Origin of the sequence: Archangium violaceum (assembly GCF_016859125.1) — a bacterium.
GTDB classification, from domain to species: domain Bacteria; phylum Myxococcota; class Myxococcia; order Myxococcales; family Myxococcaceae; genus Archangium; species Archangium violaceum_A.
This window is the reverse complement of sequence record NZ_CP069338.1, coordinates 5,742,709-5,973,394: the sequence shown is the minus strand read 5'-3', so window position 1 is coordinate 5,973,394 and position 230,686 is coordinate 5,742,709. Positions and strand designations below refer to the sequence as shown.

Annotated in this window: 195 protein-coding genes and 7 pseudogenes (2 of these 202 running past the window's edge); 109 read left to right on the top strand and 93 right to left on the bottom strand. The window is 68.5% G+C overall.

The features are described from left to right. From JQX13_RS25595 to JQX13_RS25585, 3 genes are all read left to right on the top strand, one after another. Nucleotides 1-781, top strand: the 3' portion of a protein-coding gene (locus JQX13_RS25595) for a thymidylate synthase (RefSeq protein ID WP_203411520.1). 14 nt of this gene lie to the left of the window's left edge; the window shows 781 of its 795 coding nt (coding positions 15-795); its start codon lies beyond the left edge, outside the window; it ends in the stop codon at nt 779-781. Then, entirely contained in the window at nt 778-1,257 is a 480-nt protein-coding gene (locus tag JQX13_RS25590) for a dihydrofolate reductase (RefSeq protein ID WP_203411519.1), read from the top strand. Before JQX13_RS25595 ends, JQX13_RS25590 begins: the two co-directional genes overlap by 4 nt. Before the next feature lie 98 nt (nt 1,258-1,355). Next, nucleotides 1,356-3,212, top strand: a complete 1,857-nt coding sequence (locus tag JQX13_RS25585; protein WP_239015167.1) for a cytochrome c/FTR1 family iron permease — start codon at nt 1,356-1,358, stop codon at nt 3,210-3,212. A gap of 227 nt (nt 3,213-3,439) precedes the next feature. Here JQX13_RS25585 and JQX13_RS25580 read toward each other — a convergent pair whose 3' ends face one another. Beyond that, nucleotides 3,440-4,954, bottom strand: a complete 1,515-nt coding sequence (locus JQX13_RS25580) for an MBL fold metallo-hydrolase (protein WP_203411517.1) — start codon at nt 4,952-4,954, stop codon at nt 3,440-3,442. Further along, nucleotides 4,951-6,240 carry an HD domain-containing protein gene (locus JQX13_RS25575; protein ID WP_203411516.1) on the bottom strand — a complete coding sequence of 430 codons (1,290 nt, stop codon included), beginning with the start codon at nt 6,238-6,240 and terminating at the stop codon, nt 4,951-4,953. The genes JQX13_RS25580 and JQX13_RS25575 overlap by 4 nt, the downstream gene beginning before the upstream one ends. A gap of 106 nt (nt 6,241-6,346) precedes the next feature. On the opposite strand from JQX13_RS25575, the gene JQX13_RS25570 reads away from it, so the two are divergent. The 4 genes from JQX13_RS25570 (at nt 6,347) to JQX13_RS25555 (ending at nt 10,688) form a co-directional block, all read left to right on the top strand. Next, entirely contained in the window at nt 6,347-7,471 is a 1,125-nt protein-coding gene (locus JQX13_RS25570) for a D-alanine--D-alanine ligase family protein (RefSeq protein ID WP_239015165.1), read from the top strand. Further along, a complete protein-coding gene (locus JQX13_RS25565; protein WP_239015163.1) occupies nt 7,425-7,808 on the top strand; it encodes a GNAT family N-acetyltransferase in 384 nt (127 codons plus the stop codon). The genes JQX13_RS25570 and JQX13_RS25565 overlap by 47 nt, the downstream gene beginning before the upstream one ends. Before the next feature lie 2 nt (nt 7,809-7,810). Then, nucleotides 7,811-9,337 (top strand): transglutaminase-like domain-containing protein, encoded by a 1,527-nt coding sequence (locus JQX13_RS25560; protein WP_239015161.1) that lies wholly within the window; start codon nt 7,811-7,813, stop codon nt 9,335-9,337. Between the two features lie 91 nt (nt 9,338-9,428). Next, a complete protein-coding gene (locus JQX13_RS25555; protein ID WP_203411514.1) occupies nt 9,429-10,688 on the top strand; it encodes a hypothetical protein in 1,260 nt (419 codons plus the stop codon). A gap of 54 nt (nt 10,689-10,742) precedes the next feature. Here the strand turns inward: JQX13_RS25555 and JQX13_RS25550 are convergent, their stop codons facing one another. Continuing rightward, nucleotides 10,743-12,836, bottom strand: a complete 2,094-nt coding sequence (locus tag JQX13_RS25550) for a thioredoxin domain-containing protein (protein WP_203411513.1) — start codon at nt 12,834-12,836, stop codon at nt 10,743-10,745. 198 nt (nt 12,837-13,034) lie between these two features. On the opposite strand from JQX13_RS25550, the gene JQX13_RS25545 reads away from it, so the two are divergent. The 4 genes from JQX13_RS25545 (at nt 13,035) to JQX13_RS25530 (ending at nt 17,699) form a co-directional block, all read left to right on the top strand. Continuing rightward, nucleotides 13,035-14,357, top strand: a complete 1,323-nt coding sequence (locus JQX13_RS25545; protein ID WP_203411512.1) for an ArnT family glycosyltransferase — start codon at nt 13,035-13,037, stop codon at nt 14,355-14,357. Nucleotides 14,358-14,477: 120 nt separating this feature from the next. Further along, nucleotides 14,478-16,193, top strand: coding sequence for an LVIVD repeat-containing protein (locus JQX13_RS25540; protein ID WP_203411511.1), 1,716 nt, complete (start codon nt 14,478-14,480; stop codon nt 16,191-16,193). Between the two features lie 39 nt (nt 16,194-16,232). Beyond that, on the top strand, nt 16,233-16,775 hold the full coding sequence (locus JQX13_RS25535) for a DUF350 domain-containing protein (RefSeq protein ID WP_203411510.1): 543 nt from the start codon (nt 16,233-16,235) through the stop codon (nt 16,773-16,775). 3 nt (nt 16,776-16,778) lie between these two features. Further along, complete coding sequence (locus JQX13_RS25530) at nt 16,779-17,699, top strand: transglutaminase domain-containing protein (protein WP_239015159.1); 921 nt, start codon at nt 16,779-16,781, stop codon at nt 17,697-17,699. A gap of 3 nt (nt 17,700-17,702) precedes the next feature. Here JQX13_RS25530 and JQX13_RS25525 read toward each other — a convergent pair whose 3' ends face one another. From JQX13_RS25525 to JQX13_RS25505, 5 genes are all read right to left on the bottom strand, one after another. Further along, nucleotides 17,703-18,461, bottom strand: a complete 759-nt coding sequence (locus tag JQX13_RS25525) for a tRNA(His) guanylyltransferase Thg1 family protein (RefSeq protein ID WP_203411509.1) — start codon at nt 18,459-18,461, stop codon at nt 17,703-17,705. Then, nucleotides 18,427-18,918, bottom strand: coding sequence for an ATP-binding protein (locus JQX13_RS25520; RefSeq protein WP_203411508.1), 492 nt, complete (start codon nt 18,916-18,918; stop codon nt 18,427-18,429). Before JQX13_RS25520 ends, JQX13_RS25525 begins: the two co-directional genes overlap by 35 nt. A gap of 69 nt (nt 18,919-18,987) precedes the next feature. After that, nucleotides 18,988-21,024: a BTAD domain-containing putative transcriptional regulator gene (locus JQX13_RS55530; RefSeq protein ID WP_203411507.1), complete on the bottom strand. Its 2,037-nt coding sequence runs from the start codon at nt 21,022-21,024 to the stop codon at nt 18,988-18,990. A 48-nt stretch (nt 21,025-21,072) separates the two neighbouring features. Next, entirely contained in the window at nt 21,073-22,242 is a 1,170-nt protein-coding gene (locus JQX13_RS25510) for an acyl-CoA dehydrogenase family protein (RefSeq protein WP_203411506.1), read from the bottom strand. A 97-nt stretch (nt 22,243-22,339) separates the two neighbouring features. Then, entirely contained in the window at nt 22,340-22,672 is a 333-nt protein-coding gene (locus JQX13_RS25505) for a PadR family transcriptional regulator (protein WP_203411505.1), read from the bottom strand. 72 nt (nt 22,673-22,744) lie between these two features. Here JQX13_RS25505 and JQX13_RS25500 point away from each other — a divergent pair, with 72 nt between their 5' ends. Then, nucleotides 22,745-23,572 (top strand): polyphosphate kinase 2 family protein, encoded by an 828-nt coding sequence (locus JQX13_RS25500; RefSeq protein WP_203411504.1) that lies wholly within the window; start codon nt 22,745-22,747, stop codon nt 23,570-23,572. Nucleotides 23,573-23,593: 21 nt separating this feature from the next. Further along, nucleotides 23,594-24,688 (top strand): AAA family ATPase, encoded by a 1,095-nt coding sequence (locus JQX13_RS25495; RefSeq protein ID WP_203411503.1) that lies wholly within the window; start codon nt 23,594-23,596, stop codon nt 24,686-24,688. Between the two features lie 503 nt (nt 24,689-25,191). Here the strand turns inward: JQX13_RS25495 and JQX13_RS25490 are convergent. Further along, nucleotides 25,192-25,623, bottom strand: a complete 432-nt coding sequence (locus JQX13_RS25490; protein ID WP_239015157.1) for a DUF5684 domain-containing protein — start codon at nt 25,621-25,623, stop codon at nt 25,192-25,194. Nucleotides 25,624-25,807: 184 nt separating this feature from the next. On the opposite strand from JQX13_RS25490, the gene JQX13_RS25485 reads away from it, so the two are divergent. Continuing rightward, nucleotides 25,808-26,815, top strand: a complete 1,008-nt coding sequence (locus tag JQX13_RS25485; RefSeq protein WP_203411502.1) for a 3-oxoacyl-ACP synthase III family protein — start codon at nt 25,808-25,810, stop codon at nt 26,813-26,815. Here JQX13_RS25485 and JQX13_RS25480 read toward each other — a convergent pair. Next, nucleotides 26,799-27,221, bottom strand: coding sequence for a DUF6209 family protein (locus JQX13_RS25480; protein WP_203411501.1), 423 nt, complete (start codon nt 27,219-27,221; stop codon nt 26,799-26,801). The two genes, JQX13_RS25485 and JQX13_RS25480, sit on opposite strands and share 17 nt — an antisense overlap. A gap of 130 nt (nt 27,222-27,351) precedes the next feature. Between JQX13_RS25480 and JQX13_RS25475 the strand changes: the two genes are divergently transcribed. Both JQX13_RS25475 and JQX13_RS25470 read left to right on the top strand, forming a co-directional pair. After that, nucleotides 27,352-28,551 carry an NAD(P)/FAD-dependent oxidoreductase gene (locus JQX13_RS25475; RefSeq protein ID WP_203411500.1) on the top strand — a complete coding sequence of 400 codons (1,200 nt, stop codon included), beginning with the start codon at nt 27,352-27,354 and terminating at the stop codon, nt 28,549-28,551. A 261-nt stretch (nt 28,552-28,812) separates the two neighbouring features. Next, nucleotides 28,813-29,193 carry a hypothetical protein gene (locus tag JQX13_RS25470; protein ID WP_203411499.1) on the top strand — a complete coding sequence of 127 codons (381 nt, stop codon included), beginning with the start codon at nt 28,813-28,815 and terminating at the stop codon, nt 29,191-29,193. Here JQX13_RS25470 and JQX13_RS25465 read toward each other — a convergent pair. Continuing rightward, nucleotides 29,184-30,068: a metallophosphoesterase family protein gene (locus JQX13_RS25465; RefSeq protein WP_203412205.1), complete on the bottom strand. Its 885-nt coding sequence runs from the start codon at nt 30,066-30,068 to the stop codon at nt 29,184-29,186. The genes JQX13_RS25470 and JQX13_RS25465 overlap by 10 nt on opposite strands. A gap of 125 nt (nt 30,069-30,193) precedes the next feature. Between JQX13_RS25465 and gluQRS the strand changes: the two genes are divergently transcribed. From gluQRS to JQX13_RS25445, 4 genes are read left to right on the top strand one after another with little or no spacing between them, the layout of a single operon-like run. Next, nucleotides 30,194-31,162: a tRNA glutamyl-Q(34) synthetase GluQRS gene (gene gluQRS, locus JQX13_RS25460; RefSeq protein WP_203411498.1), complete on the top strand. Its 969-nt coding sequence runs from the start codon at nt 30,194-30,196 to the stop codon at nt 31,160-31,162. An 8-nt stretch (nt 31,163-31,170) separates the two neighbouring features. After that, entirely contained in the window at nt 31,171-31,743 is a 573-nt protein-coding gene (locus JQX13_RS25455; RefSeq protein ID WP_203411497.1) for an AgmX/PglI C-terminal domain-containing protein, read from the top strand. Nucleotides 31,744-31,800: 57 nt separating this feature from the next. Further along, nucleotides 31,801-32,640 (top strand): DUF4081 domain-containing protein, encoded by an 840-nt coding sequence (locus JQX13_RS25450; RefSeq protein ID WP_203411496.1) that lies wholly within the window; start codon nt 31,801-31,803, stop codon nt 32,638-32,640. A 46-nt stretch (nt 32,641-32,686) separates the two neighbouring features. Further along, nucleotides 32,687-33,310, top strand: a complete 624-nt coding sequence (locus tag JQX13_RS25445) for a tRNA-(ms[2]io[6]A)-hydroxylase (protein ID WP_203411495.1) — start codon at nt 32,687-32,689, stop codon at nt 33,308-33,310. A 20-nt stretch (nt 33,311-33,330) separates the two neighbouring features. Here the strand turns inward: JQX13_RS25445 and JQX13_RS25440 are convergent, their stop codons facing one another. The 5 genes from JQX13_RS25440 to JQX13_RS25420 form a co-directional block, all read right to left on the bottom strand. Next, nucleotides 33,331-35,601, bottom strand: a complete 2,271-nt coding sequence (locus JQX13_RS25440) for an ATP-binding protein (RefSeq protein ID WP_239015155.1) — start codon at nt 35,599-35,601, stop codon at nt 33,331-33,333. Nucleotides 35,602-35,666: 65 nt separating this feature from the next. Continuing rightward, complete coding sequence (locus JQX13_RS25435; RefSeq protein WP_203411494.1) at nt 35,667-38,468, bottom strand: hypothetical protein; 2,802 nt, start codon at nt 38,466-38,468, stop codon at nt 35,667-35,669. Between the two features lie 187 nt (nt 38,469-38,655). Then, complete coding sequence (locus JQX13_RS25430; RefSeq protein ID WP_239015154.1) at nt 38,656-40,578, bottom strand: NAD(P)/FAD-dependent oxidoreductase; 1,923 nt, start codon at nt 40,576-40,578, stop codon at nt 38,656-38,658. Nucleotides 40,579-40,656: 78 nt separating this feature from the next. Further along, a complete protein-coding gene (locus tag JQX13_RS25425) occupies nt 40,657-42,975 on the bottom strand; it encodes a hybrid sensor histidine kinase/response regulator (RefSeq protein WP_239015152.1) in 2,319 nt (772 codons plus the stop codon). A gap of 8 nt (nt 42,976-42,983) precedes the next feature. Next, a complete protein-coding gene (locus JQX13_RS25420; protein ID WP_203411493.1) occupies nt 42,984-44,843 on the bottom strand; it encodes an SLC13 family permease in 1,860 nt (619 codons plus the stop codon). A 198-nt stretch (nt 44,844-45,041) separates the two neighbouring features. On the opposite strand from JQX13_RS25420, the gene JQX13_RS25415 reads away from it, so the two are divergent. The 3 genes from JQX13_RS25415 to JQX13_RS25405 all read left to right on the top strand — a co-directional run bounded on the left by JQX13_RS25415 (nt 45,042) and on the right by JQX13_RS25405 (nt 49,204). Next, entirely contained in the window at nt 45,042-46,835 is a 1,794-nt protein-coding gene (locus JQX13_RS25415) for a phosphoenolpyruvate carboxykinase (GTP) (RefSeq protein ID WP_203411492.1), read from the top strand. 123 nt (nt 46,836-46,958) lie between these two features. Then, a complete protein-coding gene (locus JQX13_RS25410) occupies nt 46,959-47,777 on the top strand; it encodes a hypothetical protein (protein ID WP_203411491.1) in 819 nt (272 codons plus the stop codon). Further along, nucleotides 47,777-49,204, top strand: coding sequence for an ABC transporter substrate-binding protein (locus JQX13_RS25405; protein ID WP_203411490.1), 1,428 nt, complete (start codon nt 47,777-47,779; stop codon nt 49,202-49,204). Before JQX13_RS25410 ends, JQX13_RS25405 begins: the two co-directional genes overlap by 1 nt. Before the next feature lie 86 nt (nt 49,205-49,290). On the opposite strand, the gene JQX13_RS25400 is transcribed toward JQX13_RS25405, so the two are convergent. Further along, nucleotides 49,291-49,701 (bottom strand): DUF5335 family protein, encoded by a 411-nt coding sequence (locus tag JQX13_RS25400; RefSeq protein ID WP_203411489.1) that lies wholly within the window; start codon nt 49,699-49,701, stop codon nt 49,291-49,293. 102 nt (nt 49,702-49,803) lie between these two features. Further along, entirely contained in the window at nt 49,804-50,247 is a 444-nt protein-coding gene (gene gspG, locus JQX13_RS25395; RefSeq protein ID WP_239015150.1) for a type II secretion system major pseudopilin GspG, read from the bottom strand. Between the two features lie 393 nt (nt 50,248-50,640). Here gspG and JQX13_RS25390 point away from each other — a divergent pair, with 393 nt between their 5' ends. From JQX13_RS25390 to JQX13_RS25375, 4 genes are read left to right on the top strand one after another with little or no spacing between them, the layout of a single operon-like run. Beyond that, nucleotides 50,641-55,965 (top strand): type I polyketide synthase, encoded by a 5,325-nt coding sequence (locus tag JQX13_RS25390; RefSeq protein WP_203411488.1) that lies wholly within the window; start codon nt 50,641-50,643, stop codon nt 55,963-55,965. 3 nt (nt 55,966-55,968) lie between these two features. Further along, the gene (locus JQX13_RS25385) at nt 55,969-56,928 is read left to right on the top strand and encodes a polyketide synthase dehydratase domain-containing protein (RefSeq protein WP_203411487.1); all 960 of its coding nucleotides are present in this window, start codon (nt 55,969-55,971) and stop codon (nt 56,926-56,928) included. Continuing rightward, complete coding sequence (locus tag JQX13_RS25380) at nt 56,925-62,306, top strand: SDR family NAD(P)-dependent oxidoreductase (protein WP_203411486.1); 5,382 nt, start codon at nt 56,925-56,927, stop codon at nt 62,304-62,306. The genes JQX13_RS25385 and JQX13_RS25380 overlap by 4 nt, the downstream gene beginning before the upstream one ends. Continuing rightward, nucleotides 62,293-62,985 (top strand): 4'-phosphopantetheinyl transferase family protein, encoded by a 693-nt coding sequence (locus JQX13_RS25375; protein ID WP_203411485.1) that lies wholly within the window; start codon nt 62,293-62,295, stop codon nt 62,983-62,985. The genes JQX13_RS25380 and JQX13_RS25375 overlap by 14 nt, the downstream gene beginning before the upstream one ends. An 88-nt stretch (nt 62,986-63,073) precedes the next feature. Here JQX13_RS25375 and JQX13_RS25370 read toward each other — a convergent pair whose 3' ends face one another. Continuing rightward, nucleotides 63,074-64,564 carry a methyl-accepting chemotaxis protein gene (locus JQX13_RS25370; RefSeq protein WP_203411484.1) on the bottom strand — a complete coding sequence of 497 codons (1,491 nt, stop codon included), beginning with the start codon at nt 64,562-64,564 and terminating at the stop codon, nt 63,074-63,076. Between the two features lie 487 nt (nt 64,565-65,051). After that, on the bottom strand, nt 65,052-65,795 hold the full coding sequence (locus JQX13_RS25365) for an SDR family NAD(P)-dependent oxidoreductase (RefSeq protein WP_203411483.1): 744 nt from the start codon (nt 65,793-65,795) through the stop codon (nt 65,052-65,054). A 175-nt stretch (nt 65,796-65,970) separates the two neighbouring features. Here JQX13_RS25365 and JQX13_RS25360 point away from each other — a divergent pair, with 175 nt between their 5' ends. From JQX13_RS25360 to JQX13_RS25335, 6 genes are all read left to right on the top strand, one after another. Next, complete coding sequence (locus JQX13_RS25360; RefSeq protein WP_203411482.1) at nt 65,971-67,407, top strand: FAD-dependent oxidoreductase; 1,437 nt, start codon at nt 65,971-65,973, stop codon at nt 67,405-67,407. Between the two features lie 113 nt (nt 67,408-67,520). Next, the gene (locus JQX13_RS25355; RefSeq protein WP_203411481.1) at nt 67,521-69,635 is read left to right on the top strand and encodes an OPT family oligopeptide transporter; all 2,115 of its coding nucleotides are present in this window, start codon (nt 67,521-67,523) and stop codon (nt 69,633-69,635) included. A gap of 316 nt (nt 69,636-69,951) precedes the next feature. After that, a complete protein-coding gene (locus tag JQX13_RS25350) occupies nt 69,952-71,523 on the top strand; it encodes a sensor histidine kinase (RefSeq protein ID WP_203411480.1) in 1,572 nt (523 codons plus the stop codon). Between the two features lie 11 nt (nt 71,524-71,534). Then, entirely contained in the window at nt 71,535-71,993 is a 459-nt protein-coding gene (locus JQX13_RS25345; protein ID WP_203411479.1) for a response regulator, read from the top strand. After that, the gene (locus tag JQX13_RS25340) at nt 71,993-73,534 is read left to right on the top strand and encodes an ATP-binding protein (protein ID WP_203411478.1); all 1,542 of its coding nucleotides are present in this window, start codon (nt 71,993-71,995) and stop codon (nt 73,532-73,534) included. Before JQX13_RS25345 ends, JQX13_RS25340 begins: the two co-directional genes overlap by 1 nt. 205 nt (nt 73,535-73,739) lie before the next feature. Further along, complete coding sequence (locus JQX13_RS25335; RefSeq protein ID WP_203411477.1) at nt 73,740-74,177, top strand: citrate lyase holo-[acyl-carrier protein] synthase; 438 nt, start codon at nt 73,740-73,742, stop codon at nt 74,175-74,177. 17 nt (nt 74,178-74,194) lie between these two features. Here the strand turns inward: JQX13_RS25335 and JQX13_RS25330 are convergent, their stop codons facing one another. The 6 genes from JQX13_RS25330 to JQX13_RS25305 form a co-directional block, all read right to left on the bottom strand. Further along, nucleotides 74,195-75,367 carry a pyridoxal phosphate-dependent aminotransferase gene (locus tag JQX13_RS25330; protein ID WP_203411476.1) on the bottom strand — a complete coding sequence of 391 codons (1,173 nt, stop codon included), beginning with the start codon at nt 75,365-75,367 and terminating at the stop codon, nt 74,195-74,197. Further along, nucleotides 75,364-75,642, bottom strand: a complete 279-nt coding sequence (locus JQX13_RS25325) for a hypothetical protein (protein WP_203411475.1) — start codon at nt 75,640-75,642, stop codon at nt 75,364-75,366. Before JQX13_RS25325 ends, JQX13_RS25330 begins: the two co-directional genes overlap by 4 nt. Before the next feature lie 105 nt (nt 75,643-75,747). Beyond that, a complete protein-coding gene (bioD, locus tag JQX13_RS25320) occupies nt 75,748-76,482 on the bottom strand; it encodes a dethiobiotin synthase (RefSeq protein ID WP_203411474.1) in 735 nt (244 codons plus the stop codon). A gap of 20 nt (nt 76,483-76,502) precedes the next feature. Then, nucleotides 76,503-77,708 carry an 8-amino-7-oxononanoate synthase gene (gene bioF, locus JQX13_RS25315; protein ID WP_203411473.1) on the bottom strand — a complete coding sequence of 402 codons (1,206 nt, stop codon included), beginning with the start codon at nt 77,706-77,708 and terminating at the stop codon, nt 76,503-76,505. Next, nucleotides 77,709-78,740: a biotin synthase BioB gene (bioB, locus tag JQX13_RS25310; protein WP_203411472.1), complete on the bottom strand. Its 1,032-nt coding sequence runs from the start codon at nt 78,738-78,740 to the stop codon at nt 77,709-77,711. It abuts the gene before it with no gap. Between the two features lie 163 nt (nt 78,741-78,903). Next, nucleotides 78,904-79,173: a GlsB/YeaQ/YmgE family stress response membrane protein gene (locus JQX13_RS25305; protein ID WP_203411471.1), complete on the bottom strand. Its 270-nt coding sequence runs from the start codon at nt 79,171-79,173 to the stop codon at nt 78,904-78,906. 204 nt (nt 79,174-79,377) lie between these two features. Between JQX13_RS25305 and radA the strand changes: the two genes are divergently transcribed. After that, entirely contained in the window at nt 79,378-80,739 is a 1,362-nt protein-coding gene (gene radA, locus JQX13_RS25300) for a DNA repair protein RadA (protein WP_203411470.1), read from the top strand. 9 nt (nt 80,740-80,748) lie between these two features. Here the strand turns inward: radA and JQX13_RS25295 are convergent, their stop codons facing one another. Then, complete coding sequence (locus JQX13_RS25295; protein WP_203411469.1) at nt 80,749-81,552, bottom strand: hypothetical protein; 804 nt, start codon at nt 81,550-81,552, stop codon at nt 80,749-80,751. Nucleotides 81,553-81,578: 26 nt separating this feature from the next. Beyond that, the gene (locus JQX13_RS25290) at nt 81,579-82,367 is read right to left on the bottom strand and encodes a hypothetical protein (protein WP_203411468.1); all 789 of its coding nucleotides are present in this window, start codon (nt 82,365-82,367) and stop codon (nt 81,579-81,581) included. Nucleotides 82,368-82,776: 409 nt separating this feature from the next. On the opposite strand from JQX13_RS25290, the gene JQX13_RS25285 reads away from it, so the two are divergent. From JQX13_RS25285 to JQX13_RS25270, 4 genes are all read left to right on the top strand, one after another. Next, nucleotides 82,777-84,249 carry a sensor histidine kinase gene (locus JQX13_RS25285; protein ID WP_203411467.1) on the top strand — a complete coding sequence of 491 codons (1,473 nt, stop codon included), beginning with the start codon at nt 82,777-82,779 and terminating at the stop codon, nt 84,247-84,249. Between the two features lie 207 nt (nt 84,250-84,456). Beyond that, nucleotides 84,457-86,583, top strand: a complete 2,127-nt coding sequence (locus tag JQX13_RS25280; protein WP_203411466.1) for a PAS domain-containing sensor histidine kinase — start codon at nt 84,457-84,459, stop codon at nt 86,581-86,583. Nucleotides 86,584-86,591: 8 nt separating this feature from the next. Further along, entirely contained in the window at nt 86,592-87,002 is a 411-nt protein-coding gene (locus JQX13_RS25275; protein ID WP_343211139.1) for a response regulator, read from the top strand. Between the two features lie 14 nt (nt 87,003-87,016). After that, nucleotides 87,017-89,437 carry a PAS domain-containing protein gene (locus JQX13_RS25270; protein ID WP_203411464.1) on the top strand — a complete coding sequence of 807 codons (2,421 nt, stop codon included), beginning with the start codon at nt 87,017-87,019 and terminating at the stop codon, nt 89,435-89,437. Between the two features lie 8 nt (nt 89,438-89,445). Here JQX13_RS25270 and JQX13_RS25265 read toward each other — a convergent pair whose 3' ends face one another. Next, complete coding sequence (locus tag JQX13_RS25265) at nt 89,446-90,432, bottom strand: aldo/keto reductase (protein ID WP_203411463.1); 987 nt, start codon at nt 90,430-90,432, stop codon at nt 89,446-89,448. Between the two features lie 115 nt (nt 90,433-90,547). Beyond that, on the bottom strand, nt 90,548-91,117 hold the full coding sequence (locus JQX13_RS25260; protein ID WP_203411462.1) for an NUDIX hydrolase: 570 nt from the start codon (nt 91,115-91,117) through the stop codon (nt 90,548-90,550). 35 nt (nt 91,118-91,152) lie between these two features. On the opposite strand from JQX13_RS25260, the gene JQX13_RS25255 reads away from it, so the two are divergent. The 4 genes from JQX13_RS25255 (at nt 91,153) to JQX13_RS25240 (ending at nt 97,336) form a co-directional block, all read left to right on the top strand. Then, on the top strand, nt 91,153-92,562 hold the full coding sequence (locus JQX13_RS25255; protein ID WP_203411461.1) for a sigma-54-dependent transcriptional regulator: 1,410 nt from the start codon (nt 91,153-91,155) through the stop codon (nt 92,560-92,562). Between the two features lie 43 nt (nt 92,563-92,605). Then, nucleotides 92,606-94,624: a hypothetical protein gene (locus JQX13_RS25250; RefSeq protein ID WP_203411460.1), complete on the top strand. Its 2,019-nt coding sequence runs from the start codon at nt 92,606-92,608 to the stop codon at nt 94,622-94,624. Then, entirely contained in the window at nt 94,621-95,961 is a 1,341-nt protein-coding gene (locus JQX13_RS25245; RefSeq protein WP_203411459.1) for a hypothetical protein, read from the top strand. The genes JQX13_RS25250 and JQX13_RS25245 overlap by 4 nt, the downstream gene beginning before the upstream one ends. A gap of 280 nt (nt 95,962-96,241) precedes the next feature. Beyond that, nucleotides 96,242-97,336, top strand: a complete 1,095-nt coding sequence (locus tag JQX13_RS25240; protein WP_203411458.1) for a TetR family transcriptional regulator — start codon at nt 96,242-96,244, stop codon at nt 97,334-97,336. Here the strand turns inward: JQX13_RS25240 and JQX13_RS25235 are convergent. Then, nucleotides 97,333-97,875 (bottom strand): hypothetical protein, encoded by a 543-nt coding sequence (locus tag JQX13_RS25235; RefSeq protein ID WP_203411457.1) that lies wholly within the window; start codon nt 97,873-97,875, stop codon nt 97,333-97,335. The two genes, JQX13_RS25240 and JQX13_RS25235, sit on opposite strands and share 4 nt — an antisense overlap. 94 nt (nt 97,876-97,969) lie before the next feature. Here JQX13_RS25235 and JQX13_RS25230 point away from each other — a divergent pair, with 94 nt between their 5' ends. Next, complete coding sequence (locus JQX13_RS25230) at nt 97,970-99,031, top strand: hypothetical protein (RefSeq protein ID WP_203411456.1); 1,062 nt, start codon at nt 97,970-97,972, stop codon at nt 99,029-99,031. Between the two features lie 6 nt (nt 99,032-99,037). On the opposite strand, the gene JQX13_RS25225 is transcribed toward JQX13_RS25230, so the two are convergent. Next, nucleotides 99,038-99,376: a tetratricopeptide repeat protein gene (locus JQX13_RS25225; protein ID WP_203411455.1), complete on the bottom strand. Its 339-nt coding sequence runs from the start codon at nt 99,374-99,376 to the stop codon at nt 99,038-99,040. On the opposite strand from JQX13_RS25225, the gene JQX13_RS25220 reads away from it, so the two are divergent. The 5 genes from JQX13_RS25220 to JQX13_RS25200 all read left to right on the top strand — a co-directional run bounded on the left by JQX13_RS25220 (nt 99,375) and on the right by JQX13_RS25200 (nt 103,429). After that, a complete protein-coding gene (locus JQX13_RS25220; protein ID WP_203411454.1) occupies nt 99,375-100,643 on the top strand; it encodes a glutamate-5-semialdehyde dehydrogenase in 1,269 nt (422 codons plus the stop codon). The two genes, JQX13_RS25225 and JQX13_RS25220, sit on opposite strands and share 2 nt — an antisense overlap. Before the next feature lie 19 nt (nt 100,644-100,662). Then, nucleotides 100,663-101,193 carry a ribosome silencing factor gene (rsfS, locus tag JQX13_RS25215; RefSeq protein WP_203411453.1) on the top strand — a complete coding sequence of 177 codons (531 nt, stop codon included), beginning with the start codon at nt 100,663-100,665 and terminating at the stop codon, nt 101,191-101,193. Further along, a complete protein-coding gene (locus JQX13_RS25210) occupies nt 101,190-101,654 on the top strand; it encodes a 23S rRNA (pseudouridine(1915)-N(3))-methyltransferase RlmH (RefSeq protein ID WP_203412201.1) in 465 nt (154 codons plus the stop codon). The genes rsfS and JQX13_RS25210 overlap by 4 nt, the downstream gene beginning before the upstream one ends. Before the next feature lie 52 nt (nt 101,655-101,706). Further along, the gene (locus JQX13_RS25205; protein WP_203411452.1) at nt 101,707-102,828 is read left to right on the top strand and encodes an RNA ligase RtcB family protein; all 1,122 of its coding nucleotides are present in this window, start codon (nt 101,707-101,709) and stop codon (nt 102,826-102,828) included. A gap of 148 nt (nt 102,829-102,976) precedes the next feature. Next, the gene (locus JQX13_RS25200; RefSeq protein ID WP_203411451.1) at nt 102,977-103,429 is read left to right on the top strand and encodes a histidine kinase dimerization/phospho-acceptor domain-containing protein; all 453 of its coding nucleotides are present in this window, start codon (nt 102,977-102,979) and stop codon (nt 103,427-103,429) included. Nucleotides 103,430-103,488: 59 nt separating this feature from the next. Here the strand turns inward: JQX13_RS25200 and pfp are convergent, their stop codons facing one another. Next, nucleotides 103,489-104,805, bottom strand: a complete 1,317-nt coding sequence (gene pfp / locus JQX13_RS25195; protein WP_239015149.1) for a diphosphate--fructose-6-phosphate 1-phosphotransferase — start codon at nt 104,803-104,805, stop codon at nt 103,489-103,491. A 119-nt stretch (nt 104,806-104,924) separates the two neighbouring features. Between pfp and JQX13_RS25190 the strand changes: the two genes are divergently transcribed. Beyond that, nucleotides 104,925-105,623 carry a ComF family protein gene (locus JQX13_RS25190; RefSeq protein WP_203411450.1) on the top strand — a complete coding sequence of 233 codons (699 nt, stop codon included), beginning with the start codon at nt 104,925-104,927 and terminating at the stop codon, nt 105,621-105,623. Here JQX13_RS25190 and JQX13_RS25185 read toward each other — a convergent pair. Then, nucleotides 105,620-105,955 carry a DUF2087 domain-containing protein gene (locus JQX13_RS25185; RefSeq protein ID WP_203411449.1) on the bottom strand — a complete coding sequence of 112 codons (336 nt, stop codon included), beginning with the start codon at nt 105,953-105,955 and terminating at the stop codon, nt 105,620-105,622. The genes JQX13_RS25190 and JQX13_RS25185 overlap by 4 nt on opposite strands. 117 nt (nt 105,956-106,072) lie before the next feature. On the opposite strand from JQX13_RS25185, the gene JQX13_RS25180 reads away from it, so the two are divergent. The 3 genes from JQX13_RS25180 to JQX13_RS25170 all read left to right on the top strand — a co-directional run bounded on the left by JQX13_RS25180 (nt 106,073) and on the right by JQX13_RS25170 (nt 112,239). After that, nucleotides 106,073-109,759, top strand: coding sequence for a DUF3857 domain-containing protein (locus tag JQX13_RS25180; protein ID WP_203411448.1), 3,687 nt, complete (start codon nt 106,073-106,075; stop codon nt 109,757-109,759). 94 nt (nt 109,760-109,853) lie between these two features. Then, nucleotides 109,854-111,512, top strand: coding sequence for a sensor histidine kinase (locus tag JQX13_RS25175; protein ID WP_239015147.1), 1,659 nt, complete (start codon nt 109,854-109,856; stop codon nt 111,510-111,512). A gap of 64 nt (nt 111,513-111,576) precedes the next feature. Next, nucleotides 111,577-112,239: a hypothetical protein gene (locus JQX13_RS25170; RefSeq protein WP_203411447.1), complete on the top strand. Its 663-nt coding sequence runs from the start codon at nt 111,577-111,579 to the stop codon at nt 112,237-112,239. 4 nt (nt 112,240-112,243) lie between these two features. Here the strand turns inward: JQX13_RS25170 and JQX13_RS25165 are convergent, their stop codons facing one another. Both JQX13_RS25165 and JQX13_RS25160 read right to left on the bottom strand, forming a co-directional pair. Further along, nucleotides 112,244-114,415 carry a bifunctional alpha,alpha-trehalose-phosphate synthase (UDP-forming)/trehalose-phosphatase gene (locus JQX13_RS25165; RefSeq protein ID WP_203411446.1) on the bottom strand — a complete coding sequence of 724 codons (2,172 nt, stop codon included), beginning with the start codon at nt 114,413-114,415 and terminating at the stop codon, nt 112,244-112,246. Between the two features lie 13 nt (nt 114,416-114,428). Beyond that, a complete protein-coding gene (locus JQX13_RS25160) occupies nt 114,429-115,574 on the bottom strand; it encodes a hypothetical protein (protein WP_203411445.1) in 1,146 nt (381 codons plus the stop codon). Nucleotides 115,575-115,835: 261 nt separating this feature from the next. Here JQX13_RS25160 and JQX13_RS25155 point away from each other — a divergent pair, with 261 nt between their 5' ends. From JQX13_RS25155 to JQX13_RS25145, 3 genes are all read left to right on the top strand, one after another. After that, a complete protein-coding gene (locus JQX13_RS25155) occupies nt 115,836-116,252 on the top strand; it encodes an STAS/SEC14 domain-containing protein (RefSeq protein ID WP_203411444.1) in 417 nt (138 codons plus the stop codon). A 71-nt stretch (nt 116,253-116,323) separates the two neighbouring features. Then, nucleotides 116,324-117,475, top strand: coding sequence for a sensor histidine kinase (locus JQX13_RS25150; RefSeq protein ID WP_203412200.1), 1,152 nt, complete (start codon nt 116,324-116,326; stop codon nt 117,473-117,475). Between the two features lie 4 nt (nt 117,476-117,479). Next, nucleotides 117,480-118,868: a sigma-54-dependent transcriptional regulator gene (locus JQX13_RS25145; protein WP_203411443.1), complete on the top strand. Its 1,389-nt coding sequence runs from the start codon at nt 117,480-117,482 to the stop codon at nt 118,866-118,868. A gap of 154 nt (nt 118,869-119,022) precedes the next feature. Here the strand turns inward: JQX13_RS25145 and JQX13_RS54435 are convergent, their stop codons facing one another. Beyond that, nucleotides 119,023-119,217, bottom strand: coding sequence for a hypothetical protein (locus JQX13_RS54435; protein ID WP_239015145.1), 195 nt, complete (start codon nt 119,215-119,217; stop codon nt 119,023-119,025). Here JQX13_RS54435 and JQX13_RS56490 point away from each other — a divergent pair. From JQX13_RS56490 to JQX13_RS25125, 4 genes and pseudogenes are all read left to right on the top strand, one after another. After that, a pseudogene (locus JQX13_RS56490) lies at nt 119,174-119,296 on the top strand (transposase zinc-binding domain-containing protein); the annotation flags it as partial. The gene JQX13_RS54435 and the pseudogene JQX13_RS56490 sit on opposite strands and share 44 nt — an antisense overlap. 268 nt (nt 119,297-119,564) lie before the next feature. Continuing rightward, nucleotides 119,565-119,717: pseudogene (locus JQX13_RS54430) on the top strand (transposase); the annotation flags it as partial. 189 nt (nt 119,718-119,906) lie between these two features. After that, nucleotides 119,907-120,113 (top strand): ATP-dependent helicase HrpA, encoded by a 207-nt coding sequence (locus tag JQX13_RS25130; protein WP_203411442.1) that lies wholly within the window; start codon nt 119,907-119,909, stop codon nt 120,111-120,113. Nucleotides 120,114-120,453: 340 nt separating this feature from the next. Continuing rightward, entirely contained in the window at nt 120,454-120,813 is a 360-nt protein-coding gene (locus tag JQX13_RS25125; RefSeq protein WP_343211137.1) for a MotA/TolQ/ExbB proton channel family protein, read from the top strand. Nucleotides 120,814-120,851: 38 nt separating this feature from the next. Here the strand turns inward: JQX13_RS25125 and JQX13_RS25120 are convergent, their stop codons facing one another. Then, nucleotides 120,852-122,300 (bottom strand): FAD-dependent oxidoreductase, encoded by a 1,449-nt coding sequence (locus JQX13_RS25120; RefSeq protein ID WP_239015143.1) that lies wholly within the window; start codon nt 122,298-122,300, stop codon nt 120,852-120,854. A 177-nt stretch (nt 122,301-122,477) separates the two neighbouring features. Here JQX13_RS25120 and JQX13_RS56485 point away from each other — a divergent pair. Next, a pseudogene (locus JQX13_RS56485) lies at nt 122,478-122,594 on the top strand (hypothetical protein); the annotation flags it as partial. A gap of 193 nt (nt 122,595-122,787) precedes the next feature. On the opposite strand, the pseudogene JQX13_RS56480 reads toward JQX13_RS56485, so the two are convergent. Next, a pseudogene (locus JQX13_RS56480) lies at nt 122,788-122,979 on the bottom strand (hypothetical protein); the annotation flags it as partial. Nucleotides 122,980-123,826: 847 nt separating this feature from the next. Between JQX13_RS56480 and JQX13_RS25110 the strand changes: the two are divergent. Both JQX13_RS25110 and JQX13_RS25105 read left to right on the top strand, forming a co-directional pair. After that, entirely contained in the window at nt 123,827-124,309 is a 483-nt protein-coding gene (locus JQX13_RS25110; RefSeq protein ID WP_239015141.1) for a zinc-binding dehydrogenase, read from the top strand. A 299-nt stretch (nt 124,310-124,608) separates the two neighbouring features. Continuing rightward, a complete protein-coding gene (locus JQX13_RS25105; RefSeq protein ID WP_203411440.1) occupies nt 124,609-125,079 on the top strand; it encodes a CBS domain-containing protein in 471 nt (156 codons plus the stop codon). 335 nt (nt 125,080-125,414) lie between these two features. Here the strand turns inward: JQX13_RS25105 and JQX13_RS25100 are convergent, their stop codons facing one another. The 9 genes from JQX13_RS25100 to xylF all read right to left on the bottom strand — a co-directional run bounded on the left by JQX13_RS25100 (nt 125,415) and on the right by xylF (nt 137,510). Next, complete coding sequence (locus tag JQX13_RS25100; protein ID WP_203411439.1) at nt 125,415-126,008, bottom strand: glycoside hydrolase family 11 protein; 594 nt, start codon at nt 126,006-126,008, stop codon at nt 125,415-125,417. Nucleotides 126,009-126,252: 244 nt separating this feature from the next. Next, nucleotides 126,253-128,199: an endo-1,4-beta-xylanase gene (locus JQX13_RS25095; RefSeq protein ID WP_203411438.1), complete on the bottom strand. Its 1,947-nt coding sequence runs from the start codon at nt 128,197-128,199 to the stop codon at nt 126,253-126,255. Between the two features lie 76 nt (nt 128,200-128,275). Then, nucleotides 128,276-129,823 carry an extracellular catalytic domain type 1 short-chain-length polyhydroxyalkanoate depolymerase gene (locus JQX13_RS25090; RefSeq protein ID WP_203411437.1) on the bottom strand — a complete coding sequence of 516 codons (1,548 nt, stop codon included), beginning with the start codon at nt 129,821-129,823 and terminating at the stop codon, nt 128,276-128,278. Between the two features lie 564 nt (nt 129,824-130,387). After that, the gene (locus JQX13_RS25085; protein ID WP_203411436.1) at nt 130,388-131,458 is read right to left on the bottom strand and encodes a glycoside hydrolase family 43 protein; all 1,071 of its coding nucleotides are present in this window, start codon (nt 131,456-131,458) and stop codon (nt 130,388-130,390) included. A 48-nt stretch (nt 131,459-131,506) separates the two neighbouring features. Continuing rightward, nucleotides 131,507-132,823 (bottom strand): xylose isomerase, encoded by a 1,317-nt coding sequence (gene xylA / locus JQX13_RS25080; RefSeq protein WP_203411435.1) that lies wholly within the window; start codon nt 132,821-132,823, stop codon nt 131,507-131,509. 31 nt (nt 132,824-132,854) lie between these two features. After that, complete coding sequence (gene xylB / locus JQX13_RS25075) at nt 132,855-134,324, bottom strand: xylulokinase (protein ID WP_203411434.1); 1,470 nt, start codon at nt 134,322-134,324, stop codon at nt 132,855-132,857. A 36-nt stretch (nt 134,325-134,360) separates the two neighbouring features. Beyond that, complete coding sequence (locus tag JQX13_RS25070; protein WP_203411433.1) at nt 134,361-135,203, bottom strand: ATP-binding cassette domain-containing protein; 843 nt, start codon at nt 135,201-135,203, stop codon at nt 134,361-134,363. Continuing rightward, nucleotides 135,200-136,399 carry a sugar ABC transporter permease gene (locus JQX13_RS25065; protein WP_203411432.1) on the bottom strand — a complete coding sequence of 400 codons (1,200 nt, stop codon included), beginning with the start codon at nt 136,397-136,399 and terminating at the stop codon, nt 135,200-135,202. The genes JQX13_RS25070 and JQX13_RS25065 overlap by 4 nt, the downstream gene beginning before the upstream one ends. A gap of 67 nt (nt 136,400-136,466) precedes the next feature. Next, on the bottom strand, nt 136,467-137,510 hold the full coding sequence (gene xylF / locus JQX13_RS25060) for a D-xylose ABC transporter substrate-binding protein (protein WP_203411431.1): 1,044 nt from the start codon (nt 137,508-137,510) through the stop codon (nt 136,467-136,469). A 325-nt stretch (nt 137,511-137,835) separates the two neighbouring features. Between xylF and JQX13_RS25055 the strand changes: the two genes are divergently transcribed. Next, on the top strand, nt 137,836-138,042 hold the full coding sequence (locus tag JQX13_RS25055; protein WP_203411430.1) for a hypothetical protein: 207 nt from the start codon (nt 137,836-137,838) through the stop codon (nt 138,040-138,042). Nucleotides 138,043-138,044: 2 nt separating this feature from the next. On the opposite strand, the gene JQX13_RS25050 is transcribed toward JQX13_RS25055, so the two are convergent. Then, entirely contained in the window at nt 138,045-139,157 is a 1,113-nt protein-coding gene (locus JQX13_RS25050; RefSeq protein ID WP_203411429.1) for an ROK family transcriptional regulator, read from the bottom strand. A gap of 163 nt (nt 139,158-139,320) precedes the next feature. Between JQX13_RS25050 and JQX13_RS25045 the strand changes: the two genes are divergently transcribed. Beyond that, nucleotides 139,321-139,542 carry an isocitrate lyase/phosphoenolpyruvate mutase family protein gene (locus JQX13_RS25045; protein WP_343211154.1) on the top strand — a complete coding sequence of 74 codons (222 nt, stop codon included), beginning with the start codon at nt 139,321-139,323 and terminating at the stop codon, nt 139,540-139,542. A gap of 99 nt (nt 139,543-139,641) precedes the next feature. On the opposite strand, the gene JQX13_RS25040 is transcribed toward JQX13_RS25045, so the two are convergent. Then, nucleotides 139,642-140,193 carry a GNAT family N-acetyltransferase gene (locus tag JQX13_RS25040; RefSeq protein ID WP_430384218.1) on the bottom strand — a complete coding sequence of 184 codons (552 nt, stop codon included), beginning with the start codon at nt 140,191-140,193 and terminating at the stop codon, nt 139,642-139,644. Between the two features lie 778 nt (nt 140,194-140,971). Here JQX13_RS25040 and JQX13_RS25035 point away from each other — a divergent pair. Beyond that, on the top strand, nt 140,972-141,991 hold the full coding sequence (locus JQX13_RS25035; protein ID WP_203411427.1) for a transposase: 1,020 nt from the start codon (nt 140,972-140,974) through the stop codon (nt 141,989-141,991). A 273-nt stretch (nt 141,992-142,264) separates the two neighbouring features. Here the strand turns inward: JQX13_RS25035 and JQX13_RS25030 are convergent, their stop codons facing one another. The 5 genes from JQX13_RS25030 to JQX13_RS25020 all read right to left on the bottom strand — a co-directional run bounded on the left by JQX13_RS25030 (nt 142,265) and on the right by JQX13_RS25020 (nt 146,275). Continuing rightward, nucleotides 142,265-143,941 carry a tannase/feruloyl esterase family alpha/beta hydrolase gene (locus JQX13_RS25030; RefSeq protein ID WP_203411426.1) on the bottom strand — a complete coding sequence of 559 codons (1,677 nt, stop codon included), beginning with the start codon at nt 143,939-143,941 and terminating at the stop codon, nt 142,265-142,267. Between the two features lie 165 nt (nt 143,942-144,106). After that, nucleotides 144,107-144,241 (bottom strand): hypothetical protein, encoded by a 135-nt coding sequence (locus JQX13_RS55525; RefSeq protein WP_275425012.1) that lies wholly within the window; start codon nt 144,239-144,241, stop codon nt 144,107-144,109. 447 nt (nt 144,242-144,688) lie between these two features. After that, entirely contained in the window at nt 144,689-145,243 is a 555-nt protein-coding gene (locus JQX13_RS56475) for a hypothetical protein (protein ID WP_430384194.1), read from the bottom strand. Beyond that, entirely contained in the window at nt 145,126-145,578 is a 453-nt protein-coding gene (locus JQX13_RS25025) for a hypothetical protein (protein WP_203411425.1), read from the bottom strand. Before JQX13_RS25025 ends, JQX13_RS56475 begins: the two co-directional genes overlap by 118 nt. A 151-nt stretch (nt 145,579-145,729) precedes the next feature. After that, nucleotides 145,730-146,275 (bottom strand): TetR/AcrR family transcriptional regulator, encoded by a 546-nt coding sequence (locus JQX13_RS25020; protein WP_239015140.1) that lies wholly within the window; start codon nt 146,273-146,275, stop codon nt 145,730-145,732. 155 nt (nt 146,276-146,430) lie between these two features. Between JQX13_RS25020 and JQX13_RS25015 the strand changes: the two genes are divergently transcribed. From JQX13_RS25015 to JQX13_RS24990, 6 genes and pseudogenes are all read left to right on the top strand, one after another. Beyond that, nucleotides 146,431-147,687: a serine hydrolase domain-containing protein gene (locus JQX13_RS25015; protein WP_239015138.1), complete on the top strand. Its 1,257-nt coding sequence runs from the start codon at nt 146,431-146,433 to the stop codon at nt 147,685-147,687. A 145-nt stretch (nt 147,688-147,832) separates the two neighbouring features. Further along, complete coding sequence (locus JQX13_RS25010) at nt 147,833-149,236, top strand: transposase (protein ID WP_203407889.1); 1,404 nt, start codon at nt 147,833-147,835, stop codon at nt 149,234-149,236. A gap of 274 nt (nt 149,237-149,510) precedes the next feature. After that, entirely contained in the window at nt 149,511-149,696 is a 186-nt protein-coding gene (locus tag JQX13_RS25005; RefSeq protein ID WP_239015135.1) for a hypothetical protein, read from the top strand. Between the two features lie 266 nt (nt 149,697-149,962). Next, nucleotides 149,963-150,736 (top strand): hypothetical protein, encoded by a 774-nt coding sequence (locus JQX13_RS25000; protein ID WP_203411423.1) that lies wholly within the window; start codon nt 149,963-149,965, stop codon nt 150,734-150,736. A gap of 398 nt (nt 150,737-151,134) precedes the next feature. Beyond that, a complete protein-coding gene (locus tag JQX13_RS24995; RefSeq protein ID WP_203411422.1) occupies nt 151,135-152,349 on the top strand; it encodes an ISAzo13 family transposase in 1,215 nt (404 codons plus the stop codon). Between the two features lie 40 nt (nt 152,350-152,389). Next, nucleotides 152,390-152,923, top strand: a pseudogene (locus JQX13_RS24990) (aldo/keto reductase); the annotation flags it as partial. A 653-nt stretch (nt 152,924-153,576) separates the two neighbouring features. On the opposite strand, the gene JQX13_RS24985 reads toward JQX13_RS24990, so the two are convergent. After that, nucleotides 153,577-153,753: a hypothetical protein gene (locus JQX13_RS24985; protein ID WP_203411421.1), complete on the bottom strand. Its 177-nt coding sequence runs from the start codon at nt 153,751-153,753 to the stop codon at nt 153,577-153,579. Nucleotides 153,754-153,988: 235 nt separating this feature from the next. Here JQX13_RS24985 and JQX13_RS24980 point away from each other — a divergent pair, with 235 nt between their 5' ends. After that, nucleotides 153,989-155,002, top strand: coding sequence for an alpha/beta hydrolase (locus JQX13_RS24980; RefSeq protein WP_203411420.1), 1,014 nt, complete (start codon nt 153,989-153,991; stop codon nt 155,000-155,002). Nucleotides 155,003-155,020: 18 nt separating this feature from the next. On the opposite strand, the gene JQX13_RS24975 is transcribed toward JQX13_RS24980, so the two are convergent. Next, on the bottom strand, nt 155,021-155,863 hold the full coding sequence (locus tag JQX13_RS24975) for a helix-turn-helix transcriptional regulator (RefSeq protein WP_203411419.1): 843 nt from the start codon (nt 155,861-155,863) through the stop codon (nt 155,021-155,023). Between the two features lie 73 nt (nt 155,864-155,936). Here JQX13_RS24975 and JQX13_RS24970 point away from each other — a divergent pair, with 73 nt between their 5' ends. Next, complete coding sequence (locus JQX13_RS24970) at nt 155,937-156,830, top strand: SDR family oxidoreductase (RefSeq protein ID WP_203411418.1); 894 nt, start codon at nt 155,937-155,939, stop codon at nt 156,828-156,830. Nucleotides 156,831-157,252: 422 nt separating this feature from the next. On the opposite strand, the gene JQX13_RS24965 is transcribed toward JQX13_RS24970, so the two are convergent. Together JQX13_RS24965 and JQX13_RS24960 are read right to left on the bottom strand one after the other, a co-directional pair. Next, nucleotides 157,253-157,864, bottom strand: coding sequence for a DUF3592 domain-containing protein (locus JQX13_RS24965; protein WP_203411417.1), 612 nt, complete (start codon nt 157,862-157,864; stop codon nt 157,253-157,255). A gap of 94 nt (nt 157,865-157,958) precedes the next feature. Continuing rightward, entirely contained in the window at nt 157,959-158,552 is a 594-nt protein-coding gene (locus JQX13_RS24960) for a TetR/AcrR family transcriptional regulator (RefSeq protein WP_203411416.1), read from the bottom strand. 117 nt (nt 158,553-158,669) lie between these two features. Here JQX13_RS24960 and JQX13_RS24955 point away from each other — a divergent pair, with 117 nt between their 5' ends. Continuing rightward, on the top strand, nt 158,670-159,443 hold the full coding sequence (locus JQX13_RS24955) for an oxidoreductase (protein ID WP_203411415.1): 774 nt from the start codon (nt 158,670-158,672) through the stop codon (nt 159,441-159,443). A 96-nt stretch (nt 159,444-159,539) separates the two neighbouring features. On the opposite strand, the pseudogene JQX13_RS56470 reads toward JQX13_RS24955, so the two are convergent. Continuing rightward, nucleotides 159,540-159,708: pseudogene (locus JQX13_RS56470) on the bottom strand (IS30 family transposase); the annotation flags it as partial. Between the two features lie 180 nt (nt 159,709-159,888). On the opposite strand from JQX13_RS56470, the gene JQX13_RS24950 reads away from it, so the two are divergent. Beyond that, complete coding sequence (locus tag JQX13_RS24950) at nt 159,889-160,257, top strand: carboxymuconolactone decarboxylase family protein (RefSeq protein WP_239015134.1); 369 nt, start codon at nt 159,889-159,891, stop codon at nt 160,255-160,257. Nucleotides 160,258-160,385: 128 nt separating this feature from the next. On the opposite strand, the gene JQX13_RS56465 is transcribed toward JQX13_RS24950, so the two are convergent. Continuing rightward, the gene (locus tag JQX13_RS56465; protein WP_430384193.1) at nt 160,386-161,081 is read right to left on the bottom strand and encodes a transposase; all 696 of its coding nucleotides are present in this window, start codon (nt 161,079-161,081) and stop codon (nt 160,386-160,388) included. A 235-nt stretch (nt 161,082-161,316) separates the two neighbouring features. Between JQX13_RS56465 and JQX13_RS24940 the strand changes: the two genes are divergently transcribed. Further along, on the top strand, nt 161,317-161,589 hold the full coding sequence (locus JQX13_RS24940; protein WP_203411413.1) for a hypothetical protein: 273 nt from the start codon (nt 161,317-161,319) through the stop codon (nt 161,587-161,589). A 3-nt stretch (nt 161,590-161,592) separates the two neighbouring features. Here JQX13_RS24940 and JQX13_RS24935 read toward each other — a convergent pair whose 3' ends face one another. Then, nucleotides 161,593-161,856 (bottom strand): LysR substrate-binding domain-containing protein, encoded by a 264-nt coding sequence (locus tag JQX13_RS24935; protein ID WP_239015132.1) that lies wholly within the window; start codon nt 161,854-161,856, stop codon nt 161,593-161,595. Here JQX13_RS24935 and JQX13_RS24930 point away from each other — a divergent pair. Next, nucleotides 161,855-162,079: a zinc-binding dehydrogenase gene (locus tag JQX13_RS24930; RefSeq protein WP_239015130.1), complete on the top strand. Its 225-nt coding sequence runs from the start codon at nt 161,855-161,857 to the stop codon at nt 162,077-162,079. The genes JQX13_RS24935 and JQX13_RS24930 overlap by 2 nt on opposite strands. A 102-nt stretch (nt 162,080-162,181) precedes the next feature. Next, entirely contained in the window at nt 162,182-162,859 is a 678-nt protein-coding gene (locus JQX13_RS24925; protein ID WP_203411410.1) for a glutathione S-transferase family protein, read from the top strand. Nucleotides 162,860-163,490: 631 nt separating this feature from the next. Here the strand turns inward: JQX13_RS24925 and JQX13_RS24915 are convergent. Continuing rightward, nucleotides 163,491-167,168: a TIM-barrel domain-containing protein gene (locus JQX13_RS24915; protein WP_203411408.1), complete on the bottom strand. Its 3,678-nt coding sequence runs from the start codon at nt 167,166-167,168 to the stop codon at nt 163,491-163,493. Between the two features lie 970 nt (nt 167,169-168,138). On the opposite strand from JQX13_RS24915, the gene JQX13_RS54425 reads away from it, so the two are divergent. Further along, entirely contained in the window at nt 168,139-168,474 is a 336-nt protein-coding gene (locus tag JQX13_RS54425) for a hypothetical protein (RefSeq protein WP_239015129.1), read from the top strand. Nucleotides 168,475-168,576: 102 nt separating this feature from the next. After that, nucleotides 168,577-168,933: a transposase gene (locus tag JQX13_RS54420; RefSeq protein ID WP_343211153.1), complete on the top strand. Its 357-nt coding sequence runs from the start codon at nt 168,577-168,579 to the stop codon at nt 168,931-168,933. Nucleotides 168,934-169,014: 81 nt separating this feature from the next. Here the strand turns inward: JQX13_RS54420 and JQX13_RS54415 are convergent, their stop codons facing one another. From JQX13_RS54415 to JQX13_RS24900, 3 genes are read right to left on the bottom strand one after another with little or no spacing between them, the layout of a single operon-like run. Beyond that, nucleotides 169,015-169,137, bottom strand: a complete 123-nt coding sequence (locus tag JQX13_RS54415; protein ID WP_239015127.1) for a DUF5953 family protein — start codon at nt 169,135-169,137, stop codon at nt 169,015-169,017. Nucleotide 169,138: 1 nt separating this feature from the next. Then, a complete protein-coding gene (locus JQX13_RS24905) occupies nt 169,139-169,768 on the bottom strand; it encodes an ankyrin repeat domain-containing protein (protein ID WP_203411407.1) in 630 nt (209 codons plus the stop codon). Nucleotides 169,769-169,771: 3 nt separating this feature from the next. After that, complete coding sequence (locus tag JQX13_RS24900) at nt 169,772-170,557, bottom strand: hypothetical protein (RefSeq protein WP_203411406.1); 786 nt, start codon at nt 170,555-170,557, stop codon at nt 169,772-169,774. 1,073 nt (nt 170,558-171,630) lie between these two features. Between JQX13_RS24900 and JQX13_RS24895 the strand changes: the two genes are divergently transcribed. From JQX13_RS24895 to JQX13_RS24840, 12 genes and pseudogenes are all read left to right on the top strand, one after another. Beyond that, a complete protein-coding gene (locus JQX13_RS24895; protein WP_203411405.1) occupies nt 171,631-172,197 on the top strand; it encodes a DUF4157 domain-containing protein in 567 nt (188 codons plus the stop codon). A 121-nt stretch (nt 172,198-172,318) separates the two neighbouring features. After that, entirely contained in the window at nt 172,319-172,525 is a 207-nt protein-coding gene (locus tag JQX13_RS24890) for an ATP-dependent helicase HrpA (protein WP_203411404.1), read from the top strand. A 620-nt stretch (nt 172,526-173,145) separates the two neighbouring features. Then, entirely contained in the window at nt 173,146-173,301 is a 156-nt protein-coding gene (locus tag JQX13_RS24885; protein WP_203411403.1) for a hypothetical protein, read from the top strand. A gap of 485 nt (nt 173,302-173,786) precedes the next feature. Further along, on the top strand, nt 173,787-174,251 hold the full coding sequence (locus JQX13_RS24880) for a hypothetical protein (protein WP_203411402.1): 465 nt from the start codon (nt 173,787-173,789) through the stop codon (nt 174,249-174,251). A gap of 25 nt (nt 174,252-174,276) precedes the next feature. Next, complete coding sequence (locus JQX13_RS24875; RefSeq protein ID WP_203411401.1) at nt 174,277-174,762, top strand: hypothetical protein; 486 nt, start codon at nt 174,277-174,279, stop codon at nt 174,760-174,762. Next, on the top strand, nt 174,759-175,277 hold the full coding sequence (locus tag JQX13_RS24870; RefSeq protein WP_203411400.1) for a hypothetical protein: 519 nt from the start codon (nt 174,759-174,761) through the stop codon (nt 175,275-175,277). The genes JQX13_RS24875 and JQX13_RS24870 overlap by 4 nt, the downstream gene beginning before the upstream one ends. Nucleotides 175,278-175,322: 45 nt before the next feature. Beyond that, complete coding sequence (locus JQX13_RS24865) at nt 175,323-175,763, top strand: hypothetical protein (RefSeq protein WP_203411399.1); 441 nt, start codon at nt 175,323-175,325, stop codon at nt 175,761-175,763. A 491-nt stretch (nt 175,764-176,254) separates the two neighbouring features. Next, a pseudogene (locus JQX13_RS56460) lies at nt 176,255-176,569 on the top strand (hypothetical protein); the annotation flags it as partial. A gap of 233 nt (nt 176,570-176,802) precedes the next feature. After that, the gene (locus JQX13_RS24855) at nt 176,803-177,567 is read left to right on the top strand and encodes an ISAs1 family transposase (RefSeq protein ID WP_239015279.1); all 765 of its coding nucleotides are present in this window, start codon (nt 176,803-176,805) and stop codon (nt 177,565-177,567) included. Between the two features lie 766 nt (nt 177,568-178,333). Beyond that, nucleotides 178,334-178,903, top strand: a complete 570-nt coding sequence (locus JQX13_RS24850) for a transposase family protein (protein WP_203410218.1) — start codon at nt 178,334-178,336, stop codon at nt 178,901-178,903. 586 nt (nt 178,904-179,489) lie between these two features. Then, the gene (locus JQX13_RS24845) at nt 179,490-179,864 is read left to right on the top strand and encodes a hypothetical protein (protein ID WP_203411398.1); all 375 of its coding nucleotides are present in this window, start codon (nt 179,490-179,492) and stop codon (nt 179,862-179,864) included. A gap of 51 nt (nt 179,865-179,915) precedes the next feature. After that, nucleotides 179,916-180,257, top strand: coding sequence for a hypothetical protein (locus JQX13_RS24840; protein ID WP_203411397.1), 342 nt, complete (start codon nt 179,916-179,918; stop codon nt 180,255-180,257). Between the two features lie 29 nt (nt 180,258-180,286). On the opposite strand, the gene JQX13_RS24835 is transcribed toward JQX13_RS24840, so the two are convergent. After that, the gene (locus tag JQX13_RS24835) at nt 180,287-180,565 is read right to left on the bottom strand and encodes a hypothetical protein (RefSeq protein ID WP_203411396.1); all 279 of its coding nucleotides are present in this window, start codon (nt 180,563-180,565) and stop codon (nt 180,287-180,289) included. 230 nt (nt 180,566-180,795) lie between these two features. Between JQX13_RS24835 and JQX13_RS24830 the strand changes: the two genes are divergently transcribed. Continuing rightward, complete coding sequence (locus JQX13_RS24830; RefSeq protein ID WP_203411395.1) at nt 180,796-182,016, top strand: cytochrome P450 family protein; 1,221 nt, start codon at nt 180,796-180,798, stop codon at nt 182,014-182,016. A gap of 86 nt (nt 182,017-182,102) precedes the next feature. Here the strand turns inward: JQX13_RS24830 and JQX13_RS24825 are convergent, their stop codons facing one another. Then, a complete protein-coding gene (locus tag JQX13_RS24825; RefSeq protein ID WP_203411394.1) occupies nt 182,103-182,705 on the bottom strand; it encodes an IS110 family transposase in 603 nt (200 codons plus the stop codon). Nucleotides 182,706-182,831: 126 nt separating this feature from the next. Between JQX13_RS24825 and JQX13_RS24820 the strand changes: the two genes are divergently transcribed. Beyond that, complete coding sequence (locus JQX13_RS24820) at nt 182,832-184,169, top strand: sigma-54-dependent transcriptional regulator (protein ID WP_239015126.1); 1,338 nt, start codon at nt 182,832-182,834, stop codon at nt 184,167-184,169. Nucleotides 184,170-184,176: 7 nt separating this feature from the next. Here the strand turns inward: JQX13_RS24820 and JQX13_RS24815 are convergent, their stop codons facing one another. Continuing rightward, complete coding sequence (locus JQX13_RS24815) at nt 184,177-184,656, bottom strand: SMI1/KNR4 family protein (protein WP_203411393.1); 480 nt, start codon at nt 184,654-184,656, stop codon at nt 184,177-184,179. Nucleotides 184,657-184,855: 199 nt separating this feature from the next. Between JQX13_RS24815 and JQX13_RS24810 the strand changes: the two genes are divergently transcribed. Further along, nucleotides 184,856-187,234, top strand: a complete 2,379-nt coding sequence (locus tag JQX13_RS24810; RefSeq protein WP_239015121.1) for a hypothetical protein — start codon at nt 184,856-184,858, stop codon at nt 187,232-187,234. A gap of 6 nt (nt 187,235-187,240) precedes the next feature. Then, complete coding sequence (locus tag JQX13_RS24805) at nt 187,241-187,852, top strand: hypothetical protein (protein ID WP_203411392.1); 612 nt, start codon at nt 187,241-187,243, stop codon at nt 187,850-187,852. Nucleotides 187,853-188,038: 186 nt separating this feature from the next. Here JQX13_RS24805 and JQX13_RS24800 read toward each other — a convergent pair whose 3' ends face one another. Then, nucleotides 188,039-189,484: an ATP-binding protein gene (locus JQX13_RS24800; protein ID WP_203411391.1), complete on the bottom strand. Its 1,446-nt coding sequence runs from the start codon at nt 189,482-189,484 to the stop codon at nt 188,039-188,041. A 222-nt stretch (nt 189,485-189,706) separates the two neighbouring features. Here JQX13_RS24800 and JQX13_RS24795 point away from each other — a divergent pair, with 222 nt between their 5' ends. Next, complete coding sequence (locus tag JQX13_RS24795; protein ID WP_203411390.1) at nt 189,707-191,068, top strand: hypothetical protein; 1,362 nt, start codon at nt 189,707-189,709, stop codon at nt 191,066-191,068. A 66-nt stretch (nt 191,069-191,134) separates the two neighbouring features. Here JQX13_RS24795 and JQX13_RS24790 read toward each other — a convergent pair whose 3' ends face one another. The 7 genes from JQX13_RS24790 to speD all read right to left on the bottom strand — a co-directional run bounded on the left by JQX13_RS24790 (nt 191,135) and on the right by speD (nt 198,727). Beyond that, nucleotides 191,135-192,808, bottom strand: coding sequence for a DUF4215 domain-containing protein (locus tag JQX13_RS24790; RefSeq protein WP_203411389.1), 1,674 nt, complete (start codon nt 192,806-192,808; stop codon nt 191,135-191,137). 185 nt (nt 192,809-192,993) lie between these two features. Continuing rightward, nucleotides 192,994-194,628: an NAD(P)/FAD-dependent oxidoreductase gene (locus JQX13_RS24785; protein ID WP_203411388.1), complete on the bottom strand. Its 1,635-nt coding sequence runs from the start codon at nt 194,626-194,628 to the stop codon at nt 192,994-192,996. Next, nucleotides 194,619-196,115 carry a polyamine aminopropyltransferase gene (locus JQX13_RS24780; RefSeq protein WP_203411387.1) on the bottom strand — a complete coding sequence of 499 codons (1,497 nt, stop codon included), beginning with the start codon at nt 196,113-196,115 and terminating at the stop codon, nt 194,619-194,621. The genes JQX13_RS24785 and JQX13_RS24780 overlap by 10 nt, the downstream gene beginning before the upstream one ends. A 25-nt stretch (nt 196,116-196,140) precedes the next feature. Continuing rightward, nucleotides 196,141-196,368, bottom strand: a complete 228-nt coding sequence (locus JQX13_RS24775; RefSeq protein WP_395825166.1) for a DUF350 domain-containing protein — start codon at nt 196,366-196,368, stop codon at nt 196,141-196,143. 5 nt (nt 196,369-196,373) lie between these two features. Further along, nucleotides 196,374-196,523 (bottom strand): hypothetical protein, encoded by a 150-nt coding sequence (locus JQX13_RS24770; RefSeq protein WP_203411385.1) that lies wholly within the window; start codon nt 196,521-196,523, stop codon nt 196,374-196,376. A 12-nt stretch (nt 196,524-196,535) separates the two neighbouring features. Then, on the bottom strand, nt 196,536-198,434 hold the full coding sequence (locus JQX13_RS24765) for a DUF4178 domain-containing protein (RefSeq protein WP_203411384.1): 1,899 nt from the start codon (nt 198,432-198,434) through the stop codon (nt 196,536-196,538). Beyond that, a complete protein-coding gene (speD, locus tag JQX13_RS24760) occupies nt 198,431-198,727 on the bottom strand; it encodes an S-adenosylmethionine decarboxylase (RefSeq protein ID WP_343211135.1) in 297 nt (98 codons plus the stop codon). The genes JQX13_RS24765 and speD overlap by 4 nt, the downstream gene beginning before the upstream one ends. 154 nt (nt 198,728-198,881) lie before the next feature. Between speD and JQX13_RS24755 the strand changes: the two genes are divergently transcribed. Continuing rightward, nucleotides 198,882-199,913, top strand: coding sequence for an alpha/beta hydrolase (locus JQX13_RS24755; RefSeq protein ID WP_203411383.1), 1,032 nt, complete (start codon nt 198,882-198,884; stop codon nt 199,911-199,913). Here the strand turns inward: JQX13_RS24755 and JQX13_RS24750 are convergent. From JQX13_RS24750 to JQX13_RS24740, 3 genes are all read right to left on the bottom strand, one after another. Next, nucleotides 199,899-200,354: a SitI3 family protein gene (locus tag JQX13_RS24750; RefSeq protein WP_203411382.1), complete on the bottom strand. Its 456-nt coding sequence runs from the start codon at nt 200,352-200,354 to the stop codon at nt 199,899-199,901. The two genes, JQX13_RS24755 and JQX13_RS24750, sit on opposite strands and share 15 nt — an antisense overlap. Before the next feature lie 40 nt (nt 200,355-200,394). Then, complete coding sequence (gene sitA5, locus JQX13_RS24745) at nt 200,395-201,795, bottom strand: SitA5 family polymorphic toxin (protein WP_203411381.1); 1,401 nt, start codon at nt 201,793-201,795, stop codon at nt 200,395-200,397. Nucleotides 201,796-201,868: 73 nt separating this feature from the next. Then, nucleotides 201,869-205,030: a lipase/acyltransferase domain-containing protein gene (locus JQX13_RS24740; RefSeq protein WP_203411380.1), complete on the bottom strand. Its 3,162-nt coding sequence runs from the start codon at nt 205,028-205,030 to the stop codon at nt 201,869-201,871. A 231-nt stretch (nt 205,031-205,261) separates the two neighbouring features. Between JQX13_RS24740 and JQX13_RS24735 the strand changes: the two genes are divergently transcribed. Genes JQX13_RS24735 through JQX13_RS24725 form a run of 3 tightly spaced genes read left to right on the top strand, consistent with a single transcriptional unit; the run spans nt 205,262 to nt 207,262 of the window. After that, nucleotides 205,262-206,071, top strand: coding sequence for a peptidylprolyl isomerase (locus tag JQX13_RS24735; RefSeq protein WP_203411379.1), 810 nt, complete (start codon nt 205,262-205,264; stop codon nt 206,069-206,071). A gap of 11 nt (nt 206,072-206,082) precedes the next feature. Then, a complete protein-coding gene (locus tag JQX13_RS24730; protein WP_203411378.1) occupies nt 206,083-206,814 on the top strand; it encodes an alpha/beta hydrolase in 732 nt (243 codons plus the stop codon). A 31-nt stretch (nt 206,815-206,845) separates the two neighbouring features. After that, nucleotides 206,846-207,262 (top strand): secondary thiamine-phosphate synthase enzyme YjbQ, encoded by a 417-nt coding sequence (locus JQX13_RS24725; RefSeq protein WP_203411377.1) that lies wholly within the window; start codon nt 206,846-206,848, stop codon nt 207,260-207,262. 5 nt (nt 207,263-207,267) lie between these two features. Here JQX13_RS24725 and JQX13_RS24720 read toward each other — a convergent pair whose 3' ends face one another. Genes JQX13_RS24720 through JQX13_RS24710 form a run of 3 tightly spaced genes read right to left on the bottom strand, consistent with a single transcriptional unit; the run spans nt 207,268 to nt 210,463 of the window. Further along, on the bottom strand, nt 207,268-208,605 hold the full coding sequence (locus JQX13_RS24720) for a sigma-54-dependent transcriptional regulator (RefSeq protein ID WP_203411376.1): 1,338 nt from the start codon (nt 208,603-208,605) through the stop codon (nt 207,268-207,270). Continuing rightward, nucleotides 208,605-209,942: a sensor histidine kinase gene (locus tag JQX13_RS24715; RefSeq protein ID WP_239015341.1), complete on the bottom strand. Its 1,338-nt coding sequence runs from the start codon at nt 209,940-209,942 to the stop codon at nt 208,605-208,607. Before JQX13_RS24715 ends, JQX13_RS24720 begins: the two co-directional genes overlap by 1 nt. Before the next feature lie 50 nt (nt 209,943-209,992). After that, nucleotides 209,993-210,463 carry a hypothetical protein gene (locus JQX13_RS24710; protein WP_203411374.1) on the bottom strand — a complete coding sequence of 157 codons (471 nt, stop codon included), beginning with the start codon at nt 210,461-210,463 and terminating at the stop codon, nt 209,993-209,995. A gap of 283 nt (nt 210,464-210,746) precedes the next feature. On the opposite strand from JQX13_RS24710, the gene JQX13_RS24705 reads away from it, so the two are divergent. Then, entirely contained in the window at nt 210,747-210,995 is a 249-nt protein-coding gene (locus tag JQX13_RS24705; protein WP_203411373.1) for a hypothetical protein, read from the top strand. Nucleotides 210,996-211,051: 56 nt separating this feature from the next. Here JQX13_RS24705 and JQX13_RS24700 read toward each other — a convergent pair whose 3' ends face one another. Further along, nucleotides 211,052-211,507 carry an RsbRD N-terminal domain-containing protein gene (locus tag JQX13_RS24700; protein ID WP_203411372.1) on the bottom strand — a complete coding sequence of 152 codons (456 nt, stop codon included), beginning with the start codon at nt 211,505-211,507 and terminating at the stop codon, nt 211,052-211,054. A 309-nt stretch (nt 211,508-211,816) separates the two neighbouring features. On the opposite strand from JQX13_RS24700, the gene JQX13_RS24695 reads away from it, so the two are divergent. From JQX13_RS24695 to JQX13_RS24685, 3 genes are all read left to right on the top strand, one after another. Then, complete coding sequence (locus JQX13_RS24695) at nt 211,817-213,319, top strand: RecQ family ATP-dependent DNA helicase (RefSeq protein WP_203411371.1); 1,503 nt, start codon at nt 211,817-211,819, stop codon at nt 213,317-213,319. A gap of 94 nt (nt 213,320-213,413) precedes the next feature. Beyond that, nucleotides 213,414-215,228: a serine/threonine-protein kinase gene (locus JQX13_RS24690; protein WP_203411370.1), complete on the top strand. Its 1,815-nt coding sequence runs from the start codon at nt 213,414-213,416 to the stop codon at nt 215,226-215,228. Nucleotides 215,229-215,294: 66 nt separating this feature from the next. After that, the gene (locus tag JQX13_RS24685; RefSeq protein WP_203411369.1) at nt 215,295-219,074 is read left to right on the top strand and encodes a DUF3857 domain-containing protein; all 3,780 of its coding nucleotides are present in this window, start codon (nt 215,295-215,297) and stop codon (nt 219,072-219,074) included. 277 nt (nt 219,075-219,351) lie between these two features. Here the strand turns inward: JQX13_RS24685 and JQX13_RS24680 are convergent, their stop codons facing one another. The 9 genes from JQX13_RS24680 to JQX13_RS24640 all read right to left on the bottom strand — a co-directional run bounded on the left by JQX13_RS24680 (nt 219,352) and on the right by JQX13_RS24640 (nt 226,834). After that, on the bottom strand, nt 219,352-219,810 hold the full coding sequence (locus tag JQX13_RS24680) for a hypothetical protein (RefSeq protein ID WP_203411368.1): 459 nt from the start codon (nt 219,808-219,810) through the stop codon (nt 219,352-219,354). A gap of 168 nt (nt 219,811-219,978) precedes the next feature. Beyond that, complete coding sequence (locus JQX13_RS24675; RefSeq protein WP_203411367.1) at nt 219,979-220,524, bottom strand: hypothetical protein; 546 nt, start codon at nt 220,522-220,524, stop codon at nt 219,979-219,981. A gap of 23 nt (nt 220,525-220,547) precedes the next feature. Further along, nucleotides 220,548-221,108: a putative Fe-S cluster assembly protein SufT gene (sufT, locus tag JQX13_RS24670; protein WP_203411366.1), complete on the bottom strand. Its 561-nt coding sequence runs from the start codon at nt 221,106-221,108 to the stop codon at nt 220,548-220,550. A gap of 13 nt (nt 221,109-221,121) precedes the next feature. Further along, nucleotides 221,122-221,574, bottom strand: coding sequence for a Fe-S cluster assembly sulfur transfer protein SufU (sufU, locus tag JQX13_RS24665; protein WP_203411365.1), 453 nt, complete (start codon nt 221,572-221,574; stop codon nt 221,122-221,124). Beyond that, nucleotides 221,571-222,800: a cysteine desulfurase gene (locus tag JQX13_RS24660; RefSeq protein WP_203411364.1), complete on the bottom strand. Its 1,230-nt coding sequence runs from the start codon at nt 222,798-222,800 to the stop codon at nt 221,571-221,573. The genes sufU and JQX13_RS24660 overlap by 4 nt, the downstream gene beginning before the upstream one ends. Then, nucleotides 222,797-224,122: a Fe-S cluster assembly protein SufD gene (gene sufD / locus JQX13_RS24655; protein ID WP_203411363.1), complete on the bottom strand. Its 1,326-nt coding sequence runs from the start codon at nt 224,120-224,122 to the stop codon at nt 222,797-222,799. Before sufD ends, JQX13_RS24660 begins: the two co-directional genes overlap by 4 nt. Next, entirely contained in the window at nt 224,119-224,895 is a 777-nt protein-coding gene (sufC, locus tag JQX13_RS24650) for a Fe-S cluster assembly ATPase SufC (protein WP_203411362.1), read from the bottom strand. Before sufC ends, sufD begins: the two co-directional genes overlap by 4 nt. Next, the gene (sufB, locus tag JQX13_RS24645) at nt 224,892-226,328 is read right to left on the bottom strand and encodes a Fe-S cluster assembly protein SufB (protein ID WP_203411361.1); all 1,437 of its coding nucleotides are present in this window, start codon (nt 226,326-226,328) and stop codon (nt 224,892-224,894) included. The genes sufC and sufB overlap by 4 nt, the downstream gene beginning before the upstream one ends. Next, complete coding sequence (locus tag JQX13_RS24640) at nt 226,325-226,834, bottom strand: SUF system Fe-S cluster assembly regulator (RefSeq protein ID WP_203411360.1); 510 nt, start codon at nt 226,832-226,834, stop codon at nt 226,325-226,327. The genes sufB and JQX13_RS24640 overlap by 4 nt, the downstream gene beginning before the upstream one ends. A 316-nt stretch (nt 226,835-227,150) precedes the next feature. Between JQX13_RS24640 and JQX13_RS24635 the strand changes: the two genes are divergently transcribed. The 4 genes from JQX13_RS24635 to JQX13_RS24620 form a co-directional block, all read left to right on the top strand. After that, nucleotides 227,151-227,915 (top strand): SDR family NAD(P)-dependent oxidoreductase, encoded by a 765-nt coding sequence (locus JQX13_RS24635; RefSeq protein ID WP_203411359.1) that lies wholly within the window; start codon nt 227,151-227,153, stop codon nt 227,913-227,915. 561 nt (nt 227,916-228,476) lie between these two features. After that, a complete protein-coding gene (locus tag JQX13_RS24630) occupies nt 228,477-229,823 on the top strand; it encodes a hypothetical protein (protein WP_430384192.1) in 1,347 nt (448 codons plus the stop codon). Beyond that, a complete protein-coding gene (locus JQX13_RS24625) occupies nt 229,813-230,475 on the top strand; it encodes a hypothetical protein (protein WP_203411357.1) in 663 nt (220 codons plus the stop codon). Before JQX13_RS24630 ends, JQX13_RS24625 begins: the two co-directional genes overlap by 11 nt. A gap of 11 nt (nt 230,476-230,486) precedes the next feature. Then, nucleotides 230,487-230,686: the 5' portion of a hypothetical protein gene (locus tag JQX13_RS24620; RefSeq protein WP_203411356.1), read on the top strand. 1,354 nt of this gene lie beyond the right edge of the window; only the first 200 of its 1,554 coding nucleotides appear in the window; it begins with the start codon at nt 230,487-230,489; the stop codon falls past the right edge of the window.

The window sequence follows — 230,686 nt, the reverse complement described above, 5'->3', positions numbered from 1 at the left end:
CGCCCTGCTCGAGCACGTCCTCCACCACGGCACGAAGAAGAGCGACCGGACCGGAACCGGCACGCTGAGCATCTTCGGCCACCAGATGCGGTTCGACCTCACGCAGGGGTTCCCGCTGGTGACGACGAAGAAGCTGCACCTCAAGTCCATCATCCACGAGCTGCTGTGGATGCTCGCGGGCGGCACCAACGTGCGCGACCTGCAGAAGCACGGCGTCACCATCTGGGACGAGTGGGCGGACGCGGAGGGCAACCTCGGCCCCATCTACGGGCACCAGTGGCGCTCGTGGCCGAAGCCCGGCGGCGGCTCCATTGATCAGCTGACCCAGCTCGTCGAGCAGCTGCGCAAGAACCCCGACTCGCGTCGGCACATCATCAGCGCGTGGAACGTGGCGGATCTGGACGCGATGAAGCTGCCGCCCTGCCACATCCTCTTCCAGTTCTACGTGGCGGAGGGCCGGCTCTCCTGCCAGCTCTACCAGCGCAGCGCGGACATCTTCCTCGGACTGCCCTTCAACATCGCCTCCTACTCGCTGCTGACGATGATGGTGGCGCAGGTGACGGGGCTCCAGGCGCACGAGTTCATCCACACCACGGGTGACACGCACCTGTACCTCAACCACCTGGAGCAGGCCCGCGAGCAGCTCCGGCGCGAGCCGCGTCCACTGCCGAAGATGACGCTCAACCCCGAGGTCCGCTCGCTCTTCGACTTCAAGTACGAGGACTTCACGCTGAGCGACTACGAGCCCCACCCCGCCATCAAGGCGCCGGTGGCGGTATGACGCTCTCCGCCATCGTGGCGATGGCCTCCAACCGCTGCATCGGCAGAGACAACACCCTGCCCTGGCGGCTGCCCGCGGACCTCAAGCGCTTCAAGCAGCTCACGATGGGGCACACGCTCATCCTGGGCCGCAAGACGTACGAGTCCATCGGCCGGCCGCTGCCGGGCAGGACGATGGTTGTGGTGACACGCCAACGGGACTACGCGCCCGAGGGCGTGCAGGTGGTGCACTCGCTGGAGCAGGCCTTGGAGCAGGCGCGCGGTGATGACGAGGCCTTCATCGGCGGAGGCGCGGACCTCTACCGGCAGGCAATGGAGCGCGTGCAGCGGCTGTACCTCACGCGCATCGAGCGCGAGTACGAGGGCGACGCCTTCTTCCCCGAGGTGAACCTGTCCGGCTGGAGACTCCTCGCCGAAGAGCACCACCCGGCCACCGCCACCGAGCCGCCCTTCTCCTTCCTCACCTACGAGCGGTAGCGCTCCCGGCCCACGAATTGACGTCTATTTGTCTTCAATCATTTTGATTTTGATTCGCAGAATTGAAGTAATGGATGGGGGCTGGTAGATGGGTAGGCGTGAAGTGTACTGGTCTCCTGCTCCTGTCCCTGCTGATCGCGTCTCCCCTCGCCGTCGCCGCCGATGAGGGTGCGTCCGAGGGTCGCACCTGGCACAGGCTGGTGGGCATCCTCCAGTACCTCCAGGCGGACTACCCGATGGCGGTGGAGTCGAAGTCCGACTTCGAGCTGGCCGAGCAGCGCAGCTTCATCGCCGAGGCGACCGAGGCGGCCGGTGACCTGGGTCCCCGGGGCGAGGCCTTCCTGCCGCGCCTGAAGGAGATCAAGGACCGCGTGGACAAGGCCGAGGATCCCGAGGGCGTCAGCCGCGACTGCGGGGCGCTCGTGGAGGATCTGGTGCTCGCCGGCGGTCTGGCGCGCAGCCCGCGGACCCCGCCGGACCTGAAGCTCGGCGAGCAGCTCTTCCAGCAGAACTGCGCGGCGTGCCACGGCGCGGACGGGCGCGCGCAGGTCTCCATCGCCGAGACGATGGAGCCCAGGCCCGCCAACTTCCACGACCCGGACATCATGGCCGGGCTCACCCCGTACAAGGCCTTCAACACCGTGGGCTTCGGCGTGCCCGGCACGCCCATGCCCGGCTTCCCCACCCTCTCGGAGGAGGAGCGCTGGGCCGTCGCCTTCTACGTCTTCACCCTCCGCCAGCCCGCGTGCGAGGGCAACCCGCCACGCGCCTCGTTGGAGAAGCTCGCCAACTCCACGGACCCGGAGCTCGTCCAGGCCCACGGGCAGGAGCACCTCGCGTGCCTGCGCCGCAAGATGCCCGACGTGGACGAGGAGCGCGGCCTGCTGACGGCGCGCAACCTCGTGGAGCAGGCCCTGAAGCTGGGTGCCGGCGGAGATTCGCTCGGGGCTCGCAACGCGCTGCTGGATGCCTACCTCAATGGGCTCGAGCCGGTAGAGGCGACGCTGCGCGCCCGGAATCCGGACCTGGTGCTGAAGCTGGAGAAGGCCTTCCTGGACACGCGGCTCGCCGCCGAGCAGAAGAGCCCCCATCTGCAGGACGAGGGCCGCATCCTGCTGTCCCTGTTGGACGAGGCCCGTCGTAGCAGTGGCACCACCGCGGGCTTCCTCTCGGTGATGTGGATCACCCTGCTCATCCTGCTGCGCGAGGGCTTCGAGGCCACCGTCATCATCGCCGCGCTGCTGGCGATGCTGCGCAAGATGCAGGCCCCGACGTATGCGCGCGTGGTGCACGTCGGGTGGGTGTCCGCGCTGGTGGTGGGCGCGCTGCTCTTCATCTTCGGAAGGCACCTGCTGGGCGGCGCCAACCGCGAGATGCTCGAGGGCGTGGCAGCGCTCGCCGCCGTGGGCATGCTGCTGTACGCGGCGCTGTGGCTCAACGCGCGCGCCAACATGAGCAAGTTCATGGGCGAGCTGCGCCAGAAGATGCAGGGCGCGCTCGGAAAGGGCAGCGGCGCCGGCCTCTTCGCCATCGCCTTCTCCGCCGCGCTGCGCGAGAGCGTGGAGACGGCCATCTTCCTGCAGGGGCTCGCGCTCGACTCGCTCTCCGGCGTGGCCTGGGGCTGCGCCCTGGGCGCCGTGGCCCTCACCGTGCTCGTCCTCTTCATCAACCGCGTGGGCTACAAGCTACCCATGAAGACGCTCTTCAAGGCGTCCACGGTGCTGCTGGTCGTCACCGCCATCATCCTGCTCGGCAAGGGATTGCGCGCCCTGCAGGAGGTGGGAATGGTGCCGCTGCGGCCCCTGCCCCTCTTCACCTTCGAGCCGCTCGGCATCTTCCCGGATGCCATGACGCTCGTGCCGCAGCTGGTGCTGACGGTCATCCCGCTCATCGTGTACTTCATCAAGCGGCGCGGGGGCACCACGCGGCTGGCGGACGCGTCGTCTCGAGGGTAGCCCCGGCCCTTGACGGGTGGATTCTCCTCCGGGTCTCATCGAGCCTCACCCGACGCACGGCATGCTCCCTCTCCCCCCGGGAGAGGGTGGGGGTGAGGGTAGCCGGGCCTGTTCTTCAACCCGTGGCCCACGGTGTGGACAGGGGGTTCAACCCGGGTTCACCCGATACCCTCACCCCGTCCCTCTCCCAGGGGGAGAGGGGAAATGGCCGCGGTAAAGTCATCAATTCAGGTCGGCAGGTAACGGCCGGAGTCCTCGCGCATCCGGCCCTCCTCCACCAGCTTCAGCAACACCGCCAGGGCGCTCCGCTCGGCCACGGGAAACAGGAACGGCGGCGTGTCCGCGTACGCACGCTCCAGCACCTCCGGGAGCGTCGCGCCCTCCGCGGGTACAGCCGCCACGATGCGCGCCTCTCGCGCCGCCCGGTGCTCCAGGTACTCCTGTAGCTTCCCCGGTCCGTCCGGAATCGCCGTCCCGTGCGCCGGGTGCAGCGTCGTCACCGGCAGCTCCCTCAGCCGCGCGAGCTGCCTCAGATACTCGCCCATGTCCCCCTCGGGCGGGTCGATGACGATGGTGCCCACGCCCGCCACCATGTCGCCCACCACCGCCGCGCGCGTCCGCTCGTCCACGAGACACACGTGGCCCCGCGCGTGCCCCGGCGTGTACAGCACCCGCCAGCGCTGAGGCGGAGTCCCCGCCAGCTCCAGCACCTCGCCGTCCTCCAGCAACCGGTCCGCCGGTACGTCCACACGGTCCGCCGTCCGCGCGTGACACCACAGCGGCACCTTCAACCGCTCCTGCACCGCGCGCACCCCGCCCACGTGGTCCTCATGGTGGTGCGTCAGCACGACCGCCTTGACGCCGCACCCGTCCGCCACCAGCCCCTCCACCAGCGTCAGCAGCCGCGCCACCTCGGCCTCGTCATCCGCGCCCGGGTCCACGAGGAGCAGCTCGCCGTTGCCCAGCACATACGCATTGGTGTGCGTGGCCGGAGGCAACGTGGCCGTGCGCAATGGGAACACCCGCACGCCCTGCTGGAACTCGATGCGCTGCGCGATGAAGTCCGGGCAGTGCGGCTGCTCGCGCAGGCTCGCCAGGGCCCGCGCCGGGGTGTCGAAGCTCGCCATCACCCGCAGCACGTGCAGGGCGGGCGGGTGCAGCAGCGCCGTCCCCTGCTCCCAGCGCGCGAGCGCCTCGGCCGGCTTCACCCACGCCGCCTCCGACAGCTCACCGGGCCACCACTCGGCCCGAGCGTGTGCCGGCGCCTCCACCAGGTAGAAGAAGGTGTCGAAGCGCACGGGAGCGAACTCCGGCGTCACCCACCGGCCCGCGTCCGGGAAGTCCTCCGCCCGCAGCATCAGCCCGTGCCGCTGGAGCAACTCCGACCACGTGCTCCGCTTCTCCAGCAGCGCGCGGCGCATCTCCCGCACCTCGTCCGCGGGCACCCGCATGGCCCCCTCGGCCACCAAGAGACCGGTCTCCTCGAAGAGCTCGCGCGCCGCCGCCACCCGCAGCGCGGCCTCCTGTCCCGAGGCGCCTCGCACCGGCACCAGCGCGTCCGTCTTGTCCACCTTGCCGCCGGGGAAGGCGTAGAAGCCGCCAGCGAAGGCGAGCGCCTTCTCCCGCTTCACCCAGAAGACCTCCACGCCCTCGGGTGTCCGGCGGTACGGCACCGCCACCGACGCGGGCCGCGTCGCCGCGACGGGAGGCGGCGGAGGCATGCCGGGAAACGCCTCGCTCATGGCCGCACCGCCTGTCCGAGCAGCCGCGCCATCATGTTGCGCGCGTCCTCGATTTGATCCGGCCGCACGTACAGGCGCGACAGCCGCACCGCGCCGCTGTAGCGCTGGTAGAGCGGCGTGTAGCGCGCCACCTCCGTCAGCCGGCCGGTGGACACGTCGACGATGAAGAGGCTCGGGCCCGAGCCCTCCGAGAAGTACTTGGAGAGCACGCCCTTCGACTCCACCGTGAAGTGCTCGAAGCCTCCCGTCACCAGCGCGCTGCGCAGCACGTCCAGGTCGTAGCCCACGTCCCGCTCGGTGAACTGCGCCAGCAGCTTGAAGCCATTGCGCGTGTAGATGCGCTGGGCCCACCGGTTCTTCGAGCGCCGCAGCGTGTGCCACAGCGCCACGTCGTCGCAGAAGAGGAAGGCCTCGGGGTCGGAGGGAATCTCGAACTCACCGGGCGCCTCCTCGTAGTAGCGCCGCAGCATGTAGTCGAAGTTCACCGAGGTGTGGTGGTAGTAGACGGAAACGAACATGTGGTAGCGGCTGAGGAGGAAGTCCTCGAAGGCGAACGCCGCCGCCCGGCTCAGCGCCATGTAGGCGCGCCCGTCCTTCACCGCCGGGTTCAGGTTGGAGACGATCCAATCCATGTCATACCGGCCATAGTTCACTCCCGTATAGAACGAGTCGCGCACCAGGTAGTCCATCCGGTCCGCGTCCAGCTCGCCGGACACGATGGCGCGCAGGAACGGCGTCCAGTCCACCCCTCCGTGCGAGAAGTCCGGATCCCGCGGTGGCTTCGCCCCGGTGATGAGCCCCACGGCCGCCATGGGGGTGATGCCCATTGGTCCGTAGTGCTGCTCGATGATGGGGGTGAGTGAGCTGTCCAACAGGAGCTTCGCGGTGAAGTCCTCGTGTGTCGCCTGCTCGCCCTCCGCCACGGCGTCCAACCAGGAGGGGAGCCGGAGGGAAGCTCGCGGGGGCGCGATGCGTTCCGAGGCGTGGGAGAGAGGCATGTGCCCCAGGTCATGACACAACACGGCGAGACGCACCGCGGCACTGAAGCGCTTCCGGACGTCCTCGGGCAGGCTGGAGCGGCCCGCCACGGCGTGGAACACCCGCGAGGCGACGTGCATGGCGCCGAGCGAGTGGGCATGCCGGGTATGGGTGGCGCCCGGGAAGGCCAGGTCGCCGAACCCGAGCTGCCGCACGTGTCGCAGCCGCTGGTAGTACCGGCTGTCGATGACGGCCTTCTCCTCACCACTCACATCGATGGTGCCGTGGATGGGGTCGCGAATCCGCATGGTTCTCCTCTCATACTTCCGGGAACTGCTCGGCGGCCAGCCAAACGGCCCATATGTGGACTGTCATCCCCTTGGGGGACGTGCTAACCCTGCCACCGCACTGCGCATGCACATCGCCATCCTGTACAACCGAGACCATGAGCTGTTGGAGGACGACCCGGGTCGGGAGGCGCGAGAAGACGTGATGCGCGTGGCCTCGTCCCTGGCCGAGGCCCTCTCCCACGGCGACACCCATGCCGAGCCGCTCGCCGTCGAGGGCTCCAGGCTGGACTTCGTGGACGTGCTCGCTCGGATGCAGCCCGGCCTGGTCATCAACCTCTGCGAGTCCGTGGCCGCGGACGCCCGGGGGGAGATCATCATCCCCTGCCTGCTGGACATGCTCGGGCTGCCCTACACCGGCTCGCCGGCGCTCTCCCTGGCGCTGGCGCTGCACAAGGACAAGGCCAAGGAGCTGCTCAAGGCGCGCGGGGTGTCCACGCCGGGCTTCGCGCGCGTGGACCGGCTCGAGGACGTGGCCCTGGTGGACCTGCCCTTCCCCCTCATCGTCAAGCCCGCGCGCGAGGACGCCAGCGTGGGCATCACCCACGACTCGGTGGTGCACGACCGGACCGCCCTGGGCCACACGGTGGAGGCGGTGCTGCGCACCTTCCAACAGCCCGCCCTCGTGGAGCAGTTCATTCCCGGACGGGAAATCTACGTGCCGCTGCTGGGCAACAACCCGCGCCGGGCGCTGCCCCTCACGGAGATCCGCTTCGGCAAGCTCTTCGAGGACCGGCCCAACATCGTCACCTACGCGGGCAAGTGGGAGACCGACTCGCCCGAGTACCAGAACACTCCCTCGGGGCCCTGCCAGCTGGAGGACCCCGCGCTGGAGGCGCGCCTCGTGAAGGCGGCGATGGATGCCTTCGCCGCCCTCGAGTGCCAGGACTATGGACGCGTGGATCTCCGGGTCACCCCGGATGGCGTGCCCTACGTCATCGACATCAACCCCAACTGCGATCTCCACCCCGAGGCGGGATTCGCCAAGGCCGCGCGCGCGGCCGGCATCGACTACTCCGCCCTGGCCAGGCGCCTGGTGGAGATCGCTCTCGAGAGAACCCATGGACATCCGACCGCTCGAAGGAAAGGACCGGGAGCCCCTCGCCTCCCTGATCCGTCGAATCGAAACGTTCTCGCCGGAAGAGGTGGAGTGCGCAATCGAGCTCGTCGATCTCGCGCTTCAGCCGAATAACCGCGACTACAAGATTCTCGTCGCGGACCGGGACGGCAAGCTCGTGGGCTACATCTGCTACGGCCCCACGCCGATGACGGAGGGGACGTACGATCTGTATTGGATTGCCTCGGACCCCACGGTGCGTGGACAGGGCGTGGGCGCCTCGCTGGTCGCCGGCATGGAGGCGGACCTGCGCCGCCAGCAGGGCCGGCTCATCCGCGTGGAGACGAGCGCCACCGAGGCCTATGGTCCCACCCGCGGCTTCTACGCCTCCATGAAGTACATGGAGGAGGCGCGCATCCGCGAGTTCTACAAGGCCGGCGACGACCTCATCATCCTCACCAAGCGACTCTAAGAGTGCGACTCCCCCGAAAAGCCCTTCCTCCCCTGGGCGCCGCGCTGCTGAGCCTGGCCCTCGTGCAGTGCAAGAAGCAGGAGCCCGCGCCCGCGGCGCCCCAGGCCCAGCAGGCCCCGAGCCAGGCGCAACCCGCCCAGGCTCCGGCCGGCGTCTCCGACGTGCTCAAGGCGCGCCGTCCGCAAGGCGGCGAGTACCTGGGGCTATACCTGGTGGACAAGAAGGTGGGCTACGTCTTCAACGACCTGGGACTCGTCCCGGGCCGTAACGACCGGGTGCGCAGCATCAACGAGCTGCACTTCAAGGCGCAGGTGGGTGCCCGGATGTCCGAGCGCGTCCATCGGGAGGAGCGCATCTACGAGGCCCGGCCCGGCGGAAGGCTGGTGGCCTTCACCATCCAGCAGCGCGGGGACGGCGGCACCCAGACGCTGGAGGGCACCGTCACGCCCACCGGCATGAGCGTGGTGCGCAAGCGTCCGGGGATGGCGGACGAGACGGTGAACCTGCCGCCCACCACCGAGGTGGTGGAGGACGCCGATCAGGTCCGCGTGGCCCTGCTGCGCCAGACGAACGTGACGGGCAGCGCGTTGGATGGGACGGACCTGGGCACCTACAAGCTCGTCACCACGGTGCAGCCCGCCGAGGAGCGTCTGGTGAGCGGGGTGAAGGTGAAGGTCGGCAAGGCCGTCAGCGTCTCGGACAAGGAGAAGGTGCCCGTCACCGCCTACGTCGCCGAGGACGGACGGCTGCTGGAGATGGAGTACGGGCAGACGATGCGGGCCCGCGCCGAGTCCGAAGTGGTGGCGAAGCGGCTGGACGTGGTGGAGGTGTTCGGCCTCACCCGCGTCGTGCTGCCCAGGCCGCTGCCGGCCGAGGCGCAGGCCATCCCCGGCCAGGTGAAGCTGGTGATGGAGAACCTGCCGGAGAAGTTCCACCGCGACACCTACCGGCAGAAGTACCAGCCGCAGCCGGACGGACGCGTGCTGGTGACGCTGTCGGCTCGAGCGCCCGAGCCGAAGAACCTCAAGCCCCGGCCGCTCGCGGATCCCGACGGCGGTGAGAACCTCGCGTCCTCCATCATCGTCGAGAGCGACAACCCGCAGATCCGCGACCTGTCCAAGCAGCTGGTGGGCGAGGAGAAGGACGCCTACACGGCGGCGAAGACGATCGTCGGCTGGGTGGCGAAGAACCTGCAGAAGGACTACGGGGCGAGCGCGGACCGGGCCACGGACGTGTTGCGCCAGCGCAAGGGTGACTGCACGGAGCACTCGCTACTGACGGTGTCCCTGCTGCGCGCGGCCGGCATTCCCGCACGGAGAGTGGATGGCGTCATCTACATGGTGAACCAGGATGGCGTGCCGGCCCTCTACTGGCACGAGTGGGTGGAGGCCTTCGTGGGCGAGTGGACCCAGATGGATCCCACCTTCAACCAGGTGGTCGCGGACGCCACCCACTTCGGCGTGGGCCAGGAGGGAAACGCGGAAATCACGCCCCTCATCGGGAGCCTGAAGGTCGTCGAGGTGAGGTAGGAGGTGTCAGGGGGTACACCCCCCCTTGGCAAGGTGTCACGAAGTCGACTAAGCAACCCCCCGCCTTTGTGGCATGTGTAACGGGGGTTTCATGCGTGAGTTGACTCAGAAGTTCCTGGTGGCCTCGCTGCTCGCCCTCGCGGGCTGTGAGCATGAGGCCAACAGTGGCCGGCTCGTGGGTTTCATCGTGGATGGCCAGACCGGTCAGCGCCTCAACTTCTTCCAGGCGGATGGGAAGAAGAACAACGTCGACGACGACAAGAACAGCCAGAGCCAGGTGTACGCGGTCATCGACGGCGAGTTCCGTCGCGCGGAGCCATGCGGCAGCGGCGACCTGACCGAGGAGAACGCCATCGAGGCGGATGGCTGCTATCAGATCAATGGCATCCCCGAGGGGATGATCGTCCCCATCTTCGCGCAGGCCCCGGGCTACGAGCGGTTCGTGGGTGAGTTCGAGTACCCCATGCTCGCCAAGGACCAGGAGTACGCGCAGTACGTGGGGAACATCCGGCTGTTCCCCAAGGGCTACACCACGGACTACCGGTTCAACGTGGACTTCAATGGCCAGCCGGTGGCGAAGGCCCAGGTCATCTGCCAGTACCTGAATGACGCCGGCAGCTCACTGGGGGTCTCGGGCGATTTCACCGGCTTCCTCACGCCGAAGAACACCGGTACCACCACCGTCAGCGCCACCTCGGGTGATGACGGCGTGGCGGTCATCCCGGGCGCGCAGCTCGTCAACGGCGCCACCTACAACTGCCATGCGGTGCTGAACCAGTCCCTGGATGGGCGGACGCTGTCGGGTCAGAGCTTCATCGTGGCCGGCGTGAACCAGACCGAGCAGAGCCTGTCGCTGTCGGCCGTTGGCTCGCTCGACAGCCTGCTCTACGCGGTGCGCTCCAACGTGGATGACGGCGCCAAGCTGTTGGGCGCGGACGGCAAGCTCGTCGTCACCTTCAACCGCCCGGTGGAGATCGTCCCCGGCACGGCGGATTGCCAGATCGCTTCCGCTTCCATTGTCTATCCCGATAGCGACACCATCCAGGGCTCGATCAACGGGAACACCCCCGACAACGCCGTGTCGGAGCAGGTCACGGCGGAAGTCTCCGGCGACGGGCTCACGCTGACGGTGGGCTTCAGGGCGGAGATCGCGTTCGACCCGGATGACCGCGGCACCTACGTCTCCTTCAGCGGAATCGTCGTGCGCCCGCGCGGCATCACGGACTCCCGTCAGGTTCGCGCCATCGGCGCCGCGACCAGCTGCCCGGCGGTCGCCGGGTACGACGTGATGGATCTGCAGAACCTGCGCGTTGGCGGCGGGTACCAGAGCAACACCATCCAGCTCTTCTAGGTCCGTCGGTGTCGTTCCCGGGGCGCGGGAGATGAACCCCGCGCCCCGAGTGTTTCAGGTGCCCGTTGGCACCAGGGCCAACTTCCTCGCGAGCTCGCCCGGCTCCTGGATGGGCGGCTCGCAGGCGAAGTGGCGGCACAGGTAGGCGGCGGCATGGCCGCCCACCGGCTCGCGGCCCTCGAAGGTCTCCTTCATCGAGGGGGGCACCGGCGCCCCCGGATCCTTCCACGAGAAGGCGAACGTGGGTGCGTAGGTCGCCCGCGTCACGGACAACAGAGGCGCCACCGCCTCGCGAGTCCCCGAGAAGGTGACGCTCGGTGCGCCCTCCACCAGGGCGTCCGCGGCCAGTCCCAGGTGTCCGTAGCCCATCGGGTTCTGCCGGAGCTGCTCCCTCATGCGCGACACGTACTGCTCCGGCAGCTCCAGGTATTGCTTGTTCCCCGTGAGCGCCGCCAGCGCCACCTGCGCCTCCGTCAGCGTCGAGGCCCCCGAGGGGAAGGCGTTGTCGAACGTCGCGTAGGTCGCCACCACCAGGTCCTGCTGCGCCCTCGGCGCCGTCAGGTACGCCCGCTTCTCCCCATCCCAGAAGAGCGCCTCCGCCGCCTTCACCAGCGCCTCCGCCGCCTCCACGTACTTCGGGTCGAAGGTTGCCTGGTACAGCGCGGTCAGCCCCGAGGCCAGGTCGCCGTAGTCCTCGAGGAAGCCCGGGATGCGGGCCTGTCCCTCCTGGTACGAGCGCAGCAACCGCTGGCCGTCCCACAGCTCCGACAGCAGGAAGTCCGCCGCCCCACGCGCCAGGGCCACCCAGTCCGCCCGCTCGAAGACGCGTCCCGCGAAGGCCAGGCCCCGGATCATCAGCCCGTTCCACCCCGCGAGGATCTTGTCGTCCCGCCCCGGCTTCACCCGCTTCTCCCGCGCCTCGAAGAGCCGCCGCCGCGCCTCGCCCAGCCGGAGCGCCACCTCCTCCACCGTGAGCTGGAGGTCTCCGGCCAGCGTCTCCACCGGAACCACCGCCTCCAGCACCGTGGCTCCGTGCTCGAAGTTGCCTGCGGGCGTTATCCGGAAGTGGCGCAGGGCCAGCTCGGCCAGCTCCGGCGGCAGCACCTCCCGCACCTGCTCGGGCTTCCAGACGAAGAACTTCCCTTCCTCGCCCTCGCTGTCCGCGTCCTGCGTGGCGTAGAAGCCGCCGCGCGCGTCCGTCATCTCGCGCCGCACGTACTCGGCCGTCTCCTCCACCACCTTGCGCCACAGCGGCCTCGGCTCCACCTGGTACGCCTCCGTGTACAGGTGCAGCAGCTGCGCGTTGTCGTACAGCATCTTCTCGAAGTGGGGCACCGTCCACCGCTCGTCCACCGAGTACCGGTGGAAGCCGCCCCCCAGCTGATCATGGATGCCGCCCAGCGCCATCCTCTCCAGGGTCAGCAACGCCGACTTCTTCAACGCCTCGTGGGCGTCCTTGCGCCGCCACGCCCGCAGCAGGAGCGCGACGTTCATCGGGTTGGGGAACTTGGGTGCGCCACCGAAGCCACCGTTCACCGTGTCCACCCGGTGCAGCATGGACTCGCCCAGGGTGACGATGTCCTCCGGCTTCAGCGCCGCCGACGCCGAGTCCAGGCCGTAGCTGGCCAGCTCGCCCAGTCCCTCACGGAACTCCTCCGACTGGCGCCGCACCTCGTCCCGCTTCGTTTCCCAGGCCTCGTGGAGCGCCTCCAACACCCGCGGGAAGCCCGGCCGCCCGTACTTGTCCCGCGGCGGGAAGTAGGTGCCCCCGAAGAAGGGCATCAGCTCCGGCGTCAGGAACACCGTCAGCGGCCACCCGCCTCCCTGCCCCATCAGCTGCACCACACCCTGGTAGATCTGATCCACGTCCGGCCGCTCCTCGCGGTCCACCTTCACGTTGATGAACCACTGGTTCATCAATCCGGCGATGGTGGGGTCCTCGAAGGACTCGTGGGCCATCACGTGGCACCAGTGGCAGGCCGAGTACCCCACCGACAGCAGGATGGGCTTGTCCTCCGCGCGGGCCCGGGCGAAGGCCTCCTCCCCCCAGGGGTACCAGTCCACCGGATTCGACGCATGCTGCCGCAGGTAGGGCGACGGCTCCCGGGCGAGGCGGTTGTTCGCACCGGAGTGCGGAGTCTGGGCCATGGGCGGCTCCTCGGAGTGGGACGACGTCGCGTGTGATAAGGGGACACTGGTAGCGCGAGCAAGCCGCTCGGAAGGTGCGTGCCCTCCGGTATGAGCCGGAGCGTTCAGGGACATGCAGAAAGGTGCTGGGCAAAGGCCCGCATTCGCGCATAGTCCAGGCCCGTGGCCGAGTCCCCCAGCTCCCGAGCCCCCCACTCCGTGACGCTCTGCCTCGCGCTGCTGGCGGTGAGCGTGGGGGTGCGGCTCGCGCTCGCGCTGGGCACGGACGTCTACTTCGACGAGGCCTACTACTGGCAGTGGGCCCAGCACCTCGACTGGGGCTACTACGACCACCCGCCGCTGGTGGCCTGGCTCATCGCCGTGCTCGGCATCCGGCCCACGGCCTTGCTGTGCGGGCTGGGCACGGTGGCCGCCGTGTGGGGCCTTGCCCGGGACGTGTACGGCCAGCGCGAGGCGGCCTGGCGCGCGGCGGCGCTGTGGAGCCTGGTGCCCGTGGGCATCCTCGCCGGCGTGTGGTCCACCCCGGACACGCCCCTGCTGTTGTGCTGGGTGCTCGCGCTGTGGGCGCTGTACCGCGAGCGGTGGGTGCTCGCCGGGCTGGCCTGCGGGCTGGCGCTGCTGTCCAAGTACCCGGGTGTCCTGCTCGCCGCGGCCTTCGTCGCCGCCTGCGTGCGCGCGCGCCGGTTGCCGGCCGGAGCGTGGCTCACCGCGTTGCTCGGGGTGCTCCTCTTCCTGCCCGTGGTGGTGTGGAACGCGCGTCATGACTGGGTGGGCTTCGCCTTCCAGCTCAAGCACGGCCTCGGAGGCACGGGCGGGTGGCGCACCTTCGGCGAGTTCCTCGCGGGCCAGCTCGCGCTCGGGGGCCCCGTGCTGCTCCCGCTGACCGGGGTGTACATCCTGCGCGGCCCGAAGGAGCAGTTCCTGTTGCGTGCCGCCGCGGCCGCGCCCCTGCTCCTCTTCGGCTACGCCTCCATCCGGACCCGGGGCGAGGCCAACTGGCCGGCCGCCGCGTACCTCTCCGCGTGCGTGGGCATCGCCGGCATGCGTCCCGGGTGGTTCCGTGCCGCGGCGCTCGCCAACCTGGCCGGGGTGCTCGCGGTGGGCTCGCACCTGTTCTTCCCCCTGCTGCGCTTCGAACGCGACGTCCCCCTGTCACGCACCCATGGCTGGGCCGAGCTGTCCCGGCTCTCCGAGCCCTCGAGGCTCTTCCCCGGCCTCACGCGCGAGGACGTGGCCGTGGTGTACGCCCCCAGCTACCAGCTCGCCTCCGAGGTGGCGTACTACACGCGGCTGCCCACGGACACGGCGGGCGGGGCCCGACGCAGCCAGTACGACCTCTGGCCGGAGCCCGTGCCGACACCCGGACAGGATGCGCTGTGGCTCTCCGAGGGCCGATCTCCACCCGACGAGCTGACCGCGCGCTTCTCCTCCGTGGAGGGACCGGTGGAGCTACCCGCCGACTTCCGCGGGCGCCGCGTGCACACCTTCACCGTCTGGCGGCTGCGCGACGCGAAGCCCTGAAGGCCGGGCACACCGGGGGGGATACACAGCCCCCGCCAGCCTCGGAGTATGCTTCGCGGCGCTCTCCGTTACCGGGAGCTCCCGACATCTCTCACCCGACATCTCTCATTGGAGAACCTCATGTGGCGCGGTCGCCTCACCCTCTTGTTGTGTCTGCCGTTGGCCCTGGCCACCGGCTGTGTCGATGGCCCCAAGTGCAAGGGCTCCGAGTGTGGGGGTGGCAGCCCCGACTCCGGAGTGGTGCCCGAGACGGTCGAGGCGGACTGGGCGGTCACCGGTCCCTACGCCAACTGCCACTTCATCCAGGGCACCACGGGCACGCGGTGCGGTGAGCTCGAGAGCTTCGACCTGTCCGCGTGTCAGCGCGCCACGCTGGGCAACATTGGCAGGGAGGGCGTCTTCACCACCCACGGCCGCATGGAGCTGAACGACGGAGGCGTGCGCTACTTCAAGCAGAGCCACTCGCTCCGGAATGACGGGGGGATCGAGACCTTCAACGGTTGGAGCACCGAGAGCTCCAGCATGAACCTCGCCAAGCAGCTCACGAACGACACCTGGTTCGTCGCGAGGCACACCGAGACCGAGCTCCAGGACGGAGGCATCCTCAACCTCACGGTGGGCTATGCCGGCTGCTCGGCCCAGGACTCCGATCACTTCACCGGCTGCTATGCCGTGTGCCGCAACGGCCAGGCCTCCGAGGTGGGGACCTTCAAGGCGGCCCGCATCACTCCCACCCGGGGCGAGAGCGAGGCCAACGGGCTCACGCTCGTTTCGGAGACGCCCATCCTCCACTCGGATTACCCCAGCTACTTCTTCGGCCTGCCGGTGGACGTCTACGTCACGAAGGACCGCGCGTACGTCGTGTCCATCGACAGCACGTACCAGGGCTGGGGTGGCCTGACGGTCATCGACGTGCGCGACCCCGCGCGCCCGCGCGTCACGAGGCAGATCTCCGCCAAGGGGGGTTACTGGAACGGCGTCTGGGCCAAGGGTGACGCGCTGTACGTCGCCAGCGAGAACCTCGGTGTCCACACCTTCGACATCACCGACCCCGACAACCCCGTCTACACCCCCGTGCAGGTGCAGGAGAACAAGGATGCCCACACCGTCTTCGTGGAGGGAGATCACCTCTACGCCATGGGTGACCCGATGCGCATCTACGACATCTCCAACCCCCGAGCCCCGCGCCTCATCGGCCGCTACGAGCCGCCCGGCGCCGCCTCCTACCCCGGCGCCTACGTGCACGACGCCTTCGTCTACAAGGGCCGGATGTACAGCTTCTACTGGTCCTACGGCATGCAGATCAGCGACGTCTCCCAGATGGACGACGAGCATGCGCCCACGCCGCTGGGCGCCTACCGTTACGGCGTGGACTCCATGGGCAACCCGACGCTCAACTCCGCCCACAGCCACGCGGGCGCCGTGGGCACCTTCGTCGACCGGCTCATCGCCTTCGAGGGCGGTGAGGACTGGGGCGCCCACCTGCGCGTGCTCGACGTCACGGACCCCGCCAACGTGAAGCTGCTCGCCCGCTACCGCCTGCGCGAGGAGGCCTCCATCCACAACATGATCCTCGACGAGGCCCGGAAGCGGCTCTACATCGCCTACTACCACGAGGGTGTCCGCGTCCTCGACGTGGCCAACCCCGCCCAGCCCCGGGAGATCAGCTACTTCAACACCTTCCGCTCCGAGGACCCGATGCGCGGCCTGGGCTTCTACGAGGGCGCCATCGGCATCCGCGTCCCCAGGGCGCCGGATGTCTCCGCCGCCAACGAGGGGCTCATCTACACCGTCGACACGTCCCGCGGCCTGCTCATCCTCCGCGAGACGAAGTGACGGCACCGGGGTGGAGAGGAGGATAGACTCCCCACCCGTATGAACCTGCTCCTCGTCGCCGTCGGGCTGTCCAAGGTGCTCTTCGGCGGACTGGTGGCCGCGCTCGGCATCTGGCTCGCCTTCCGCGGCCTCAACCGGCTCCTCGACACGGATCCAACCCGGGACCTGCGCGAGGGCAACGTCGCGGCGGGCGTCGTCCATGCCGCCAGCCTGCTCGCGCTCGGGCTGCTGGCGCAGAACGCGGTGAACGCCACCTTCGACGCGGTGGACCTCACCTTCCGCGGCTCCCTCCCGCGGCCGGGAATGCTGGTGCAGCTCACCGTGTTCGCCCTCATGCACGTGGGCGTGTCCCTCCTCGTGGGCACGGGCGTGCTCGCCCTGGGGGTGCTCCTGTTCGACAAGATGACGCCTGGCGTGGACGAGCTCGCCGAGGTGCGCCGCGGCAACGTGGCGCTCGCGCTCGTGCTGGCCGCCATCCTCCTCGTCATCGCCCTGCTCACCGCGCCGGGCCTCCAGGCCACCCTCAACGGCCTCATCCCCTTCCCCGAGCTCCCGCCCTCGACGTTCCGCGCCCCCACCTGATCCGTGGACACCCCGCCAGCCAACAAGGGAAAGACGTTCCTCGAGCTCTTCCTCGTCCTCTTCGCCGCCATGTGCTGCTGCGGCTTCCTCGGGCTGTACTGGCTCGCCTCCCGGGACGTGCACTCGCACACCCCCCTCACGGACACGGCCCAGCCGCTCGAGTCCATTGGCTCCCGGAGTCTCCACCTCGGCATGGTCCTCGTCCCCTCCTCCACTCCGCCGGGCGAGGCCCGGCTCTATGAGTGGCGCGCCGAGTCGCTCGATCCCCCGGAGTACCGGTTGGGCTACGGCCTGGGCAGCTCCCTCGCGAGCGCGCTCGAGCGCGAGCACCGGGCGTACGGCCGCAAGATGCATTTCCGTCAGCTCAGCCGGACCCGCTTCACGTACCAGGCCCCACCCGAGTGCCAGGCGGACATGCGCTGCATCTACGCCGAGCTGATGCGCAGCAACGCCGAACCCGTGCGCGAGCTGGGCAAACGCTTCGTCCAGCACATCCACACGCAGCGGCTCGACCCGGTGGCGGCCGCCGAGCTCATCATCACCTTCGTCCAGCGCATCCACTACGCGGAGCCCGAGGGCGAGCCCTTCGGCATCCTCCCGCCGGCGCTCGTCGCCGCGCAGGACCAGGGCGACTGCGACTCCAAGGCCGTGCTCGCGATGATGTTGCTGCGCCAGGCGGGCATCGACGCGGCCATCCTCTACTCGGACCCGCTCTCACACGCCGCCGTGGGCGTGGCCCTGCCCGTGCGCGGTCCCCCCATCCGCCTCGGAGACCGCGTGTACCGCTACGCGGAGCTCACCACCGAGGGGTGGCCCCTCGGGATGATCCCTCCCCAACACGACAAGCCACACCTGTGGAAGGCCCTGCCCCCCCCGCCGGAGCTGCCCGGCGAGCCGGACCCGGAGCTGGAGGCGTCCGAGTAGGGCTCACGGAGCCGGGGCACGCATCCGTTCGCGGACGTAGGCGTCGTACTCCTCCTTCATCGGGAGGGACTCGTCCACGCGCAGCCTCCGGCGCCAGGTGCGCACCGTCTGGCCATTGCGTGGATCCACGCCCTCCTTCTCGTACCGCTCCCAGGAGATGCCCGTGCCCCGGCGCTGCCAGAGTGGCAACTCGTTGAAGTTGATGCCCCGCTGGAAGAGGAGCTCGTTCTTGAAGCCCACCGACCTGCCGTGCAGCGCCCGCGAGGCCTGCGCCACGCTCTGGCCCTCCTTGCGCAGCGTCCAGTAGCACCAGCCGTGCAGCGCGCAGCGGGTCGCGTCCGCCTGCCTCCAGCGGAAGTAGTCCACCACCGCGCTCTCGCCCACGCCCATCCACACCCGGCTGTCGAACACCGCCGGCACTCCCGCCACGTGCGTGAACGTCGCGCTCGCCAGACCCGCGGAGATGGACACCAGCTTCTCCACCTCCCGGTCGAAGAGCGACCAGTCCGGCCGGAAGAGGACGGAGATCTCATCGCTCTCGGTGTACGCGTAGACGCCCTGCAGCTCCTCCACCAGCGCCGAGGCCGTGCGCACCATCTGCTGGTGCAGCGTGGCGTCGAAGGGCTTCTCGTAGCGCCCCTCGGTGAAGCGCGAGAAGCCCCGCCCATCCACCCGCAGCACGCACCACGCCCCGCGCAGCAGCCGCAGCGAGTGGAAGAACTCGCCCTCACGCATCCGCGTCTCGAAGTCGTTCGGATTCATCTCCCTCCCTCCATTCCCTCACGTGGAAGCCGCCCGCGGGGTCGACCCGCACGTGGAACAACGCATCGAAGCCCTCGGCGTACGAGGGCCACCACAATTTGCGGCGCGTGATGTGGAGCGCCTTGTCCGGCACCCGCGCCCGCCCCACCCTCCCCGCGTTGCGCGCGAGGCACGTCTCCAGGTCCGACTCGAAGGCGTAGCCCACCACCCGCGCGCCCTTCTCCCTGCCGATGGCGATGAGCGGCGCCCGTTCCTCGAGGAGTGGGTGGGTGTTGTCCACCACCACCGAGCGGCCCTGGGCCAACGCCTCGGTGATGAGCCGCCGCTGCCGGGCCTCGCGCTTGCGCGCGTTCGGCCACAGGTCCTTGCTCACGTGCACGTGCGTGGCCGCGAAGCGCTCCCGGTAGAAGCTGCTCTTCCCGGAGCCCTGCAAGCCGATGAAGAGGACGAGTTCCATGGCACGTCTCCCGCCTGACGGTGTGCACGCCGGGGCCCTGACGTCGAGGGCGGCCGTCCCCCCACCCCCTCACGCCGTGGGGCTCCGGCTCCTCAACCGGGCCGCCTCCTCCGCCTCGCCCGCGGCCTCCAGGATGGAGGCGGCGCGCGCGTAGTTCGAGGCCGCCTCCGTCCGGCGCAGGTGGGACTCGTCCACCTGGGCCGCGGCCAGCAGGAAGGGCACGGCGCGCCGGGACTCCCCACCGTCCAGCCAGTGTTGGGCGATGACGGCCGGGGCCGCCCGCCTGAGCTCCAACTGATGGGCCAGGCGCCGGTGCAGCAGCGCCCCCAGCGCGGAGGGAAGGGAGCCACGCACCGCCTCCAGCACCAGGTCGTGCGTGAAGTGCTCGCCCCGGAGGATCTGCGCCGCCTCCAGCTCACGCAGCGGCGCGGAGAAGGACAGCGGGCCCACCTCCAGCACCTCGCCGGCCAGCTCCAGGCTGAACTCCATCAGGGCCAGTGCCGCCACCTGGGCCAGCTGGAGCGCCAACGGGGACAGCCGCTCCAGGCGCTGCTGGATGAGCTGGCGCACACGCCCCGGAGGCGGCAGTCGCTCCGGCCATCCCCGCTCCAGACTGCCCGACTCCAACAGGTGCTTGAGCGTCTCGGTGATGAAGAGGGGGTTGCCTCCCGTATAGCGCGTCATCTCCCCGGTGAGCGCCGCGGCACCCGGGAGGGCGAGGCTGTCCAGCATCTCGCCCACCGCGTCTGGCGCGAGCGGCTCCAGGTGAAGGGACATCGCCAGGCCCGAGGCCTCCAGCCGTTGATGGCTGACCTGCGCCTCGCCACCGAGCTCGCCGCTACGGCAGCAGTCGATGATGATGGGGAAGGTGCCGGCCGCGTGGAAGCGGGAGTAGGCATAGGCCCCCACTTCCAGGCTGGCGGAGTCGGCGAACTGCAGGTCATCGGTGACGAAGCACGCCAGCCCCTCGGTGCAACGGCGGAGCACCTCGCTGTAGGCATCCAGGCAGCGCACGCGCTCCCCCTCGTTGCGCATGGGGGGAATCTCCTCGCCGGGCGCGAGCTCGGGCATCAGGCGCGCCAGCTCCCGGCGGATCCACGGCTCCAGGCCCCGCGCCATCTCGGGCCGCTCGGAGAAGATCTCCCGGATGTTCCGCACGAACAGCGAGTAGGGCACGTCCTCGTCTCCGGGCCGGGCCGAGAACACCGTGTAGCGGCCCTTGGACGCCGCGAAGTCATGCGCGAGGCGCGTCTTGCCCACGCCCGGCTCGGCCAGCAGCAGCATGATCTGCCTCGACTCCCACGCCGCCTCCATCCGCGCCCACTCCCGCGCGCGGCCCACCAGCACCGGCGGACGGAGGACGGACGACGGCAGGGCCCGGCTCGACGGGTTCCCGGGGGTGAGAGGCCGCACCTGCCCTCGCTCGATGTCCCGCGCCAGCGCGAGCGTGTCCGGGTGCGGCGCCGCATCGTACTCCTCGAGCAACATCTTCCGGCAGCGCTCGAAGTGGTTCAGCGCCGCCATCCGGTCTCCCACCAGATAGTGCAGCCGCATCAACCGCCGGTAGGCCTCCTCGGAGAGCGGATCCAACACCAGCAGCCGCTCGGCGAAGTGCAGCGCCCCCGCCAGGTTTCCCTCCTGCTCTCGGGAGTCCGCCGCGGCACGGGCGGCGCGACACCTCAGGGCCTCGAGCTGCGCGCGGGCTCGGAGCACCCACGCCTCGAAGTCCGGGCAGTCGTCGAAGTCCAGGGTGCCCAGCAGCGAGCCCGCCAGCGCCAGGGCCCGGGTGTGGCGGCCCGCGAAGACATGGGCCTCCAGCTCCACCGCGTCGGTGGACACCCGCTCGGAGAGGGAGATCACATCCCCTCCGAGCACCAGATCCGCCCCCGTGGCCACCCGGAGCCGGCGCAGGAGCTGGCGCATGTTGTTGCGCGCCGTGTCCTCACCCGAGCCGGGCCACAGCAGACCCGCCAGCCTGTACTTGGGCGTGGACCCCTCCAGCGCCAGGTAGGCCAGGACCGCCGCCACCCGGCGCTGCAACTCCAGGGGCTCCGCGAGACCCAGGAGCCGGGCGCCCCCGAGCACGTCCAACCGCCAATCCGCCACGTGTTCCCCCCTGCCGCCCGAGTGAACGACCGACGCCCTCGGGCCCCTTCAGGTCCAGAACCCCGTCGGCTGTCCGAGGAGGGCGGCTCCGGCCTGGCCAAACCACCCCTCAGCGGCAGACGCATGCTGCCTGAAGGTGTAGATGTCACGGAAGCGCCTCTGTAGGGAGGAGCCATCCTTGAGCGAGTGGGCGCCCCCGGCCCGATAGCAGGTTTCCACTACACCGGCCGCCGTCTCCGTCACCCAGGCCAGGGTGGCCGACAGGCGCGGCGCCAGGGCGGGAACGGAGGAGGGCTCGTTCACACACGCGGACCAGAGCTCCGCCACCGTGTCGCGCAGGAGCACGCGGGCGGCGCGCACACTCATCTCGGTGCGGCCGAGCTCGAGCTGGAAGACGGGAGACTCGATGAGCGGGACGCGGGCGTACATCCGCCGCTTGCCCTTCGTGACGAGCTGCACCACGTCGTCCACCGCGCCCTGGGCGATGCCCAGCGCCACCGCCGCCATGTGCAGGACGAAGTGCAGCACCGGCGCGACGAAGCCCGGACGCTGGATGTTGGACACGCCGAAGAAGATGTCGAAGGAGCTCTCCTCGGGACAGAAGGCCCCCTCGAGCGCGACGTCATGGCTGCCCGTGCCCTTCAGGCCGAGCACGTTCCACGTGTCGATGATGCGCACCTCATTGGCCTTGAAGAGCATGGCGCGCGTCTGGGGAGCCCCCGGGATGGGGCCGGGACGCGGCTGGCCGTTCTCCAGGACGACGCAATTGGCGAACAGCCAATCACAATGCTCGCAGCCGCTGGCGAAGGCCCAACGCCCGGTGACGCGATAGCCGCCCTTCTCCACCAGGGCCTGCCCCTGCGCGTTGAAGGGGCCGCCCAGGATGACGTCCGGCCCGGCCGAGTAGATGGCGTCGAAGCGCTCGCGAGGCAGGAGCGCGAAGAGGTGCGGGCTCTCCATGCCGATCATCGTCGTCCAGGCGGCGGCGCCGTCCGCGCGGGCGAGTGTTTCCAGGACCTCACAGGAGGTCCACAGGTCGGCCTCGTAGCCGCCGTGGCCGCGAGGCACGAACATGCGGAAGAACCCCGCCCGCTTGAATTGCTCGAGCAACTCCAACGGCAACCTCCGCCCCGATTCGATGTCGGCGGCCCGGGCGGCAATCACCGGGGCCAGGTCACGCGCGGCTTCCAGCACCTTCGTTGCTTCAGCGTTCTTCATGCGTCACTCCTGGTCGGGGTCGCAGGAGTCCCCCCCTGTGACGATTCCGACAGGAGTGATGATTACCGCCAGGGGTGTGACCGGGCCGTGACCATCCTCACGGCACCCCCAGCACCCGGGAGACCGCCGCCACGTAGCGCCTCCACGTCCGCGTCTCGTCCTTCAGATGGGAGTGGCCCTCGGGGGTGAGGCGGTAGAACTTCACACGGCGGTTCTTCTCCGACAGGCCCCACACCGCCTCCAGCAAGCCCCGCTTCTCCAACCGGTGCAGCGCCGGGTAGAGCACCCCCTCCTCTACCGTCAGCTCCAGTCCGCTTCGCGTGTGCACGGACTCGGCCACCGCGGCGCCATGCAACGGGCCCCACGACAGGCTCTTGAGGATCAGCATGTCCAGTGTGCCCTGCAACAACTCCAGCGGCTCGTCCGCCATGGGGCCCTCCATACGGGTTGTCATACCCCGCCCCCCATGGAAACCTGACCGCGAGAAGAAAGGGAGGGGCGCATGGACATCATCACCATCGACAAGCAGGGAGAGAAGGTCCGTCTCGACGCGATCCCCACCGTCCCTCCAGAGAAGACGGACAAGAACGAGGCGAAGCGGGAGCTGGACGTGCTCGGCGAGGAGCTCTTCGACCTGCAGGATCTCCTGTGGGGCGCGCGCATGAACTCCGTGCTCATCGTGCTCCAGGGCCGGGACACGGCCGGGAAGGACGGGACCATCAAGCACGTCGCGGGCTACCTCAACCCCCGGGGCGTCAGCGTCGCCTCCTTCGGCGTGCCCTCCGAGGAGGAGCGGGAGCACGACTTCCTCTGGCGCATCCACCAACGCACCCCACGCAAGGGCGAGCTCGCCATCTTCAACCGCTCGCACTACGAGGACGTACTCGTCGTGCGTGTGCAGGGGCTCGCCCCGGAGTCACTCTGGAGGGAGCGCTACGGGCACATCCGCGACTTCGAGGAGATGCTCGCCGAGCACGGGACGATCATCCTGAAGTTCTTCCTCCACATCAGCCGCGAGGAGCAGGAGCAGCGCCTGCTGGACAGGGAGAAGGAGCCGCGCAAGGCCTGGAAGATCAACGCCGGGGATTGGGAGGATCGGGAGCACTGGGACGACTACACCCGGGCCTACGAGGAGGTCCTCGAGCGCACGTCCACCAAGAAGGCCCCGTGGACCATCGTCCCGGCGGACGCGAAGTGGTACCGCAACCTCGTGGTGGCGCGCGCGCTCCTCGAGGCCCTCCGGCCCTACCGCAAGAGCTGGCAGGAGCGGCTCGACGAGGTGGGCACGCGCAAGAAGGCGGAGCTCGAGGCCTGGCGCAAGGGCCGGTAGGACCCTGTACAGTGGCGCGGCATGCCCGTCCGAGAGCTGTGGATTGAAGGCTACCGCTCGGTCCAGTCGTTGCGCTTCCCGCTCGCCCCGGTGACGGTGGTGGTGGGCCCCAACGGGTGCGGCAAGACGAACGTCTACCGCGCGCTGCAGCTGCTGCACACCGGCGCCGAGGGGACGCTGGCGCGCACGCTGGCCGAGGAGGGCGGGCTGCCCTCCGTCCTGTGGGCGGGCCCTCGCAAGAAGGGCGAGCCGGCGCGCCTCACCGTGGGCGTGCGGCTGGAGGACCTCGCCTACGAGCTGTCCTGCGGAGTCGTGCCGCCCCCCGAGGGACCCTTCAGCCTGGACCCGGACGTGAAGGAGGAGACGGTGTGGCTCCACGAGGGCAAGCGCCGGCACGTGGTGGCCGAGCGCCGCTCCCGGAGTGCCTTCGCGCGCGACGCGGAGGGCCGCCGCACCACCTTCGCGGCCGAGCTGTGGGGCAGTGAGTCCGTGCTGGCGCAGATCTCCGAGCCGCACCGCTTCCCGCTGCTGAGCGCGCTGCGCGGGGAGCTGCTCCGCTGGCGCTTCTACCACCACTTCCGGACCGATCCGGCGTCGCCCCTGCGTCACGCACAGGTGGGCGTGCGCACGCCCGCGCTGGCACACGATGGGAGGGACCTGGCGGCGGCGTTGATGACCATCGACGACATCGGCGACGACCGGGGGCTGCACGCGGCGGTGGAGAGCGCCTTCCCCGGCTCGCGCCTGGAGCTCTCCAGCGAGGACGGCCGCTTCTCCTTCCGCATGCGCATGCCCGGGCTGCAGCGCCCGCTGGAGGCGACGGAGCTGTCCGATGGGACACTGCGCTACCTCTGCCTGCTCGCCGCCCTGCTCTCCCCCCGGCCGCCGCCCTTCCTCGCGCTCAACGAGCCGGAGACGAGCCTGCATCCCTCCCTGCTGGAACCGCTGGGACGCCTCATCGCCGCGGCGAGCCGCCGCGGCCAGGTGTTCGTCACCACGCATGCCCACGAGCTCGCCACCGCGCTCGAGGAGCACGCGGGGGCCTCCGTCCTTCCATTGCACAAGGCGGGAGGCGCCACGGAGCTCGTCCAGGGCTCAATTCCTGCTCACGACTGACAATGCACCCGCAACAAGGTGCTGCTCGACATTTGAGCAGGCGGACCGGGGTCTCCTGGTACGCGGGCTGGCTGGTTCCCGTGTGCCGTAGGAGTCCGGTTCCGCCCCTGCTCAATCCCGGGCCTTCGTGTGTCCTCGCGCCGTCCCGAGCGTCCCCGAGGGGCCGCTCCCGGGCATGCGTGCGCGCGCCGACGCACCCTGACGCGCCCCATTCCTCTCAACCAGTGTGTCTGTCTTCAACCCGCGGGTGACGCCCCCCGACGGGAACGGCAAGTCTTCATGTCTCGCACCACCCGAATCGAGCGCTACCGCAACATCGGCATCATGGCCCACATCGACGCGGGCCCATCCGGTGGTGGCCTGGCGCGCTTCGGCCACCCTGCGCCTGGCCACCTACGAGCCGGTGCCCGACGCGCTCCAGGCCTCGGTGCTGGCGGCGGCCCACCCGTAGTCAGCGGAAGGCAGGGCCCGGGGCGCGGTGAGCCCCGGGCCCGCTCGGGACATTACGCCGCCCGCGGCATGTGCTGCGGGCCCACCATGTTCGAGGGCGCGTCGCCCACGTACTCCGCGTCACCGAAGGCCAGGAGCAGGAAGAAGATGGGCGAAAGGAAGATGAGTCCGAGCGCGAATCCGGTCCCCTTGCCAAAGGCCTTCGCCAGCGCCACGTACATCATGATGCCCACGACGAAGTTGACGATCGGGATGAAGAACAACACCAGCCACCACGCGGGCTTGCCGACGATCTTCAGCATCACGAGGATGTTGTAGAAGGGAACCAGCGAGGCCCAACCCGGCTGACCCGCCTTGGTGTAGATCTTCCACATCGCGACGATGAAAACCGCGGCGATCGCGAACGCCACCAGCATCCCAAAGATGCCGCCCTGGGCAGCAGCAGCGGCCTGCTCCTGCGTCATTTCGTACTGAGCCTGCTCCATGTGAAACCCCCTCTTTCAGGATCCACTCCGTGCGGACCCGTCAGGACCCGAAAGCTACGTGGGATGTTCACTGAAATGCAATTGACCCCACACGTTCACCACGCGCCGCGTCAGGCCGTGCCCCGCGAGAAAATCCACCTGGCCGTGTCAGAGCGATGACGTAGCCCATGTTGAAATGAGCGACATGTTCCTTCACGCCCTCGGACACTTCCACCCGGAGAACATCATCACCAACGCGTTCCTCCAGGAGATCGGCCTGGAGACGGATGACACCTGGATCGTCGAGCGGGTGGGCATCCGCACCCGACACACGGTGCTGCCGCTCGAGTACATCCGCGAGACCCGCAACCGCGACGTCCGCGGAGCCCAGGAGGCGGCCCTGTACTCCAACGCGGAGACGGGCAGGCGCGCGGCGTTGATGGCGCTCGAGCGCGCGGGGCGTGGCGTGAAGGACGTGGGCATGGTGGTGGCGGGCGGCTGCTCGCCCGACGAGTGCATCCCCGCGGAGGCCTGCCGCATCGCGGAGGCGCTGAACATCGATGCGCCCGCGGTGGATCTCAACGCGGCCTGCTCCTCCTTCTGCGCCCAGCTGCACTTCCTCGACAGCATGAAGCCCGAGCGCCTGCCGGACTTCATCCTGGTGGTGAATCCGGAGAACTCCACCCGAGTGGTGGACTACTCGGACCGCTCCAGCTGCGTGCTGTGGGGCGATGGCACCAGCGCCGCGTTGCTCAGCCCGCGCGTCCCCGGCCCCTGGCGCATCACCCATACGCTGCTCGGAGGGGATCCCTCGGGCGCGGACAAGGTGAAGGTGCCTCGCTTCGGCCACTTCACCCAGCAGGGCTCGGCGGTGCAGGCCTTCGCCATCAAGCGCGCGACCGAGACCTTCCTCACGTTGCGCGAGCACTACCTCGCGGCGTCCCCGGGGCGCACCCCGGAGGGACCGAGCCTCATCGGACACCAGGCCAACCTGCGCATGCTGGAGTCGGTGCAGCGGCGCACCGGGGTGGCCGATGCGCGCCACTTCTTCAACGTGGATCGCCGTGGCAACTGTGGGGCGTCGGGTGCTCCCACAGTGCTCTCGGAGAACTGGGACGATCCACGGCTGGGAGACGCGGTCGCGCTCGCCGTGGTGGGCAGCGGCCTCACCTGGGCGGGTACCCTGCTCGAGCGGACTACTGCTGGAGCGTGAACGTGTAGATGGGCCAGGAGCTCGGATCGTAGGCGACGCAGCCCCCGCGATCCCAGTTCTTGAACCGCAGCTCCAGCGTACGGGCGCCGGCCGGCGCGGTGATGGTGGCGGGCACCGACACGCGCACGTAATCGCTTTGATTGGTCACGTAGGCTGCCTGGAAGGTGCCGTAGTCGAAGCGGTACTCGACGCTGATGAACCAGGTATCCATGCCGCTGTACGTCGCGCGGCACTTCTTCAACCGATCCAGGGTGTACTGAACGGTGAAGGGCTGGCCGGCGCGCAGGGTGCCGGTGACCGCGTACGGGCCACTCGCCGGGAAGGAAATGACCGGGGTCTGGGTCTGCGCCGCGACGGAGGTGGCGAGCAACAGAGGGAGGACGAACGCGCAGAGCTTGGACGACAAGGGATTCTCCTGAAGGGGGGTAGGGCCGGAGGATTATCTGGGAACCCGCGAAAGAGTTTCCTGGGCACCAGGCCGGTCCACACGCCTCGATGCTGGCGGGTTCGCGGTTCGAGGCGTACAACGCGCGCCCATGAAATCCCTCCACGTCGCCATCGTCGGTGCCGGGCCCGCCGGCTCATCCGCGGCCACGTTCCTCGCGCAGCAGGGTGCCCGGGTGACGTTGCTCGAGCGCGGCCGCTTCCCCCGGGACAAGATCTGCGGAGATGGCTGCACGCCCCGGACGCTGTGGATGCTGGAGCGACTGGGGCTCGGGACACTGCCCGGCAGCGAGACCGAGGCCGCGCCGGTGGACGCCATCTACGCCATCTCCCCGGGAGGCGTGGTGTTGGACATGGCCATCCCGACCCGGCTCTTCGGCGGCAAGGCCAGCGTCATCCCCCGCCAGGTGCTCGACGAGCGGCTCGTCCAGCGCGCGGTCCAGTCCGGCGCCAAGCTGCGCGAGGGCGTACGGGTGGAGGGGATCGAGCGGGAGGCCAACGGTATCGTCCTGCGCTGCCGCGACGGAGAGGCCGTGCGCGCCGACCTCGTGCTGGGATGCGATGGCTCACCCTCGGTGGTGCGGCGCGCGCTCGGGGCGCCCGACTTCCCGGACCATGAGGGCGCCTTCGCGGTCCGCGCCTACTACGAGAACGTCCGCCTCTCCCGTCCTCGGAGCATGGCCTTCTACTGGGAGAAGGAGCTGCTGCCCGCCTATGGGTGGATCTTCCCCCTGCCGGATGGGCGGGCCAACGTGGGGCTGGGCCTGCGCGCGGACCAGCTCGCCGCGTCCGGAGCGAAGCTGCCCGAGCTGATGGAGCGCTTCTGCGCGAGCCCTCACGTGGCGGCGGAGCTGGCCGGAGCCAGGCGCGTGGGCAAGGTGAAGGGGCATCACCTGCCCTTCGGCTCCTTCGCCCGGCACACCCACTTCGATCGGGCGCTGCTGCTGGGAGACGCGGCCGGCTTCGTCAACCCGCTCACGGGCGAGGGCATCGAGTTCGCCCTGGAGTCAGGCGCCTTCGCCGCCGAGGCGGTGGCCGAAGCGGTGGCGGCGGGCGACCTGTCGGCGCGGGGGCTCGGTGGCTACGCGCGGCGTTGGCAGACGCGCTTCCGCACCGCGTTCCAGCTCAACCGCAAGCTGATGTTCGCCTTCGAGCGACCCCGGCTGTTGGACCGTACCTTTCGCGCGGCGATCCGGAATGAGCGTGTCCGCGACGAGCTCGCGGACGTCATCAGTGGCGAGGCCTCGAGCATCTCCTGGCGCTTCCTCGCGGGCGTGGCGCTCGGGCGCTGAGCGCTCCGTCTCCCTCACGTGACGCGCGGATGACGGGTGCATGGCGATGTGCGAGGGAGACGACCATGCACCGCCCCGCACGTACCGGCGAGTGTTCACCAGCGAAGCAGGCGCCAACCCCACGCGGCGCGTTACCACACGGCTCTGACGCGTGGATGACGTCTGAAAACGGAGCCCCCGGAACACCCTCCCGCCCCCTTGCACGCCCTTGGTGCGTGGGCACATTCTTCCTCGTGGGACGGCCACACAGGGGAGATGGGCATGCTTTCCATCCACGAGCACGCAACGCTGGAAGACGCGAGCACCGAGTTGCTCGATTTCGCCCTCGCTCCGTCCAACTGGACGGCGGCGCTGCCGGCCGATCAAGCGCCGGCCTCGGTGCAAGGGGACGTGCAGTATCAGAGGCGCGTGGGTTCGCTGCGCATCTACACGGTCGTCGAGGTGGCCTCCTCGCTCGACGTGTTCCTGCGCGTCGCCTTCCGCGCGCCCGGCCTCACCCCGGTGAAGGCCGCGGACCTCCTGGAGACCTTCCTCAAGCAGCGCCTGCCGCTCACGCCCAACAGCGAGTGGCAGGTGGAAGTGGACGAGCGCCGGTGGATCCACTTCGTGCGGCGCTACTCGGCTCCCCGCCTTCAGGCCTGAGCCCGGGCGGGTTCGCGCGTCCCACCACCCGGGACGTGCTTCTGCCCACCCACCACCTGGCCGTCCTTCACCTCGATGAGCCAGTAGCCCTCGCGCCCCGCCTGGGTGGACGAACCCGCGCTGAAGATGTGGGGGCGCTCGGCGGTGGCCGGGTGGTGGTAGCGGTGGTGGATGTGGCCGTGCAGCACCGCGTAGCGCGGCCCGGGCAACAGCTGGAAGAGCTCCCGCGCGTCCTTCAATCCATGAAGCAGGCTGTCCGCCCGGCCCTTGTGGGTGAGCGGTGCGTGGTGCAGCACCACCAGCACGGCCCGGCCGGCGAGCCGCGGATCCTTCACCAACGCCGCGAGCCCCTCCAACTGCGCCGGGCCGATATAGCCATGGGCGAAGCCCGGCATGAAGGGCACCCGCGCGGAGAGCAGACCCACCACGGCGGCCTCCGTGCCCACCAGCCGAACGAAGGGGAAGGCGCCCTCGCGGCGGTACTCGGGCAGATCGCTCTCTAGAAGATGGCCGAAGTGACGCGCGAAGCGGCCCGCGCGGTGGCTGCCCGGGGTGAAGACGTCATGGTTGCCGGGGACGACGGTGCAGCGCCCCGGATCCTCGGCCAGCGCGCCGAGCGACGCGCGCGCCAGCTGGAATTCCGGCTCCAACGCGTACGCGGTGAGATCCCCGGAGAGGATGAAGTGGTCCACCCCGTGCTGCTCCGCGTCACTCGCGATGGTGGCGAGCGTCTCGGGCGCCCGCGCATAGGCCTTGCCGCGCCCCCCCACGGATAGCTCGGCCATGGCGATCCATCGCCGCCAGCCGAGCTTCAGCAGGGGCAGGGAGGGGTAGTTGGCGGTGATATGGACGTCGGAGCAGTGGAGGAAACGCATCGAGGTCATCCAGGGCACACCAGTCAGCACGGGCACGCACCCTCGCCCGGTTCCTTGCCGGGACTAACCCGCCGCGAGGCTGGTGGCCATGGAAAGCTGCGCATGGTTAGTCTGCCGCACACCCCATGAGCTTCCGCGGACGCTTCGCGCCCAGCCCGACCGGGCGCATCCACCTCGGCAATGCCCGCAGCGCGCTGCTCGGATGGCTCCAGGCCCGCGCGGCCGGAGGCCAGTTCCTGCTGCGCATCGAGGATCTCGATCGCGCGCGCTGCAAGCCCCAGTTCCTCGAGGACCTGTACCGGGACCTGGAGTGGCTGGGCCTGGACTGGGACGAGCCGCCCCTCGTCCAGAGTCAGCGCGATGACGTCTACCGGCAAGCCCTGGAGACGCTGGAGCGGACGGGCCGCGTCTATCCCTGCTTCTGCACGCGCGCGGAGATCGCCCGGGCGGCGAGCGCCCCCCATGGCTTGAGCGAGGAAGGTCCGCGCTACCCCGGGACGTGCGCCCCGCTCACCCCCGAGGCCCGCGCCGAACGAGCCCGCGCGCGGGTCCCCGCCCTGCGCTTCCAGGCGGCACCCGGAGAGTGGTGCTTCGAGGACGGGCTGCACGGCCGCTACTGCCAGGACGTGGCCACGGTGGTGGGAGACTTCGTCGTGCGCCGCAACGATGGAGTGGCCAGCTACCAGCTCGCCGTGGTGGTGGACGACGTGGCCAGTGGCATCACCGACGTGCTCCGGGGGGACGACCTCCTGTCCTCGACGCCCCGACAGCTTCAAATCCACGAAGCGCTCGGCCACATGCCTCCGCGCTTCTGGCACGTGCCCCTGGTCCTCGGAGAGGATGGCAAGCGGCTGGCCAAGCGGGAGGGCGCCTTCGCGGTGGCCGAGCTGCGCGAGCGGGGCATCCCCGTCGAGCGGGTGCTCGGGTTGCTGGCGGCGTGGAGTGGACTGGGAGACGGCGAGCCCGTGAGCCTGGAGGAGCTGGTGCGGAGGTTCCGTCCCGAGCTGCTCCCCCGCTCGCCCGTCGTCGCCCGCGAGGCGCTGTTGAAGACGGCGTTGGGCCTCGGGGACGCGAGCGGACATGGCCAGGGTTGAAGGTGGACATGTCGGGTAGAGCCGTCTTCCTCTGGGTGGTCATCCCCTTCGTGGCCCTGAGCGCGCTGGCGCTCTGGCTCACGAGGGACACGCCGACGCACGCCGTGACCGTGGCCAGCGGGGAGGCGCCCCCCCTACCCGAGCCACCGAAACCCAAGCCACCGAAGCGGTCGCCCCCTCTGGCACCGGCCCTCGCGCCCCCGCCGGAACCCACTCCCCGGGAGCCCCCGCCCTCCCCTCCTCCTCCACCGGAGAACGAGCCTCTCGAGGAGCCCCCCCCGGGCACCTGGAGCCGGGAGGAGATCCGCGTGGCCCTCCGCGCCGTCCAGCCCCTGGTGCGCTCGTGCCTCGAGGACGCCTCGGTGCGCCACCCGGGCCCACACTCCGTGAAGCTGCGTTTCACCCTCGATGCGCGGGGGGAGCACGGCCGGTTCCAGCGCGGCGAAGTGGTGGAGAGCAGCGTGCAGGATCCCTTCGTCACCGCCTGCCTGCTCGATACTCTCGCCGACACACAATTTTCCGCCCCGCCTGGGAACCCCCCTCTCACCCTGACACACCCGTTCCACTTCCGACCCCGGTAAGCTCGGAGTCTCTTGAAAGCCCCGGCGGGGCCTGTGGTGTACTCCCGAGCGCGCAACATGCCCCCCGTCACCGTCCAACAACTCGTCGCCAAGGACACCGATGCGCTGCGGGCGCTGCTCGCGAAGGACCCCGCCCACAACCTCTACCTGCTGGGGTTGCTGCAGGAGTACGGCATCGCGTCGGCCGACAACCGGTGCAGCTTCTCCTACTGGGGACGCTTCGATGGGAAGACGCTCACCGCGGCCGTCTTCGTGGGAGGCTCGGGCGGACTGGTGGTGCCCTCGGCGAGTGACGGCGCGTTCACCGGAGTCATCGCGGATGCGCTGGCCGAGCGCGTGAGACTGAAGGGCTCCGTGGGAGAGAAGCCAGCGGTGGACGCGCTGGTGCGCAGCCTGTGCGTGGGCAAGCCCCGGCTGTCCAAGACGTACCGCCTCTTCTCCGTGTCGGCCGATGACCTGGGGCCCTTCACCAACCCGCTGCTCCGGCTGGCGCGAGAGGAGGACGTCCCGCGCCTGATGCCGCTGGCGGCGGGGGCGATCCGGGAGATCCATGATCGGGACGCGCTCGCGGAGGATCCGCACTTCGAGGCGCGGGTGGCCCAGCGCGTGAGGGCGCGGCGTACCTACGTGCTGGAGGAGAACGGCGAGCTGGTGTTCAAGGTGGACATCGGCAGCCGCTCGCAATTCGGAGCGGAGCTGGAGGCCCTCTACACGGTGCCCTCCCAGCGGGGAAAGGGCCACGCCACGCTGTGCCTGGGGCAGATCTCCCGCTTCCTGCTGTCGTCGCTGCCGCGGCTCACCCTGCGGATAGAAGAGAAGGACGAGTCCCTGGCGCGAATCGCTCGCAAGGTGGGCTACCTGGCCGGCCGGACGCAGCGGCTGGTACTGACGGAGTAGCATCGGCGAGCGGGACGGTTACACTCCGCGCCCTCCGGAGTGCACCATGTCCCGTCCCACGCCTGAACGCCGTCCCCTCTCGGGAGAGGGCCCCGTCATCCTCCGCGTCCCCAGCGATCCGCGCTGGCTGCCCCTCGCGCTCGAGCGCTTCGACGAGGTGCTGGTGGACCATGCCCACTGCGAGAAGAAGGCGGCGGCCAACGCCCTCTCGATGATCCAGGTGTACCCGGAGCTGCCCGGCCTGCCGGCGCAGATGGCACGGCTGGCGCGCGAGGAGAGCGCGCACCTGGCCCGCGTGCTGGAGATAATGGCCCTGCGAGGCCTGACGCTGGGGCGCGACACCGGCGACCCGTACGCCCAGGGGTTGCAGAAGGCCATCCGCACCTCCGCGGAGGGTCGCAAGGTGGACCGGCTGCTCGTGGCCGCGGTCATCGAGGCGCGCTCGTGCGAGCGCCTGTCCCTCCTGGCCGAGGGGCTCGAGGACCCCATGCTGCGCCGCTTCTACGCCGAGCTGGCCCAGTCCGAGGACGGCCACCAATCGCTCTTCTACCGGCTGGCCGTCACCGCGACGAACGGAGACGAGGCCCCGGTGCGCGCCCGGCTGGACGAGCTGCTCGTCCACGAGGCCGCCGTGCTCAAGCAGGTGGGCCTGCGGGCCGCCATCCACTGAGCGTGCCCGCGGGCCCTGCCCTACGCGCTCAAGCGTTCATTTCGCTGCTGGGGCGTGACGGGCAGCTCCAGCGTGAACGTGGCCCCCTGCCCCGGCCCATCGCTGTGAACGCTCAAGGAGCCCCCCAGCTCCTGGGCCGCCAGGGCACTGGAGTGCAGACCAAAGCCGTGCCCCTCCTTCCGGGTGGTGAAGCCGTACTGGAAGATGCGCGTGAGCATCTCCGGCGCGATGCCCACGCCGTTGTCCCGCACCTCGATGAGGATGCGGTCGGCGGAGGGACGCACCAGACTCACGCTCATGTGCCGCTGCTCCTCGGGCACCGCGTCCATGGCGTACTTGGCGTTGCTGATCAGATTGACGAGGATCATCAACACCTTGTGCTTCTCGGTCAGCACGGGTGGCACATCCGACAGGTTCTTCGCCACGCCCACGGAGTGACGGCCGAGCGCGGCCTGGTTGATGCGCAGGGCGTCCTCCACCAGCTCACCCAGCTGGACCGGCTCGAAGAGCTGCTGGGGCGTCCGGGCGTAGCGCTGCTGTAGCTTGACGATGGCGCCAATGTGCTCGGTGTGCCGGCTGACGTCGCCGAGCAGCGTCTGGAGCTCCTGGCGCTCCATCAGCAGGTGCTTTCCCAACTGGCTCAGGAAGGGCAACGTGTTGCGCCCGCGCTCGTCCTGGGTGAGGAAGGTCGAGAGGTCGTCCTTGTGCTCCTCGAGCAGGTCCGCCACCCGCGCCACGTTCTCGAGCTTCAGCGCGGCCAGGCGCTCCCGGGCCAGCATCGCCGAGGTGAGGACACTGGTCAGCACGTTGCCCACGTTGTGCAGGACGTTGGTGGCGATCTCCGCCCGGCCCACCTGCCGCGCGGTCTCCACGAGCTGCCGGTGCACCTCCTGGAGCTCCCGGGTGCGCTCCTCCACCCGATGCTCCAGCCCCTCGTTGGCCAGCCGCAGGGCCTCCTCTCGCCGCTGGACCTCGCTGGCCATCCGCTGGAAGGCGAGTGCCAGCTGCCCCAGCTCGTCGGCGCGCGAGGTGTCCAGCCCCACCTCGAAGTCACCCGCCGACAACCGGGTGGTGGCCTGGGTGAAGTCCAGGAGCGGACGGGAGATCTGCTGCTTCAGCACCCAGTACATGATGGCCAGCTCCATCAGCAGCGACACCACGCCGAACAACAGGACATAGCGCGCCGCGCGAAAGGCGGCCGACGTCACCACCTGCTTGGGCATGACCGTGACGAAGTTCCAACCCGCGCCCTCCAGCCGCGCCACGGCGATGTACTCGTCGAACTCCGGCACCTCCAGCACGACCTCGCCGGGAGAGCGGGCCTCCACCCGCTGGAAGATGGCGCGCAGGTGGGCTCGCTGCCGCTCGGAGCTCTCCTGCGTGAAGACCGCCTCCGGATTCCGGGTGTCATTCAGGATGTTGTAGGCCTCCGCCCCGCTCTTCATCCGCAGCTCGGGGTGGGCGATGAGATGACCATCGTCGCGGAAGAGGATGTTGTAGGCCCCGGGCAGGTGGTCGCCGAGGGTCCGGCCCATCAAATCGTTCAAGAGCACGTCGTGGGAGAGGGTCGCGACGTGGCGTCCGTCCAGGTCCAGTGGGGTGGTGACCGTGACCATCCAGGTGTTGGTGGGCACATCCTCGAAGACGCCCGTCCAGGACGACTCCCGCTTCGGGTTGTTCTCGGGGAGGGCGAGCGTGAAGTACTCGAGGTTCAGGATCGAGAAGTCAGGCTCGAGCTCCAGGAAGTAGTTGGGCCCCTCCGGCCAGTACCCCACCACCACGCCCTCCGGCAGCATGACGCCGGTGTTCATGAAGCGGACGTGGAAGGCGGGCCCATACTGGATGACCACCTCGTACGCGGCCAGCAGCCGGCGGCGGAACTCGGCATCCACCGTCACGCCTCGGGGAACGTAGACGCCCGGCATCCGCGTCCCATCGAAGCCCTGGGGATTGTTGCGGATCGTCCCATCCGGGCGGGACACGAAGAGGCGGTCGAAGAGCGGCTGGGGATCCTGCTCACGCCAGACCCGGAGCCGCTCTTCCAGGGCCTTCTTGAGGATGGCGTGGTTGTCCTCCGCCAGCACGAAGATGGCCTGCTCCCGCTCGCTCCGATCCATGACACTGCGCTCCATCGTCACGAGGGTTTCCGCGAGGAGGGAGTTGTAGATGTGGAGGTAGCTGAACAGGGTGGTCAGGGCGATGATCACCGCGATGCGCACGCCCATCTTGATGAGCGTCGAGCGGGCCAACGATGACCGGGCCGGGGATGGGGAGTCGTGCTGTGGGGCCATGAGGGGGGCTGCTCGAGAGCGGGGCCCGGTCCCGCGAAGGACCGGGCCACGCTCATCCGGGTTGTTCAGGGAGTACTGAGGGGATCCGCCGGATTGCACCCCGCGGCCCGCTCATCGCCGTCGAGGTACCCATCGAGGTCGCGATCGATGCCCATGCGCTGGCCCGAACCCGGGGGCGCACAGGTGAAGGTCACCGCACCACCGCTCGTGGCGACGTGCTGGCGGAGGGTCGAGTCGGACGTCAACGGATGGGCTTGCCGATCAGCCTTGAACTGCCCGCTCCCCACGTGGAGGAAGCCCACGTCGGTCAGGCCGATCCGGCCCGTCACCACCAGGTCGCACTCGCCGGCGTTCGCGCGCGCCACCAGGAGGTTGATGCGAGGCAGCACCACGGAGGCGTTGCTGGCCGTGAGCGTCACCTGCTGGCCGACGATCGGCGCCAGGTTGCTGTCGAAGGCCAACAGGAACTGCTCCACGTTCTTCTTGGCCTGGACGCCCTCGGGCCCCTCCGGGATGCCCACCGAGTTGAAGATCGGATGGAAGTCGAAGCCGCTGTTGAAGCGGAACAGCGTGTCGATGGAGCCGTCGCTGTTGAAGCCGAAGCCACGGATCTGATCTCCCATGTGGGTGTCCGCGGGCAGGAAGCCGAAGTCGTAGCCCACGCCGAACATGCCGACCTTCTGGTACAGGTTGCGCAGCTGCGGGTTCTTCGGGAAGAGCGCCGTCGCGACGAAGGACGACTTGCCGTCCGAGCCGAAGAGTCCCTTGAACTGACCCGCGCTCGGGTTGGCGTTGGGATCCAACCGGTGGCACGAGTTGCACGGGCCATGGAAGAAGCTCACGGTGTTGAAGAAGAAGTCCTTCCCGGCCTGCTGCGCCGGCGTGAGCGAGTTGTCCAGGTTCCGGACCGGGTTCGGCGGGTACATGATCTGGAGGACGAACTCCGAGAACCGCTGCATCTCCGCGGGCGTGAGCTGCGCGTTCCTCCCGAGCAGCTCCATGAACGACGGGTTGAATTGATTGAACGCCGCGACCTCGTCGAACGCGCCATCGTCCGGCTGTGCACTCGGCTCGTCGTTGCCGCCCGAGCGGTCTCCGCGCCAGTGCATCGGCCCATGGTTCGCCATGCCGCGCAGGCTCTGGGTCGCGAACGGGCCCTTCACCGGGTGGAAGTTGGGATCCTGTCCGAAGGTGGGATCCGTGCCGAACTCGGGCGGCACCGGGGTGATGGGGTTCTGGTTGAGCTTGTAGGCCGCATCCGGGTTGCCCAGGTCCCAATCCAGGCCGTCGAAGTCGCCGAAGATGTGGCAGCTCGCGCAGGACGAGTCACCGTGGCTCGAGCTCCTGCGCGCGTCGTAGAGGTACGGACGTCCCGCCACCACGCTCGCCGGCTCGGGGTTGTGCATCTTCAGGTGGGCGATCTCCTGGCGCGTGGCGGTGTTGATGACGGAGACCGCGTTGTCGAAGCGCGTCAGCACGTACATGCGGCCGCGGGCCTCGTCCAGCACGAGCCCGCTGGGGCCACCGCCGCTCACGAGGATCTGATTCGCCGTGCTCGGGACGAAGGTGTCGGCCTCGAGCGCCGCGGTGGCGTAGACGCCGATCTTCGAGGAGCCGAACGCGGCCACGTACAGCGTGGCGCCATCGGAGGTCACCGCCATGCCGAGCGGCTGCGCGAGGCTCTTCTCGTTCTCCGCGTTGGGAATGGCCGCGCAGCAGACGCCGTAGTTGATGTGCTTGTTGAGGTGCCGCGGGGCGACGCCCGAGGAGCCCAGCACGGTGATGCGGCTCTCGTGCAGGTGCCCGCGCAGGCTGCTGCCGGCGAAGGTGCCCGGACCCTCGAAGCGCAGGTCATTACGCGCCTCGGTGTTGCTGACGTACACCTTCCCGTTCACCGGGTTGACGGCCATGTTGAACAGGGTGGTGCCAACGCCGGAGTAGAAGCCGGCCGGGCCCGCGAGCTGCGCCGGCGGGTTGGCGGTGGCGTCGATGACGAACACGTCCTTGTCCGGCAGGGAGAACTTCACCTTGTCCGTCCACGAGCGGCCCAGCACGTCCACCCAGTCCTGGCCGTTGAACCGGACGAGGACGGCGACCTCGGGCGCTGGCACTCCGGCCGCGTTGGTATTCGGACCCGGGACGCCACCAGCCGCCTGGCCCCCATTGGGCACGAGGATCTCGTGGACGACGGAGCTGCGGTTGCCCGAGTGGAACGCGGCGGCGTAGACGCGCGAGCCATCCGGCGTCGCCGCGAGCGCGCGCGGGGTATCACTGAAGAGGGTGACGATGGAGAGCGGGTTGCCACCGAGCGAGGTGCCCAGGTTGCTGGCGTCGAAGACCCAGACGTCGGCCCGGCCGATGCCCGGCGTGGTGAACTGCGGATCGAAGGGAACGTTCTGACCGCGGTGGGCGGCGGTGATGAAGGCGCGGCTCTTCCCCGTCCCGGCGAAGACGATGTCGCGCGGCTCATCGCCGACGAGCAGCGTGCGAACCACGAGACCGGAAATTCCAGTCAGGGTGGGGGTGAACTTCACCACGCTCACGCTGTCGGACAGGTGATTGACGACCCAGACCTCCTCGTCGCTCCGCGCCGCGACCGCGACGGGCTCGAGCCCCACGAGGACCGAGGTGAGGTGGGTGAGACCGCTCGCATCGACCTTGAAGACCTCAAGGCGGCCGTCCGGGGTATTGACGGCGTAGAGGTACTTGCCCGTCGGCGAGAGGGCGAGCGGCCGGACCTGTCCGCTCTCGAAGAGGGTAAACGACGCCGCGGACGCTTCCTGTCCCACCGTCAGCATCACCAGCAGCACCGCGGAGAGAATCACTCTCCATGGGTTACAGCGAACCACCACTCCCCTTGCTTCCATGCACCCTCCACGCAAGGCGCGAACTCCATGCTCGCGGCCACGACGAATTATCGGGAATGTTCAGGATCGTGCGCTGTGTGGCAGGGGCTGTAAAGACCGAGCGGATTTCTACCGAGGAAGCGGAGCTGACCCGGCTTGCGCGATTTACACCCACCTCGGGGATGGGTGGCGGCCAGCCCGCGCTGCGTCAGGCGGAGATGTTCCGCCGCGACGCCGGAGGGGACCCGGCTTCCGTGGCCGCCGCGCGCGTCTCGTCCAGGGAAACAGGCGCGGCCCCCGGCACCTCCTTGGGGCCCGGCTCGAGCAACCCGAGCTGGAGCAGGAGCCTCTGCACCCCGGTGTCGGCCCAGTCGTACGCGTAGCCCAGCAGGAAGAGCGCCAGCAGCGTCTGGCCGCGCACGGCGATGGCCCGGGAGAGCCGCTCCGACGGTGACTCGGGCAGCAGCCGGCGCAACCACGCGGGGACGCGCTGGAGGAACTTCTCCGGATGGATGAAGTCCTCGCCCGAGAGGTCCGCGCGCTCCTGCTCACGCAGGAAGGGCAGCTTCCAGAGCTGGGGCACGGGGGCCGCGAGCCGAACGATGGCCTTGAGCGTCGGCACACGGCGGCCGTGCTCGAGACGCCAGCGCGCGCGCTCGCCGATGCCCGCCTGCAGGCGTCCCTGGAGCTCCCGGACCCGCTCCGGCGACAGCCAGTGCCAGGGCTTCGTCTGGGAGTAGAACATGTGCCGCGAGAGGTACTCACGCAGCTCCCGCAGCTCGGGCGTCTCGCGGCGCGTGTCGCCGTCCGTCTCCACCAGCCAGCGCGCGATGCGCGAGCGGGAGGCGCCCGCGGACCAGAAGATGGCCAGGTCGAGCATGTGCGAGAGCACGAAGAAGCGGCTGTCCGCGATGGCCGGTGTGTACTTCTCGCGGATCATGTTCCGCATGATGTGCCAGTCCTGCCGCGTCGCCCGGTTCACCCGCTCGAGGTACTCCCTGTCCATCCCCCCACCCCGCAGATCCTGCTCCACGAGGTTGGCGATGTGCCACGAGCTCACCAGCGCCAGTGAGATGCCCTGGCTGTAGTAGGCGTCCACGATGGAGGCCGCGTCGCCCACCATGCCGTAGCGCCGGGGGCTCACGAAGGTGTCGGTCATGTACTGCACGTCGCGGTACATGCGGAACTCGAGCATCCGCTCCTTCGACAGCACCTTCGCCAGCGGAGGATGGCGGTTGAAGAGCTCCCACATCTGGGCCTCGGGCGTATCACCCGGTGGCGGCTTGCGCTGGTCGAACGTCGCTCCGACGCTGATGCGCTGCCCGGACAGGCGGATGACCCAGATCCAATACCCCTCGCCCCACAGGTGGAGGGTGTGGAGATCCCTCGAGGTCTGATCTCCATCGGCGTACGTGTGCACCCACGGCTCACCGAAGAGGTCGTCGGTGATGCCCTCGAACTGCCCCCAGACGGCCGTCGTCTGGAAGCCGTCGTTCAGCTCGACGGTGTGCTTCTGCTTCTTCGCCAGCAGGCGGTTGCGCCCCGAGCAGTCCAGCACCCACCGGGCCCGTACCACCCCCTCCTCCCGAGTGGCCTGACAGGCCCAGCGCAGCTCATGGAGCTTGCCGACCTCCTCGTGGATGACCACGTCGCGGACCTTCACGGTGTCCAGGAAGCGCACGTTCGGGAAGGCCCGGAGGGACTCGCGCATCACGTCCTCCGCCTCGGGCCGGACGATCTGCACGTCCATGAGCGCGGCCCGGAAGTAGCGCTTGTCCGGCGCCTGCTCGTACAGGTAGTGCGGAGGATCCGCGTGGACGCCCCACTCGGACGTCGCCTCGAAGCGCCGCGAGTGCTCCAGGCCGTAGGTGAACCACACGCCGTGCTTGGGGAAGCACTCCCCGGCGAAAGCATCCAGCCCGCCCACCGTGCGCAGGAAGGGGTTGGTGAAGATGAGGAACGACTCGCCCACCTTGAAGCTGCGTTTCTGCCCCCGCGCGTTGTCGAGCAGGACGACCTGCAAGCCCCGCTTCGCGTACTGCAGGGCATTGAAGAGGCCGACGATTCCCGCGCCGATGATGGCGATATCCGCCTCGGCGGCTCGCGCCTGTCCCTGAGCAACCTGCTCCATCGCGTGCACCTTCCGCTCGTGACGACCTGTCTTGGTGGTGGTGCGACGTTACCGGAATCCAACAGGCCACACGAGCGCTCACGCCGCCCCGCTTCGCGCCGGTCGCAGCGACTCGATGAACGCGCTCAGTGCGTCGACGTCGATGGGCTTCACGAAGTGCTGACGGAAGCCCGCCGCATGACTGCGTTCGCGATCCGCCGCCTGGCCGAAGCCCGTCAGCGCCGCGAAGACGGGGCTCGCCGCCCCCAGCCGTTCCCGGATGCGCTCGGCCACCCCGTACCCATCCACGTCGGGCAAGCCGATGTCGAGGATCGCCACGTCCGGGCGGAACGTCTCGGCCCGCGCCAGCGCCCCCGGGCAATCGTGCGCCACGGCCACCTCGTACCCGCTCAGGCCCAGCAAATCGGCCAGCGCCTCGGCGGCGTCGACATTGTCGTCGACGACGAGAACGCGCACGAGGCTCCCGGGTACGGCCTCCGCCGCTTGGGAGACAGGCGCCCGCGCCTCCTGGGTGAGCGTGTTCTCGGCCAGTGCGTGTCTCGGCAGCCACACGGTGAAGACGCTGCCCCGACCGGGTCCGTCGCTGCGCGCCTCGACATGGCCCCCATGCGCCTCGATGAGGCTGCGCACGAGCGCCAGGCCGATGCCGAGCCCCCCCTCGCTCCGGTCGAACGAGCGCGGCCCCTGGACGAACGGCTCGAAGATCCGGGAGAGGAGCTCCTGGGGCACGCCGTGGCCATCGTCCTCGACGACGAGCGCGATGCCCCCCTCCTGGTCGTGGGCCCGGAGATGGATGTGTCCACCGGGAGGCGTGTACTTCGCCGCGTTCGTGAGCAGGTTCGCCACCACCTGCGTCAAGCGGTCGGGATCCGCCAGCACGAGCAGGCCCGAGGGGGGCACGTCGACCTGGAGCGAGTGCTGTCGCTGCTCGATGAGCGGCGAGGCCGCCTCCACGGCCCGGGCGACCACGGACACGAGCTCGATGGGTTCGCGGTGCAGCGACATCTGTCCGCGGGTGATGCGCGACACATCGAGCAGATCATCCACGAGCCGGACGACGTGCTTCAGCTGCCGCGTGATGACGTCGTGCTCGGGCGTCTGCGCGAGGCCCCGCCTGCGGAGCAGCTCCAGCGAGGTCACGATGGGAGCGAGCGGGTTGCGCAGCTCGTGTCCGAGCATGGCGAGGAACGCGTCCTTGGCCCGCGTGGCCGCGACGGCTTCCGCGCGTGCCGTCTCGGCGCTGGCGAGGTGCGCGTCCCGTTCCCGCTCACGCTCGCGCAGCAACAGTCCGGAACGCTCCAGGGCCTCGCCGAGCCGCGCCAGCTCGCGCACGCTGGAGGGCTCCATGTGGGGAGGGTTTCCCTCGGCGAGGGAGGCCGCGGCGGTCGCGGCCTCCGAGATGGAGCGTTCGAGCCGCCGGGAGAAGACCCATGCGCCGCTCGCGCTCACGAGCAGCAGCGCGAGCCCGAGCCCCCCGACGGCGAACATCGAGCCGCTCACGGGCGCGTCCAGGACCCGCCTGGGACTGACGATCGCCGCGGTCCACCCCGAGGGGTGCGAGTGGCTGAACGCCACGTAGACCGCCGCACCGTCCATGGACACGTCGGCGTACAGGCCTTCGTGCGAGGCCCGGGTCTTCTCCAGGAACGGGGACGTCGCCGACTGTCCGACGAATCGCGCGGGCTCACGGGTGCGGGCCACCACCAGCCCCTGGGGATCCACCAGCACGCGAGTCCACTCCTCCCCCTCGGACGACGGACTGGAGACCACGCCCGTGAGCGCATCCGGGGAGATGACGGCCGTGAGCACATACCGGAGCACGCCTTCGCGCATCACCGGCACCCGGACGGGAAAGGCGAGCTGCTTCGAGGCGCCCCGGCCCACCGCGAGGCTTCCGACGGTGGGCTGGTGCGACTCGAGGATGCGCGCGAAGCTCTCCCGCTCGGTGATGGGAGCGAGCGGGGTGCCCATCGCAAGGGCGGTGTTCACCAACGGCTGGCCGTCCGGCGAGAACAGCAACACCGTCCTCCACGACGGCTGGGTGCGACGCACCCGCTCGCACTCCACGCGGAAGGCCTCCAGCTCGCCGCGATCGAGCGCCTCGGACTCGGCCAGCGCATGGAGCGTCTGGATGGAGCCCGACATCTCACGTTCGAAGGCCACCGCGAGCATGCGGGCCGAATGCACGGCGCGCCGCTCGACGGCCCTGCGCTCCAGGCGTGCCAGTTGGAAGACCACGATCGCGGCGAAGGCGATGGCGGGCAGAAGCGTCCCGACCACGAGCCGGACGAGGTGCCAACGGAGCGGAAGGGCCTGGGTGGGGCGGGAGGGCAAGGAGAGGCTCGCGGACAACTCGCGGACACCGTAATGAAGCGCCACGAGCCACGCAAACGTCAATCAGGCGTCTATGGGGGTGCCACCATCCGCTCGCTTACCGGCTCGCGGGCCCGGGACGGCTCGGCGCCGGCCTTGTGGAAGGGCCACACCAGGGGCACCACCGCCACGAGGAAGGCGAGCAGCAGGGCCGTCAGGGGTGTACCGAGCCGGAAGAAGTCCGTGAAGCGGTAGTGACCGGGGCCGTACACCAGCACGCAGCTCGGCTCGAGGGGCGTGATGAAGGAGCAGCTCGCCGCCAGCGTCACCCCGATGGCGAAGGGCCTCGGGTCCACCCCCAGCTTCGCGGCGGCGCCAACGGCCACCGGGAGGATCACCAGGGCCGCGGCCTGGTTGCTCATGGGCGCCGACAACACGATGGTCAGCGCCATCATCAAGAGCAGCACCATGCGCGGGCCTCCGTACTCGCCGAGCCCCGCCGCGAGGTTGCCCAGGAAATCCCCCGCCCCGCTCTCCTCCATGGCCACGCCGAGCGCCAACATGGAGCCGATGAGCAGCACCACGCGCCAGTCCACGCGGAAGGCCCGCCGCGAGTCCACGCAGCCGGTGGCGATCATCGCCAGCATTCCCGCCAGCCCCGCCACGGACAGCGGCACCACCTTGAAGGTGCCCAGCGCGAGCGCGCCGAGGAAGAGCACCACCGCCAGCAGCCATTTGCCGTAGCGCGGCGGCTGGTACTCCACGTCCCCGAGGATGAGCAGGTTGACGCCGTCCGACAGCTCCTGGACCCTGTCCCGGGGGCCACGCAACAGCAGCACGTCACCCACGGACAGCGGCAGGGAGGACAGCGACTGTCCGCCGAAGAGCCGTCCCAGCATCTGCAGCTTCGTCAACCGTTGGATGGCGGGCTTGCGGTGCAGCGCCAGCGCCACCAGTCCATAGCGCTCCAGGAAGAGCGTCTCCTTCAGGCTCCGGCCGATGAGCGGGCTGCCCGTGGGCACCGTCGCCTCCACCAGCACCGTGTCCTGGGGTCGCAGATCCGTGTCCGACAGCCTCATGTCCGGACGGATCTCGATGCCCCGTAGATCCTTCACCCGGAGGATGTCCTCGCGGTTGCCCTCGACGATGATGCGCTCGTCCCCCACCAGCCGGTAGCTCGGCACCGCGGGCATCGACTGCCCCTCCCGCACGAGCCCGATGACGCGCAGCCCCAGTCCCTCGGTGATCTCCGCCAGCTCCTTGCCCACGTAGCGCGAGTCGGGGGGAAGGATGGCCTCGGTGAGGTAGTCGCGCAGGACCCAGTCGCCCACCGCCCCCTTGCCCACGCGGGACGGCAGCAGCAGCGGCCCCAGGAACACCACGACGAGGATGCCGATCACCGCCACCGGCAACCCCACCGGCGACAACTCCGTCACCCCGATGGGCTTCAGCCCGAAGCGTGGGAAGGCCGCGGACGCCACCAGGTTGGTGGAGGTGCCGTACAGGAACACCATGCCGCCCAGCATGGAGGCGTAGGCCAGCGGCAGCAGCACCTTGCTCTTGGGCACCTTCGCGCGGTTCGCCGCGCCGATCGCCACCGGCAGGAAGGCCGCCGTCGTCACCGTATTGGAGACGATGGAGGAGAACACCGCCACCACCACCATCATCGCCAACACGAACGTCTGGTGGCCGAAGCGAGCGAAGAAGGCGAGCCGCTGCCCGACGAGCTGCACCACCCCCGTGCTGGCGAGCCCTTCCGTCATCGCCAGCAGGGTGAAGATGAAGATGACGGTGTCGTTGCTGAATCCCTCGAAGGCCTGTTCGGGCGTCAACACCCCGGTGACGGCCAGCAGGCACACCACCACCAACGAGCTCACCTCAATGGGAAACACGTCGATGGAGAAGAGCACCAGGGCAACGAGCACGATGCCGAGGACGATTGCGATGGCCATGGACGCCCCGAACCTGTGCCCAGGTGTGCCAGAAGGTGAGCCCCCTCTTCCGAAAACGTCTCCTACTGGATACTGGAGGCCAAATAAGTGGAATTAAAGGAATGTGAGAGTCCAGGGACGGCCTTCACCTTGGAGCGCTGTTGCTTTTACAGAGGGCAGTCAGGAAGGTTGCGCCCACCAAAATCAGGAGACTCGCGAATGGCTTCGACCCACACCGCAGGGCTCCAGGGCAACGCTCCCACGAAGAACGCGGAGCTGCTGGCCTGGGTGACGAAGATGGCGCAGATGACCCAGCCGGACAGCATCGTCTGGTGCGACGGCTCGGAGGAAGAGAAGCAGCGCTTCACCGACCTGGCGGTGAGGGAGGGCATCCTCATCCCGCTCAACCAGCAGAAGCGCCCCGGTTGCTATCTGCACCGCTCCAACCCCAATGACGTGGCGCGCGTGGAGCACCTCACGTTCATCTGCACCACCAACAAGGAGGATGCCGGCCCCACCAACAACTGGATGGAGCCCGAGTCCGCCTACACCAAGCTGACCCACCTGTTCACCGGCTGCATGAAGGGCCGCACCATGTACGTGGTGCCCTACGTCATGGGTCCGCTGGGCAGCCCCTTCGCCAAGATTGGCGTGGAGCTGACCGACAGCGTCTACGTCGCGCTCAACATGCGGATCATGACCCGTATGGGGAAGCCGGCGCTGGACATGCTGGGTGACTCCAACGACTTCAACCGCGGCCTGCACAGCACGGGCGATCTCAACCCGGACCGCCGCTACATCTGCCACTTCCCCCAGGACAACACCATCTGGAGCTTCGGCAGCGGATATGGCGGCAACGTGCTGCTGGGCAAGAAATGCCTCGCGCTGCGCATCGGCAGCTACCTCGGCCAGCACGAGGGGTGGCTCGCCGAGCACATGCTCATCCTCGGCGTCACCAGCCCCAGGGGTGAGACCACGTACGTGGCGGCCGCCTTCCCGTCCGCGTGCGGCAAGACGAACTTCGCGATGATGGTCCCGCCCAAGGAGTACGAGGGCTGGAAGATCGAGACGGTGGGCGACGACATCGCCTGGATGCGCGTGGGTCCGGACGGGCGCCTGTGGGCCATCAACCCCGAGGCCGGCTACTTCGGCGTGGCCCCCGGCACCAACTACAAGAGCAACCCCAACGCCATGGCCTCCGTGGCCCGCGACACCATCTTCACCAACGTGGCCATGACGCCCGACGGCGACGTGTGGTGGGAGGGCATGGACGGCGAGGTGCCCGAGGAGCTCACCGACTGGCAGGGCCGGCCCTGGAAGAAGGGCAGCACGGAGAAGGCGGCGCACCCCAACAGCCGATTCACCGCGCCCGCGTCCAACAACCCGGTCCTCAGCCCCAAGGTCAACGACCCGATGGGCGTGCCCATCTCCGCCATCATCTTCGGCGGCCGTCGCTCCAGCACCGTCCCGCTGGTCCTCCAGGCCTTCAACTGGACCCACGGCGTGTTCCTGGGCGCCACCATGGGCAGCGAGACCACCGCCGCCGCCACCGGCAAGGTGGGCGTGGTGCGCCGCGACCCCATGGCCATGCTGCCCTTCTGCGGCTACCACATGGGTGACTACCTGCAGCACTGGCTGAACATGCAGAAGAAGATCACCCACCCGCCGAAGATCTTCCAGGTCAACTGGTTCCGGCAGGACAAGAACGGCAAGTTCATCTGGCCGGGCTTCGGCGAGAACATGCGCGTGCTCGAGTGGATCGTGAACCGCGTCCACGGCCGCGTCCCCACCGAGGAGACGCTGCTGGGCTGGGTGCCGCGCGCCGACCAGGGCCTCAACCTCAAGGGCCTGGACATCACCCAGGAGGCCGTCTCCGAGGTCACCTCCATCAAGGAGGACGAGTGGAAGGTGGAGCTCAAGAGCCAGGAGCCGTTCTTCGAGTCCCTGGGCCTCAAGGCCCCCGAGGCGCTCACGCTGCAGCGCAAGCTGCTCATCTCGCGTCTGGGCTCCTGAGTCACGCGGCGGCCCTCCAGGGCCCGCCGTCCTCACGGGGCCGTCCCGCCATCGGGTGGGGCGGCCCCGCCGCTTTGCGGGCCCCCTTCGCCGGTAGAAAGTTCAGGAGTAGGCTCTCCAACCATGCGATTGGTCCTGGTTTTGTTGGCGGCCCTCCTGCTCGTCCCCGCCCCGGCACGGGCCCAGCGAAGCGGCCCGCGCACCGCGAGGGAGCTCATCAAGCAGGCCGAGCGCCTCTATGACCAGAAGAAGTACCTGGAGGCGGCCGCGGTGCTCGAGCGGGCCAACGAGCTCAAGCCCGACATGCGGCTCATCTACAACATCGCCCGCGCGTACGATCAGGCCGGCAAGGAGAAGGAGGCGATCTCCTACTACGAGAAGTACCTGACGGACGGAGAAGACGCGCAGCTGCGCAAGCGCTCGCGGATAGCCATCGACCGGCTCCGGCTGCAACAGGAGAAGGAGGCGGCGAACGCGGCGGCGGCGGCGGCCGAGCGCAAGCGGCTGAAGGAGGAGGCCGAGTCGGCCAGGCGGCGCGCGGAGGCGGAGCGGGAGGCGGCCCGGCGCGCCGAGGAGACCAACCAACTGCGCCTGAAGGAGGCCCACGCGGACGCGCTGGCCTCGCGCAAGCGCATGCAGGTGGCGTCCATCGCCCTGGGCGGCGTGGCGCTGGCGGGTGCCGGCGTGGGCACCTTCTTCGGACTGAAGGCCCGGAGCGCGCGCTCGGACTTCAACACCGCCACGGACCTGGAGACCAAGCTGGCGGCGAGGGACTCCACCCGCGGCAACGCACTGCTGGCGGACATCGGCTTCGGCGTGGGGCTGGTGAGCGCGGTGGCGGCCGTCCTGCTGTATCCCAAACAACCCGCGCCCACGCCCGGCAAGGCCCGGCTGACGGCGGCGCCCCAGGGCGCCGGGGCGGGTGTGGAGGTGAGCTTCTGATGCGCGCGCTGATGCTGACGGGAGTGCTGTCCGTGCTGGCCACCGGGTGCAGCTTCACCACCGCGGCCGGGCTCGACCAGTGCGAGACGAGCGCGGACTGCGGCGGCGATCAGGTGTGCACGAGGGGCATCTGCCTGCCACAGCCCACCGGCTGCGGGACGCTCCACGGCTCCACCGACCCCAACTCCATCCAGATGGGGGCCCTCGTGCCCCTGCACACCAGCACGGATGAGAACGCGAGCGTGGACGAGTCCGATGAGCAGGCGCTCAACGCCGTGCTGCTCGCGTTGGAAGAGGTCAACCAGCGAGGCATCGGCGGCAGGCAGATCGCCCTGCACGTCTGCGACACCGGCAGCGACGTGGAGCGCACGGAGCGACAGGCCAGGTGGCTGGTGAACGAGAAGAAGGTGGTGGCGGTGCTGACGGCCGGCAGCAGCCAGACGCTCGCGGCGAAGTGGGTGACCGTGCCCAATGACGTACTCACCATGAGCTACAGCGCCACCTCGAAGGAGCTCACGTCGCTGTCGGACACCAACGGCGGCCCGGTGGGGCTCGTATGGCGAACCTCGACCTCCGACGCCATCCAGGGCACCGTCATCGCCGACCTGCTGAGCACCGATCCCCGTTTCGGCGCTCCGGCGAAGGTGGGCATCCTCTACGTGGACGACCCCTACGGGCAGGGCCTCAACTACATCATCTCCGATCGGCTGAAGAACGGCCCCACGTGGGTGGCCAACCGGGGCTTCCTCTATCCGAGGCACGGGGATGTGAAGGAGACGCTGGCTCAGCTCGACATGTATGACCCGGATGTCACCGTGCTGATGGGCTTCGCGGACGACGCGACGGCCATTCTCGAGGAGGCGTCCACCCGGACCAACCTCAAGCGGGAGAATGGCCACCAGTGGTTCTTCTCCGACAGTGTGAAGGACGCGGCCCTGCTGGCGGACCCGGAGGCGGCCGCCCTGGCGCAGGACTTCTACGGCACCGCTCCGGCGCAGGGCACCGGACAGGCCTTCGACATCTTCAGCTCGCGCTTCATCGACAAGTACAAGAAGGATCCAGCCGGGTACGCCTACACCTCCAACGCCTATGACGCCATGTACCTGATGGCCCTGGGCGCGGCCTATGCACAGGGCACGGCCAACGCCGTGACCGGGGCGAAGATGGCCGAGGGGTTGACCAGGGTGTCCAGTGGCACCAGCGGCACCAACACCCAGCTCACCAACTCCAACTTCACCTACCTGGCGGAGGAGCTCGCCGCGGGCCGGAGCGTCAACGTGGACGGCGCCAGCGGCCCGCTGGACTTCGATGCCGCTGGCGAAGCGTCCTCCCCCGTGGAGCTATGGCAGGTGAAGGACCAGAGCTTCGTGACCATCTCCACCATCCAACCGCCGCAGAACCATCCAACCGCCGCGGTGAAGCGCTGAGTCGCCCCATCAGGTGACGCGCACACCGGAACGCCTGGTGTGCTCGTCCTGGCTCCCCGGGGGGGAGTGCTTCCGCTCGAGCGCCTTCAGGGACCGGGCGCCGGCTGCTCGTCCTCGACGCGGGAGCTCAACAGGGCCGTGGCCGGCAACCCGGGGTGCTTCTCGAAGAAGATGATCGTCTTTCCCTCGGCCCCGTCCTCGATCTCGATGCAGTCGATGTTCCCGGAGTCGTCCACCATCAGGAAGACGCGGGTCGGCTCATCGATGTGGTGCATGAAGTTCTGGTCGGCGTCGCCCACCGTCACCTCGATGTCGCCCACCTCCGAGCCCTTCGTCTCCAGGTCGATCCCCACGAGGGGGAGCCTGCGAGCCATCTCCTGATCGCCTATGTCCTGATTCTCCACCTCGATCCGGACCGGATAGGTCTGCGCCTGCCGGCCGAGTCGCTCGAAATAGAGGGCCCAGTTCTCTCGTGGAATCTCAATTGTGCTGGCCATGGCCACCTCCGCATGGAAGGTAGTTCCGGGAGGGCGCGCGCAACGCCCCCAGCCACCCGCGAGGAACTGGATCGCAGGACGACGTGGCCCTCTCGGGCCCGGCTACCTGCTCGCCACGGCATCCTTCTGGAGATCGCGTGACGAGATGTCCGCGTCGATCCCCTCGCCACCGGACACGCCGTCACCGCCATAGGAGGTGACGATGGGCTTGCCGCCCTCGTACAGGTACACGTACTCGTTGCCCCAGGGATCCCTGGGCATCTGCTCCAGGGCCTGCGTCTCCACCAGCGCGCGCAGACCCGTGGCCGTGTCCGGGAAGCGTCCCTTCTTCGCGTAGTAGAGCTTGAGCGCGTTGTGGATGTTCCCGATGTCCATCTTCGCCGTGCGCTGCTTCGCCTCGTCGAGCTTGGGAATCACGGCCACACCCACCACTGCCATGATCAAGCCGAGGATGGTGATCACCACCATGATCTCGATGAGGGTCATGCCACGCTGGCGGCGGCACCGCGGACCGCGCGTCTTCTTCAGGCTCATGTTCAGGCTCATGTCGTTGCTTCTCCCCTGGCCCTCCGTCGGGCCACCGGGCCGCCTGTGCAACCCTCGCGCCCCCCCTCGGAACACGAGGGGCCCCCAGAGGAAACGAGCCAGGGCCCGTGTGCCGGGCGGTGCCATCGCGTCAGCGTGTCGCGGAGGCGGCCCGGAGGCGTGACACACCGTCAGCGAAGGAAAGCCACACACCGCTGCTTCATGCGGCTACAGGCCGGGTGATCGCCTGGCAGGCGACCAGCCGGCGCGCTCCCCGGCCATGTGCTCTTCAGGTGGAATGTCCCCACCACGCATCCCGCCACCACCGCTCTCACCACGTGATAGGATTGGGCTCCTCCGAGGTCCTTGCCTACATCCCCCTGGGTTCGACCCGGCCACATAGAGAGAACCTGAATGGATGCCATCGCCGTGGTAGGATTGGGTTGCGTCCTGCCGAACGCCCTCCGCGTCTCCGACTTCTGGGCCAGTGTTTCCACCGGCAGGGTGTCGCTCTCGAAGGTCCCTGCTCGCGCCTGGGACCACTCGCTCTACTACCACCCGGATCGCACCCGGCCGGATCGGGCCCATGCCGAGCTCGGTGGCTTCATCAACGACTTCGTCTTCGACTGGCGCAAGTACAAGGTGACGCCGGCCGACGCCCAGCAGGTCAACCCCTTCCAGTGGATGATCCTCGAGGCGGGCACCCAGGCCCTCTCCGAGGTGCGCGTCCTGCCCCGGGACACCACGGGCATCCTGCTCGGGGCCACCAGCCTCGGATGGCAGCGCGACAGCGGGATGCACATCCGCCTGGAGGACATGCTGGACGCGGTGCGCGCCACGGACGAGTTCCGCTCGCTGCCCACCACCCGGCAGCAGGAGGTGCTGGAGGTCACCGCCCAGCGGCTGCGCGCGCGCCTCAAGGAGTGCAGTGACGACAACGTGGTGGGCTCCTCGGCCAGCGTGGCCGTCGGGCGCATCAACATGCACTTCGATCTCAAGGGCGCGCACTACTCGGTGGACGCGGGGTACTCGTCCTCGCTGGCGGCCCTGGACCTCGCCGTGCGCGGGCTGCGCGATGGGGAGTTCGACCTGGCGGTGGCCGGCGGTGTGAGCGAGATGCTGACGCCGCTGGAGTTCATCGCCTTCTCCAAGCTGGGCGGGCTCTCCGTCAAGGGCCACGTCCGGCCCTTCTCGGACGAGTGTGACGGCACCCTGCTGGGCGAGGGCGTGTCGCTGCTCGCCCTCAAGCGGCTGGAGGACGCGGAGCGCGACGGGGAGACCATCTACGCGGTGCTGCGCGGCGTGGGCGGCTCCTCGGACGGCCGGGGCAAGTCGTTGGTGGCACCGCGGCGCGAGGGCCAGGCGCTGGCCATGCGCCGTGCCATCGAGGACGCGGGCGTGGAGCCGGACTCCATCCAGTACGTGGAGTGCCATGCCACGGGCACCCCGGTGGGTGACGTCAGCGAGGTGCAGGCGCTGGCGAGCGTGTACGGTGGTGCTCCGAGTGGCGCCATCGCGCTCGGCTCGGTGAAGGCCAACATCGGACACCTGCGCGCGGGCGCGGGCGCGGCCGGGCTCCTCAAGGCCGTGCTCGCGCTGCACCACGGGCAGATTCCCCCGCAGCCGGGCGTGGAGCGCGTCAACCCGAAGCTGGAGCTGGAGCGCACGCCCTTCTACGTCCCGCGCAAGGCGCAGCCGTTCCGTCCCGGTACCACGCCCCGCGCGGCCGTCAGCTCCTTCAGCTTCGGCGGCAACAACTTCCACGCGGTGCTCGAGGCCTACCGGCCCGGCGGTGAGCGCAGCAAGACCCCCGCGCGCCGCCGTCAGGAGGAGCCGCTGGCCATCATCGGCATGGGCGGCATGTTCCCTGGGGCCTCCGACATCGAGACCCTCTGGAAGAAGCTGCTCGAGGGCCACGACGCCACCCGCGAGGTCCCCAAGGATCGCTGGAAGGCCGAGCGCTACTCCCATCCGGACCGCAAGGACCGGACGTACACGAAGCTCGGCTGCTGGTTGGATCAGCTCCCCTCGCCGACGATGGAGATGCGGATTCCCCCCGCGGCCTGGGCCTCGTTGGATCCCTCGCACGTGGTGACGCTGCTCAGCGCGGAGCAGGCCCTGAAGGACGCGGGGTACGTGCCGGACAAGTGGAACCGGGATCGCGTGGCCCTGGCGCTCGGCTTCCTGCCGTACCAGGGCATCAAGTTCCTCGCGGACACGCGCGTGCGCTGGGCCGAGTTCGCCAGGGAGCTGCGCGAGACGCTGGAGAAGTCCGGGCTGCCGGAGAACCTGCGCCTGGCCATCCTCGACAACGCGGAGGAGCGCTACAAGGCGGGCCTGCCCCCCATCAGCGAGGACAGCCTCACCGGCTACCTGGGCAGCCTCAACGCCGGCCGCATCTCCTCGCTCTATGACTTCCATGGGCCGCACATGGTGATGGACTCGGCGTGCGCCAGCTCGCTCGCCGCGCTCCATGCCTCGTGGAAGATGCTGCAGCACCGCGAGGCGGACGTGGTGCTCACCGGCGGCGTGTGGGCCGACATGTCCCCCGAGTTCTTCATCGCGGGCTGCCGCTTCAACGCGCTGTCCGGCAAGGGCAGCCGGCCCTTCAACGCGAACGCGGACGGCTTCGTCCCCGGCGAGGGCGCGGGCATCCTGGTGCTCAAGCGGCTCTCCGACGCGGAGAAGGACAAGGACCGCATCCACGCCGTCATCCGCTCCATCGCGGGCTCCAGCGACGGCAAGGGCCGCTCCGTGCTGCCGCCCAGCGAGATGGGCGAGACGCTGGCCATGCGCCGCGCCCTGACCGCCGCCAACGTGCCCCCCGCGAGCGTGGACTACGTGGAGTGCCACGGCACCGGCACCGCGCTGGGCGACGTGGTGGAGACGAAGTCCACCCACAACGCCTACTATGTAGAGGGCCGCACCCGGCCCATCCTCATCGGCTCGGTGAAGTCGAACATCGGCCACCTCAACGCCGCGGCCGGCGCGGCGGGGATGATCAAGGTCACCCGCTCGATGCAGGAGGGACTCATCCCCCGCTCGCTCAAGAGCGAGCCGCGCAACCCGAAGATTCCCCAGGGTGTCGAGGTGGTGACGGACAACCGCCCGTGGCCCGCTCCCCCCAGCGGCTCCCCACGCCGCGCCGGAGTGAGCTCGTTCGGCGTCGGTGGCTCCAACTTCCACGCCATCCTGGAGGAGTACAAGGCGCCGCCCTCGCGACCGGAGAAGAAGGAGGGCGAGCCCGCGGACGGGGAGCCCAGGCTCGTCGCCGTGGCGGGCGCGGACGCGCGTGCATGCCTGGAGCAGTTGAACGCGCTGTGCGAGCAGCAGGGGCCGCTGGAGGACACGCGCCGCACGCCGGAGGGCCCGTGGCGCGTGGCCGTCACGGCGCGCACCCGCGAGGAGCTGCGCAAGAAGCGGGACTTCCTGCGCAAGGCGGTGGAGACGGGTGGAGACCTGGAGCCGCTCGGCCAGTCCGGCATCTTCGCGGCGGGCCCGGACTCGCCCCTGCGCGGCGCCAAGGTGGCCATCACCTTCCCCGGCCAGGGCGGCCAGTACGCCAACATGCTCCGCCCGCTCGCCCGCGCCTACCCGGTGGTGGCCCGCACGCTGGAGGAGGCGGACCGCGTCTACCTGCGTCTCACCGGACGCACGTTGACCGGGAGCTTCTACACGGAGGACGCGAAGAACTACCGGCAGAACGACGAGGACATCCACGCGGCCGTCTTCCTCGTCAACGTGGCGCTCTACCGCCTGCTGGTGTCCCACGGCATCCACGCGGACCTGCTCATCGGCCAGAGCGCGGGCGAGCTGGCGGCGCTGGTGGCCGCGGGCACCCTCACCCTCGAGGAGGGCCTGCGGGCCATCCACTCGCGCACCGTGGCCGTGCTGGAGATGCCCACCGAGGATCCCGGCCAGATGGCGGCGCTCGCGTGTGCCTCCGAACTGGTGCCGGAGCTCATCGCGGGCCTGCCCGGCTACGCCACCCTGGCGGCGGACAACGGGCCTCGCGCCTGCATCGTGTCCGCGGATCGCCGCGCCCTGCCCGTGCTGGTGGAACGTTGCACCGCCCGGGGCATCGAGTGCACCGTGCTCGCGGTCTCCCACGGCTACCACTCGGAGCTCATCGGCGCGGCCCGCCCGGCCTACCAGCGCGTGCTGGACGGGCTGTCGTTCCGCGCGCCGTCCGTGCGGCTCATCTCCACCATCGACGCGGCGGACTACGGCAGCCGCCCGCTTCGCGAGTACCCGGCATTCCTCACCAGTCAGTTCGTCGAGCCCGTACGGCTGCGGCAAGCCATCGGCGAGGCGCACCGTCAGGGCGCCCGCATCTTCATCGAGGCCGGTCCCAAGTGGTCCCTCACCCAATTCACCCGGGAGATCCTCAAGGGACAGCAGCATGGGGCCATCGCATCGATTCATCCCAAGGTAGGTGACATGGAACAGTTCAAGCGCGTGGTGGGATACTCATTCGTCAACGGCGTCGGTCAGCTCTCGGCGGATGCCGGGGCCGAGGTGGAGCAGATGCTGCTCCAGCTCCCCCTCGACGGAGTGCTCGAGCCAGCCACCGCCCTGAAGGTGGCCATCGCCCTGGGCAATGAGTTCGGCGTGGACGCCTCCGTGGCCCAGCCGGAGAACCTGCGGACGTTCGAGGCGATCATCGCGCTGGTGGAGCAGTTGCGCACCGGCCAGGCCGCGACCGGTACCGTCGCCGCCTCCGCCCCGAAGGAACCTCCCGCTCCGGCCGCCGCGGCCGCGCAGCCCGAGACCACGGTGCTGAAATCCATCGCGTTGGAGAGCGAGGTGCGGCGCGTGCTGATGGACACCGTGGTGGCCAAGACGGGCTACCCGGAGGACATGCTGGAGCTGGACCTCGACCTGGAGGCCGACCTCGGCATCGACACCGTCAAGCAGGTGGACATCTTCGCGCGCACCCGCGAGGCCTTCGGCGTGTCGCGTGACCCCAACCGCGCCCTGCGTGACTTCAACACCCTGCGCAAGGTCATCGACCACATCGTCGAGCGGGTGCTCTCCGCCAGCGGCGCCTCCGCCCCGGCCCCCGCCGCCGCGGCCCCCGCCCCGGCTCCGGCGGCCTGGACCGCTCCGCCGCCCGCCGCCGCGCAGGCCCCGGTGGTGCCCGCCGCCCCGGTGGCTCCTCCAGCGTCGAACCCGGCGGTGCCCACCGCCATCGCCGCCTCGCTGAACCTCGCCGCGCAGGTCCGCGAGGTCCTCATGCGCAACGTGGTGGAGAAGACGGGCTACCCGGAGGACATGCTGGAGCTGGACCTCGACCTGGAGGCCGACCTCGGCATCGACACCGTCAAGCAGGTGGACATCTTCGCGCGCACCCGCGAGGCCTTCGGCGTGTCGCGTGACCCCAACCGCGCCCTGCGCGAGTTCAACACCCTGCGCAAGGTCATCGATCACATCGTCGAGCGCGCGCAGAGCCTGGGCGCGGCTCCGTCCGCCACCGCCACCGCTGCCTCCGCGCTGGCCTCCGCCGTGGCCGCGGCCCCGCCCTCCGCCGAGGAGCCCGCGAAGCGCTCGGGCGGTGGAGGCCCGCGCTCCGTGCGCGACGCGCTGATGTCCATGGACCTGCGGCAGGCGGGCGTGAAGAACGAGGAGCTGCGCAAGCTGGGAGAGGCGATGTCCGCGCACCTGGGAGTCGCCGCGCCTGATACAGGGAAGGTCCGTTCGCTGGGCGAGCTCGTCCAGCACCTCATCAAGGATCGCTAGTCCGTGCAGCCCGACACCTCACAATACCCCCTGCTGGAGGATGTCGCCGAGGTCTTCCGCGGCGAGAGCGCGGTCGCCAAGCGCGACGTGCGCCTGCCCGCGGAGCTCGACGCGGAGACGCGGCCGTTGTCCGCGTCGATGGAGCTGGAGTTCCTGGCCGAGGTCGGCGCGCTCGTGTACCCGGACCGCGTGCTGGTGGGGATGCGGGACGTGCGCTGGTTCCTGCGCGCCGCGGAGCCCTCCTCGTCCGAGGCGCGGCTGGTGGGGCGCGCCCGCCGCGAGGGGGATGGTGAGGTGTCCGTCTTCCTGTCGGTGGAGCCGGTGAGCACCGGCTCCGCCACGGGGGGCGCCGAGGAGGCCACCGAGGAGCCCATCCCCGTCTGCCGCGCCATCCTCCACTTCGAGCAGAACTACGGGCCCGCGCCGTGGCCGCAGCATCAGCGGATGCTGGCGCCCAGGTCGGAGAACCTCCAGAACGGCCGGCAGCTCTACGCCTCCGTGGGAGGACAGGGCGACCGCGTCCCCGAGTCGCTCCAGGTCGTCTCCTGGGCCCGGCTGTGCGAGCTGGGCCGCATTCAAGGCGGGCTCATCCACCCCCGCGCCATGGCCAAGGTCCTGCCCGCCAGCCGCATCCAGGTGGCCCCCGCCGCGCTCGAGGGCGCGCTCCACCTGGTGAAGTGGCTCTGGTACTCGTTCTCGGGCGAGGGCTCGCGTGAGATGGCCATCTCCGAGGCCACCTGGTTCCGCATGCCCCGGCGCGACGAGCGGCTGATGTGTGATGCCCGCCTGTCCGGCGCCAGCAGTGGACTGGCCTCCTTCGATGCCCACCTGCTCGGCCAGGATGGGATTCCCGTGCTCGAGCTGCGCGGCATCGCCATGGCCTCCCTTCCCTCCGAGGACCTCGCCCCCACCCTGCCCCGTCTTTCCTGGCAGTCGTTCGTCAAGAGCCTCACACCGCGATGACCTCTTCCACGCACATCCCTCTCGCCATCGTCGGGCTCGGGTGCCGCCTGCCCGGAGCCGACACGCCGTCGCGCTTCATGAACCAGTCCCTCGAGGGGATGCGCGCCCTGACGCGGGCCCCGGAGGACTGGGGGGCCGGGCTGAACCTGAGCCATCCGCTGTGGGGCGGCTTCGTCCCCGAGGAGGCCAAGGACTGGAAGCAGTTCCGCCTGCCGCCGGCCCATGTGGAGAAGATGCACCGCATGGAGCGGCTGCTCCATCTGACGCTGCTCCAGGCGACGCAGGACGCCGGCTACAGCCCCGACAAGAGCCCGGGTGGCCGGTGCGCCATCTACCTGGGTTCCACCGGCCTGGGCGTGGACTTGAAGACCGACCAGGCCCTGCGCCTGCGCACGCCGGAGCTGCGCGAGCACCTGGCGGCCATCCTCCAGGGACGCGCCGACAGCGCCCAGTTGATGGAGGCCGTCGACCAGCTCGTGGATCAGGTCGCTCCGCCCATCATCACCGAGTCGGTGCCCATGACGGCCACCATGGTGGCCAACCGCCTCTCGAGCCTGCTGGACACCCGCGGCGGGCACCTGGCGATCGACGCGGGCACGGCCTCCTCGATGGCGGCGCTGCGGATGGCCTCGCTGTCGCTGCAGCTCGGGCACTGTGACGTGGCGGTGGTGGGCGCGGTGGCGCCGCTGGTCAGCCCCTCCTCGTTCGGAATCCTGTCGGCGCGTGGCTGGCTGGCGTCGCAGGAGCTGCTCGCGCTCGATGGACGCTCCGCGGGCACGCTGCCGGGCGAGGGCGCCGTGGCGCTCGTGCTGTGCCGGTTGGACGACGCGCTGGCGGACAAGCAGCGCATCTACGCCGTCCTCCATGGCGTCACCGCGGAGGTGAACCTCAAGCAGGGCATCTCGCGGCTGTCGCGCATGGTGGACAGGGCCACGCGTGCCTGCCTGGATCAGGCCGGCGTGGAAGCGGAGCAGGTGCGGCACGTGGAGCTGCAGGCCTGCGGCGTCCCGGGCCTGGAGGACCAGGAGATCATCGGGCTGAAGTCCGCCCTCACCGCGACGCGCACCGAGCCCCTGACGTTCTCCACCGCGACGCCCCAGGTGGGCTTCCAGCACGCGGCCAGCGGCCTGGTGTCGCTGATGCGCGCGGCGCTGTCGCTGCATGGCGGCGTGCGCGCGCCCGTCGCCGGCCTCACCTCGCCGCGGCACGCGACGGACGGACTGCTGGAGTGCCTCATGCGTCCGGAGAAGCTGCCGCCCCGCAGCTACGTGGGTGTCAGCTCGCTGGGCTGGAACAACATCGCCTACCACGCGCTGCTCGGGCCCGCGCCCGCCCGCGAGGCCTGGGCGGACATCCGGCCCGTCCGTCCGCCCACCCAGAAGTTCGCCATCGTCGGCATGGGCGCCCTCGCCCCGGGAGCGCCGGATGCGCAGGCGCTCTGGACGAACATCACCTCCAAGGCGGACGCCATCGGTGACCTGCCGGCCTCGCGCTTCGACGTCAACCGCACCCTGGGCGCGTTGATGAGCAAGAACGAGGTCGTGCCCCGGCTGGCCGGTACCGTGGATCTCCCGGTGGCCGATCCACGCTGGCTCAAGCTGCCTCCCGCCCAGGCCCAGGCGCTCGACCCGGGCGTCGTCATCTTCGTCAAGGCGGCGGAGGAGGCGCTCGGACAGGCGGGATACGAGCCCGGCACATGGAACGGGCGGCGCGTGCAGGTGGTGGTGGGCCAGTTGCCGGTGCGCGCCAAGGAGTTCGAGGTCGAGCTTCGCTTCGTCTGCGAGCGCTACCTGAAGCTGGCGGCCCAGGCGCTCCAGGCCCGGGGGATGACGCCCGGGCAGGTGGCGCCCCTCATCGACGCGGTCCGCCAGCGCGTGGTGGGCACGTTGCCTCCGCTGGACGAGAACACGTTCCAGTACTACTCCGGGCTGTCGTGCGCGGCGCGGCTGGCCGCCCTGCATGACTTCACCGGTGGCGTGATGACGGTGGACGCGGCCTGCGCCAGCTCGATCGCGGCGCTGCATGCCGCCATGCTGTCGCTGGCCAATCGCGACACCGACGTGGCGGTGGTCGGCGGTGTGGCCTTCAACCTGGTGCCCGAGTACGCCGCCGCGCTGGCCGTGCTCGGCATCCTCTCCCCCCGAGGCACCTTCCCCTTCGACGATCGCGCGGATGGCTTCGTCCCGGCCGAGGGCGCGGGCGCCGTCGTCATCAAGCGGCTGGAGGACGCGGAGGCGCAGAAGGATCGCATCATCGCCGTCATCGCCGGCATCGGCTTCTCCAGCGACGGGCGGGGCACCTCCCTGTTCGCGCCCAACCCCAAGGGCCAGGCCCGGGCGGTGGAGCGAGCGCTGGAGGACGCCAAGATCCACCCGGACCAGGTGGGCCTGCTCGAGGCGCACGGCACGGGCACGAAGGTGGGCGACAAGGTGGAGGCCGATGCCTACGGCGAGGCCTTCCACACCCGAGGCCGCGACAACCCGGTGCCCATGGGCACCCTCAAGTCGCAGATCGGCCACACCTCGTCGGCCTCCGGCCTGCTGGGACTCATCAAGACGGCCTTCGCGGTGAGCGAGGCCTTCCTGCCCCCCATGAACGGAGGCGAGTTCCCCAAGGCGGACATCCCCTTCGACAAACTGCCCATCGCCCTGTCGCTGGAGGGCCGCCCGTGGCCGGCGCCCCGGGAGGGACGGAGGCGCGCGGGGTTGAGCTCGTTCGGCGTCGGTGGCACGAACTACCACGTCATCCTGGAGGAGCACGACAACGCCCACCGGAAGCCTCAACAGGGAGATCCGCTGAGCGCCACCGCCAGCTACCCCATCCCCAGCCGTGGGCTGTCCGCGCAGCGCTGGCGCGTGGACCTGGTGCCGCTGTCGCTCTCCTCGGAGAAGCGCTACCCGCTGCAGGGCAAGAAGCTGCTGCTCGTCGGTGACGAGCCGGGCCTGGTGGCCGCCTTCAGCCGCCTGCTGGTGGGCAAGGGGGTGCGCATCGCCACGGTGTCGGTGGCGGGCCTCACGGATGCCATGGAGGTGGAGAAGCGGGTGCGCCGCGCCAGTGAGGACCTGGGTGGCGCGGACGGCGTCATCGACCTGGGCGCCTTCGGGCCACTCGAGTACTTCCTCACCCTGGGCAGTGCCCGCTTCGCGCGCCGGATGGCGGAGACGACCGCGCGCTGGCACGGCACGGGGCGCGCCATGTACGAGCGCCTGCGGGACGCGAAGGGACGCAGCGCCTGCTACGTGGCCGTCACCTCCATGGGCGGCGACTTCGGCTTCGTGGGCGACGGCGGCAACGTCATGGGCGGCTCGCTCGCCGGATTCCTCAAGGGGTTGAAGCAGGAGCTGCCGGGCGCGGTCATCAAGACGATCGACTTCGAGCCACGCGCCTCGCACTGGGTGGTGGCGGAGACGGTCGCGCGCGAGCTGGAGGAAGGCAGCGACCGGACGGAGATCGGCTACATGGCCAGCCGGCGCTTCGTGGTGGGCCTGCGCCGGGCGGACTTCCCCAAGGAGGGCAGCCAGGTCCTGCGCCGGGTGGACCCGAGCTGGGTGCTGCTCTTCGCCGGTGGTGGGCGCGGCGCCGTCTTCGAGGTGGCCAAGGCGGTGGCGCGGCTTGGGCCGAAGGTGATCGTCACCGGACGCACCCCCGCGCCCACGGGCGACGAGCCCTACCTGGCGCTCGACGACAAGGACTTCGAGGCCTACGAGAAGGAGGAGATGATCCGCCGCAAGAAGGCGGACCCCAGTCTCACGATGGTGAAGTTCAAGGCGGCCTTCGAGCCCTTCGTCCGGGCCCGCGAGCTGTGGCGCAACCTCCAGGAGGTCTACGCCCAGGGCCTGTCCATCGAGTACGAGACGTGTGACATCCGCAACGCCGCGGATGTGCGGAGCATGGTGGACCGGGTGCGCGAGTACCACGGCCACATCGACGGCATCGTCCACGGCGCCATGGTCGAGGCGTCCAAGAGCCTGCCGGACAAGACGCCGGGCATCGTCGCCTCCACCATGGAGGTGAAGGTGCTCGGCCTCATCAACCTGCTGGAGGCCACGCGGCGCGACGATCTGAAGCTGATGATGTGCTTCGGGTCCGGCGCGGGCCGCTTCGGCAACAAGGGCCAGACGGACTACAGCGCCGCCAATGACCTGATGAGCAAGTGCGCCATGGCGTACGCGCACCGGGCTCGTCCGCACATGCGCTGCGTCACCATCGACTGGACGGCGTGGGACAGCGTGGGAGCCGCGGCGCGCAACCGCGAGGTGGTGCAGAACACCGGCGTCTCCTTCATCACCCCGGCCGAGGGCGCGTACTGGTTCATCAACGAGCTGCTGCTCGGCCGCACCGAGCGCGAGGTGGCCATCTTCGAGGAGCGGCTCTTCCGCGAGTGGCCCTTCCTGGGCGCATCCGCCGACGGCCCGGACGCGCGCACGGTCTACGACGACCGGGGCTTCCTGCTCGTCCCCTCCGACTACCCGATGCTCGACTGCGTGGAGCGGCACGACGCGGAGGGACTGGTCGCCACCCGGACATTCGACCTGACCACGGATCCGTTCGTACTCCAGCACCAGCTCGACTCGGTGCCCATCATGCCGGGCACCTTCGGCTTCGAGATGCTGGGCGAGGCGGCGGCCCTCTTCCGCCCCGACCTGGCCGTGCTGCGCGCGGAGAACCTGCGCATCGAGACCCCGCTCAAGTTCTTCAAGGCCTCCGAGCGGACCAAGAGCAAGCCCGTCCACGTCACTCTCACGGCCAAGGTGATCAAACAGCAGGGCGACGAGGTGACACTCTACGTCGAGTCCAGCAGCGACCTGGCGCTGGGCGGCCGCTCCGACCAGACGCAGCGCCGCATCCACCAGCAGGGCATCTACGTGCTCGGGCCTCCCCCTCCGGTGGAGCCGGGGAACGGCAAGCTGCCCGAGGCACTCCCGGGCTCGCGCGCGCGCTCCATCTTCCACCTGGCCAAGGAGCCGCTGTACCTGGGCCCGCTCTTCTGCCGCGCCGAATGGGTGTACGTGGGCGAGCGCGAGGTGGAGGGCATCATCCGCGCCCCGCGGCAGCGGGAGATCTTCACCCACGTGGCGCGGCCGCGCTTCCAGTTGGATCCGCTCCTGCTCGACGCCGCCTTCCAGGTGGCGGCCAACTGGGACGGCCACCACAACAACCTGGTCTCCGTGCCCATGGGCGTGGATCAGCTCATCCGCGGGCGGCAGCGGCGCCTCGGGGAGTCCGGACACGTGAAGGCGCGGATGACGAAGGTGGAGGGGGACGACGTCATCTACGACTTCGAGGTCCGTGGCGAGGACGGAGCCCTGCTGCTGGGAGGCACCGGGCTGTGGTTCCGTCGGTTGCGCCGGGGTGAGCGCCGGAGTGCGGAGACCTGACCGGTTGCTCCTGCCCGACGGGCGGGAAGTGGTGCTCGGCTGGGGCGCGGTGGGGAGGGAGGACGACTCCGCCCTGTCGCCCCTGGAACGGGAGGGTCTTGCCCGGTGCAGGACGGACAAGCGGCGGCGGGAGTTCGTCGCGGGCCGGCTCGCCGCACACCGCGCCCTCGCACTGCTGGAGCCGGGGCTGCACGCCGAGGTGACGGTGCGCGAAGACGGGCGGCCCGATTCCGGACGACCCCTCTTCTCACCCGAGCAGGGGCTCGCGCTCTCCATCTCCCACTCCGCGGGGCTGGCGGTGGCGGGAGTCTCTCGCGGAGGGCCGCTGGGCGTGGACCTGGAACAGCGGGTGGAGGCCGGCGAGGCCTTCCTGGAGGAGGCCTTCGCTCCGGGAGAGCGCGAGGGCTACCTCGCCGTGTGCGAGGGCGGGATGGACCCGACCACCGCCGCCTGGGCCATGAAGGAAGCAGTGCTCAAGGTGTGGGGGGTGGGGCTGCGCGCGCCCTTGCAGAAGGTGGCGGTGCGACCGGTGCGGCTCCACGCGGAGGAGGGCCGGGTGTCCCTGAGGTTGAGCCTCGAGGCGTGGGGGCTGCCACCCGGATTGGGGGACCCCCCCTCGACGCTGGCCGCGCTCCTGGTGGACTGGCCATCCGGAGGAGCGCTGGCGATCGCGGGTTGATCCCCTTCGAACAACGTCCCCGCGGCCATTTCCCCTCTCCCGAGGGGAGAGGGAGCGGTCACGGGAGCAGTCGACCGCGCCAGGATGACTACTGATTGGGCGTTTGCGTCTGCCAGTCGTACTCACCGACGAAGACGCTCACGCGCTCGGCCACCATGCGCATCTGATCGGCGGCCTCGTCGCTGGTACGCAGGCTGGCCATCGTCTGGTCCATGATCTTCGTCAGGTCGTTCACCGCCTGGAAGATCTGCCCGATGCCCTGGTTCTGCTGGGTGACGGCGGCGGAGATCTGCCGCACGGAGCTCACGTTGTCTCGCACGATGCTGGAGAGCTGCCGGATGTTGTCACCGAAGGACTGCAGCTGCAGCGCGCTGCTCTGCACCTTGTCGGAACCGCTCTCCGTCATCTCGGCCGTGGTGCGGATCGCCTCGCTGAGATCCTGCAGGATGCCCTGCACGCTATAGGTCGCCTTGATGGACTGATCCGCCAGGCTGCGGATCTCCCGCGCCACCACCGCGAAGCCCTTGCCATGCTCGCCGGAGCGCACGGCCTCGATGGCGGCGTTGAGCGCCAGCATGGTGGAGCGGTCCGCCAGGCTCTTCACCGTGGTGGTGATGTTGGCGATCTGCCGGGCGCGCTCGTCCAGGGAGCGGATGCTCTGCGCCATCTGGAGCACCTGCTTCTGGATTTCGTGCATGCCCGTGAGGCTCTGCTCCAGCGCGACCTCGCCGGAGCGGCCGATCTGCTCGGCGCGCTCGGCCTGCTGCAGCACGTCCTCCGCCTTCTGGGCGGCCACAATCGACGTCTGCCGGATTTCCTGCGCGGTGACCTGCGTCTCCTGGAGCGCCGCGGCCTGGACGGAGAGCGACTCCGTCTGATCCTTGTGGGAGCTGCCGAGCCGCTCGGCGGACTGGCCCAGCATCTGCGCCGAGTCCGTCAGCGAGGACGAGAACGTCCGAAGCCGCTCGAAGGCCGCCGCGGTGGCGATGGACAGATCTCCCACCTCGTCCGTGGCCACCCATGCCGGCAGGGAGGGCTTGCCCGAGGCAATCGACTCGATGGACATCTGCACGGCGTGCGCGCCCTGGCTCTGGTGCCGGGCGATCTCCCAGGCACACCACGCCGCCGCGAAGATCATGAAGCCACCGACCGCCACCACCGGGAGGACGATGGTGCCGAGGATGCCGCCGACCCGCTCGCGCAGCAGCCCCACCAGCGCGGGAGCCATCCTCTCCACCTCCACGAAGAGCTCGGAGAAGCCGACACCGGTCTTCTTGGCGACGATGATGCTCGTCACCGTCAGCGTGGCGAACACGAACAAGGCGAAGCAGTAGGGCAGGTACCACCTCTGCTTGGGCCACAGGAAGCCGCGCTCCTCGAGCCGCAGCTCCGGGTACTTGTGGAACTCCGCCAGCGCATAGGGACGCAGCAGCCGCTCCAGCCGGATGGCGAGCCGGATGCCCACGACCATCGCCAGCAGCACGAAGGAGGCCACCGCCTGCGGGATGATGATGGGATCCAACCCGTAGAGCAGCGTGGGCCAGCCCGCCCAGATGAAGCAGGAGACGCCGTAGCTCACCAGCAGCCCATACTCGATCTTCCGCGGCGCCTTGAGGATGCGCTTGAGCCGATCTCCCGGGAGATCCCTCGGGTTCTCCGTTAGAGCGTTCTTGAAGACGACGTAGATCATCACCACCGGGATGAGAATCCCGAAGATCGGGCTATTGCATGTCGCGTTGATGATCGACACGCGCATCGCCTGCTCCGGGGGCAACCCCATCACCAACGACAGCATGTAGGCCACGGGAGCAAGTGCCGTCAGCATCGACAACTGCTGCTCCAGAAAGCTCTTGAGGACCAAACCCTTCAACTCACCCTTGTTCATCGCGTGATCATCCTAGCACCGATCGCCCACAATGCCGTTTTCCAGTCAGTGTGTTCGCCGTCACTGGGGGAGAAGCCGCCTCCTCGGCAGGACAGCGGGCATCAGACCTGGAAGGGCCCGTTCCAGCCACCCGCCATGCTGGGATGGATGGCGCCACCCACCCGATGGGTCGCCAGATGACTCAACGCATCAGGTAGCCGCCGTTGACGCCCAGGGCCTGGCCCGTCACCCAGCGGGCGTCCTCGGACGCGAGGAACGCGACGACCCCACTGACATCATCGGGACGACCCATCTTGCCAATCAACGTCTGGGCGGCGATCTGCCGCCGCATCTCCAAGGGCACCTCGGAGGCCATGTCCGTGGCCACCTGACCGATGATGAGCGCGTTGACCGTGATGTCGCGCGGCGCGAGCTCGGTGGCCGCGGTGCGGGTGAGTGACTCGACAGCGGCCTTGGTCGCCGCGTACAGGCCCCCTCCCGCGAAGCCCTTGTGGGCGCCAATGGAAGAGAAGTTGATGATGCGTCCCCCATTCACCATGTGGCGCCCCGCCAGGCGGCAGCCGACGATCAGCCCCCAGATGTTGACGTCCACGAGTTGCTGGAACTGCGCCCGGTCGATGGCCTCGAGCGGGTTGGAGCCGAAGGCGGCCGCGTTGTTGACCAGGATGTCCAACCGGTTGTAGCGCTCGAGTGTCGTCGCGAAGAGCGCCTGCATCTGCGGCTCCTCGCCCACGTTCGCGCGCACGGTGAGGACCTCGCCCCCCGCGGCCCGGATGGACGCGGCCACCTCCTCCGCGGCCTGCGCGTTCTGCACGTAGTTGAGCACCACCCTCGCCCCTTCGGAGGCCAGCCGCCGCGCGACGGACGCACCGATGCCGCGAGAGCCACCCGTGACGATGGCTACCTTCTGCTCGAGCCTGCGCATATTCGTTGCATCCTCCTGCAAGAGATTAGCACTGATAGAAAAAATACCTACACCGCCATCAAATTCCGCAGCCTCGACCCACCCGAAGTTGGCTCATCCAAATACATCTCACGTATTCTGATAAACCAGAAGGTTCGTGGGCCCGCACATCGAGAGGGACATGGTGCATTCCAACATGCGTGCATTCGGACAGGCTGTAGTCATTGGAGGCAGTGTCGCGGGACTCCTGAGCGCGCGGGTGCTCTCGGAGCACTTCGAGAAGGTGATCATCCTCGAAAGGGAAGCACTCCCCCAGGGGCCGGAGGCGCGCAAGAGCGCCCCTCAGGGGCGTCACATCCACGCGTTGCTGGAGGCCGGGCTGAAAACGCTGGACGAGATGTTCCCCGGGATGGTGCAGGAGATGGTGCGCGAGGGGGTGGATTTCATCGACATGGCCCGGGATGCCGCCTGGCTCCAGTCCGGAAGCTGGAAGGTCCGCTACGAGGGAGGCCCCCGGTCGATCCTCGTCTCCCGCCCCTATCTGGAATGGAAGGTGCGTGGCCGCGTCACCGCACTGCCCAACGTGGAGGTGCGGCAGGGGTATGGGGTCGAGGAGCTCCTCACGGAAGCCTCGCGCACGCGCGTCACCGGGGTGAGGGTGAAGGGACCGGAGGGAGAGCAGACCCTCGAGGGGGAGCTGGTGGTGGACGCCAGCGGCCGGGGCTCGCGGGCACCGCACTGGCTGGAGCTGCTGGGCTACGGCCGTCCGGAAGAGGAGCAGGTGGGAATCGACCTGGGGTACACGAGCCGGTTCTACGAGCGCCCCGCGGGCTTCGACGACTTCAAGATCATGGTCGTCAATGGCCGGGCGCCCGAGTCCCGGCGCTCGGGCTTCATCTCGAACGTGGAGGGCGGACGGTGGATCGTCAGCCTCAACGGCTACTTCGGAGACCACGCGCCCACCGATGAGGAGGGCTTCCTGGAGTTCGCGCGGAAGCTGCCCGCCCCCCACCTCTACGAGTACATCCGGAACGCGAAACCGCTGACGCAGCCCGTCACGCACAAGATTCCGTCGAGCCGGTGGCTGCACTTCGAGAAGATGGAGCGCTTCCCGGAGGGGTTCGTGCTCCTGGGTGACGCGGTCTGCGCCCTCAACCCCGTCTTCGGCCAGGGCATGACGGTCATCAGCCTGGGGGCGAAGCTCCTCGGGGAGAGCGTCGCCCGGGCGCGCACCTCGCCGGGCGGGCTGCACCAGGGGCTGTCGCGGAGCTTCCATCAGGAGCTCGGCAAGCTCATCGGGACGGCCTGGTTCCTGACCACCACCATGGACCTGGCCCACCCGGAAGCCCGGGGCAAGCGGCCCGCCGGGCTCAAGGCCCTGCTGTGGACCATCCAGAACATGATCGACCTGACCTCGGTGGACGCGAAGTCCTGCCACCAGTTCTACGAGGTGCTGCACATGCGCAAGGGGGCCGAGGGGCTGCTGCAGCCGGGGTTCGCCGCGGCGCTGCTGGGCTACAGCCTCAAGAGCCTGCTCGTCCCCAGGGAGCGGCGGGCGAACCTGACCACCCTGCCCCCCGCGCCAGGGAAGCGGACCCGGGCCGGTGACGGGCCCCTGGGCGCCGCCGCATAGCGTCACGCCCGCCTGCCCGGGCTCCGGCTCCTGGACGGTCCATTTGGAGGACGGGGGAGGGAGTTGTAGAACACTCCCCGACACGGCCGTCCCCCACCACGGGAGCCCCCAAAATGCCCGAAGCAGCCAAGACCGAGGCGGCTCGGAACGATGTCGTTCCGACCGGCATCGCCTCGAGCGAAGTCACCCAGACAGCAGCCGAGCTCCAGCCGTACATCCCCTCCGAGCGCACCGACGTCGCCGAATTCACCCCGAAGGCCATCGGTATCGGCGTGGTCTTCGGCATCATCTTCGGCGCGGCGACGGTGTACCTGGCCCTGAAGGCGGGCCTGACCGTCTCCGCCTCCATCCCCATCGCGGTGCTCGCCATCTCGCTGCTCAAGAAGCTGGGGGGCTCGACGATCCTCGAGAACAACGTGGTGCAGACCATCGGCTCCGCGGGCGAGTCCATCGCCGCGGGCGTGGTGTTCACCCTGCCGGGCTTCCTCTTCCTGAGCACCGACAGCAAGGGCTCCAGCTTCTTCGAGTACTGGACCATCTTCACGCTGGCGCTGCTGGGCGGTGTGCTGGGCACGTTGATGATGGTGCCGCTGCGGCGCTCGCTCATCGTGAAGGAGCACGCCAACCTGCCCTACCCCGAGGGCACGGCGTGCGCCTCGGTGCTCATCGCCGGTGAGAAGGGTGGAGACCTGGCGAAGATCGCCTTCCAGGGCGTGGGCTTCGCCTTCGTGTACGCGCTGGCGCAGAAGATCGTGAAGCTCATCGCCGAGACGCCGGCGCTGGTGACGAAGCAGACGAACAAGTTCTTCCCGTCCGCCACGCTCAACGGTGACATCACCCCCGAGTACCTGGGCGTGGGCTACATCGTCGGCCCGAAGATCGCCGGCGTGCTGGTGGCCGGTGGCGTGCTGGCGTGGCTGGGCCTCATCCCGCTGCTGGCCTCGGTGGTGCCGCCGGACACCATCGCGATGCAGTTGGTGAAGCTGGGCGAGCTCAAGAGCATCACCAGCCCGGGCAGCTCGGGTGGGTGGGATCCGGTGACCCACACCTTCTCCAATACGGCGGTGGCCATCTACCGTGCCTACGTGCGGCAGATCGGCGCGGGAGCGGTGGCCGCGGGCGGCTTCATCACGCTGCTCAAGACGCTGCCCACCATCATCGCGGCGTTCAAGGAGAGCCTGGCCTCGTTCAAGGAGGGCACCGGAGCGGTCGCGCAGAAGCGCACCGAGAGGGATCTGCCCATCACCGTCGTGCTCTTCGGCAGCGTGGGCCTCGTGCTGGTGATGGCCGCCCTGCCCTTCCTGCCGGGCACCGTGTTCGGCCGCCTGCTGCTGGGCGTCCTCATCGTGGTGTTCGGCTTCTTCTTCGTGACGGTGGCCTCGCGCATCGTGGGCATCATCGGCTCGTCGTCCAACCCCATCTCCGGAATGACGATCGCCACGCTGATGGCCACGTGCCTCATCTTCGTGGGCATCGGCTGGACGGGTGACGTGTACCAGCCCATGGCGCTGTGCGTGGGCGGCATGGTGTGCATCGCCGCGGCGAACGCGGGCGCCACGTCGCAGGACCTGAAGACGGGCTACCTGGTGGGCGCCACCCCGCGCGCGCAGCAGATCGGCCTCATGATTGGCGCGGTGGCGGCGGCGATCGTCATCGGCCTCACCATGAAGCTGCTGGACACGCCGACGGAGGCGCTGCGGGCCCAGGGCGTGGAGCACATGATTGGCACCGCGGCGTTCCCCGCGCCGCAGGGCACGCTGATGGCCACGCTCATCAAGGGCCTGCTGTCCTTCAACCTGGACTGGCAGTTCGTGCTGGTGGGCGTCTTCCTGTCGGTGACGATGGAGCTGTGCGGCGTGAAGTCGCTGTCCTTCGCCGTGGGCGCGTACCTGCCCCTGTCCACCACCGCGCCCATCTTCGTGGGCGGCGCCATCAAGGGCCTGTCGGACTACATGGCGGCGCGCAAGGGCGAGCACGTGGAGGAGTCCGAGCTCGGCCCCGGCAACCTCTTCTCCACGGGCCTGGTGGCCGGCGGCGCGCTGGCGGGCGTCGTGGTCGCCATCCTGTCGGTGAACGAGGGCATCAGCGCGGCCATCTCCAAGCTGTCCGTGGAGCAGGCCCTGCACCACACCGTGGGTGAGGGCGGCTACCAGCTCATCGGTGTCCTCGCCTTCGCCTTCATGGGCTTCGTGCTGTACCGCATCTCGCGCAGGGCCTCGCAGGCGTAGCACCCCCCGCGAGCCTGGTCGCTCGCGGACGTCGTATTTCGCAGACAGTCGTACCTCGGAGCGCTCGGCGTGAGTCTTTCCGCCGAGCGCTCCTTTTCTTTCGTGATGCGGAGAAGGGCCGACCTCCGTCCGCCTACTCGTTCCCCCTCCGAGAGGGGCTCCGTGTGCCACGGTTTCGAGTCAATACTCCCGTGGAACCTCGAGCCACTTTCTGTCATCTGCGGGTCGTTTCCGTGTGGAGTTCGTTATCACTTGAACAAATGCACGAATCGGCCCCGCGCGACCTCCCCCCAGTGGCGGCCTTCGTCCCAACACCATGACAGCCTCGTCCCCCCCGAATCCTCCCCCCGATGAGCTGGACGAACGTCTCTTCCAGCCCGAGTACCACCTGCTGCTGCGCGCCATCCTCGACAACTCCACCGAGGGATTGACCGTCGTCGACGCACAGGGTCGCCAGCTCTACATCAATGACCAGGGCCGCCGGATCCTCGGCTTCGGGCTCAGGGAATCCGTCCCCGAGGAATGGAGCAAGCAGTACGGCCTCTTCTACCCGGACAAGAAGACGCCGATCCCTTCCGAGAAGCTTCCGCTGTACCGCGCCATGCGGGGAGAGGAGGAATCCACGCTGGAGTACTTCGCCCGCAACGCCAACATCCCGGAAGGACTGTTCTGCTTCGCGAAAGCCAGGCCCGTACGCGACAGACAGGGGAAGCACCTGGGGGCCACCCTCCACCTGCGCGACACCTCGGAGCAGCGCCACGCCGAGGCCGAGCAGCGCCGCAGCGAGATACGGTTCCAGCTCCTCGTGGAGTCCGCCCAGGAGGGGATCTGGATGGTCGATGACGAGAACCGCACCATCTACGTCAATCGATTCCTCACCCAGATGCTGGGCTACTCGGCCGAGGAGATGAAGGAGAAGACGCTCTTCGACTTCATCCGAAAGGAGGATGCCGCCCTCATGGTGCAGTACATCGAGGAGCGGCGCCAGGGCAGGTCCGCCCTCATCAATGACTTCCAGCTCGTGCGCAAGGACGGGGTGCGCATCTGGACCATGGTCTCGACCGGCCCCATCCACGACGAGAACGGCAACTACATCGGGGCGATGGCGATGATCTCCGACATCACCCAGCGCCGCGAGGCCGAGGAGCAGGTGCGCCAGCTCAACGCGGACCTGGAGCGCCGTATCGCCGAACGCACCGCCCAGTTCGAGTTCTCCAACCGCGAGCTGGAGGCCTTCGCGTACTCCGTGGCCCATGATCTGCGCGCCCCGCTGCGCAGCATCTCCAACTTCACCCAGGCGCTGACCGAGGACTGCACGGACAAGCTCGACGAGATGGGCCTGGACTACATCAAGCGCATCCGCGCCTCCTCCCAGCGGATGTCCGAGCTCATCGACGGCATCCTCGCGCTCTCGCGCGTCAACCGCACCGAGTTCGTGGAGACGGAAGTCAACCTGTCCGCCTTGGCGCGCTCCATCGCCGAGCAGCTCCAGCGCTGGCAGCCCGAGCGCGTCGTGTGCTTCCAGCTCCAGGATGGACTGGTGGACCGCGGGGATTCCCAGCTGCTGCGCCTGGTGCTGGAGAACCTGATGGGCAACTCCTGGAAGTTCACCCGCGAGCGGGCCGAGGCGCAGATCGAGTTCGGGACCCTGCCGGGGGACGGGAACGAGCGCGTCTACTTCGTCCGGGACAACGGGGCCGGCTTCGACATGGAGTACCAGAGCAAGCTCTTCGGCGTCTTCCAGCGGCTCCACACGCAGCAGGAGTTCGAGGGCAACGGAGTGGGGCTGGCCACCGCGCAGCGCATCGTCCGGCGCCACCAGGGCCGCATCTGGGCCGAGGGCCAGGTCGGACACGGCGCCACCTTCTTCTTCACCCTCCACGATTGAGGATCATCCCCATGTTCGAGCCAAGCCAACGCGTCATCCTGCTCGTCGAGGACAACGCCGATGACGAGCTGATGACGCTCCGCGCGTTCCGCAAGAGCAACATCCACAACCCGGTGGTCGTCGTGCGCGACGGAGCCGAGGCCGTCGACTACCTCTTCGCCCAGGGCCGGTACGCCGGCCGCGACCTCTCCATCCGGCCCCAGGTCGTCCTGTTGGATCTGCACCTGCCCCGCATCGACGGCCTGGAGGTGCTGCGGCGCATCCGCGCCCACGAGCAGACCTGCACCCTGCCGGTGGTCATCCTCACCTCCTCCAACGAGGAGCGGGATCTGGTGGAGGGCTATCAGCTCGGGGTCAACAGCTTCGTCCACAAGCCCGTGGACGTCACCGCGTTCTTCGAGGCGGTGCGTCAGCTCGGAATGTACTGGCTCGTCCTCAACGAGCTGCCCGCCAAGAGAAGGAATGCTTGATGGCCTCGCCGCTGCGACTGCTGCTCATCGAGGACTTCGAAGATGATGCCCTGATGGTGCTGCGCGAGCTGCGGCGCGGCGGTTACGACGTCTCTTACACCCGTGTCGAGACGGCCGAGGCGCTGGAGCGCGCGCTCGACGAGGGCCCCTGGGACGCCGTCATCGCCGATTACGCGTTGCCGCGCTTCGACGCGCTGGCCGCCTTCGCCATGGTGCAGCGGCGGGGGCTGGACATCCCCTTCCTCATCGTCTCCGGACAGATTGGCGAGGACACGGCCGTGAAGGCGATGAAGGCCGGCGTCCACGACTTCCTGCTGAAGGACCGGCTGGTCCGGCTGGGGCCCGCCGTGGCCCGGGAGCTGCGCGAAGCGGCGCTCCGGGCCGAGCGCCGGAAGATGCAGGAGCAGCTCCTCCTGTCGGACCGGCTCGCCTCGCTGGGGTTGCTGGCCGCCAGCGTGGCGCACGAAATCAACAACCCGCTCGCCTCGCTCATGGCCAACCTGGACTTCATCCTCCACCCCGAGGACGCGGAGGGGCCGGTGCCCGTGTCGACCCTCTCCCTTGAGCACGAGCAGGCGCTGCGCGACTGCCTCCTGTGCGCCGATCGCATCCGGGAGATCATCCGCGACATCAAGGTCTTCTCCCGGCCGGATGACAAGCAGCGCGGCCCCCTGGACGTGCACCGGGTGCTCGACTCCTCGCTGCGCATGGCGTGGAACCACATCTTCCACCGCGCCCGCATCGTCAAGGACTACGGCGAATGCACGCCGGTGCTCGGCAGCGAGGCGCCGCTCGGGCAGGTCTTCCTCAACCTGCTCGTCAACGCCGCCGACGCCATCCCCGAGGGCCAGAGCACCACCCAGGAAATCCGAGTGGTGACGCGCCAGGAGGGGAGCAGCCACGTCCGGGTGGAGATCCACGACACCGGCCGGGGCATCCCCCCGGAGCTGCGCGAGCGCATCTTCGAGCCCTTCTTCACCACCAAACCGGTGGGCGTGGGCACGGGACTGGGGCTGGCCATCTGCCGCCGCCTCGTCAACGGGATGGGAGGGGAGCTCTGCGTGGAGAGCGAGCCGGGGCGGGGCTCCGTGTTCCACCTGCGCCTGCCCACCACCCAGGACCTGTCCGAACACCTCCCTCGGACCAGTGGCGAGCCAACACCCCGGCGTCGCGTCCTGGTCCTGGATGACGAGGTCATCGTCGGCCGCGCCGTCCAGCGCCTGCTCGGGGCGCACTGCGAGGTCTCCGTGCTCTCCCGGGGCGCGGAGGCGTTGGCGCTGGTGGCCTCGGGCCGGCGCTTCGACATCATCCTGAGCGACCTGATGATGCCGGAGATGAGCGGTCCCCGGTTCCATGAGGAGCTGTCCCGATTGGCGCCGGAGCAGGCGCAGCGCGTCATCTTCATGACCGGGGGCGCCTTCACGGAGCAGTCGCAAGCCTTCCTGGCGAACAACGGCCTGCCCTGCATCGACAAGCCCATCGACTCCCAGCGGCTGCGCGCCTTGATGGCGGAGATGCCGCCGCTGGATGCGCCCGCCTGAATCCAGGGGCTCGAGCGTGAACTTCCCGTCACTCCCCGGCCCCCAGCGGCAGGAGATTGCGGGGTGGAAGACGCTTGGTCCCCCGCCTGCATGCGGTTGGAGCGGGCCGTCCCCATCTCTCGTCAGGCGCATCACGAAGACGCGTCAGGCATCTCCATATAAATGGACGGACACGGGCCCACACCGGGCCCCAGGGGAGGAGCCGATGAGCACAGCCCTGGCGAAACGAGCGTTGGAGCGCGCCGAGGAGGCGCGTGTCCTGGAAGCACGAGAGCAGCGACACAAGGTGCGCCAGGAGCTCGCCCGGAACATGTCGGGCCGCTCGCTCGTCGAGCTGTCCCTGGACGTCCCCCGGGGGTCCGCGTCGAACGAGGACGCCGAGCGCCGCTTCCTCTCCGGGCTCCAACAGCTGGAAGCGGGGCTGGGCGTGCCGCCCGCCGAGATGCTCGAGGATGCCGCGGGGTACTATGGCTTCTTCGTCACGGAGCTGCCCGCGCTGCTGGCGCGGCGGAGGGCCAGCCGCATCGAGGAGCACGCGGCATGGGATCGGCACCTGACCATCGAGTGCTACGGGCTCGCCGGGAGCTTCGGCACCACGAGCAAGGTGCCCCGCGAGCTGGTGGGCGCCCCGGCCGCACCCTAGACCCGCTCCGGCATCCCCTACCCGCTCGTGGCCAGCACGCGCACGAGCGGCTCCAGCGCCGCGGCGAAGACGTCCGGTGGGGGTAGCAGCGACAGCACCAGGAAGGCCCCGCGGGTGAAGTCGTAGAAGTAGCCCGGCTGCACCACCACCCCCTCGTCCAGCAGGGCCAGGCACGTGGCCTCCTCCCCGGGCTCCAGGGGAATGCGCAGCACGGTGCTCCACCCTCCCTGGGCGGGCACCACGTCCCAGAGGGCGTCACTCGGACGGGCCTGGAGCAGCAGCCTCCGGTTCTCCTTCACCCGTGCCAGCAGCGCCGCCTGGAAGTGGGGCGCGTGGGCCAGCAGTCCGGGCAGGGCGAGCTGCACGGGGGTGTTCACCGGCAGGTACGTGTCCGCCACCAGCTCCAACCGGGCCAGGGCCTCGTCACGCAACGCGTCGGGCCCGCCCACGTGCGTCCACCCCAGCTTGAGGCCGGGCAGCCCCGCCACCTTCGACAGGCCCGACAGGGAGAAGGTGAGCATGGGCAGCTCGCGCCCGGCCACCGTGGGAACCCGGCCCGGCTCCTCGTCCCAGGCGAAGTCGGAGAACACCTCGTCCGAGACGAGCGCCAGCCCGGCCTCCGCGCACAACCCGCCCAGGGCTTCCAGCTCGCCCTCGCGCAGGTAGTGCCCGGTGGGGTTGCCGGGGTTCACCACGAGCACGGCGCGGGTGCGCGCGTCCCTCGCGGCGGCCACCTCCTCCACGTCCAGGCCGAAGCCATGCGCGCGGGGCAGGCGGTAGGTGCGCGTCTCCACGCCCTCCAACCGCGTGAGGTATTCGAAGAGCGGGTAGCTGGGCGCGGGGACGAGGACGTTGTCCCCGGGCTCGCACAGCAGCTTGAAGAGCCAGCCATAGGACTCGCTGGTGCTCGCCGAGAGGATGAGGTGCTCGGGCGAGACGCGGGCGCCTCGGGTGGCCAGGTAGGTGGCCACGGCCTCACGGGCCGACAACAACCCCTGGGGCTCGGGTGCGTAGCCGAGCGCCCCCGGGTGCTGCAGCAGGGCCGGCTCGGGCGCGGGCAGGCCCACGCGGGTGGGGTTGGTCTCGGTGAGCTCCAGCAGGGGGAGGCCAAGTGCCCGGCGCTCGGCGAGGGCCCGCGCCAGGGGATTCCACGTCCGAGGGAAGTCGGTGCGCGCGGAGAAGCCGCTCACAGTCCCGTCTGGAGCATGGCCGAGGCGACGAGGCGGATCAGCTCACGGCGGATCTCCTGACGGCAGTGATCGACGGCCTTCGGGTGGGGGTTGGGCAGCTCGTCGGCGCGCATGCGGATGGCGGTGCGAACCACGAGCTCGACCTTGGCCGGCTCGATGTGGAAGAGCCGGTGGCCGTCCTTCTGGAGGAAGTAGGAGAGACCACGCGCGTCGAGGAGCTTGGAGAAGTACCGCCTGGCATCGGCGAGGAGCGAGAGGTCGATGATGTCCGCCATTCGTCGGGCGTTCTCGCGCAGATCGAAACATGCGTCCATTTTCACGGCCGAGTGACACGAAAACTTGCACTCGCGCGCGTGTACCGGATCGCTCCGGAGGCCGATTTATCGGGCTCGCGCGCGATTGGAGCGCCCTGTAGCGAGCACGTTCTCCACCAGCGGTGCGAGCGCCTTTCGGAAGGCCGCGTGACGCCGGCGGGGATCCACCAGGTAGGGCACGGGACCCAGTACCTGGACACGGTGGCGCTCGGCGATGAGGGCGGGGTTGTCGCGCTCGGAGGGGTCGCGCGAGGAGGTACTCCGGGAGAGGAGCACGGCCGCGACAGGGATGTTGCGCGCGGCGAGGGCCTCGAGGGACAGGGCGGTGTGGTTGAGCGTGCCCAGGCCCGCGCGGGCGACGAGCAGGACGGGAAGGCCGAGCGCGGAGATGAGATCGATGACGTCGTGGGAGGAGTCGAGGGCGACGAAGAGCCCACCGGCGCCCTCGACGACGACGGACCCGTGCCGGATGCGCTCCCACGCGGCGAGGGTGACGTTCCAGTCGGGCTCGCGGCCCAGACGGCGCGCGGCGACGCCTGGAGCCAGGGGAGCGCGGAAGCGGTGCGGACAGACGATGTCGAGGGGCAGGTCGCTCCGGGCGGCTTCGCGAAGGGAGAGCGCGTCCGAGGGCGCGGAGAGGGAGGCACACCCGCTCTCATAGGGCTTGAAGCCCTGGGGAGAGAGCCCCGCGTCGGCGAGCAGGGACAACAGGGCACGCGACGCCTGCGTCTTACCGACGCCCGTATCCGTGCCCGTGACGAAGAAGCGCGGCCAACGACCCTCGGAAGCTCGGGTTGCCAAGAAACCTCCCACTCCGTGAATCAGAGATTCAGCGAGCGCAGCCCCTCGAGTGCCAGGTCCACCTGGCCCTCGGTGTGCGCGGCGGATAGACAGAAGCGGAGCCGGCTGGTGCCGACGGGGACGGTCGGAGGCCGGATAGCCTTCACGAGCAGACCGCGGGCACGCAGCGCACGAGACGCCGCGACGGCGCGCTCAGGCTCACCAACGATGACGGGGAAGATGGCGCTGCGGGGCTCCGCGACGAACCCGAGTGAGCGCAGGCCCGCGGAGAAGCGCCGGATGTTGCGCCACAACCGGGCGCGCAGTGCGTCATCGTGCTCGACGATGTCCACGGCGGCCTCGGCGGCGGCGCACAGGGCGGCGGGGAGCGCCGTCGAGTAGACGAGGGGCCGCGCGCGATTGAGCACGAGCTCCACCACGGGACGGGACGCACAGATGTACGCGCCCAACCCGCCGAGCGACTTGCTCAAGGTGCCCATGCGCACGTCGACGGCGTCACAGAGCCCGAGCTCCTCGCACAACCCCGCCCCGCGAGCACCAAGGACTCCGGTGGCATGGGCCTCGTCGACGAGGAGCGCGGCACCGTGGGCCCGGCAGACGCGAACGATCTCCCGCAGGGGCGCATGGTCCCCATCCATGGAGAACACGGTGTCGGTGACGACGAGCCGGCGGCGGGCGGGAGTCGCGGCCAGGGCCCGCTCCAGCGCCTCGACATCGGCATGCGGATAGACGACGACCCGGGCGCGTGAGAGACGGCAGCCGTCGATGAGCGAGGCGTGGTTGAGGGAGTCGGAGAAGACGGCGTCCTCGGGGCCGACGAGGGCCTGGAGGGTGCCGACGTTGGCCGCATAGCCCGAGTTGAACAGGAGGGCGGCCTCGGAGCGCTCGAAGGAAGCGAGCCGGGTCTCCAGCCGCTGGTGGACGGAGGTGTCGCCCACGACGAGCCGGCTGGCCCCGGAGCCCAGCCCCTGGGTTTCCAGGGCGGCGGCGGCGGCGGCGCGCACGGAGGGAGAGGCTGCGAGGCCCAGGTAGTCATTGGAGGCGAAGTTGACGAACGTCTCGCCGCCCACGCGCACGAGCGGACCCTGGGGAGAGTCGAGCGGCTCCAGAACCCGCTTCAACCCCCGGGAGACAAGAGAATCCAACTCAGCCCGTGCCCAGGCCGTGCAAACCCCCTCTCCCTCCGGGAGAGGGCCGGGGTGAGGGTATCGCGTATCCGGAGCCATCTACCGGGACGTATCCGGTTCCAGGGGACGAATACCGGCCTTCGCGAGGAGGGCCATGTCCTGGGTGTACTCGGGGTTGCCGGTGGTGAGCAGCTTCTCGCCGAAGAAGAGCGAGTTGGCGCCCGCGAGCATGCACAACAGCTGGGCCTCCTCGTTCATCTGCATGCGGCCGGCGGACAGGCGGACCATGGCCATGGGCATGAGGATGCGGGCGGTGGCGATGGTGCGGACCATCTCCACGGACTGCACGGGCTGCTGGTGCTGCAGGGGGGTGCCCTTCACGGGGACGAGCGCGTTGATGGGCACGGACTCGGGGTGGACCTCCTGGTTGGCGAGCGTGAGCAGCAGCTTGCAGCGATCATCCACGGACTCACCCATGCCGATGATGCCGCCGGAGCACACGGAGATGCCGGCCTTGCGCACGCGCTCGAGGGTGTCGAGCCGATCCTGGTACGTGCGGGTGGAGATGATGTCGCCGTACTTGTCCTCGGAGGTGTCGAGGTTGTGGTTGTAGGCGGAGAGGCCGGCCTCGCGAAGGCGACGGGCCTGGCTCTCGGTGAGCATGCCGAGCGTGGCACAGGCCTCCATGCCGAGCGACTTCACGCCGCGGACCATCTCCAGGACGCTGTCGAACTGGGGCCCGTCCTTCACCTCGCGCCAGGCGGCGCCCATGCAGAAGCGGGTGGCGCCGGCGGCGCGCGCCTTGGAGGCGGCGTCCAGCACGGACGACACGGACATGAGCTTCTCGGCCTCCAGGCCGGTGTCCTTGTGGTAGCGCGCGGCCTGGGGGCAGTAGCCGCAGTCCTCGGGGCAGCCGCCCGTCTTGATGGACAGCAGCGAGCACAGCTGCACCTTGTTGTCCTGGAAGACGGCCCGGTGGACGGTCTGCGCCTTGTGGATGAGCTCCAGCAGGGGCAGCTCGTAGAGACCTCGCACCTCGGCGAGCGTCCAGTCGTGGCGGACGACGACACCCGGAGGCGGCGTGGCGAAGTGGGCGTGACCGTGGAAGTCGTGGGCGGCGGAGTCGGACATGGGCTCCTCGGGAAGTGGGAGCGCGCACGGTGCGTGGATGGCCAGCCCTTGTCAACCACGCAGCGAGGCCGGGTTGACGACTTCCCGGCCCCCCCGAAACACGAGGGGCCCGGAGGGTGGGAGCGCGGGTTTCGCGCATCCCTCCCCTGCCGGGCCCCGGACATCAGGCGTGGATTCGACGGCCTCGGCCCGCCCAGCCCACCAGGAGTAGGACGACGATGGCGCCTACCACGGACATGATGAGGCCCGAGGGGTTGAGGTCGAGAATGCGTCGGCTCGGAGAGAAGAGCGCGCCGATGAAGCCACCCACGAACGAGCCCACGATGCCCAGCAGCATCGTCGCCACCAGACCCATCGACTGCCGGCCCGGGAGAAGCGCCCGAGCGATCAGACCCGCGACCAGACCCACCACGATGAACCAGATGATGCTCATTTCCGTCTCCCTTCCAGGGCGCCGCGACGTGCGGCCCCAGTTGGGAGCAACGTGGTGAGCCCTCCCCGGAAGCACAACTTGACGGGGGCCCGGAGTTTACTCCCCCGCCTGGCCGCCCGCCCCCCGGACGGACGCGGCGTGAGGGTGGGCAGGCGTGAGGGAAAGCGGGGAAACGGGCCCGGTCTGCGCTAGACAAGAGGCTCCATGGCGAAGGCGAAGACGCACTACACGTGTCAGGCGTGCGGGTACCAGTCGGCGAAGTGGTTGGGGAAGTGCCCCGACTGCGGCGCGTGGAGCTCGCTGGTGGAGGAGACCGAGGCGAAGGTGGACGACAAGCGCCCGGCGTGGGGGGCCTCGGGAGGGGCGTCCAAGCCGGTGCGGCTGCGCGAGGTGAGCGGCGAGCAGGAGGAGCGCCGGCGCACGGGCATCGCCGAGTTCGACCGGGTGCTCGGAGGTGGAGTGGTGGACGGCTCGCTGGTTCTGCTGGGAGGAGACCCGGGCATCGGCAAGTCCACGCTGCTGCTGGCGGCGCTGGACAGGCTGGGGCGCTGGGGCCCGGTGCTCTACGTATCGGGCGAGGAGTCGCTGCGGCAGACGAAGATGCGGGCCGAGCGGCTGCGGGTGGAGAGCGAGGCCATCCACCTCTTCGCGGAGACGGACGCGGACCGGGTGCTGGCGGTGGCCGAGGGCCTCAAGCCCCGGGCGCTGGTGGTGGACTCCATCCAGACCATGTACCTGCCGGAGCTGGGCAGCGCGCCGGGGAGCATCTCGCAGGTGCGCGAGGTGGCGGGGCGCTTCATGGCCTTCGCCAAGCGCAGCGGGGTGCCCACGTTCCTGGTGGGGCACGTGACGAAGGAGGGCTCCATCGCGGGCCCGCGCGTGCTGGAGCACATGGTGGACACGGTCCTCTACTTCGAGGGCGAGCGCGGCCACCCCTTCCGGATCCTCCGGGCGCACAAGAACCGCTTCGGCTCGACGAACGAGATTGGCGTCTTCGAGATGAAGGGCGCGGGGCTGATGGAGGTGCCGGACCCTTCCGCGCTCTTCCTGGCGGAGCGGCCGGCGGGCAAGGCGGGCAGCGTGGTGACGTGCACGCTGAACGGCACGCGGCCGCTGCTGGTGGAGGTGCAGGCGCTGGTGGCGCCCACGGGCTACGGCACGGCGAGGCGCACGGCCATTGGCGTGGATGGCAACCGCGTGGCGCTGCTGGCGGCGGTGCTGGAGAAGAAGGAGGACATCCCACTGGTGGGGTGCGACCTCTTCGTGAACGTGGCGGGAGGCATGCAGCTGTCCGAGCCGGCGTGCGACCTGGCGGTGTGCGCGGCGCTGGTGAGCAGCCTGCAGAACCGGCCGATGGAGGCGCACACGCTGGTGCTGGGCGAGGTGGGCCTGGCGGGCGAGGTGCGCGCGGTGGGCCAGGTGGAGCCACGGCTCGCCGAGGCGGCGAAGATGGGCTTCCAGCGGGCCATCATCCCGAAGGGGAGCGCGCGGCGGCTGGAGGACACGAAGCTGGAAGTGGTGGGAGTCGAGACGCTCTCCGAGGCGCTGGGAGCGATGTTCGACTGAGCGGGCTGCCTACTGCAGCCCGAGCTCGTGGTCCCAATTGACCAACAGCCAGATCAGATCCCCCGTGCGTGCGCCGGACACCCGCTCGAAGAACCGTGAGTCGAGCGTGGCGAGGCGCTCACGCTGATAGGTGGGGTCGGCCAATATTTGCCGGTGCTTCAATCTACCCGCATGCGCGAGAGCCTGGGGCAATTGCCGGAAGATGGCCTCGATGCAGTCCTCCCGCGTCGCCCTCGCCATGCGCTCCGCTGCCGCCTCCAGGCGAGTTCGCACCGAGGCGTCTCCCACCGGCTCCCACGCATCCATCGCCCAGCCACAGGAGGCCTTCATGAGTTCCTCCAGGCTGAGCTCAGTTCCCAGAGTCTTGAAGAGGTAGCGCACGGACTGGAGCGGTTCCCAGAAACGCAGCACTGCCTGGAGGCGCTGCGCTGTTCGTGGCGCGCTCACCGGGCCCATCTGCTCGAGCGCAAAATACAGCGCCCCCCAAGCCATCTCGAGAAAGAACGCCTCGTAGGAGTCCCTTACGGCGATTGAGTTCCACGAGTCCAGGGTTTCCCACACCGCGCTCATGACATCTGACACCATGTACAGGCGCCAGACCGGGCGCTCATGCTGGAAGTCAGCTACGCCGTGTGTCAACACCACCTCGTCAGGAGAAACCTCCAACATCTGCGAGGGGGCGGGGAAGAAGCCGTCCTTCTTGTATTGCTCGGCGCACCGAAGGCCTTCCGTCCGCGCCTTCTGCTGAATCGAGCGATAGGTGCCATGCAGGAACGACGGCAGTTGCAACGAAGAAGTCTGTCCGGGCTCCATGAATCGTTTCCTATCAAAGCGGGCGCTCATCGAGGAAGGGACATCCCCGCGGCAGCGGGCACCTGCGCCGGGGATGTGGTACGTGGCTGTTGCCTCGGAAAGGGAATGACCTGCCCACCTCCCTGGGTAGGGGGCTGCCGCGCGCTCGTCCCCGACCCCATCCGACCGAAAATCTCACCCGAGAAGACAGCCGTCGCGGCGGTACCAATGACCTCGATGACGATCCCCACGGCTCCACTGAAAGTGGCAAGCCGTTCGCGTCGGCGGACCATATCCTCCACCGCCTGCCCCAACCACCCGCCGTATTGCCGCATCTCCTGCTCGGTGAGCTCCACCCACTGCCCGGCTTCATACGCCACCGCTTGGGACTCGAAGCGCTGTTGACTGCGGGTCCACTGGTACTGGATCACTCCTGGCTCGGTGGTCCGCCACGCCAGACGCCAGATGTACTGCCCCCGCGCGAAACGAATCAGGGTTTCTCCCTGGAAGTCCGTGCCACCTGTGAAGCGTTTGCCAACCAGGATGGTCCGGTTCAGTGCGGCCAGATAGACCCGGGCCTCCTCGCGACCCTCCTTGAGACCTTGTTCATTCCAGGGTTTGATTTCAAAGAGACTCAGGGAAAAGACATCGGTGATGTCCGGACGTAGGATGCGCTCCTGCGGTTGCAATAGCGACGCGTCTCCGAGTCCCGTCTTCGTCACGATGGCTTGGATTGTCTCGGTGTTGTAGTAGGCCTCATTGCTCGGGTGGCTCACTCCGTACATGTATGCAATGAGGCGATGCGCGGCGTTGCCCAGGAAGAACTCCCAGGACATCTGAGAATCCGGATTCTTGCCGGGGACGTTGTAGCCCTGGAGCGCCGAGCCGGTGGGCTCCCCGCCCGTTGGCGGACCATCGCTCATGGCCAGGAGGACTCTCGGCGGCGAAGCAGGGTTCGGCGACGCGCTGATCCGTGGCACCTCCCGACCCCTGGCGGAGGAAGCCCGCGTGCCGGGAGCCGTGGCGCAGCCGACGAACACCGATATGAGCAACAGGGCCGCCCCACACCGCGCGGCCCGGGACATGACTGGACAGCCGACGGCGGCACTCACGGGCACCTCCCGCTCCGCTCACCCACTCAGGCACGGAGTCAGGACGCAGTAGAGGCCGAGCACCCCGGGAAACCCAGGCCCTCCCCAGTCGGATCATGCGATGATTCCCTCCCGCCGCCGTCACGCTCGCCGTATGTCCACCCCTCTCCCCCTCACCTCCCGCTTGAAGGACGCACTGGGCTCGCTCTCGGCTCGCCTGCTCGTGGCCTTCCTGCTGCCCACCCTGCTCTTCCTCGCGCTCACGGGCTCGGCGGTCTACGCCCTCGCCCGCTCCATCCTGGAGGACGAGCTGGGCAACAGCCTCTCGGCCATCGCCGCGGCCACGGCCAGCCAGGTCAACGGCGAGCGAATGCTCACCCTCGAGCCGGGAGATGACGTCTCCGGGACTCGCACGTGGCGCAACCTGGTCCGCCTGCTCACCGAGGTGCGCGACGCGAGCGGCGTGCGACGGGTCTTCGTGGTGGACACGCAGGGCCGCGTGCGCGTGGACGTGGGCGGTGGCCTCCCGGTGGGCACCGAGGTCCCGGAGCTCGCACGCGACAGGCTGGAGCTGTCCCGCGTCTTCTCCGGCCAGCGCGCGGCCAGCCAGGTGCTCTTCCAGGGCTCGGATGGGCGCCTCTACAAGACCGGCTACGCCCCCGTGCGCCGCGAGTCCGAGGTCGTGGGCGCGGTCGCGGTGGAGGGCAGCGCCGCCTTCTTCGGCCCCCTCGCGCGACTGTCCCGGAGCTTCGCGGCGGCGAGCGCGGTGGCGCTCGGGGTGCTGGGCCTGGTGGCCATCCTCACGGCGCGGGGTCTCGCACGCCCACTGCGGCGGCTCATGGACTCGGCGCTGCGCATCGGCCGGGGCGACCTGACGACACCCGTGCCGCCGGAGCCCACGCGGGAGATCGGCGTGCTGGCGCGCGAGCTGGAGGTGATGCGCGGGGCGCTCGAGAGCCGGGATCGGCAGCTCAAGCTGATGCTGGCCGGAGTGGCCCACGAGGTGCGCAATCCCCTCGGCGGCATCTCCCTCTTCTCCGGAATCCTCGCGGAGGACCTGAAGGTGGGCGCCCACGCGGAGGCCGCCGGGCACGTGGCACGCATCCAACACGAGGCGGAGTACCTCCAGCGCATCGTCGAGGACTTCCTCGCCTTCGCCCGCGAGCAACCGCTCTCGCGCGAGCCCGTGGCGGCACCGGATCTCCTCCACGAGGCCAGCGGCCTGATCGCGGCGGACGCGGCGGCCCGGGAGGTGACAGTGGAGGTCGAGGCGGAGCCGGCGCTGCTGGAGGCGGACGGCAGCCTGCTGACGGCGGCACTGGTGAACCTGGTGAAGAACGCGGTGCAGGCCTCGCCCCACGGAGGCCGGGTGCGGGTGACGGGCCGGGGCGAGCGCCAGGGCTACGCCATCCGCGTCCAGGACAGCGGGCCTGGCATCCCGGAGGCCGAGCGCGAACGCATCTTCGAGCCCTTCTTCACCACGCGTGAAAAGGGCACGGGCCTGGGGTTGCCCCTGTCGCGAAAAATCGCCCGGGCCCATGGTGGAGACCTGCGGCTCGTCTCGTCCCCGGGAGCCACCATCTTCGAGCTCACCCTCCCCTTGAACATGGCCGCGATCGTCCGCTAACCAACCTGTCAGACAGGCCCTTGCCTGACGTTCTCCACCCTGGGAAATGCAACCCCTGGAATGACCTGTTGCGCGGACGACAGCCCGTCTGCCGTGTCGAACATGAGGACACGGAACGAAGTAAGAGATTTGGGAGTGCCAGACAGGCGGCAGGAAGATGGCTGCTCGGCAGATTTCACCTCCTTGGCCCGTGGAGGCTCACCCGACGTGTCCCGCCAGTCCGACGGCGATCTCAACGCGTATGATCCCCTGCACTCCCTCTTCGGGGGCACGGGCTCCGAGCAGCGACTCGATACCGAGCGTGAACAGTTCCGCATGCTCGCCGAGGCCCTGCCGCAGATCGTCTGGACGGCGCGAACGGACGGCATCCAGGACTACCTGAACCGGCGCTGGTACGAGTACACCGGCATGTCCTTCGAGGACTCGAAGGGCGAGGGCTGGAAGCAGGCCTTCCACCCCGAGGATCAGCCCGAGGCGGACAAGCGCTGGCGCCACAGCCTGGCCACCGGCGAGCCCTACGAGGCGGAGTACCGCTGCCGCCGGCTCGACGGCGTGTGGCGCTGGTTCCTCGGCCGCGCCATCCCGGTGCACGATGCCCAGGGCCGCATCGTCCGCTGGTTCGGCACGTGCACGGACATCGACGACCAGAAGCGAACCTCGGATGTGCACGGCTTCCTCGCCGAGGCCAGCTCCCTGCTCGCGCTCACCCTGGATCCCGAGGAGACCGTCCGCAACCTCACCCGCCTGGCCGTGCCCCGGTTGGCGGACTGGTGCGCGGTGGACGTGGTCCGGCCGGACGAGACGGTCGAGCGCGTCTCGGTGACGCATACCGACGCCGCCCGGGAGACGTTCGCCTGGCAGCTCGCGCAGCATGAGCCCGTGGACCTCCACAACGCCGAGCACGGGCCCGGCTTCGTCATGCGCACCGGCGAGTCGGAGCTGCTGGAGGTCATCTCGGACGTGACGCTGGCCAGCCTCCCGCGCGACGCGGAGGGCCTGCGGCTGCTCAGGGAGCTGGGTCTGCGCTCCTCCCTCATCGTGCCGATGGTGGTGCACGGACGCACGCTGGGCGCCATCACCCTGGCCCAGGCCGGAAGCCCCCGGAGCTTCTCCGCCGCGGACCTCCCCCTGGCCGAGGAGCTCGCGCGCCGGGCCGCGCTCGCGCTGGACAACGCGCGGCTGTACCGGGAGAGCCAGGAGGCCGTGCGCCGGGCCCAGCACGAGCGGTACCTCGCCGAGCAGGCGCGCGCCATGCTGGACACGCTCCTGGACGCGGCGCCCGCGGGCATCGCCCTCTTCGATCGCACGCTGTGCTTCGTGCGCGTCAACCGCACCCTCGAGGCCATCAACCGCCGGCCCGCCGAGGACCACCTGGGCCACACCATGCCCGAGGTGCTCGCCGCGCAGCAGACGCCCGGCGTGGACATCGTGGTGAAGTCCCTGCGGCGGGCGCTGGAGACGGGCGAGACGCAGACGGTGGAGTCCTCCACCAAACTGCCCAATGGGGAGGAGCGGGCCTGGCTCGCGCGCTATGCCCCCGTGCGCTCCGCCGAGGGAACCACGCTGGGCGTGGCCACGGTGGTGCTGGACATCACCGAGCGCAAGCGCGCCGAGGCCGAGCGCGAGCGCCTCATCGCCGCGCTGGAGCGCAGCAACCAGGAGTTGGATCAATTCGCCTACGTGGCCAGCCACGACCTGAAGGCTCCGCTGCGCGGCATCGCCAACCTGTCGCAGTGGATAGAAGACGACCTGAAGGACGTGATGACCGACGAGACGCGCGAGCAGATGAAGCTGCTGCGCGGACGGGTGCAGCGCATGGAGGCGCTCATCAACGGCATCCTCGACTACAGCCGCGCGGGCCGGATGAGGAGCCGGCCGGAGCGGGTGGACGTGGGCCGGCTGCTGAACGAGTGCGTGGAGCTGCTCGCCCCGCCAGCCGAGGCCGTCGTGCAGGTGGAGCCCGGCATGCCCACGCTGCGCACCGAGCGGGTGCCTCTGCAGCAGGTGTTCCTCAACCTGTTGAGCAACGCCTTCAAGCACGCGCGGAGCTCCGACATGCGGGTGCGCGTGGGCGTGCGCCAGGTGGAGCCCTTCTGGGAGTTTTCCGTGTCCGACAACGGCCCGGGCATCGCCCCCGAGTACCACGAGCGCATCTGGGGCATCTTCCAGACGCTCCGGGCGCGCGACGAGCTGGAGAGCACCGGCATCGGCCTGTCGGTGGTGAAGAAGAGCGTGGAGGCGCGCGGCGGGCGAGCCTGGTTGGAGTCCGCGCCCGGCCAGGGCGCCACCTTCCGTTTCACCTGGCCCAAGCACATCCCGGACGAGGGGCGTTGAGGGTGTCCGTGAAGACGCTGAACATCCTGCTGGTGGATGACGACTCGGTGGACGTGATGAACGTCCAGCGGGCCTTCAAGAAGAACAACGTCCAGAACGCCCTCTACATCGCGCGGGACGGGCGGCAGGCACTGGAGATGCTGCGCGACGGCACGGTGCCGATGAACAACCGGCTCGTCCTGTTGGATCTCAACATGCCGAGGATGAATGGCATCGAGTTCCTGCGGGCCCTGCGCTCCGACCCGGAGCTGAGCACCACACCCGTGGTGGTGCTCACCACTTCCAACGATGACAGGGACCGGGTGCAGAGTTACGCCCACCATGTGGCTGGCTACCTCGTCAAGCCCGTCACCTCCCCGGCTTTCGTGGAGTTGATGGCCGCACTCAACGCATACTGGATGCGGGTGGAGCTGCCTTGAGGGCCGAGGACCAAATGGAGGAGCAACCGCTGCGCCTGTTGGTGGCGGATGATGACGAGGTGGACCGGCTCGCGGTACGGCGCGCCCTGCTCAAGGCGGGGTTGAACGCCCAGCTCGTCGAAGTAGGCGATGGTGCGTCCGCGCTCTCCGCCCTGCTGGAGCAGTCCTTCGACTGCGCGCTGCTCGACTTCCAGATGCCGGGCCAGGACGGATTGTCGGTGCTGCGTCAGGCCCGCGCGGCCCTGGTGGAGACGCCCATCATCATGCTCACCGGACAGGGCGACGAGCACATCGCCGTGGAGCTGATGAAGGCCGGCGCCACCGACTACCTCGGCAAGGCGGCGCTCACCCCGGAACGGCTGACCCACCTGCTGCGACAGGCCCAGCGTCTGCACGAGGCGGAGCAACAGTACCGCACGCTCGCCGAGGTGCTGCCCCACACCATCTGGACGAGCCGGCCGAACGGGGAGCTGGACTACATCAGCCGCCGCGGCTTCGAGGACTCCGGCATGGTCCCGGGGGATCCCTCGCTGTGGCCCAAGGCCGTCCACCCGGACGACCTGCCCCGGCTGATGGAGCGCTGGCAGCACAGCCTGCGCACCGGAGAGCCCTACGAAATCGATGTCCGCATCTGGCGGAAGTCCGATGGCGCCTGGCGCTGGCACCTCGTCCGGGCCCTGCCCACGAGGGACGCGCGTGGCCGCGTCGTCCGCTGGTTCGGCACCAACGCGGACATCGATGATCAGCGGCGTGCCCAGGAGCGCGCCTCGCGCCTGCAGGCCGTCACCGCCGCGCTCTCCGAGGCACCCACGCCCCGGCAGGTGATCGACGTCATCATCACCCAGGGCGTGACGGCACTGGACGCCCAATCGGGCGCCGTCTGCCTGATGGCAGAGGATGGCCAGTCGCTCGAGCTGGCGAGCGCCACCGACAACGTGCGGAACATGACGCGGGGCCTGGAGCGCATTCCGCTCGATGCCCCCCTGGCGGTGACGGAGGCGGTCCGCGAGGATCGGCTCGTCCTCTTCACCAACCGCGAGGAGCGGGACCGCCGCTATCCCACGGTCGCGCGGTTGGATCTGCCCTACGAGGCCGCTGCGGTGATGCCCCTGCGTGGCAGCCGGGGAGTGATGGGCGCGCTGGTGGTGAACTTCTTCCAGCCCCGCACCCTGTCGCTCCACGAGCAGGAGTTCTGCCTGTCCCTGGCACGACAGGGAGCACAGGCGCTGGAGCGGGCCCGCCTCTACGAGGCCGCGCAGCAGGCGCGCACCGCCGCCGAGGAGAGCGAGGCCCAGCTGCGCAGCGTGCTGGCGGAGCGCGAGCGGATGGAGGCCACGCTGCAGGAGCGCGACGAGCGGCTGCGCGCGGCCCTGTGGGCGAGCGGCACCGGCACCTTCCGCTGGGACATCCGCACCGGCGCGCTGGAGTGGGACGAGAACCTGGACCAGCTCTACGGTCTGCCCCCGGGGCGGACGGTGCAGATGATCGAGGACCTCTATCCCCTGGTCCACCCGGAGGACCGCGCCGAGGTGGAGCGCCGCAACGGCGCGTGCGCGCGCGAGGGCGCGGACTTCGAGATGGACTACCGCGTCGTGTGGCCGGATGGACGCGTGCACTGGCTGAGCAGCAAGGGCAAGACGTTCGTGGACGCGAACGGGCGCCCGCTCTACATGACGGGCGCCTGCGTGGACATCACCGCCCAGAAGCGGCAGGAGGCCGAGGCGCGCCAGCTCGCCGAGTTCGAGCGGCAGATCCTCGGCATCGTCAGCCACGACCTGCGCAACCCGCTGAGCGTCATCCGCATCTCGGCCTCCATGCTGCTCGCGCGCGAGGGGCTGGACGAGCGGGCGAGCAAGAACCTCACCCGCATCATCTCCGCCTCGGACCGGGCCACCCGCCTCATCCGCGACCTGTTGGACTTCAGCCAGGCGCGGCTGGGTGGAGGCATTCCGGTGGAGCGCAAGCGGATGGACCTCTTCGAGCTGGCCCGCGGCGTGGTGGAGGAGCTGGCCGCCAGCCACCCGGAGCGGCAGATGGAGATGGCGCAGGAGGGCGAGGGCGCGGGCGAGTGGGATGGAGATCGGCTCGCGCAGGTGCTCGGCAACCTCGTGGGCAACGCGCTCCAGCACAGCCCGCCTGAGACACCGGTGCGGGTGAGCTGCCGGGGCGAGTCCGGGCAGGTGCTGCTCGAGGTCCACAACCAGGGCACGCCCATCGAGGCGTCGCTCCTGCCCGACCTCTTCGAGCCCTTCCGAAGAGGCCGGCACGCGGGGAACGGAGCGGGCAGCGTGGGGCTGGGGCTCTACATCACCCGGCAGCTGGTGCTGGCCCATGGCGGCGGCATCACGGTGACGTCACGCCCGGGAGAGGGGACGCGCTTCACGGTGCGGCTGCCGCGCCGGGCCCCGACGCCCCCTCCCGTCCGGGGGGCCTGAGCGGCGCCTCAGCGGTTGACGGACTTCATGCTCGCCTCGGGGTAGCGGGTGCCGGCCGCCACGCCCTTGGGCGCGATGGCGTCGAGCTCCCGCAGCTCCTCGGGGGAGAGCCGGATGGTGGCCGCGGCGAGGTTCTCCTCGAGGTACTTCACCTGCTTGGTGCCGGGGATGGGGACGATGTCCTCTCCCCGTGCCATCACCCAGGCGATGGCCAGCTGCGAGGCCTTCACCCTCTTGCGCGCGGACAACTCGTTGATCTTCTCCACGAGCTGGAGGTTCTTCGTGAAATTGTCGCCCTGGAAGCGCGGGCTGTTGCGGCGGTAGTCGTTGGGCGCGAAGTCCTCGGGGCGGCGGTAGCGGCCGGTGAGGAAGCCGCGGCCCAGCGGACTGTAGGCGACGAAGCCGATGCCCAGCTCGCGCACGGTGGGGAGGAGCTCGTCCTCCGGCTCACGGCTCCAGAGCGAGTACTCGGTCTGGAGCGCGGAGATGGGGTGCACCGCGTGGGCGCGACGGATGGTGTCGGGAGCGGCCTCGGACAGGCCGAGGTAGCGGACCTTGCCCTGCTTCACCAGCTCGGCCATGGCGCCCACGGTGTCCTCGATGGGGACGGAGGGGTCCACGCGGTGCTGGTAGTAGAGGTCGATGTGGTCGACGCCCAAGCGCATCAGCGAGGCGTCGCACGCCTTGCGCACGTAGTCGGGCTTGCCGCTGATGCCGAGGAAGGAGCCATCCTCGCCGCGCACGTTGCCGAACTTGGTGGCGAGGACGACCTCGTCCCGCCGGCCGGCGATGGCCTTCCCCACCAGCTTCTCGTTGGTGAACGGCCCGTACATGTCCGCCGTGTCGAGGAAGTTCACCCCCAGCTCCAGGGCCCGGTGGATGACGGAGATGGACTCCTTCTCGTCACCCGAGCCGTAGAACTCGCTCATCCCCATGCAGCCCAGGCCCTGGGCGGAGACCTTCAGCCCCTGCTTTCCGAGCGCCCTCTGCTCCATGACGTTCCTCCTGTGGGTACGGACGCCGGTGGGCCGGACGCCCGAATGGGCCTCCTTGTTAGCCATCCGGACCCGCCGGGAACAGGGGAAGAACGGCCGTCGTCCAGATTCCAACTCAGCCCGCGCGCGCCACCGCCCGGGCCTTCTCCAGCATCCGGCGCAGCGGTGCCTCGTCCGCCCACGCCAGCGCCTCGTCCCACGTCAGCCACCGCGCGCCCGAGGACTCGCCGGGGTCATGCGCCAGCGCCTCGGGGTTCTCCGCCACCACCAGGTAGCGCACGTCCAGGTGCAGGTGCTCCGGCTCGTCCTTGCGCGCGGGAATGGTGTGGACGTCCACGTCCAGCGGCCTCGGCGCGCGCTCGTGCAGCCGCACCCGGCACCCCGTCTCCTCCCGCGCTTCCCGCAGCGCCGTGGCCTCCATGCTGCCCGCGTCCAACTCCTCCGCGTGCCCACCGGGCTGCAACCACCGCTTCAGCTTCGCGTGGTGCACCAGCGCCACCCGCTCTCCCGCCGGGTCCACCACCATCGCACTACCTGTGAAGTGGGCCCGCTCCTGCTTCCGGGAGAAGGGCCGCTCCAGCTCTTCGGCGAACGTACGCATCCGCGCCAGGTCCTCGCGCTCCTTGTCATCGGTGGGGACGTGGTGGGCCAGGAGCTCGTGCAGGGAAGTCCGGGGGGCGGTCATGGGCGCGCATTGTGCACTGATATAAGGTCGCGTCCATGGCCCGCATCCTCGTCATCGACGACCACGACACCCTCCGCGAGGGCATGGCGGTCACCCTCACGCGCTCCGGGCACACCGTGACCGCCGCCCGCTCCGGCACCGACGGTGTCGCCGCCTACAAGAAGACGCCCTTCGACCTCGTCGTCACCGACCTGAAGATGGACGGCATGGACGGCATCGCCGTCACCCGGGCGCTCAAGTCGCTGGACCCGGCCGCCGTCGTGATGGTCGTCACCGCCTTCGGCACCATCGAAACGGCCGTGCAGGCCATGCAGCAGGGTGCCTACGACTTCATCACCAAGCCCTTCACCCCGGACGTGCTGCGCGCCAAGGTGGAGAAGGGCCTGGAGCTGTCCTCCACCCGCCGCCAGGTGGAGCGCCTGTCCGCCCGCACCGAGGCCCTCGAGTCCGACGCCGCCCTCGCCCACGGCAACCTGCTGGTGGGCGACAGCGAGCCCATGCAGCGGCTCGTCACCCTGGTGCGCAAGGCCGCCGCCACCGACGCCACCGTCTTCGTGCGCGGCGAGTCCGGCACCGGCAAGGAGCTCGTGGCGCGCATGCTCCACCAGCTCTCGCCTCGCAAGGACGGGCCCTTCATCGTCGTCCACTGCGCGGCGCTCGCCGAGACGCTCCTGGAGAGCGAGCTGTTCGGCCACGAGCGAGGTGCCTTCACCGGCGCCGTCAAGCGCAAGCTCGGCCGCTTCGAGCTCGCCGACGGCGGCACCCTCTTCCTCGACGAGATTGGCGAAATCCCCCACTCCGTCCAGACGAAGCTGCTGCGCGTGCTCCAGGAGAAGGAGATTCAGCGCGTGGGCGGAGAGGAGACGCTCAAGGTGGACGTGCGCGTGGTGAGCGCCACCCACCGCGATCTCCAGGCCGAGGTGAAGGCCGGCCGCTTCCGCGAGGACCTCTACTACCGGCTGCACATCGTCCCCCTGCTGATTCCGCCCCTGCGCGAGCGCCCCGAGGACATCACCGCGCTCGCCCGTCACTTCGTGGCCAAACACTCGCAGCGGGTGAACAAGCGCGTGAAGGGATTGGATGACAGCGCCCTGCGCGCGCTGGCCCGCTACGCATGGCCGGGCAACGTGCGCGAGCTGGAGAACGTCATCGAACAGTCGCTCGTCTTCGCCGAGGGCGAGACGCTCCAGGAGACGGACCTGCCCACGCACCTCACCGGCTCGGCGCCCCGCACCGACTCCGGCCTGCCCGTGCCCATGGGAGACAGGCCCCTGCCCGACATCCTCGAGGACCTCGAGCGCCAGCTCATCGCCCGCGCCTACGAGAAGGCCGGCGGCGTGAAGACGGAGACGGCGCGGCTGCTCGGCATCAAGACGTCCGCGCTGTACTACAAGCTGGAGAAGTACGGCTTCATCTCCAAGGGCGAGCGCCCCGAGGAGTCCTGAGCGAGGGCGGGCCGCCAGGCGGCTCTCGCGGGAGAGGTGCGGCTTGTCCACCCGTCGTGTCGGCCCTGTCCTCCTGGCATTGATGGCACTCGTGCTGCTGGGAGGATGTGCCACGGGACCTCCTCGCGGGAGCCCGCTGAGCGGCTCTGGCCTCCACTCACGGGGGAGCGCGGGCGGATTCCCCGGACGGACCTCCCGTCAGGAGACGCTCGCCCCATTCCTGGCGTGCACCTCACCCACGGAGTTCATCGAGCTCCAGCACCGGGTGGACATGCCCCGGCTGGTGGAGGGGCTGGATGACTGGTCCGCCGTCCGGCTCGGCGCCCTGGGACCGCTGCGCTCGGGCGCCGATGTCCTCAACCGCAAGCGCGCCACCTTCCTCGTCAACGCCACAAGGGAGTACGGCGCCGCACGCGCCGAGCTGTTCGCCCTCTTCCTCATCCACTCGGCCTTCACCAACGACCTGCACGAAGTGTTGCTGCTGCTGGCGCGGGACAAACAACTCGGGGAGACGCTGGGGCGGATGGGCGCTGTCCGCGAGGCACTGAGGCAACGGGGCCTGAACCTCTCGGACTACATGGACCGCCCCGAGCACCTCGGTGACGTGGCCCGGGGCCTGACCCGTGCCGCCAACGAGGCGCTGTCCACCAGCGAGCTGCGCCGCGGTGCGCTGGCCATGAAGTACTCCGCGCAACGAGGACAGCTGCCTCCGCCCTACCAGGCGGTCCTCGACCAGGTGGAGCGGGCGGAGATGGCCGAGGCCTTCTCGCCGGAAAACGTGGCGATGGGGAGCTTCGATGCGCTGACGTTGGGCGTACCGCTGGGCTTCTACAACCTCGTGGCTGGCACGTGCCATGGGGTGTACTCGCTATCCCTGGGCCAGTACGAGCAAGCCACGCGCGAGCTGTCGGCCGCCACGGTGCTGGTGTCCTTGTACGTCGGGGGCAAGGGCGTGCGTTACCTCTCGGAGGCCAGGGGGACCACGGGAACCCCGTGGGTACGGGGGCGGCTCCAGGTGCCGGAGCTGGGATTCGAGGGACTGGCGGAGGTAGCGGAGCGCTTGTGGGCGCGGCTGGGTGGGGACGGCATCCGCGAGCTGGCCAGGTACATCCAGGCAAACCGGGAGGCGGCCCTCCTCGTCTACGAGCGAGGAGAGGCCGGAGCCATGGCCCTCCACGAGGCCCGGGGTGATGTGGCGAGGGCGCAGGCCTGGTTGTCGGAAGCGAGGCGGCCCGAGCGTTCTGGCCCCACCCCGGCGAGGATCCGGACGGAGAAGGGCCTCGGCGGCATGACGTCCCTCCTGGACGAGGAGGCGGGTCTCTCCAGGGAGGTGGTTGAAGCAAAGCTCGCGCACGCGGAGCTCGACTCCGCGGGCCCGCGCCTGTCCGGAAACGTGGCCGTCCTGGAGAAGCAGCGCCCCTCTCTCGACACTCCGCTGTCGGAAGCCCAAGGGCACCCGCTCTGGAACGAGTACGTGTCCTATTGGGAGGATCGTCTCGCGGAGCTGAAGCAGGGCAAGCCGGTCAAACCACCCCTCGCGTGGGCAGGCTATGAGCAGATGCGCGGGTTGTTCGCCCGGGGACTCGCATTCGAGCGTTTCATGGTGTCCCTGCTGCGTGCCGACGCGGCTCTCCCACGAGCGCAACGCCGCTTCCTCAAGGACTTCGACCAGCCCCACCTCGAGACGAACGTAGGCGTCATGAAGTCCGGCGTTGCCGAAATCCGTTACGCGGATGTCCTCGTCATCGAGGAACAGCCCCCCTCCGGCCAAGCTCCTCGCGTGGAGACCTTCAGCTTCAAGAGCCGGGACTTCAGGCAGCTGAAATCAAACGCGTTGACGGCCCAGATGCGGGTGGATGCAATCGAAGCCCTGCGCTACTACGGCGGAACACTGGATATCCGCCGCCCCTCCCTCAACCTGCGCGGCAGTCCGGTACAGGTCCACAGGGTCCGCCTCATCTACGAGGGCGGCGCACTCCAGCCCAGGGATCCCAGGGTGAAGGAGACAGCCATGAGCAGGATCAAAGCAGATGTCGAGGGAGCGGAGGTGCTCTTCCAATGAAGTCGCTGACGCTTCAGGATTTGAATGTGGAGGACAGCCTGAGGCTCTTCTTTGGCGGAACTTTCGACCCTCACGCTGAAATCGAGCGCGAGCTGGAGCCATTTCTTCAGGCACTCGAGGAGTACGCGGTCGAGTGGATGCCGAACCTCGTCGAGGGCAAGCGGCGACGCAAATACTCCCGCGCCGCCGTTTGGAAGGCGCTGGAGGAGACGCGCAACGAATACAGCTCGCTCATCGGCATCTACCGCACGACATCGCCTGCCGTGGCGTTGACGATCAACCCAGGGCTCACGCACCGCCGACCCGAGCTGGGTACCAGCCTCGAGGTGCAGCCACTCTCCTTCTTCGGGGAGGCAGAACGCTGCCGCAAGTTCGTGGAAATGGTCCGGGTCTGGGCCTCACGATATCCGGTCCCCTACGCCGCAGCCCACAGCATGGCGGATGACCAGTTGTCTGGCGCCCCCTACTTCGGCCGCGATGACGAGACCACGCGGCGAGACGGGTTCGACAAGGTCTACGAGGTGTGCTGGCTCAACGTCTTCGGCCCGAAGCTGGTGGAAACCGTCGGACGCGAGCGCATGCTGTCCACGCCGGCCTGGCGGGTCGAGGAGCTCCCCAATGGCTCCGTCCTCCTGGTGACCTGGCCCACCGCCGCGGACTTCGCCACCGAGGACTCACGCCAGGCCCAGGCCCGGGCGCTCGTGCACCTCCGGCCGGAGCTCGACTTCACCACCGTGCTGCGCACCCTTCGCGAGCGCAGCGCCACGCTCGCCCCCGTGGAGCCCCACTTCCACCCGGACGTGGCTCCACTCCTCTCACGGGTCGTGGACGACTTCGCCATCAGCAAGCGCCAGCGCAAGATCGCCGAATTCAACGCCTGGCAACCCCCGGAGCCGGAGGAATGGCTCCCCGCCGAGTCCGCCCTCCCCCCGGACGTGAACGATCAGGAGCTCGTTCGCGGGTACTACGCGACGCTCTCCGAACGCCTCGTGGCGCTCCTGCACTCCAAGGTGCCCTCCGTCTTCAAGGAGACTCCCGAGTCCCTCACCGATGTCGATGTCCACTTCTGGTTGGAGGACTTCCCGGAGGTCTTCGAGCGGAAGAACATCGACGAGCACGCCGTCCCCGCCGTGGGCGCGTACCTGGGAGAGGTGCTGGTGCGCAACCTGGGTGGGCAGTGGATACCGCGCAAGAAGCTCGGGGAGGCCCAGGTCCTCGTCGGCCAGCGCGTCTGGCTGCCCATGGTGCGGGCCCATCGATACATGCGCTCGCGCCAGTCCTTGCTGGACTACTCCCTCACGCGGCTCTACCGCGAGGCCGAGCGCCATCGTCCCTGAAGCGCGACCTCCCGGGTGGTGGCCCATGGCAGAACCCGGAAGGCGACCCGTGCCGGGGTGGAGCCAGTGGCGGAACGTCCCGCCCGGCTGTAAAAAAGAAACCGCAGCCCTCGAAAATCCACCGTCCCCCCGCCCCCCTCGTGGTTTTCCATCATTGCCCACCTCCCCTCTCCCGGCGCCCCCATGGCCGAAGTCCCCGGAACCGCTCGGGTTTCGTGGGCAACGGAGCGCTCCGCCACGCAGTGGCCCTGGCATCCTGCTTGCTGTTAGGTGGGGATTGATGAAGCGCGTCCTGCTCGCCCTCCTGCTGAGCCTCTCCCTGGGGATGCCCGTCTGGGCAGCCTCGGGGCTGGACGCGCTGAGGTCCGAGGCGCAGGCGGGCCGGGCCCAGGTGCGCGAGCTCCGCGAGCGTCAACAGGTGCTGCGCTCGGAGCTGAACACCCTGGCCGGGCGCATCGAGCAGCTCAAGGCCGAGCAGCGGGGCCGGCTCGTGGCGGGCCCGGAGCTGGAGACGGCGCTGCGGCGCTCGCAGGAGCTCTCCGGTCAGCTCACCGGTCTGGCCCAGTCACTCGCCGGGGCCGAGTCCGAGGCGGAGCGGCGCAACCTGGCGTTGCACTCGGCGCTCTCCGACGAGCTGGCCCGGGTCCGCGCGGCCTGGGATGCCACGAGCGACCGCGAGGCCCGCTCCCGGCTGATTGCCCGCATGCGCGGCCTGCGCGCCGAACGCGACGCGGTGCGCTCCGCGCTGCCTGCCTCCCGGGTGCCGGCGTTGAACCCGGCGGAGGCGAGCGATGACCCCGAGGATCTGCTGGAGCAGGCGGACGCGCTGCGCGACTCCGAGGACAAGGTGCGCCAGCGCCTGAAGTCCCTCCGCGCTCGCATCACCGAGGTGCGCGAGGAGCGGGAGCTGGACCGGCGCATGAGTGACTTCCTCGGGGAGGAGTCCATGTTCGACGAGCAGGACCGGCACATGCGCCTGCGCCTCGACTCCTCCACCCGGTCCATCTCGGTGGACGTCTCCCAGCGCCAGGGGGGCAGCCTGTTCCCCGGTTCGCGGGACAACTTCGGGGCGGATCCGGGGGGGTATCCCTCGGCGGGAGATTCGCCGGGAGGCGGAAGCCCCGAGCCGTCCTTGCCCTCGACGCCGTCACCGCCCGAGAACAACGGGGCGCCGCCGCCGACCTACCAGCCCTACAGCCACCGCGCCACCGACAGCCGGCCGCAGGTGGGCACGGTGCGCGCCCAGGCGCTCGCCAGCGACAACCTGGACGATCTGCGGGGCCTGGAGCAGGAGGCGAAGCAGCTCGAGTCGCTCGCCCGCGAGCTGGACTCCCGCGCGGACTCGCTGGAGCGCCGGGCCCGGGAGCTGCGCTAGTCGAGCAGCCGCACCTTCACGTCCAGCCGCACGTCGGCCTGCAGGCGCACGTCCTTCGAGGGCTTGCGACCCCTGCCCCGCACGCTGATGCTCATGGAGGGAGCGGTGATGAAGGGCTGGAGCTCCACGTCCTCCAGGTCCATGGACAGTACCGGGTTGGGCGCCTTGAGACCCAGCGAGGCGATGTTCTTCTTCTGCGCCACCAGCACCTCCCGGTCCCCCGTCTTCGCGTAGAACTCCAGCGTATCGAGGAAGGAGAAGTCCTGGTCCGCCGGCGCGATCACCTGGAGCTCGAGGGACCGCAGCCTGGCGGAGGACACATGCTCCTTGCTGACCCCCTGGTTCTGGAAGTCCTGGTTCTGGTCGAAGTCCAGGTTGGTGAAGCTCCCGATGGCCGGGAAGGCATCGAGGAGGACGGAGATACCCGTCGGATCCCCTTGCACCGTGGTCTCCCCCTTCACCTCCGCGACGAAGCCGGGGGACGCGCAGGCCAGGAGGGAGGACAATGCACACACGGAAAGGAGGGAAGCGAGTCGCATGACGCGCACTCTACCGGCCGTCCGGGCGCGTCGTCACCGACCCGCCGAGCCGGACGCCCTCTCGTGGACAGGGCATGCGGACGGAGCCCGGGGTATGGTGCGCCCGTTGAAACGGCTCCTCTCCGCGCTCGTGGTGTCCTCCCTGATGCTGGCCGGTGGCGCACATGCCGCCGACGTGGAGGGAAAGCTGCGCGTGACGGGCAGGATGATGCTGGACGGGAACGCGCCGCGTGACTTCACCAAGGGTCACACGCGCGCGAGCACCTCGGACCTGGTGTTCGGTCTGCTCGCCGCGGCCGAGGGCCGCTACACCGAGGACCGCTGGCAGCTGGTGGGCCGCTATGACGGAGGCGGCCGCAAGTACCTGGGCTTCTCCAACGAGGACGTGCTGGTGCAGGCCGCCGCGCTGGAGGGCTCGCTCGCCCTGGGCTCGTCACTGGGAGTGGGTGTGGAGGGACGCGCCAAGGACCGGCGGGGCGGCTCCCGCGCGTACACGGACCTGGCGGCGTCGGCCTTCGTCGAGTACGCCCCGGACACCCGGCTCTCCCTGCGCCTGCGCGCGGGTGCGCACCGATTCCTCTACCACCGGGACTTCTCCGCCAGCTTCGGCGGCCCCGAGGTGGGCTTCCTCGCGCGCTACCGCCTCGTGCGCCGCCATGCCCTCACCGTCTCCGGCGAGTACGGCTCGCGCCGCTACCACTCGTCCGTGCGCTACCCGCCGGGAACCACGCCGGAGTGGACCGGACGGCGCGAGGACGGGGCCCTGATGGCGAGCGTGGGCTACTCCTACAAGGGCCCACTGGCACTGGGGCTGTCGTACTCGTACCAGGAGACCAGCTCCAACAGCTTCGGCGAGTCGGTGCAGCGCCACCGGCTGAGCGGCACCGCGGGGGTGCGCCTGCCCTGGAAGCTGACGCTGATGGCCCAGGGCTCGCTGGGCCTCAACCGCTACCCGGACGGCGTCTACCTCTCTCCGGAGATCATCCTCCTCGAGGATGACGAGGCGCAGAACACGCTGTCGCTGAAGCTGGCCCGGCCGCTGAGCACCCGGGTGGACCTGGAGTTCTCGTACGCGATGTACGGTACCCGGCTGCCGCGCAACGATTTGTTCTACTTCCGCCAGGTGGCGGGGGTGGGCCTCACCTGGCGGCCGTAGCGGGCCTCAGTCCAGCCCGGACAGCCGCTCGTCGATCTCCTCGGCGAGGCTGGCGTGGCTCTGGGCGAGCGCCGTGTCGCGGGCGCGGGTGAGCACCTCGCGGGCCTTCTGCGTCTGCCCCGCCCCGGCGTAGGCGTCCCCCAGGGACACCAGGGCCGCGGCGTACTGGGGATCCAACCGCACCGCCGTCTCCAGGGCCTGGGCCGCCTCGGCGTACTGCCGACGCTCCAGGTAGGCCTTGCCCAGGGAAAAGTGCGCCATGGGCGCATCGGGGAACTCGGCGGCCATCTGTTTGAACTGTTCCAACCGGGCGTCGCTCATGAGGCGGTGATAGAGGAGAGACATGTCCGTTGCCAAGCAAGACGTGCGCTCCCTCGCCGAAGCCGCCCGAGCGGCCTCCCGTGTGCTCGCCACCGCGCCCACCGGGCAGAAGGATGAGGCCCTCCGGCTCATGGCCCGCCACCTGCGCGAGGCCATCCCCTCCATCGTCGCCGCCAACGAGGCGGACATGGCCGCCGCGCGGGCCTCGGGCAAGGGCGGGGCCTTCCTGGACCGGTTGCTGCTGGACGCCTCGCGGGTGGAGGCCATGGCCCGGGCGGTGGAGGAGGTGGCCCACCTGAAGGACCCGGTGGGTGAGGTGACGGAGGGGTGGGATCGGCCCAATGGCCTGCACGTGAGCAAGGTGCGGCTGCCGCTGGGGGTGGTGTTGATGATCTACGAGGCCCGCCCCAACGTGACGAGCGACGCGGCGGCGCTGTGCCTCAAGAGCGGCAACGCGGCGCTGCTCCGGGGAGGGAGCGAGGCGGCGCGCTCCAACGCGGCCATCGCGGCGGCGCTGGCGGCGGGCGTCACCGAGGCGGGGCTGCCCGCGGCATGCATCCAGCCGGTGCCCCCGGGCGAGCGTGAGACGCTGCTCGAGCTGCTGAAGCTGGAGGGGCTGATTGATTTGTGCATCCCCCGGGGCGGAGAGGGCCTCATCCGCTTCGTGGCGGAGAACGCGCGGATTCCGGTGGTGAAGCACTACAAGGGTGTCTGCCACGTGTACGTGCACGCGGCGGCGGACCTGGACATGGCCACGCGCATCACCCTGAACGCCAAGACGAGCCGTCCGGGGGTGTGCAACGCCGCCGAGTGCCTGCTGGTGGACCGCGCGGTGGCGGAAGCGTTCCTGCCCCGGGTGGCCCGGGAGCTGGTGGCCCGGGGGGTGGAGCTGCGCGGGGACGTGGCCACGCGGGAAGTGCTGTCACGCGCCGGGGTGGCGGTGACGCCGGCCACCGAGGAGGACTGGGGGCGGGAGTTCCTGGACCTCATCCTGGCGGTGCGCGTGGTGGACGGGCTGGACGCGGCGCTGGGACACATCGCTCGGTACGGAAGCGAACACACGGAGGCCATCGTCACGGCGGACGCGGCGGTGGCGGGGCGCTTCACCCGGGAGGCCCAGGCGAGCGCGGTGGTGTGGAACGCCTCCACCCGCTTCAACGACGGAGGCGAGCTGGGCCTGGGGGCGGAGATTGGGATTTCCACCAGTCGATTGCACGCTTTTGGTCCCATGGGGTTGCGAGAACTGACGAGTCAGAAGTACGTCATCCACGGGCAGGGTCAGGTGCGCTAGGGTGCGCCCCAGGACACATATGGCGACGAAGAAGACCACGACGAAGAAGGCAGCGGCGAAGAAGAGCGCGGCGAAGACGCCGGCCGCACGCAAGAAGACGGCGGCGAAGAAGGGCGCGGTCCGGAAGCTGCCCGCGCGCAAGAAGTCGGCCGCGAAGAAGAAGGCGCTCACCCCCGCGGCGGCCCCGGCGCCCCGCGCGGAGAACCCGCGAGCGCATGCGCTGGCGCGCAAGATTGGCAACCTGCTCTCGGACAAGAAGGCGTCGGACATCGTCATCCTCGACGTACGCGGGATGACGTCCTACGCGGACTACTTCGTGGTGGCCTCGGGCGAGAGCGACCGGCAGGTGTCCGCCATGGCGGAGCACGTGCTGACGAACCTCAAGCAGACGGAGGACCTGCGTCCCATCGGCCACGAGGGCATGGAGACGGGCCAGTGGGTGCTGCTGGACTTCGGCGAGGTGGTGGCGCACCTCTTCCACACCGAGGCGCGCGCCCACTATGACCTCGAGGGCCTCTGGGCGGACGCGGCGCGGGAGAAGGTGGCCTGAAGGTCCGGCTCCTCTCCATCGGCAGGGATCGCTCGGGCCTCTACGAGCCCGCGGTCCAGGAGTACGCCTCGCGCCTGACCCACTACACCCGCTTCGAGCTGCTCGAGTTGCCCGAGGCGGGTGGGAAGAAGGGCAAGGCCGGGGACGCCAGGAGCGCCGAGGCCGAGGCCATCCTCGCGCGCCGCAAGCCGCAAGACCTGCTGGTGGCGCTCGACGAGCGGGGCAAGCTGCTGGACTCGGTGGAGTTCAGCCGCTACGTGGGCCGGGCGCAGGATGGCGCGAAGGACCTGCTGCTCATCATCGGCGGTGACGAGGGACTGGACGAGCGGGTGAGGCAGTCCGCGGACCTGGTCCTCTCGCTGTCGAAGATGACGCTGCCGCACCGGCTGGCGCGGGTGGTGCTGGTGGAGCAGCTCTACCGCGCCTTCACCATTCTCAAGGGCGAGCCGTACCACAAGTAGGCGGCCGGGCGGCGCCGTCAGGCAGCGGAAGTGGCGCGCGTCGGAGGGGAGCATGAACCCCTCTCCTCACGTCCGTGTCATCGCCTCGCCCCAGTCGTGGGTGGAGGGTGAAGCCATCCGCCAGCTCGAGGCCGCCTCACGACTTCCCGGCATGCGCTCCGCGGTGGGCCTGCCAGACCTGCACCCAGGCAAGGGAGCACCGGTGGGTGCCGCGTTCGCCTCCGAGGGCATCTTCTATCCCTTCCTGGTGGGCAACGACATCGGCTGTGGGATGGGGTTGTGGGAATTGGACCTGCCCGCGCGCAAGGCGAAGCCGGAGCGCTGGGCGGCGAGGCTGGAGCTGGATGGACCGTGGGAGGGCAACACGGACGCCGTGCTCGCCGACATGGGCGTGAAGCCCTGCGGCTTCGAGGCGGCGCTCGGCACGGTGGGTGGTGGCAACCACTTCGCCGAGGTGCAACGGGTGGACGCGGTGCACGACGCCGGCACCTTCACCGCGCTGGGGCTGGAGCCGGCTCGCCTCCTGCTGCTCGTCCACTCCGGCTCACGAGGATTGGGCGAGGCCATCCTGCGAGCACACGTGGACCGGCATGGCACCGGAGGGCTCGCGGAGGACTCGGACGAGGCGCGACGCTACCTCGAGCGGCATGACCATGCCGTGGCCTGGGCGCGGGCCAATCGCGCCACCATCGCCGGCCGGATGATGCAGGGCATCGCGGCCGGGGGACGACGGGTGCTCGATGTCTGCCACAACAGCGTCACTCCGAAGGAGTACGAGGGCCACACGTGCTGGCTGCACCGCAAGGGCGCCGCGCCCTCGGACCAGGGGCCGGTGGTGATTCCCGGCAGCCGTGGCTCGCTGAGCTACCTGGTGCAGCCGGTGGGCGACGGCGCGGGCCACGCCCACAGCCTGGCTCACGGAGCCGGCCGCAAGTGGACGCGCTCCAGTGCCCGTGAGCGGATGCGCGAGCGCTTCACCCCCGAGGCCCTCACCCGCACCTCCTTCAAGAGTCATGTCATCTGCGAGGACCGCGACCTGCTCTTCGAGGAGGCTCCTCCCGCGTACAAGGCCATCGACCGCGTGGTGGGGGACCTCGTGGACGCCGGGCTCGTGCGCGTGGTGGCGACACTCGCCCCCGTGCTCACCTACAAGACGCGTAGCCGGCGCGAGTGATGTGTGGCGTATTGCCGCACCCGCCCAGAATGCCGCACCCCCGCTGACCGCGAATGAGGCGGAACGCCACAACATCGGCCCATGGAGGCCCACCGAGCCCGAGGCAGACACGCTGGCACGCCCGTCGCAGTGCTGCCCATGAGACGGCATGAAGGCAGCCACGGGGCCGCGCACGCTCGAGCTGGAGCAGACCAACGCCCGGCTCACCGAGAGCTTGCGGCAACTCCAGGCCACCCAGGCGAAACTCCTCTTCGCCGACCGGCTGGCGACCATCGGCCAGCTCGCGGCGGGCCTGGGTCATGAGATCAACAACCCGCTCGCGTTCATCATCGGCAACCTCGACTACGTGCAGCAGCAGATGGTCCGCACGGCGGGAACCCCCACGCCCGAGGAGCACCAGGAATTGCTCGAGACGCTCGCCGATGCGCGCGACGGAGCCGAACGCGTCCGGCTCATCGCGCTGGGCGGGGAGATCTCCGTGGAGAGCGAGGTGGGCCGGGGCTCCACCTTCCGCGTGCACCTGCCCGTGTACGAGGCTGACGAGCCGCGCGCGCGCGCGAGCGGAGCCCTCGCGCGCGGCCTGATATCCCCCTACGAGTGAGCGGGTTGAGCATGCTCCCGCTCCCCTCGGGAGAGGGGGTATTACTTCCCTGACGGGGATTAGCGAACCGGACCTCCCGTGGGCTCTCCCGGGCTGACGATGGTTCCGAACCCCACATCGGCGGCGATCCGCGGCTCGTCCTTCACCAGGTGGAAGAACTGGTCACGGAAGGTCTCCGGCGTCAGATGGGCGACCGCGGCGAACCGGGCCAGTTCCTCCGGCTTGTCGAAGTCCTGCCGCTTGAGCCGGAGCATGAAGCTCCGGGCAATCTTGTAGCGGTCCGAGTCGATGTCCACCATCCGCACCCGGGGCCGCCCCGTCGCCGGATCCTTCATCTCCTGGAAGGTGATGGGGTGGAACCGACCATTGACCATGGAGACCACCGCCTCGGTGCCCCCCTCGATGATGTAGCGGGCCGCGCAGTGGCCGAGATCGCGCGTGTACTCCATGTCGAAGGGGATGGGGTCGGCGCAGCGCACCTCGTAGCCGATGTACTTGGGGATGAGCGTGGCCTTGATGCCGAGGGCCGCGAGCCGCTCCTTCACGCCCTTCTCGAGGATTTCTCCCAGGTTGATCTCCGCCACGTGGATGTTGCCCATGTGGTCTCGCGGCAGCTCCGTGTGCCGGGCCAGGTCCTCGGGGTCGATGCAGTCGGCGAGGCCCTCGGCGATGAGGGCGATGCCATCCGGACGGCCGTAGGACAGCCGCTTGATGACCGAGCCGGCGAGGATGTCCACCGCGGTGGAGAAGGGAATCTTCTTCCCGCGGAACTCCTCGGGGATGAGGGAGACGGTCGCCCCCACCGCCTTGCCGATCGACAGGGCGAGGTGCCCCGCCTTCCGTCCCTGGGCGATGACGAAGTACCAGCGCGAGGTGGTCTTCGCGTCGACCATCAGGTTCTTCACGATCTCCACTCCGACATGGCGCGCGGTCTGGAAACCGAAGGTGCTCGTGTCGTGGGGCAGATCGATGTCGTTGTCGATCGTCTTGGGGACGTGCACCACGCGGATCTTCCCCCGGGTCTTCTCCGAGATGATCTGCGCCAGGGTGGCGGTGCCATCACCCCCGATGGTGATGAGCATGCCCACGCCGAGCCGATCCAACCCATCCAGCGTGCGCTGGAGGTGCTCGGGGGTCCGGGTGGGGTTGGCGCGGGAGATGCCGATGTACGAGCCGCCGCGGAAGTGGATGCGGCTGGTGTCCTCGATGGTCAGGGGGACGACATGGGAGCTGTCGCCCTCGGCGAGCCACTTGAACCCATCCTGGATGCCGATGACCTCCACTCCCGAGAGCCGGGCCCGGATGGTGGCCGCTCCAATCACGCTGTTGATGCCCGGGGCCGGCCCCCCGGCGACGACGATGGCGAGCTTCTTCATGTGTCCATCCCATGGTGAAGTGACCTGCGCTCGGCAGGCGGCGTGCACTCTGGTCTCTCCAGAATCTAGCCTCCTGTGTCATCGTCGCCACCACCATTCATCCGAGGGGGGAACCAATCGTGCTCCAGGAGTTGATCGAGCTGCTCTATCCGCCCGCGTGCATCGCCTGTGCGAAGGTGATGCCCGTGCGCGCGCCCTTCTGCGAGACGTGTGATCTCGCCGTGGAGCGGCTCCCGACCTCGCGCTGCCGCACCTGCGCCGAGCCCGGTTCCTTCCCCGGAGACACCTGCCCGCGCTGCCGCGCCTCGCCCCCACCCTTCTCCCGAGCCTGGGCCCCCTTCGCCCACGAGGGCCCCATCGCCCGCGCCATCCACCGCTTCAAGTACGAGGACCACCCGGAGCTCGCCCCCACCCTCGCGGAACTGCTCGCCTCCGAGTGCCGTCAGTTCCTCTCCCGGGCCCCCGGCCTGCTCGTCGCGCTCCCCCTCCATGACAAGCGCTTCCGCGAGCGCAAGTACGACCAGGCCCAGCTCCTGGCGGGCGGGCTGGCCCGAGCCACCGGCCGCGAGGCCCCCGTGGGACTCCTCTCCCGAGCCCGTGAGACCCGGCGGCAGGTGGGACTCTCCGAAGCCGAGCGCGCCCACAACGTGGCCGGTGCCTTCACCGCCTCCCCGTCCGTGGCCGGTCAGGACATCCTGCTCGTGGACGACGTGCTCACCACCGGCGCCACCGTCCGTGCCGCGGCCATCGCGCTCCGCGAGGCCGGCGCCACCCGTGTCGAGGTCCTCACCCTCGCCCGCGCCTTCTCCCTCACCTAGGCGGGGAGGACCTTCCAGTACCGTCGGCCATCCGGCGAGCGATCGAGCAGGCGCGCGTCGTAGAGGTCGCGGCGCAGGAGTGCCCAATCACCGAAGGTGTGCAGGGCCTTCAGCAGCTCATTGAGACCCCGCTCGCTCCACTCCGTGCCGTCCGGGAGTCGGGACGTCGGATAGCACAGGGCCTCGAGCTGATCCGTTCGCTTGGAGGGCCAGCCCTTCAGCCGGCCCTCGGCATCCAGGTAGCGGGCGAGCTTCTCGGAGACGGAGGGACACTCGGGGTGCCATGACCTCTCCCCGACGATGGGGGTCCTCCCTCGCCCGCCCTCCGACATTTCAGTTGCTTGTCCGCCCATGACGGCGCATGCAGGGGAAGGCTCTCCGAAGCTCGGCTGTTCACCGGCGCCGGCACTCACCCCCGGCCCCCTTTTTCCGACGGACGAGGAACACGGATGTCCCGTACCCCACGGCTCGCCGCGCTGTCGCGCACCACCTGGCTCGTCGCCCTGCTCGCGTTCGCCTGCCCGCTGCTCACCCGGGCCGCCTCCGAGACCAGCGCCACCCTCGCCCGGGAGCAGGCCGCGGAAGCACTGAGGCTTGCCCCCACCCCGCGTGGCACGGCCCAGCTCCTCCGGCTGCATGCCCTCGCCAATGACCTCGAGGATCTCACCCCCCTGGTGAAGACCTATGGCGAGGTCATCTCCCGGCGGAACAGCGACTCCGGCGCCCGTGCCACCGCGCACTTCCTGCTGATGGACCTGGAGCGCTCCCGTGGCCGGATGCAGCGCGCCGCCGAGTTGCAGGACGCCCTGGGCTTCATCGGCGACTACTACGTCGTCGGCGGCTTCGACAACGAGGGCAAGTCCGGCTGCGACAAGGACTTCGGCCCCGAGGCGGCCACGCTGGACCTGTCCGCCAACTACCCGGGCGCCAAGGGCCGCGAGGTATCCTGGCGCCGGCTCGCCGTCGGCCCCACGGAGGGCTACGTCGACCTGGGTACCGCGGTGCGCCCCAACCGCGAGGCCGTGGCCTATGCCCTCACCTGGCTGGAGGCCCCGGCCGAGACGCGCGTGGCGCTCGGCGTAGGCACCTCCGGCGCCTTCCGCCTGTGGGTGAACGGGGAGAAGGTCGCCACCAGCGACAACTACAACGTGCCCCGCCCGGACCAGTCGCGCGTCTCCGTGCGGCTGCGCAAGGGCCTCAACCGCGTCCTCCTCAAGGTGTGCCAGGAGTCGGGTCCGCTCGGCTTCTACCTGCGAAGGGATCCTCCCGCGCGCCTGCGCGTCACCCTGCCCGCCACCGTCCCCGCCCTCACCAAGGGCCCCTCCGCCGCGCCCCAGGTGCTGCCCACCATCACCTCCACCATGAAGGACGCGGTGGCCCGGGCGCCCGAGGACGCGCGGCTGCGCGGTGAGTACGCCACGGTGCTCGACTTCTTCCGCGCCTTCGACGAGCGCGAACACACCGCCACCGTGGAGGCCGGCCGCGCCGCCCGAGCCGCGCCCCAGGACGTGCGGCTGCAACTGCTCGCCGCCGACGCCCACCGCGACGACCTCAACCTGCGCCGCGCCTTCCTCGAGGCCGCCGTCCGCGCCGACCCCACCTCCCTCCAGGCCCGCGTGGCGCTCGCCGAGCACGAGCTGGAGCGCGGCCACCCCGAGCGCGTCATCGAGCTGCTCGAGCCCATGGTGGAGCTGGTTCCGGACTCGGCCGCCGCCCGCCTCACGCTCGCCCGGGCCCACGAGGCGCTCGGCGAGTCCGCCCGCGCGCACATGATGGTGGAGGAGGCGCTCCAGAAGCTGCCGCGCATCCCCCGCGTGGTGCGCGCCGCCGCCAACTCCGCCCGGGTCCTGGATCGCCCCCAGGACGCCGTGGCCCGGCTGCGCGTGGCCCTGGCGCTGCGATATGACGACCGCGCCAGCCGCTCCCTGCTGGCCTCGCTGCTGGCGGACATGGGCCAGGTGGAGGCCGCCGCGCGCGAGTACGCGCAGCTGCTCGTCCTGGACCCCTCCGACAACGCCACCCGCCTCAAGCTCGCGGAGCTGCGCGCCGCCAATGGCCAGCTCGACGCGGCCACCACCCTCTTCGCCGAGGCCCGCGCCCTCTCCCCGGACGAGCCCGAGGTGTACGAGCGCGAGGGCCGCGCGCTGCTGTCCTCCGGCCGCCACGAGGAGGCCCTGGCCGCCTTCGAGCGCTCGCTGGCGCTGCGCCCGCAGAACCCCGCCCTCAAGGAGGCCGTGCGCACCCTCAAGGGCGAGTCCGCCAGCGCGGGCACGGAGTACCTCACGGACTTCAAGGGCCTGGTGAAGGAGGCCGACGGCTACACCAACGAGGACGCCGTGTACCTCGTGGACACCACCTACGTGCGCGTGCAGAAGAGCGGCCTGTCCGGCCGGCTGCACCAGTTCGCCGTGAAGGTGCTCAACGCCCGAGGCGTGGAGGCCTTCCGCTCCTACCCCATCACCTACTCGCCGGACCGCCAGGAGGTGCGGATTCTGCGCGCCCGCATCACCAAGGAAGATGGCTCCGTGGTGGACAGCCATGGCGAGAGCGACCGCAACATCAACGAGCCCTGGACGGGCATGTACTACGACGCCCGCGCCAAGGTGCTCTCCTTCCCCGGGCTCGCCCCCGGGGACGTGCTGGAGCTGCAGTACCGCCTGGACGACACCGCCCAGGAGAACCTCCTGTCGGACTACTGGGGCGACGTGGAGAGCGTGCAGGGCGTCTACCCCAAGGTGCACTACCAGTTCCTCGTGGACATGCCCAGGGAGCGGCCCCTCTACTGGAACGAGAAGAAGCTGCCCGGCGTGAAGCACACCCGCAAGGACGTGGAGGGTGAGCGCGTCCTCTACAGCTGGGGCGCCAGGCACGTGGCCAAGGTGGTGCCCGAGCCCGGCATGCCCGGCTGGGCCGAGGTCGCCGCCAACCTCCACGTCTCCACCTACCGCACCTGGGACGAGGTGGGCCGCTACTGGTGGGGCCTCGTCCGCGACCAGCTCACCCCCAATGACGAGCTGCGCCGCACCGTGGACACCGTCCTCCAGGGCGTGGACCGCGAGGATCAGCAGGCGGTGGTGCGCGCCATCTACAACTTCGTGGTGACGAACACGCGCTACGTGGCGCTCGAGTTCGGCATCCACGGCTTCAAGCCCTACCGGGTGGACCGGGTGCTGTCGCGCCGCTTCGGCGACTGCAAGGACAAGGCGAGCCTCATCCACTCCATGCTGAAGGTGGCGGGCGTGGACAGCCGCCTGGTGCTGCTGCGCATGCGCGACCTGGGCTCCATCGGCGAGGAGCCGGCGAGCCTGGCGGCCTTCAACCACGCCATCGTCTACGTGCCCCAGTTCGACCTGTACCTGGACGGCACCGCCGAGTTCCACGGCGCGCGCGAGCTGCCCAGCGCGGACCGCGTGGCCAACGTGCTGGTGGTGGAGCCCGGCGGCAAGGCCTCCTTCCTCACCACGCCCGAGGCCCGCCCCGAGGACAACGCCTCCCGCCTCTCCATGAGCATGACGCTGCGGCCGGACGGCTCCGCCGACGTGACGGGCGCCTCCACCGTGGGCGGGCAGATGGCCCCCGAGTACCGCCGCGCCTACCGCGCCGTGGCCTCGCGCAAGTCCACCTTCGAGCGCTCCTGGGCCCAGAGCTTCCCCGGCCTCACCGTGCACGACGTGAAGCTCAACGACACCACCCGCCTGGATGACGACGTGCAGCTGGACTTCCGCATGGCCATCCCCCGCTTCGCCGAGGCCTCCCCCGGCCTGCTGCGCTTCCTCCCCTTCGGCACCGGCCGCGCCTACACCCAGTCCTACGCCTCGCTCGCCGAGCGCCGCTTCGACCTGGTGATGAACAGCCCCTGGGTCAACAGCTTCACCTTCCGCTACACCCTGCCCCAGGGCTACAGCGTCGCCGAGCTCCCGCCCAACCAGCAGGAGGAGACGCCCTTCGGCCGGGTGCGCCTCACCTACCGCCAGGAGGGCAACCAGCTCATCTGCGACGGCGAGGTGGCCATCACCGCCGCCCGGGTGAAGGCGGATGACTACGCGGCCTTCCGCGCCTTCCTCGGCCGGGTCGACCAGGGCTTCTCGCGCAAGGTCACCCTGCGCGGGCCCGCCTCTCCCACCGCGGAGCGCTGAACCAGGGGGCTTTGACGCTTTACCTGGAATTCACGGATTATCCCCCGTTAGGAACTCCAGGGCCTGTCCCTGAAGGCCTCCGGGGGAGTCCGTGATGACGTTGCGCTCGAAGGTGTGGCTGTTCGTGGCGGTGGCCATCGGCCTCGTCTTCGCCATGGGGGTGGAGCTCTTCAATGGAACCCGGCGGGGCATGCACTCCCGCTACCACCTGAGCCTCATCCAGGATCAGATCGACATCTACGGGCGGATGCACGGCAGCACCTGGCCCTTCGTGGATGCCCTGAGGCACGCGCGGCGGGACGGAGCGAACATCGCGCGCGTCCTCCTCGAGCAGGACAGGCGCATGGACCAGGACTTCGCGAGCCTCGAGAAGCTCGTGCTCCAGGAGGCATGGCTCTCGCGGGTGGAGGACAAGCCCTCGCAGGAGGAGCAGGCCCACGAGCGCATCGCCCTGCTCCATGACGCCCAGCACCGCTGGGTGAGACGCGCGGAGGAGCTCGCGCGCGCGATGGATGAAGGTGGGGAGGTACCTCCGGATGCGTGGTGGGACCTGTTCCAGGACTTCGAGGAGCACGTGGGCGAGCACCTCGAGACGGCCATCGTGGCGGAGCGTGCCAGGATGGAGGAGCTGCGACGCAGCTGGGACAAGCGCTCGCGGCTGGGCAACAGGCTGGCGCGGCTCATCCCCTCCGTGGCGCTCATGCTGGTGATGGGGATCGCCCTCACCATCCTGGAGCCCATCCAACGCTCCCTGCGCGAGCTGCACGCGGGCGCGGAGCGCATCGGGCATGGGGACTTCGAGCACGAGCTGCCCGTGAAGGGCGAGGACGAGCTCGCCACGCTGGGGCGCGCCTTGAACCGGATGGCCGCCGAGCTGCGCGAGCTGCTGCGCGACAAGCAGCGTTACAACACCCGCCTGGAGGAGACGGTGCGCGAACGCACCGCCGAGCTGGCCGCGGCCAACGCCCGGTTGGAGGAGAGCCTCCAGCAGCTCCACGAGACCCAGGACCAGTTGCTCTTCGCGGATCGGCTCGCCACCGTCGGCCGGCTCGCGGCGGGCGTGGGTCATGAAATCAACAATCCGCTCGCCTACATCCTCGGCAACCTCCGCTACCTCCAGGAGGAACTGGAGCGGACGGAGGGAGCCCCCTCCGAGGAGGAGCGGCGGGAGCTGCTCTCGGCCATCTCCGAGGCCCACGCGGGCGCCGAGCACGTCCGGCTCATCGTGCAGGACCTCAAGGTGCTCTCCCGCCAGGACGACGCCACCCACGGCCCGGTGGAGCTGGCCACGGTGGTGCGCGGCGCCGCCAAGATGGCCGCCCACGAAATCCGCCCCCGCGCGCGCTTCGTCGCGGACTGTGAGGGCGTGCCCCCGGTACGCGGCAACGGGGCGCGCCTGGGCCAGGTGCTCCTCAACCTGCTCATCAACGCGGCGCACGCCATCGAACCGGGCCATGTGGAGCGGAACGAAATCCGCGTGGTGGCGCGGGAGAGCGCCCCCGGCCGCGTCACGATGGAGGTGAGCGACACCGGAATCGGCATTCCGCCGGAAAACCTCTCGCGCATCTTCGAGCCGTTCTTCACCACCAAGCCGGTCGGCGTGGGCACGGGGCTGGGCCTGTCGGTGTGCCGCAACATCATCACCGCCCTCTCGGGTGAGCTCACCGTCGAAAGTGAACAGGGCAAGGGGACCACCTTCCGCATCACCCTGCCCATCGCCGAGGAGCTCGATTCTCCGGGCCAGCCGGCCTGACGCGCGAAACGAGGGAAGTGCTCACGCATCCATGCGCCCGCTGGATTTCTCCAGGGGGGCAATCATGGTCAAGCTGGCGCTGCTGGGAGACACCTATCCCACCCAACTCCATGTCAACTCGCGAGCACTCGAGGGCATGGAGGTCGTCTGGGCGGGCACGACACTGGAGTCCTTCCGAGCCGACGTACCGGGGCTCCGGCCGCAGGTGCTCGCGCTGGACTTCGTGGACCTGGGCAAGCTCCCGGAGCAGCTGGTGCCCGAGCTGCTGGCGCTCACCGGAGCGAGGCACGCGCTCGTCAGCTACCGGCTGACGAACCACGCCATGCTCCAGGCGCTCACCTCTCCGCGGCTCCGCTTCGTCCAGGGGCCGCTGCCGCTCAGCCTGCTCCGCGTCCACGTGCACCGGGCGCTCGAGGAGCTGCGGCGGGCCGGTGACAAGGCCTCCACCCCGGGCCCGTCACGCACGCCCCGGCCCCCGCGCTTCACCGCCGCGCAACTCGGCCGGCTGATGGAGATCTCGGTCTCGGTGAAGTGCGAGTGCCCCAACCACCTCGCCCGGCTCGTCAGTGGCCTGCTCGCCTTCGAGGCGTACTCGCGGGTGTGCGAGAGCCGGGAAGAGAAGGACCAGCGCATCCACGCCCTCCTCCACCGGCAGACGGCCTCCGCCCGGGAGGCCATGGAAGACGGGCTCGAGGCGCTGCTCGAGCACGAGAACATCCGGCTCTGAAGCCTCAGCCCACCAGCAGCGAGGAGAGCAGGTTGCGCACCTCGGGGGGGCCGTTCACCCGGTAGCGGGCGCGCGAGTCCTTGCCACCGGCGTGGATGGCGAGGCTCCCCTCGGGCAGCGCGGCGAAGAGATCCTCGTCGGTGCGGTCGTCGCCGATGGCCACCATCCGTGTGCCCGGCGCCATGTCCCGGGTGACGAGCTCCACCACACGGCCCTTGTTCACCCCGCGCGCACGCACCTCCACCACCTTGTCGCCGGGCAACACCTCCAGCGGACCGTGCGCGAACACCTCGCCGAGGTGCAGGCGCAGCTCGCGGGCCTGCCGGGCGCCGAAGACGGGGTCCACCTGCCGGAAGTGCCAGGCGAGCGAGCCCGACTTCTCCTCCACGAAGGCACCGGGCACGCGCGCGGCGAAGGCCTCCAGCACCGGGCGCACCAGGGTCTTCCAGTCGGTGGTGACGCCCTCCTGGGACGTCCAGGGCTGGCCGGGCTCGGGGCGGGACCAGAGGCCGTGCTCGGCATGCAGGCCCACCGGCAACCCGCCGAACCAGGCCTCCAGCGTCTCCCGGGGCCGCCCGCTGACGATGTGCACCCGGGTGTCGCGCCGGGTGGCGAGCCGCTGCAGCAGGTCCAACAGCTCCGCGTCCGGCGAGGCCAGCTCGGGCTTGGGCGCGAAGGACACGAGCGTGCCGTCGTAGTCGATGAGCAGCAGCAGGCGACTGGCCTCGCGCAGCTGGGTGAGCGCCGCCTCCGCGCCCGCGGGCTCCACGCGGGGCGGGGGCGTGGGCGTGGACTGGAGCTCGTTCAAGAAGGTGCGCACCCACCAGTGCACGTCGTACTCCTTCACCCGGGCGCGCAGGATGCGCATGCGCGTGCGCCGCTCCTCCTCCGGCATCTCCAGCGCGGCCTCCAGCGCGTCCGCCATACCCTCCACATCATAGGGGTTCACCATCACGGCATCCCCCATCTCGTCCGCGGCGCCGGCGAACTCGCTGAGCACCAGCACACCGTCCTCGTCCGGACGCGCCGCGCAGAACTCCTTGGCCACCAGGTTCATGCCGTCGCGGATGGGCGTGACGAACATCACGTCCGCGGCGCGGTAGAGGGCCGTGAGCTGCCGCTCGTTGAAGGAGCGGTAGAGGTAGTGGACGGGGACGTTGTGGACGCTGCCGTAGAGGCCGTTGATGCGCCCCACCAGCTCGTCCACCTTGTCGCGGTAGGCGGCGTAGTCCGCCACCGCGGTGCGGCTGGGGACGGCCACCTGGACGAAGCGCAGCCGGCCGCGCCAGGTGGGCTCGCGCTCCAGCAACCGCTGCACCGCCAACAGCCGCCGGGGAATCCCCTTGGTGTAGTCCAACCTGTCCACGCCCAGCACCAGCCGCAGCTCCGAGCTCTTCTCCCGGTGCGTGCGCACCTCCTCGAGCACCGCCGGCTCCCTCGCCAGGTTCTCGAAGGCCTGCGCGTCGATGCCCATGGGGAAGGCGCCCAGCCGCACCTCGCGCCCGTCATAGGCGACGCGATCCACCACCGTCTCCAACCCCAACAGCCGCATGAGGGTGCTGGAGAAGTGACGCACGTACGTGAGCGTGTGGAAGCCGATGAGGTCCGCGCCGAGCAGCCCGCGCACCAGGTCCGCGCGGTGCGGCAGGGTGCGGAAGATCTCACTCGAGGGGAACGGGATGTGGAAGAAGAAGCCGATGCGCGCCTGCGGCAACCGCGCGCGCAGGAAGGCCGGCACCAGCATGAGCTGGTAGTCGTGCACCCAGATGGTGTCTCCGGGCTGGTAGTGGCGCGCCACCAGATCGGCGAAGCGCTCGTTCACCTTGCGGTAGACGTCCCAGTCCCGATCCTGCTGGGGGATGCGATCGATGAGGTAGTGGCACAGCGGCCAGAGGGTGCGGTTGGAGTAGCCCTCGTAGAAGCGGCTGACCTCGCTGGCGCTGAGGTAGAGGGGCACGCAGCGCAGCTCCGCGAGCTGGGCCTCCACCGAGGCGCGCTGCGGCGGCGTGAGCCGCGACACATCCCCGGGCCACCCTATCCAGAGGCCCCCCGAGCGCTCATGTGGGCCCCGCAGACCCGTGGCGAGCCCTCCGGCACTGCGAACCACGGAGACCCCGTCCTTCTCGGCCTTGACGGTGACGGGGAGTCGATTGGAAACGAGCAGGAGTCTGGACATACGCCCCAGACCGTTAATCAATTACACGCGGGATGGCCACCCCGGAAATGGGGTCCGTGACACCTGGAGAACCTTGGCCACCGCCGCGTGACCACCCGAGCCGAGCGAGGAGCGCCGGCTCCCGCCCCGGTTTCCAGATGAAGGCGTCCAGCAGGTAGTGCGTGGCCTGGGGCAGCGCGAGCAGCGGCACCACGAGCGCCAGCACGTCCGGAGGCAACACCGGGCCGCCCTCGCCGAAGAGGCGGGGCCGCTCGTGCCACACGAGCCAGTCCCAGAGGAGCTCCTCGGCGAACGCGAGCGCGAACAGCACCAGCAGGAAGCCCGGCAGGCCCGCGCGCACCACGGCCCCGAGCCCGCCATAACCCCCCTCGGCGAGCCGCCCGCGCGCATAGCGGAAGAGGAGCGCGAAGTAGGGCACCCCGTGCAGGACGACATTCGTCACCGTGAAGGCGAAGTCGTCCCGGGCGAGCACGATGCCCCCGAACCACGTCACCCAGGTGGCGAGCACGAGCAGCACCTTGCCCACCTGGAGTCCCTCGCCCCGCATGGCGCGCGACACCTGGTAACCCGCCCACGCGGCGAGCACGAGCCCGTGAATGGCGAGCGCCACCGTGCCCATCCACGAGGGGAGCCCGGCGATGAAGTCGTTCTCCACGAACCACCAGAAGCCCCGTGGCAGGTGGGCGTGCCACCACACGACGGGACCGAGCGTGGCGGCGTAGACGGCGGCCGCGTCGAGGAGGCGCTCGGAGCGGGAAGCGCGGGCCTTGCGGCCGTAGAGGGCCACCCAGCCGTACTGCTGGCGGACGAAGTGGAAGAGCGCGGTGTACGCGAAGAGACGCCAGAAGGTGCCCGGAGAGAGGAGATACGCGAGCACGCCCAGCAGGTACGCGGCGAGTGGGGCGGTGACGTAGAGGCCGGGCCGTCGCCGCACCTCGTCCCCGTCCAGGTACGTGCGGAACAGGGTGGACCAGACATGGGCCACGTCGACACAGACGACGAGCAGCACCCAGGCCCACAGCGGCGTCTCCCCCACGGCGCCCAACAGGGGCGCGGCGAGCAGGAGTCCCACCGAGACGAGCGCGCTGCCCGCGAAGACCGCGAGGTCCACGCCCCGGCCGAAGAGCCAGGCCTGGGAAGGAGCGAGAAGACGAGACATCACCCCCGGAGGGTAGCAGCCTCGAACGTCGGCCAGAACGTCAGATGGATGGCGCTTCGCCCCGGGTGGGGCGCCCTTTTCAAGCCCGGATTGGAACGATGTTGAACATGGACGGGGGTTGCTTCTTTTTCCGAACCTGCTCCCCGGGCAGACAGGGGGGCTCGCGATACCTTCGTCCGCCCGTCCTTCCGGAGTGACATGCTCCCTGACTCCACCGTCAGCATTGATGATTCGCGATGGCCCCTCCGACTCGAAAGGTTCGTGGGGACCCCCACACCCCGGCAGTACGAGGACTACCTGGAGGAGTGCTCCGCCGCGCTGCGGCGTGGGGAGAAATACATCGCCATCACCGACCTCAGCCGGGGAGGCATCCCCACCCCCGAGCAGCGGCAGCGCCAGGTCCTCTGGCTCCAGGAGTACGAGTCCCGCATGCGCGAGTTGCTCCTCGGGGTGGCCTTCATCATCACCTCGCCCCTGGTGCGGCTGTCCGTGAGCACCGTCATGCACCTCAAACCCATGCCCGTGCCGTACTTCATCACCCACCGGGAGGTGGACGCGGTGGCCTGGGCGGGCGCGCGCCTCGAGGAGTGGGGAATGCGCATCGCGGCCGAGCGCGTCCGGAGCCAGTACGGGCTCCCCGTCCGGGTGTACACGGTGGAACGGGTCCGCTCCGCCTGAGTAGAACGGGAAGGGTGTCTCCCGACCTTCCTCCGCCTCCCGCGCGCTTCCGCCGCCGGCTCCTCACCGTGATGCTCGTCACGGGCCTGGTGCCACTCGTGCTGCTCGGCGTCCTCGCCTGGCGGGCGCTCGAGGACGTGCTCTCCGTGTCCCTGGCGCCCGTGGAGCGGGTGCTCGATGACGTCTCCGCCGGGCTCGCCCGCGAGGGCCACTCCCAGGCCGCGCTCGACGAGGCCCGCCTCAACCTCGCCCAGGCGGAGCTCGCCCGCCGCGCGCTCGCACGCCGAATTCCCATGCTCATCGCGGCCCTGCTGCTCGTCTCGGCCGTCGGGCTCACCGCCGCCGCCATGCTGCTCGGCCGCGCCCTCACCCGCCCCATCTCCACCCTCACCCGGGGCATGTGGGCCTACGCGCGGGGAGAGCTCACCGTCCAGCTCCCCACGCCCGACCCGCCCCGCGACGAGCTCCAGTTCCTCCTCGTCCAGTTCAACCGCATGGGCCGCGAGCTCTCCGCCCAACGCGAGCGTCTCAAGGCCGCCGAGCAGATAGCGGCCTGGCAGGACGTGGCCCGCGCGCTCGCCCACGAGCTGAAGAATCCCCTCACGGCGATGAGGCTCGCGCTGGCGCGGCTGTCACGCCCGGACGCACCGCCAGACGCCACCCGCCTGGGCGAGGCCGTCTCCCTGCTGCAGGAAGAGGTGGAGCTGCTCATGCGGATGACGCGGAGCTTCTCCGACTTCGCCCGCCTCCCCGCGCCGCGCTTCCAGCCCGTCGCCCTGCGCCCCCTGCTCGCCGAGGTGTGCGCCCTCTACCAGGGCACCTCGCCCGTCGCCGTGGAACTGCACCCCGGCCCCGAGCCCACGCTCTCCGCGGACCCGGACGGCCTGCGCCGCCTCTTCGGCAACCTCGTCAAGAACGCCACCGAGGCCTCTCCGCCCGGCGCCGCGCCCGTGCGGCTCTCCGTCGAGGCCCTCCCCTCCTCCGTCCGGGTCTCCATCCGCGACGGCGGCAGCGGCATTGCCCAGGTGCTCGAGGGCCCCGCCCTCACCCGGGGCCTGTTCAGCACCAAGCCCGGCGGCAGCGGCCTGGGGCTCCCCATCGCCCAGAAGATCACCCACGAGCACGGCGGCACGCTGCGCCTGGAGCCCGCGCCCGGGGGCGGCACGCTCGCGCTCGTGGAGCTGCCCCTGGGACCGCAACCCCCCGGGTTTGCGCTACGCTGAGCCCGTGCAATCCCCTGTCGCCGCTCCGCGCCCTCAGGCGTCCGGCCCGCGCATCCTCCTGGTGGATGACGACCCGGGCGTCCTCAAGGGACTGAGGGGCCTGCTGTCCGACGAGGGCTTCTCCCCCGTGGAAGCCCGCTCCGCCGCCGAGGCCGTCCGCCTGCTCGACGCGCCCGGCCAGCCACCAGCGCTGATGCTGCTGGACCTGCGCATGCCCGGAGAGACGGGACTGGAGCTGCTCGCGCGGCTGCCCCGGCCCCTTCCCCTCCCGGTGGTGGTGCTCTCCGGAGAGGCCTCGCCCGCCGAGGCCGTGCAGGCACTGAAGCTGGGCGCCACCGACTTCGTGGAGAAGCCGCCCTCGCCCGAGCGGCTGCTCACGGCGCTGCGCAACGCCCTCGCCCTGAGCGAGCTCCGGGAGGAGCAGCAGCGCCTCCGGGAGGAGCTGGCCCGCCCCGGCCACCTCGTGGGGGACAGTCCGGCCATGGAGTCATTGCGCGCGCTCATCGCACGCGTGGGCCCGAGCGACACGGCCATCCTCATCACCGGCGAGACGGGCACGGGCAAGGAGCGCGTGGCGCGGGCGCTCCACCTGGCCTCCGGGCGCAAGGGGCGACTGGTCGCGGTCAACTGCGCCGCCATCCCCGCCACGCTGCTGGAGAGCGAGCTGTTCGGCCACGAGCGTGGTGCCTTCTCGGGAGCCACCACGCGGCGGCTCGGCCGCATCGAGCAGGCGCAGGGGGGCACGCTGTTCCTCGACGAGCTCGGGGACATGCCGCTGGAGCTCCAGGCCAAGCTGTTGCGCGTGCTGGAGACGAAGGAGGTGGAGCGGCTGGGCGGAGGGCTGCCCATCCCCGTGAACGTGCGCATCCTCGCGGCCACGCACAGGGACCTCGCGCGGGCGGTGCGGGAGGGGAGCTTCCGGCAGGATCTGTACTTCCGGCTGAACGTGCTCCCCCTGTCCCTTCCGCCCCTGCGCGAGCGGCCCGAGGACATCCTCCCCCTGGCGAGGGCCTTCGCCGCGGAGCTGGCCGGGCCGAACGTCCCGCTGGAGCTCGCACCCGGAGCCGAGGATGCCCTGCGCGCCTGGCCCTGGCCCGGCAACGTGCGCGAGCTGCGCAACTTCATCGAGCGCCAGAACCTCCTGCGAGGCAATGGCCCGCTCACCCTCACCCCCGAATCCCTCACCGGCCCCACGCCCCTGAAGGCCGCGACACCTTCGCGGCTCGTGCTGGGTCAGAAGAGCTACCGCGAGCACGTGGACGACTTCGAGCGCACGCTCATCAAGGCCGCGCTGGAGGAGGGAGGAAGCATCGCCGGGGCCGCGCGGCTGCTGCAGGTGGACCGGGGTAACCTGCACCGCCGCATCAAGGCGCTCGGCATCCCCGCAGCGTGAAGCCAGGGACGTTTCATTCCCCCAGCCAGTAGAGGCCGCGCCGGGTGCGCAACACCTGCTCCAAGAACTCCGAGAAGGAGTTGGCGACTGGCCCGCAGTAGTGCGTGCTGGCGCGAGACCTCTTCGAGCAGGAGGCTCATGGGAGTGGCCATCGTCAGTTGTCCGTGTAGGGCGCCCTGCTCCGGGCGGTGCTGTACGAGGCGGTGAGGGACAACCTGGTCACGCTGCTGGAGGAGGCGAGCGAGGTGGGGCGCGGCCTGCCCCGGTACGTGGAGCGGGACTTCGCCCGGTACCTGGAGTGCGGCGTGCTGGCGCACGGCTTCGCGCGGGTACGCTGCGAGAGTTGCAAGGACGAGCTGCTCGTCGCCTTCTCGTGCAAGGGTCGAGGGGTGTGTCCCTCCTGCAACGCGAAGCGCGCGCAGGTGACAGCGGTGCACCTGGTGGAGCGGGTGCTGCCTCACGTGCCCTACCGGCAATGGACGCTGTCCTTTCCGCATCGGGTGCGGTGGGTGCTGCTGAAGGAGAAGGGGCTGCTCTCGGACGTCCTCACCCTCTTCCTGCGCGCGGTGTTCGCCCTACAGCGTCGGCGAGCGCGGAGGCAGGGCATCCCTCATGGGCAGGCCGGGGCCGTGTCTTTCATCCAGTTCTTCGGCTCGGCCTTGCAAGTGACGCCTCACTTCCAACGACAGGCAGGGCCTGGAGCGGCTGTGCCGTTACGGGGCGCGTGGCGCGCTGGCGCTGGAGCGGTTGTCCCGAGCCGAGGACGGCCGCATCGCTTACCGGATGAAGCGCCCTCTGCCGGACGGCACTACACACCTCTTCTTCACCGGGCTGGAATTCTTACGGCGCGTGGCATCCCTGGTGCCTCCACCTCGGGCGCACCTCACGAGGTTTCATGGCGTCTTCGCTCCAGGCGCGAAACTCCGGCCATTTCTGCTCCCCCTGACGGAGGCAGCGCCGAAAGAAAAAGAGGCGAGCGCAAAAGAGGCGAGCGCACCGCCCGAGGCTGCGGCGAAGGCGGAAGCGAACAAGGAGCGCATGCCGCGCCTGGATTGGGCCGGGCTGCTGCGCCGGACGTTCGTTCTGGACGTCTTCGCCTCTGCCGGGTGTGGAGGCTGGCGCCAGGTGTTGGCGTACGTGACAGCACCCAGCGGGGTGCTCTCCATTCTGGAGCACCTGGGACTGCCCACGCGCCCTGCGACGCTGGCCCCGGCTCAGGGGCCACCCCAAAGCACGTGGTGCTGAGCCACAGCAGGGGCTGCTGCTCCCAGCACCACTGCAGTCCTCATCCGCTGCCCCGCACCGCCAGGGAAGGTGGCCTGGGCCAGGCAGGCGTGTCTCCCCTGGAGATGAATCGGTTCCGCGCCGGCCCGGCGTGCGGTTCATGGGCTACCCGTCTGCGGCCCTCACCTCCCGCTCTGCTCCCGCCCTCTACCCCCAACAGGGCTCCTGTCCTTCCTATACGTCCCCCAAGCTGGAGAGGAGGGGAGCAGCAGCGGCGGCTACACCTTCGAGGTGACCGGCCCCTTCCGCTGAAACCCCGCACCTTGCGGGGCCCCACCTCGCGAGTGGATGCGCCTCTTCATTGCGGAACGTCGTGTTCCGCTCGGCCCGTCGCCACTCACGCAAGTTCGCCTCGCAGATGGACACGTTGCTCTCCCGGGGCGACTTCGACGGCGCGGCGAGCGCCAAACTGGGGCCCGACGTGGGGTGTCTCGGCCGGACCATCCGCGCGGGGCTCGTGGCCTATCGCGTCGCCGAGGAGGACAGCCGTGACGAAGTCATGGAGTCGGTGGCTCGAAGCCTGGAGCGCCAGGCCCAGCGCGAGGTGCAGAGCCTCAAGCGCGGCCTGAGCCACCTGGCCACCGTGGCCTCCACCGCGCCCTTCGTGGGCCTGCTGGGCACCACCATGGGCATCGTCACCGCCTTCCAGCAGATGGCCTAAGCGACCTCCTGACGCATCGAGGGCCCGGGCCGCGGCGGCTACCCCGTGGACTTCTGGACCGGGACAGGGCTTGGACTCGGGGGCGTGAAAGGGGGAGGCCGTGTCTCGGTATTCGCCAGCCGCTCGAGAGGGCGGAGGAGCGACATGACGCCATGGCCCAACACGGGCAAGGCCACGGAGGGCTGGAGAACCGCCTCCAGCCCCGCGTGCAGGTGCAGTATCCGGTAGAACTGGCGATGGACGTGTGCGTCGGTCGACGTGCGCTCCATCAGCCGCAGGATGTACCAGTGCAGCAAGCCCAGCCCGAAGGGCCGCTTCCCGACGGCCTGCGGATACAGCAGGTCCATGCCCGTGCCCAACAGCCACGGGAGCCGGATGACTTCAGGCAGCCGCTCGCGGAAGCGCTGCGCCAGGCCCGATAGCTCGCCTCGTTCGGCCTGCTCGCGAAGGCAGGTGTCCAGCAGCTCCGCGCCAAGCCCCGCCACCGACATGCCTTGCCCGTAGAGGGGGTTGAAGGCACACGCGGCGTCTCCCAGGATGACCAGCCCCTCGGGAAAGCGGGGCAGCTTCTCGTAGTGCCGCCACCGGCAGTCCTTCACCTTGTGCTGGGAGATGGGCCCTATCGGCGTGGCCTCTTTCAGGTAGTTGTACAGGTCTGGACGCGTCAGTGAGCGCGCGTACTCGAGGAACCCCGCGTACTCGGTGGGCGCGTGCTCCCCGAAGTAGCCATTGAGGGTGACGAGCCACCGGCCTCCCTCCACGTGTGAGATGAAACCCGCGCGCCAGGCCTTGGGAGGACTTGGATAGAGGAAGAGCGCCTTCCATTCCTTCTGGAAGTGGGGCGGCGGCTCGTGCAGGCACGTCGTGTAGGAAAGGTCCACGATGACCTGCTCTTCCTCCGGGCGCGCGTAGCCGATGGCTTCCAACCACTGAGGCATCCGCGAGCCCCGGCCACTGGCATCCACGACGAGGTCCGCCTCCCACGACTCCTCGCCCTGGGGTGTCTTGACCCGGACGCCCGTGATGCGCCCCGTGCCCTTCTCGTCGGAGATGAGCCCTTCGATGGAGCAGCCCTCGCGCACCTCTACGTTGGGCCGCGCCTTCACCCGGCGCAGGACGTTCCACTCGAGCAGGGGCCGGGTGCACAGCAGCCCGGGGATGCCGCTGGTGCGGCGCAGCTTCCACACCCCGAAGTGGTGCCAGGCGAGGTCTCCACTCGAGTCGATGAACTCGGCGCCCTGGACCTGGAGCTGCTCGAACAGGTCCGGGAAGTACTTGTCGAGGATGCGCCGGCCCGTGTCCAACAGCACGTGGATGTGCGGCCCTTGCGGAACACCCTTGCGCGCGGCGGGCCCCTCCACCCGGACATCCCGCTCCACCAGCGTCACCTTGTCGAAGTGGTCCGCGAGCACCCGCGCGCTCAAGAGCCCCGCCATGCTGCTGCCGATGACCACGGCGCTTCCGAATCTGCGTCCAGGGGTTTCCAAGTCCCAAGCCTCCAAGGTTTCATGTCGTGGCGCTGCTGGTCAGAGGGGTCCGCCTTCTCCAGAGCCGCTCGCCCCCGCCGAGGAGATTGCATGTCACCGGTCTGACATGCCCTCTCGGCCCCGGGGCTCGAAAGCTTCACCGCCACCCAGCCGGGCCAGGCCCGGCGCTCCAGGTGGATGAAGATCATCCGGCGCCAGTACACGCTGACTCCCGACAAGGAGGAAGAGTCCAAGGCGAAGATGCTGGAGGGGCTGGACCGGCTGGATCGCGAGATTCGGGGAGACCCGTCGCGCTACCTCGTGGGCGAGTCCCTGTCGATCGCGGACATCGCGGCGGCGTCGCTCTTCGGCCCGCTGGTGGGGGCGGAGAATTCGCCGTACGCGCTGCGGCCCGGCGAGGTGGTGTCGCGGGAGATCGCAGTGTCACCGGCTCCCTCAGCGTCGCGCCGGCCTCGACGGCGCGCTGAACCATCGCGTCGCAGTCCTCGACGAAGAGCTGTGCGTGGAGTTGCCGGGGCTGCGTGCCGGGCATCACCTCTCCGACCACGAACCGCGAGTCACCGAGTTGCATCTCGACCTGCACGAGCGTGCCGTCCGGCAGGGCGAAGCGGTTACGTTCCTCGGCGCCGAATGCACGCTTGAAGAAGTCCACGGCCCTGTTCGCGCCGCGCACGCTCATTCCGGGTGTGATGGTCCGGTATCCCTCGGGGATCGGTCGCACCGTCATGTCTGCCTCCTCGGTCGTGCAAGTGACTGCGATGCGCGCGAATTTTCCGCCTCTGTCATCCCCGTGCAGGAGTTCCCCCTGACGGAGGCAGAGCCGAAAGAAAAAGAGGCGAGCGCACCGCCCGAGGCAGCGGCGAAGGCGGAAGCGAAGAAGGAGCGCATGCCGCGACTTTCTTGGGCCGGGCTGCTGCGCCGGACGTTCGTTTTGGCCGTCTTCGCCTCTGCCGGGGGTGGAGGCAGGAGGCGGGTCTTGGCGTACGTGAAGGAAGCGGGAGGGGTGAGAGCGATTCTGGAGCACCTGGGCCTGCCCACGGCAGGTGCGAGGCTGGCCCCGGCGCGAGGCCCCCCCCAGACCGCGTGGTGTTGAGGCTCAAGCCGCCCCAGCCAAGAGAGCCAATCCCCTGCCGCGCACCTCATGGGAAGGCGGCCTGGGCCGACGTGTATCCCAAGGGGCTGCGCGGCTTCTCCACCAGCCTGGCGTACTGCTCGGGCGGCCCCGTCAGCGGCCCTCCTCGGCTCCTGCGCTCCAGCCCTCACCCTCAACATGGCCTCTATCCCGCCTATACGCCACCGTCACCTCTGCACGTCACGGCGAGGAGATTGCCTCCACCATCCCCGGCGCACGGCTGCGGGTGCTGCCCGCGGTGCACTTGTCGAACGTCGAACTGCCGGGGGATTTCCTGGACGCAGTGGTGACCTTCCTCACGAAACGGCGCTGAAGCCTCGATCTGTTGGTTCACGCCAATCAGGCACGGCTTATTGCCATACTATTCGCGGTGGGCGCGGGCTCGTGGGCCCACATGGCCGTGAAGCTCGCCGCGTCCATGGGCGCGGAGGTGACGGTGCTCAGCACGTCCCACACCAAGGAGGCCGACGCGCGCCGCCTGGGCGCCCAGGGCTTAGAGGTCACCCAGGACGCGGACACCGTCAAGAAGCTGTCGGGCCCCATTGATCTCATCCTCGACACCCTCTCCGCCCCGCATGACTACAACCAGGACATGGGCATGCTGCGCCCCCAGGGCACCATGGTGGTGGTGGGCGTGCCGCCGGAGACAGTGCCCGTGCACGCGTGCTCGCTCATCGGCGGCAACAAGCGCCTGGCCGGGTCGATGATCGGCGGCATCGCCGAGACGCAGGAGCGGGATGCTCAGCGTCATCCGCGCGGACCGGGCGGAGCCCGACCAGCCAACGAAGCCGCACGTCGCGGGCTGACGCTCAGGCTGAGGCCTCCGAGCGCGCGAGCAGCCGAACTGGGAACAGCCCACTGCCTTCCGCCGTTATAAGGGGTGGCGGGACATCCCACTTTGGTGGGAGCCGCCGGCTCTATCCACCTCGTAGGAGCTTCGACGTGCGCACGTGTCCAACCCTCACTTCGTTCAGCCTTCACTCGGACGGGCGGGGTCTGCGTGCACTTCGCTCCGTGATGCACAGGGCCGCCACCTGGCTTGGGGCTCTGGCTGTCGCCTCTCGCTAGCCGAGAGCTGCTGACGGCCGAAACGCACCTGATGACCCCCGTCCTGCGTGCGCGGCCAGCTGTGCCTGACCGAGCCACGCCTCCACTCATTTCCCACAGGAGCGCCCCATGTCCACGTTCGTTCACGAGCTCATGCTCAACGATGTTGCCGTGCTCGCCCCCCGGACCACGCTACGCGAGGCCGCAGCGCGAATGTCACGCTCGGGCCGAGGCCTCCTCGTCATCGCGGACGAGGAGAAAGTCCACGGTCTGGTGACGATGCGCCGGCTCATCCTGGGCGCAGAGGCCGCGGCCCAGGGGTACCCCATCCATGGCATTGGTGACCTGGCCAGCAGCCGCTTCGTCCTCGCACGTGAGGACGAGCACCTCTCGCAGCTCGCCCCGCGCATGGTGCGGGCCGGCGTCCGCCGCGCCATTGTTGTCGACGAGGACGGACAGGTGTCGGGCGTCATCACGACCTTGGAGCTCGCGCGCGCGGAGCGGCGCCGGTGGAGACGTCTGCGTGCCGTGGATCTCTCGTCCGAGGGCTCGTTCCCGGCAAGTGATCCCCCCTCGTGGACCGGCACCGTGGCCGGCTGAACCATGACGAACAAGACGGTGACGCTCTGGATACACCCGGAACCGCGCCGTCACCATCTCGAGACCCTCCGGTGAGGACCTCCCCCGGCCATGGACAGTGCTCGTTCCCTCAAGCGGGGGTAGAGCCGAAGCCGCAAGAGGCGAGCCCCGTGACTGAGGCGGAAGCGAAGAAGGAGCGGACGGCTCGACCTTCTTGGGCCCGGCTGCCGCGCAGGACGCAAAGCGCTGGATGTGTTCGCCAGCGTCCGGCGTGGTGGCAGGCGTACCCGTCAGCCGTCCTCACCTCCCGCCCTCTACCCCCAACAGGGGTTCTGTCCTTCCTATACGTCACGGCTCTACTGCTGCCAGACTGTGACGTTGGAGCTGCCGTTGCTGCCGAAGCCCTCGGTCGCCAGGACTTGATAGTTCATGGTACCGAGGTTCATGCCCAGGCGCTGCCAGGCGTTGACGTGATTGGCGAAGGTGATGGTGTTGTTGGTGCCGGTGGGGCGCTTGGAGGTCCGCACGCTCCAGTACTGGTAGAAGGTTCGGGTGCCCTCGATGGAGGGGGCGTTGACCCGCAGGGTCCGGTAGATGTTGTAGGTGCCGCCGTCGGTGGTGACGGTGCCCAGGATCGTGGCGCCATTGCCGGGCGGAGTGAAGCTGCCCCAGTTATCGACGACGTAGTACTCGATCAGCGGGTTCGTCGACCAACCATAGAGCGTCAGATAGCCGTTCGAGCCGGGGTTGAAGATTCCGGCGTTGTAGCCGATCACCCGGTTGGTCGAGCCCGTGGCCCAGCCCTTCCCAGCCACCATGTTGCCGCTCGAGCCGAGGCTCCAGGTGATGCTGTAATTGCCGTCGCTGCCCAGGTTCAGGCAGCCTGACCCGGAGTCCTTCCACATCGTATAGAAGTACCCGTTGTGGGTGCCCGTTTGATTGTTGCACACGCTCTGCGCCTGCGCGCTTCCAGCAGAAGCCAGGGCGAATACAACAGACAGAGCGTATGAAAGCGCAAACCTCTTCAACCGCGTGAGCGTCATTTTTTCCTCCCCAATACGTCTCTTGTTGATTCTTCTCGGCGCCGTCATCTCGCGACCCTTGATGGCGCCGTCAATCAATTACACGCGCTTGCCGTGTGGTCAAGCGGCCAGCATCTTTAGAAGCGGGCGTCACGATCCGCCAGTAACTGCGTCAGAACGTGCCGCTCCGGGTGAATGTCTGTCCGCCCGTTGTATACGTGATCGTGTACGCATCGCCGCTGGTCGGATGCTCCGTACCCGAACCGCGAGTCTGGGCCGCGAACACGCGATCGACTCCGGGATTCAGCGTCTGCCCAGGCGCCAACGTGAACTGATACGTGAACGCCGAAGCCGAGCTTGTAATGGTCTGGTTGATCTGGCCGCCAACCGAGTTGTGCTGCCCTGCGACGCTCAAACCTGTCGTACGCTGAATCACCACCGTGACTGTCAGTGCGGTCAGCGGGACCGTGTGGCTGATACGAATCTGCTGTTCGTTGAACCAGGCATTTGAACTCGCCACGACAGGAGTGATGGTGACATTCCCAGAGCCATCGTCCGTATTGACGATCAACCTCAACGTCGCACTTCGAGACAACGTACCGGAGGACGCGGTGATCGTGACCGTTGCGCTCCCGACGGTCGCCGAGCTCGAGGCGGTGAGTGTCAACGAGCTGCTGTTCCCGGTGGTCGAGGCTGGACTGAACGTGGCCGTCACTCCGCTCGGCAGTCCACTCGCGCCAAGCGACACGCTGCCAGTGAATCCACCGAAGCGTGCGATCTCGAGAGCCGCGGATCCGCTTGCGCCGGGTTTGATCGTGAGACTCGAGGGTTGTGCGGAGATCGAGAAGTCCGGCTGCGTTCCCCCGCCAACGGCGAGCGCGATCGTCGCCGTGCTCGACAACGTGCCAGAGGTGGCAGTTACCATCACGTTGCTCGTTCCCAGAGTCGCCGTGCTCGATGCACTGAAGGTCAACGTGGCGCTGTCGCCGGTCGTAGACGGCGGAGTGAACGTGGCCGTAACGCCTGTAGGCAGGCCGCTGACCGCGAACGACACGCTGCCCGTGAATCCACCCGTGCGCGTGACCGCGATAGACGCAGCGGCGGTCGCGCCGCGGCTGACTGAAGCGCTGCCTGGCGTTGCGGAGATGGAAAAACCCGGGCTCGTCTTGAAGAAGTTCTCCAGCCAGACCATCGCCTGACGCTTGGAGCCATTGCTGTTGATGAGTCCGGTACCGTCGCGCCAGACCTGTCCGACAATGTAACCCCAGAGAGTGATGCCTTTGACACTGCTGTGATTCCACATCACCGGGAACAGCTCTTGGTATTTCGCCGCCTGCCCGGCCTCTGTGCCACCGCCAGTGATGTCGAGCTCGGAGATATAGACATCCAGGCCGGTTGAGGCATAGTCGTTCAGCGTGGCGGTCATCTGACTTGCGCTCATGTTGTCCAGATTGAAATAGTGGGCCTGGACACCGATGCCATCGATCAGACCGCGAGCCTTCAGCAGGTTGATGATATTGATGTACTGTGCACGGACCGGCGGATCATTCTCGGTGCCGTACTCATTGATGAGCAGCTTGGTGTTCGGCAGGTACTTCCGCGCCAACTGAAACGAAGTGATGACCCAATCCCACCCAGTCACGCCGTCACCGCCCAACGCCGCCTTGAACGGAAGCGGTGTCTTGATCGGCTCGTTGACGACGTCTATGGCCCAGGTGTTCGGATAACGCTGCGCGTACAGCTGAATCCATTGCTCGATCTCAGCCCGTTGCTCGGCGGCGGACAGCGACGTCATCCACGAGGGGTATTGTGAGCCCCAGACGAGCGTGTGTCCCTTGAACTTGAATCCATTTTGTTGAGCGAAGTCGTAGGCCGCATCGAGCTGCGCCCAGTTCATCTGATTCCGGGTACCTTCAACGGAGCCCCACTTACCTGCATTTTCCGGGGTGACTTGATTCCAGTACTGCGCGAAGTTCGACGGCACACTTTGACCGATGACGTTGCCGAGGAACTTGGGCTGACCCTCTGCGAGCTGCGCCCAGGCCTGGGTCGAGAGTAGCAGCGCGACGAGTGAGGCTACAAAGGATACGAATCGTCTCCATATGTAGTGATCATTCATGGATATGCTCCCTGGTTGTGCTGTGAGAAGACACTGAGTCCAACATGCTCTTTCAGGCACTCGTGACACTGGCGACTCACGGCGACGTACACGTGTACGCCGAAGCGACCTGTGTGTCACCCGACGGACGACGGACCTGGACCCCGAATGTCGTGCTACCGCCCGGCGCGAGTGTTCCGTTATAGCTGCCGTTTCGAGCCGTAGCGGTTTGACCGATCGTCGTGATCGTCGCGTTCCAGTAGCTGGCAATCGTATGGCCAGAGGGAAGACTGAAAGTGACAGTCCAGCCATTGATGGCCGCGGTGCCGCGATTCGTTACGGTAACCGGTTGGATGACGTAGCCATCCTGCCATTGGTTCTGGACCACTGCCGTTGCCGCGCATACTCCATCGCCTGTTCCACCGCCGAGAGTGGTCACGGTCACCGTGTTCGAAACAAGAGAAGCATTACCCGCAGCATCTCGGGCACGGACCTGGTAGCGGTAGGTTGTGTTCGGACTCAAGCCGCTGTTCACAAATGACGTCGTCGGGGACGTTGCGACCTGCACGAAGCTACCACCGGCCGCACCAGGGGCTCGCAGGATGTCGTAGCCGCTCACCCCTACGTTGTCGGTCGACAGACTCCAGTTGAGAGAAACCGAATTGCTGGTCCAGGCGGGGGCCGTGAGGTCCGCCGGTGTGCTGGGTGGCTGGTCATCAGGAGCTGCCGCGCCATCCAGCCCGAAAAACTGGATGACCATGGCGGCCATACCGCTCAAGGGCAGAGTGTGCCCGACACCTTCGAGGCTGATGGCCTCGACCGGGGCATCAACGCCAGTGCCGCCGTAGCGGGTGCGTGTCCAGTTCGCCTGCGGATGGTCCGTGAAGGTCGGCGTCTGGCTCAGCCCCAGAACGTTCGTCCACTGCTTTATTTCCTCGCCGAAGTTCGGGTAGCGCAGCGTCGTATCGGCCGTGCCGTGCCACAGCTGCATCCTGGGACGCTCTCCGGTGTAGCCGGGATGGGCCGCGCGCACGAGAGCGCCCCACTCCTGCGCGGTCTTGATCAGGTTGCCGTTGGCGCAGGTACTGTTCCACGACGAGCCATCGGTGGTAGCGAAGCACCCGAAGGGAACTCCCATGAACGCCGCTCCGGCTTTGAATACGTCCGGATAATTCCCAAGAAGCACGTTCGTCATCATCGCGCCGGAGGATGCGCCTGCGACGTACACCCGGTTTTCGTCCGCACCATAGGTGTCAATCACATAGGTGACCATGGACATGATGCCAACCGGATCGCTCCCTCCGCCGCGCCGTAGTGCTTGCGGAGAGGAAACATCGAAGCAGTTACCGCTCCGCGTCGCCGATGGGTAGATGACGATGAATCCATAGCGGTCAGCCAGCGTACGGAATTCGGTTCCAGAGAAGAATGCAGGACCTGACCCGGTACAATAATGGACAGCCACCAGGATGGGCGGCGGCGAGGCCAGTATGTCCGGCGCGTAGACATGCATTCTCAGATTGGTGGGATTTTCTCCAAAGTTTGTAACCTCGATGAGCGATGCCGCGAGAACGGGAGTCGAACCAATGGCTATTCCGCAAGTGAGTAGCGTGGCAGCCAGTCGAGCAGATGCGAGCCAATTCATCATGTTCCACTTCCTTGCGCTCATGTGACTCACGACCGCCATTCATTGCGGTCGGATCCTATCGACGCCGTCTCGGTGAGCGGTCTCTCAACGCTTCATTGGTGGCGCAGGCGAATGACAGATGATACGGCAGCAACCAATAGCAAGCTGGATGCTAGAACCTACTTCCCGAGCGGACTGATTTCCTCATTACAGCGCACGGCCTACCCTGGCCGATTGCAGAAGAAGCCCCTCGCGGGGTGCACGCCAACGGATTGTACAAAGCTCTCGGACGCGGGGTGCCAGTTCTTCTGGCTTGGCTTCATAGTCTCGGATTGCCGCGATGTCAATCGATGATTCCATGTTTTATTCGAATTCATGAAGTGACCGGTATTGTGTCGCTCCCGCAAGTGGGGGCGGAGTCGAAGCCGGCCATACCGTGGCTGCGATTGTGGAGGAATTGCCAGCGCGTCGTCGCGAAACCTGAGGGAGGTCCGTGAACCTCGACCCGCCAGCTCGCATCGCGCCTCTGACCTGTTGATTCTGAAAGCAGAACGGGGAGCCAGGCGGCTCCCCGCTCCTGCGCCGTCAGCGCATCGGATTGATCGTTCGAATCGAACCGTCAGGATTGTAGTTCAGCTCAGTCACCTTGACGTTCCGCAGGTGCGTCTTACCCGAGAGCTGGGTGTCGTGGTAGAACAGCCACCACTTGCCATCGTGCTCGACAATCGAGTGGTGGTTGGTCCAGCCTTGCACCGGCTCCAGGAGCACACCCTGATAGGTGAAGGGTCCGTACGGGTTGTCGGCGACCGCATACACCAGCCGGTGGGTGTCGCCCGTGGAGTAGCTCAGGTAGTAGCGGCCCTGGTACTTGTGCATCCAGGAGCCCTCGAAAAAGCGCCGGTCGGAATCGCCGCCGAGTAGTGGCTTGCCGGCTTCGTCGACGATGGAGAGGTCACGTGGAGCCTCGGCGAACGTCAGCATGTCGGCGTTCATGCGCGCGATCTTGGGCATCAGCGCAGGCTTGTCCGGCTGCTTCAGGTCGGTCACCGAGCCGTTCTGCTCGTAGGTTCCGGTCGCCCAACGCTGCAGTTGGCCGCCCCAGATGCCGCCGAAAATCATGTAGGACTGCCCGTCGGTATCGGTGAACACCGCCGGGTCGATGCTGAAGCTGCCTTTGATCGGCTCCGGCTCGGCCTTGAACGGCCCCTCTGCCCGGTCAGAGACCGCTACGCCGATGCGGAAGATGTCCTGTTTGTCCTTGGCCGGGAAGTACAGGAAGTATTTGCCGTCCTTGTATGCGGCATCGGGAGCCCAGAGCTGGCGGCCGGCCCAGGGGATGTCCTCGAGCCGCAACACCACGCCATGGTCGGTGACTTCCGCCCCGACGCGCTCCATCGAGAAGACATGGTAGTCGCGCATGGCGAAGTGGCTGCCGAGGTCATCCTCAGGCACGCCCGCCTCGATGTCATGGGACGGGTAGAGATAGATGCGGCCGTCGAAGACGTGGGCTGAGGGATCGGCGGTGTAGATGCTCGAAATCAGCGGCTGATTCAGGAATTGGGGGTCAGCGGGCGTCGCCCGTTGGGCCGTGGCACAACCGCCTGCGGCGGCGCCCAGCAGCCCTGTCGCAGCAGCGGCACGCAGTTTGGTCAGCATGTCGTCTCTCTCCTATGTGACTGATGAGGTTCAGTCGGATCGGTGCAATCAGATGTAACGGTTGACCAGGTTTTCCAGCGCCTCCTGCCGTCCGGAAACCGGAGTCACGTCTTCATTACGGCTCAACACGCGCTCGGAGAGCGCTTCCAGTGAGAGGCGACCCTCGAGCGCGTCTCGCCCAAAAGATGTCTGCCAGCCGGCGTAGCGCTCACGAACGGCCTTGGCGAGCCGGTCATCCTCGATCATGCGCGCTGCGACCAGGAGTGCCCGGGCGCAGAGGTCCATTGCCCCGACGTGGCCGTGGAACAGGTCGGTCGGATCGATCGACTGGCGCCGTACCTTGGCGTCGAAGTTCAACCCGCCGGTCGTAAAGCCCCCCCCCTGCAGCACCGAGTAGAGCGCAATGGCGGTTTCGGGCAGGTTGTTCGGGAACTGGTCGGTGTCCCAGCCCAGCTGTGGATCGCCCCGGTTCATGTCCAGGCTGCCGAAGATGCCGAGCGCCTGTGCCAGAGCGATCTCGTGCTCGAAGCTGTGGCCGGACAAGGTCGCATGGTTGGCCTCGATGTTGACCTTCACCTCCTTCTCCAGTCCGTAGCGCTTCAGAAAGCCGTAGACCGTTGCCACATCGAAGTCGTACTGGTGCTTGGTTGGCTCGCGCGGCTTGGGTTCGAGAAGGATCGTGCCCGTGAAGCCGATACGGTGCTTGTAGTCCACGACCAGGTTCAAGAAACGCCCGAGCTGGTCGAGCTCCTGCCGCAGATCCGTGTTGAGCAGCGTTTCGTAGCCCTCGCGCCCACCCCACAGGACGTAGTTCTCGCCGCCCAGTTGCAGGGTTGCATCGAGCGCCGCCTTGACCTGCGTGGCGGCCATGGCGAACACCTCCGGGTCGGGATTGGTGGCGGCCCCCGCCATGTAGCGACGATGGCTGAAGAGGTTCGCCGTGCCCCACAGCAACTTGACACCGGTGCGTTGCTGGTGTGCGGCAAGGTGTTCCACCATGTGACGGAAGTTGGACAGGCTTTCACGCGGCGTGGCGCCCTCTGGCGCGACATCGCGGTCATGGAAGCAGTAGTACGGGACGCCGAGCCGACTGAGAAAGTCGAACGCGGCCTCGGCCTTGCGCACCGCAAGCTCCATGGGGCTCCCGCCGGTGAACCAGGGCCGCAAGAAGGTTTCGCCCCCGAAAGGGTCCAGCCCTGTCCACACGAAGCTGTGCCAGTAACACACGGCGAACCGCAAATGGTCTTCCATGCGCTTGCCAAGCACGATGCGGTCCTTGTCGTACCAGCGGAAGGCCAGCGGGTTGTCGCTTTCGGGCCCCTCATAACGGATTGGCTTGATATCGGCGAAATAGCTGCTGCCCATCAGTAGGTCTCCTGTTTTCAGAGGGATGAAATCATCGGGGGTTCAGGCGCTTGAGCGCGGGGTACAGCGCGCGGAAGCGCTCGTAGCGTTGCATCAGGTACTGCCGATGCTCGGGCGCGCGAGGCCGCCATCGTTGCGCCACGGGGGGAGGGAGGCACACCGCGGCCTCGTCGCCACCCACAGAGAGCCAGGCCAGACGGGCTGCACCGAGGGCCGCACCTGCCTCGCTGCCTTCATGGGTCACAAGCTCGAGGTCGAGCACGTCCGCCAGCAGTTGCGCCCAGCGTTCGCTGCGTGCACCGCCGCCCACCAAAGACAAGCGCTCCACCGCGGTGCCACCCTGCCGCAGGGCGAGCAGGCCATCGCGCAGGCCAAAGCTCACGCCCTCCATCACCGCATACGCCACCGACGCCGCTGCGTGGTCGTTCAACAAACCAAACAGCACGCCACTGGCATTCGGGTCGTTGTGAGGCGTGCGCTCGCCGGACAGGTACGGAAGGAAGAGCGGCGCATGGTGCATCGCGTCGGGGGTGAGCGAATCGATGTGCGAGAGGAATGCCGACACGTCGGCGTGTCCGGTGAGCCTCGCCGCCCAGGTGAGGCAATTGGCGGCCGACAACATCACGCTCATCTGGTGCCAGCGCCGCGGGAGCGCATGGCAGAATGCGTGGACGGCCGACTGCGGGTTGGGCCGGAAGCGGTCATTGCAGACGAAGAGCACGCCCGAAGTGCCGAGCGACAAGAAGCCCTGGCCCGGCGCCACGGCGCCAATGCCCACCGCGCTCGCCGCGTTGTCTCCGGCGCCTCCCGCCACCACCGCGGTCCGCGGGATGCCCCAACGACGGGACCATTGCGGAAGGAGCCGCCCGCTCGGCTCGCACCCCTCGACCAGCGTGGGCATCTGATGCCGGTGCAGGCCGCAGGCCTCAAGGAGCTCATCGGACCAGTCGCGACGGGCAACGTCGAGCCACAGTGTCCCCGCGGCGTCCGACATCTCGCTCACCTTCTCGCCTGTCAGTTGTAGGCGCAGCCAGTCCTTTGGCAGCAAGACGGTGGCGATTTGCGCGAATGCCTCGGGTTCATGGCGCCTCAGCCACAGCAACTTCGGCGCCGTGAACCCTGGCATTGCCAGGTTGCCCGCGAGCTCGGTAAGGCGCGGCGCCTTGAGCATCAACTCCTCGCATTCGGCGCCGCTGCGTCCGTCGTTCCACAGGATGGCCGGCCTTAGCACCCGGTCGTGCGCATCAACCACCACTGCGCCGTGCATCTGGCCCGACAGCCCAATGGCTTCGACAGCGCGCAGGGCCGCCGGCTGGGCAGCGGCCAGCCCATCCAGGGCGCGGCACGTCGCGTCCCACCATTCCTGGGGGGCCTGCTCCGACCACAGCGGATGCGGTCGCGAGACAGCGAGAGGCTCGCGAGCGGTGGCCACGATCCGTTGGTCACGGTCCAGCAGCAGCACCTTCACTTCAGAGGTACCGAGATCCATGCCGATGAACATGCTTTGCCCTCTGCTCGGTCAACGAGCACGGTCGGCCTATGCAGGCCCCATGGAGGCCGCGGAGGAAGTGGGCGTCACCTGGGGGAGCGTGGTGGCGTGCTGCCGCTGCGGCGGGCGACCGAGAATGATCATGCTCAGAACGTCATCTTGCGTCAGGTCCGCCACACGCTCGGTGCTCACCACCTTGCCGTTCTTCATCACGGTCACGCGGTCGCAAACCTCGAAGACATCCGGCATGTCGTGGCTGATGAGGAAGATGCCGATACCATCGGCTTTCAGGCGACGAATCGTATCCATCACCATGCGAGTCTCCGCCGGGCCGAGGGCCGCGCACGGTTCGTCCATGATCAGAATCCGCGCATTGAAGTAGAGCGCTCGCGCGATCGCCACCGTTTGCCGCTGCCCACCGGACATCGCGCGCACCGGCTTGTGCAGTTCGGTGAAATGGGGATTCAGCCGCTGAATGATTTGTCGCGCCTCGTGCTGCATCCGGGGCGTGTCCAGGGTCCTCCACGGTGTCATCAGCTCGCGGCCGAGGAAGAGGTTGGCCGCAGCATCGAGGTTGTCAGCAAGCGCCAGGGTCTGGTGGATGGTTTCGATGCCCGCGGCACGCGCCTCTCGCGGACTCCCGAAACGCATCGGCCGGCCATTGACGAGGATTTCGCCACTGTCCGGGGGATACACGCCGGACAGCATCTTGATGAGCGTCGACTTGCCGGCGCCGTTGTGGCCGAGCAGGCCCACCACCTCTCCCGCGTAGAGGTCGCAATTCACTCCATCGACGGCCATGACGCCGCCGAAATGCTTCGTGACCCGGCGAACTTCGACCAGGGGCCGGCGAACTTCGACCAGGGGCCGGCGACCATCATGGCCAATCATCGATTGCTCCGTCGGTTGTAGACCACGTCGAACCACACCGCGGCAATGAGCACCAGGCCGATGAAGATCTGCCGCTTCGCGCTGGAGACATCCATGAGCACCATGCCGTTGTCCAGGCTCTGGATCAGCAGCGCCCCCACCACGCAACCGGAGATCGAGCCCACGCCGCCCGCGAGCGAGGTGCCGCCGATCACCGCCGCGGCAATCACGTACAGCTCCGCCATCTGCCCCATCGAATTCGCCCCCGAATTCAGGCGCGCCGTCGTGATCATCGCCGCCAGTGCGGCGAGCGCACCCATGAGCATGAAGAGGTAGAACATCACGCGGAACGTCGGTATGCCCGAGAGCAACGCAGCTTCCGGATTGCCGCCCAGTGCAAACAGGTAGCGTCCGAAACGGGTGCGCTCAGCGATGAAGCTCATCATGAACACGACGCCGATGAAGATGAGGACCGGCACCGCGATCCCTTTTCCTACCCGGTTCTGCTGTGCATCGAAGCCGACATAGCTGTTCATCACCGCGACGAACGCTCCAATCGCGCCGCATTGCAACACCACCCGCAGCACGTCGGCCCACAGCGGGGGCTGTTCGGCGCCGTAGCGGGCGCTCGTGCGACGCACGAGCCAGCGATGGCAGACAACGGCGATGCAGGTGAGCACACCCAATGCCGAACTCCAACCCACGCCGATCGAACCGGACAAGCCGCCACCGAGGACCTGGTAGTTGGTATGCAGCGGCGCGATGGTCTGCCCGTCAGCGACGAGGAAGGCCGCACCGCGATACATCAGGTAGCCTGCCAACGTGACGACGAAGGCAGGCACCTGTCGGTAGGCGACCCACCACCCCTGAAAGGCCCCAACGGCGACGCCCGCCGCCACGCCGAGCGCGATGCTCAGCAGCCAGCCCCAGTTGGCTTCCGGATGAAACCACCGCACCTGGCTGTAAGCGATCAGCATGCCGGTAAAGGCAAGCAGCGAACCCACGGACAGGTCGATCTGCCGGGCCACGATCAGGAACACCATGCCGCAGGCCATGATGCCGGTCACGCATGTTTGGATTGACAGGTTGTAGAGATTGCGCGGCGTGAGGAAGGTGCCTTCGGTCAGAGCCGCCAGGACGGCCCAGACCATGAGCAGCACCAGGACCATTGAACTGAAGCGCGGGTCAAAGCCCGTCTTGCGGAGAAGGATTTGCATCGCGAGGGCGTGTTCTGGGAGAGACGGCCTCGCAGCGCTCGTCGCCGCTGCGAGGCCGAGCGGTTTCCTACCTGCAGGCTTTCGGGGCCTTCGCGCCGCTCGCGCCTGCGCACACCTGCTGCCTGGTGGCCCAACCCGAGCTGAGGACGTGGTCGAGGTTATCCGCCGTGATAGGTACCGGCTTCAGGAAGACCGCTGGAATAGGCAACTTCCTGGTACCGCCGTTCCAGAGGGTCGCGCCCTGGATTGCCGACGGCTTCGTGCCCTTGGCCATCGCAACCGCGAAATGGGCCGCCGCCTCGCCCAGCACGCGGGTGTCCTTGAACACGGTGACCGTCTGCTCGCCGCGGGCAATCCGGTTCAGCGCTGCGATGTCGGCGTCCTGGCCGGACACCGGGACTCCGGTCAGGTTCTGCGCCTTCAGGGCCGCGACCGCGCCTCCAGCAGCACCGTCATTCGAGGCCACCACCGCGTCAACCTTGTTGGAATTGCGCGTGAGGATCTGCTCCATGTTGCGCTGAGCGACTTCCGGCGACCAGCCTTCGGTGTACTGCTCGCCCACCACCTTGATTTTTCCGGCCTGGATGGCGCTTTGCAGGACCTCGAGCTGGCCGCGATGCAGGAAGTCCGAGTTGGGATCGGTCGGCGAGCCCTTGATGAATACGTAGTTCCCCTGTGGCTTGACCTTCAGCACCTCGCGGGCCTGGATGCGGCCCACTTCGACGTTGTCAAACGTGACATACAGCACCCCCGGGTCCTGGATGAGGCGGTCGTACGCCACCACCGGAATGTTCTCCTGACGAGCCCTCTGCACAGCGGGCAGAATGGCGTCGGAGTCATAAGCAAGCACGATCAGCGCGTTGGCGCCGCGCGAGATCAGACCCTCCACGTCCGACAACTGCTTTTCGTTGGAACCCTGCGCGTCGGCGCTGATGTACTTCGCACCAAGCTTCTGCAAGGCCGCCTTGAGCGCGGCCTCGTCGCGCTTCCAGCGCTCTTCCTGGAAGTTGGACCAGGAGACGCCTACCACCAGGCCCTCTGCGTTTGCGACTCTCGGCACGGCTGCCATGACGACGAGCCACAACAGGGTGGCCCTGCGGTTCAAGCTCATGTGCGTCTCCTCTGGCGCGCCCCCTGGCGCCTTGGCGTTGATACTGCCGAATTGGTTTGATCGATGAACAAACCATAGAGCCGAACGCCAAGCCCGTCAATCAGGAGAATAATGGAAATCATCAGAGGCCCCCCTCATCGCATCATGAGTGCTGTCGCTAACGGATTCGACATAGCGCGTCATTCATTGCCTGCGTGGCCGTGGCAACCATCGGCCGTGAGCGCGCGCGGGCCCGGGGGGGAGCTGAAGTACACCATTGAACAGATGGGCTGGCTGCTCTCCAATGCGGGGGGACGTCTCACAACTGTTCGCCTCAGGAGTGCCGATGGTGCTGACGCAGCGCGCCGAAGCAGTGGTGGTGCTCGAATGGACGATTTCGAGCATGACGACCACAGCCCCCGACCATGGGGCGAACACCGTGAAAACGCGTACTCAATCGCTTTTCAACCTGCGGTTGTATTTCTTTGGTGCGCTGCCGATGGTGAAAGCACATCGGCGCTCACCCGAGGCCCAGACGACCCGCGGGGGATGACGTCAGACCATCAGGGCTTCATGCAGCACTGCACCTGCGGCGCCCACAGCGCAAGCATTGATGCCGAAGCGGCAGTGCCGTACTTCGGTGGTGTGGAAGGCGTACCGCGCCTGCAGCCCTGTGAAGCACTCGCGGGCCGCATCAAGAAAGACCGGGCCGAGCTGTACCATGGGGCCGCCAAGCACGAGGACTGCCGGGTCGAGCATGTTGCAGATGTTCTGCATCAGCATGCCCAGGTAGCGCCCTGCACGACGCGCGGCCGCCACTGCCGTCGCATCGCCCCCGGCCACCCGACGCGCCAGTTCGCCGATTGGCAGCACGGGGTCTGGGGTGCCCGTAATATCAAGACTGACTGCCCGCTGTGAGATGAAGGTTTCAGCGCAGCCGCGGCTACCGCACCGGCACGGCGGCCCGTCGAGTTGCAGCACCGTATGGCCGACTTCCCCTGCCGTGCCGTCATGACCGAGGTGGAGCCGATCTCCGAGAACGATCCCCCCGCCTACGCCAATGCCCATGCTCAGGTAGACGAGTGAGTTCGTCTGGGCGCCAGTGCCAAAGACGTACTCGGACAACGCCGCGGCGTTGGCTTCGTTCAGCACCTTCACCGGCGATTGGCGTACGCCGGCTCTCTTCAACGCCTCACACAGCGGCTGCTCGATGTCCTGGTGGTGCCAGCCGAGGTTTGGCACCACGCCCACCCGATGACCGTGCACATCTACGGTTCCTGGAACTCCGACGCTGATCCCCAGGACGCGCCAGCCCTGGGCGCACAGCGAAGCGTCCTGTTGAGCGACAAGCCCGGCAAGCGCCGTGAGCGTGGAGCCCAGGTCCGAGGGCGAATACGGTTGCTGACGAGAGCCGAGCAGTTCCCCCTGGAGGTTGCACGCGACCACGTTCAGGTAGTCCACGCCGATCTCGGCACCTATGAGCGCCAGGCGAGAGGGGTCGAGCCGCAGGGGCGTTGGGCGCCGGCCCACGGCGTTGGATACGGGCGCCTCGGACTCGCACAACCAGCCCTCGTCGATCAAGTCCTGCACCAGCAGGCTGACGGTGGACTTCGTCAGCCCACTGCGCTTGGCGAGGTCCGCCCGCGACAGGCCCGCCTCCTGCCTCACCAACCGGAGTATCGCCGCACTGTTGATTCGCTTGATGAGACTCTGATTGCCCGTCAGGGCTTCTGCATGTTCGGAAGGTGGCACGTGAAAAAGGGCGAGAAGGAATTTGTTCGAACATTAGACCAAATGCCTCGGGAAGAGGCCTAGGGAAAAATGGGGGCGCATTGGCGGCCACGCCCTGCCGCTCGAACGCCTGCTGCAGACCGCCAGCGTCATCACCCGCGCCATCGATGTGCTCCTGACCCTCGACATGGAGCACGGCTTCGGCAACACGCCGGAGAAAGTGGTCGCCGCCGTGACCTCCGTCGCGCGCCTGGGCGTCGCGGGCATCAACATCGAGGATGCCGACCTGCCGCCCGAAAACCCGCGTGACTCCGGTGCATGACACTTCCTTGTGTCCTTATGCGGAGTTTTTCATTGATTGATACGCGAGCCGCGTGCCGCCCGTGCGGCGGAACGATAGTGCACTACCCGATGAAGCCTGTCAAAGCTCTGCAGCGCCCTTCATTGGGAGCAGCAGGTACCAGAACAGGGCAATTTCCCGCGTGCCAGGATGTAGCGCCTGATAGAGATAACGGTCGTATCCGCCTAGCACGAAGCCATACCGCTTGTAGAAGCGACAGGCCGCGATGTTGTTCGATTGCGTCTCGAGCCGCACGCCCCGCGCTCCGGCATGGGCCGCCCATTCCACAGCTGCGTCCATCAACAGGCGGGCGGCGCCAAATCTTCGATGAGCAGCGTCCACGGCAATGTCGTCGATGATGGCATAGTGATTCCAGCCTTGGGAGACGGCGGCATAGCCAATGGGACAGCCCTCTGCCTCGGCGACAAAGAGAGTACGATCCGTCCGGCCAAGGTAGTCAGCCAGCTCATCGGGGTCGAACCCATAGCTCTTGATGTAACAAGGCACGACTGGAACGATCGGCCCGATGCTGTCGCCATCGAACGGTCCAGTCGCCTCAGCCGTCACCTCGAATGAGAAGTCACAATGGGCAAGCCGCGCCAGGCAGGCCGCATCCGCACGCTTGATGCTGATGGTCCACGGGGCATTGAGGGGGGGTCGCTTCACGCCAGTATCTCCCGTGCAGGGTCGTTGGCACCTCTTGCCACGCGGCAAGGAAAAGCCCAACAACCCTTGAGATGACTGGGCCTCCCAGGTTGTCCCCGACGGAATTCGAACACTCGGGCGCACCAGGACGCGCCCCTTCTTGTTCAATGCAACGCAGTTGCTGGTCCGGGGACTCCCGGGCCAGCTCTGGAGTTGCCCGGAAGTGGCTAGGTTGGGGACGCCATGCGCGCGCTCATTCTTCTGGTGTTGATCTCCGCCGCCTCTGCTTGAGCGGAGGTGCCCCTGCAGGATCTCCTCAACCGGCTCGGTGAAGCCGAGGAGAAGAAGCTGACCGTTCCCGGCTGCCGTGTCATCGAGAACTCGGTCACGGAGCAATTGGACAAAGAGGGCAAGAGCAAGGGGCGGCTCACCCGCACCTATGAAGTCATCCGCTCGGGAACGAAAGTGCTGTCGCGCAAGAAGCTCTCCGAGAAGGAAGAGGGCGATCTGATCAGCCAGCTCAAGGCCGAGCCCCAGGACCAGAAGCAGAACGAGGATCCGCGCGGGCAACTCTCGCCCTTCCACCCCCAGGTCCGCGACGAATACCAGTTCGAGCAGGCCCCGGGTCCTCGCGAGGGTCTGGTCACGGTGAAGATCACCCCGCGCAAGAAGGACCAGAAGCGGATGAAGGGCACGGCGGTGGTGGACCCCCAGACGGCCCAGCTCATCTCCATGCACCTGTCCCCGTCCGAGCCGGGTGCGGTGGGTGCTGCTCAAGGACGTGGGACTGCTCTCGGACGTCCTCACCGTCTTCCTGCGCGCAGTGTTTGCCCTGCAGCGCCGAAGGGCACGGCGGCAGGGCCTGCGCGGTGGGCAGGCCGGGGCCGTGTCGTTCATCCAGTTCTTCGGCTCCGCCTTGCAGGTGACTCCGCACTTCCACTCGCTGGTGCCGGACGGTGTCTTCGTGCCGCGGGAGGGCGGCGTGCGCTTCGAGCCGTTGCCTCCGCCCACGCAAGGCGAGGTGGAGCGGCTGCTGAAGGTCGTGCGCCACCGGGTGCTGCGCCTGCTGGAGAAAAGAGGAGCCCTGCCCGCGCAAGGCCCCGAGGACGCGCTACAGGCATACCAGGCGCACTCCCTGCAGCGGCGGCTGCGCTGGACGGAGGTGGACGTGCGGCCCCCTCCCCGAAAGCAGCCCCGATGCGCCTTCATGGAGGGCTTCTCCCTGCACGCCAACACGCACCTGCACGCCAACGACAGGCAGGGTCTGGAGCGGCTATGCCGCTACGGAGCGCGCGGTGCACTGGCGCTGGAGCGTTTGTCACGAGCGGAGGATGGCCGCATCGCCTACCAAATGAAGCGCCCGCTGCCGGACGGTACGACGCACCTGCTCTTCACCGGGCTGGAACTTTTACGGCGTGTGGCGTCCCTGGTGCCTCCGCCTCGGGCAAACCTCACAAGGTTCCACGGCGTCTTCGCTCCAGGCGCACGACTGCGGCCATTTCTGGTCCCCCAAGCAGGAGAGGAGGAGGCGAGCGTGGCGCCCCAGGCAGCTGCGAGGCAGGAAACGAGGAAGGAGCGGAGGGCGCGAGTGGACTGGGCAGGGCTACTACGAAGGACCTTCGCGGTGGAGGTGTTGGCCTGCGTGAGGTGTGGAGGCAGGCGGCGAGTGCTGGCGTACGTGAACGAGGCGGGAGGGGTGCGAGCGATTGTGGAGCACCTGGGCCTGCCCACGGCAGGTGCGAGGCTGGCCCCGGCGCACGGGCCCCTCCACGCCTCGTGGTGTTGAAGCTCAAGCCGCCAGCGCCAACAGAGCCAGGCCCCTGCCGCGCTCCTCATGGGAGGTCGGCCAGGGCCGGCGTGTACCCCAAGGGGCAACGCGGCTTCTCCACCCGCCTGGCTCACTGCTCGGGCCGGCCCCGTCAGCGGCCCTCCTCGCCACCTCCGCTCCAGGCCGCCACCTCTCAACAGGACTCCTATCCGTCCTATACTTCGGCGGCATCAGCTCCGGCGGCATCAGCGGACGCAAAGCGAGCCGCCCGCGCGCGGTCGATCGGCCGCGTCAGGGCGCCGCGCACTCGAACGATGCAGCGTCGTTCGGATCTCCCGTCCCGCGATACCTCGCAAAGGTCGGATACCTGCAGAGCGGTCGAGTGCGCCCCGCCACGCCCGCCAGGTCCGTGACGACCTCGTCGTCACCAGGGTCCTTGCCGGTCTCGATCCACTTCTCGAGCGCGCCGAGACCATCCCACGACACCTGGAAGACGGTGCTGGCGGCGTGCTGGAACCCAGGAACCTCGTAGTAGCGCAGCATCGCGTCGGTGGCCGTCGCGCCAATCGACGCCTGCACTTCTTCCACGTAGCGCTCCGTCGTCCGCGGGCTCGTCAGCATGTCGCCCGTGCCATGAAGCAACAGAAGCTTTCCGCCCCGCGCGGCAAACCCACCCATATCGGCATCGCCCACGTCGAGCGCCGACAGCTCCTGCACGCGCGCAGCATAGGGGCCGAACGTCCGCACGTCGAAGGTCCGGTAGTCGAAGGACTGATCCTTGACGATGACGTGGCGCATGAAGCTGTCGACGAAGGCCGCCGCGAACGAATTGGTGAGCGGATCGACAGGAAAGCTCGGTGCGTGCGAGCCAAGGTCGACGGCCTGTACGTGACGCTCCAGCGGCGAATCGGTCCCGACGCCCTGTGCAGCCGCGTACACGTTGTAACCAGCGAACTCGGTGTCGCCGTTGGCGAGCGGCGACGCCAGCTGTACGGGGGCATCGATGGTCTCGAAGGCGTGAATCTGCGCGTCAGATAGGCACGCGTCGCTGGTGTCCGCACCGCCCGCACACCGCAGCGCCGTCACATCGAATTGCTTGCTGCAGCTCACGACGTCGCCGACCACGCCGTCGGCCAGACCGTCGAGAGCATCGCATTTGGTCAGCACCGCGTCCCATACGAGCTTGCGTTTTGCCGTGTTCGGGAACGCCCCTGGAGCCGACAACGCCTTGAGCATCGCGGTGAGGCCAAGCATCGTATTCATCACGTTGCGCGCCGGGTACAACACGAGCGCTCCATCCCAGTCGGTTGGAAAGCGCGCCGTCGCGAACAGCGCCTCGCGTCCGCCCGTCGAGCTTCCCACCGCGTAGAAACGCGCGGCGTCGATCCCGTAATACGTCCGGATGATCTGGCCCGCGACGTCACGCACCTTCTTTGGGGCATCGGAGAGCCAGTTGCGGTATGCCTCCTCGTTTGCGAGCGCGGAGGCATCCGTGCCGGGCGAGGCGGCTGTCGATTGGTGTCCACCATCACTCGCGAACACGGCGTATCCGCGCGCGAGCGGCGCCGGTGCAAGCGTGTTGAGTGAGTTGCCCGTGACGTCGGGAATGACGCCGTCGAAGCCGCCACCACCGAGCCACACCGCCTTCTCGTTCCACTGAGTCGGTAGGGCTACTGCCAGGAGAATAGACGGTGCCCTCGAATCGACGGGGAACACCTCTGCGGAGACCAAGCAATGCTCCGGCTTCGTGACCTGCCCGTCGGTGCGCGCTGGAACCTCCACTGCCGATACGATTTTTGCGCCACTCGTGGGCAAGCCAATCTGGGCCGCTGTCAAACGCATCTTCGCGAGCCTGGCGCAACTTCTGGACTGGTCGTTTTCTCCAGACTGGTCGTCTCCGCATCCCAGGAGCGTGCCCGTTGTTATCCATACAGCGCACAGCACATGAATCCCGCGTCCGATCTTCATGCCGCCATTATTGTTTTGGAGCCAGTGGCCCTCAATGCGCATTCATGGTAATCTGCTTTTCATCCATGAAAACCGAACAGGCTGAACCGCGTGTCTTGATCGACATGATGCGCGCGGCGGCCCCGGCGCTCGCGGCGCCGCTCGAGGCGATTCGGCCGTGACGCTTCAGCCGAGGTGACGGCGAAGCTCGGCCTCAAGCTCGCGCACCACCACGCGCACCCGCGGCGTCTTCTTGGCGTCGCGGTGAAAGACCAGATAGACCTCGACCGAAGGAGGCCGCTCGTCGGTCTCGAGGCGCACCAGCCCGTCGAGCCCCAGCGCTTGAGGCAGCGACCGCCGCGGCTGGATTGGGCAGGGCGACTACGCAGGAGGTTCGCGCTGGACGTGTTCGCGTGCTGGCGTTGCGCGGGCAGGCGCCGGGTGCTGGCGTATGTGAAGGCTCGCCAAGGGGTGCGAGCCATTGTGGAGCTCCCCCAAGCAGGAGAGAAGGCGAGCGAGGAGCTTGAGGCAGCGACCAGGAAGGAACCGAGGAGGGGGACGCCGCGAGTGGACTGGGCAGAGATGCTGCGCAGGACATTCGCGGTGGAAGTGTTCGCCTGAGTGAGGTGTGGAGGCAGGCGGCGGGTGTTGGCGTACGAGAAGGGAGAAACAGGGGTGCGCGCGATTCTGGAGCACCTGGGGTTGCCCACGAAGAGTGCGTGCCTGGCCTCGGCGCGAGCGCCCCCTCGGGCCGCGTGGTGTTGAGGCTCAAGACAGCCAAGAGGCCCACGTCCCCTGCCGCACCCCTCCTGGGAGGACGGCCTGGGCCGGCGTGTACCCCAAGGGGACTGCGCGGCCTCTCCACCGGCCTGGCGCACCACTCGGCCGGCCCCCGTCTGCGGCCCTCCTCCACCTCTCTGCTCCAGCCCTCTCCCTCAACACGCCTCCCATCCTTCTTATACGCCGATGAGGATGCCCGAGTAGGTGAGCACGTCCTCGCACACGCTCTTCTCGATGGTGTTGTTGTAGCCCCCGTAGAGGGCGAAGCAGTTGGCCCGCCAGGGCATCTGCACCGTGTTGTAGCGGTAGACGTTGTCGTGGCTTGGGGGATCGCCTGCCCCCTTGTTGCTTCTCGAGCGGCGCGGCGACCTGCTCCAGATCGATGACGTAGAACGCCTCGGTGTCCTGGGCGTCCTTCTGGAGCTTCACCTCCGCGCCCGCCGGAATCGGCTCGAGCAACGCCCGCGTCTCGTCGAAGAAGGCATGCGGCTCGCCAGCGCTGGGGGTGTTGGGGTGTTCAGCGCCTCGCCGCCATAAACCCACGAGTAGCGCGAGGTCACCCCCAGCGTCTTGACGCGCTTGCCATTCACATAGAGGCCCAGGGTCGAATCGATGCCACCGCCGTCCGGCGAGTCCGGAATCGACAGACGCACGACGATGGAATTGGCCGCCTTCTTCGTGGTGATGGCCACGTAGTCGCCCGTCTCGTCCAGGCGGACCGCCTTGCGCCCGATGGCCTCGGCCTCGATGAGCGCCTGGTCATAGCGCGTCCGGCTGGGTCCGAGCACCGTCGCGTTCGTCCTGCCGTCCTCCGCCTGGTACTCCGTCCAGGGCACGTTGGCCCCCGGCTGGCGGCCGCATTCGAGGAGTCGGAGCACGCGCCACTCCCCAGGGACAGCGCCAGCAGGCCCACCGTCAGGCGCTTGGGGAAGGGGGCGGGGCGGGGTTCAACGCGGGTGTTTCGCTTCATCAATGGATGACCGTCCTTGCTGAGTTCATCCCCCTTTATCCGAAGAGATGCCATGACATTCATTCCCCCTTGCCGGGGAAGCACGCCAGCGCGAGCGAGGTGATCTTCCGCAGCTCCTCCTCGCTCGCGCCGTCCCGGGCCTGCACGGACATGCCCTGGAGGATGGCGCCATAGAACCGGGCGAGGCCCTCGACATCCGTGGTGGAAGGCAGTTCGCCCTCGGCGATGGCCCGCTGGAACCGGGCCCGGAGCCGCTCCAGCGAGGCCTCGCGCAGCCCCGCCACGTACCGGGCCACCGGTTGATTCTCCGTCGCGCAGTTGAGCACCGCCGTCGAGACCATGCACCCGTGCGGATGCCGAGGGTCGGCGAACGCGCGCGCGGCCTCCTCCAACACGCGGGTGATGGCACCCCGCGCCGTCGGCTCCTCCACCAGGGCGGGCACGCCCGCCGACCCATGCGTCCGCTGGTAGAGCTCCAGGGCCTCCCGGTACAGCTCCGCCTTGGAGGAGAAGGCCCCATACAGGCTGGGGGCGGTGATGCCCATCGCCCCGGTGAGATCCGTGATGGACGCGCCCTCGTAGCCCCGCTCCCAGAACACCTCCATGGCCCGCTCCAACGCGGCACTCCGATCGAACTCCCGAGGCCGACCCCGGCCCCGGCCCTCCATGGAATTAGCTCTTTTCATAACGATCACTTTGAAATTCCCCCGACCCGCCTCTATTTTCTGAACGTTCACTACGAATATAGGGAGGTTCGTCGATGCGCACGAAGGTTGGAAGTCTACTCACCGCCGTCACGCTGGGGCTCCTGCTGAGCGGGCTGGCCGTCGCCGAGGAGCGCGCGGTGTCGGCGCGGTTGGACGCGGTCATTGATCAGGCGCTGGCCGACAAGCGGGTGGTCGGCACGGTGGTGTTGGTGGCTCGGGATGGGCAGGTCATCTACCACCGGGCCGCGGGAGAGGCGGATCGCGAGGCGCATACCCCCATGAGAGAGGACGCCATCTTCCGGTTCGCCTCGATGAGCAAGCCCCTGGTGTCCGCGGCCGCGCTGGCGCTCGTGGACCAGGGCAAGCTGGGGCTGGAGGATCCCGTGACGCGGTGGCTGCCCGACTTCCGGCCCCGGCTCGCGGATGGACGCGAGGCCGTCATCACGGTGCGTCAGTTGCTGACGCATACCGCGGGACTCAACTACGGCTTCCTCGAGCCGGAGGACGGCCCCTATCACCGCGCGGGCGTCTCGAACGGGATGGATGCGCCCGGGCTGGGCCTGGAGGAGAACCTGCGCCGCATCGCCTCGGTGCCCCTGTCGTACGAGCCTGGAACTCGCTGGGGGTACTCCGTCGCCACGGACGTGCTGGGCGCGGTGGTGGCTCGCGCGGGAGGAGCCCCGCTGCCCAAGGTCGTCGAGCGTCTGGTCACCCGTCCGCTGGGCCTGCGTGACACCGGCTTCACGGTGAAGGACCGCAAGCGGCTCGCCACGCCCTACGCGGACGGCAAGCCCGAGCCGGTGCGCATGGGTGAACTCCACGTCGTGCCCTGGGGCGCCAGTAGCATGCGCTTCGTTCCCGGACGGGTGTTCAACGCCCGCTCGTTTCCCTCGGGGGGCGGCGGCATGGTGGGCACGGCGGGGGACTTCCTGAAGTTCCTGGAGGCGGTGCGCACGGGCGGCGCACCGGTGCTGAAGCCCGCGACGGCCACCCTGATGTCGACCGGGCAGATCGGCACGCTGGAGATGCCCGGAAGCCCGGGGTGGACGTTCGGCTTCGGCGCCGCGGTGCTCGTGGATGCCACCCTGGCGGGCACGCCCCAATCCGTGGGCACCTGGCAGTGGGGAGGCGCCTACGGGCATTACTGGTTCGTCGATCCGAAGCAGCGCCTGAGCGTCGTCGTGATGACGAACACGGCCATCGAGGGCCTGCCCGGGGCGTTCCCGGCCGCCATCCGGGATGCCGTCTACGCGGGGCTCGCGGAGATGGACGCCGCCCAGGTTCCCACGGGAGCGCCCCCCGCCCGGTGAGCGGGGAGGACCGCGCGCCGGGCCTCAAGAGCGCTCGATAAATCCCAGGAAGTGAAAGCTGGGTGATCCAAAGGTGGGTGGGGAAGGCAAAGCCCCACCCCTGGGGTTCGGGTGCAAGAGGTACCATGTGAAGTAGGCAGGGGGAGTGAGCCAGAAGAAAGCGCGGGCAGCAGAGGGAAGAGTCCGGACGAAAGAGCCGGACAGGTCGCAAGGCTGGCTGTTCAAGCAGATGCCGGAGCAGTTGGTGGAGCCGGAGCACCCGGTGCGGGTAGTGGCGGCGGCGGTGGAGGCGTTGGACCTGAGAGGCTTTCTGGCCGGGGCCAAGGCGGTGGAGGGACATGCGGGACGCCCGGTGACAAGTCCCCGGTTGCTGTTGGCGCTGTGGGTGTACGGGATTCAGCAGGGAGTGGGGACGGCGACGGAGCTGGCGCGCCGGTGCGAGGAGGACAGGGCGTACCAGTGGCTGGCCGGTGGAGTGAAGGTGAGCCACGACAAGCTGAGCCAGTTCCGGGTGGAGCACCTGGAGGTGTTGCAGCAGGTGTTTACCGACGTGCTCTCGGTGCTGTTGCAGCAGGGGCTGGTGAGTTTGGAGCAGGTGGCGCAGGACGGCACGCGGGTGAGGGCCAGTGCCTCGGCGCCTTCGTTCCGGCGGGAGCAGTCGCTGCGGGAGTGCCAGGAGCAGGCCGAGCTGCACTTGCAAGCGGTGCTGGCGCAGAAGGACGACCCGGAGCTGACGCGTGGGCAGCAGGCGACACGAGAGGCCAAGGCGCGTGACTACCAGGCGCGGGTGGACGCGGCGCTGGAGGCGATAAAGCAACAGCAGGCCAGGAAGAAGGGGGCGGACAAGGAGAAGGTGCGCGCCTCCTCCACGGATGCGGATGCACGGGTGATGAAGATGGCCGATGGGGGTTTCCGACCCGCCTACAACCTGCAATTCGCGGTGGCTGGGGAGGCGCTGGGAGGGCCGCGAACGATTGTGGGAGTGGAAGTCACCAACCAGGGCAGCGACATGGGCAGCGTGAGCCCCATGGTGGAGCAGATTGAGCAACGCACGGGCCAGGTGCCCGAGCGCGTGCTGGCCGATGGCGGCCATGCCACGTGCGCAGACGTGAAGCAGTGCGCGGCCAAGGGGGTTGAAGCGCTCATTTCGGTGCCCGAGCGCATGGCCCAGGCCGGGCAGCAGGGGGACCATTCCCCCGAGGTAGAGGCGTGGCGTGAGCGCATGCGCACCGACGAGGCCAAGGAGCAGTACAAGGCCCGCGCCGGCCTGGTGGAGAACGTCAACGCGCAGGTGAAGGGGCGCTATGGCCTGACGCAGGTGACGGTGCGGGGGCTGGACAAGGTGAAGTGTGTCGCCTTGCTGGTGGCCCTGGCGCACAACCTGGCCGCACACGGCCAGCCTCTGGTGGATGCGCTGCTGGCGCGCCAGAGCGCGCTTGCCGAGCCGGCTCACCTCCTCGAGCTGGCTCCAGGCAACGCGGCCTCTCTCGGTGGCGGCATCAGTCCGGTGCCGGTGGACCAGGTCACCGCCTTGCCTGCTGGCTTCTGACGGCCAGCCCCCTGCCGCGTGTGGTGTGACCGGGCCTCTCAGGCTCCAACCAGGCGATGAGCCCCCGGGCTGTGTGGTTGAATCCCGCTCTCGCCTGCTTCCCACCTGTACAACCCCCCCCTCCAACTCCGCGCCTCGGGATGGGCGATTTCCTCCGCCCTCCCCTCCACTTCCTGATCGCGCTCTGCTCCCGCGAGGGATTTATCGACTGCTCTTCAGCCCTCGAGGAAGGTGAGCCTGCCCCAGGTGGCCAAGGACTTGGACCTGACCGAACGTGCGTGACGGCAACTATGTCGCCCTGGACGTGAGCCGACAGATAGACGGGCGGTATCCGCTCATTGATGGGTGTCATGAGACATGGCCGGACCCGGACTACCGCGGGCCAGTCGCCAACTCCTTCTCGGAGTTCTTGGAGCAGGTGTTGCGCACCCGGCGCGGCCTCTACTGGCTGGGGGAATGAAACGTCCCTGGCTTCACGCTGCGGGGATGCCGAGCGCCTTGATGCGGCGGTGCAGGTTGCCCCGGTCCACCTGCCCCAGGATGGGTATCAGACGATTCGTAGGAGACGAGGTGTCGAGCCGAACTCTTCGACACCCATCCCCGCGAGAGTGCACCTGTGAGTAGGCCTCCACCTGACGAACCGAGTACCTCCTGGATGTGGGGCCCGGTCCATGCGAACAAGAGCATCTGGCCTCCAGCATGCGGAGAGGCCAGTGAGGAGCACGCATGGACGAGGAGAAGAAGTCCGAAACGGTAGGGGAGGAACCGGAGCGGTTGGGGCCGTACCTGCTCCAGGAGCAGGTGCAGCAATCTCATGACAGCCAGGTGGAACTCTACCTGGCCACGCACGAGACGAGCGGGGCCACGGCCCTGGTGCGCAAGCACGCCGCTGAGGAGGGCGCGGCACCGCCAAGGGACTGGTGGGTGCTCCTCGGCTCCTGGGCCTCACGGGGCTACTCCGCCATGGAAGTGGAGCACTCCGCCTGGGCCAGGGCCCGGGACAAGCAGTCGGCGGAGTCGCTGCTGCTCACATTGGAGAGTGTGCTCGAGGAAGTGCGGCGCATGGCTCGAGACGTCGCCGATACCCACGAGCCCCGCCTCCGGTGGCGCCTGGGGTTGGGCATGGTGAGCGCCGCCACGGTGTGCGCCCTGCTCTTCGCGCTGGTGCGTCTGGCATCGCCCCCGGGCGCCTCGCCAGCGGCCATGAGTCACGAGGTGCCCACGGCAGCCGAGGTGCCTGTTCCTTTTATTGATAAGGGGCTCGTGGATACCACAACGCCCCAAGGGCAAACCGTGCTCGCCCGGCCTCTGCCGAAAGAGCCCTACAAAGGACAGAAACGCCCTCCATGTACCCGCTATACCGAGGTAGAACTCATCGGCGCGTGCTGGATACCTCACAGGCTGAAAGCCCCGTGCCCGGATTCCCTCCACGAGCACCAGGGGGAGTGCTACGTGCCCGCCTTCAGCGCTAAGTCGCCGCCCCAGTCGCTCGGGCAGTGATCAGTGAAGGTGCCCCGAGGGCTTCACTTACATACATACGTACGTACGTGAGTCCACTGTTTCCATGGAGAGAGCAGGAAGCGTGTCAGAGACTCGTAGGAGACGAGATGTCAGAACGATTCCTTCGACACCTTCCCCTCCTTGATGAATTAGGACGGGCTACAATCTAGTACTACAGCAGCAGATGGTCGCCCGCCTCACCATATCGTGTTGCGCCTGCTCGCTGGACAAGGAGCCACAGCACCTGGGGTATGCATGGAGGAAGAGACGAGGGGGAAGGCCGAAGTGCTGCTGTAGTACTAGTGGAGTGTCCACGAAGTTTTTGGACATAGGAGGCTCGGAAAAATAAATGTTCCACACGGCGTGTTGAGTGTCTGAACTCAGCAGACGGGTGACAGATGAACGTAACGCCATCGATAGAGGCTGTTCAACGCAAATTCGAGGCGCTGCGTGCGGGAATGAACGAGGCGGTTCGTCGGCGCTGGGCGGCTGCGGAGGCCAGGTCCTTGGGAAGGGGAGGCATCAGTTTGGTGGCAAAGGCCACAGGACTGTCCCGGTCGGCAATGCGGCGGGGGTTGAAAGAGCTTGAACAGGGGGTGACTCTCGACATCCACCGCGCACGCCGCCATGGTGGAGGCCGGAAGAAAGCGACAGAGAAAGACACAACGTTGCTGTCGGACCTCGAGGTGTTGGTGGAGCCAGCCACGCGCGGCGATCCGATGTCGCCCTTGCGCTGGACTTGCAAGAGCACCGTGAAACTGGCCGCTGAGTTGAGTCATCGAGGCCATGCCATCGATCCCAGCACCGTGGGGAGACTTCTGCGCCAGACGGGCTACAGCCTCCAGAGTAACCGCAAAACGCGTGAGGGCGGCAAGCATCCCGACCGAAACGCACAATTCGAGCACATCAACGCGCTGGTGCGGGCCTTCCACCGGCGCGGAGAGCCTGTCATCTCGGTGGATGCCAAGAAAAAGGAGTTGGTGGGGGACTTCAAGAACGCAGGAAGGGAGTGGCACCCGAAAGCCAAGCCGTCCGAGGTTCGGGTATACGACTTCGTAGATAAGGAGTTGGGTAAAGTCCTGCCGTGCGGCGTCTATGACGTGGGCGCCAATGAGGGATGGGTGAGCGTAGGGGTGACACACGACACGCCCGCCTTCGCCACGTCCACCATCCGAACCTGGTGGTTGGAGATGGGCCGAGAGCGCTACGCGCGAGCGAAGGAGTTGCTCATCATCGCAGACAGCGGTGGCAGCAACAGCGCTCGTGCTCGGTTGTGGAAAGTGGAGTTGCAGCACCTGGCGGACGAGATGGGGCTGCGAATCAGCGTCAGCCACCTACCGCCCGGAACGAGCAAGTGGAACAAGATAGAGCATCGGATGTTCTGCCACATCACCCACAACTGGAGAGGGCGTCCCCTGGAGAGTCGAGAGATCGTCGTCAACCTCATCGGGAGCACGACTACCGAAAAGGGCCTACACATTCAGGCAGCACTCGATACGGACGACTACCCTCTTGGCATAAAGGTAACCAACCATGAGATGGAGTCGCTCCGAATAAAAAGGAACAAGTTCCATGGGGAATGGAACTACGTATTCATACCCAACGTGGTTTGAATTTCACGCACAATGGAACATTTATTTTTCCGAGCCTCCTAACTTCCCGGGATGGCACCTGATGAAGTCGCTGGCCGTGTCCGAGAAGTACGGCCTCTCGCGCTACGTGGCGCACCAGGCGTACTACTCGCTCGTCGGGCGCAGCTATGAGTGGGAGCTGATGCCCCTGGGGCTCGATCAGGGCGTGGGCGCCATCGTCTGGAGTCCGCTCGGATGGAGTCGGCTGACGGGCAAGATACGCCGCGGCCAGCCGCTGCCGGAGACGAGCCGCATGCGCTCGGCGGCGGCGGTGCAGATGGGGCCGCCGGTGGAGGACGAGTACCTCTACCGGGTGGTGGATGCGCTGGACGAGGTGGCCAAGGAGACGGGCAGGACGGTGCCGCAGGTGGCGATCAACTGGCTGTTGCAGCGGCCGACGGTGGCCAACGTCATCATCGGGGCGCGCAACGAGGAGCAGTTGAGGCAGAACCTGGGGGCGGTGGGCTGGAACCTGACGCCCGAGCAGGTGGCCCGTCTGGAGGCGGCGAGCGCCACGACGTTGGCCTATCCCTACTTCCTCCCTCCTGCGGGCTGAGCAGGCTCGCGCCGAACTGGCGCCCTCCAGGAAGATGGCGGACCTGATACACCAGGGTGAAATCCCATCCTCCCATTCCTTGTCGGAGCCGTGAGCATGTCCCGGTCGTTGCCCATCCGCCGCGTCGTTCTCTACAAGCATGGCGTTGGTTACTTCGAACGAAAAGTATAGGACGGATAGGAGCCCTGTTGAGAGGTGGCGGCCTGGAGCGGAGGTGGCGAGGAGGGCCGCTGACGGGGGCCCGCCCGAGCAGTGAGCCAGGCGGGTGGAGAAGCCGCGTTGCCCCTTGGGGTACACGCCGGCCCAGGCCGCCCTCCCATGAGGTGCGCGGCAGGGGCCTGGCTCTGTTGGCGCTGGCGGCTTGAGCTTCAACACCACGAGGCGTGGAGGGGCCCGTGCGCCGGGGCCAGCCTCGCACCTGCCGTGGGCAGGCCCAGGTGCTCCAGAATCGCTCGCACCCCTCCGCCTCGTTCACGTCCGCCAGCACCCGCCGCCTGCCTCCACACCTGACGCAGGCGAAGCCCGTCCAGCGCGAAGGTCCCGCGCAGCAGCCCCGCGAAAGTCTCCTGGCGGCGTCCTCTCCTTCCTCGGCTCCTGCCTCGCCCCTGCCTCAGGCGCCACGCTCGCCTCCTCTGCTCCTACCTGGGGGCGCGTCACGCTCCTCTCCTCCTCACCTGCTTGGGGGCGCTCTCTCGCTGGCCTGAGAGTTCCACCACGGGCGTCTTGATGATGACCGACAGGCCATCGGACTCACGCACCGCGTGGATGAGTACGTTCGAGCCATTGGCTCGCAGCGTGCCCATGAGCCTGTAACCTGGAATGTCCAACATCTTGAATCCCCCGGAGTGACTGACCACGACGCCTTCCATCCATCAGGAGTCGTACGGCCCAAACCCTCCTGAAATGAAGAGACCCCGGGTAGATACAGATAGTCCCTCCCCGGTGAGCCGGGACGAGCCACGGGTGCTGGCGCTCCACGGGGAGGACTCCGCAGGCTATTAGCCAATATACCTGGATAACCTCACACATTTACCCGGATAGGCCACGAGCCCTTAGATGGCGCCTATGTCTGACCAGACAGCCGATCGCGCCCTGCTCGTCCCCATCACCCTGCCGGCTCGGGAGCTCTTCCCGCCGAAAACCATCAGCCCCGAGGCCCGCGCCGCCCTCGCCGCCAGCGCGGCGACGCCGGCCCAGGTCCACCCCGCGCGCCACCCCGCCCCCGACGACCTCGAAGGCTGGCGCCGAGCGGTCTCCGCCAGCAACGCCATGTGGGCGCCGATGGTGGAGCAGATGCTGGGCGAGACCCGCTGCCGGGTCGAGACCCGGTCCATCGCTGGCGTGACCTGCTACGTCGCGATCCCGCCTGGCCTGGATGCGGCGGCGGCCCGGCGGCTCTACCTCTATCTGCACGGCGGTGCCCTGGTGTTCGGCGGCGGGGCCTACGCCAAGGCCGAGGCCGCGGTGAACGCCGAGCGGCTCGGCATCACCACCGTGTCGGTCGACTACCGCATGCCGCCGGACCATCCCTTCCCCGCCGCACCCGAGGACTGCTTCGCCGTCTACCGCGAGCTGCTCGAGGACTGGGACCCGGCCCAGGTGGTGATCGGCGGCGCCTCGGCTGGCGGCAACATCGCGGCGGCGGCCACCCTGATGATCCGCGACCGGGGCCTGCCCCTGCCGGCCGCCGTGGCGCTGCTGACGCCGGAGGTCGACCTCACGGAGTCTGGCGACACCTTCCAGACCAACGTGCTGCTGGACGTGACGCTGAAGGGCGGGCTGCCGGAGTGCAACGCCCTCTATGCGGGAGGCCACGACCTCGCCGCGCCCTACGTCTCGCCGCTGTTCGCCGACTTCGGCCCCGGCTTCCCGCCGACCTTCATCCAATCAGGCACGCGCGACCTGTTCCTCTCCAACTCGGTGCTGATGCACCGCAAGCTGCGGCGCGCTGGCCTCGAGGCCGAGCTGCACGTCTGGGAGGCCATGCCCCACCGCGGCTTCGGCTTCGGCTTCGGCGACGCGCCCGAGAACCACGAGATCGACGAGGAGCTCAGGCGCTTCATCGCCCGCCACACCTGAGAGCGGCCCACCACCGACTCAGGCAGACGGAGGTCCGCGTGAGAGAAGCAGCTCTACCGCCCGAGCATCGGCCGGTGTGACTGGCGTGAAGACGACCATGCTCAGCCCGTCCGCGCCATCGACGGCGAAGGCCGAGTACTCGAGCGTGATCGGTCCAGCCACGGAATGGTGGAGGCGCTTCAGGCCTGCCCCATGGTTGCGCACGTCGTTCTCAGCCCAGAGCCGGCGGAAGTCGGCGCTGGTTGACTGGAGCTCGGCCACGAGCGCGGCGGCTTCGGAGCCACCTCCCGCGCGCGCGACATCGATGCGGAAGACCGAGAGCGCGAAGCGCGCATGCTCCTCCCAATCCGGCAGCGAGGCGCGCACGGCCGGGTCGCCGAACAGGCGCCTGAGCACGTTGCGCTCGCGGACCGGCATTGAGGCGTAGTCGGCCAGCACCGCGAGTGCCGCCGCGTTCCAGGCCACGATGTCCCACGTCGGCGTCTTCACATAGGCGGGGCTGGTCGGCAGGGCGTCGAGCACGCGCTGCAAGGAGGGCGTGACCGAAGGCGGCGCGGCTGGATGGAGCGGCGGTGGCCGCTGCCGGGCGAGCAGGAACAGGACCTCGCGGCCCGCCGCGTCGAGCTCCAGTGCGCGGGCGATTCGCTCCAGCGCATCGTCTGAAGGGGGGCCTCCACGCCCCTGCTCGAGCCACGTGTACCAGGTGACGCTGACGCCTGCCCGCGTCGCCACCTCCTCCCGCCTGAGCCCCGGCGTTCGACGCCGGCCCCGAGCGCCTGGTCCTGGTGACAAGCGCGCCCGACGGTCGCGGAGGAAGTCGCCCAAGGAGAGTTCCGAACCCGGCACGGTGTTAGTGCTCATACCCGTATAAGATATCGACTTTTCCGCCGCGCGGCCGCGCCCCATAACACGCCCACGACATCAGGAGGCAGACATGCGTGTTTTCGTGACGGGAGCGACGGGTTTCATCGGTGAAGCAATTGTGCGCGAGCTGATCGCGGCGGGGCACCAGGTGCTCGGACTGGTGCGGAGCGACACCTCCGCCGCTGCCCTGGCGCGGTTGGGCGGCGAGGCGCATCGGGGCGAACTGACGGATCCCGGAAGTCTCACCGCGGGCGCCCGGGCGTGCGACGGCGTGATCCACACGGCCTTCGTCCACGACTTCTCCTCCTATGCGGCCGCCTGCGAGACGGACCGGCGTGCGGTGGAGGCGCTGGCCAGCGCGCTGGAGGGGTCGGGCAAGCCGTTCGTGTCCACGTCCGGCACCGCGCTGCTGGCGCCCGGCCGCATCGGCACGGAAGAGGACGCGCCCGCGCCCGGGAGCGCGGCCAGCCTACGTGCCGCGTCGGAGGCGACCGTATTGGCGGCCGCCCGTCGCGGGGTGCGTTCCAGCGTCGTGCGGCTGCCGCCCTCCGTCCATGGCACCGGCGATCACGGCTTCGTGCCCACGCTGATCGGCATCGCACGCCGCACGGGTCTCTCCGCCTTCGTCTCCGATGGAGCGAACCGCTGGCCCGCGGTGCACCGGCTGGACGCCGCGCGTCTCTTTCGACTCGCGCTCGAGAACGCCCCCCCTGGAACGTGCCTGCATGGCGTCGCCGAAGAAGGCTTGACGCTGCGCGCGATCGCCGAGGGGATCGGCAAGGGGCTCGGCGTTCCTGTTCGGGCCATTGGCGAGGACGAAGCACGCACGCATTTCGATTGGCTCGCGAGCTTCGTCGCCATCGACAACCCGACCTCCAGCGCGCGCACCCGCGACACACTGGGATGGAGCCCACGAGGACCAGACCTCCTGACGGACATGCGGGAAGGCGGGTACTTTTCCTGACGCGCGTGCGCCGGAGAGGGTGTCAAAGAACTCGAGGGACGCGATCCGGCACGACACGCGGCGGGAAGGAGTAGAGAGGGACGCTCACCGCGAATTCTCCCCGCCGCCAGTTCGTTTTGGACGTCTTCGCCTGTGCCGGGTGTGGAGGCAGGCGCCGGGTGTTGGCGTACGTGACAGCACCCAGCGGGGTGCGCTCCATTCTGGAGCACCTGGGACTGCCCACTCGGCCTGCGACGCTGGCCCCGGCGCAGGGGCCACCCCAAAGCACGTGGTGCTGAGCCACAGCAGGGGCTGCTGCTCCCACCACCACTGCAGTCCTCATCCGGTGCCCCGCCCCGCCAGGGATGGTGGCCTGGGCCAGGCAGGCGTGTGTCCCCTGGAGATGAATCGGTTCTGCGCCGGCCCGGCGTGCGGTTCATGGGCTACCCGTCCCAAGAAGGGGGCGAAGTGAACCCCGGCCAGCGTCGCTGACGCTCCGACTGTTCCACATGGCCGGAACGGGTGTTCCACTTCGCCCGGAACGAGTGTTCCACTTCGCCGGAATACGCAAGCACACCGAGAAGCTGGAGCTCGGGCCGTGCGGCCGCGGCGCGGACATCCCGGAAGCGCTGCAGCGCCTTGTGACCCGCCCAGCCGAGGAAGCCTCCGAAGCCGAGCACCATGACGGCGCCGACGAAGAGGACCTGGAGCCAGCGCGCCACGAGCACATCCTGCGCCCAGCTCAGCGCGACGCGCCCGGGAGCAGCGGGGTCGAAGCGCACCTCGAGCGGGGCGTCGACATCGAGCGAGCCGAACAGCATCCCGTAGGACACCGTCGCGCTTCGCACCTCGCCAGAGGCGTCCGCGAAGGACACCTGCAAGTCGTAGTTTCTGAAGATGAAGCGGCTGGTCGTCTGCGTGCCCTGGACCTCGGCGTGCTCCGACACCGTGCCCGTCCTCCACACGCGCCCGTCTTCGAGAATGCTCGCGGCCATCCCGGAGACCAGGACGGCGCTGCCGGCAGCGACACCGACTGCGGCGAGGAGGAGCAGCACGCCTCCCACGGACCGGGAGACGAGGAACCTCGGGTGGACGCGAAGTGCGGGCATGTGCATGGGAGACCAGCGAAGCATAGGCGACTCGAAGGTTTCAGCTCCGGGTCCGGGGCCGGCGTTGGGCTCGGCCACCGTCGCTCGCTGGAATCGTCAGAATCGCGCTCGCGACAATCTCGAAGAGATGATCGGCGTGTCGGCCGAGCGATGGCTGGTCGCCGAGCCATGCCAGCGCCGCGATCAGCGCGAACAACTCCGTGCCGTCGATGTCGCTTCGCGCCTTCCCCACGGCTTGAGCACGGGAGAGGAGTCGCGTGCCTGCCGCGCGCACCGTGACACACGAAGCGTGGAGCGCGGACTTCGGATCATCGAGGGCGGCCGTCAGCAACGCCGTGACGCCCTGGAAGGTCTGCGTGAACGCGACCGCATCGCGTAGCCACGTCACGAGCGCCTCGTCAGGTGCGCCCGAGGTCTCGAGTTCGGCCGCCAGCGCCGTCATCTCGTCGAGACTCGTGCGAAGCAGCGCTTCCAGCAACGCCTCTCGCGTCGGGAAGTGACGGTACAGCGTGCCGAGGCCGACGTCGGCCTGGCGGGCGATGTCGCGCAGTGATGCGTCGACCCCCTGCTCCTTGACGACGGCCCGCGCGACGGCGAGCAGGTGGTCGTAGTTCTTCTTGGCGTCAGCACGCATGGGACTCCCTTGACAAGCGGGGCACCGCTCCGAATATATGGAGCAGTGCTCCGGTAATTAGGAGCACTGCTCCAGAAGCATAACCGGTCAGGCGCCGTTCCTGACGAAAGGAACACCATGTCCAGCAAGCTCGATTTCTCGAAGGAGCTCATCGGTCGCCGTGCCCTCGTCACCGGAGGCTCGCGCGGCATCGGCGCGGCGATCGCGCAACGTCTTCTCGACGCCGGCGCGAAGGTCGTCGTCTCCGCGCGGTCGCGCAACGAGGAGACGCCCGCCGCGGCGACGTTCGTTGCCGGCGACGTCCGCACCAGCGAAGGAGTGAAGGCGATCGCCTCGGGGGCGCTCGCGGCCCTCGGGGGGCTCGACATCCTCGTGAACAATGCGGGGGGAGCGTACGGGTTCCCGGAAGGCGCCGCCTCCATCCCGGAAGAGGCGTGGCAGGAGGTTTTCGCGTTGAACCTCTTCTCCTCGGTCCGCCTCACCCAGGCGGTGTTGCCGGCGCTCCGCGAATCCAAGGCGGCGGCGGTCGTGAACATCTCCTCGACGGCCGCGACGATGGGGGCCGGGGCAGGCCCTTTCGCCCACTACAGCGCGGCGAAAGCGGCGCTCGACGCCTATTCGCGCGTCCTTGCCGTCGAACTCGCGCCGAGCAATATCCGCGTGAACGTCGTGACCCCCGGGCCGGTGGTGACCGTGGGCTCGGACGCAATCCGGAAGACGCTCGGCGATGCGATGGGTGTTCCCGCCGAGGCATGGCTCCAGGCGGTGCCGCTCGGCCGCTGGGGTGGCACCGACGACATCGCAGAGGTCGTCGCGCTGCTCGTATCGGAACGCGGCAAGTGGCTGACCGGCGTGAACTACCGCGTTGACGGCGGAATGACGGCGCGCTGACCTTCAGACCGAGATTCCACGGGAGGTTCAGCGCGGCGAGCCGGCCGGGCTGTAGTGCTCCGGGTCGACCTCTTCCTGCTCGAGCTCGCCCCCCGCGCTCGATGAGACTCCGGACAGCAGGTCGCCATCCCGATGGCCGGGCGCCGCCCGGTCCTCCACCTCCGGTGGCCGCGCCAGAATCGAGATGGCGCCCTTGTAGTGCTCCGGAGATCTGCTCAGGGGACCCGTCCTCCTGAAGCTTCTGCGCGACGAAGCGCCGGAGCCGCGGAGACCCTCTCGGTCGTGCTCAATCGGTGGGGTGTCCTCCTTACTGGTGGGCGGAGGTCGGAGTCGCGGAACCCAGCGTCGGCCGCGGGTGACGAGAATCTCCGGCCCGGATGTCACATCCCGCAGGCGCCCGGTGTCTCCAGGTCGGCGGAACCCGATACAGACACCAGGAGAAGACATGACCTCGACCAGAATCCCCCCGAAGGAGATCACCGGGCTCTACGGTGCGATGGTGAAGAAGTTCGCCGGAAGGACGTTCGGCCAGGTCCCGGAGTCGCTCGGCGTGATGTGGCACCACCTGCCGGTGCTCAAAGCCAGCATGGGCTTCGGGCAGAAGCTGCAGAAGTGGGACCGGTGCGACGAAAGCCTGAAGTCGTACGCGCACATGGCGGTCGCGTCCCTGGTGGGCTGCTCGTGGTGCCTGGACTTCAACTACTTCATGGCCCACAACCGTGGATTGGACGTGGCCAAGGCGCGGGAGATCCCGCGGTGGCGGGAGTCGGACGTGTTCACTCCGCTGGAGCGGGAGGTTCTGGGGTATCGGTGAGTGTCAACGTAGATGACGCGTGAAAGGATTAAGCCGAGCGCTTCAACTCCTGCATTGCCCCGGTGGGGTGCGGGGAGGGGCCGAGACGCACGGGGCCCGCGGGAGACTAGGGGCTGTCCCTGATTATTTCAGCCACAGAAGCATGGAAGCGACGTGGAGGGCGGCGAGGAAGCAGCGTGCCGTCTTGTCGTAGCGGGTGGCAACCGCACCGTCTTCCAGTTGCCGAACCGCTCCGGTAAGTCCCGCCACTGCACGCCCGTCCTCACCCGCCAGATGACGGCGTTGATGAAGTCTCGGTCTCCCCGCTTCGAGGGCGGACCGGACCTCACTCCTAGCAGCGGCTGGATTCGGCTCCACTCCGCATCGGTTAGGGCCTGTTCATGAATTAGTTCCCCCTGACGGAGGCAGAGCCGAAAGAAAAAGAGGCGAGCGCACCGCCCGAGGCAGCGGCGAAGGCGGAAGCGAAGAAGGAGCGCATGCCGCGACTGGATTGGGCCGGGCTGCTGCGCCGGACGTTCGTTTTGGACGTCTTCGCCTCTGCCGGGTGTGGAGGCTGGCGCCGGGTGTTGGCGTACGTGACAGCACCCAGCGGGGTGCTCTCCATTCTGGAGCACCTGGGACTGCCCACGCGCCCTGCGACGCTGGCCCCGGCTCAGGGGCCACCCCCAAGCACGTGGTGCTGAGCCACTGCAGGGGCTGCTGCTCCCAGCACCACTGCAGTCCTCCTCCGGTGCCCCGCACCTCCAGGGATGGTGGCCTGGGCCAGGCAGGCGTGTGTCCCCTGGAGATGAATCGGTTCTGCGCCGGCCCGGCGTGCGGTTCATGGGCTACCCGTCTGCGTCCCTCACCTCCCGCTCTGCTCCCTCCCTCTACCCCCTACAGGGCTCCGGTCCTTCCTATACGTCGGTGCCGTATGATCTCCCTGGATTCTCCTGAGTGGTCGGTGTTGCAGCACGCCTATGGAGCCGCGAGTGACATCCCGGAGCTCCTCACGCGACTCCGGGTGCAGCCTGACGACGAGAGCTTGAGTGCCTCTGTCCGCATTGCGAGACGCACCTCTTGATCCTCGTGGAGACGCCGGCCTTCCAGTTGACCACCGAGGAGCCCACCCCTCCTCCACACGCGAAGAAGACGCCCGTGGTTCCTGCCTCATCGAGTGCTCCTCCCTGGATGCCCTCCCTGCTGCATCACGTCGATGTGGCTTCCCTGCGAGCCTTGGCCACGCATGTGGGGCACCACCAGGTGGCGGAGTGGTTGCGGCAGCTGGAGGGGACAGGGAGCTGTCCGGCGTGCGGCGGGAGCTTCGAGCTGCTGTCCGCGCTGTCGTGGTGAGGGTTAGCGAGACGGCGCGAGCACCCGCACCAGCCACGCGAGCACTGCGTTGACACGAGCGTTGTGGCGCAGGTCCGGGTGGGTGACGGCCCATAGCTCTCCCGTAGGAAGCCCGGCGGCGCGTAGAAGGACGGGCACCAGGCGTGGCTCATGCGCGGCGAGCAACTCTGGCACCATGGCGAGCCCATGGCCTTCGGCACAGGCGGTCATGAGGAGGGTGGTGGCACTGGTGCGCACCACAATCCGGGTGGGCTTCTTGGAGAGCATGACGGTGCGGTTTGATCTCAGGCGAGCGTTGCAGAAGGGGGTGCGACTTCAGGCGATATCGACGGGAAGCCGCGACGACCTGGAATCGCTCGGGCGAGCGCTCGCCGAGTACGGGGCTCGGCCGGTGGTGGACCGTATCTTTCCGTTCAACGAGGCGAGAGCCGCGTTCGAATACCTCTCCAGCGGGGCTCAATTTGGAAAGGTGGTCATCGCCCTCCCATGAGATACGCCGATTCGAGCAAAGGATTTGCTCTCCCGGGCAAGGGGACCTGCTCGTATCTATGCACCCATGAGCGAAAACAAGACACGCCCCATGGGGCGCCCCATGAAGTTCTATGATCTGAGCTACGGTGTCTATCCGCGACGGGTGAGCATCTATCTCCTGGAGAAGGGGCTGACCGGCATCGAGCGCATCTCCGTTCGCGCGGACACGACAGACATAAACGGATGGAGCAACGAATGGCGCGAGGTCCGGGCTCGCAACCCAGCGGGGACCGTACCCATTCTGGAAACCGAGGACGGCACGCTCATCCGGCAGTCGACGGCGATCCTCGAGTACCTGGAGGATCGTTTCCCAGAACCGTCTCTGTTGGGGAAGACGGCCGAGGAGCGCGCCTTCACCCGGGAGCTGGTCAGTCTGATCAACGAGGCGAACGTCCATTTCGGCACGTACTGCCACAAAGGCAACCCACTCTTCGCGGGCAAGGAGGTACAGAGCGCCGAGGCCGCCGAAATTGCATGGCAGGCCTACGTCGCTCAGCTCTCGCTCATCGACAAGTTGAGCCGGGACGCCGAGTTCCTCACGGGGGATCGGCCTACGATTGCCGACTGCATGTTGATGTCGCTGCTGCAGTTCGCCGAAGGGTTGTATGGGAAGACGATTCCTCCCCACTGCGAGCGGCTGAGCTCCTGGTACCGCCGCTTCTCCCTCCGGCCCAGCGCAGCAGCGCCCGAGTATCCGCCTGCCGTGGTTGCCATCGCGCAGGGGAAAACCGTGAGCTGAGGCGGCCTGCTTCGAAATGCCACGGGCCGTGTCTGGTTCTTCCAGACACGGCCCGCTCATGGGCGAAAGGGCTGCGCGCCCCGCCGCTTAACTATTCACACATGACATCCGGGCATCCGCCACCCTCCGGGGCGCAGAAAGAGGCTGGAGAGGAGCCCCAGCCAGCACACCTGGTGGAGCGGCTCCAGTTCCACCAATGGGGACTTGGGCATGACCTCCGGTGGAGTGGGGAGGCTCGGAAATGTGACATCCGGGAGAAAGGCTCGACAGCCCCCGCTCCACTCCCACCACGTAGAGGCCCCGGGCGGAGAGCATTCCCGCGCCGATGGGGGCCACGGGGATGGGGCGCGGCGGAAGGAAGTAGCGGGCCTGGGTGAAGGGCCAGAGCAGCGCCGCGCCCAGGCCCCCGGTGGTCATCTCGACGTGGGCGGGGGCAACGCCTCGAAGCGCACGCCGCCCCCCCCCGCGGCACGAAGACGCCGTCCGGCACCAGCGAGTGGAAGTGAGGCGTCACTTGCAGCGCCGAGCCGAAGCGCCTCGTTCGCCTCCTCCGCACCTGCTTGGGGGATCGCACCGGGGACCGGGGGGCTGTTGGTCACCGGGTCAGGGGCTGACCCGGGGCGAACGCGTCCTACCTGTACCGGTAGGCCACGTCCACACCCTGGCTCGTCGGACGCTCGGCCACCTTGACCGTCAGGACGCGGCTCGCGGCGTCCCAGGTCCAGCTGCCGGCCGGCGCCGCCTTGCCGTCGATGGTCACCGACTCCGGCTCCTGCGCACCCACGAACCGCACGGTCCACGCGCGCTTCTGCACCTGCCCGGCGAACGACCCGACAGGGCCGTCGACACGGAGCGCCGCGCGGTGGTCGCCCTCGGTGTAGCGGATGTCCGTGCTGGTGCTCTGCTTGCGGTCGGAGGTCGTGCCGTCGTCCTCGAAGAGGCTGGCGTGCCCATTCGCGCCCGCCGCCACCGTGAGCGTGACCGCGTCCAGCGGGTTCTGGACGTCGTTGGTGACGTCCTCGCTGCGCGTGGGCACGATCCCGCCGGACTTGACGAACACCGGCATGGTGTCCAGCCCGGTGGTGATGCCCTGGGTCGTGCCGCCCGCGTACGTCTTGCCGGTGAACCAGTCGGTCCACGAGCTGCCCGGCGGGAACCACACCGTGGTCGTGGCGGTGTTCCCGGGCGTGGTCACCGGCGCGACGAGCACGTCCGAGCCGTACAGGTACTCGCCGCCGGCCGTCGCGTACGCGTCCTGCTCGGTCGGGTACGCGAGGTACGTCGGCCGCACAACCGGGACACCGGTCGCCTCCGCCTCACGCGCGAGCGTGTAGGTGTACGGCACGAGCGCCTCGCGCAGGTTGAGGAACTTCTTCGCCGACTCGCCCGCGGCGCCCGGGTACTGCCAGGGCAGCCGGTCGCCGTGATTGCTGTGCAGGCGGTCGATGGGCTGGAAGGTGCCGAACTGGACCCAGCGGGCGTACAGGTCGTCGGGCAGCTTGTCCGTGCGCTGGCCGTCGACGACGTCCGAGCCGGGGATGCCCCACAGGCCGCCGTTGTGCCCGCCGATGTCGTGGCTGATCGCCGACAGGCCGGTGGCAGCGCCCTCGCCGGAGGTGAAGCCGACCTCGGCCGCGAGGGTCCCCCACGTCGAGGTGGTGTCACCGGTGAAGGGCAGCGTCGTGCGCTTGTCCGCCCACGGCCCGGTCGGCACCGCGGTCGGGTTGCTGTAGCCGCCCGCCTGCAGCGAGCCGAACGCGCGGGAGAACGCGAAGCCGCGGCCGATGCTGGAGTTCGTGTAGTCGGTGTACTGCTGGTTGATCCACGCGTCGCCGGTGACGCCGTCGATGTTGGCCTCGCTGGCGTCGCAGCACCAGTCGAGCCACCAGAAGTCGGGGCCCTGCTGCTTCATCGTGTCGTGCAAGCCGAAGAACGCCTTCAACTGGTCAGGATCGCCGAAGTCGAAGGTGTAGCACTCGGAGGCACCGCCCGAGCAGCCGCCGGTGTGCCTGGTGAGCTTGCCCTTCGCGGTCGCCTGCGCGGCCGCGAACTGCGGGTCGGTCGGCAGGATGCTGGGATGGATGTTCAGGGTCGTGTGCAGGCCCTGCGAGCGCGCCCATTCGAAGAACCCCTTGGGGTCGGGGAACTTGCTGGTGTCGATCTCCCAGCCGTTCCAGTCGTTGCCGGCCTTGAAGTCGGTGTCGACGACGAGGACGTCGAGGGGCACGCCCTCCTTGCGGAACGTCGGGAGCAGGTCCTCCTGGAAGTCGGCCGCGGTGCGGTCGAGGTACTCGGAGAACCAGACGCCGTACGCCCAGCGCGGCAGCAGCTTCGACGGACCCGTGAGCTTCGCGAGGTCGCCGAGGGCCCGTTGGTAGTCCTGGCCGTAGCCGAAGACGTAGCCGTCCTGGTAGCCGCCAGGGTGCGCGGCGCGGGGAGTGAGCTTCCGCGACGCCGGGTCGTACTCCGCCGAGGCGGTGTCGTCCAGAAGCGACCAGCCGTCCTGGTAGAGAAGCCCCGGGTTGAGGATCGGGCTGCCGTTGTTGCCGTCGAAGGCGTCGAGGCCACGCCGGTAGCCGCCGAGCGCGGCGTGCGGCGCGAGCAGCGGCGCGTCGGTCTTCGTCAGCGCCACGGTGTCGACGTTGATCGCGCACCCGCCGGCCTGCGGGCAGCTCAGGCGCACGTCGCTGGTGCCGCCGGGGAGGGTGACGTCCATACGCACCGTCCGCCAGCTGCTCCAGTCGCTCGTGGGCGGCAGCGTGAGGGTGGAGGCCGCGCCCGTACCAGCCTGCACGGTCACCGCGCCCGGCGTCTTCAGCCCGCGGGCGTAGCGCAGCTGCAGCGAGTACGTGCCAGCCGCCGGAACGTCGACCGCGCGCACGGTCATCCGCGAGCCGGCGACGTCGAGCCCAGCCGCGAACCCCTTGCCGCTGTAGCCGTTGTGGTCCTTGGCGGTCGTCGCGCCGCCGGACAGGCCCGCGGACTCCGCCTCACAGATGCTGCCGAAGCCGCAGTCCTCACCCGCCGTGCTGGCAGGCGCGGGAAGGCCCGTGCCTGCCGGGCCGATGGCCAGGCTGTCGATGTTGACGTTGCCGGTGTCGGTCGCCTGCCGCACGAGCGTGACGTGGTTGGTGCCGGCCGCGAGGCGCACCGGCACGGTGACGGGCTTCCAGGTGTCCCAGCTGCCCGTGGACGGCATGGGTACGGGGGTGCTCGAACCGCCCTTGACCGTCAGCGTCACGCCGGCCTGCGACGCGAAGCCGTTGGCGTAGCGGGCGGTCAGCTCGTAGTCGCCGGCGGCGGGTGCGTCGATGCCGAAGCCAATCGAGTCACCCACGCCCTCGAAGCCCGCGGCGAACCCATTGCCGGTGTAGTCGCGGTGGTCGGTCGCCAGGTGCATCCGGCCGTTGAGCGCGAGGTCCTCGGCCTCGCAGAGCTCGCCGAAACCGCAGGTCCTCGGCGACTGCGGGTACGCGTCGCCGGGCTTGAGCAGCGCGAGGCTGTCGATGTTGAGCTGGCCCGTGTCGGACCTGGTGCGCGTCAGGGCAACCACGTGCGGCCCGGCAGTCAGGTCGAGGGGCAGTGACATGTGGCCCCAGGAGTCCCAATTGCCGGTGCGCGGCAGCGTGAACTGGCGCGCCGACCCGCCGTCGACCGTGAGCGTGAGCGTGCGAGGGTCGCCAAGTCCGTTCGCGTAGCGCAGGTCCAGGACGTAGGAGCCGCCCGCCTCGGGCGCGACCTGGAAGGTGACGCGGGTCCCGGTCCCTTCGAAGCCCGCGGCGAAGCCGGTGCCGGTGAAGCCGGTGTGGTCGCGCGCCTCGCTGATGCCTTCGAGCACGAGGCCCTCTGCCTCGCAGAGCACGCCGAGCGCGCAAGTCGGGATGACCCGGCTCGCCCAGGGGCGCGCCTCGACGTCCTGCGCGCCGGCCTTCAGCCTGATGACGAGGTTCTCGCCGGTGAACTGGCCGGAGCCCACCTCGTAGCGCAGCGTCAGCGCGCCGGTGTCGATGACGAGCCAGCCGTCCTCGGTACGCGTCGTGAAGCTCGTCTTGCTGAAGCCGTCCCGCCCGATGGCGTTGAAGGTCGGGGCGTCGAGGAAGCGGGCGTCACCCGCGTACTCCGTGCGGATGAGTGTGGGGCTGAGCACCTCGAAGCGGGCATTGCCCGAGGTGACAGTCGTCGTGGTGGCCGGGGGCTGTGGGGCGTCCGGGGGCGTCGCGGGCGCGGTGCAAGCCGCCGAGGCTGACGCGATCGCTGCGAGCAGCGCGAATGTACGCGCGCGGCCCGCTCCTCTCCTGAGCACCGTCATACGACGACCTCTCTGTTGTCGAGCCGATGTGGCCCTGTACGCGGTCATGGCCGCCGTCCACTGACAGAGCCACGTCGCCGCGACGAGTCCACTGAGTACAGCGCGACTTTGCTTCGAAAGAGTCCTGCTCATCGTTCGAGCTTCCTTCCCTTCACGAGGGCCTGGCCGAGACAGCTCGCACCGGTGCTTTCCTCAGGGCTCGAACGTGCGCGAGCCTCCGGTGCGCGCTTCCTCAGAGCAGGGTGGCAGTTCTTCCGGAGGCATCCAAGAATAAACTGCTTACATGAACACCTCCGAAATAATATTTTTATGAGAGAGGTAGGTTCGCGAGGACTGCAGATAGAATCAGGAGGGGGCGGAGGGATGCAGTGGCGTTTGTGGCTCACTCAGCACCGCCTTGGGAGGCTGCTCTCCGCGGTGGCCGTCATTGCCGCCAGCATCGGGTGCTACAGCCGGTTGAGCAGGGGCGTATAGCGTTTCAGCGGGCCGCACCAGGTAGCGGCGACGAGGGGCCGAAGGAAGGTACTTGGGGAGGGATGTCTGTTGTTGAAAGTGCAACAGGGCGAGGTGCCTGCTTCGGGGGGCCGCTTCACAGAAGGAGAGATGAGGTGCCCGGGACGCGCGTCTGGAACGAGCGGAGATGAGCCGGCCTGGGGCTGTGATTCCTTTCACGGCCCCGCTGTGTTGTTCCCGCCCATCGTCCTGGAATGTGCACTCTACGTGTCGCCCCGCGGCGTGGAACATCCACGTCCGGGGCGGATGGCGCACCTACCACCAACAACTCCCCGCCGCTCTCCTCGAGCAAGGGTGGCCAGGGCCGCCGTGTGCCCCACGGAGTGCTCTGACCCCTACACCGGCGCAGCCCACGGCCTTGCTGGCCCTGCCCCCTCCTCCCTGCAAGAGTCCGGTTCGGCCAGGACGCGCTCGCGCCGCAGCTGCGTCCCATGGAGGTGATGGAGGTCCTGCCGGGGTGGATGTTCGGGCCGTACGACACGGCGCCCACGGCGTGTGCACGTCCTGCAACGCGAAGCGCGCGCAGGTGACAGCGGTGCACCTGGTGCACCTGGTGCAGCGGGTGCTGCCGCACGTGCCCTTCCGGCAGAGGACGCTGTCCTTTCCGCACCGGGTCCGGTGGGTGCTGCCCAAGGACGTGGGACTGCTCTCGGACGTCCTCACCGTCTTCCTGCTCGCGGTGTTTGCCCTGCGGCGTCGGAGGGCACAGCGGCAGGGCCCGCGGGGTAGGCAGGTAGGAGGGCGCTGGAGCGTTTGTCACGAGCGCAGGAAGGCCGCATCGCCTGGCGCATGAAGCGCCCGCTGCCGGACGGCACCACGCACCTGCTCTTCACCGGGCTGGAACTGTAGGTGGACGTGCGGCCCCCCTCCCCGAAAGCAGCCCCGATGCGCCTTCCTGGAGGGCTTCTCCCTGCACGCCAATACGCACCTGCATGCCAACGACAGGCAGGGCCTGGAGCGGCTGTGCCGTTACGGGGCGCGTGGCGCGCTGGCGCTGGAGCGGTTGTCCCGAGCCGAGGACGGCCACATCGCTTACCGGATGAAGCGCCCTCTGCCGGACGGCACTACACACCTCTTCTTCACCGGGCTGGAACTCTTACGGCGCGTGGCATCCCTGGTGCCTCCACCTCGGGCGCACCTCTCGAGGTTTCATGGCGTCTTCCCTCCAGGCACGAAACGTAAGGCCATTTCTGCTCCCCCTGACGGAGGCAGCGCCGAAAGATCTACCGCACGCTACGAACGACCACGTTGAAGCGCGGCTCGATAGCCTCGACCACGACGGTGAGCCCGAAGGCGGAACCTTGAGCATGGCCACTGCGAGCCGCGCCGAGTCTCAAGGGGTGGCTCGCCCGCCGATCTCAGGGAAGCGCTCGTAGGCCCGTTTAAGCGCGTCCAGGTGGGCGGGGTTGTCGAGATCGAGCGGCGCATCGGTGAGCCGGAGGTGCGCGCCCCACATTCTACGGGTTGCGGCCCTGCGCTCCCTGGAGCAGTTCGAACGCGGCGTCCCATATTTGGGAATCGGATGCACCGCGCGGCGGTAGGCGGTCGCGGGCGGGCCGGTCGTCCTCGTCCGGGGCCTCTGGATCGGCGCCCGCGTCGAGAAGCAGCCTCATCATCGGGATGTCCAGCCGCGATGCCGCAAGCCCGAGCGCAGTGTATCCGGCCTGCCCGCCCCATTCGTTGATCGTCCTAGCGGCCCCCGCGCCCAGGAGGAGAGAGGCGATGCCCAGATCGCCCACGCCCGCGCACGCCCGCAGCGGCGTGTCCCCTTCGCTGCTACGCACGTTGGGATCAGCTCCCGCCTTCAGGAGCGCTTCGACTGCCGCCTGCTGGCCTTCGAAGACCGCCACCAACAAGGGGGTCACGTCCCGCCCGACGTTCCATGCGTTGACGTCCGCGCCGTGCTCAAGGAGCGCCATGAGCACGTCGAGCCCGCCTCTCTCTGCGAGTTCGTTGATGGCCACATGCAGCGGACGCAAACCTGGCCACTGCGCCTGCGGCTCGTTCGGATCGGCACCACCGGCCAGCAGCGCCTTGACCCGGGACGCATCGTGCTGTTCGATCGCTGCGAAGAGTTCTTTCGACATAGCTCATAGCTCCGCCATCGGATGACCAGGGGCGCAATTCTGGTCTTCAAGCTTCCTGGTATTCGCGAAGGCCTTCTCTACTTCGGTGATTGCGTTCTCATGGCTCGGGTCGGGCTTGCCTCCAAAGCATTCTTTCTGAATCTGCCACCGCTTCTCCAGGAGCTTTTTCTGAGCTTCAAGACGCTGCCGGATCCTAGAGCACGGCACCTTGGCCATCTTCTTATCGTTCCATGATCCGGGCGACTTCGGAGCGAGGGGTGGGACTGACCGGTTGAGCAGATCCTTCTCCTCCTGAAGCTCGTCGAGCCGGCTGTTCTTGCAGGTCTGATCCGCGTGGCGGGGGACCCGGTCGTACTCCTCCACGCTGGTGTAGTTCCTACCCGTCGCCGGATTGGTCTTTTTCCGCCAATGGGTGGGAGCCGCGACCGCCGCAACCGGGTCCGAATCAACGTCCGGCACGACCTCCTCTGCTTCCTGACGCTCAAATTCCTCTATGAGCCGCCGCGACTCCTCCGCTACGTCCAGCAGCCGCGCCTCGTACTCCCGCTGAGAGTCGACCCACTCCGGGCGACGGTCGATCTCCGACCCGACGGTGCTGAAGGGGTAGAGCAGGACGAGGCCCACGAGCAACGGGCCCACCCGGGGGAGGAATTCAGCCAACGTCCTGGCGCGTCCCGCCTGCGCGACGCCCTCCGCCCCCCTCACCACCTCGGCGGCCTGCCCGCTCGCTTTCGCGGCTCGGGAGAAGCGCTCGAAGGCCCGTTCCGCTGCGGTGAGCTTGCGGTCCAACTGTTCCCACTGACGCGGCTCGATGTCTTTGCGTGCCCGAGACAGCAGTGCCCTGGCCTTGTCCAGGTCCGCCTTTCCAATCCACGACCGATCCGGTGTCGGCTCCATCGGCGCGGAAACGAGCCGGATGCGCGGGCCCGAAGTGAGAGTCGACGCGAAGGCGTGGGGCCGCGGCATCGACTGCGGGGTAGGCGCGCTAGCGCAGGCTGAGAGAAAGATCAGAACTGCGATGCACGCTCGGAAACGCATGGCTACGTCCGCCAATCGAGTCAGGACCTATCGGGTCCTGGCGGGGCCATTCGGAGTATGACGGCGCGCACCGACAGCAAGGGACGAGCACGCGGGGGGAGCGGCACACGTCAGCCGCAGCTCGGGCCTGTGGAGGGCTCCCAGGGCGGTAGTGGTGCCAGCGGGCAGGACCCAGGCACCAGGCACCAGGGAGCAAGCTGCACCCCGCCAGTAGCACACCGCCCGGTGGGGTGGGCAGCAGACGGGGAGGTGGGGCGCATGTGCCCTCAGTGTGCCCCTCCAGCAGGGTTAGAGGCTGCACACGGGGGAACGGCGTGGGATGGGGAGGGATGACGAACCCGAGGGAAATCAAGGCGATAGCGGGTAACTGCGCGTCCTGCTTAGGTTTTTCTATCGCCCTGCCCACGGGTTCGAATCCCGTCGGGATCGGCATCGACGGTGCGAGTGCACACGGATGCCCGGGCGGCCGAGTCCGCGCGTGGTCCAGGCACTTGCATATACGAAGGGGGAGAACATCGTCTTCGAGGGCGGGCAGTACGCGCCGCACGGCGCTCAAGCAAACCCCTGCTCATCCGTCACCCGATCCTGCCGCAGGGGTGACGCCACCCTCCCCACCACCACCCCGGCCCCGACTCGCGGCCACCGAGAACCTCACGCAGGATGGGACCTGAACCATGTTCGATCGGAAGCCGCTCCCGAACCCACCCATTTCATCTGGGCCCGGCCCTGCGCGCACCGGGAACGCCCGAGGGTCCAGTCCCGAGGTTCTCGGCAAGCACACCCGCCAGGTGCTCGGGTCGGAAGGGAGGCCTCTGGAGCCTGAGGTGCGCGCCCCATTCGAGGCCCGGTTCCATCACGACTTCAGCCGGGTCCGCGTTCATCACGATGAGGCCGCGGCCCAGTCGGCGCACGAGCTCGGTGCCTTCGCGTACACCTGGGGGCATCACATCGTCCTGGGCGAGAGCCGCTTCGCTCCGGGGACCCCCTCAAGACGAGAGGTGCTCACGCACGAGCTCGCGCATGTGGTGCAGCAGAAAGGGGTACCTCCTCGAGTTGCGGGGCTGGCGCCCACTTCACCTGGGGACTCCATTGAGCGTGAGGCGGACGCGGCCGTGCGCGCGATGCGTGAAGGACAGCCAATCCGGCTGACAGCCGACACGAGTGGGCGCCTTGCGCGCTGGGCCTCGACGCCTCCACCCCAGATCACCGGGAGCATCGCGGATGTCACCTATCAAGTGACCCTGCGCGAGCTGAACGGGATGTCCATGCAGGCGATGCTCATCCGGTTGGAAACCTATAGCGCCGAGATGCTCTCCACGTTCATGCGTCTCGTCGAAAGCGCGGGAGTGGACGCGCCCCGGATGATGGTGGCGATCGACACCGTCTATTAGAGGAGAAGCGTGCCAAGCTGGAGGAGGGCCCTCACAGCCCCTGACGGAGGCAGAGCCGAAAGAAAAAGAGGCGAGCGCACCGCCCGAGGCAGCGGCGAAGGCGGAAGCGAAGAAGGAGCGCATGCCGCGACTGGATTGGGCCGGGCTGCTGCGCCGGACGTTCGTTTTGGACGTCTTCGCCTCTGCCGGGTGTGGAGGCTGGCGCCAGGTGTTGGCGTACGTGACAGCACCCAGCGGGGTGCTCTCCATTCTGGAGCACCTGGGACTGCCCACGCGCCCTGCGAAGCTGGCCCCGGCTCAGGGGCCACCCCAAAGCACGTGGTGCTGAGCCACTGCAGGGGCCGGTGCCCCGCACCGCCAGGGATGGTGGCCTGGGCCAGGCAGGCGTGTGTCCCCTGGAGATGAATCGGTTCTGCGCCGGCCCGGCGTGCGCTTCATGGGCTACCCGTCTGCGGCCCTCACCTCCCGCTCTGCTCCCTCCCTCTACCCCCAGTCCTTCCTATACGTCACAGGGCTACTTCGACACGTGTCGAGTGCGTCCCAATCTTCCAATCGAGCGGGACGACGACGAGGTTGCTCTTGGGTTCCTGCTTACTGCAGCGGTCGCATGGGAGCGTCGGTGTGCGCACAACACACATGCAGCACTCCCGCCCACAGAGCCCTACCGTTATTTGAGTCCCCCAAAACCGCGAGTGCGGCCCAGCGGACGATTGCTTGGCGCGGTGCAATCTCGTGCTCGCGGCTACCCCACGCTCCCCCACCGAAGCTTTGGACGGAAACTGTCGGACGACCCCCCGAAAAATCGGGGTGGAGGGCCCTACCCCGGCCTCTAACTGCCCGAAATCACGCCCGAGCCTCCGCCCGGGAGGGGGTGCAGAAAGGAGCAAAACGGCGCACTCCACGCCCCTTCTCGGGGGTGTCACCTCGCAGTCCACCCTGGAGCGCACCATGTCCGTTCTGCCCAGCAGCACCCCTCCTCCCTCCACTGGATACACCCCTCCGCTCGAGTTGCTGCAGGCAGCGGATGACATGCTCCTGGGAGATTCTCCCGGGGAACTCGCCGACGCGGGCCGCGCGTACATCGCGGACGCCCCACCGAAGTAACACGGCCGCCTCCGTAGTGGACACACTGACCGGGGTCCGCAACGCCCTGATTCAAGACTCAAGAACCTCGTTGACTCCCATGCACCAGCCGCCACTTGCAGGGGAACCCGTCTTCCTACAAGCACTTACAACCAGACGAGTACACGGTCAGCATTCGCAGCAGCCTTGTTCTCTTCGCGCCGCACGATGGGAGACACCCTGCCCACACGCTCATCGGTGGCCGTACTTGACCCGACAGGCAGAGACTGTAGTCTCACCGAGGGAGAAGATGGAGGCCTTTGTCGTGTGGTTCTATTCCATCGCCCATTGAACATAGGGCGCAAGCATTGCGACGCAGCAGAGCCCCCCGCCAACTACTGGACTGTAAACGAAGTCGTTGGACATAGTCCGTGGACCGATGGTGTCCCGCCCACTCGGAGGGAAAGAGGGTGCATGCTCACGACTATGTCCAAGAACTTCGTGGACACTCCACTACAAGCTCCGTCATGCTGAAAATCGATTCTACACAGATACGAGCATTCCAGGCCGCTGCGGACCATGGCTTTCAAGAGAATCTCCTTTCGCTTTTGAGAGCACGCCACGAACACACGCTTGGCGGGCTGCCAGACGACACCCTGCGCATGATGATAGACAAGGGTATCATTCGCGCTCGAAGCATGGGGTTGACCTGGCAGTCCTCCATCGCCGCGTTCGTGGCCCTCATGTTCGAGATTGCGCCAAACTTCGACGAGCACCCGGTCATCCACAGGTTCCTCAGCATGCCGGACATCCCACCCGACGAGCGCATCGGACTGCTCGCCGATCGTATTCCAGACGCCGTCTGGACAGAGGCTGGGCGAGCTTACGACGTGAGCATATGGGGACTTACCAGCAGCCAGGCGGAGGCGCTCCTTGAAGAACGTGAATGGGAGTCATCGGCCGCTAGCCTCAATTTGACTCAAGCCTCCTGAAAAAAAATTAGAGAAAGCACTGCCCATGAAAAAGGCCAGCCGGACACCGGGGACCAAGGCGGCCAACGCCATCAGCACTGGGCAACTCCTGCCAAATGCCGCCCCGGGCGCGATCGTCCCCTGCAACGCCAAGGGGACTCAGAGATGGAAAAACAAGATTACCAAGAGTGGAAGGCCCTACAGGAAGCCGGGACCCAAGACGAAAAAAAATGAGGGGCAAAACAAGAAGATCTATGAGATCATCGCTCGGGAAAAGAAAAATGGGCTCATCCATATAGGAGGCGGAAACAAGACCGAGAAGACCATCTTTACTCCTGGTGGAAAAAAGCCATATCGCCGAGCGGACATTTCGTTCCGTGACCCCAAAACTGGTAAAATCATTCATTACAACGTTGGCAAGGTCAAAAAGAGAGGAGGGGCCAAGATCAAGCGTGAGCAGGACGCTTTTGATGACATCCAGAATCTTGCTCCCCCAACGGACCGCAACATCATCTTCGAGGCCTACCCATGAGCGAGTTCTGGTTCTTTATGAGGCCCCACACGCTGTTCGCCAACCTTGCTGACACCGCAAGGAAGAACGGAACAGTGATAGTCTTTCGCAGATTTCAATCGAACGGTCACGAGGCCGGGCTGCGGGTCGTCGATCCAAGTGAAGACATGGCCACCATCTACGTCAATGGTGGGTATTCGGAAGTGTTTTTGACCCTCCGTGAGCGTCCGACTCAAGCGCAGGACTGGAATTTCCCCTCCATCGAAGAGGAGGCGCTCTCTCTGTCCGGGGGGCGATCCAACAAACAGGCGCTGGAGCTGTGGACGCTCCAAAAGGTCGCCAAGAAATCGAAGGTTGGTCCCCTCTTCACCGTACTTCGACGTACAATCTCAAGCCACTGCGAGCAGGGCATGAAGATCTTGGGGACAGCCCAACGGTACGATGAGTTTTATTGGGAGAGGGAGCTGGCTGCTCTCGGCCTCCACCTCAAACTGAACCTGGATGATGAGCGACAACTCATTCCCAATCCGAGCTGATCCCCCAGACTGAAGGACCATCAAGGCAGCGATTGTGGAGATGGCATGGGTCTTTACAGGAAGGGTGAGTACGATTACAGCGACTCCCAAACCGATATTCGCAGCGCACTGGAGCAATACAGCAGGGATACAGGTTACGTCACCGAGCATTACGCCGACGCGAGCTGCATCTGTGGCGGTATGTGCTTCAAGCTCCTGCTGGACGAGGAGGAAGGCGCCGCGCTTCGCATTTGCCAGACCTGCACTCGAGCGCATGCCATTTGCGACTCCGCAGACTACCTCGACGATGCAGACTTGGAAGAGTGTGAGTGCATTTGTGGTTGTCAGACATTTCAGCTCACGGTGGGTTTCGCCACCTTCCCGGACAGTGATGACATCCGATGGCTCTTCCTCGGTTGCCGGTGCACCTCGTGCGGGCTAACGGGGTGCTATGGCGACTGGAAGCTCGAGGCAGGTAGCTACAGTGAGATGAGCAAGCGCGTATAACCAACGACTGCACGCTGCGGATACGCTCCCAGCATGGCCGAGCGGCACCTTGCCTGAAAGTATAGGACGGATAGGAGCCCTGGTGAGAGGTGGCGGACTGGAGCGGAGGAGCCGAGGAGGGCCGCTGAAGGGGGCCCGCCCAAGCAGTGAGCCAGGCGGGTGGAGAAGCCGCGCAGCCCCTTGGGGTACACGCCGGCCCAGGCCGCCCTCCCATGAGGTGCACGGCAGGGGCCTGGCTCTGTTGGCGCTGGCCGCTTGAGCGTCAACACCACGAGGCGTGGAGGGGCCCGCGCGCCGGGGCCAGCCTCACACCTGCCGTGGGCCAGGCTTGATTCAAAGTCCCACGGGAGAGGTCATCCCACCCGGGCCTACGGCTGAAGTATAGTCCCGCCTACAGGCGCCCACCGGAGGCGAGCAGCCGCGGGCTGATCGCGAGGGGGAGCGCCAGCACAGAGCCGGAGACGGGCCGGACAGGTCCGGGGAGGAGAAGGATGAGTGGGAAGAAAAACCGGGGCGGGAGGGCTGGCGGGCCCTCCACACCCCAAGCGGGAAACGGGAAGGGGAAGAAGGACGAGCAGGAAACCCCCTCCCGCGTGCAGAGGATGATGGCGAGCCTGGGGCTGACATTCAAGGAGGTAAAGGACCCCCGGGCCCGCCGGGGACAGAGGCACCCGCTGGCGGCGATGTTGATGCTGCTGGTGCAGGCGATTGCGGTGGGGCGGCGGGTGTTGAGGCATGCCGAGGCGCTGGGGGAGGACATGCTGCGCGAAGGCACGGCGCCCGAGGGGCTGAAGCGGCCGGTGTCCGACACGACGTTGGATAGGCTGCTGGGGAAGTTGGAGCCAGAGGGGTTGGAGCAGGAGGTGCACCAGATGGTGCACCGAGGCCTGGAAGTGGGGCTGATACGCCATGAGCTCTTCGCCCGGGGCGTCGTCAGCATTGACGGGAAGGCGGGGAGAGCACGCCGGGGCAGCCGCCGTGCGAGCCGAGCCACACGACGAAGGATGAGCAGGGGCGGGAGTACTGGTACCCGTACGCGCTGCGCGCCAGTCTCACCAGCAGCGCGGCCCAGCCGGTGCTCGACCAGAAGTTGCTGGAAGGCAAGCAGGGAGAGGCGACGGCGTTCCCGGAGTTGTTCAAACGGGTGGTGGAGAAGTTCGGGCGGCATTTCGAGTACGTGACAGTGGACGCGGGAATGACGAGCGCGGCCAATGCGCGGGTGGTGAGGGAGGCGGGCAAGCACTACCTGATGGCGCTCAAGGAGAACTTCCACCGGCTACATGACAAGGCGTGGGTGGCGCTGGCGGTGGCGCCAGTGAAGGTGCGCACGCGCGAGCGGACGAGCGGGGAGTGGGTGGAGAGGGAGTTGAGGGTGGTGGACAAGCCGCCAGAGGAGGACTTTCCCGGCGCCCAGCAATGGGTATGGGTGAGGCAGACGCGAACCAGAGACGGCGAGCTGCCGAAGGTGGAGACGCGGCTGTTCCTCACCTCCATTCCCACAGGGCAACTGTCCCCGGAGCGGATGCTGACGTTGGTACGCCGGCACTGGGGGATTGAGAACGGGCCCAACTGGACAGCGGACGTGGTGCTGGAGGAGGACAGCGCCTCGCCCAGCCTGCGAGGCAATGCACCCCTGGTGCTCAGCTGGCTGCGTTTGCTGGCCTACAACCTGCTGGCCCTGGTGCGCACGCACCTGCCGACTCGCGACAAACGGCCCCAAAGCTTCGCACGCACCATGGAGGTGCTCTACCAGGGCCTGTTGGGTCTGGCCGTGCTGCCCGAGAGTCTGGCCACACTTGCCTGAGCGCCCGCCAGCTGCTCCCGCTCCGGCCTTCCCGCGCCTCTTCTCCCCTGGCTGTTCGGCCTGTGTACCTTCACTCCTGTCCTTCCACGGCGCCCCTCTTTCAGGCGCCGTCCGGAGGGATGCTCCCTCTTTGCCTGTGAATGTCTGGACTTGCTCTCCGCCTCTTCAAAACCTCTCCTACGGACTTTGGATCAATCCTGCCTGCCGTGGGCAGGCCCAGGTTCTTCACAATCGCTCTCACCCCTCCTGCTCCCTTCACGTACGCCAGCACCCGCCGCCTTCCTCCACACCGCATGCAGACGAACACGTCGAAGTCGAACGTCCTCCTGGGCAACTCGGCGAAAGTCTCCTCGCGGCGTCTTCTCCTTCATCGGCTCCTTGCTGACCGCTGCCTGGGGTGTCTCGCTCGCCTCCCTCTTCCGCACCTGCTTGGGGGAGCCTCTGGGCGTCCATTGTTACCGAGCACGCTGGATGAGGGAGAAGTGGGCCCGGACGAGCAGGCAGAATGATGGAGAGGCCTCTGGGCGGGGCCAGGATTCCATCAGCAAGCTTGGCGAGGGAAGAGCCCCAGGGTTGCCCGTGCATGTCCGCCCCTGCCGGTCCGTGTCAACGCCCAGGAGCGGGGATAGAGCGGGTGCGAAAGGAGGACGGAGCAGCATGGCAACGAGCAGGAGTGGGTTCGCGGTGGACAGACCCGCCCCCACCACCTGGGCTCCGCGACAAGACGAACATGGAGCAGAAGACAGAAACCGGGGGAGTCCTCCGCATGAGAGGGCAGAGCGGTGTGTCGCCGCCCACCACCGACGAGGCCCGCCCGCGCACGTGTCCGCGGTGCGGCCAGCCGGCTTTCGAAGGGGGCGAGGTGTGGATACACGGGCATGGCGTGGTACAGCGGCAGCAGCGAGGGCCCGAGGCACCCGGAAAGGTGACGGTGAAGCGGGAGGTATCCTGTCGTCGCTACCGCTGCAAAGCGTGTACGGCCGTGCTGACGGTGGTGCCTGCGTCCGCGCTGGCCCGCAAGCACTTCTCGGGAGCGGCCATGGCGCTGGCGCTGACGCTCTGGGGCCTGTGCGGCTGGAGCGCGGCCCAGGTACGCGCCGTGGTCGGTGGACAGCTGCCACCGGAGGGAAAGCCCCGAGGATGGCGGACACTGGCGCGCTGGGCCCGGCAGGTGGCGGATGGGAAGCTGTGGGCCTCGCTGGATTCGCGGGCCCAGGGTGCACCCAGGCAGGTGGCGGCACGTGTCGCCCAGGCCTTGTGCGGCCGGGCACCGCCCTGGGCACGGGCAGCCGGGTTGCCCCACCAGGCGTTCGCCGGGGCTTGCCATGTGAACTGATGGGAACCCAGGCGCCAGCAACGGCCCCGAACCGCCCACCGGGTTGGGGGTAGCCGTTGCGCATACGGCGCTCGAGTCCGGCCTGTCGACGCACGCCCACACCTCTGGGCCCGCGTCGGACAGCGAGGCTGGAGGGGACAGGTCTGCCCCGCGACTGGCTTGGCTGCGTACTCCGGCCAGCTCCAGCACTTATTGCCGCGGGGCCGAGCGCCGATGCCTCTCCGCTGCCGCCCTCCGCTCCTTCGGCCTCCATCGAGGTTGCCGGAAGACGGCTCTTCCCGTCGCGTGGAGCGGACTTGCGGCAACCGGGCAATGAACCCACCTGACTCCGTGCTGGTGCTCGACCGCTTCGGAATCGACCTCGCGCGGTGCATGCAGTCGCTGCCTCCCGCGCTCGGGACATCCAGCACTCCGGATGGCCTGGATGGGCTGCGCGAGCGACGCCCGATTCCCCTCACCTTATCCCGTGCCCTTCCTCATGAGGGTCGGCCGCCTCCCCTTTGCAACCCCTGGGCCGCCCCTCCCCGGACCCCTCCCCATCTCCCAGTGTGGCGATAGAGCCACCAAGGAGAGTCCATCAGCAAGCGTGCTCACATCCCCATCAACAAACCTGCGCGGTAACACCATGGGCATGGGGCCGGGAGAGGTCGCCGTGCACGGTCCCGCCATGTTCAAGGACAACCTCCAGCGCGTGTTCGTCCCGGTGGACAGGGTCTCCGACATGCAGACCCGCCTGAACACGACGTTGGGCTCCGGCCACTCCGTGCAGGTGCTCTCCTTCGAGGGCCAGACCAGGTTCCTCGAGCAGCAGCGGCAGTCCCTGGGACGCACTTCCAACAATCCGGCCCACCTCGCCCTGCGGGCCGATGAGACAGTCTCGAGCAACCTCAACGCCAATGAGGACAAGCGCAAATTCTTCTACAACATGGCCGGGGACAACATGGGCGTGCCCACCATTTAGCAGTGCCCCCCGCTCCACGACTTCCTTTTTCCTTCTTCAGGAGACTTCTCCATGCCCACCCTTCTCGCCATTCCCAAAGCCAGTGATGTCTACCCACAGGGCGCGCCCTCGGAGATCAGTGTGGCGCCAGGCGGCACGCTCCAGGTGAAGTGCGACGACGACGTCCTCTATGACTGGGTGACGAACCTGCTGGCCGAGCGCCTGTTCGTGCAGGGCCAGGGGTTCAGCAGGTTGAAGCGCGACGCCCGCGGCCAGCTCACACGGGATCCTGAAACGCACAAGTTCCAGATTGAAGGCTACGTGGACCTAGCCCAGCCCGCTCGGGAGATCCTCGGAGCCATCCGCGACAACCTGGAGGCGACCGAGCAGTTCGTGCTGTCCTGGAAGGATTGACTGGCGCGACCCAGGGGAGGCGGCGGCGCTCAGTCAACGCCTGCGTCGGACGCGTCTGCGCCCCCGCCGGCTCCTGCATCACCGCTCACTGAATCGCCGCTGTCCGACGTTCCATCGACCAGGTCCGCCAACCAGTCCTTGAAGTGGCGGATACCGGGCATGCTGCTGAACTGGAGCTCGATGGCCGTTGCCACGGAGCCTGTTCTGTCCTTCCTGGCCTTACGAAGAAGGTGAACGCCTGTCTTGACGGCGCCCAGGAGCGTCAACGGAACTGCCAGCACCACTGCTGCTTGGAGTATCCACGTCATGGCCACCCCTTCGTACCCGAGTCTATTCACGGCTTGTGACAGAATTATAACAGTCCGTGCAACAGTATGTTGCAGGTCAAGGTGGCGAGCTTCCGCACCACCTGGGAACCAAACTTCCACCGCGCAGGGGCGAGCAGCGTTCGAACGCAACGCGTTGCGCTCGATACCCGGGCGTGCATACGAGGCATCGAAGCTCTAGGATCGGAGCCATCCCTGTGAAGGAGCGCTCCATGACGGCCAGTCCCCTGTTCGCGGAGGGAGAGACGCTGTGGTCTCCCCACGTGCGCGCCAATCCGTTCCCCCTCTACAAGCGCATGCGGGAGGACTTCCCCGTCGCCCGGATCACGGACCCGCAGCTGGGGCAGCACTTCTGGCTGCTGACGCGCTACGAGGATGTGGTCTCGATGGTGAGGGATCCGCGCTTCACGCAGGATCCCACCCGCCTGCCCGAGGAGGTCCGGCAGCGGTTCTTCGGCCACAAGATGCGGTCGCTCAGCCGGCACCTGCTGACCGTGGATCCGCCGGACCACACGCGGATGCGCTCGCTGGTGTCCAAGGCCTTCACCCCGCGCCGAATCGAGGAGCTGCGCCCGCGCATCAGAGAGATCTGCTCGGAGCTGCTGGAGGGGCTGATGGCCCACGGCTCCGGGGGAGACTTCCTCAAGCTGTTCGCCTTTCCGCTGCCTGTCATCGTCATCGCCGAGCTGTTGGGGATTCCCCCGGAGGACCGCGACCGGTTCCGCGAGTGGACGCAGACGTTCTTCGCCCCTCCGTCGAAGGACTCCCAGGAGAAGGCCCGCGAGGCCTACCAGCGCTTCTTCAAGTACCTGGGGGAGCTCTTCGAGCAACGCCGTCAGCAGCCCAGGGACGATCTGATCAGCGCGTTGCTCGCCGTGCAGGAGCAAGGGGATCGGCTGAGCAGTGAGGAGCTAACGAGCATGGTCTTCCTGTTGCTCGTCGGCGGTTATGAGACGACCGGACACCTGTTGGGTAACGGCCTGCTGGCGCTGTTGCAGCATCCGGATCAGCTCCAACGGCTGCGGGAGGATCGCTCCCTCATCCCCTCGGCGGTGGAGGAGATGCTGCGCTACTGCGGCCCGTTCGAGCTGAGTATCCTGCGCTTCGCGAAGGAGGACCTGGAGCTGCACGGCCAGCGCATCCAGGCCCATGAGGCCATCCGGGTGAACTACCTGGCCGCGGACCGGGATGCCGAGCAGTTCTCCGAGCCGGACCGGTTCGACGTGGGGCGCACGCCCAACAAGCACGTGGGCTTCGGCCATGGCATCCACTTCTGTCTGGGAGCGCCCCTGGCCCGGCTGGAGGCCAGCATCGCCTTCGAACTGCTGCTGGAGCGACTCCCGGAACTGAGTTCGGCCACGGCGCCCGAGGCGCTCGCGTGGCGCCCGAGTGCCCAGGCTCGTGGGCTGGTGAGCCTGCCCCTGGCGTTCTAGCCTAAATCGGCCAGATCAAACGCTCCAACTCCTCCAAGGTCCGCACCCGAGCTGGCCAGTTCTCGATTCGAACCTGGCGAAGAGGATCACTGAAGCGGTGCAGGAGGAAAAGCATCATCAAGCGGCGCCGAAAGCAGGAGGCTCAGCAGCGGGGCCATCTCCGCCTTCAACCTGCCCGGCAGCGCCAGGGCCTCCACCCGCTTGACGAAGGACTCCGCCTCTCCATCCGCTACCCGCAGGCCCTCACGCCTCACCAGGGCGCGCACCTGAGAAATGTAGCGGGTGCGCGTGCGCACCAGCGCCTCGCGCACGGCCAGCTGCGCCCTCATGTGTCGCTGCTCGTCCGAGGTGCGGTGCGCGGGCCGGTACGCCCCCAACCCGCACGCCTCCGCCAAGGTGCGGGCGTCCCGCTTGTCTGTCTTTACCCGGCGGCTGCGCGTGGCGTACATGGGCGCGAAGTTGGGGTCAGCCACCACCACCTCGTGGCCCATCTCCTCCAGGCACCGCGCCACCCACTCGCTCTCGGTGGAAGCCTCCAGCAGCACCCGGGCCTTCGAGCGCTTGCTCAGCAGCTCCCCCAACCGCTCCCGTTGCGTGCGCACCCGCTGCTCCAGCACCACCTCTCCACTCTCGCCCAGAATGCACACCTGGCTGTCCCGCTTGTGCACATCGATGCCGATGTATTCCATCGCCCACTTCCCCCACTTCGGCGGTCACCTCCGCACCGCCGCAAGGTAGGGCTCGGTGGGCCTCCACGCATGTGGCCGGCCAGCCGCTTCATCACCGCTATACGTTCTGGCCCGCGCATCCTCCTGGTGGATGATGACCCGGGTGTCCTCAAGGGGCTGAGGGGCCTGCTGTCCGACGAGGGCTTCTCCCCCGTGGAAGCCCGCTCCGCCGCCGAGGCCGTCCGCCTGCTCGACGCGCCCGGCCAGCCACCGGCGCTGATGCTGCTGGACCTGCGCATGCCCGGAGAGACGGGACTGGAGCTGCTCGCGCGACTGCCCCGCCCCCTGCCCCTCCCGGTGGTGGTGCTCTCCGGAGAGGCCTCACCCGCGGAGGCCGTGCAGGCGCTGAAGCTGGGTGCCACCGACTTCGTGGAGAAGCCGCCCTCGCCCGAGCGGCTGCTCACGGCGCTGCGCAACGCCCTCGCCTTGAGTGAGCTCCGGGAAGAGCAGCAGCGACTGCGGGAGGAGCTGGCCCGCCCCGGCCACCTCGTGGGGGACAGTCCGGCCATGGAGTCATTGCGCGCGCTCATCGCACGCGTGGGCCCGAGCGACACGGCCATCCTCATCACCGGCGAGACGGGCACGGGCAAGGAGCGCGTGGCGCGGGCGCTCCACCTGGCCTCCGGGCGCAAGGGGCGACTGGTCGCGGTCAACTGCGCCGCCATCCCCGCCACGCTGCTGGAGAGCGAGCTGTTCGGCCACGAGCGTGGTGCCTTCTCGGGAGCCACCACGCGGCGGCTCGGCCGCATCGAGCAGGCGCAGGGGGGCACGCTGTTCCTCGACGAGCTCGGGGACATGCCGCTGGAGCTCCAGGCCAAGCTGTTGCGCGTGCTGGAGACGAAGGAGGTGGAGCGGCTGGGCGGAGGGCTGCCCATCCCCGTGAACGTGCGCATCCTCGCGGCCACGCACAGGGATCTCGCGCAGGCGGTGCGAGAGGGACGCTTCCGGCAGGATCTGTACTTCCGGCTGAACGTGCTCCCCCTGTCCCTGCCGCCCCTGCGCGAGCGGCCCGAGGACATCCTTCCGCTGGCGAGGGCCTTCGCCGCGGAGCTGGCCGGGCCGAACGTCCCGCTGGAGCTCGCGCCCGGAGCCGAGGAAGCCCTGCGAGCCTGGCCCTGGCCCGGCAACGTGCGCGAGCTGCGCAACTTCATCGAGCGTCAGAACCTGTTGCGGGGCAACGGCCCGCTCACCCTCACCCCCGAGTCCCTCACGGGCCCCGCGCCCCTGAAGGCCGCGACCCCTTCACAGCTCGTGCTGGGCCAGAAGAGCTACCGCGAGCACGTGGACGACTTCGAGCGCACCCTCATCAAGGCCGCTCTGGAGGAGGGAGGCAGTATCGCCGGGGCCGCGGCTGCTGCAGGTGGACCGGGGCAACCTGCACCGCCGCATCAAGGCGCTCGGCATCCCCGCCGCGTGAGCCCGTAGGATGGCGTCACCCGCTCAACCAGAACTGGCGCCCCTTGCTCCGCAGGACCCGCTCCAGGAAGTCCGAGAAGGAACTGGCGATCCGCGCGCGGGCGGCCGGGTCCGGCCAGGCCTTGGGATTGCCGACGATGAGCGGATAGCGGCCGTTGTCTTGCTGGGCGACGTCCACCAGCACGTAGTTGCCGCCCTGCAGGTCGCAGAGGGCGTACATCGATGCGGGGCCATGCGCGTCATCGTCGCTTCGCTTCCCGAAAATGGCCACCCGCGCCCGGACGATCCTCGACAGGGGGCGGATCGAGTACGGACAGTCCGTGGGCGTCTTGAACAACTTCGCGCCATTGCAATGCAGGTAGAAAGCCCGGAGGTCAGGGTCCAGCTTCCAGCCCATCCACTGCTCGAACGCGTCGATCTCCTCGGGCGTGGCGGGAGGAAGTGGGGAGTGGTCGCGGGAGACCTCTTCGAGCAGGAGGCTCATGGGCGTGGCCATCGTCAGTCGTCCGTGTAGGGCAGGTCCGGCCCCACTGTATTCCAGGGAGCCCGACCGTCGTAGCAGGCGGGGTAGTGCTCGCGTTCCGATGTCATCAGCACATCACCCCGCGACATCACGATGTGGGAATGACATCCTCGCCACGGCTCGGGCCTCGTGTTTTCGCGCATTTGCCGCACCAGGCGACCTGGAACGCTCCGTGCTCATCCCCTCCCGCATGAACCGCACCGCACTCCTCCTCTGCTTCCTCTCGCTCGGGGCCAACGCGCAGGACACCGCTGGCTCCAACACCCCGGCCGCTGACGCCAACGCCCCGGCCGCCCCCACTCCCGCCCCCGTGGACACGGCGCCACCGCCCACGGCCGCCACCGAAGCGCCTCCCTCGCGCGAGGAGGACCCCTGCCTCGCCGAGGAGGAAGACGAAGCGGACACCGAGGTGCTCGGCGCGCTGCGGCTGATCATCAACGGGGAGAACCGCGCGCTGGCGAACGTGAAGCTCGAGGGACTCGCTCGCCTTCCCGAGCCAATGGTGCGCGAGCTGGCCCGTGTTCCCGACCAAGGCCCGATCTCCGCGGAGCAGGCCGCGCTCATCCTCCAGCGGCTGGCGCGCACGGGGCTGTTCGCGAAGGTGACGCCCGCGGTGCGGCTCTCGGAGGGCTCGACGCCAGTGCTGGTGGTGACGCTGGAGGAGCAGCCCTACGTCGCGAGCGTGGACATCGAAGGACTGCGCTCGGACGAGCTGCGGGACGTACAGGAGGAGCTGTTCCGGCTGCCGCCCTACTCCTTCGACGAAGGCGAAGACGACGATGAAGACACCACGGTGAGCGTGCGCATCGAGACGCGTGAGGCCCGGGTGCACATCGCAACGAACCGGGAGTGCCCGGCGCCGTACCCGCCGAGGCAGTTGCTGGCCTCGTACAAGCAGGGCCAGTTCCACCCGGGCTTCGTGTGGCGGGGCCTGCCCGGAGCGCTGGAGCGCGCGTTGGACGAGATACGGGACGAGGGCTACCAGCTCGCGAACCTCGAGGCCACGCTGACGCCGGACGGGCGGTTGGTGGTGCGGGTGGACGAGGGGAAGGTGGAGGCAGTGGAGGTGCAGGGCGTGGACGAGGACATAGCGGCGCGGGTGCGCGAGGTGCTGGGCATCAAGCCCGGCGACGTGCTGCTGCGCAGCGACCTGCGCCGTGCGGAGGAGCGGCTGGAGACGGAGATGCCCTTCCTGTCGCTGCGCGACGTGGAGACGGGCTCCGAGCCAGCCACACGCTTCGTGGAGGAGCGCGACGAGGGCGGCGTGCGGCGCTACCGGCCAGAGGAGGAGAAGGAGCGGACGAGGCAGCGGAAGCTCAGGAACGAGGAGGTAGAGCTGTCCTGGGAGGAGCTGTCGGGGAGATGGAAGCACGGGACGGAGGACGCCATCACCACGCGAGGGCGCCGCGTGGTGGTGCACGTGAGCCCGAGGGATCCCTCCTTCGACGTGGACCTCATTCCCATGCACACGCAGGTGACGGGCTTCGCGCCTGGCCTGTCGGGCTCGATGAAGCTGTGGGACGTGCGCAACCGGGTGCACCTGGGGCTGGACGCGGCGCTGACCATTCCGCTGCGCTGGGGAGGCCAGCGGATTCCGGGTGACCCGGAGCGGACGGCCTTCCAGCGGCGGCTCAACTGGCTGGCGGGGGCGAAGCTCCAGGTGCCGGTGCTGCGGCTCGCGGAGGTGGGCGTTCAGTTCCACGACTTCACGGACACCTTCGACCGGTGGCGCATCGGGGCGATCGACTCGTACATCTACTCCGCCCTGCTCAACCGTCCGGACTCGGAGTACTTCCGTCGGCGCGGGTACACGGGCTTCGCCACCTGGCGCTTCGGACCGAAGTGGCTGCTGGGAGCGGAGTACCGCCGGGACACGTACGACTCGCTGGTGAGTTTCTCGCCGCCGTTCTCCCTCTTCCGGCGTGACTCGGCGCCCTTCCCCAACGCGCCGGTGGACGAGGGGCGGATGGCGTCGGTGGTGGGCCGCCTCGAGTACGCGAGCGACGCGGGCCGGGGGGAGAACGTGGGTTCGCTCTTCCGCAACCCCGAGCTGTCGCTGCTGCGCGACGACTGGGAGTGGCCGGAGCGCACGGCGGTGCGCAGCCTGCTGACGGTGGAGGTGGGAAGCCCCGAGCTGGGCGGTGACGAGGAGTTCCGCTTCTGGAAGGTGGTGAGCGACAGCGCGCTGTACGTGAATACCAGCCGCCATGGCGGCCTGCGGCTGCGCTTGCGCCTGGCGGGGGGCGAGGACCTGCCGTTGCAGAAGCAGGAGGCCCTGGGAGGGTGGAGCGCGCTGCGTGGCTATGCCTTCAAGGAGTTCCGGGGAGGTGCCTCGCTGCTCGCGAGCGCGGAGTACCGGTGGGGTTTCCTCGGGGCCTTCGCGGACGTGGGCTCGGTGCACCGGGGCGAGGCGGGCTGGATGGATCCACGGTTGGGCGTGGGCGCGCAGTTCTACTTCGGTGACTCGGTGCACCTGAGCGTGGCGTGGCGCACGGACGAGCGGGCGTCCCTCACCCCCGAGGCGCGGCTGCTCTTCGTCCGGCCCTTCTGAGACGTCATGAGGGGTCTCGACAAGGGCACGAGGAGGAGGCTCGGCGCGGCCCTGGTGGCCGCGATGGGCCTCTTCGCGCCCCGGGCCGGAGCGGAGGACGCACCCCGGGTGACGTGCTCGGCGACGCGGGTGGGAAAGCGCGTGGTGGTGCGGCCCGAGGCGTTCGCGCTGGTGGCACCCGAGCTGGAGCGGTTGATGCGGCTGGGGCTCGCGGGGAGGCTGGAGGTGGAGCTGACGCTGCTGCGCCACCGGCCGCTGTGGTTCTCCGCGCGAGTGGACGCGACGAAGCTGACGCAGGTGCTGGCGTACTCGGCGAAGGCGGGCGGCTGGCTGCTGGACGGAAGGCCGCTGGCATCGGGACTGGGGACGCTGGAGCTGGAGCGGGTGGCGTGGACGCTCGACGAGGAGCCGGAGGAGACAACGGCCCTCGAAGTGGAGGTCGGGGTGCGGCTACAAGTGGTGACGGCGGCGAGCCTGGGGAAGGTAGCGCAATGGCTCACGCAGGGGGAGACGACGGAGGCGAAGCGCTCGGCACTGACGCGGGGCCTGCTGCGCACGGTGGCGGAGGACCTCACGCGAGGAGCCGAGGGTCACTGCACCGTCCAGACCGCGAAGTGAGAGCGGGCGCCCGGCCAACTCCCTCTCCCCTCGGGAGAGGGTGGGGGTGAGGGTAGCCGAGCCCGTTCTTCAACCCGTGGCCCACGGTGTGGACAGGGGGTTCAACCCGGGTTCACCCGATACCCTCACCCCGTCCCTCTCCCGGAGGGAGAGGGGAAATGGCCTTGTGAACCAACCTGAAAGAGATCAACCCACCCGCTTCTTCGGGCTCGCATAGGGCGCGAGCAGGTCGGGCCGATCCACCAGACAGCGCAGCGCCCTGCCGGCGAAGCTCTCCAGCTTGTCGATGAAGGCGAAGTCGTGCTCGTCGCCCGCCTCGTGCGCCAGCTCATGCAGGACGATGCCCAGTGTCTGCGGCGCCAGCGGATCATCCAGCCGCACCTGCCCCCGCATGTTCACGCGCAGCACGCGGCGCTCGCGGTCGTACTCCGCGTCCACGTGGGCGCTCGGGTCGCGCACCTTGCGCTCGAAGAACTCCACGCGCACTTCCCGCCCGATGAGCTCTCGCGAGAGGCAGCGCACCATGCCCACGAAGCGCTCGGCGCGGGGCCCGGGGGTCACCAGGACGTCACGCGGTGGGCCCTCCATCCGCTCCACGTACGCGTCCGCGGACTCGACGATCGTCTCGAGCTGCTCCAGCGCCGTGAACGGCATCCCCCGCAGGTCCACCACCTTCGCCCCGAGCTGGCGCGCCCGGTCATCCGTCCGCGCATCCACCGACAGCACCGCGCGCGGCGGCAGCACCTTCGCCACGTAGGCCTCGAGCGCGTCCTCGCTGAGGGTGAAGTGCGAGAGGACCTCCGTCACCCATGCGCCCGACAGCTCCTGACGGTTCAGCTCGGGCGCCAGCGACTCGAGGAGGATGGCCGCCAGCGTGCGCTTGTAGGCATCTCTCGCGGCATCGCGCTCGGCCGCCAGCGGAATGCGCTGCTGCACGTCGACGTGCCACGGGAGGTGGTGCGGCTCCACCGGCAGGCCCAGCTCGAAGAGGTGCGGCGTCTCACCGGGGCGCGGATGGTAGAGGTCCACCCGGGTGGCGCGCTCGACGTACCGCTCCACTCCGCGGTGTAGCTCCACCGTCTCCAGCACGCAGTCCTCCAGCGACTCCTTGACCCGCGGAGTCCGCACCGTGCGGCCATTGATGATCAGCTCGACCCCGGGCGGTGGGATGGTGAGGCGCAGCAACCCGACGGCCTCCTCGCGCTCGCTGACACTCGTGCGACGGAAGAGCCGCAGGCACGTGCCCACCAGACGCGTGTTGGGCTTCACGTGCCGCCCGGTGTGATCGAAGACGAGCGTGCGCCCCACCGTCTCCACCTCGGCGTGGTCGCTCGCGGCGATCATCTCCTTCAGGCCACGGCCCTTGCGCCCTCGCCACGTGGGGGGCGTGTCCTTCTCCCCGAGGAAGACGGTGAAGGCGAACTCGTCACGCGCCAGTCCCGCGGGCGCATCGTCCTCGATGCGGACCTCGTCCTCGGCCAGACGCACCCTCACCCGACTCGCGTTCTGATCGAACGCGTTCTGCAGCGCTTCACGAACGAGCTGACCGAGCGGCCGGGCGCGATTGGAGCGCCTCCATCCCTCCTCCGACAACTCGAACCACTCCGCACGACCATTCCGGGCCTGGCTCATCCAGCCGTCAACGCCGCTGGACGCGAATCTCTTCCCGCGCGAGCTCTCTCGAATGCCCACCTTCCAAGAAGATGACGGGCCAACGTCCCTCCGGGCCCCGAGAAGGGCATGAGGTGACGCGGCGCTGGCCCATCAGCCCGTGGGAGTGCTAGGCCCATCCCCAGAAGTGGCGTCCCGGCTCTTCTTCGGGGGAATCCAATGCGATTTGCCGTTGCACGTTCCTTGGGTGTTCTTCTCGCGGCCTGCCTGTTCAACGCCTGCTCCTGCTCCAGCGGAGGCGGAGGCGGCAAGGACGGAGGAAGTGGAGGTGGAGGAAACTCCGATACCCCCACGCACTTCTTCCTTCCGACCGCGCCGGGTGACAACACCGCGGCGCCCTCACTCGCAGTGGATGGAGCGGGAGGGATACACGCGGTCTATCCCAATTACGCGGGAGGCGGCGCGTACTACGCCTACTGTGCGAACGGCTGCAAGCGCGCGTCGGACGTTTCGTTCGTGCGCTTCGAAACCGACGGAACGGCCAACAACGCGATGATCGCGCTCACCGCGCAGGGCAAGCCGCGCGTGCTGCTGTCCGCCTTCGACAAGGTCTACTACGGCACGTGTGACAGCGGCTGCACCAAGACGAGCGACTGGAAGGTGACGGCGGTCCTCGATCATGGTGGGAAGAAGGAAGTGAGCGGGCCGGCGTTCGCGCTCGATCCCCAGGGGCGCCCGCGCTTCCTGCTCCACACCTACCGCACGGCCTTCGGCCTCGGCATGGGAGATCCCGTGACCGAGTACGTCACCTGCGACGCGAACTGCCACGACCCGAGCGCGTGGAAGACGTACCGTGTCGCCGAGCAGCTCTGGCACCGCTCCGAGCTCCTCTTCGACGCCGAGGGCCACCCGCGCGTCGCCACCATCGCGCGCCTCGACGACGACGCCGAGGGGTGGATCGACACCGGCGCCTATGTCGAATGCCTCGGCGACTGCACCCAGGAAGCCGCGTGGCAAGGCTTCCCGCTCGCGCCGGCCTACTATGATGGGAACGAGGCCATCGCCATCCAGCCGACGATCGCGCTCGACCTCACCCCGAGCGGAAAGCCTCGCATCCTGCTGCTCGCCAGGAGCACGGAGTCGCAGAAGCAGGTCCTCTACCTGGCCTGCGACGAGTCGTGCATCGGAGCCGACGAGAAGTGGAGCCGGCTCGCCCTGAGCACCAACCCGGAGCTCTCCGACGGGGTGGATCTCGCGCTCGACGCGCAGGGGCACCCCCGCGTCGTCTACTCGCTCGACTACAACATCGCGCTCGCGAGCTGCGACGCGGCGCAATGCGAGAAGCCCGAGGCGAAGTGGACGCTCCAGGTGGTCGAAGCCGCGAACGCCATGAAGCCGGACGAGGTCTTCCTCTACCCCAACTGCGACGTCGGGGCGTGGTTCCTCCACACGCCCTCGATCGTGCTCACCCAGGATGGCGGAGCGCGGGTCGGCTACCAGTCGAGGGACGTGAGCGGCGGTTGGATCAAGAAGGATCCGAATGGACCGGACTGCGTCGCCGGAACCGACATGACGTGGAGCCGGCTCGCGGTCCTCGAGCCCTGACACGCCGCGGTCAGGGGCTCGGCTCACCTGGGGCGCGCCTGGCGTGGCGCGCCCCAGCGAGGCTGCTCAGCGAATCTCGAGCTTGCAGGTCGCGCTGCAGCCGTCGTTGCTGGTGTTGTTCCCGTCGTCGCACTCCTCGCCGTGGTCCGGGTGGTAGACCTTGTCGCCGCAGCGGGGAGCGAACACACAGCCCGGAGCGCACTGGCCGCCATAGCCTCCGGCGTTCACGCCATCATCGCACTGCTCGCCCTCGTCCACGTTGCCGTTGCCGCAGACGGACACGCACTCGCTGCGGCGCGTGACGAAGTTGTTGAGCGTGAGCTGGTACGAGGACGCCAGGGTGTGGCGCTCGGCCTGGAACACGACGACCTCGTAGATCTTCCCCTTCGTCAGGCCGAGCTCGGCGGCCCTCTCGGAGAGGGTGATGGTCCCCGTCTCCGCCGAATGCACGCCCCCGAGATCGAGCGCCAGGCGACCGTTGATGAACACCCAGACGTCGTCATCTCCGAGGAAGGTGAGCACCTCGGTGCCCTTGTACTCGAACCAGTAGCGGGCCTCGCTCGTGAAGCTGAAGTTGTGGGGGGCTCCGCTGCTGTCCTTGCCCGGCTGCTCCTTGCCCTCGGCCACCCAGCCCGCGTTGTCGAGCTCGAAGAAGGTCTGGTCCCTGAAGAGGTAGGAACCATTGTCCTGACGGTCGAGCGTCAGCGTGCCCACCACCGTCTTGTTGACGCCCGGCGTATCCCGGTACCACTGATCGAACGCGGCCCTGCCGTGGGTGGTGTTGGAGCTGACGCCCTCCTTCGCGTAGACGGGCTTGCCATCCGAGCCCAGGGTTGCCGCGACGATGCCCTTCTCCGAGCCGTTGGCGTTCTCGAAGTCGACGTGCCCCGACTGGTTGAAGCCGATGAAGTCGCGGTAGACGATGGGGATCTCCACGGTCGGCGGCGGAGCGCTCTCGATGAGCTTGCAGGTGAAGCCCGCCTCGAGCTGACACGTCGGCGAGCAGCCGTCATTGGCACGGGTGTTCCCGTCGTCGCACTGCTCGGTGGTGTCACCGGGGAGCATCACGCCATCCCCGCACACGGACTGGCAGGTGCCGTTGGAGCACCGGGGCTCCCGCTGGCACAGGGGCGAGCACCCATCACCCATGTCGTGGTTGCCGTCATCGCACTGCTCGGTCCCCTCGACGACCTTGTCACCACAGACGATGGGCGTGCAGGGCTGACCGGGCTGCTCGCACTTGTACCCGGACTCGAGGCGGCACGTGGCACCGCAGCCGTCTCCCTCCTGCGCGTTGCCGTCATCGCAGTCCTCGTCACCCGCGATGAACGAGTCACCACACGCGGCGGCCCAGCAGCGACCGCCGGTCGGCAGGCAGGCCCAGCCGGGCTCCGTGACGCATACGGCGGAGCAACCATCGCCGTCGGTCTTGTTCCGGTCGTCGCAGGTCTCGCCCACGCTCACGAGACCGTTGCCGCAATCGAGCCCCTGCGTGCAGGCCTGGCCGGGCTCCACGCACGCCCAACCCGGCTCGACCTCGTTGCAGAGCGCCGTACAACCATCGCCGCTCGTCGCGTTGCCGTCGTCACAGGCCTCCGTGTCCTGCTTCACGCCGTCGCCGCACTGGGTGTCATTTCCTCCTGGTGGGTTCTTGTCACCACCTCCGCAGGACATGAGCGAGACGAAAAGCGAGGCGAGCACGAGGCCCGCGAGCCGCGATCTGAAAGGAGGAATTGACATGAGGGCGAATGCTGGAAGTCCCAGGCCCGGAGTGTCAATCGGTCCGACCGCGGCTACACGTGGTTACATGGAGAGGAACCAGCCCGGTTGCTGGTCCGTGCCACACCGCCGCCTGTTGGCTCACCGCGAGGCGAGGGCCGCCACCAGACGGGCCGCCTGTTCGCGGACCTGACGCTCGATGCAAATCAGAGCCAGCTCGGATCCGCGCGGCCCAATCCCTTCAGGGCCCTCTCCGCCGCCTTCACGCCGAACCAATTGGCCTCCTCGAAGAGGGCCATGCCGCCCAGGTCCGAGTGCGCGAAGTGCAGCGCGTCACCCAGGCTCTCCTGGGCCGCGAAGCGCGCCGGGCCCCACATGAAGCCCGGAGAGGGACGCACCATGGCGTGCCCCCAGCGCATCACCTCCAGGCGCCGGGCCTGTCCGGCGATACCCGGGTGCGCGGCCAACAGGTCCGCCATCACCAGGCCCTCCCATTCGGCGTAGCCGGCGGAGAGCACCTTCTGGCGCTCGGCCTTCACATCCAGCCCGGCCATGGGCAGGTACCAGGTCAGCACCGTGGGTCCGCGCTCGACCATGCGCAACCGCTGGTGCGTGGCCACCACGTAGCCCAGGCTTCGGCTCTCGTAGAAGACGTTGTCCCAGGCCAGCGGGAAACCGAAGGACACCGGCAGCTCCGAGAGCGTCAGGTTCGCCACCACCCACGGCCCGTACTGGAAGGCCCCCAGCCACTCGGGGCGCTTCTCGCGCCACGGTGCCACCACGTGCCCCGCCACGAAGCGAGGGCAGGCCAGCACCACCTGCCGTGCCCGGTACGCCCGAGGCTTCCCCGTCCCCGCCTCCACCGCGTCCACCCGGCAGCCGCCTTCCACGGGCTCCACCGTGTGCACCAGCACGTCCCGCTCCACCTGCCCCGGCGCCAGCGAGGACACCAGTTGATGCACCAGCCGGCCGTTGCCCTCGGGCCAGCTCAGGAAGCCCTCGCTGCGCTCCCCCTTCCCGTCCTGCCGCGCGGCGAAGTACCAGATGCCCGCCCACGCCGAGACGCCCTCGGCCGTGGTGCCGTAGTCATCCCGGCACGCGTAGTCCACCAGCCAGCGCAGCCGCGGCGAGCGAAAGCCCTCCGCCTCCATCCACCGCGCCATCGTCACCCGGTCGAGCGCCGTCCACTCGGCGTCATCACTCGAGAGCGCCGTGGGCACCGCGAAGGCCTTGCGCCCCTTCGCGTCACGCGCCGCCCCGAAGGCGTTCATCCTCGCCTCGAAGCGCTCCAGCTCCGCGAGGTCCGCCGGGCTCGCTCCGGCACGCAGGTACAGGCCCTCGTACCACTCGCCCTTGTAGAAGAGGCGCTCCTCGGGCTCGCGGATGAGCAGCTCCTCCTCGAAGGTCGGGGCGCCGTGCGCGTCCACGCCCGTCACCGCGCCCAGCTCACGCAGCAGCCGCATCACCGGCCCGGAGTCCACCAGCGGAGCCGGCAGGTAGTGCGCGCCCCACGGGTATGCGGACACCGCGTTGCGCCCCGAGCGCGACGTGCCTCCCGCCTCCGACTCCAGCTCCAGCACCCGCACGTCCTTCACGCCCGCGGCCGCCAGCCGCCATGCCGCGCTCAGGCCCGCCACGCCAGCGCCCACCACCAGCACGTCCACCGTCTGGGCTTCCGCCGCGCGCGGCAGCGGACCCCCGCGCAGCTTGTGGCCCACGTCCACCGCCCGGTCCACGATGGCGCCGGGCACCAGCTCGCGAGCGCCCGTCCTCCGGCACGCGCTGGCCGCCACCGCCGAGCCGAGGAACGCGGCGACGAGCTCCCGCCGCGTCAGTTCCACCGCTGCCACTCCTCCTCGTAGTAGTGGACGAGCACCTGGTTGTTCAGCCGGTTCACCTCCGCCGGCAGCGGCCCCATGTCCATGGGGAACTGGGTGAGGGAGGCGTGCGTCTCGTCCGAGAGGAAGCGCAGTCCCTGGGGCAGCGGACGGCGGGGCAGCACGCCCTCGTGGGCCACCAGCACGTAGCCCCACTCACCGAAGGAGGGCACCAACGCGTGGTACGGCTGCGTCCAGAAGCCCGCCGCCTTCAGCGTGGTGTCCACGCACCAGAAGGAGCGCCGGGCATAGAGGGGCGAGGTGCTCTGGATGACGGCCACTCCCTCCGGAGCCACCCGCCGCTTCAGCAGCTTGTAGAAGCCCGTGGTGTACAGCTTGCCCAGCGCGAAGTTGTTCGGATCCGGGAAGTCCACCACGATGACGTCCCAGGTGCCGCTCTCCTGGCGGAGGAACTCCATCGCGTCCGTGTTGATGACGCGCATGCGCGGGTCCGCCAGCGCATGCGCGTTGAGCGTGGCCAGCTCGCCGTAGCGCGTGGCGAGCTCCGTCATCGAGGGATCCAGGTCCACCAGCGTGAGCGTCTTCACCTCGGGGTAGCGGAGGATTTCGCGCGCCGCGAGCCCATCCCCACCGCCGAGCACCAGCACCCGCTCCACCTTGCCCGCCCGCACCATGGCCGGGTGCACCAGCGCCTCGTGGTAGCGGTACTCGTCCACGCTGGAGAACTGCAGGTTGCCATTGAGGTACAGCGAGAAGCCCCGCTTGCCCCGCGTCACGACGATGCGCTGGTAGGGCGAGCTCGTCGCGTGCACCACCTCGTCCGAGTAGAGGTGTTCCTCGGAGAAGTTGGTCAACCTGTCGCCGAGCACCAGGCCCACCACCAACAGGAGGCTGAGCACCACGGCCTTCACCCGCAGCCGCGTGGGGTGGGCCAGCACCGGCGCCAGCAGCCACGTGCTCCACAGGCCCACGAGCGCGTTGAGCAACCCGAAGAGCAGCGAGGTGCGCACCAGCCCCAGCTTCGGCACGAAGAGCAGAGGGAAGGTGATGCTCGCCGCGAGCGCGCCCAGGTAGTCGAACGTCAGCACCTGGCTGACCAGGTCCTTGAACTTGAGCTGGTCCTTGAGGATGCGCAGCAGCAGGGGAATCTCCAGCCCCACCAGCGTGCCGATGACCAGCACGCACCCGTACAGCACCACCCGGAACATGTCCGTGAGGGCGAAGGTGAGGAAGAGCAGCGGCGCGCACGCCCCGCCCACCAGCGCCACGCCCAGCTCTATCTCCACGAAGCGCTGGGGCACGCCGCGCTCGATGAAGCGCGACAGCCAGCTGCCAATCCCCATGGCGAACAGGTAGCAGCCGATCACCGTGGAGAACTGGGTGATGGAGTCGCCGAGGAGGTAGCTGGCGAGCGCGCCGACGATGAGCTCGTAGATGAGCCCACACGTGGCGATGACGAGGACGGTGACGAAGAGGAGCGTCTTGTTCAAAGCGGGTACTGCCCGAGGCGGGGCGTCAGCCCGAAATGGCCGCGGCCACGATGATGGCCAGGCCGATGATGAAGGAACCCATGACGATGCCGAGCGCCGTGTTCTGGTCGACCTCGATTTCCTTGTGCACGTCGAAGGGCATGATGAGGCGGAACACGAAGAGGCCCGCCACGAACACCGCCAGGCCCACCAGCGAGTACACGACGCTCGCCAGCAGGTTGCCCACGTTCACCACCACTGCCAGCACACCCAAAAGCATCACTTCCCTCCCATGAAACCGCCGGTCCTGGTGCGAACTCCGCTGCCAAGCACGCCCGCTCGGCCCCGCTCCGAGCGGGTGAAGGGCTCGCAGCCCGAGAACGCCATCAGGGCGTAGAGGATGACGATGACTCCACCGATGTACTTCATGGACACCCTCCCTCAATCATCCGAGTCCGAGCCCAGGTTGCTCTCCGCCCAGCGCGCCGACTCGAAGCTGGAGGAGCGGAAGAACGCCACCAGGGGCCCGATGAGCAGCAGCACCAACGCGCAGAAGAACCAGAGGAAACGCGGGGAATCGCTCACGAGCGTCACCCTGTAGTCGCGCCCGTGGGACAGGCCGTCGAAGTACGCCGTGGTGCGCAGCACGTAGCGCCCCGGCGGCACCACGGACAGGTACTCCACCTCCTGCTGGCCACCCTCGCTCCACGACTCACCCGAGTCGTTGCCGTAGTAGTAGCTCACCTCTTCGTAGAAGCTGACCACCTCGCCGGTCGCCTCGTTCACCAGGTCGCCCTGCACACCCAGCCAGTTGTTGCTGACGGACGCGAGCAGCTCGGCGCGCACGTTGCCGCGCTTGTGGATTTCGAAGGGCTCGCTGAACTGAATGGCCTCGGGAGTGCCGGAGCGCACGTTCGGCGGCAGGCGCACCTCGTGCACCAGCACCGTCTCCTTGGCGGCCATCATGTTCACCACGAGGAACACGGCGAGCAGCGCCGCGCCCCAGATACCCGTCCACTTCCAGATGGGCGAGCTCGCGTGCGGGTCGGGCTGGCTGGGCGCGATGCCATGGGGCGTGGGCAGGGGCTCCTTGAGCTGGAACGCCTCCCGCACCACCTCGGGCGAGAGGTACTCGCCGCGCGTGTACGACACCTCGTTCTCGGTGCGGTCCACGTTCACCGAGTACGGCGGCGCCACGTACTCCTCCGCCTCCGCGGTCTCGCCGGCTTCCACCTCCCAGTAGAACTCGCCCAGCACCGTCTCGGTTTCGGCCGTCACGCTCTGGAAGGCGCGGTAGCGCTTTCCCTCCAGGTGCGCGGCGATGCCCTCGGCCACCGCCACGTCGCCCGCGTCCAACGGCTCGAGGAACACCCAGTGCCCGTTGGAGTTCATCAACCAGGTGAAGCCGTGCGACCGGTTGAAGAGGAGGTACTCCTCCCATGGGTAGCGGACGCCCTCCACGTGGCACGAGCGCACCAGGAAGCCGATGCACACCCACTCGGCGTCCTTCAGCTTGCCCCGGGCTCCCAGGGGAATGAGCGGCGCGTGGTCCGGCTTCTCCAGCAGCTGGAGGAAGGCCAGCTTGCCCTGACTGGCGTCCAGCAGCGCGCCGCAGTAGGGGCACGCCACGCGCTTCGTCCGGTCCGGCGCGCGCAGCTCCAGCGAGCCGTTGCAGTTGGAGCAGCGCGCCTGCTGCAGCGACACCCTCTTCACCTTCGGCCGGAACTGGTCCGGAGGAATGCCCAGCTCCTCCAGCTTCAGCTTCTTGCCGACGTACACCTCGGGGTCGCTCGTCCCCGTGCCGAAATCGAGCGTGGCGAAGACACCGCGCGGGCCCGTGGCATCCACGTAGTAGCTGTCCGCGCTCGGGTCCACGTCACTGGGCAACTGGCCCTCGGCGGCCACCACCCGGCCGTGCCCGCGCTCCTCCACCACCAGCCGGTGGTCTCGCAGGCTGAAGCGGAAGCCGGGCGGGAAGTCATCGTACGACAGGCCCGGCTCGGTGCCCGAGGCCATCAGGAGGTGGAAGGCGCCCTCGGACTCGGAGAGCCAGCCGGTGCGCCCGTCGTCGAACTCGACGTACCACTCGTCCCAGGGCCCCGCGCCGTGGTCCTTCTGGAGGTGGCCCACCAGCCGGTAGCCGCTCCGGCCAATGCGGCCCTCCACGTTGAGCTGCAGGGGCGAGTCGGTATCGACGATGGCGCCAATCTTCCCGTGCGCCTCGAGCCTGATGCCCTTCTTGGCCACCACCGTCTGGCAGTGGCCGCACACCACCACCAACGCCGTGCCCGCGGTGAATTCGATCGGCGCCCCACACGAGGGGCAATTACCCTGCGTCACGCCCCCACCCCCCGAGGCAACTCACGGACACGGCAGGAGGCCGCGCCCAGGTGCCGCGCCAGCAGCGCCTCGAAGTCCGGGCGCGAGCGAGGGCGGCAGCAATAGACATTGAGCGCGGCGAAACCGTGCTCCGGAAAGGTGTGGACGGCCAGGTGACTCTCCGCCAGCAGCGTGAGGCCGGTGATACCGCCCGGCTCCGGGAAGACGTGCCACTGCGGCTGACCCACCACCTTCAACTCCAACAGCACGATGAGCTCCTCGAACAGGGCCGCGAGCACACTCGCGTCCTTCAAGCGCTCCGCAGAGCACCCGCTCGCATCCACCAGCCATTCCTGTCCGGTCGTCAGCGTCCTTCCTCCGCGTGGAACGTCCACCTTCTACCACGGACGCCTCCCTTCTGTGGCCTGGAGAACGAACGGGCCCGGCCCTGATACGCTCCGGGTCCGTATGCCGCAGAAGGAACGCGTTCCACCCTCCCCCGCTCCCCCTCCGTCCGACGGGGAGCGCCCCGCCCCCAACACCCTCCGGACCCCCGCCACGGGCGCGGTGGCGCGGATGCTGCGCTCGTTGCGCGGACTGCCCGAGGCCCGGAGCGATTCGGGCCCCGGGAGCACGGGCCTGGCCGGGTGGTTCAAGGCCGAGACGGCACCGCCCACGGACATCACCGCCCGCTTCCGCGAGGTGCACCAGCGGGTGCGCGAGGACGAACCGGTATTGCCGGACGAGGCGAAGCGCCACCTGTACCTGCTGGTGAAGGGGATGCTGGGAGACGAGGTGCCCGGCTACCTGGAGGACAACCAGCGGCGCCTGGAGAAGCGGGGGCTGGAGACGCGCGAGGTGGCGGTGGACACCGAGGGGCGGCTCCTGGACAACGTGGAGGTGGTGCGCGACGCGCTGCTGGACGCCATCCACTTCCGCCGCACGGTGGTGCTGGTGGGCCACAGCAAGGGAGGCGTGGAGGCCATGAGCACGCTGGCGCTCCACCCGGAGCTGCGCCGTCACGTACGCGCGGTGGTGGCGCTGCAGGCACCGTTCGGCGGCTCGGTCATCGCCAATGACCTGGTGACGACACCCGCGCTGAGGCGGCTGCTGGATGTGACCTTCCCCTCGTTGTTCCAGGGGGACGCGGCCTCGGTGGAGGATCTGTCGTACGCGAGGCGGATGGCGTTCGTGCGCCAGCACCCCTACCCCGCGGACATCCCGACGGTGGCGCTGGCGACGTCACGGCTGTCACGGCGCTCGCTGATGCGGCCGTTGTGCGCCTACGTGCACGAGCGCTACGGCTGGGCGTGCGACGGGATGGTGAACGCGGTGGACGCGGAGGTCCCGGGCTCGCGCGTGGTGCGGTTGAACGACATGGACCATGCCGAGGCGGCGCTCACGGGAGTGCCCGGCTTCTCCAACTACTACCCGAGCGACATCACCGAGACGATGGTGGCCCTGGCGCTCGAGACTCCCGGAGGGCTACAGCAGCGGTGACGGCAGGGAGCGCTTCTCGTGAGGGAGCCGGATTTCATTCTCCAGCCGGAGCCCGTCCGTCCAGTTCCTGGCGTCCGCGTTCAACACCAACTGTCCCGCGATCCTTTGCAGGAGGATGTGCTCTCCATTGAAGAGCAGCACACCGTCCTGGCCGTGCTCCAGCAGGAGCATCGTCGCGCGCAGCATGACCCGGTGGCCTTCTTCGTATTCGCCGCTGTTGGAATCGAGCCGGAAGATGACGAGCACGTCCGGGCTGAAGTGGAATCCCTCTTCGATGCTCTCACGTCCGGCACGGGAGGCTTCCACGCAATCAATCCAGAGCGCAGGACCTCTCAATGACTTCTCATTGCCCCATGACAAAGCGAGCTGGGCCTCCAGCAGCCGCAAGAGTTCCTGGGGCTTCAAACCGGTCGACAACTCAAGACCATACTCCAGACTCATGACACTCTCCGCCTGAACACGGCTGGCAATGGAACAGTCCTTACGGGAAAAGCGGTATGACCTTGCCCCCTCTTACAACAATGACCTCCTTCAAACCAGGAATCGGCCAGTCCTTGAACTGCTGTTTCAGCGCATCGAGCGAGACCCCACTGTCATCGAGATTGAGAACAATCCTATCCGCCTGTCCAGGCTCGACTTTGAACTTCAAGATTCGGTCGGCGATATTGCGAGCGCGTGAGGAGCTTGGCGCATAACAATCATAATACTCTCCGTTGATCTTATAGTCGGGTGCCTTTCCGTTCGGCTTGGGCGGAGGGTTTTGCTCCACCTGGTAACCGTCATCCGCGAGGGTTCGTGCCGATTCGTTCTCTCTCTCAATCGCCTTGAGATTGACCGGGTCGTCATCATTGGGAGCAGGCCGAGTCGGGCGCCCTGTCAGAGACCCTTTGCCAGGTGAGTGCCCCCCCTGGGCCGTCATCGCGACCGCGCCCGGAGCCAGCGCGATGGTGAAAGCGCCCTCGGCGGAAACCGCTACCGATTGCACCTCACCCACCGCCGCCAGCCGGAAGCCCCCCTGCGCCTCCGCCAACACCGCGGCCCGCGAGTAGCCGGGCAGCCCCGGCCCCTTCGTCGCCAGCCCCGCCGTGTTTCCGATGGCCGCTGTCGCCAACAGCACGAAGGCCCGTGCCGCGTGCCTGCCCATCACCTTGCCGTACCGCTCCCCCGCCGCTCGCAGTTGCCCGAAGGTCGTGGCCTGGTTCACCTCCCCCACCAGCCGTATCCAGCCTCCAATCAACCCCCACACCGTGTCGATGCCCAGATACGCGATGAGCCCAGCCGTCAGCGTCGCGGCAAGTCCCTTCGACAATGGCTCGGGTAGCAACCACAACATCATGTACATCGCCATCGCGGACACGATGTTGGCCCGCACGGCCTCCGGGTCCGCCATCTCCGCCAGCGCCGCTTTCGTCTCGTCCCACACCGCGTCCACGGCGATGGCCATCGCCAGCGTGTACCGCCCATCCGCATCGAGCGAGGGCGTGTCCCTCAACAGCGAAAGGCAGTCCCGTGTGTGGCGCCCGCGCTCGCACCAGAGCTCATAACCGCGTGTCAACCCGTCCTGCTCCGGATGCAGTCGCGGGGCTTCCGGTGAACCGGGCACCAACCGCCGGCCCGTCCACTCCAGATGCACCTCCTCCTGCCAGGACTCGAACATCAACGCCCGGGCGAATCGCAGGGGCCTCGAGGCGGGCCGCACGTCCCGGACCAACACCTCCATCGCATCCCGGAGCTCGCCCTCGCGCAGCGGCACCGCCCCATGGCCGCCACGTGGAGAGTGGACGAGAGGCGTGCCCTGTCCCGTATCCAGACGCACGACCCGGGTGGCGGTGCCGCAGCCGACGAGCAGGAGCAACAGCACGGCCATCCATCCGGGTCGCATGGGGACTCCCTCGGAAGCTCCGGGCCCTCTCCCGTCCCCGGTGAGGGCCCGTGTCAGCACCAGCGCGCCGGGCCTACGCCGCGACGTTACGAGCCGCGGAGACCGCCTGGGCGAAGCTCGCCATCACGTCCCCCACGAACACATAGGAGAGGTACGTGGGTGACGTCTTCGCCTCGCTCTGACGCAGACGCCGGAGCGCCTCGCCCACGGTGAGGTGATTGACCTTCAGGTCCGCCACCAGTTGCTCCACCGCGTTGCGCGCGTGCGCGTCCTGCACGGGCCACAGGGGCGCGATGAAGCCGGAGAACTGCTCGCTCACGAACGTCTCGGCCCAGCCCCCGATGCCACCGAGCATGTCGGTGGACGTGCCCACCTCGCAGGCATTGAAGATGACGAGCGGCCGGGACCGCTGCCCCAGCATCGTCATCGAGTTGCGCACCTCGAGCGTCCGCAGCTCGCCATCCTCCAGGTAGACGCACGAGGGCGACACCTCGTTGTTCGCGCTGTACTTGCCGTGCCCGGCGAAGTGCACCAGCCCCACGGGCCGGCCGTAGCTCCCGCCCAACAGGCTCAGCACGGGCTGGCGCCGGCCCGCGACGCGCACCGCGCGAAACCGCCTGGCGAGCTGCAGGGACTCCGCCTGTGCCTGCGGAAGGGGCGCGAGGTGCGGGTGGAACTGGTAGTCCGGGGCGATGGTGAGCATGTCCCCCTGCGTCAGGCGCGTCGTCAGCGACGTCTGGTAGTCGAGCAGCCACCGCGCCACCGGGTGATCCATGCACAGCAACTCCGCGTCCGGCACATCCGTGGGCGCCATCAGCTCCCACGGCACGTGCGGATCATCGGTGATGAACTGGATGGGGAAGCCCGGCCCGTACTGCTTGCGCAGGGCACGGAACGTCTCCCGGAACGCGTTCGGCGTCCGCTGGTAGAGCAGCTTCCCCAGCCCGAGGAACCAGTTGTAGTGCTCGCCCGAGCGGAGCTCGCGCGCCGTGGCGGCCACGCTCTGGAAGAAGGCGGCCGGGTCCGAGCCCAGGTCCAGATCTCCGGAGAGCCGGGCCGGCAGTCCCTCGCATGGCACCGCCACGTGGAGCATCCAGTACAGGCGCCGTGGGTTGCCTCGGTCCAGGCGGTGGATCTGCACCGTCAGGTGGGGCTTCTCGGCCCCGGCCTCGAGCACGAACGTCCCCTTTCCCTCATCCGTCGCCCCGGCGGAAGCCGGCGCCGTTCCGGGCAGGGGCGGCATCGAGGGGGAGCGCGAGGAGGACGGATCCGCGCTCCCCGCGCCAGCGGACTCGATGGGGATGCTCCGGCGGGCCGCGCCGCAGAAGCGGCCTCCATACTCGAAGGTGGCCACCACGGTGAGCTCACCCGAGGCGCCCGGGTTGACGGTGCCCGTGAGGGTGGCGGGGATCGACTCGGCGTTGCGCTGCACCAGCACCACGCCCGTGTCCGCCCCCGCCCGGAACGTCATCTCCGTGCAGAGCAGACGGACCTTGATGGGGAGCTCCTTCCAATCGGGCGGCAGCCCGGAGACGGTGACCCCCGCGGACTCCGTCGCCGAGCCCACCTCCGTCAGCGCCAGGTCCACCGTCAGGGGAAGCGCTTGTCCAGGGCGCGCGGGCACCACCGGCTCCACCGAGGGGTAGCGGGTGATTCGCTGCCCCTCGTCCAGCGCGGCCGGGGCATCGATCGCCTCCGGCGGAGGCTTCACCAGCGAGGCGGAATGCGGCTCCACCGACCGTTTCCGCTCCGGATCCTGCGGCGGCAAGGAGAAACGCACCAGCTGGTCGACCACATCCTCCTCGTCCTCCGGCAGCTGGCCCGCGCGGTGGAAGACGGCGAAGACGTCCGTCACGGGCATGACCTCGGGGCCCCCCTTCACGCTCACGCGGTACAGGCCGGGAGGCAACGGGCGCAACGTGCCCACGTGGAAGCCATCGGCGTCACGCGTGAGCTCCGTCGAGAACGACTGGCCCGTCTTCACGTTCGTGACGTAGGCCTGGAGCGACACGGGCTCGGCCGAGGGGCGGACACGAACCGTCACCGGCTCGTCGTGCCCGAACGCATCCTCGAGGTACAGTGAGAGGCTCCGCGGCGACGGCCCGAACAGGCTGTCCCGGTACTTGTCGAGGTTGATGAGCTGGCCGGTGAGCACGCCCTCCACGTGGGCCAGCACCTCGAAGGCGTTCTGCAGCGAGGCGTGAGACGTGGGGCTGTACATGACGCGCACCTGGTGGCGCTCCTCCAGCGGCAGCGCGGAGACGCGTGGCACCGTGCCATCACCCCCGTGGTCCGTGCCATCCGGATCGCTGTGAAGCATCTCCAGCGCTCCGGACGCGGTGAGGCGAACCCCTTGCAGCGTGGGCTGGGTGCTGCCCACCACCGGGTAGAGCGCGTAGCCCCGCTTGGGGTCGAGGTACCCGGTGCTCTTCGCGTTGGTCTCGATCGCCTGCTCGATCTCCCGCTGGAAGGCGAGTCCCGCCGCGGCCTTGACGGCATCGAGCTGGCCGAGGCCCTGGGCCTCGCCCGGACGGACGATGCTCCCATCGGGCAGCTGCACGCATGGGTACGTGGGCAGGAGCTGGTACGCCGAGGGGAGCGAGCGCACCATCTCGGACAGATCGAAGAGGTTCACCGGCCCCAGGTTCTTGCGGAAGCCCAGCGCGAGCGCCTGCAGCGCCATGAACGAGCCACGGTGGGGCGTGCCGAAGGTGATGAGCGCGCGCGTGTCCTTCCATCCCCCGAGGCACTCGAGGAAGTAGCGCGACACGACGCCGCCCATGGAGTGACCCACGAGGATGAGGCGCGCATCCTTGGAGCCGCCGTTGCTGTTGCGCCACGCATGGAGCCACCGCTCGGACTCGCGAGCGAGCCGCTTCGCGGTGAAGCGGATGTCTCGCCGCCAGTCGTAGGGGAACTCGAAGAAGTTCGCGCCGGGGATGAGCCCCAGCTTCCCCACCAGCGTCTCCGCCACGCGGGTGTAGCCATCCACCTTCCACAGCCCGGGGATGAGATGCGTGTCGGGCAGGACGGCGGTGGCCTCCACGCCATCGTCGGCGAGCTCGCCCCCGCTGTCGGACTTCAGCGTGAGGGACTTCACGCTGCCCGCGCCGCTGAAGAGGGCACGGAAGATGGCACTACCGGACAGTCCCCAGATCTCCTTGCCGTCCCGCTTGAGCACACTGCCGAGCAGACCCGGCAGAAGAACGACGACATCCTTGATGACGGCGGCCATGACTACCTCCAGCAGAGGGGGCTCGCCCCCGGGCGCTCGTACGCGCGAGCACCGGGAGAACTGACGATCCCCGGTAGTCTACGGTTCCCTTCCGACCCAACGGAAAAGGGCAACGGTACGGGACTGAACGCTCCAGGCCGACGTGAGCGGTTCTGAACACGGGTTCAGAGGGATTCATTCACCGAGAGCATGGGTTGCTAGCACTCCTTCCCTCTGTAGGATGCCCGCCCCATGCGAACGAGACTCCTCACGACCGGACTCCTCCTCCTCTCCCTGACGGCCTGCTCGAAGGACAAGGACAAGCAGGCGGAGGGCACGCCCCCCGCGAGCACGACGCCCCAGGCGACGACGCAGAGCGCCCCGGCCAACACGGGGACGCAGGCGCCCGCGAATCCGGCGCCCCAGGCGGCCCAGACGAACACGGAGCCGAAGGTGCATGGCTCCAGCCCGGTGCCCCGCTCGCGGCCTCCCGCGGAGAAGCCGGGGCCCTGGCAGCAGAAGGCGCTGAACGGCCAGGAGCTGTACGCCACGCTGGAGACGAACCACGGCAACGTCGTGGTGAGGCTCTTCTCGAAGGACGCTCCGGTCACGGTGGCGAACTTCGTGGGCCTGGCCACCGGCGAGCAGGCGTGGACGGATCCGAATACGGGCGAGGTGAAGCAGAACACGCCGATGTACCGGGACATCCTCTTCCACCGGATCATCCCGGGCTTCATGATCCAGGGCGGAGATCCGCTGGGCAGGGGCACGGGCTCGCCGGGCTACATGTTCGAGGATGAATTCCAGAGCGGCCGGACGTTCGACAAGCCGGGCATCCTGGCGATGGCGAACCGGGGACGGAACACGAACGGCAGCCAGTTCTTCATCACGGTGGCGCCGCAGCCGCGCCTCAACGGCGGGTACACCATCTTCGGCGAGGTGGTGAAGGGCTACGACGTGGTGGAGCGCATCTCCAACGTGCAGACGGGACCGCAGGACAGGCCCGTGAAGGACGTGGTGATGAAGAAGGTGACGATCAGCGACACGCAGCCGAAGAAGTAGTGGAGCGAGTGATGCGGAGTGTGAGAACGCGCCTGGGCGAGCTGGACTGCGTGGTGGTCGACGCCATTCCCGAGGGAGCGGGTCCGGAGCTGGCGGTGGTGCTGTGCCACGGCTTCGGAGCACCTCCCACGGATCTGGTGCCCCTGGCACCGGAGCTGGTGGGGCTGAAGCCGGAGCTGGGACCGAAGGTGCGGTTCGTGTTCCCGGCGGCCCCACTGAAGCAGGCCATGATGGGGCAGAGCGTCCCCGCGTGGTTCAACCTGCCCCCGGAGGTGCTGATGGGGCGGGAGCGGAACTGGGAGCAGTTCGCGGCCTCGACGCCGGAGGGGCTGGCCCAGGCGCGGCGCGGGGTGATGAGCCTGCTCGCCGCGCTGTCCACGGCGACGAAGCTGCCCTACGGGCGGATCGTCCTGGGCGGGTTCAGCCAGGGCGCGATGGTGACGACGGACGTGGCGCTGCGGCTGGAGGAGGCTCCGGCGGGGTTGTGCATCCTGTCGGGGACGCTGATCTGCCAGGACGAGTGGAAGGCGCGCGCGGAGCGGCGCGAGGGCATGCCGGTGCTGCAGAGCCACGGGCGCTACGACGACATCCTGGCGTTCCACGCGGCGGAGCGGCTCCATTCCCTGCTGACGAACGCGGGGCTGCCGGTGGAGCTCATCCCCTTCGACGGACCGCACACGATCATGCCGGACGTACTGGAGCGGATGGCGGAGTTCCTGCACAACCGTCTCGAGAAGCGTTGAACCCGAACCCCGGACCCCGAGGAGGCAAGCCATGTATCGCGCGAAGGAACTGACGGTGGCGACGACGCGGGGCCGGGGCTTCTACGACATCACGGACGAGGTGCAGCGGGCGGTGGCGGAGAGCGGTGCACAGGAGGGCCTGTGCACCATCTTCCTGCACCACACGAGCGCCTCGCTGCTGCTGTGCGAGAACGCGGACCCGGACGTGCGAAGGGACCTGGAGGCCTTCTTCTCGAGACTGGTGAAGGACGGAGACCCACTCTTCCGCCACGACGCCGAGGGCCCCGACGACATGCCGGCGCACGTGAGGACGGTGCTGACGCAGAACTCGCTCAACGTGCCGGTGAAGAATGGCGAAGCCCATCTCGGCACGTGGCAGGGCATCTACGTCTGGGAGCACCGGACCTCGCCGCATCACCGCCGGCTCACCGTCTCCGTGGTGGGCTGAGCCCCCTACTCCGTGGGCTCCTGGGCCTCGAGCAGCTTGTAGAGCGTCTTCCTATCCACATCCAGCAGGCGCGCGGCCTCGCTCTTGTTGCCGCCGACGAACTGGAGCACATGGGCCGCGTAGCGCCGTGACAGCTCGGCCAGACTCGGCATGTCCCCGGTCAGGCCACTGAGCTTCTTGGGCGCATCCCCGATGGGCTCGGGGAAGTCCTGGGGCGCCAGCACCCCCGTCACGTTGAGCGCGAGCGCCCGGGCCATCACGTTCTCCAACTGCCGCACGTTGCCCGGCCAGTCATACGCGGTGAGCCGCGTCATGACCTCCGCCGTCACCACGGGCGCCACCCCACCCCGGGCATGCATCGCCGCGAAGTGCTCCACCAGCGCGGGGATGTCCTCACGCCGCTCGCGCAGGGGTGGCAGGTGCAGGTGCACCACGTCCAGCCGGTAGAGCAGATCCTCCCGGAACAGCCCCTCGGCCACCCGCTCCTTCAAGTCCTTGTTCGTCGCGGCCACCACGCGCACGTCCACCTTCACGGGAGCGCTCTCGCCCACGCGGCGGATCTCCCCCTCCTGCAGCGCGCGCAGGAGCTGCGCCTGCACCTTGGGCCCCACGTCACCAATCTCATCGAGGAACAACGTGCCGCCATGGGCCTCCTCGAAGAGACCGCGCCGCGCGCCCGAGGCTCCGGTGAACGCGCCACGGGCATGGCCGAACAGCTCGCTCTCCATGAGGGACTCGGCGATGGCGCCACAGTCCACGGGGATGAAGGGCCCGTTGGAGCGCGGTGAGCGCCGGTGCAGCGCGCGCGCCACCATCTCCTTGCCCGTGCCCGTCTCCCCGGTGATGAGCACCGGCACCGCGGTGGCCGCCGCCCGGGCCACCTGCTTGTAGACCTCGAGCAACGCGGGGCTGCGCCCCACCATGGAGCCACGCTCCACCCGCTTGCGCAGCGAACGGTTCTCCTCCACCAGGCGCTTCTGCTCCAACGCCCGCTTCGCGACACGCACGATGGCGTCCACGTCGAAGGGCTTGGAGAGGTAGTCGAAGGCGCCCTGCTGGATGCTGTCCAGCGCGCCCTCGATGTTGCCGAAGGCCGTCACCACGATGACGGGCGTGTCCGGCAGCTGCGCGCGCACCTCGTTCAGCACGGTGAGCCCATCCCCCGCGCTGGGCATGGCCATGTCGGTGAGCACCAGATCGAACGGCCCATCCTCCGCGAGGCGCGCCTGGGCCTCCTTCGGATGCGCGGCCTGGAACACCTCTCCGAGCATCCCGAGCAGGCGCTTGAGCAGATCCCTCGCGTGGGGATCATCATCGACGACGAGGATACGGGTGGGATTCATCAGGCAGCTCCGCGGACAGGAGGCGCGGCTTCCGTCGCGAGGGGAAAGCGGACCAGTACCCGTGTACCCGCGTTCAGCGCCGAGTGCACCAGCAACGTGCCCCCGTGTGCATCCACCAACCTCTTGGTGGTGGCCAGGCCGAGCCCATGTCCGGGAATCTCCCGGGTCTCCGGCGCACGGAAGAAGGGCTGGAAGAGCTTCGCCTGCGTCTCCGGGCTCATGCCGGCACCGTTGTCGACCACTTCCAGCACCGCCTCGCCCCCCTCCCGCGCCACCCTGACGGAGACGCGCGCGTCGGGCCGGCCCGCCGTGTACTTCACCGCGTTGGACAGCAGGTTCTGCGCGATGATCTGCAGCAGCTGAGAGGGACACGGCACCCGCACCCCGGACTCCAGGGAGCGCTCCAACGCCACGCCCTGCGCGGCGGCCGTCTGACTCACCTCCAGCAGCAGCGTGCTCACCGCGGTGTCCAGCTCACCCACCAGGGGATCGCCCCGGGTGCCGGCACGGCAGAAGCGCAGCAGTGCCTCGATGAGCTCGCCCATGCGCTTCGCGCTGGACTCGGAGAGCGACACCAGCTCCAGCGCCTGCGCGTCCTTCACCGCCCCCGAGCGCCGCAGCAGCGTGAGGTACCCCTTGAGTGGCGACAGCGGCCCCATCAAGTCATGCGCCACACGCCGGGTGAAGGCATCCAGCTCCTGGTTGCGCCGGTCCAGCTCCTCCATCTGCGCCTGGATGGTGGCCTCCTGCCGCTTGAGCACCGAGGTGATGCGCAGGCCCACCGCCAGCGACACGAACACCGCCAGCAGCGTCACCACGCCCCCGTAGGCGAGGTTGCGCACGCGCAGGGCGGCCAGGTGCTCCAACAGCATGCGCGCCTCATCCGCGTTCTCATGGGCGAGCTGTCCCGCCAGCCCGTCGATCTCCTCGGCCAGCGGGCGCACCTGCTCCACCAGGTGGTGCCGGGCCTGCTCGGCCTGCTGACGATGGGAGAAGACCGCCGCGGCGCGCACCTGCTGGGCCAGCCGGGTACAGGCCATGTTGAAGCGCTGCCACACCACGAGCGTGTCGTTGCGGGGGAGCTTGCGCGTGTAGTCGTTGGTCGCCTCGCGGATGTCCGCGAGGATGTCCTCCATCACCTCGTTGGCGATCTGTCGCTGCTCGTCGTCGGTGGCGCGGATATGGGCCTCGATGGCCGAGTCCAGCGAGAGCGCGTCCACCCGGATGCGGCCGATGAGGCCCGCTCGATCCAACGCCTCCTGGACGCGCTCGTCCACCTGACGGCTGGTGCGGACCTCCGACCAGAGCGTGAAGGCGGCAACCCCCGACAGCAGCATCACCGCGAACAGGAAGCCCGCGCGGTAGCCACGAATGGACGCGGGTGACCTCACGGATTACTGCTCGCCTCCTGCGGCGGCTGCTCCTGCCCGGCGGGGGGCTGCACGGGTTGCGCGGGCTGCGGCTGGCTGCGCCGCCGGGCCCGGGAGAGCGCCGACTGGAACCACACGTCCTCCAACTCCTGCTGCAGCTCCTGCAGCTCCGTCAGCTCCTTCTGCCGGTTCACCAGCTGCGCGTTGTGCTCGACCAGCGAGTGCCGCTCCGCCTGCACGCGGTCCAGCTCGTCCTCCAACAGATGGGAGAGCTGCTCGGACTCCGCGCGCTCCTGGGCCGCCGCTTCGAGCGCACTCTCCACTTCGGCGAGCCGCATCGCGAGGGCCTCCGCACGTTCACGCTCTTCCTGATACCGCTGCCGCCACCGCTCCACCTCGACCGACACCTGGGGTTGGGAGGATACCTTCGGGGTCGCGCATCCCACTCCCAACCCACCCGCGACCAACGCGATGAAGAGGTACCGCATACCTTCGCTCCCGTCCTCCGCACGCGCGGCATGCGCATCCGGCCTAGACCGGGCTCTAGCGTCACCGACAGACACGGGCCAGCATCCCCAAGACAGGCGATGCCGTCAAAGACCTCCGGCGCTTTCTGGGGAGGGTGCCCCCAGGCCGGGCAGGCGGAATGGGGAGTTTCTCCGCAGACCGGTGACTTCCTCACTCTAGGTAAATCCTGGCACGGCGGATGCTCTGTGTCGCGAGTGCAACGCCGCACTGCCGCGACGTTTCGTTGCTGCACGGAGAATTCACATGAAGAACCTCATCGCCGCCATCGCCCTGACCGCCTCCATGTCCGCGTTTGCCTCGGAGCCGGCCAAGGCCGCCGAGCCCGCGCCCGCCGAGGTGAAGGCGGAGGCCAAGCCCGAGCCCGTGAAGGCCGAGGCCAAGCCCGAGCCCGTGAAGGCCGAGGCCAAGCCCGAGCCCGTGAAGGCCGAGGCGAAGAAGCCCGCGAAGAAGGCCGCGAAGAAGGCCCCGAAGACCGCCGAGGAGCTCCAGTAGTCCTACCGCCCCCCGCGAAGGGGGGCGCCCCCGTCGTTTCCCGGGCCGGGAGAATTCTAGCTCGCGGAGGAATGCGCCTCGCCGCCTCCGAGCTCCCGCTCGCGCATCCGCGTGTAGTGCGCGACGGCATCCGCGATGGCCCTGTTGAAGCATTGGAGGAGGATCCACGCCTCCTCCAGGCGGAGCAGCGCGTGCCCCCGCTCCTGCACCAGTTCGAAGATGCATTCGTGCAGCGCACCGTACTCGCGCACGATGCCGCGGAGGTCGAACCCGATGAGGAAGCGTTGCTCGCCATGCTCCCATCCCAGAGGGCCCACCCGGTGCGTCTTCGGCGCCTCGCCTTCCTCCTCACGACGCAGGGCGGCGATGACCTCCCGTAGGAATTCCGGGATGTGATCCGCCAGCTCCGGCTCCGTGCGCGGACCCGGAGCATGGTGTTGCTGGACCCGCTCCAACCAGCGCGCGAAGAGCCGCTCCCTTCCGGCCTCCATCATATCGGCGAGGGTCTCCATGGATGCGCTCCCGTGTGTTCTCACGGGGAAAGGTGGGTACGCGCGGAGCGGAAGGCGCGGGGTGTGACAGGCAGGGAGGCAAGGGCCTCCTCGCATCCCGCTCCATCGGGCGAGCGCACCTGCCTGCTCCCCTGGCGAACCCCATGGATCCGGAGTCCAGGCTCCCTGGGGACATCCCCGCCCCCTAGCTTGAGAGTCACGGCCCTCCGCCCTTCATCCCGGGGCGCCGCACACCTCATGGACACTCCCGAAGACAGGAACGCGGCAGGAGGGACATCCGGCAATCATCGGCCGAGCTGGGAGCAGCTCATGGCCGAGGCCCGCGCCCACTTCGGCGTGGAGGAGCTCCGGCCCGGCCAACGGGAAATCATCGAGGCGCTGCTGCAGGGCAGGGACGTGCTCGGGGTGATGCCCACCGGCGCGGGCAAGTCGCTGTGCTTCCAGCTCCCCGCCCTCCTCCTGCCGAAGGCCACCGTCGTCGTCTCCCCGCTGCTGGCGCTGATGCGGGATCAGCACGAGAAGCTCTCGGAGGCGGAGGTGGACGTGGTGAAGCTGGACTCCACGCTCACCCAACGCGAGGCGGACGAGGTGGCGAGAGAGGTCCGCCGCGGCGAGCACGGGCTCATCTACATGACGCCCGAGCAGCTGGAGAAGCCCGAGCGCATCGAGGCACTGCGCAAGGCCGGCGTCTCCCTCTTCGTCGTGGACGAGGCCCACTGCGTCTCCCAGTGGGGGCACGACTTCCGCCCGGCCTTCCTCGCGCTGCGTGACGCCGTGCAGCAGCTCGGCCGGCCCCCCATCCTCGCGCTGACGGCCACCGCCACCCCCCAGGTGCGCGAGGACGTGCTCGAGCAGCTCGGCATGCGGGGGGCCAGGGTGATGAACACCGGCATCCAGCGCGACAACCTCTTCCTGGAGGTGGCGCGCACGGTGAACCCCGAGGCCAAGCGGGCGCGGCTGATGAAGCTGCTGAAGGAGGAGCCGGGCACGGGCATCGTCTACACCGCCACCGTCCGCAAGGCCGAGGAGGTGTGGCAGTGGCTGAAGGACGCCGGCATCGAGGCGGGCCGCTACCACGGCAAGATGAAGGCCTCCGAGCGCGAGGAGGTGCAGCAGCGCTTCATGGAGAACGGCTACCGCGTCATCGTGGCCACCAAGGCCTTCGGCCTGGGCATCGACAAGCCGGACATCCGCTTCGTGGCGCACTGGCAGTTCCCCGACTCGCTGGAGAGCTACTACCAGGAGGCGGGGCGCGCGGGCCGGGACGGACAGCCAGCGCGCGCCGTGCTCTTCTACCGGCTGGAGGATCGGCGCATCCAGGGCTACTTCCTCGGGGGCAAGTACCCCCGGCGCGAGGAGTCCCAGGCGCTCTACTCGGTGCTGCGCGAGCTGTGGGCCCACCGCCAGGGCAAGCCCGTGCCCCTGAAGGTGCTGACGGAGGCCTCGGGACTGCCCGCCAACCGGGTGAAGGTGCTGGTGGCACAGCTCGCCGGGGCCGGCATCCTCGATCGCGGCTCGCGCGGGCTGAAACGACTGCGTGACTTCGAGAGCGCCGAGGAGCTCGGCGAGTACCTCATCGCCTACGAGAAGCGCCACCAGAGCGACCGGGAGCGCCTCCAGCAGATGATGCGCTACGGGCAGACCACCGGGTGCCGCTGGCGCTTCCTCGGCGAGTACTTCGACGAGCCGGAACACGCCGAATGCGGGCACTGCGACAACTGCGAGGAGCGGGCCGCCGGGCACTTCGACGCGGCCAGTCCCACACGCATCGCCACTCCCCCCACCACGGCGGACACCGCCAATGCGGTGTAGATGGAAAAATACGCGGAAATGGCTGTAGCGGGCGGGATCATCCTGTACGCCCGAGGCCGAAAGGTTCTGGTAGCCTGACGAGCCTCGGCTCCCCATGTCCTCGCTCGACGCCACCGCCACCGCCATCAGCCGGCCGCACGCGCCGGATCTCATCCCCGGCTACCGACTGGAGAAACTCGTCGGAACCGGAGGCATGGGAGAGGTCCACAAGGCCACCCAGCTGTCCCTGGGCCGCACCGTCGCCGTCAAGCTGCTCAGCCAGCAGCTCGCCCAGGAAGAGAGCTTCGTCGCCCGCTTCCAGAAGGAGGCCGCGGCGCTCGCCACCCTGCACCACCCGAACATCGTCTCCATCGTCGACAAGGGCAGCACCGCGTCGACGTACTACCTGGTGATGGAGTTCGTGGACGGGCCCTCCCTGCGCGAGTGGATGCGCACGCCCCAGGAAGACCCGAACGAGACGCTGCGGGTCATGCTGCAGATCTGCCGGGCCATCGAGTACGCGCACAACCGGGGCGTCATCCACCGGGATCTCAAGCCGGAGAACATCCTCTTCGACGCGCAGGCCGGGGACCTCCCCAAGGTGACGGACTTCGGCCTGGCCTCCTTCCTGGAGGATACCAGCACGCGCTTCGCGCTCACCAGCACGCACGTGGCCATGGGGACGCTGTCCTATATGGCGCCCGAGCAGAAGGTGGACTCGAAGAACGCGGACGGACGCGCGGACATCTTCGCGCTCGGCCTCATCTTCTACGAGATGCTCGTGGGCGAGCTGCCCGCGGGCCACTATGATCCGCCCTCGCGCCGCAGGCCGGGGCTGGACCCGCGGCTGGACGGCATCATCGCCAACTGCATCAAGCAGCTGCCCGCGGACCGCTACTCGAGCGTGTCCGAGCTCATCCGGGCGCTGGAGCCGCTCGCCCCCAACTACACCACCGTGCGGCCGGCGAAGCTCAGCCGGATGCAGCGCGTGAAGCTGGCGGTGAAGCGCGCGGTGCGTGTCTTCCTGCAGGCGACGGCCACGCTGCTGGTGCTGGCCGCGCTGGCCGTGCTGGGCGTGACGTGGCTGCGCAACACGGAGAGGCGCGTGCCCATGACGCCGGGCGCCGCCCTCACCGCGGAGCTCGGCCCCCCCTCGGCGCAGCGAATGGCGGGGCGGCTGACCTCGGCCAACGGCGAGCCACGCAGGGTGACCCTGGGTGAAGGGGTGGACCAGCCCTCCGTGCTGGTGTCCGGCCGGCCGCTCACCCTGGATGACCGCACGCTCGTCTTCCCCGCCGTGGAGGGCCAGTCGCGCGTGGGCCTCATGATCGTGGACGTCCTCGGAATGAAGGGCGATACCGCCCGCCTCACGGCCCGGGTGAACACCCGCAACCCCGAGTCCGACACCGTGGACCTCCGGCCCCTCATCTACGGACCTCCGCCGGACCCCGAGACCGCGCTGATGCTGGTGAACAGCACGCGGGAGATAAACCGGTACGTGGCCCTGGTGTACAACGGCGCCGGTGCGCCGCTCCGGCTGGAGTGGAAACTGGGAGAGAAGCAGGGAGCCATGCTGGGGGGCGTGTCCCCCGAGGGCCCCGTGGAGCTCGAGCTGAACATCGATGAAGAGGGTGTGCTGATCGCCTCGGTGGGAACCAAGGGTGACAAGCGCCCCATCGCCGAGCCCCTCCACCTGGGGCTGAACTGGCAGGAGAGGCATTTCGGCAGGGCCCCCTTCCCCGCTTTCGGCTGCATCGAGGGCATCTGCCAGGCCGAGGGCTTCAACTACATCGTGAAGCACCAGCCCCCGGCCACCGCGAGCCAATCCGCCGAGCCCCCTCGCCAGCAGACCGTGAGGACCTCCGCCCCAGCCCCCACCAGGCGGCCCGCCACCAAGCCCGCCCCGTCCAAAGGTAAGCGCTCGAAGTAGCAAGGGGCCGCTCCCTGTAAGTGGAAGTGGCCTCACCCGGGGCTTTGCATTATCCCTGTGCGCTCCATGCGCACGCTCAACCGCGGACTCACCGCGCTCCTGCTCGTCGCCGGCCTCATGGCCGGCTGTGCCCACTCCCCCTCATCCAACGAGGTACTCGAACAAGCCGCCACGGCGGCGAAGGAGGGGAACAGCGAAGCCCGCACACTCGCGCTCGCCGGCTTCCACGCGTGGTTGATGACGGGAGACGCGGCCGCGGCCCAGGGCCGCTTCGACGAGGCCGTGGCGAAGGACCCGGCCGACCCCTACGCCCTCTACGGCCAGCACCTGCTCGCGCGCCGCGCCGCCCAGCCCCGCCGCGCGCTGGATGCCGCGCTGGCAGTGGCCACCCGTGCTCCCCGCCATCCGCTCGCGGTGCCCTCCGCGCGTTACGTGCTGGACCTGGTGGGCTCCTCTCCCGCGCTGGATGAAGTCATCCTCACGGGCCTCAAGACAGCGCTCGACGCCGGCTCCATGGGCGAGGCCGCCCAGCTGCTGCGTGCCAGCCAGGCCGCCATTCTCGGCCTGAGGGGCGACCGGACCGCCCAGGCCAAGGCGCTCGAGGACATGGGCGCCACGGGCACGGCCACGCTGCTGGGGCCCTTCTCTCCCTGGCACCTGCTCGCCTTCGACGACACCACTCCTCCGGAGAAGGACGGCTCGCTGGCGGGCCCCTTCACCGGCCCCTTCGGCCCGCTCGTGCCGCGCACCCTGCGCGCGCCGGACAGCCGCCTGGACGTGGCGGGCGAGCCGGGCCCAGGCGACATCTACCTGCTGGCCGTGGACGCGGAGGTGCCCGAGGCCGGTGTCTACGTGGTGCGCTCCGTCTCCGCCTCCTCCCACAAGGTGATGCTGGATGGCACGCCGCTGATGGAGCGCCGCGCCTTCGCCCGCGCCGCCTCCACGGTGACGGCGCACCCCGTGCGGCTCGCGGCGGGCCGGCACCGCATCCTCCTCAAGCTGCTGAAGGACCAGCGCGGCGCCAACATGACCTTCGCGCTCGCACGCGCGGACGGGCGCCCGTCGGCCATCCGCTACAGCCCGGCCACCGGGCCCGCGCCCTCCTCGTGGGGCTCGGCCCCGAAGGACGCCGAGGCGGAGCTCGTCTACCCGCGCGCGGAGGACCTGGCCGCCGCGCTCACCCCCGAGGCGGGCCCGCTGCTGGCGGACTTCGTCGCGGTGCGCGATGGGATGGGACGGGACTCGAACGGCGCCTGGAAGCTGATGACGCGCCTGCAGAAGGCCTCGCAAGTCCCCGCCGTCCTCTCGCTTCGCGCCGAGCTGGCCTCGCAGGACCGGAGCATCCCCAGCAAGGTGTCACGCGGGCGCGCGACGAGGGACCTGGAGGCGGCGCTGGCGAAGGATCCAGGCGATGTGACGGCGCTGCTGCTGCGCGCCGAGCTGACCCTCAACGACGGACAGGCGGCCGCGGCGCTGGAGACGCTCAAGACGGCGCGGGCCGCGGCGAAGCCCACGGGCTGGCCCGTCTACATGCTGGAGGCGCGCGCGGCGCTGGCGCTGGAGGTGGACAGCGCGGCCGAGGAGAGCCTGCTGGCGGCGCTCCAGGAGCAGCCGGGCCTGTGTGATGCGCAGGGGATGCGCTACGCGCTGGCGCGACGCCGTGACGCGGTGACGCGCGCGGACGAGCTGGTGGCGACGTTGGAGGGCTGCCCGGGAGCGCTCGTCCGAGCCGCCGAGCACGCGCGGATGCGGGGAGACCTGGCTCGGGCCGCCGAGCTCTACCAGCAGCAGCTCGCGCGCAACCCCGGCGACGTGACCACGGGCGTGGCACTGACGAGCGCGTACGTGGCGCAGCGCCGCTTCGACGAGGCCACGGCCACCCTGAGGGCCCTGAACGCGCTCTGGCCGCGCAACGCGAGGGTGGTGGAGAAGCTGGCGGACGTGCGCGAGCTCGCCGGAGACGCGAAGGGCGCGCTGGCACTGCGCGAGCAGGCCCTGCTGCTGGACGGGAGCAACCTGGCGCTGCGCCGCGCCGTGGTGCGTGCGAAGACGGGGCAGGAGCTCCTCCAGGCGTATGCCATCGACGGCCGGCAGGCCATCAAGGACTACGAGGCCAACCCGGGCCCCGAGGAGAGCGCCGCCGCCTACGTGCTGGACTCGGCGGCCACGCAGGTCTACCCGGACGGCTCACAGGTCACCCGCATCCACGGCATCCAGAAGGCGCTGGAGCAGAGCGGCGTGCAGGAGATCGCCGAGGTGCACCTGCCCTCGGGCGCGCAGGTGCTGGCGCTGCGGACGATCAAGGCGGACGGCACGGTGCTGGAGCCGGAGAGCATCGAGGGCAAGGACACCGTCAGTCTGCCGGGCGTGCAGGTGGGGGACTACGTGGAGGTGGAGTACCTGCTGGCGGAGGGCCCACGCGGCCCGGCGCAGCCCGGCTTCAAGGCCTCGGACTTCTACTACCGCATCGCCAACATGCCGGACCATCGGGCCACGTACACGGTGGTGGCGCCGAAGGGCACGGGCATGAAGGTGGACGCGCACAACATGAAGGTGCCGCCCCCGGTGGTGAAGGGAGACGAGGAGGTCTTCACCTTCGAGGTGCGGAACGTGCCGCCCTTCATCCCCGAGCCGGATGGCCCGCCGTCGAGCAAGGAGTACCTGCCGTTCGTGGTGGTGGGCGCGGGCACGACGGGCAACGACAAGCTGGTGGGTGTGTACGCGGACTCCTTCCTGGACCGGGGCATGCTCAACTGGGAGGTGGAGGCGTTCGCGCGCGAGGCGGTGGGAGACAAGCGTGGGCTGGAGGCGGTGCGAGCGCTGTACGCGGCGGTGATGAAGCGCTTCAGCGGCCGGGACGCGGGGCTGACGCAGTCGGCGGCGTCGTCGGTGGCGCAGGACCGGGGCAGCAGGCTGTGGGTGCTGAAGGCGGGCCTGGAGTCGCTGGGGATTCCCACGCGCATCGCGGCGGTGCGCACCTTCTCGGCGGATCCGGCGGAGTACCTGTTCCCCGAGGAGTCGCTGCTGCCGTACGTGGTGCTGCGAGTGGACGTGCCGGGCGAGGACCCCGTGTGGTTGGACACCAACACGCGGTTCGCCCCGTTCGGCGAGCTGCCCGAGACGGCACTGGGCGAGCGTGACGCCTGGCTGATGCCCGAGCCCGGCCGTCCCCTGGAGAAGGTGAAGACGCCGCCCATGAAGCAGCAGACCGGCAAGCAGGTGAAGCTGGCGCTGGAAGTGGATGGAAGCGGCCAGCTCATCGGCAAGGGCGAGGAGCAGTACACGGGTATCGAGGCGGCACAGCTCGCGGAGGCCTTCGAGGCCATCTCCGGTGAGCGCCGGCGGCAGGCACTGCAAGGAGCGGTGGGCCGCTACTTCGGCGGAGCGGAGCTGACGGGCCTGAAGCTGGAGCGCTCGGCGGAGGTGGGGGCGCCCTTCACGGTGCGCTACGAGTTCAAGGCCCCGAACTTCGCCCGGGCGGACAAGGACAGGCTGGTGATGCCGACCATCACCATGCCGGCGATGCTGGGACGTCAGTACGTGCAGCTCAGCACGCGCAGTACGCCGCTGTACCTCGACGACACCGATGCGAGCCAGACGGTGGTGACGCTGACGATGCCGCAGGGCTACCGGCTGACGGATCCCCAGGCGCAGCTGAAGGTGGAGAGCCCGTTCGGGCGGCTGCTGCGCACGGAGAAGCAGGAGGGACGCACACTCACCATCGAGGAGACGCTGCGGGTGGAGCGAGGGCGCATCCCGGTGAAGAAGTACGAGGACTTCGCGCACTTCGCGGGAGAGGTGGACCTCATTCAATCGAGGGACCTGGTACTGGAGAAGAAGCCGTAGCCATCCCGAGTACTACGCCCCCTCTCCCGCTGGGAGAGGGCTGGGGTGAGGGTATCAGGGCCCCGGAGTCCCAGCGGGAGTTCCCTGCTCCGCACGAGGAGAAGGCGGGGCGCTCCCGGCGATACGGACGACCGGGTGCGGCGTGAGGACGTACCCGCGCAGCGCATCCTCACGGATCAGGCTCCACACGATGGCCGCTGGGAACTGGCGAGCACCCGCGCCAGGACGGACCCCGCGGGCTCTGCCGCCGCCTGTACGGAGACCCCGTCGCCCATCCCTAGAATTCGTAGAGGACGATGTCCCGAGCTCCAGCGACGTGCGGAATCGTGCTCCCGTGCTCACTCCGGTACATCTCCCGCCAGCGCTCCTTCACGGGCGTCAGGTCGAAACGCAATGTCGTGGTGACGTGCGCCCGGCATTGGTCGTCATGCGCATCGTGGAGGAGGACGAGCGACGCTTGCGTGGGGTTGGATTCGGCGAAAGAACCGTCCCACGAAAGCGCGAAGTCGTGCTCCGCACAGCCCCCTCCGTAGGAGACATTCACGAGCAACAAGTCCCCCGAGAGGGAGAGGCCCTCGACGTCGACGGGGTCCCGAGGTCCCGAGGGAGCCACCCCTGCCTCCCCGATCGTCAAGCGGATGACCTGCTGATCATCCCCCCAGATGATGTCAGGATCCTGGAAGCAACACCCACTCAGACACAACAGAACGACCACGGACGAAACCAGACGCAGCATGCTCCCTCCTGTTGAATCGAATCGGGGAGCAGGCCTGAGCAAGTCCGGGACCACCCTGCGTTCTCCGGGATGTCCCTCGGAGGAACACCCCACGTCGTTCGGCGCCACACGTCCGAGCGCCTCGAAAATTCGAGGCGCTCATCGGAAAGCCGCCACGTGGGGGCACTGTCAGAACGTGTAGCGCGCGATGGCCTGGGAGCCCGCGAAGCGCAGCTCGACGGTGCCGTGCTCGCTCTTGTTCTGCTCGCGCCAGCGCTGCTTCAACGGACCGAGGTCGAAGCTCGCGGTCCGGTTCAGCAGGGCCTCGCACGAATCCCCGTGCGCGTCGTGGGCCAGGACGAGCTCCGCCTGCGCTTCACCCGCCGCCGACTTCTGGAAGCTACCCGCCCAGAGAAGCTCGTACGTGTGCGGACCGCAGCCGCCCGAGTGCATCACCCTCGCCACGAGCGTATCGCCCTGGACCTCGACGCTCTTGATGGCGATCTCATCCTTGGGCGAGGGGGACGCTGTCACCCGCACGGCACTGGGAGTGGAGTCAGTGGCGGCCGGGGACTGCTGCTCACCCGGGGGAGCCGCCACCGGAGTTTCCGTCGGAGTTTCCGCGGGGCTCACCACGGGGGTGGAGGGGGTGTCACCGCCCCCGGTCGAGGACTTCGGCCCCGCACATCCGAGCAGGGCACAGAGAACGAAACCGCTCCAGATTGGCTTGCGCATATGCCTCCTGAGAAAGCAGGAGGCTACATCCAACCGAGTTGCAATCGCGCGACATCCGACATGCGACTCTGGTCCCAGGGCGGATCCCACACGAGTTGCACATCCGCCTCCTTCACCCCGGGCAGGTCCTGCACCTTGCGCCGCACGTCATCCACCAGCACGGGGCCCATGCCGCACCCCGGAGCCGTCACCGTCATGTGGATCTCCACCCGGTAACCGCCCTCGGGCAGCGACGTGGACTTGCACTGGTACACCAGCCCCAGCTCCACGATGTTCACCGGAATCTCCGGGTCATACACCGTGCGCAGCTGCTCCCAGACGCGCTCCTCGTCGAACGAGCCCTCGGCGGCCTCCGCCTGGGACGCCTCGGACCTCGGATTCTGCGCGAGGTAGTCAGCCCCCAGCACCTCCGCGTCCTTCTCGTCGATGCGCATGAGCTGCCCGTAGTCGCCCTGGACGGTCACATTGCCGCCGAGCGTCTGGAGCACTCGCACCTCGGTGCCCGCGGGCACCATCACCCGCTCGCCGCTGGGAATCATCGTCACTTCGCAGTCGCGCGCGAGCGGTGTCAGCAAGCCTCTCATCCGAACCTCCTCCCTACTCCGTCGAGACCGAGGATGACTGGCCCTCGAGCGCCGCGCGCAGCGCATGCCACGCCAGGCTCGCGCACTTCACCCGGGACGGGAACGCATTCACGCCGGACAGCACCGCCAGCTTCCCCAACGCCTCCATGTCCACACCGTCGGGGCCCTCCGTCACCAGCTTGTGGACCAGCTCGAAGAGCCGCTCGGCGTCCGCCCGGGACAGCTCCTTCACCGCGCCCGTCATCAGCGACGCCGAGGCGCGGGAGATGGCACACCCCTGCCCCACGAAGCCCACGTCCTTGATGACGTCGCCCTCCATCCGCAGCGTCACCGTGAGCTGGTCGCCACAGAGCGGGTTGTAACCATCCGCCTTCCGGTTGGCGCCCTCCACCTCGCGGAAGTTGCGCGGGCGCTTCCCGTGCTCCAGCACCACCTCCTGGTAGAGGTCCTGCAACTCCGAGCTCATGCGAACACCTCCCGCACCTTGTGCAGCCCGCGAACCAACGCGTCGATGTCCTCGCGCGTGTTGTACATGGCCAGCGACGCACGCACGGTGGCCGCCACCCCGAAGCACGACAGCAGCGGCTGCGCGCAGTGGTGCCCCGCCCGGATGGCCACGCCCTCGCGATCCAGGATGGTGCCCACGTCGTGGGCGTGCACGTCCTCCATGATGAAGGACAGCACTCCGGAGCGCTCGCGCCCCCGGCTCAACAGCTTCAAGCCCGGCACGCTCTCCAGCGCACGCGAGCCGTACTCCAGCAGCTCGCGGTCGTGCGCCGAGATGCCCTCCAACCCCACCGCGTCGATGTAATCCATCGCCGCCGCCAGCCCCACCGCACCCGAGATGTCCGGCGTGCCCGCCTCCAGGCGGTACGGCAGCCGGTTGTAGACCGTCTTCTCCATGGTGACGGTGAGGATCATGTCCCCCCCGCCCTGCCAGGGCGGCATCGACTCCAGCACCGAGGCCTTGCCGTACAGCACACCGATGCCCGTGGGCCCGAACATCTTGTGTCCGGAGAACGCGTAGAAGTCGCAGTCCAGCTCCTGCACGTCCACCCGGAAGTGCGCCAGCGCCTGCGCGCCATCCACCAGCACCGGCACGCCTCGAGCGTGGGCCCGCTTCACGATCTCCCGCACCGGATTCACCGTGCCCAGCGCGTTGGACACGTGCGTCACCGCGAGGATGCGCGTGCGCTCCGTCAGCAGCGCGTCGAGCTGCTCCATCCGCAGGTCACCCCGCTCGTCCACCGGCACCACCTTCAGCGTGGCGCCCGCCTGCTGGCAGAGCATCTGCCAGGGGACGATGTCCGAGTGGTGCTCCATGGCGGTGATGAGCACCTCGTCACCGGGGCCCACCTTGCTGCGCCCGTACGTCTGCGCCACCAGGTTGACGGCCTCGGTGCAGCCGCGCACGAAGATGATCTCCTTCGTCTCGCGCGCGTTGATGAACCGGCGCACCCGCTCGCGAGCACCCTCGTAGGCCTGCGTGGCCCGCTCGGAGAGCGCGTGCACGCCCCGGTGCACGTTGGCGTTGTCGTGCGTGTAGTAGTGCACCAGGGCGTCGATGACGGCCTGGGGCTTCTGCGTCGTCGCCGCGCTGTCCAGGTACACCAGCGGCCGGCCCCGCACCTCCTGGTGGAGGATGGGGAAGTCCGCGCGGATGCGCGCCACGTCGAAAGATGAGCCGCTCATGCCCTTCCCTCCTTCGCTCCCGGCAACTTGCGCGCCAGCAATTCCTCCACCTGATCCCTCAGCGTCGCCAGCGGGACCGCGCCCACCACCTCGGTGGCGAAGGCGTGCGTCAGCAACGACTCCGCCTGCGCCCGGGGAATGCCCCGGGACCGGAGGTAGAAGAGCGCCTGCTCGTCCAGACGGCCCACCGTCGCGCCGTGCGCGCACCTCACGTCGTCCGCGAGGATCTCCAGCTGCGGCCGGGCATCCGCCATCGCCGACTCCGAGAGGAGGAGGTTGCGGTTGGCCTGGCGCGCATCCGTCTGCTGCGCGTCCGGACGCACCAGCACCTTGCCGTGGAAGGTGCCACGCGCCTTGTCGTCCAGCACGCCCTTGTACAGCTCGCGGCTGCTGCAGCGCGGGTGCGCGTGGTCCAGGTTCGTCCAGTTGTCCAGGTGCTGCGTGCCGTGGCCCACGTACAGCCCGTTCAGGGTGGCCTCGCCCCCCTCGGCGCAGAAGAGCGCGTGTATCTCGTTGCGCGCGAGCGCCCCGCCCAGGGAGATGACATGCGAGGCGAAGCGGCTGTCCCGTCCCTGCTCCACGTGCAGGCTGCCGATGTGGTAGGCCGTCTCGGACTCGGCCTGCAGCTTGAGGTGCGTGAGCCGCGCCCCATCACCCAGCACCACCTCCGTCACCGCGTTGGTGAAGGAGACGCCCGGCGCCGCGCCCACGTAGCTCTCCACCAGCGTGAGCTCACTGTTCTCCCCGGCCCGCACCACCACCCGGGGGCTCGCCAGCGCCACGTGGTTGTCCCCGCGCGCGAGGAAGAGGAGCTGCACGGGCTCCGGACACACCGTCCCGCGCTCCACGCACACCAGCGCGCCCTCCTCCAGCAGCGCCGCGTTGAGCGCGGTGAAGGCACTCGCCTCCGCGCGCGCCCGGCGGCCCACCAGCGACTCCACCTCCCCGCCCTCTTGCAGCGCCTCGCGCAGGCTGCGCACCGTGAGGCCCGCGGGCAGACCGTCCACCCGAGACAGCTCCCGGACGAACCAGCCATCCACGAACACCAGCCTCGGGCCGCTGCCCGGCAGCGCGAGCCGCGCCACCGCCGCCTCCACGCCCGCCTCGTGCACGGTGCGCACGGGGCTGAAGGCATGGCCGGAGATGGGGGCCACGTTCGTGTACTTCCAGTCCTCGTTCCTCGAGGTGGGGAAGCCCTGGCGCGCGAGCTGCGCGATGCCGTCCTGCCGCAAGGCCCGCAGCCACGAGGGAGCACCCGCGGCCCGCTCCGCCTGGAAGCGCTCGGCCAGGTCGAGGTAGTGCTGCAACCCCGCATCCGTCACGGCCGCGCCTCCTTACCGCCCGCGCCCTGGCCCAGCCACGCGTAGCCCTTCTGCTCCAGCTCCAGCGCCAGCTCGCGCCCGCCCGTGCGGACGATGAGCCCGCCGGCCAGCACGGACACCTTGTCCGGCACCACGTACTCCAGCAGCCGCTGGTAGTGGGTGATGACGAGCATGCTCCGCTCCGGCGAGCGCAGCGCGTTGATGCCCCCGGAGACGATGCGCAGCGCGTCGATGTCCAGGCCCGAGTCCGTCTCGTCGAGGATGGCCAGCCGCGGCTCCAGCACCGCCATCTGGAAGATCTCGTTGCGCTTCTTCTCGCCGCCGGAGAAGCCCTCGTTCACCGAGCGCTGCATGAAGGCCTGGTCGAGCTGCACCAGCTTGGACTTCTCGCGCGCGAGCTGGAGGAAGTCCATGGCGTCGAGCTCCTCCTTGCCCTCGGTGCGCCGCCGGGCGTTGAGCGCCGTGCGCAGGAAGTGCAGGTTGCCCACGCCCGGAATCTCCACCGGGTACTGGAAGGCCATGAAGACGCCCGCGTGGGCGCGATCCTCCGGCTGCATGGCCAGGAGATCCTTGCCGTCGAAGAGCACCTCGCCCTTCGTCACCTCGTACGTCTCGCGGCCGGAGAGCACCTGCGACAGCGTGCTCTTGCCCGAGCCGTTGGGGCCCATGATGGCGTGCACCTCGCCGGGCATGAGCTCCAGGTTGATTCCCTTGAGGACCTCGCGACCCGCCACGCGCACGTGCAGGTCGTTGATGCTGAGCAGCGGCTTCATCCCACGCTTCCTTCCAGGCTCACGCTGAGCAGCTTCTGCGCCTCCACGGCGAACTCCATGGGCAGCTCCTTGAAGACCTGCCGGCAGAAGCCATTGACGATCATCGACACGGCGTCTTCCTTCGAGATGCCTCGCTGCTGGCAGTAGAAGAGCTGGTCCTCGCCAATCTTGGACGTGGACGCCTCGTGCTCCACCTGCGACGAGGAGTTCTTCACCTCGATGTACGGCAGCGTATGGGCGCCGCACTTGCTCCCCAGCAGCAGCGAGTCGCACTGGGTGTAGTTGCGCGCGCCCTCGGCGCTCTTGAGCACCTTCACCAGGCCCCGGTAGGTGTTCTGCCCGTGGCCCGCGGAGATCCCCTTGGAGACGATGGTGCTCTTCGAGTTGCGGCCCAGGTGGATCATCTTCGTCCCCGTGTCCGCCTGCTGCCGGTGGTTGGCGAGCGCCACCGAATAGAACTCGCCCACCGAGTCGTCGCCCTTGAGGATGACGCTCGGGTACTTCCAGGTGATGGCCGAGCCCGTCTCCACCTGCGTCCAGGAAATCTTGGAGCGGTTGTGGGCGATGCCACGCTTGGTGACGAAGTTGTAGATGCCACCGCGGCCCTGCTCGTCACCGGGGTACCAGTTCTGCACGGTGGAGTACTTGATGGTGGCCCCATCGAGCGCCACGAGCTCCACCACGGCGGCGTGGAGCTGATTGGTATCGCGCATGGGCGCGGTGCAGCCCTCGAGGTAGCTCACATAGCTGCCCTCGTCGGCGACGATGAGGGTGCGCTCGAACTGGCCGGTGTTCTCCGCGTTGATGCGGAAGTAGGTGGACAGCTCCATGGGGCAGCGCACCCCCTTGGGCACATAGACGAACGAGCCGTCGCTGAACACCGCCGAGTTGAGCGCCGCGAAGAAGTTGTCCGAGTGCGGCACCACCGTGCCCAGGTACTTCTTCACCAGCTCGGGGTGCTCGCGCACCGCCTCGGAGAAGGAGCAGAAGATGACGCCGGCCTTGGCCAGCTTGTCCTTGAAGGTGGTGGCCACGGACACCGAGTCGAACACGGCATCCACCGCCACGTTCTGCAGGAGCTTCTGCTCCTCGAGCGGAATGCCGAGCTTGGCGTAGGTCTTGAGGATCTCCGGATCCACCTGATCCAGGCTCTCGAGCTTCGGCTTCTGCTTGGGGGCCGAGTAATAGATGATGTCCTGGTAGTCGATGCGCGAGTAGGCCACCTTCTGCCAGTCCGGCTCCTCGAGGGTGAGCCAGTGCCGGTAGGCGCGCAGGCGCCACTCGAGCATGAAGTCGGGCTCGCCCTTCTTGGCGGAGATGAGGCGGATGATGTCCTCGTTGAGCCCCTTGGGGATGGACTCGGACTCCACCGCGGTGACGAAGCCGGCCTCGTACTGGCGCTTCGTGAGCTCCTGGATGGTCTGCGTACTCATGATGGGACTCCTCTCACGGTGGCCGGAGGGGTGGGATTCTGGGTGGGGGCGGACGGGCGGGCGGGCACTCCGAGGCCCACCAGGCGAGGTACCGGCGCACAGAGATCGGCCAGCGTCAGGCGCCCGAGCGCGTCCTGGATGGTGCGGTTGATGACACGCCAGTGGCCGCGCACGCGGCATACCGTCTCCAGCTCACAGGTGCCGGCCGGAGGATGCGCACCGTGCGCACCACACTCGGTGAGGGAGACGGGGCCCTCGAGCGCGGCGATGATGTCGGTGAGGGGAATGCGATCCGCGGGCTGGGCCAGGCCATAACCACCGCTCGCGCCCCGATGGGACACGAGCAGGCCGGCACCCTGGAGCCCCTTGAGCACCTTGCTCACCGAGGGCAGGGGCACACCGGTACCGGCCGCCAATTCCCTCGCCGTGCGCGTTTCATTCCCGGCACGCGCCAGCTCGGTCAGCAGCACGATGCCGTAGTCGGTCATCTTGCTCATCCGGAGCATTCGGAATCTCTCCACCGATTGGGCGCCCCCGACTGCCGGGGGCACCTGCGTTCTGGCTCTTTAAACAGGACTAAGTTGGTCCGCATTAAAAATCGTGCCATCACGCACCTGGCGAACGGGCTGCACCCCGACCGGCCGTGTATGCCCCCTCTCCCTCCGGGAGAGGGCTGGGGTGAGGGTATGCGGATCCCCGGGTGCACCCCCGCACGCGCACCGAACTGAGCAAGGTGCAGAACACGCCGGGGCGAGCAGGAGAGGAGCCCCCTGTTGACGACGGGGTCCCCGCGCTAAGTCCCCGAGCCAGAGGAGGAAGCGAATGAAGGAGATGAACTATCGGACGGCGCTGGTGACGGGGGCCTCGAGCGGCCTGGGACGCGGACTGGCGCTGTGGTTCGGCAAGAAGGGCGTGAAGGTGTACGCCGCCGCACGACGCCGCCCCCAGCTGGACGACCTCGCGAGGGAGGCACGGGCGGCCGGTGCCAACATCGAGCCCGTGGAGCTGGATGTCTCCCAGGCGGAGGCCACGCTCGAGCGCATCCGCGAGCTGGACGACGCCTGCGGCGGACTGGACCTGGTGGTGGCCAACGCGGGGGTGGGAGGAATGACGGACGGCCGGAACTTCCCGTGGGAGCACGCGAAGAAGGTCATCGACGTGAACGTCACCGGGGCCGTGGCCACGCTGTCGGCGGTGCTACCGCGAATGGTGGAGCGCAACCGGGGACACCTGGTGGGAGTCTCCAGCCTGGCGAGCTGCCGGGGCCTGCCGCAGAACGCGGCCTACTCGGCATCCAAGGCCTTCCTCAACACCTTCCTGGAGAGCCTGCGGGTGGATCTCCACGGCACACAGGTGCGCGTCACCTGCATCAAACCTGGCTTCGTGAAGACGGAGATGACGGCCAACATCCAGCACACCATGCCCTTCCTCCTGGAAGCGGAGCCCGCCGTGGATTTCATGGCGCGGGCCATCGTGCGAGGGGAGGACGAATACGGATTCCCCTGGCCGATGGATCGGGCCGTGGGCCTGGCGAAGTTCGTGCCCAACGTCCTCTTCGACGCCGTCGCGAGCAAGGTGGTGCTCTGAGCAGACGCGCGCCAGCCCCGCGCGTGGAGGGCGCGATGAGGATGTCATCAAGCTGGGGCCGGCCGAGCACGAAGCGGTAGTAGTCCGGGACCGAGGGACGCCAGTGAGGCCCCTCGACCCGACCCAGCTCCAGACAGCGCCGCGGCGTCACGTAGGACATGGTGCTCTTGAAATCGAAGACGAGTCCCGTGCGGTGGGGGGGCGGGAAGAGAAACAGCTCCTGACGTGCCCCCGGGTGCTCGGAGTTGTAGCGCACGCGCGTACGGGCGCTGGTGAAACGAGGCGCCGATCTCCCGCGAGATGTTGGGAATGACTGTAGGTCACGGCCCCACAACATCAATTGCTTTCTCAGAACACAAGATCTGTTCTGCCTAGTGACACTTGATGGGGGGATTGGTTTTTCAGGGAATGGTCCGCGGCTTTTCGGCCCAGAAGCCGCTGGATCATCCCTGTTTGTCTTGAAGTCCCCACACACAAGGAGCACAGGTGTTTCGACGACTCATTCTGGGGGCTGCCCTCTGCCTGTCAGGGGAGGCGTTAGCCAAACCGCCCGCGGGCAGCGTGTTCTGCACCACATATCCCTCGGCACCCGCCTGTACCGGGCAACAGCCATCCTGCACCTACTGTCACGTCGCTCCGCCACAGCGCAATGCCTTCGGAGCCGGGCTGGAGCCCCACCTGGCACCCGGTGCGCCGCGCCCGCTGTCCGATACGGACTTCGCATTCGCGCTCCCCACCGCGCTCAGGGCGGTCGAGGAGGTGGATGCGGATGGCGACGGCGTGCCGAACCTCGTGGAGATCCAGCGCGGTACCCTGCCGGCTGACGCCAACAGCGTGCCCGTGGATACGGGCGGCTGCTCGGCGGGCACCAACCCCCAGTACGACGTGTGCCGCTACGACACACGCTTCGCGTACCGGCGCGTGCTGCTGGATTTCTGCGGACAGTCGCCCACCTATGAGCAGCTCAAGGAGTTCGCCGCGTTGAGCGTCGAGGAGCAGCGCGCCCGACTCGACGCCGAGCTCGACCGCTGCACCCAGACTGCGTTCTGGCGCGGCAAGGATGGGCAGCTATGGAAACTGGCGCATCCGAAGATCCGCCCGGTGGGCTCGCTCAAGTACGGAGAGGACGAAGGAACCATTCTCATCGCCGACTACTACGAGGACTACGCGCTCTATACCTACTCACAGATCGACGACCACGACGCGCGCGATGTGATGACGGCGAAGTACTTCGTGCACTGGAGCAAGAAGGACCCCACGCGCTACACGCGAGCGACGGAGCCGATGTCTCCGCTGTACGTCCGGCAGGAGGAGCACCGCGCGGGCAATCTCACCTCCTCGTGGAGCCTCACCTACTTCGTGATGTTCACCGCGCTGCCTCGTAACGCCGCGTCACAGGCCTACCGTGCGTATCTGGGCTACGACATCGCCAGGCAGGAGGGCCTCTACAGCATCCCCAACGAGCCCCGCGACTACGACGCCAAGGGTGTGGCGGAGCCCGCCTGCGCCGCCTGCCACGCGACGCTCGACCCGCTGAGCTACCCCTTCCGCAACTACCAGGGCATCTCCCTCACGGATATCCCAAGCTCGGCGAACTACATCCCCAACCGCCTCGAAACGTACTTCAGTGACGTCGCGCCGAACATCACCCAGACCCCCGAGGCCGGCTACATCCTCGGCCAGCCCGTGAACAACCTCGTGGAGTGGGCGCACGTGGGCGCCAACAGCGACGCCTTCGCCATCGCAGCCGTCACCGACTACTGGAAGTTGCTCATCGGCCACGCCCCGACGGCCGAGGAGAACGCTGAGTTCGTCGCTATCTGGCAGCGCTTCAAGGGCACGCACCAGTATCGCGTGCAGCGCATGCTTCACGATCTGATCCGCACGGAGGCCTACGGTGCGCCCTGATTCCCTTCGCGTCTTGATCCTGTCCGCCGCCTGCGCGCTCACCGCCTGTCCCTCGCCCTCCCCCGCTCCCACTCCCCCGGGGGAAGACGCCGGCACGCCACCGCCTCCCGAGCTGGCTCGCTCCACGCGCAACAACCTGCGCTTCAAGGGACCGGAGCGGCTGACGTCCGACTTCGCGGCGGCGCTGTCGCTGCCGGTCGCCCAGGTGTGCAACGAGTTGGGCCAGTACCCCTGCACCTCCTCCGTGCACACCGTGGCCCTGGGCGGCGTCGAGCCGTATGGCATTGGCATCTACGAGCCTATGCCATTCACCGGAGTGACCACGCCCATCGCCGTCGACCGCGTGGCACTGTCGGCCTGTGGCCAACGCGTCACGCTCGACCTCACCCCCCCCACGGAGGCCGTCATCTTCGGAGGCATCGACCTCGACTCCCAGGGTCGCCTGGCGAGCCGGGAGAGTGCACCGGTGAGGAACGCCATCACCGCGCTCTACCAGCGCGCACTGCTGCGAGACCCCACGGAGGCCGAGGTGGGCGCGTTGTTGCAATTGGCCACCGACATCGAGTCCTCGGGCAGTCAGGCGCCCGGCCGCGACTGGATGAAGGCCGCCTGCTTCGTCGTCCTCTCCTCCGCCGAGTCCATCTTCTTCTAAAGGGAAACGCCATGTCACTCCGCAACAATGGCCGGCTTTCGCGCCGGGAGATGTTGAAGGCACTATCGCTGTGCGCAGCGGGCTCCGCGACGCTGGGGCCCCTGCTGACGGGCTGCCGCGACACGCTCAACACCCCGGAGACACTCGAGCGGCTCGGGGGCGTGCGCCGCGCCCGTCTCGATGGCAAGCCCCGCTTCCTCATCGTCATAGG

Bases quoted from the DNA above. Each gene is read 5' to 3' on its own strand.
- JQX13_RS25590 (WP_203411519.1), top strand. From the start codon at position 778: ATGACGCTCTCCGCCATCGTGGCGATGGCCTCCAACCGCTGCATCGGC.
- JQX13_RS25580 (WP_203411517.1), bottom strand. From the start codon at position 4,954: ATGAGCGAGGCGTTTCCCGGCATGCCTCCGCCGCCTCCCGTCGCGGCG.
- JQX13_RS25575 (WP_203411516.1), bottom strand. From the start codon at position 6,240: ATGCGGATTCGCGACCCCATCCACGGCACCATCGATGTGAGTGGTGAG.
- JQX13_RS25570 (WP_239015165.1), top strand. From the start codon at position 6,347: ATGCACATCGCCATCCTGTACAACCGAGACCATGAGCTGTTGGAGGAC.
- JQX13_RS25555 (WP_203411514.1), top strand. From the start codon at position 9,429: ATGCGTGAGTTGACTCAGAAGTTCCTGGTGGCCTCGCTGCTCGCCCTC.
- JQX13_RS25550 (WP_203411513.1), bottom strand. From the start codon at position 12,836: ATGGCCCAGACTCCGCACTCCGGTGCGAACAACCGCCTCGCCCGGGAG.
- JQX13_RS25540 (WP_203411511.1), top strand. From the start codon at position 14,478: ATGTGGCGCGGTCGCCTCACCCTCTTGTTGTGTCTGCCGTTGGCCCTG.
- JQX13_RS25535 (WP_203411510.1), top strand. From the start codon at position 16,233: ATGAACCTGCTCCTCGTCGCCGTCGGGCTGTCCAAGGTGCTCTTCGGC.
- JQX13_RS25525 (WP_203411509.1), bottom strand. From the start codon at position 18,461: ATGAATCCGAACGACTTCGAGACGCGGATGCGTGAGGGCGAGTTCTTC.
- JQX13_RS25520 (WP_203411508.1), bottom strand. From the start codon at position 18,918: ATGGAACTCGTCCTCTTCATCGGCTTGCAGGGCTCCGGGAAGAGCAGC.
- JQX13_RS25510 (WP_203411506.1), bottom strand. From the start codon at position 22,242: ATGAAGAACGCTGAAGCAACGAAGGTGCTGGAAGCCGCGCGTGACCTG.
- JQX13_RS25505 (WP_203411505.1), bottom strand. From the start codon at position 22,672: ATGGCGGACGAGCCGCTGGAGTTGTTGCAGGGCACACTGGACATGCTG.
- JQX13_RS25500 (WP_203411504.1), top strand. From the start codon at position 22,745: ATGGACATCATCACCATCGACAAGCAGGGAGAGAAGGTCCGTCTCGAC.
- JQX13_RS25495 (WP_203411503.1), top strand. From the start codon at position 23,594: ATGCCCGTCCGAGAGCTGTGGATTGAAGGCTACCGCTCGGTCCAGTCG.
- JQX13_RS25490 (WP_239015157.1), bottom strand. From the start codon at position 25,623: ATGGAGCAGGCTCAGTACGAAATGACGCAGGAGCAGGCCGCTGCTGCT.
- JQX13_RS25485 (WP_203411502.1), top strand. From the start codon at position 25,808: ATGTTCCTTCACGCCCTCGGACACTTCCACCCGGAGAACATCATCACC.
- JQX13_RS25475 (WP_203411500.1), top strand. From the start codon at position 27,352: ATGAAATCCCTCCACGTCGCCATCGTCGGTGCCGGGCCCGCCGGCTCA.
- JQX13_RS25470 (WP_203411499.1), top strand. From the start codon at position 28,813: ATGCTTTCCATCCACGAGCACGCAACGCTGGAAGACGCGAGCACCGAG.
- JQX13_RS25465 (WP_203412205.1), bottom strand. From the start codon at position 30,068: ATGCGTTTCCTCCACTGCTCCGACGTCCATATCACCGCCAACTACCCC.
- gluQRS (WP_203411498.1), top strand. From the start codon at position 30,194: ATGAGCTTCCGCGGACGCTTCGCGCCCAGCCCGACCGGGCGCATCCAC.
- JQX13_RS25455 (WP_203411497.1), top strand. From the start codon at position 31,171: ATGTCGGGTAGAGCCGTCTTCCTCTGGGTGGTCATCCCCTTCGTGGCC.
- JQX13_RS25450 (WP_203411496.1), top strand. From the start codon at position 31,801: ATGCCCCCCGTCACCGTCCAACAACTCGTCGCCAAGGACACCGATGCG.
- JQX13_RS25445 (WP_203411495.1), top strand. From the start codon at position 32,687: ATGTCCCGTCCCACGCCTGAACGCCGTCCCCTCTCGGGAGAGGGCCCC.
- JQX13_RS25440 (WP_239015155.1), bottom strand. From the start codon at position 35,601: ATGGCCCCACAGCACGACTCCCCATCCCCGGCCCGGTCATCGTTGGCC.
- JQX13_RS25435 (WP_203411494.1), bottom strand. From the start codon at position 38,468: ATGGAAGCAAGGGGAGTGGTGGTTCGCTGTAACCCATGGAGAGTGATT.
- JQX13_RS25430 (WP_239015154.1), bottom strand. From the start codon at position 40,578: ATGGAGCAGGTTGCTCAGGGACAGGCGCGAGCCGCCGAGGCGGATATC.
- JQX13_RS25420 (WP_203411493.1), bottom strand. From the start codon at position 44,843: ATGGCCATCGCAATCGTCCTCGGCATCGTGCTCGTTGCCCTGGTGCTC.
- JQX13_RS25415 (WP_203411492.1), top strand. From the start codon at position 45,042: ATGGCTTCGACCCACACCGCAGGGCTCCAGGGCAACGCTCCCACGAAG.
- JQX13_RS25410 (WP_203411491.1), top strand. From the start codon at position 46,959: ATGCGATTGGTCCTGGTTTTGTTGGCGGCCCTCCTGCTCGTCCCCGCC.
- JQX13_RS25405 (WP_203411490.1), top strand. From the start codon at position 47,777: ATGCGCGCGCTGATGCTGACGGGAGTGCTGTCCGTGCTGGCCACCGGG.
- JQX13_RS25400 (WP_203411489.1), bottom strand. From the start codon at position 49,701: ATGGCCAGCACAATTGAGATTCCACGAGAGAACTGGGCCCTCTATTTC.
- gspG (WP_239015150.1), bottom strand. From the start codon at position 50,247: ATGAGCCTGAACATGAGCCTGAAGAAGACGCGCGGTCCGCGGTGCCGC.
- JQX13_RS25390 (WP_203411488.1), top strand. From the start codon at position 50,641: ATGGATGCCATCGCCGTGGTAGGATTGGGTTGCGTCCTGCCGAACGCC.
- JQX13_RS25380 (WP_203411486.1), top strand. From the start codon at position 56,925: ATGACCTCTTCCACGCACATCCCTCTCGCCATCGTCGGGCTCGGGTGC.
- JQX13_RS25365 (WP_203411483.1), bottom strand. From the start codon at position 65,795: ATGCGCAGGCTCGAGCAGAAGGTAGCCATCGTCACGGGTGGCTCTCGC.
- JQX13_RS25360 (WP_203411482.1), top strand. From the start codon at position 65,971: ATGCGTGCATTCGGACAGGCTGTAGTCATTGGAGGCAGTGTCGCGGGA.
- JQX13_RS25355 (WP_203411481.1), top strand. From the start codon at position 67,521: ATGCCCGAAGCAGCCAAGACCGAGGCGGCTCGGAACGATGTCGTTCCG.
- JQX13_RS25350 (WP_203411480.1), top strand. From the start codon at position 69,952: ATGACAGCCTCGTCCCCCCCGAATCCTCCCCCCGATGAGCTGGACGAA.
- JQX13_RS25345 (WP_203411479.1), top strand. From the start codon at position 71,535: ATGTTCGAGCCAAGCCAACGCGTCATCCTGCTCGTCGAGGACAACGCC.
- JQX13_RS25340 (WP_203411478.1), top strand. From the start codon at position 71,993: ATGGCCTCGCCGCTGCGACTGCTGCTCATCGAGGACTTCGAAGATGAT.
- JQX13_RS25335 (WP_203411477.1), top strand. From the start codon at position 73,740: ATGAGCACAGCCCTGGCGAAACGAGCGTTGGAGCGCGCCGAGGAGGCG.
- JQX13_RS25325 (WP_203411475.1), bottom strand. From the start codon at position 75,642: ATGGCGGACATCATCGACCTCTCGCTCCTCGCCGATGCCAGGCGGTAC.
- bioF (WP_203411473.1), bottom strand. From the start codon at position 77,708: ATGGCTCCGGATACGCGATACCCTCACCCCGGCCCTCTCCCGGAGGGA.
- bioB (WP_203411472.1), bottom strand. From the start codon at position 78,740: ATGTCCGACTCCGCCGCCCACGACTTCCACGGTCACGCCCACTTCGCC.
- JQX13_RS25305 (WP_203411471.1), bottom strand. From the start codon at position 79,173: ATGAGCATCATCTGGTTCATCGTGGTGGGTCTGGTCGCGGGTCTGATC.
- radA (WP_203411470.1), top strand. From the start codon at position 79,378: ATGGCGAAGGCGAAGACGCACTACACGTGTCAGGCGTGCGGGTACCAG.
- JQX13_RS25295 (WP_203411469.1), bottom strand. From the start codon at position 81,552: ATGGAGCCCGGACAGACTTCTTCGTTGCAACTGCCGTCGTTCCTGCAT.
- JQX13_RS25290 (WP_203411468.1), bottom strand. From the start codon at position 82,367: ATGTCCTGGGAGTTCTTCCTGGGCAACGCCGCGCATCGCCTCATTGCA.
- JQX13_RS25285 (WP_203411467.1), top strand. From the start codon at position 82,777: ATGTCCACCCCTCTCCCCCTCACCTCCCGCTTGAAGGACGCACTGGGC.
- JQX13_RS25270 (WP_203411464.1), top strand. From the start codon at position 87,017: ATGGAGGAGCAACCGCTGCGCCTGTTGGTGGCGGATGATGACGAGGTG.
- JQX13_RS25265 (WP_203411463.1), bottom strand. From the start codon at position 90,432: ATGGAGCAGAGGGCGCTCGGAAAGCAGGGGCTGAAGGTCTCCGCCCAG.
- JQX13_RS25260 (WP_203411462.1), bottom strand. From the start codon at position 91,117: ATGACCGCCCCCCGGACTTCCCTGCACGAGCTCCTGGCCCACCACGTC.
- JQX13_RS25255 (WP_203411461.1), top strand. From the start codon at position 91,153: ATGGCCCGCATCCTCGTCATCGACGACCACGACACCCTCCGCGAGGGC.
- JQX13_RS25245 (WP_203411459.1), top strand. From the start codon at position 94,621: ATGAAGTCGCTGACGCTTCAGGATTTGAATGTGGAGGACAGCCTGAGG.
- JQX13_RS25240 (WP_203411458.1), top strand. From the start codon at position 96,242: ATGAAGCGCGTCCTGCTCGCCCTCCTGCTGAGCCTCTCCCTGGGGATG.
- JQX13_RS25235 (WP_203411457.1), bottom strand. From the start codon at position 97,875: ATGCGACTCGCTTCCCTCCTTTCCGTGTGTGCATTGTCCTCCCTCCTG.
- JQX13_RS25230 (WP_203411456.1), top strand. From the start codon at position 97,970: ATGGTGCGCCCGTTGAAACGGCTCCTCTCCGCGCTCGTGGTGTCCTCC.
- JQX13_RS25220 (WP_203411454.1), top strand. From the start codon at position 99,375: ATGTCCGTTGCCAAGCAAGACGTGCGCTCCCTCGCCGAAGCCGCCCGA.
- JQX13_RS25225 (WP_203411455.1), bottom strand. From the start codon at position 99,376: ATGTCTCTCCTCTATCACCGCCTCATGAGCGACGCCCGGTTGGAACAG.
- rsfS (WP_203411453.1), top strand. From the start codon at position 100,663: ATGGCGACGAAGAAGACCACGACGAAGAAGGCAGCGGCGAAGAAGAGC.
- JQX13_RS25205 (WP_203411452.1), top strand. From the start codon at position 101,707: ATGAACCCCTCTCCTCACGTCCGTGTCATCGCCTCGCCCCAGTCGTGG.
- JQX13_RS25200 (WP_203411451.1), top strand. From the start codon at position 102,977: ATGAAGGCAGCCACGGGGCCGCGCACGCTCGAGCTGGAGCAGACCAAC.
- pfp (WP_239015149.1), bottom strand. From the start codon at position 104,805: ATGAAGAAGCTCGCCATCGTCGTCGCCGGGGGGCCGGCCCCGGGCATC.
- JQX13_RS25185 (WP_203411449.1), bottom strand. From the start codon at position 105,955: ATGTCGGAGGGCGGGCGAGGGAGGACCCCCATCGTCGGGGAGAGGTCA.
- JQX13_RS25180 (WP_203411448.1), top strand. From the start codon at position 106,073: ATGTCCCGTACCCCACGGCTCGCCGCGCTGTCGCGCACCACCTGGCTC.
- JQX13_RS25175 (WP_239015147.1), top strand. From the start codon at position 109,854: ATGACGTTGCGCTCGAAGGTGTGGCTGTTCGTGGCGGTGGCCATCGGC.
- JQX13_RS25170 (WP_203411447.1), top strand. From the start codon at position 111,577: ATGGTCAAGCTGGCGCTGCTGGGAGACACCTATCCCACCCAACTCCAT.
- JQX13_RS25165 (WP_203411446.1), bottom strand. From the start codon at position 114,415: ATGTCCAGACTCCTGCTCGTTTCCAATCGACTCCCCGTCACCGTCAAG.
- JQX13_RS25160 (WP_203411445.1), bottom strand. From the start codon at position 115,574: ATGTCTCGTCTTCTCGCTCCTTCCCAGGCCTGGCTCTTCGGCCGGGGC.
- JQX13_RS25150 (WP_203412200.1), top strand. From the start codon at position 116,324: ATGCTCGTCACGGGCCTGGTGCCACTCGTGCTGCTCGGCGTCCTCGCC.
- JQX13_RS25130 (WP_203411442.1), top strand. From the start codon at position 119,907: ATGCCGCGCCTGGATTGGGCCGGGCTGCTGCGCCGGACGTTCGTTCTG.
- JQX13_RS25110 (WP_239015141.1), top strand. From the start codon at position 123,827: ATGGCCGTGAAGCTCGCCGCGTCCATGGGCGCGGAGGTGACGGTGCTC.
- JQX13_RS25105 (WP_203411440.1), top strand. From the start codon at position 124,609: ATGTCCACGTTCGTTCACGAGCTCATGCTCAACGATGTTGCCGTGCTC.
- JQX13_RS25095 (WP_203411438.1), bottom strand. From the start codon at position 128,199: ATGAATGATCACTACATATGGAGACGATTCGTATCCTTTGTAGCCTCA.
- JQX13_RS25090 (WP_203411437.1), bottom strand. From the start codon at position 129,823: ATGATGAATTGGCTCGCATCTGCTCGACTGGCTGCCACGCTACTCACT.
- JQX13_RS25085 (WP_203411436.1), bottom strand. From the start codon at position 131,458: ATGCTGACCAAACTGCGTGCCGCTGCTGCGACAGGGCTGCTGGGCGCC.
- xylA (WP_203411435.1), bottom strand. From the start codon at position 132,823: ATGGGCAGCAGCTATTTCGCCGATATCAAGCCAATCCGTTATGAGGGG.
- xylB (WP_203411434.1), bottom strand. From the start codon at position 134,324: ATGTTCATCGGCATGGATCTCGGTACCTCTGAAGTGAAGGTGCTGCTG.
- JQX13_RS25070 (WP_203411433.1), bottom strand. From the start codon at position 135,203: ATGATTGGCCATGATGGTCGCCGGCCCCTGGTCGAAGTTCGCCGGCCC.
- JQX13_RS25065 (WP_203411432.1), bottom strand. From the start codon at position 136,399: ATGCAAATCCTTCTCCGCAAGACGGGCTTTGACCCGCGCTTCAGTTCA.
- xylF (WP_203411431.1), bottom strand. From the start codon at position 137,510: ATGAGCTTGAACCGCAGGGCCACCCTGTTGTGGCTCGTCGTCATGGCA.
- JQX13_RS25055 (WP_203411430.1), top strand. From the start codon at position 137,836: ATGGTGCTGACGCAGCGCGCCGAAGCAGTGGTGGTGCTCGAATGGACG.
- JQX13_RS25030 (WP_203411426.1), bottom strand. From the start codon at position 143,941: ATGAAGATCGGACGCGGGATTCATGTGCTGTGCGCTGTATGGATAACA.
- JQX13_RS25020 (WP_239015140.1), bottom strand. From the start codon at position 146,275: ATGGAGGTGTTCTGGGAGCGGGGCTACGAGGGCGCGTCCATCACGGAT.
- JQX13_RS25015 (WP_239015138.1), top strand. From the start codon at position 146,431: ATGCGCACGAAGGTTGGAAGTCTACTCACCGCCGTCACGCTGGGGCTC.
- JQX13_RS25000 (WP_203411423.1), top strand. From the start codon at position 149,963: ATGGACGAGGAGAAGAAGTCCGAAACGGTAGGGGAGGAACCGGAGCGG.
- JQX13_RS24995 (WP_203411422.1), top strand. From the start codon at position 151,135: ATGAACGTAACGCCATCGATAGAGGCTGTTCAACGCAAATTCGAGGCG.
- JQX13_RS24985 (WP_203411421.1), bottom strand. From the start codon at position 153,753: ATGTTGGACATTCCAGGTTACAGGCTCATGGGCACGCTGCGAGCCAAT.
- JQX13_RS24980 (WP_203411420.1), top strand. From the start codon at position 153,989: ATGTCTGACCAGACAGCCGATCGCGCCCTGCTCGTCCCCATCACCCTG.
- JQX13_RS24975 (WP_203411419.1), bottom strand. From the start codon at position 155,863: ATGAGCACTAACACCGTGCCGGGTTCGGAACTCTCCTTGGGCGACTTC.
- JQX13_RS24970 (WP_203411418.1), top strand. From the start codon at position 155,937: ATGCGTGTTTTCGTGACGGGAGCGACGGGTTTCATCGGTGAAGCAATT.
- JQX13_RS24960 (WP_203411416.1), bottom strand. From the start codon at position 158,552: ATGCGTGCTGACGCCAAGAAGAACTACGACCACCTGCTCGCCGTCGCG.
- JQX13_RS24955 (WP_203411415.1), top strand. From the start codon at position 158,670: ATGTCCAGCAAGCTCGATTTCTCGAAGGAGCTCATCGGTCGCCGTGCC.
- JQX13_RS24950 (WP_239015134.1), top strand. From the start codon at position 159,889: ATGACCTCGACCAGAATCCCCCCGAAGGAGATCACCGGGCTCTACGGT.
- JQX13_RS56465 (WP_430384193.1), bottom strand. From the start codon at position 161,081: ATGAACCGCACGCCGGGCCGGCGCAGAACCGATTCATCTCCAGGGGAC.
- JQX13_RS24930 (WP_239015130.1), top strand. From the start codon at position 161,855: ATGACGGTGCGGTTTGATCTCAGGCGAGCGTTGCAGAAGGGGGTGCGA.
- JQX13_RS24935 (WP_239015132.1), bottom strand. From the start codon at position 161,856: ATGCTCTCCAAGAAGCCCACCCGGATTGTGGTGCGCACCAGTGCCACC.
- JQX13_RS24925 (WP_203411410.1), top strand. From the start codon at position 162,182: ATGAAGTTCTATGATCTGAGCTACGGTGTCTATCCGCGACGGGTGAGC.
- JQX13_RS24915 (WP_203411408.1), bottom strand. From the start codon at position 167,168: ATGACGGTGCTCAGGAGAGGAGCGGGCCGCGCGCGTACATTCGCGCTG.
- JQX13_RS54415 (WP_239015127.1), bottom strand. From the start codon at position 169,137: ATGTGGGGCGCGCACCTCCGGCTCACCGATGCGCCGCTCGATCTCGAC.
- JQX13_RS24905 (WP_203411407.1), bottom strand. From the start codon at position 169,768: ATGTCGAAAGAACTCTTCGCAGCGATCGAACAGCACGATGCGTCCCGG.
- JQX13_RS24890 (WP_203411404.1), top strand. From the start codon at position 172,319: ATGCCGCGACTGGATTGGGCCGGGCTGCTGCGCCGGACGTTCGTTTTG.
- JQX13_RS24885 (WP_203411403.1), top strand. From the start codon at position 173,146: ATGTCCGTTCTGCCCAGCAGCACCCCTCCTCCCTCCACTGGATACACC.
- JQX13_RS24880 (WP_203411402.1), top strand. From the start codon at position 173,787: ATGCTGAAAATCGATTCTACACAGATACGAGCATTCCAGGCCGCTGCG.
- JQX13_RS24875 (WP_203411401.1), top strand. From the start codon at position 174,277: ATGAAAAAGGCCAGCCGGACACCGGGGACCAAGGCGGCCAACGCCATC.
- JQX13_RS24870 (WP_203411400.1), top strand. From the start codon at position 174,759: ATGAGCGAGTTCTGGTTCTTTATGAGGCCCCACACGCTGTTCGCCAAC.
- JQX13_RS24865 (WP_203411399.1), top strand. From the start codon at position 175,323: ATGGGTCTTTACAGGAAGGGTGAGTACGATTACAGCGACTCCCAAACC.
- JQX13_RS24850 (WP_203410218.1), top strand. From the start codon at position 178,334: ATGAGAGGGCAGAGCGGTGTGTCGCCGCCCACCACCGACGAGGCCCGC.
- JQX13_RS24840 (WP_203411397.1), top strand. From the start codon at position 179,916: ATGCCCACCCTTCTCGCCATTCCCAAAGCCAGTGATGTCTACCCACAG.
- JQX13_RS24835 (WP_203411396.1), bottom strand. From the start codon at position 180,565: ATGACGTGGATACTCCAAGCAGCAGTGGTGCTGGCAGTTCCGTTGACG.
- JQX13_RS24830 (WP_203411395.1), top strand. From the start codon at position 180,796: ATGACGGCCAGTCCCCTGTTCGCGGAGGGAGAGACGCTGTGGTCTCCC.
- JQX13_RS24825 (WP_203411394.1), bottom strand. From the start codon at position 182,705: ATGGAATACATCGGCATCGATGTGCACAAGCGGGACAGCCAGGTGTGC.
- JQX13_RS24815 (WP_203411393.1), bottom strand. From the start codon at position 184,656: ATGGCCACGCCCATGAGCCTCCTGCTCGAAGAGGTCTCCCGCGACCAC.
- JQX13_RS24805 (WP_203411392.1), top strand. From the start codon at position 187,241: ATGAGGGGTCTCGACAAGGGCACGAGGAGGAGGCTCGGCGCGGCCCTG.
- JQX13_RS24800 (WP_203411391.1), bottom strand. From the start codon at position 189,484: ATGAGCCAGGCCCGGAATGGTCGTGCGGAGTGGTTCGAGTTGTCGGAG.
- JQX13_RS24790 (WP_203411389.1), bottom strand. From the start codon at position 192,808: ATGTCAATTCCTCCTTTCAGATCGCGGCTCGCGGGCCTCGTGCTCGCC.
- JQX13_RS24770 (WP_203411385.1), bottom strand. From the start codon at position 196,523: ATGAAGTACATCGGTGGAGTCATCGTCATCCTCTACGCCCTGATGGCG.
- JQX13_RS24755 (WP_203411383.1), top strand. From the start codon at position 198,882: ATGCCGCAGAAGGAACGCGTTCCACCCTCCCCCGCTCCCCCTCCGTCC.
- JQX13_RS24750 (WP_203411382.1), bottom strand. From the start codon at position 200,354: ATGAGTCTGGAGTATGGTCTTGAGTTGTCGACCGGTTTGAAGCCCCAG.
- sitA5 (WP_203411381.1), bottom strand. From the start codon at position 201,795: ATGCGACCCGGATGGATGGCCGTGCTGTTGCTCCTGCTCGTCGGCTGC.
- JQX13_RS24740 (WP_203411380.1), bottom strand. From the start codon at position 205,030: ATGGCCGCCGTCATCAAGGATGTCGTCGTTCTTCTGCCGGGTCTGCTC.
- JQX13_RS24735 (WP_203411379.1), top strand. From the start codon at position 205,262: ATGCGAACGAGACTCCTCACGACCGGACTCCTCCTCCTCTCCCTGACG.
- JQX13_RS24730 (WP_203411378.1), top strand. From the start codon at position 206,083: ATGCGGAGTGTGAGAACGCGCCTGGGCGAGCTGGACTGCGTGGTGGTC.
- JQX13_RS24725 (WP_203411377.1), top strand. From the start codon at position 206,846: ATGTATCGCGCGAAGGAACTGACGGTGGCGACGACGCGGGGCCGGGGC.
- JQX13_RS24720 (WP_203411376.1), bottom strand. From the start codon at position 208,605: ATGAATCCCACCCGTATCCTCGTCGTCGATGATGATCCCCACGCGAGG.
- JQX13_RS24715 (WP_239015341.1), bottom strand. From the start codon at position 209,942: ATGCTGCTGTCGGGGGTTGCCGCCTTCACGCTCTGGTCGGAGGTCCGC.
- JQX13_RS24710 (WP_203411374.1), bottom strand. From the start codon at position 210,463: ATGCGGTACCTCTTCATCGCGTTGGTCGCGGGTGGGTTGGGAGTGGGA.
- JQX13_RS24705 (WP_203411373.1), top strand. From the start codon at position 210,747: ATGAAGAACCTCATCGCCGCCATCGCCCTGACCGCCTCCATGTCCGCG.
- JQX13_RS24700 (WP_203411372.1), bottom strand. From the start codon at position 211,507: ATGGAGACCCTCGCCGATATGATGGAGGCCGGAAGGGAGCGGCTCTTC.
- JQX13_RS24695 (WP_203411371.1), top strand. From the start codon at position 211,817: ATGGCCGAGGCCCGCGCCCACTTCGGCGTGGAGGAGCTCCGGCCCGGC.
- JQX13_RS24690 (WP_203411370.1), top strand. From the start codon at position 213,414: ATGTCCTCGCTCGACGCCACCGCCACCGCCATCAGCCGGCCGCACGCG.
- JQX13_RS24685 (WP_203411369.1), top strand. From the start codon at position 215,295: ATGCGCACGCTCAACCGCGGACTCACCGCGCTCCTGCTCGTCGCCGGC.
- JQX13_RS24680 (WP_203411368.1), bottom strand. From the start codon at position 219,810: ATGCTGCGTCTGGTTTCGTCCGTGGTCGTTCTGTTGTGTCTGAGTGGG.
- JQX13_RS24675 (WP_203411367.1), bottom strand. From the start codon at position 220,524: ATGCGCAAGCCAATCTGGAGCGGTTTCGTTCTCTGTGCCCTGCTCGGA.
- sufT (WP_203411366.1), bottom strand. From the start codon at position 221,108: ATGAGAGGCTTGCTGACACCGCTCGCGCGCGACTGCGAAGTGACGATG.
- sufU (WP_203411365.1), bottom strand. From the start codon at position 221,574: ATGAGCTCGGAGTTGCAGGACCTCTACCAGGAGGTGGTGCTGGAGCAC.
- JQX13_RS24660 (WP_203411364.1), bottom strand. From the start codon at position 222,800: ATGAGCGGCTCATCTTTCGACGTGGCGCGCATCCGCGCGGACTTCCCC.
- sufC (WP_203411362.1), bottom strand. From the start codon at position 224,895: ATGAAGCCGCTGCTCAGCATCAACGACCTGCACGTGCGCGTGGCGGGT.
- sufB (WP_203411361.1), bottom strand. From the start codon at position 226,328: ATGAGTACGCAGACCATCCAGGAGCTCACGAAGCGCCAGTACGAGGCC.
- JQX13_RS24640 (WP_203411360.1), bottom strand. From the start codon at position 226,834: ATGCTCCGGATGAGCAAGATGACCGACTACGGCATCGTGCTGCTGACC.
- JQX13_RS24635 (WP_203411359.1), top strand. From the start codon at position 227,151: ATGAAGGAGATGAACTATCGGACGGCGCTGGTGACGGGGGCCTCGAGC.